A 230,686-nucleotide genomic window follows, 5' to 3' on the forward strand; every position below is an offset into this window, starting at 1 on the left:
TGAGGCCGCTGTGACCGCGGAACACTCTTACCGAGGCTTGTTATTAAATTTCAACGCAGATTGCGAGGGGGAGTTGCGCATTCACGATATGCCGCGCGGATTTTTCTCCCCCTCGGCAGGAAATCAGCTGCCGACGGTCTGTTCGATCACGCCGAAGATCGGATGGCGCTTGTCGTCCTCCGCCCAGATGCGGACGACGTCACCCTGCTTGAGGAACGGCGTGACGGGCTTGCCACCCTGGATGGTTTCGATCGTCCGCACTTCGGCGAGACAGGAATAGCCGACGCCGCCCTCGGCAACCGACTTGCCGGGGCCGCCATCGGCACCGCGGTTCGAGACGGTGCCCGAGCCGATGATCGTCCCCGCGCCAAGCTTCCGCGTCTTGGCGGCGTGGGCGACGAGCGTGCCGAAATCGAACGTCATGTCCTCGCCCGCCTCTGCGCGACCGAGCGGCTGGCCGTTGAGGTCGACCATCAGCTTGCGGTGCAGCTTGCCGTCCTTCCACCAGTCGCCGAGCGAGTCGGGCGTAACGAAGACCGGCGAGAACGCGCTAGCCGGTTTCGACTGGAAGAAGCCGAAGCCCTTGCCGAGTTCGCCGGGGATCAGATTGCGGAGCGAGACGTCGTTGGTCAGCCCGACCAGCAGGATCGCCGCCAGCGCCTCGTCGCGACTCGCGCCGAGCGGGACGTCGCCGGTGACCACGACGACCTCGCCCTCCATGTCGCAACCCCAGGACTCGTCGGCGAGCGGGATCGGATCGCGTGGGCCGAGGAACCCGTCCGAGCCGCCCTGGTACATCAGCGGATCGTGCCAGAAGCTGTCCGGCATATCCGCCGCCCGCGCCTGTCGCACGAGGGCGACGTGGTTCACATATGCCGAGCCATCCGCCCATTGATACGCACGCGGCAAGGGCGACTCGGCGTCATGCTCGTGGAAGCGCCGCATCGGGATCATCTCGTGCTCGAGATCGGTCGCCAGGTTCTTGAGGTCGATTGAAAGCCGGTCCCAGTCGTCGAGCGCGGCCTGCAACGTCGGCGCGATATGGCTCGCATCGGCGTACCAGGCGAGGTCGTTCGAGACGACCACGAGCTTCCCGTCTCGTCCGCGGGTAGCGTCGGGATGCTTCAGGCTGGCCAGTTTCATGGTGCGGATCCTCTATATGTTTGTACGCATCCTACGCCCGTGACGGAGTTCAAGTCGAGCACGCCGCGCCCGACAAACCTGATTTTAGTAAGAGCGGAGCGATTTCCGGCCTGATACAAACAGGCCTGCGTAACGGTTGAGGAAGTCGAGCATGCCCAGATACTTCTTCGACATCGACAACCATAAACACGTCAACGACGACGACGGTACCGATCTGGCCAATGACGAGGAAGCGCGCGTCCAGGCTGTGATCTTCGCGGGCGACTATCTCAGCGACCATCCGGCGATCGCCCGTCACGGCGCGCGCTTCCGTGTTGCGGTCCGTAACGATCGAGGCAGCGTGCTTCTGGCGGTTGCCGTCACGATCGACGAACCAGGCGACAGCTCCCCGCTCTGACCCCAAATCGTCCTATGTCTTGAGCGGATATCGCCGCGCGGGGCCGACTCGACGCACCGCGCGATGGTCTCGCAATACTATAACATGGGTTTTGTCACGCTTCTCAATCCTGGGATAAGGTGCGTTCCCCTGCGACGCGCTATCCCAGAGAGGGTGACAGCGAGAAACGAGTGCTCCTGCCCTGGATGCGGAGAGTGCACGTGGATATGTCCACCGTGACTGAACAGGTTATACGGAAATTCGAGTCGCGAACGACGCTGCGTGCGGACGATCGCGTTCAAATCGCCGCATTGCCGTTCAAGGTTCGGACGCTCGATGCGTCGACGTATATGCTGCGCGAGGGCCAACGCCCGACGCGGTGCGCGTTCATCCTCGATGGCCTTGCCTATCGCCAGAAGCTGACGCCCAATGGCGAGCGCGAGATCGTCTCGATCCTGATGCCCGGCGAGTTCGTCGACCTGCAGAACCTGTTCCTCGATGAATCCGATCACGATATCCAGGCGCTGACCCGGCTGACGCTGGCCGAGGTGCCGATCGTGGCGTTGCGGCAGTTCATCGAGACGTGCCCGGCGGCGGGTCAGGCATTGTGGATCGACGCGCTGGTCGAGGCGTCGATCCACCGCGAGTGGTTGCTCAATGTCGGGCGGCGCAATGCGCGCAGCCGGCTGGCGCATCTGCTGTGCGAGTTCTCCGTACGGTTCAGGACATCGGCGTTGGGAGGCGGGATGGCGTACGAGTTGCCGATGACGCAGGAGCAGCTCGGCGATGCGCTCGGGCTGACCCCGGTGCACGTCAACCGCGTGCTGAAATCGCTCGAATCGGACGGCCTGATCGCGCGCAAGAAACGCCAGGTCAGCGTGACCGACTGGCCTCGCTTGCGCGACGCCGCGGAGTTCAACGAACGCTATCTGCACCTGGGGCAGATCCGGAGCTGACACCGCCACGGTCCCGATCGGCACCACAGGTTGACTTTTCGACGATGACACGCCAGATGGGGCTCATCGAAGCGTAATGCAGCGTGATTGGACCTTTACGGTCTTAGCTCCGCCTCGGTCGTTTCCAACGGGCTTCCCTTTTCACGCGGGGTGTCAAAACACCACCGCCCCTCGCGCGTCCTTGTGTGGATTCGCGAGCCCGGCATCTATTTGAGAGACTATTCATGTCATTTGCAAACCTCGGCCTTGCCGAGCCGCTCGTCCGTGCGCTCGAAGCCAAGGGCTATACCGAGCCGACGCCGATCCAGGCACAGTCGATCCCGATCCTGCTTGAGGGCGGCGATCTGCTCGGCATCGCGCAGACCGGCACCGGCAAGACCGCCGCATTTGTGCTGCCGTCGATCCAGCGCCTGACCGAAAACCAGAAGCGCGTCCTGCCGACGCATTGCCGCATGCTGGTGCTCGCGCCGACGCGCGAACTCGCCAGCCAGATCGCCGACAGTGCGCGCGCTTACGGCCAGTTCAGCAAGATGTCGGTGACGACCGTGTTCGGCGGCACCAGCATCAACAAGAACCGCCAGGACATGAGCCGCGGCGTCGACATCCTCGTCGCCACGCCGGGCCGCCTGATCGATCTGATCGAGCAGGGCTTCGTGAACCTGTCGATGATCGAGATCCTCGTGCTCGACGAAGCCGACCAGATGATGGACCTCGGCTTCATCCATGCGCTGAAGAAGATCGTCCGCATGCTGCCGAAGAAGCGCCAGACGCTGTTCTTCTCGGCGACGATGCCGGTCGCGATCCGCGAGCTGGCGTCGCAGTTCCTGCTCGACCCTAAGACGGTGTCGGTGAAGCCCGCTGCGACGACCGCCGAGCGCGTCGACCAGTATGTCACCTTCTGCAACCAGTCGGAGAAGCAGGCGCTGCTGACGATCACGCTGGCCGATCCGGCGATCGACCGGGCGCTCGTGTTCACGCGCACCAAGCATGGCGCCGACCGCGTCGTGAAGCTGCTCGCGGGCAACGGCATCGCCTCGAACGCGATCCACGGCAACAAGAGCCAGGGCCAGCGCGAGCGGGCACTCGGCGAGTTCAAGCAGGGCAAGGTCAAGGTCCTGATCGCGACCGATATCGCCGCACGCGGCATCGACGTCTCGGGCGTTTCGCACGTCATCAACTTCGAGCTGCCGAACGTCGCTGAGCAGTATGTCCACCGCATCGGCCGTACCGCACGTGCCGGCGCGAGCGGCATCGCCGTCGCGTTCTGCGCGGATGACGAGAAGGCGTACTTGCGCGACATCGAGCGGATCACCCGCCAGAAGGTTCAGGTCCGGTCGCTGCCGGAGGATTTCGTCAACCTGTCGAACCAGATCAAGCAGACGCGCGTGAAGACGATGGGCGCCGATCCCGAGGTTCGGATCGACCGTCCGCGCGATCCGGCACGGCCGCGCGCGACGCATTCGCCTAGGGCGACCGGTACGACTGGTCGCAATTATGCGGGTGCTAGCCGTGGTGGCCAGGGTGGCGGCGGTCAGGGCGGCGGCGGCGGTCGTCCCCAGGGCGGTGGTCGTCCTGGTGGTCAGGGCGGCGGTCGTCCGGCTGGTGGCGGCGGCGGTGGTCGTGGTCCGAGCCGCGGCGCGGGTCCGAGCTCGGCACGCTAAGGAGCATTCGTTCGCCTCGCGGGTTTGCTATACGCTAGCCCGCGAGGAGAATGCTCATGGACGTTTCCACTACACCTGTTGCCGAACGCGTCGCACGCGTGCTGGCCGGACAGCGGATCAGCGCGAATGCCGGCGGCGATGCCGAGTCGGCTTCGCGGCTGATCGACGATGCGTGGGCGGACTATCTGCCCGATGCGCTGGCGGTCCTGAAAACGTTGCGCGAGCCTGACAAGGCGATGGCCGCGGCGGGTGACCCTGCGGTTTGGGAAGCGATGATCCTTGCGGGGATCAAGGGTGCCAAGCCGGTTACGGTAGTCCTCTAAAAGGTTGTTTCCCCGCGAAGGCGGGGACCCAGTCTGGGCACCCGCCTTCGCGGGTGAACAAAATGGGGGCGACGCACCCGGCCCATATACACCACCCCGGCGAAGCCCGGGCCCAGTTGGCAAGGCCGGCGTAACGAAGCGCTTTCATCCGTTACAATCGTCCCCCAACTAGGCCCTGGCCTTCGCCGGGGTGGTGTCTTGGTTAGCTTCGATGGCCTAAATCAGCTGATCGTCGTCAGCCATTCCGCTTCGTCTGCGCGCTCTGTGCGCAGAGCGTTAACAGGCGCGCCCTTGTCCTCGTACCCGACCGCCATGCCGCAGAAGAGCATGCGGTCTTCGGGCAAGTCCAAGAACCGCCCGACCGTTTCCGGATACATCGCCCAGCATTCCTGCGGGCAGGTGGCGAGGCCGGCGTCTACCGCGAGCAGCATCAGATTCTGCAGGTACATGCCGAGGTCCGACCATTGCGGCGGGCCCATGCGGCGGTCCACCGTGCAGAAATAGGCGGCGGGGGCGGCAAAAAACTGGAAGTTTTGGGCGAACCAGTCCCGGCGAGCGGACTTGTCATCGCGGGAGATGCCGAGGTGCGCGTACATCGCCTCGCCGACGGCGTAGCGGCGGTCCCGGTAGGGGGCGGTGAGGTCTTTTGGATAGACGTCGTAGGCTGGGGTTTCGGTTTCGCCGGCGGCTAGCTTGTCCGCCATCGTCGCCTTGAGGCGGGCCATCGAGTCGCCTTGGACGATGGCGATGTGCCAGGGCTGGAGGTTACCGCCGGTTGCGGCTCGGGATGCTTTTATCGCGAGGTCGCGGAGTAGGGTCGGGTCGACGGGGGTGTCGAGGAAGCCTCGGACGGAGCGGCGAGCAGCTATGGCTTCGGTCACGTCCATGGTGTTCTCCTAAACACCCCCCACTCCGTTCGCCCTGAGCGAAGTCGAAGGGCATGAAACTCAGGGTGCTTCGACTTCGCTCAGCACGAACGGATGGGGGAAGGTTTGCCTTCCCCCATTAGTTACAGCACGAACCGGCTCAGGTCGGTGTTGCGGGCGATTTCCTTCAGCTGGCTGTCAACGTACGCGCCGTCGATGACGAGGTTCGAGCCGCCGCGGTCTTCGGCGTTGTAGCTTACTTCCTCGAGCAGCTTTTCCATCACCGTCTGCAAACGCCGGGCGCCGATGTTTTCGATCTCGGAATTCACTTCGGCGGCGATGCGCGCGATCGCGGCGATGCCGTCTTCGGTGAACTCGATGCCGACGCCTTCGGTGGCGATCAGCGCCTTGTATTGCAGCGGCAGCGACGCCTTGGTGTCCGACAGGATCGCAACGAAATCAGCTTCGGTGAGGCCCTTCAACTCGACGCGGATCGGAAGGCGGCCCTGCAATTCGGGGAGCAGGTCGCTCGGCTTGGCGACGTGGAACGCGCCGCTGGCGATGAAGAGGATGTGGTCGGTCTTCATCGGGCCGTATTTCGTGGCGACCGTGGTGCCCTCGATCAACGGCAGCAGGTCGCGCTGAACGCCTTCGCGGCTGATCGAACCGCCGCGGCCGTCGGAGACCGCGATCTTGTCGATCTCATCGAGGAAGACGATGCCATTGGCCTCTGCGTCGGCGAGGGCTGCGCGGCTGACCTCGTCCTGGTCGAGGCGCTTGTCGGCCTCTTCCTCGACGAGCTTGTCCCAGGCCGCGTGGACCGTCAGTTTCCGCCGCTTCAGCTGCTGGCCGCCGCCGAACGACTTCATCATCTCGCCGAGATTGATCATCTGCGGCGCACCGCCGGGGATTTCGAACGGCGTGGTCGGTGCCTGCTCGACCTCGATCTCGACTTCGGCGGAGTTCAGGTGACCGTCTAGGAAGCGCTGCTTGAAGCTTTCGCGCGTCGCGGTGCTCGAATCCTTGCCGACCAGCGCGTCGAGGAGGCGCGACATCGCTGCCTCCTCGGCCTTGTCCTTGACGGCGACGCGACGGCGTTCCTTTTCGAGGCGGATGGCTTCCTCGACGAGATCGCGGGCGATCTGTTCGACGTCGCGGCCGACATAGCCGACCTCGGTGAACTTGGTCGCCTCGACCTTCACGAACGGCGCGTCGGCGAGTTTCGCGAGGCGGCGGCTGATCTCGGTCTTGCCGCAGCCGGTCGGTCCGATCATCAGGATGTTCTTGGGCGTGACCTCGTCGCGGAGGTCTTCGCTGAGCTGCTGGCGGCGCCAGCGGTTGCGCATCGCGACGGCGACTGCGCGCTTGGCGGCGGCCTGGCCGATGATGTGGGCGTCGAGCGCGGCGACGATGGCCTTCGGGGTGAGCTGTTCGTTCATTTTGTTACCTTCTCCCCTCCCGCTCGGGAGGGGTCGGGGGAGGGCGTGGCCGCAGCGGAAGGCGTGGGTGGGGTGTATTTCAGCCCCTCCCCTAACCCCTCCCGCAAGCGGGAGAGGGATTACGTGGTCGAATCCATCGTTTCGACCGTGAGGCGGTCGTTGGTGTAGACGCAGAGCTCGGACGCTATATGCATCGCCTTGCGGCACAACACCTCGGCGTCGGTCTCGTATTCTACCAGCGCTCGGGCGGCGGCGAGCGCGTAGTTGCCGCCGGAGCCGATCGCGGCGACGCCGTTCTCGGGTTCGAGAACGTCGCCGTTGCCGGTGAGGATCAGCGTCACGTCCTTGTCGGCGACGATCATCATCGCTTCCAGGTTGCGGAGGAACTTGTCGGTGCGCCAGTCCTTGGCGAGCTCGACCGCGGCGCGCAGGAGCTGGCCCTGGTGCGCTTCGAGCTTGCGTTCGAGGCGTTCGAACAAGGTGAAGGCGTCGGCTGTAGCGCCGGCGAATCCACCGATTACGCTGCCGTCGCCTAGGCGGCGCACTTTGCGCGCGTTGGGTTTCATGACGGTCTGGCCCATCGAGACCTGGCCGTCGCCGATCACGACGACCTTGCCGCCGCGGCGGACCGAGAGGATCGTGGTGCCGTGCCATGTCGGCATGGCGTGGGGGTCGTTGCTCATGCCAGCGATGTAGGGTGTGGATGACGGGGTGCAACGGTGGGGCCGCAACGGCAGGACCGCTTATCACGCGCCCTCCCCGTCATCCTGACGAAAGTCAGGACCCAGAGCCACGGACGTGTCGGCTGGAACCCTGGGTCCTGACTTTCGTCAGGATGACGGAAGCGGGAGGTCAGCGCCCCTTTCCCCATTCCCGCGCCACCGTGTAGCCGAGATAGCCGGTGCCGAAGAGCGCGTAGAGGGGTTCGGGGATGGCGTTCAGGTACGCCGCCATGCCGGCCGCGATCGCCTGTGCCGTTTGCGGGCGGACCGCGGCGATCAGGCCTGCGGGGATCGCGCCGAGCAGCAATGTGTACATCACGTAGAGGAACGTCGGGCGAGCGCGGGTGATCCAGGGATCTGGTGCGGGATCAAGGGGTTGCGGGGTCATTGGCTGCCTCCGGCAAAAGTGAAGTATAGGAAGTGTAGACGCTGGGAGCGTTTCGTCACGAGCGTCATGTGCGGTTCGCGAGCCAGCCGTAGAGGAAGGCTTCGTTGGCGGGACGGGTCTCGGCGAGCGCGACGTAGCGTTCGCCCTGGAGCGCCTCGATCGCTTTCAGAAGCACGGTTTCGCCGCCGGGTTTGCGGCGGGCGAGGAAGGCTTCGAGCGCGGTCAGGGTCGCGGGGCCGATGCGGCCATCCAGGATCATGTCGGGATAGTCGGTGGCGCCGCGGTTGAGCGCGTTGAGCGCGCGCTGAAGGAAGGTGGCGGCGACCGCGGGGCCCATGTTGACGCCGGTGTCGAAGAGTTCTTCGGCAATTTTGGGGGCTCGCTCGGCGATCTGATCGAAGGCGGGACGGGTCCAGTAGAGGCGGCGGTAGATGGTTTCGGCCTGGTCGCGGGGGAAATTGCGCATGTCTCCGGGGTAGCCGTTGGAGCGGGCTACTTGTTGCGTGATGCCGTATCTGGTGGGGCCGCCTCGGTCTGCGGGGTGGTTGGAGTAGCCGCCTTCGCGGTCGATGACGGCGTCGATTAGGTGGTCGATGGTCATGGCTGGCTCCCGGTTTTGTTGGCGGGAGCGAACCATATTGGTTCGCTGTAGGATAGGGAATTCTTGACGTTCGCCCTCCGCCTTTCTTGCTCCCCTCCCTGGAAGGGAGGGGTTGGGGGTGGGTCGGCCTGCTTGAGTCTGGTGCGTTCGTATGCGGAAGCCGACCCACCCCCTGCCCCTCCCTTCCAGGGAGGGGGCGAGAAGCGCTTTTCATCCTCTGCACCACCCCGGCGGAGGCCGGGGTCCAATTGGGGGACGGTGCTGACTGAGGGCGGCGCTTCGTTAGGTCCGACGTTCCAATTGGGCCCCGGCCTTCGCCGGGGTGGTACCGTATGGTTCAACCGTGTGCGGCCAAACCGACGCTACGTCCGCGCGGGGTTGGCGGATTGGTGCCCCTAAGGCTATGCGCTCCCTTGAACATTCGCCGCGGGCCTTGCCCGCGCCCACCCGGTCGCCGCCGCGGCCGACAGGTTAGGAAGACCATGGAAGACGATTTCCGCAAAGCCGCGCTCGATTATCACCGCTATCCCAAGCCTGGTAAGCTCTCGGTCGAGGCAACCAAGCGGATGGCGACGCAGCGCGATCTGGCGCTCGCCTACTCGCCGGGCGTCGCCGCGGCGTGCGAGGAGATCGCCGCGGATCCGGACAAGGCGCGGGATTATACCGCGCGCGGCAATCTCGTGGCCGTCATTACCAACGGGACCGCGGTGCTCGGGCTCGGCGCGATCGGCGCGCTCGCGTCGAAGCCGGTGATGGAGGGCAAGGCGGTGCTCTTCAAGAAATTCGCGGGGATCGACTGCTTCGACATCGAGATCGACCAGCTCGACCCACAGGCGTTCATCGAAGCGGTCCGCGTGCTCGAGCCGACGTTCGGCGGGATCAATCTCGAGGATATCAAGGCGCCCGAGTGCTTCGAGATCGAGACGAAGCTGCGCGAGGTGATGAACATCCCGGTGTTCCATGACGACCAGCACGGCACCGCGATCGTGTGTGCCGCCGCGGTCCGCAACGTGCTCGAACTGCGCGGCAAGCGGCTCGACCAGATGAAGCTGGTGACGTCGGGCGCAGGTGCGGCGGCGCTGGCGACGGTCGATCTGCTCGTGTCGATGGGGCTCAATCCCGAGAACGTGACGCTGACCGATATCGCGGGCGTGGTGCACAAGGATCGCGGCGACGTGATGCCGCCGAACATGGCGCGGTACGCGCGCACGACCAACGCGCGGACCCTGCCGGACGTGCTGGAGGGGGCGGACATCTTCCTCGGGCTGTCGGCACCGCGCGTGCTGAAGCAGGAATGGCTGCATCTGCTCGCACCCGATCCGCTGATCCTGGCGCTGGCGAACCCGGAGCCGGAGATCCAGCCGGCGCTGGTGCATGCGACCCGGCCCGATGCGATCATCGCCACGGGGCGTTCGGATTTTCCGAACCAGGTCAACAACGTGCTGTGCTTCCCGTTCATCTTCCGCGGCGCGCTCGACGTCGGCGCGACCGAGATCAACGAGGCGATGAAGGTCGCGGCGGTCGACGCGATCGCGGCCCTGGCGCGCGCTACGGCTTCGGACGTGGTCGTGTCGGCCTATGGCGGCGCGACCCCGGTGTTCGGGCCGACCTATATCATCCCCAAGCCGTTCGATCCGCGGCTGATCCTGCACGTCGCGCCGGCGGTGGCGAAGGCGGCGATGGAGTCGGGCGTGGCGACGCGGCCGATCGAGGATTTCGACGCATATCTGCGTGACCTCGAAGTGTTCGTGTATCGTTCGGGCCAGCTGATGCGGCCGATCTTCGCGCGCGCCAAGCAGGCGGGGCGCTCGATCGCGTATGGCGAGGGCGAGGACCCGCGGACGCTGCGCGCGGTGCAGACGGTAATCGACGAGGGTATCGGCCGGCCGGTGCTGATCGGGCGGCGCGAGGTCATCGCCGAGCGGATCGAGGCGAGCGGGCTGCGCATGACGATCGGCACCGATGTCGAGGTGCTCGATCCGGGCACCGACCGCGAGGTATTCGACCCCCTGCTCGCCGGCTACAGCACGCTCGTCGGGCGGCGCGGCACGCCGCCCGACAGCGCCGAGCGTGCGCTGCGGACGCGGCCGAGCGTGGCGGCAGCAATGCTGCTGCGCGAGGGGCGAGTCGATGCGGCGTTGTGCGGGGGCATCGGCGACTGGTGGACGCAGATGACGTACGTCATGCCGCTGCTGCCGCGGAAGCCGGGCGTGTCGCGGCTGTACGCGATGTCGGCAGTGATCCTGCGGACCGGCAGTCTGTTCTTCTGCGATACGCACGTGACGATCGACCCGACCGCCGAGCAGATCGCCGAGATGACGATGCTCGCGGCCGAGGCGGTGCGCGCATTCGCGATCGAGCCGAAGGCGGCGTTGCTGTCGCATTCGAGCTTCGGCGCGTCGCGGTCGCCCTCGGCGCAGAAGATGCGCGCGGGTCACGCGTTGCTGAAGGAAATGGCGCCCGAGTTCGAGTTCGATGGCGAGATGCACGGCGATGCGGCGCTGTCGGAGGCGCTGCGGCGGCGGCTGGTCGACGACAGCCCGCTGACCGGGTCGGCGAACCTGCTGGTGATGCCGAACATCGACGCGGCGAACATCGCGGTGTCGCTGCTGTCGGCGTCGACCGAATCGGCGCCGCTGGGGCCGATGCTGCTGGGGCTGGCGAAGCCGCTGCAGATGATGGTGCCGAGCGTGACCGCACGCGGGATTGTGAACCTGAGCGCGATCGCTGTGGGGCATGCGGCTACGGTGCGCGAGACGGCGTAAACCTTCTCCTTCTGCCCCCCTCCCTGGCAGGGAGGGGTTGGGGGTGGGTCGGCTTCCGCATGTTCGGACCGGTGGGGCTCAAGCCGGCCTACCCACCCCCAGCCCCTCCCTTTCAGGGAAGGGAGCGCGTTGCGGGCGAGGTGAGCGTGGCACGCAAGTGAGCAGCGTCGATGCTGCCTGAGCAACGCCGCGTCTTTTCATCGATGTAAGAAAATGGTCGGAGCGACAGGATTCGAACCTGCGACCCCCACACCCCCAGTGTGGTGCGCTACCAGGCTGCGCTACGCTCCGACCGAACGGGCCGCAAGGCGACCCGAGGGGGGCGCACTACGCGGGGTCTGCGCCCGATGCAAGCCCGAACACCGCAGCGATATCCGCAGCCATCTCGGATGCGCCCGGTCGCATGACGCCCACGTCTCATCCTGTGGCGATCTGTTGCGCGAGGTTCCAAGCGATGATAGCGGGCGGACCAATGCGGGCGCGACGCGCGACGTCCGGCCCGACCCAACCTTGCGCCTTCCACGGCCCAGCCAGATACGGACCTTCATGTTCATCTCACCAGCTTATGCCCAGGCCGCAGACGGCGCCACGACGGCGGGGGGCGGGATCGCCTCGTTCCTGAGCCTCGCGCCGCTCTTCCTCGTGTTCGTCGTGTTCTATTTCCTGATGATCCGCCCGCAGCAAAAGCGCATGAAGGCGCTGCAGGCGTCGGTCGCCGCGGTGAAGAAGAACGACAGCGTCGTGACCTCGGGCGGGATCCTGGGCAAGGTGACCAAGGTCGAGGATAACGTCGTCGAGGTCGAGATCGCGCCGAATGTCCGCGTGCGCGTCGTCAAGGCGACGCTGACCGACATCACCAGCCCGAACACGAAGCCGGCAAACGACTGATGTTGGATTTTCCGCGCTGGAAGATCGGGTCGATCATCGGGCTGCTGGCGGCACTCTGCCTGCTGGCGATCCCGAGCTTCCTCCCCGAGAGCACCACGAGCCAATGGGGGCGGATCCCGCATCCGCACATCAACCTCGGACTCGATCTCGCCGGCGGCAGCTATCTGCTGCTCGAGGCGGATACCGCCGACCTCGCCGCGACGCGGATCGAGGCGATGCGCGACAGCGTCGCGGGGACGATGCGCAACGGGACGCCGCGGATCGAGATCGGCGACATCTCGACGCGAGGCGGGCAGCTGAGCTTCCTGCTGCGTGATCCGAGCCAGGTCGATGCGGCGCGCGAGCGCCTGCTCGCGATCACCGGCGGTGGCGCTGGCATGAGCGGCCAGCGCGAATGGGACATCACCGTCGTCGACACGAGCCGGTTCGTGCTCAAGCCCACCGAAGCCGGCCTGACCCAGGCGGTCGACACGGCGATGAAGGACGCGACCGAAGTCGTCCGCCGCCGCATCGACGAGCTGGGCACCAAGGAGCCGACGATCGTCCGCCAGGGCGCGACCCGGATCGTCGTCCAGGTGCCGGGGCTGAAGAACCCGCAGGCGCTGAAGGACCTGCTCGGCAAGACTGCCAAGCTCGAATTCAAGCTGGTCGACGAGACCGCGAACCCGGCCGATCTGGTCAAGGGTATCGCGCCGATCGGCAGCCAGGTCCTCCCGTATCCGGGCAATCCGCGCGGCGTGCCGTTCATCGCGGTCAAGCGCTCGGTGATCATCTCGGGCGACCAGCTCGCCGATGCGCGCCAGGAGTTCGAACCGCAGACCAACGCGCCGCAGGTGGCGATCACGTTCGACGCGGTCGGCGGCCGTCGCTTCGCCAAGGTCACGACCGAGAACACGGGTAAACCGTTCGCGATCATCCTCGACAATTCGGTGATCTCCGCGCCCAACATCAACGAGCCCATCCTTGGTGGTCGCGCGTCGATCTCGGGCAATTTCACCGTCGAATCGGCAAACTCGCTGGCGATTTCGCTGCGCTCAGGCAAGCTGCCGGTGGCGCTGAAGACGATCGCAGAGAGCACCGTCAGCCCCGACCTCGGCAAGGATTCGATCCGCGCCGGCGTGCTGGCGTCGATCGTCGCCGCGCTGCTCGTGATCGTGTTCATGTTCGTGACCTATGGCCGGTTCGGCCTGTATGCGAACCTCGCGGTGGTCATCAACATCTTGGTCATCGTCGCGGTCATGGCGATGCTGAACGCGACGCTGACGCTGCCCGGTATCGCCGGGTTCGTGTTGACGATCGGTACCGCGGTGGATGCCAACGTGCTGATCAACGAACGTATTCGCGAGGAGCGGCGACGCGGGCGTAGCGTGATCCAGTCGGTCGAGCTCGGCTACAAGGAAGCATCGCGGACGATCTTCGAGGCCAACGTGACGCACGCCATCACCGGCGTGATCATGCTGCTGCTCGGCTCGGGTCCGGTGAAGGGCTTTGCGGTCGTGCTGCTGATCGGGATCTGCACGTCGGTGTTCACCGCCGTCACGTTCACGCGGATGATGGTCGCGCTGTGGCTGCGGAAGAACCGCCCCACCACGATCAATATTTGAGGCGGGAGATAACCATGCGCCTGCTGAAACTCGTTCCCGACAACACGAACCTCAAGTTCGTCAGCCTACGCAAATGGGCGTTCGGGCTGACCCTGATCCTCTCGCTTCTAGCGGTCGGCCTCGTCGCCTTTCGCGGCCTGAACATGGGCGTCGATTTCGTCGGCGGCGTCCTGATCGAACAGAACTTCGCGACGCCGCCGTCGATCGAGGCGGTGCGGACAGAAGTCGACCGCCTCGGTGTCGGCGAAGCCTCGATCCAGTCGTTCAGCGATCCCAAGACGCTGTCGATCCGCTTGCCGTTGCCCGACAGTGGCGACGAAGGTGCGACCAACCGCCTGGTGAAGAAGGTGTCGGATGATATCGGGGCGAAATTCCCGGGATCGACCTTCTCGAAATACGACACCATCTCGGGCAAGGTCTCGGACGAACTGATCACCAAGGGACTGCTCGCGGTCGGCCTGGCGATCCTGGGCATCGCCTTGTTCGCCGTGGTGCGGTTCGAGTGGCAGTTCGGCGTCTCGACCATCGTCGCGATCGTCCACGATCTGTTGATGACGCTCGGCTTCTTCGCGCTGATGCGGAATGATTTCGAGGTCGACCTGAACATCGTCGCGGCGGTGCTGACGATCATCTCCTACTCGATCAACGACAAGATCGTGATCGACGACCGTATCCGCGAGAACATGCGCCGCTATCGCAAGATGGACATGCGCGAGATCATCGACCTGTCCGTGAACGAGACGCTGCCGCGTACCGTGATGACGTCGGTGACGATCCTGCTCGCGCTGGTTGCGATGCTGGTGCTGGGCGGCCACGTGCTGCGCGGGTTCACCGCGGCGATGATCCTGGGTATCGTCGTGGGGACGTATTCGTCGATCTACGTGTCGTCGTCGCTGCTGATCACGCTGGGTCTGCGGGCCGATCCTGCACCGCGCAAGGGTGGCGTGCAGGACGGCGCCGAGCGGGTTGGTCCCAAGGTCGAGCGTTGAGGATGGACCGCGAGAAGACCGATGGGCCGATGATCTCGGCGTTCGGTCGCGGCGGGTTCAAGGTCGACGACGGCTATTACACCGCGCTGGCGATCAGCCCCGAGCGCGCGGATGGCTGGGAGCCGCCGGCGTTCGAGGCGCTGGGCGAGGCCGATGTCGCAGCGTTGCTGGCGCTCGATCCGCCGCCCGAGTTTCTGTTGCTCGGGACCGGCAATGCGCTGCGTCAGCCGCCGCTTGCGTTCAAGCGTGCGGTCGAGGCGCGCGGGTTCGGGATCGAGGCGATGGATAGTCGTGCCGCCGCCCGCGCGTGGGCAGTATTGCGCGGCGAGGGTCGCTGGATCGTCGCGGCGCTCTATCCGCTCGAGGGGTAGGCCGCGACCAACGCCGTCAGGTGCGCGTAGAGCGCGGCGGTGTTTTTTTCCCACGTGAAGCCGGCCGCCATCGCCCGCGTCGCGGCTTGCTCCGGCGGGTCGCGCAACAGCGTGCCGATCGCGGCGGCGAACGCCAGCGGATCGCCGATCGTCACACGGCCCGCGGCGGGCGACGTTACCACTTCGTGCGCGCTCCCGGCGTCGGTGATGACGATCGGCGTGCCGCTAGCGAGCGATTCGATCCACGCGTTGGCGAGCCCCTCCGACATCGAGGCGAGCGCGGTGACGTCGGCGGCGGCGACCAGCGCGGGCAAGTCGGCGTGCGGGATCGCGCCGAGCAGGCGGACCCGGTCGCCGACGCCGAGTCGGGCGATCAGCGATTCGAGCGCGCCGCGATAGGCCCCCTCGCCCGCGATCAACAGCGTCACGCCGGGGAGCGCGGCGATCGCGGCGATCACGACCTGATGGCCCTTGCGCTCGATCAGGCCGCCGATCGCGACGACCAGAGGCCCCGTGATGCCGAGCCGCGCCTTGGCGGCGACCCGGTCGGTCGGTTGGAAGCGAGTCTGGTCGACGCCGGTATGGTGGATGCGGATCCGGTCTTTGGGGAGGCCTAACGCGACCATGTCCGCCTTCATCGCCGCGCCGACCGCGAGCAGCCCTGCCGCCCCCTGCCCCGCATCGCGAACCTGCGCGGCGGTGGCGGGGACCATGCCCCAATGGTGGATGTCGGAGCCGCGTGCCTTGATCGAGACGGGCACGCCGTAGCGTTTGCCGAGTGCGACCGCGGCGGGGCCGTCGGGGAAGAAGAACGACGCGTCGATCACGTCGAACGCGAAGGTGTCGCGGAGGGCGTCGAGCAGCGGTACGAGCGCGCGTTCGAGTGCTGCGGCGTGATGGCGGCCTTGCGTGAAGGGGATCGCGGTGAAGCGGGGGCGGTGGACGGCGACAGCCTTCCAGGTTTCGCGGTGCGGCAGTTTGGCGAGCGGCGCGTAATGGCGGACATTGCGCAGGATGCCGGGCGGAAGACCGATCGGCGCAACCACTGTCAGGTCCACATCGGGATGCGCGGCGAGCCCCAGCGTCTGCCGCTCGACGAAGCCGCCGAAGTTCGGACGGGTCGCGTCGGGAAACAGCGTGGAGAGGGTGAGAACGCGCAGCATTGCGCGGGGGTATAGCGCGGCGGTTAATGGGTGGTGAGTCGTCCCCTTCTACCACCCGGCAAAGGGCGCGGAGTGGAGGCCATGTGCCACAGATGATGAAGGGCTAATTGGCGGCGAACGAGGCGCCGTGCCATCCGCCCTTACCACCCCGGCGGAGGCCGGGGCCCAATTGGTAAGGTGGCAATAACAGTGTGCCACGCTTCATTAGCAACGTTCCCCAATTGGGCCCCGGCCTTCGCCGGGGTGGAGCAAGAAGGTATGAGGTGGTCGCTCGTGGGAATGGCGTTCGGCCTGAACCACGATGTTTCCCCACGAAGGCGGGACCCAGACTGGGCTCCCGCCTTCGCGGGAGAACAAGGAGGGGCGGGAAGCGCTCTCCTTCTCTCCCTCGATCTAGCCCTTGCTCAAATCCGCTTCGCCAAAGGATACGCGAACAGCACATCCGCATCCGCGCTGGTCGAGACCGTCTCGCTACCCGTCATCGTCGCGCATTCGCCGGCCTTGAACGCAACGCCGGCGACATCGCCCGAGCCGGTGATCGGGATGACCCAGCCGGTCGTGCCCTCGGGCAGGTTGACGACATGATCGCCGCCCTTCCAGCGCTCGAGCACGAACTTCGGCCCTTCGACCATGATCGTCCGGCCGGTTTCGACCTCGATCGGCGGCGCGACGGGCACGTACGGGGTCGGATCGGCAACCTCGATGCCGTCCTTCAGGTGGAGTTCGCGGTCGCTGCCGTAATCGTACAGGCGATAGGTCGTCTCGGAATTCTGCTGGACCTCGATCACCGTCAGGCCACCGCCGATCGCGTGGATCGTGTCCGAGGCGCAATACATGAAATCGCCCGGCTTGACCGGCTTCCAGTCGAGCTTGTCCTCGATCGTGCCGTCGATCGCCGACTGGCGCAGCTCGTCCTTCGAGATCGCCTGTTTCGTGCCGACCGCGATCGTCGATGTCGGTTCGGCGGCGAGGACCGTCCAGCACTCGTCCTTGCCGCGCGGCAGGCCGCGGGCGTGCGCCTGCTCGTCGTTCGGATGGACCTGGACCGACAGCTTTTCGCTGGTGAACAGGTACTTGATCAACAGGTCGGGCGTGGTGTTGCCCGGCTCCTGGAACCAGACTTCGCCGATCGGCGGCGTTCCGGGGGCCGCGTCCTCGAAACCGGGCCAGAGCGTGTCGCGACCCCAGGGCTTCTCGACGCGGTGGGTGTGCAACAGGGTGGCGGGCATGGGATCGTCCTCGATTGGAATGGCGTTTCGCCAACGCACGACCTTTGCCGTGCGATCCGCGCCAGCGAAAGCCCCCCTGCCCCATGAAGTCGCCCGCTCGAGAGCCTCCTTGGGTGTTTGGCGAAAGGGATTGTTCGCGAAGCCCCGGTTACGCTAAGGACAACGCCAATGCGTATCCCCCAGTCCTTTCCGAGCATGCCCCGTGCCCTTGTGGTCACGCTCGTCGCCGCGCTTGCGCTCCCCATGGCTGGTTGCGCGGGCGGTCGTGCCGCAAAGGGCGATCTGCCCTATGTCGCGCGCGACGTGGGTACGCTGTACTCGACCGCCAAGCGGCGGCTCGATCAGGCGCGCTACAAGGAGGCTGCACAGCTGTTCGACGAGGTCGAGCGCCAGCATCCCTATTCGATCTGGGCACGCCGTGCCCAGATCATGTCGGCGTTCAGCTATTACCTGGCGCGCGATTACACCGCGTCGATCAGCTCGGCGCAGCGCTTTCTCGCGGTGCATCCTGGCAACCGCGATGCGCCGTACGCCTATTACCTGATCGCGCTCGGCTATTACGAGCAGATCACCGACGTCACGCGCGACCAGAAGATCACGCGGCAGGCGCTCGATTCGCTGGGCGAGCTGATGCGCCGCTATCCGAACACGCGCTATGCGTCGGATGCGCGGCTGAAGATCGATCTGGTCAACGATCATCTCGCGGGCAAGGAAATGGAGATCGGGCGGTTCTACGAGACGCGCGGCCAGTGGCTCGCCGCGAACGGCCGGTTCCGCACCGTGATCGACAAGTTCCAGCAGACCACGCACACGCCCGAGGCGCTGATGCGGCTGACCGAGACGTATCTGGCGCTCGGCGTGCCCGTCGAGGCCGAGAAGGCAGGCGCGGTGCTCGGGCGCAACTATCCCGGCACCGACTGGTATCAGCATGCCTACGACCTGCTGAAGAAGAAGCAGGTGCCGGCCGTGCCGCCGCTGAAGCCCGGCGAACAGGTGGTGCCGGTCGGGACCAAGGGGACGCCGTCGGTGATGGTCGAACTCGACGAGCCGGGCTCGACGCCGACCGGCCCTTCGGTGCGTACGCCCGACAAGCCGCGTTCGGCGGGCCAGCCGTCCAACACCGGCAGCTGACGCGAGTACAGGCCGTTCGGTTGGAACATAGGGGGATCGCATTGCGCGCCCGTTCGTCTATGGCGGACATCCTATGCTGACCGAACTTTCCATTCGCGACGTGGTGCTGATCGAAGCGCTGGATCTGGGATTCGGCGAAGGGCTTGGCGTGCTGACCGGCGAGACCGGGGCGGGCAAGTCGATCCTGCTCGATGCACTTGGCCTTGCGCTCGGCGGGCGTGGCGACAGCGGACTGGTACGGCACGGCGCGACGCAGGCTGTGGTGACCGCGACGTTCGATGCCCCTGCCCCCGAGTCGCCGCTCGCGCTGTTGTTCGACGAGAACGGGCTTGAGATCGAGCGCGGCGAGCCGCTGATCGTGAAGCGGATCGTCAAGGCGGACGGCGGCAGCCGCGGCTTCGTAAACGACCAGCCGGCGTCGGCGGGGCTGCTGCGCGAGATGGCGCCGCATCTGGTCGAAATCCACGGGCAGCATGACGAGCGCGGGTTGCTCAATGCGCGGGGCCACCGGGCGCTGCTCGACATCTTCGGGCGGACCGAGCCGGGCGCGACGGGCAAGGCTTACGCGGCGTTTCGGGCGGCCGAGGCCGAACTGGCGGCGGCGCGCGCGGACATCGAGACGGCTGCGCGGGATCGCGAGTGGCTGGAGCATACGGTCGCCGAACTGACCGCGCTGGCGCCGGTCGCGGGCGAAGAGGAGACGCTGGCGGATACGCGGCGGTCGATGCAGCGCGCGGAGAAGATCGCGGACGACCTGGCGGCGATCGACGATTTCCTCGAGGGCAAGGACGGCGGGATGGCGAAGTTGCGCCAGGCCGCGCGTGTGCTCGAGCGGATCGCGGAGGATCATGTCGCGCTCGGCAATGCGCTGGCGGCGGTCGATCGCGCGGTGATCGAGGCGTCGGTTGCCGAGGAAAGCCTGCGCGATGCGCGGGCCGAGATGGCGTATGATCCGCGCGCGCTGGAGGATGACGAGGCGCGGTTGTTCGAGCTTCGGGCGATGGCACGCAAGCACCGCGTGCAGCCGGATGACCTCGCCGCGCTGGCGGACGAGATGCGCGCACGGCTGGAGCGGCTCGATGCGGGCGAAGGCGGGATCGCGAAGATCGAGGCACGCGTGGCGTCTGCGCGGAAGGCTTTCGATGCGGCGTCGGATGCTTTGACGAAGCGGCGGTTGGCGGCGGCGAAACGCCTCGACGTGGCGGTCGCGGGCGAGCTCGCGCCGTTGAAGCTGGATGCGGCGCGGTTCCAGACGGTGGTGGCGCCGCTTGGTGACGAGGGCTGGTCGGCGGCGGGCAAGGACCGCGTCGAGTTCGAGATCTCGACTAATCCGGGTGCGCCGTTCGCCGCGCTTACCAAGATCGCATCGGGTGGCGAATTGTCGCGCTTCATCCTCGCACTGAAGGTGGCGCTGGCGGAAGAAGGCGGCGCGTCGACGATGGTGTTCGACGAGATCGACCGCGGCGTCGGCGGCGCGGTGGCCAGCGCGATCGGCGAACGACTCGCGCGACTGGCACAGAGCACGCAGTTGCTGGTGGTGACGCACAGCCCGCAGGTCGCGGCGCGTGGGGCGAAACATCTGCTGATCGCGAAAAGCAGCGACGGCACCGTCACGCGGACCGGCGTGCGCGCTTTGTCCGAGGACGAACGCCGCGAGGAGATCGCGAGGATGCTGTCCGGCGCACAGATCACCGACGAAGCCCGCGCGCAGGCGGAGCGGCTGCTCGAGCGGGCCTGAAGTCGGGACGCCTCGCCAACTTCTCCCCCCTCCCTGAAAGGGAGGGGTCGGGGGTGGGTCGGTCTCCGCGCTTTCGGACTGTGGTGGCACAAGCCGACCTACCCACCCCCAGCCCCTCCCTTTCAGGGAGGGGAGCCGACATAGTCTCGGGCGCGGTCATCTGAAGTCGATCCGATCAGGGCATCGCCTGCTGCGGATGGGGGTGGTCGGGAAGAGCGCGAGCGCTAATGCCGGCGACGTTTTCGGCACTCTCACGTCTAACCACCCCGACGGTGGCCGGGCTCAGTTGGGCAATGGCTCTTAGAAGGCCGGGAGCGGTTACGACGACCTTGCCAATTGGGCCCCGGCCTTCGCCGGGGTGGTGGGCTTGGCTGGCGTGTGGCAAAAATTCGGATGTCTTCTCGCGGTCTAGCTCAGTCGCGAAAGCTCGGATCGATCCGGTCGAGTTTCCGGAGCAGCGCCGGCCACGCCAGCCCGTCCGCGAGCATCCGCATGCCGGGGCCGCTCGACTGGCCCTCGACCTTCTCTGCCACGCCCTGATTCGGGGTGTTGAGATTCTCGCGCCCGGCGCTCAGCATCAACACCTGCGCCTCGCACGCGCGTTCGAGGAAATACATGCGGAGGAACGCCTGCGGGATCGATTCGCCGACCGTCAGCGTGCCGTGGTTGCGCAGGATCATGCTGTGCTTCGTGCCGAGATCCGCGACCAGTCGTTCGCGCTCCTCGAGCTCGGTCGCGATGCCCTCGAAGTCGTGATACGCGACGTCGTGCCCGGCGATCATCGCGGTCTGCGTGTGCGGGAGCAGCCCCTCCGCCATCGCCGACACCGCCTGGCCGTGCGGCGTGTGCAGATGCAGCACCGCGACCGCATCCTCGCGCGCGGCGTGTATCGCGGAGTGGATCACGAACCCGGCACGGTTGACCGGCGCGGGCGTGTCCATGACCTTGTTGCCGTCGACGTCGATCTTGACGAGCGACGACGCGGTGATCTCCTCGAACATGTGCGTGTAGGGGTTGATCAGGAAATGATGCTCGGGCCCCGGCACGCGCGCCGACAGATGCGTGAAGATCAGATCGTCCCAGCCGTAATAGGCGATCAGGCGATACGCCGCGGCCAGGTCGACGCGCAGCGCCCATTCCTCGGGCGACACGAGATCGCGTATCGTCGGCTCGGTCCTGAGTGCGGTCGCCATCATCCATCTCCTTTTGTTATGCGCGTGGCATAGCATGGCGCGGATCACGGAAATGTCGTCGGATTGACAATCGCGGTGATTGGCCGACACTTCCGCGATGTCTTCGATCGATCCTGCGCTGCTCGAGGCCGACCAGTGGTTCGGCGCGGTACCGGCCGCGCGACGCGCGCTGCTGTTGCAGGAGGCAAGCGTCCGATCGGTGCCGGCAGGCACGCGGCTCTACGGCGTCGGCGATCCACCCGATGGGCTTTGGGCGGTGCTTGACGGGCAGGTCCGGCTGATCGGCTATCCCGCGATCGGGGCCGAAATGGTGGTGCTGATGATGGGACCGGGGACGTGGTTCGGCGAGCTGTCGACGCTCGATGCGGGGCCGAGGCCGCACGACGCGATCGCGTTCGGCCCGGCGCGCGTGCTGCATATCGGGATCGACACGTTCCGACGGCTGGCCGGCGACACGCCCGAATTATGGTGGGACATTGCGCTGCTGGCGTGCGCGCACCAGCGCGCGTCGCTCGCGTTCATGATGAACACGCTGTCGCAGCCGATCCCGGTGCGGCTCGCGAGGATGCTCGGCGGCATGGTGCGCGCGGCTGGGGGCGACAGCGTCGCACTCCGACAGGAGGATATCGCGGCGATGATCGGGGTGTCTCGGCAGACGCTCAACAAGGCGTTGAAGGCGATGGAGCGCGAAGGCGTGATCGCGCTGGAATATGCGCGGATCAGGGTGTTGGATGCGGAAGGTCTGCGGCGATGGGGTGCCGGGTGAGCCGTCGCACCTCGTAAATACCACCACCCCGGCGGAGGCCGGGGCCCAATTTGGGGACAGAGATAACGATGCGCATCGCTCCGTTACTGCGACCTCGCCAATTGGGCCCCGGCCTTCGCCGGGGTGGAGTCGGTTGGGTGAAGCGGTGGACGCCTCCGTTACAGCACCCCGGTGCCGCCGGTCGCCGCGAACGCGCTGCCGCTAGTGAAGCTCGTCCCCGTCTCCGCGAGCGTGACGTACAGCGACGCGAGTTCGGCCGGCTGACCCGCCCGGCCGAGCGGCGTGTCCTGCCCGAACTCGCCCATCTTGCCCGGCAGCTGCCCGCCCGCGACCTGGAGCGGCGTCCATACCGGCCCCGGTGCGACCGCATTGACGCGAATCCCCTTCTTGCCGAGCTGCTTGGCCAGCCCCTTGGTAAAGATCAGGATCGCGCCCTTGGTGGTGGCGTAATCGAGCAGTTCTTCACCGGGACTGACCGAATTGACCGAGGCGGTGTTGATGATCGACGCGCCCGGCTTCATCAACGGGATTGCCGCCTTGCAGAGGTGGAACATCGCATAGACGTTGGTCTTCATCGTCCGGTCGAACTGCTCGAAGCTGATCTCGGCGATCGACTCCTTAGACTGCTGGTACGCGGCGTTGTTGACGAGGATATCGAGCCCGCCGAGTTCGCGGTTCGCGCGTGCGATCAAGTCGGTGCAGAATTTCGCATCGGTCAGGTCGCCGGGAATCAGCACGACTTTCCGGCCCTCGGCACGGAGCAGCTTCGCCACGTCCTGCGCATCGGGCTCCTCGGTCGGGTAATAGTTGATCGCGACATCGGCGCCTTCGCGCGAGAACGCGATCACCGCCGCCCGGCCGATCCCCGAATCGCCGCCGGTGACCAGCGCTTTGCGCCCCGCGAGCCGCCCGGAGCCGCGGTAACTCGTCTCGCCGCAATCGGGGACGGGGTGCATGTCGCGCTGGAGGGCTGGCCATTTCTGGCGCTGCTCTGGGAACGGCGTCGAGACGAAGCGCGTCTGCGGATCGGCGAGCGGCGCGGCGCCTTGCGCGAAGGCCGGTGCGGCGGCGGCGGCGAGGCCGGTGACGGCGGCGCCCTTGAACAGGTCTCGGCGGTTGGTGTCGGTCATGATGGCGTGTCCTGCGAAAAATTCTCTTGGTATGTCAGCGCGCAAGTCGGGCGAATGTTCACGCCATGTTGATCGAGGTCTTGTCGAAAGACGCCCCCCTCCCCTAACCCGGCGCGATGACCGACCTTCCCGCGACCGAGATCGAAGCCGCCGCCGAACTGGAGACGCTCGCCGCGCAGATCGCGTATCATAACGCACGCTATCATACCGACGACGCGCCCGAGATCAGCGACGCCGACTATGACGCGCTGGTGCGGCGCAATGCGGCACTCGAAGCGGCGTATCCGGCGGCGGTGCGGACCGATTCGCCGAGCCGGACCGTCGGTGCTGCACCCGCGGGGCACCTCGCGAAGGTCGCGCATGCCAAGGCGATGATGAGCCTCGACAACGCGTTTGCGGACGAGGAAGTCGAGGAGTTCGTTGCGCGCGTGCGCCGGTTCCTGAAGCTGGCGGACGACGCGCCGGTGGCGCTGACCGCAGAACCGAAGATCGACGGGCTGTCGTGTTCGCTGCGATACGAGGACGGGCGGCTGGTCCAGGCCCTCACGCGAGGCGACGGGCAGGTCGGCGAGGACGTGACCGCCAATGTCCGCACCATTAGTGATATCCCCCAGACCTTGCAGGGTGAGGCCCCCGCGATCTTCGAGGTTCGCGGCGAGGTCTATATGGCGAAGGACGACTTCGCCGCCTTGAACGCGCGCCTGCTCGCCGAGGCCGAGGAGACCGGCAAGGACGCACGGCAGTTCGCCAACCCGCGCAACGCCGCCGCCGGGTCGCTGCGCCAGAAGGATGCTGCCGTCACCGCGAGCCGCACGCTCCGGTTCCTCGCGCATGGCTGGGGCGAGGCGAGCGTCGTGCCGGGCGAGACGCAGGCCGAAGTCGTCGACACGTTGCGCGGCTGGGGTTTTCCGATCGCCGAAGGGTTCGCGCGGGTCGAAGGAACGGCCGCGGCGCTCGACGTGTACCGTAAGATCGAAGCCGAACGCGCCGACCTGCCGTTCGACATCGACGGCGTGGTCTACAAGGTCGATCGGCTCGACTGGCAGGCCCGACTCGGTCAGGTCGCCAAGGCGCCACGCTGGGCGATCGCGCACAAATTCCCCGCCGAGCGGGCGCAGACTTTGCTCGAAAAGATCGACATCCAGGTCGGACGGACTGGCGCGATGACTCCGGTCGCGCGGTTGTCGCCCGTGACCGTCGGTGGCGTCGTCGTAACCAACGCGACGCTGCACAATGCCGACGAGATCGAGCGGCTCGGCGTGCGCCCCGGCGACCGCGTGCTGGTCCAACGCGCCGGTGACGTGATCCCGCAGATCGTCGAGAACCTCACCCCCGACGCCGAGCGCGAGGCGTATGTCTTCCCGCATGTCTGCCCCGAATGCGGGTCCGCCGCCGAGCGCGAGGAGGGCGAGGTCGTGTATCGCTGCACCGGCGGGCTGATCTGCCCGGCGCAACGCGTCGAGCGGCTGATCCACTTCGCCTCCCGCCACGCGTTCGACATCGGCGGGCTCGGGCAGACGCTGATCGAGGCGTTCTTCCGCGACGGCCTGATCGAATCGCCCGCCGACATCTTCCGCCTGACCGAGGAGCAACTAGCCGCGCGCAAGAAGGACGGGCGCGTCTGGGCGGCCAAGGTCATCGCGGCGATCGAGACCAAGCGGACGATCCCGCTCGACCGGTTCCTGTTCTCGCTCGGCATCCGCCACGTCGGCGAGATTACCGCGCGTGACCTTGCGCGACGCTATGTGTCGGCGAAGGCGCTCGGCGCGGTACTGCGTCACGCAGTCTTCCTGCGCGGCCAGATCGAAGCAGCAATTGGCGAACCCGAGCGGAAATTCGTGCTTCGCCGCGACAAGCTGCTGGTTGGCGCGATCGAGACCGCCGGGATCGGCCCCGAGGTGGCGAGCGCGCTGATCGGGTTCTGCGCCGAACCGCACAACCGCCGAGTCGTGTTCGACCTGCTCCGCGAAGTGAAGCCGGCGGATGTCGTCCACGAAACCCGCGAATCGCCGGTCACCGGTCAGATACTGGTCTTCACCGGCAGCCTCGAAACGCTCAGCCGCGACGAAGCCAAGGCGCAGGCGGAAGCGCTCGGCGCGCGCGTCGCGGCGTCGGTGTCGAGCAAGACCGGGCTCGTGATCGCCGGACCGGGGGCGGGCTCCAAGCTTAAAAAAGCCACCGAACTGGGCATCCGCGTCATCACCGAAGCCGAATGGGCGGAGATCGTCGCCGCGAGCTCCCTCGCACAAGTTAACTTCGGCCCATTACAAGGTTAATGACCCAGAATAACTCGGAAGCCCACAGGGGTTGAATAAGGTTTAGACGGCTAGAAAAGCAGGCCTATGCCTTCGCGCAGCGCGGCCCTAAACATCTCAAGGGTTACGAAGTTTCCCGCAGCGAAGGCCTTCGCCCCACGGGCTGGCACGACTTTGGCCGGCTTGTCCATGGCCGCGATGTACTGCTCGATACGCTGATAGAGCTCGTGCAGCCCATGTATGATGTCCGCGCTGTCTAGTGGGACCACCTCGACATCTGTGAAGCCCACGGAACCGTCGTCGATCGCCGCCGTCCGGAAGAACGCGACTGCGGGAAGTTTCGCATCCTCCACGCCGAGGCGTGCACCGACGATGTGGTTAAATCGGGCAAGTGCTTCATCCGAGGCGGTGTGGACGAAGAAGACGCTGAGGGCGGTGCCGGACAATCTGTCGAGCTTGGCATAGGCGCCCTGATCGGCGAGTACCCGCTTTAGATCGCGGTCCTCAGCATTCCGTAGGATGATCGCGAATGCCCGCGCCCTGCCATCCTTCACGTGCTCGGCGCAAATCTCCTCCACGCGCTGCAGAAATGCTTCGAGCATGAGGCCGATGCCTCTGCCGCCGCCCTGCTCGTAAATCGGTATCATCTTTCGCCACCATTCCCTGATCGGACTAACAGTCCGCATACAGGGGCGGTTTTCGGACGTGTCGCCTCGCTCGGCAACACAGAATTTCGAAGAGCCATACGTCTGTTGAGCGGCGGCTTCATTAATTCGGAACGATGAAGAACCTCGCCGCGCAAAGTGCGGCTCATGGCCGCCACGGCATCTCCAGCCGCAGCCTTCCGACATCGAATTCCAGCATCGACTCCGACGCCAGTTGGTCCGTTCGGGTGATGACGTATCCTCGATCGCGCAGCAGCGGATGGTCGACGACCTCGTCCAGAGAGCGGCCAAGGCATGCGGCGAGTATCGTGTCCGGAAGGCTTTTCAGCTTGAGCCTCGCGCAGCCGTCCCGCGTAGACAACTCGAACCCCGAACTGCGGAAGACGACTTCGAGCGAGCAGCCGACGATCGCGGCTTCGATCCAGTCCTTCAAGCCATCGGCAATCACCGCATCCCCATGACGCGGTGCCGCGTTCGAGAATCCTACCTTCTGATTGGTGCGGATGAACAAGGCGCGCCCTGAAGGCTGCGGCTGAGTACTCTCCGGCCACTTATGGCTCGGCCGGATGCGCTGCAGAGCGGATGGCGCATCGCAGCCGGCGAGTCCAAGAACGTCGGGCACGATCGCTGACATCGTCCGGACCGTCGCACAGAGATACGTGCGGAAGCTGGCCAGGCGCATCTTCGCGACGAGCTGGTCAACCATCATCTTTTCGCTGCGCGCGGTACGGCCGGCTTCCTCGCACCTCCTGAGATCGTCGGCATCTCGACCATCGACCGGGATCGCGGGCACCACCATCGTCATGATGCCAGTCCCCCGGTCTGCACGACGAGCATAAGCAGACGCTGTGTCAGCGCCTCGCCGCCTTGACGATGCGCCAGGTCCCACCAGTCGTCCCACCGGTCGACCCTTTCCGCGATCCATGCAAAGAGGTCGTCGCGATGCTGATCTTCGGCGAACGATTGCGACCAGGCCACTCTCCGCGTCGGCATTCGTGCATCCGTGGCGATGCCGGTCAGCGTGATCAGATGCGATCGACCAACACGCTCACGTGCGAAAACATGCCGACGACTGGTCACGGAACGTTCGAAGACCACGAGAGCGCGTTCGCGCGCGGCATCCGCCTCGCCGCGCTTGGCGGACGCCACCGCGTTGACCACCTCCGCCATCGGCAGATCCTCCCAACCCGGTTCGCGGGTCGCCTGCATCATCAGCATGACTGATTTTCCCTCAGGGCTGAGGGGAGCGCCTAGAGTTTGCGCCCCGTCGGCGGAATCCAGCATTCCAATCGACGCCAGCCAGCACAGATAGAAGCGCCAGAACAGCATATCGCCCTCGAACAGGTCATGCCTGTGCTCCGCGCCTGCAAGCCAGCGGGCGTCGATGGCAGTCAGGACACGGGTCATCAGTTCCTGTTGTTCGCCGGCGAGGTGAATAGCGGGGAAGCCGAGCTCTCCGACCCAGAACGCTTCCCTGACGGTCCGCCAGGTGCGTCCCGAGTCATCCTCGAGACCGCGATCACGCGCCCTCAACCACCAGCCCCAGGGCAGGTCGCCGGCATGGCGATCTCGCCGGTCCATGATCAGCCTCCCCTCTGCGGGTCGAGCCCAATCGGCGGGAGCGGCGGTCCATCACGTTCGGGAACCGGCTCGCGATCGGCGATCGCGCGGAGCTGACGGGCGAGGTTGATGACCTCCCGTACTACGTAGCCGTCGTCCCGATATTCGGCCCCGGTTTCCGCACCGAGGAACCGGAGCCCGTGCCTAGTTTCGCCCGGAATGACGTCATATAGGTGGTTGCAGTCGAAGCCGAACCACCAGACGTGGGCGTCCTCGGGGCGGTGATCGGTCGCATGGGAGATGGGTTCGAACTGGTACGGAACCCGCGGAACGTGGCAGATCCGCCGCGCCTCCACGGCGATGCGACGCGTCGGCTCGGGGCCTTCATCGCAGATCCGCGAATACGTCAGCCCGCCGTGCACCTCGATGCCGAGATCGGTAGGGATTGCTTCGTGGTTCCAGCCCCATAGCGGATGTCCGCGGGGCACGCCTACGAAACCGCTGAGATAGCCATCCCCCGTCTCCCGGAGCATGATGCACTCGAACCCCGTCTCGTCATCAACCCAGCTCAGTTTATCCGCCTCGTCGATCCAAGGCCCGTCACGGTTCGGCTTCGCGCCGTTCACGAAGAAGATCTCGCTAGCCGGGATGACGCGATCATTCGTCGCATAGGGGCGACCCGTAACCAGGGTGACGTCACCATCGCGGACGGCGGCACCATCCTTCCCGGGCATCTTCGTCAGCGCCCGTTCGGAGCCGAACAGTGGGACGAGCGCGGACCCGGTGATGTTCGCCAGCGCGGTGGTGGTCGCCTTGTTGGCGGGGGGCGTCTTCTTACGAGCCATTTTCTCTTCTCCATGTTCCGTTGATGGGCGCGCGGATGCCGCTCAGATGAAGCGGGTGCGAGGGGTGACGCGGATGAGTTCGGCGCAAATCGCCTTCGGATTGGCCTCGACGGCATAGACGTTGGCAGCGAGCCAGAACTGTTCGCCCACGAGGTCCCCGTCTTCGACCTCCTTCGCCCAGACCTTCAGGTCGGCGGACCAGCGATAACCTCGTGCCCGGAGTAGATCCTTAACCTCGAAGGCGGCTCCCCTAGCCCGGACCAGCCATGTCGGTGCGGCGCCACGCTCGATCATCTCGGATAGAGCGGTACGGCCGGCAGCGTCGCGGTGGCGCAGCATCTGGATCAGGGCATCGACATCCGCAGAGGCGCGATGTCCGCAGAAGTAGTAGCCACGCTGAAGCAGTAGATACCCCAGAACCCGACCATCGAAGCCGCGCCTGCGCCAGTCGACTTGTCGCATAGAGCAACACCAGTTCAGACCCCGCGCGTCCGGCAGGCGATCTTCGAGCCAGCGCCGGTCGAAGGAACTGTTGTGCGCCACAACGAAGCTGGCCGACTTCAGCAGCCGCGCCGCAACGTCTTCCTCTATCTCGCGGCCGGAAAGATCGGCATCGGTAAGGCCCGTGAGCTCTACGATCTCCGGAGAAAGCGGTTCGCCCGGATCCTGGCGCCACTCATAGGCCGCGTCGATGTCCGTGATGACCCCGTCGGGATCGTACCGGAAGCGACGGAGGGCGAGTTCTACGATCTTGCCGGTCGAGGAATCGAGGGAAGTCGTTTCGCAGTCCAGCGCTACGCCGACATGCGAGCCGCGGCCCGTGCCTTCGCCGGTCGGACCTTCGGTAAGACGCAAGGGGCGAAGCACGCGTACGTTTCCGGTGCCGGCTGCGTCCTCGCAGCCGGCTTCGGCATGGATGTTCATGTCTATCTCCTCTTGATGCCGGCGCGCGGGGACCGCAGCGGCGCGACGTCGATCGTCAGCGCAGCCCCGACCGTTCCGTCATCGCCGCCCGGTCAGGCTTGAATCACCTGCTGGATGTCGACGGCGAAGGTCTTGGCTGCGGACGAGGCGCAGTCGTTGCCCATCTGGATGATCATCGCAGCCACCGGGGATGGCACGAGGGCGATCACGAGGGGGGCGGTCGAATGAAGGCCGGTACGGATATCGGCAGCTGCGGCCAGATCGGGACCGAAGCGGCCCACGAGACGGGCGCGGACCTCGTCGACATTCCGCGCGACAGACGCGTGGAAGGCCTGGAGCATGCGGTTGTCCCGCGTTTCGGCGATGGTGGCCGTGTACAGGCGGAGACGGGTCTGGCGGCCGGCGCGATCACGATTCGACCGGCGCCCGTTGCTTGGAATGTTGCCGTACAGATACTCATACTCGTGCTCGTCGAGTCCATCATCTTCGGACGCCATCAGCGCATCGATGGCGGCACGTGACACGTCGAGCCCAAGACCGAGCCCATGAGCCAGCACGCCACGCATGCAGGCATCGCGGTCGAGGCAGGCGTCGATAGCCGCCGCGCCATCGAAGAGCCGGCGGGGCGAAAACATCCATGCCATCGGGTCGTGCTCGACCGCCTCGCGCTGAAAACGGGTCGCGGTCTCGGATGCCACGAGCGCGACGCGGCCGATCGCACGGCGGGTGGTGGTGATCGTCTCATCACCGTCGTCATCGTCGTCGAGAGGATCGGGGAACAGCGCGCCGATCCTGAGCTTGCCCTCCATATGATCCAGGACGGGATCGGCCTTCGGGTTGATGCCGGCGGTACGCTCCGCAACAATCGCATTCATAGCTCACTCCATCGTCGCCGATGATGATGATCTGTCGGGGATGGCGACAGCCACCGACGCCCCCAATATGGAACGGCCACGGAATAATACAACGCTTCGCGAATTATTGTAGTGTTACCAAGTCGTTTACGATACTGGAGAACCGCTTTGCAGGTCGGCGGAGCCAGCCTAGAACATGAGGAGTGGAAAAGATGAACGCCCTGCAGGTTATGAGCGCACTTGCGCAGACCAGCCGTTTCGAGGCGTTCCGTGTCCTCGTCGATGCATTGCCCGAAGGCATGGCGTCGAGCGACATCGCTGCCGCCATCGACACGACGCCGAACACCATGAGCGCCCACCTCGCGATCCTCGAGCGCGCCGGGCTCGTGTCGTCCGAGAAGATCGGTCGCAGCGTCATCTACCGGGCGGAGACTAGCACGGCTGAAGGGCTGAGCGAGTTCCTGGCCCACGCATGTCAACGCGGCAGGACGGCACGCAAGCGCCACCCTGCCGCCTAGGCGCGATAGGGGATACGGATGCTCGGCCGTGCCCGGTCATATCGTCCCGGCATATGGGCTCGGCTGTTCCTAGCCGGCGACTGGAAACTCACGCTCGATCCCCGACGAGACACGCGAATGACACTGGATAGTGCCGAGATTCCGTGTCTTGACGTCACCGCTATCGAGACGACCAGCGCCCTGCTTTGGCATGCAGTCGAAATCCGAAGCTCCTCTGGCGTCGAGACGCTGACCGGCCTGACCGGCAATGCTGCTCGACGTCTGCGGGATGACCTTCACACCTTCGTCAACGGCCATCTCGCCAGATTGATCGACCACGACAAGCATCAACTCCGCGAGGTCGACAGGATCGTCGGTGCCATCGTTGATTCCCAGCGGCAGTATCTGGCTCAATCCGACATCGGTCGCGCCATCGCCGCAGTGCCGGGCAACGCTGCGCGAGCCCTTTCGCATCCCCTGTTCGACGCCGCACTAATGCCCGCAACCGTGCGGCGGCACCTGCCGAGCGCTATCGGCCTGCTGACCGACCCAGAAGCCCGCCGGCGCTACAACGAGGCGTTCGTCATCCACGAGCTGGATGCCTTCGCTCCATTCTTCGACAGCCTCGGTGATTTCCCTCTCTCCGGCGAGCAGCGCGAGGCATGCATCAGGCTGGAGGACAGCAATCTCCTCGTCGCATCGGCCGGCTCGGGAAAGTCTGCGACGATGGTGGGCAAGGTCGCCTACGTCCTCGAGAAGCAGTTGCACGATCCAAGCGAGATCCTCGTCATGGCGTTCGGCAAGCCGGCAGCGGAGGAACTGAAGGAGGGGATCGCCCGGCAACTCGGACTGAAGCCAAGCGAGCTGAAGTGCCGGGTGACCACGTTCCACGCGCTGGGGCTCAGCATCATCAAGGAGGTCGAGGGGCGTCCGCCGCAGATGGTGAACTGGGCCGAGAAGCCCGCGGGCGAGGCACGCTTCGTCGATGACATCATCAAGGAGCTCGTCGACACGGACGAGGAGTTCCGCCGGCTCTGGATCGAAATCCTCCTCCTCTTCCCGAAGGCGCACATTCCGCCGGCCGAGCTCAGGACGGCGGAGGAATACCGCAACTACATGGCCGACAACGACGGCAAGCGCCCCGAGGAGATCGCAACCTACCCGGGCATCTACGTCCAGTCGCTGGAGGAGCAGCGCATCGTCAACTGGCTGTGGCTGCAGACGGTGGAGTTCGAGTACGAGCGCCAGACCGAGACGCGCGACGAGGACGGGACGGCCCGCTGGCTGAAGCCCGACTTCTACTATCCAGCATCGAAGACGATCCACGAGCATTTCGCGATCGGTGCGGACGGGACGTCGCCGTTCGAGAACTACGTCGAGCACGCCCGTCTCAAGCGGGCTGCCTACGCGAGACTCGGCGCCGACCTGTTCGAGACGACGTCGGCGGAGGCAAGCGATGGGTCGCTGTTGGACCGCTTACGCGCCGAACTCGAGCATCGGGAGATCGCGCTGGTCGAACGGCCGCACGAGGAGGTGCTGAAGGCGACCAGGCCCGTGGTGCTGGCCCACTACAAGAAGATCATCGGCGTATGCATCAAGCACATACGGGCGAGCGGCCTGTCGCTGGACATGCTCCTGGAGAAGGCGAAGTCGCTGCACGATCCCAACCGGGCCCAGCGCTTCGCCAGGGTCGTGTCGAAGATCAAGGACGTCTACACCCGCAAGCTGGACGCGCAGCGCTGCATCGACTTCGACTCGATGATTGGGGATGCGGTCAAACTGATCGAGACCGGTCGGTATCGCAGCCCGTTCTCGCTAATCCTCGTCGACGAGTTCCAGGACATCTCGGGCCCACGCGCCAAGCTGATCAAGGCGCTGAAGCACCAGAAGCCGTTCACGAAGCTGTTCGCGGTCGGGGACGACTGGCAGTCGATCTACCGCTTCACCGGTTCGGACCTGACCATCTTCACCCAGTTCGAGGAAAACTTCGGGGCATCCTGGCAGGGGCGGCTGGAAAGCACGTACCGCTGCAACCAGACGCTGGCCGACGCGGCCTCGGCGTTCATCCAGAGGAACCCGGCACAGCTGACGAAGACGGTCCGATCCTCCCGTCCGGCGATCCCGCGCTCTATCCGGGCGATCCCGGTCAAGGCGGGCAAGAACAAGTCGAGCTTCGCAGAAGCATGCCATCAGGTGCTCGACCGTCTTGACTCCTTCCTGTCCGGGAACGCCGGGCATTGGCGGCAACGCGACGGGCACAAGCTGAAGGTGCTGGTGCTGTGGCGCTACAACCTGCTCAATCCGTTCCAAAGCGCATCCCCTGAGTTCGCCAACATCGAGGTGACGGGCAAGTCGTTCCACAGTTCGAAGGGCCTGGAGGCGGATTACACAATCCTGCTCCACGTGAGCGAGGGTGACTACGGGGTGCCGAGCCGTATCGAGGACGACGAGCTGCTCAATCTCGTGATTCCGCGCCCCGAGACCTTCGAGTATGCGGAGGAGCGCAGGCTGTTCTACGTCGCGCTGACCCGGGCCAGTCGCGGCACGTTCCTGCTTTATGACCGAGATCAGCCCTCCCGATACATAGCGGAGCTATGCGATCTCGCCGGCGATGACGTACGGTTCGAGAGCATAGACGGCACGAGGCTCTGGCAGTGCCCGGTTTGCATAACCGGCGAACTGACGGACCGCGTCGATGCAGGGGGAGCGACCTTCGTCGGTTGCAGTCGCCACCCCAAGTGTGAACACCGCCGACCACACACCCCGCCACCCACTACGAACTCGGCCGCGTGCGACTAGGAATTTAGCAAAGGGAACGGTAGCGGATCCGGCGCGGAAGGCGTCCGATGTACCGTCCCTCACCGGCCCATCGGCGTACCTCTGGTTGATCAGGCTTCAGGCTTCCTCGCGCGATCGGTCATCCGTTTCGTATAGGCCAATTCCTCGTCCGGGGTCGGGAATGTCAGCCCGTCCAGGCCATCGATAATGGGACGGAGCTGCTCGATCACGCGAAGGTCGTCGAGCATCTGCAACCGGCTGTACTTATCGGGGTCGATGACGGCGCCGTCGTATCGGTGGAGGGTCATCGCAACGCCCTGGAAGTGCTGCTGCGCGAGAACCTGCAGTTTCTCGTGGCAATTCGAGTACCGGTCGAGCGGGCGGTCGAAGTCCTCGCAGCGTGCCGGGAGCGCACGATGCGTGATGCTCGTGCAATTGATCGTCGGGATCAGCCAGCAATAAATTAGGCGCTTGCGGGCCTGCTCAACGTCACCAGATTCGAGTGCCATCAGCACCAGCGACTTGACCTGGGCGACCGGAAAGCCATGCTCGACATCCTTGAGATCGAGCATCTGACCTGCACGTTCCTCGGTGAAGAACTGCGGGCACTTCTTCCTTGTCCACGGAAGTAGATACTGATCGCGCATGAGATCGCCGACTGCCTCGCGCCGGCGCCGCTGGGCAACACGTGCGAAGGTTGGCACCTTCTCAACGAGCAGGTCGAGGAAGCGGATGTCGGCGTCCAGTTTCGCCGGCAGATAGAGGCCGGCCCAGTCAGCGACCTTCACTCCATGCCAACCGCGATCCAGCTGTTCGGACCAGATGGCCCGGGCGTCGACCGGCTTGTTCACTGGTTCAGCCGTTGCTGTAATCCGGTACGTCTTCTTCGTCGAACATAGTTGCACGTCTCCGTTTGCACTTTTGGGAATACTAATCTCGCGGGACTAATGTTTAGTTATCGCGACGATCACATCCACCTCTTCCCGCCTGACCTCATTACCTCCCAAGCGGTGGTGATAAGGGCGACGTCCAAGCCCGTTCTTGTCCATCCGTGCGACAGCAGGATCATCGGCCAGCCGATCGCGACCATGATCATGAGGACACCCACCAGACGAGTACGCGCACTGATGCGGCACTCATGCGGCACTTGGCAACCCGACTTAAAGAAATCTGAGCAGCGCTCAGCCGAGCGCTTGGGTCCAGTCGAAGTCGGCGGCGTGCTAAATTGCCGGTGGCACTGTTGCAGGGGCAGGCTTGGGCTTCCGAAGCCAGCACGGCGCCTTTTCCGTAACCAGTTTCGGGTTAGGGCCACCACTTCGCCAATCCAGGTCCGCGGAGCCGCCGAGGGCGAGCAGCGGCTCGCGGATTGCACCCCGCCCACGCACGAACGCCTTATAGGCGACGCGCCGGTTATCCTCGTCGAACCAGTTCCAGAGCCGGTACCAGAAACCGCCCGCCTCCCACTTCACCTTCTGCCATTCCGCCTTCAGCAGCCACTGCGAGTGCAGCGTTAGCAAGTCGTCGACCGCGGTCAGTGCCCGGTTGCTGCCGTGACGCGCAATCGAAAGACCCCGTACTAGAGCAATGATATTCTTATCGACGGCACCTTCGGGGTTCAGCTGTAACTGGATGTTGGATGCGAGCTGCGTCGCGCGCTCCAACTGCTCGTACAGCTTGGTCTGATCCACAGCCGCGTTGGTCTTGATCACGTCGCTCGTATCGGTCGCGTCGGTCGTCTCAACAACGTCGGGCATGTTGTGCCGAAAGTTGTAGGTCGAGATCGCACCCTGGAACGTCGATATGCTGGTCCGCAGCTTCTCCAGCCACTTGGACCGTTCCGCGGTGATGCTGTTGATGTAGACATTGCGTCCTGCGACCCACCAGGATGCGAGCGCGCCACCGATGACGCCGAATAGCGGCACCATGGCGAGCGCCACCTTCGACGCGAAGTCGTAGCCGCCGAGGGCGTGAGCGAATTCTTGAAACATCGCCCTGCTTAGCAGCCCCGGTCGCGCTAGGAAGCCGCCTTCGACATCCACATCCTAGGTCGACACCATGTCGGAACTAGTTTCCACGCGCCGGAGCTGCGGTTAACTTCAACCTAGGAGGCTCGCATGGGTGGAGGACTATGGCCAGCCATGATCGCAGCGTCGCTGGCATTGCCTGCGGCGAACGCCTTCGCGCAGGTCCCGCCCGCGCCGTCACGCACCGTGAACGACATCCAGCCCTACCGTGTCGCGACCGCCGCCGACATAAGGTCGGAAAAGTCCGCGGCGATTGAGACGATGTCGACCTCGAGTCGGTAATCATTGCACACGGTCAGCACACCTCTTCTTGCCGGTCGCCATCGTTTCACTAGGTTTCATCAATGGACCCGAGGCCGACACCCTTCAATGCGGACGCGCCCCTCGGCGACCGCCGCGCCATCATCCGGCGAAACCCGAGAGATGGTCAGGAGATCGAAATGGTCGAGGCGAACTGGGGCTCCGACTCCCGGTTCGGCGCTGGTGAGTCATATCGTTCCGTTCGGAGGGGCGGACATTCCCAAGCCATCGGTGCCTGATCGCGGCGTCCGAGTTCCATATCACGGCCCGTGCTACGCGCTACCGCGTCACCCTCGACGGGGAAACTTTTTCTACTTGGCTGGCATCTGGGAGCCGGCGATGGCCGACTGACCTCCCAGCTACAGGATCGTGACCGTTCCAGCGAACCGCGAGGTTGCCCACTTTCGCTTGTTGATGCTCACCTCGATGGAGCCGCGAGATTAAAAGTGACCTTCCCCTGGCGAGGCCGAACATTTACCTGTCGCTCGCCTAGGCGCGGCTCAAGGCAGCTGCAGCCCGGTTAAAGACTGGTATTCCATCCCTAGCTCCCGCCTGCCCGCCTCGACTGACGCGAGCGCGTTCCGCAAATCCGTTGAAAGTGCTTCCTTCGCCTCTGTGTCTAGCTCGTGGTTATCGGCACGCTGCAGATCCCTGATCAGGAAGGCGGCCGCCTCATAAACATTGCGCTCCATCAGGACTGAATTCGCGGCCACGTTTCCTGTGAAGACGGGCACGGACGCGGTCGCCGGGGCGGCTTCCCGCAAGTTCCCGTCCAGCCGCAGGACTGGGCTCACGGACCAGCCCGGCTCGCGTGAACTCGAAGCGTGCACGGGGATGTCAAACTCTGCGAAGTCCGCGTCCGGCAAGATGCATTGCGCGAACGTCGACGCTCCACCGAGCAGCTTGAGCCTCGGTTCATCCACTGCATCGGGCACCAGCGAGAAGCCGGTTAGGTCGCCCATGGTAGAGGATTGGAGCACGCGGACATTTCGGATGTGTCTTAAAGCAAGAAAATCCGACGATATGCTGGTCAGCGAGATGTTGTTGACCAATAACCCAATGGCGCTTGGCAGACCAATATAGAACTCGCCGAGTCCTTGTAACGCAAGCCCGCGCATCGGCGGCCCTTCGGGATACCGCTGAATAAGCAGAAGTCGATCCTTGCGCCCGAGCCGACCGTTTATGCGGAACTTGGGCGCGCCTGTCCTGAACTCTTCGCCGACCTGCTCTATGAGCCAGAGCCATAGGCCGATCCGCACCTTGTCGAGCCAGTCGAGCATCGCATAGATGTGCGCGTCGGAAAGATCTTCACCGCCCTTTACCGCAAGATAGGCCTCCTTAGCTCGGGCCTCGAGGTCGCTATCCGCATCGTTGCAGCCCTTGCACACCTTCAGCCCAATGCGGCTCATCGCGACCTTCCGCGAGATCCCGGGCAATTCCACCTGCATGTCTCGACTGCGGAGATCCGCCTCCCTGACCAGCCAGGCCGGGATGATGTGCTCGAAATTGCGCTTCTGGCCGGCGAAGGCGGCGCCGCAGAATATGCAGCTCTTCTTCGTGGACGTCATCACTGTGCCGACTGGATCGGGGGCGGAAGCCGCTGCGTGGGAGGCGTCACTCATGCGTCGGTGCAATCCCTGGCGATGCAGCTCCATCCGGCGAGCCAAGCCTTGCCGACGCAGCTGCCAGTATGTCGTCGTCGAAGCGGTTGCGATGGCGAAGGGCCACCGCCTCGAACGTATGGTCTTCCATGTCGCGCTCCATTAACATGCGGAACCCGTCAGATGGCGTCCCCCGAACGAGGTCTGCCACGGTCTTGGCCTCGCCGTCACGGGCGACCTTCTGTCGCGTCCGGCCGAGCATGGTCGTCTTTCCGCGCTCATCCTTCAGCGCGCCTTCTAGGGCGTAGATGCTGCGCCAAACGTCGTGCTCCAGAGTACCGGGTTCTGCGGATGGCATTACCGAGTACAGCTTCAGCGATGCCGCGCGTTCAATGTCCGTTTCGCCCAGACGACGCGCGTTGGCCGCCATTTTCTTAAGCTTCTCCGGATCTGAGCAGTCCGTGATCAGTGCAAGCGCCCTGCTGATGTCGGTCAGCATGTATCCCCCCCGTGTTCGCCTAGCTATCCGAGGCACGGTTCTGAGCGGCCGCGCCGCGCGGCGCAACGAGCAACCGCTGCCAGTGCTGCTTTAGAGTTCGTTGTTTTATTCAACCGTAATCCGATCGGATGTCTTTAGAAGGTCAGAAGTTCTTTCCGGGGGAGACCGCCACTGCTCGGCAGATCGCGGATCTTGCTGACTCCCCACCGACAGGCGGCCGATGCCCTGCTCGGCGTTGGGCGAAGAGGTGATCCGATAACCCGCGCGCCATACCGGTTCGTAGCTATCCACGCGATCGAGCTTTATCTCGACGCCCTGTTGCTTGCGACTGGCCGCGAGGCTGTGGACCTCCGGCGGATGCACCATGACATTGCATCCCGTACCCAGCTGGCGATCAGCACACGCCTTATCCTGCGGAAGCGCACGATGGCGCATCTGATGGCGCTGTCCGAGCGGCGGGAGTATCTCACCACACGATACGATCCGGTCGCGACCGAAACTACCGAACTGAATAGACTTACTGCGACGCTGGCCGAGGTCGCCGAGAAGGTGACCGCCATCATAGAGGACGCCAAGCCAAGCTCTAGACTAGACCAATGACGGCACACGCGGTCGCCAAGCGAATGTTGACCGGCAACCTGCCGATCCACCCAATCTTCGTCACCGATCGTCAGGGTGACGCAGGATTCGCTGCCGCGATCCTCAACCGTTGCTGAAGCGACGCATAGCCATGCGATCAGGCCCCGCCAGAGCGCGTTCCCGGATGGCGGCTCCCATCATCTCGCTAGGCGATCGCGGACGCTGTCGAAGGACTGCCTCATGGACTTCTAACGGCACGCGCTATCGCGTATCACCGCGTCGCGCGTCGGCCGAAAGCCGAAGCGCGGCGGCGGAAGCCGCGATGATCCTCGACCGGGAGAGAGCCTTGAACCAGCACCAATATTCCCATCTGATTTCGTGCCTTCACGACCAGGACGCGCCCGTTGGGGCCATTGGACGCGGCGCACACCACTCTATTTTCCGTAGCGTTCAGTGGCACACGTTAAGCGGCGAAGAGAGCAAGCGCGGCCGACTGCACGACTTCGCGGTCATATGGGACGAAGACCACGACGAGCGCATCATCGGGGTGATCGAGCGGCTGCACCTCGCGGGCCTGCTGTGGCCAGTGGTCTTCATCGGTGAGCGCAAGGGCAACATGACGGTCCTTCTCGCCCACGGCGCGGGACCGATCGAGCTCGACGAGCCCGGCTATGTCGAGGCGGTTGGTGCCATCGTCCAAGACGTCGATCACGACGTGTGGGATGTACGATTCGGGACGTTCCACCGTGACCCCGCGAACGACGGCCGACTGACCAATGCCGCCGGCATCATCGCGGATGACGAGCCGGTCGTCGTTGCCTACCTGCAGTCTATCGACATCCTCTGGCAGCTGGGCGAACGAGGGCGTACCACCTTCCCAGGGCTTGCGGCGTGACCCCAGCTACGCCCAGCGCGGCGGATGTCGTTAAGAGCACCGACGCTGATCGCGACTTCGTTCTCGATTGGCTGCAGCGCGAACACCAACAGCACGGTTCGGGGTTCTGGAGCAACCGCAACATCATCGCGCGAGCGCACGATGATGGCGAGCTTTGGGTGATCCGTGAGAACGATCAGGCTGTCGCCTTCCAAGTCGGAGATCACGCTGCGGACATCGTATCGGTGCGCCATGATTGCCGCGGCGGCGGTTATGGCACCGCCCTGTTCCAGGCCTCGCTCGAACGTGCAGTGCGCGACGACGTCAACGTCCTCGAGGGTCAGTGCGCACCCGAGACATCGCTTGGTTTCTGGAATCGGATGGGCTTCGAGCAGTATGACAACTGGCGCAGGCCGGACGAGCTGCGAGTCCGACGGGTGCTGCCGAAGGCCTTCCCGCTACCGCCCGACCTGCCGCGAGCGACGGTAACCGTATCATTCCTCCCCGAACGCGCCCTCTACTCGGCGGGAGAGACCGTTACTCCGATAGCGACATATGTGATCGAAGGAGCAGTTCGGCCGGATGGGTCGGTGATGCTATCGCGACGCGCGCTCGGATTGGCGGACGACGAGCCAGACAGTCATGACCTAGCGGTCCGTATCGAGATAGACGGCAACGAGCGGATACTTGCCAAGGGCAAGTATGCCGGTGCTGCGGGGGTGAAGCACGACTGGCGCGGCGACGCGTTCTTCGTTGATATCGTTATGCCGCTGACAAGTGATGAGGCCCAGAGATGATGCCGAATGAAGCCGCAGGCCGGCGTATCCTCGACCTGAAACGCCTCGTGGCAGAACGTTTCACCGCCAACAATTGGTTTGAATTAGGCGCGCTTACCAATGCGTTGGACGCCGTCCGCAACCATGGGCGCCTGCTCCGCGCATTGCAGTGGGGGGACGCAGATTACGAAGGCGCGGTCTTCCAGGTATTGCTGGCTATGGTCGAGCGCGATCCGGGCAACCTGAAACGCATCGCCGACTATGTGGACGGTGGTGTCGATGGCGGTGGCGAGAACGCATCCAGTTCCGCCGGCAGCGGGCGCCGGATCTACATCACGCCGTCGGTATTCGAGGTCCCCGCCGATCAGCCTGACCCCAGCTTGGTAGCGGTGATGATGCCATTCGACGTCCGGTTCGACGCCGTCCATGCAGCGATCCGAAAGGCCGCCGCCCAGGTCGGCCTGACCTGCAAGCGCGCCGACAACATGTGGGAGAACAGTGTCGTCATCCAGGACATTTTTTCCCTGATATACCGCTCGACTATCGTGGTGTGCGACTTCACCGGCAAAAATCCGAACGTGTTCTACGAGGCAGGCATCGCCCACGTGCTTGGCAAGCACGTCGTGCCCATCACCCAGCAGCCGGACGACATTCCCTTCGATCTACGGCATCACCGCTACAGCACCTATCTCGCCAACGGTGAAGGGCTCGAAGTGCTGACCGGCACGCTCGCCGAGAGGTTCGCGACATTGACCGGGCGCCCCCCAGCGCGGCCCTGGAGCGTTTGACGGCGAGGGACCTGCACTAGCTCAAGTGTCCGCAACGATAGTCATAGTCATAGTCATATTCATGGCGGTCGTCGAGTTGGGCGCACTCCATCGTGGGTCTGCCCAATCAGATCAGTTGCCACGGGGGCTTCGGCGCCAACGGCATCAGGCGCATCATGCCGGGCCGCTCCGCGACACCCGATCGATGAAGTCCGCGACCGCCTCGGCGAGATCGGCATCGCGCGCCGCCAGCCGTCCCGCGCCCGCGCTGATCCGATCCGCTAGACCTCGCGCCCTTGCTTCGGCGCTCGCGCGCTCAGCGGGCTGCAGTTTGGAATATTCCAGGACTTTTCGAATGCCGGCGTTGATCCTCTTGAAGGTGCATCCGTTGATCTTCGCCACGTAGCTCTGTGTAAGCCCGGTCGCCGCCGCGATCTGCGTCTGGGTAGGGCGCGGATTCTCGTCCAGCATGGACCTGATCGCCTTCTTCGCTGCCGCCAACTCGCTGCCCGATTCCGCCACCATGGCCCTTCCATTTGGAATATTCCTGTCTTATACTACTGTCATGGTGGCGATCAAACGAAAGCTGCGGGTGGTTGAGCTGTATGCCGGAACCGGCCGCAGCATCGAGCCGTACCGCTCGCGCCCAGAGTTCGAGGTGGCGCTTCTTGCCGACCTGAGCCACAAGGCCCGGGAGACCTACCTCGCCAATCACGAGGGCAGCCCTTACGCGCTGATCGATCTCAAAAACGCGTCTGCCGCCGAAATCGAGCGCAAGGCACAGGGCAAGATCGACATCCTCCTCGGCTGTCCGCCGTGTCAGGGTTTCAGCGAGAGTGGTCGGCGCGAAACCGACGATCCCCGCAATGACCACATCGTGAAGTTCGCGCGGACCATCCGGACGCTTCGCCCGCTCGGCTTCGCAATGGAGAACGTGCCCCTCGCCGCCATCTCGGAGCAGTTCGCGACTTTCCGCCGTATCATCGAGGGCGCGGGATACGAGATGTCAGCGGCCGTCCTTAACGCTGCCGAATATGGCAGCGCACAGGCTCGACAGCGCCTGGTGGTCGTCGGCCGGCGTGGCAGAGGCAGCGGGCTGTCCGTGTCGTTGCCTTCCCCGACCCATGCACCCATCGGGAAGTATTTCGACTATGCGCTCGGAAAGGTGCGTGATGCCGAGGATCGCGACGATGCCCTGCTCGGCACGACAAGCAGTGCCCGGCGGGCGGCCCCGGTCCTCGACACGACCTTCCACCGCGACATCAACATCGTGCTACCAACCCCAAAGCTGTCGGACACGATAGGCGACCTGCCAGCGACCGGCAGCCCGGGTGCGCTCGCGCTCGCCCACGTGCCCTACGCCCATGGGCCAGCGATGCTCGCACAGATGGCCACGGTGCCTGAAGGCGGCCAGCTCGACACGGGCGGACGCTATCATGGCGCAGCCTACGGCCGGCTTCACGGCGACGGCCTGGCCAAGACGCTGACCCGCTACTTCTCGAACGCAGGGAGCGGGCGCTTCTGGCACCCAACCGCCAACAGATCGCTAACAGTTCGCGAAGCTGCCCGACTGCAGGGCTTCGAGGACGATTTCTCGTTCCCCGGTGGCGCCGCCGAGGCGAACACTTGGATGATCGGTAACGCGCTCGACAAGGCTCTCGCGGATACGAGCTTTGACGCGCTGATGAGGTTGCTGTGAGCGAACGTTAACCAAGCCTATTGCGCTTACTAACACTAACGCTTATCTTGTTAGCTCAAGAAGGCGGAGGTTACGCGTGTCCAGTGTCGTCGAGATCGTCCCATCCAACCCGAACGGTGGTGCCGAGCCACAGCCATCGGACCGCTTCTCCCGCGTCGGGATGGTCGTACAGTCCGAAGGCGGGCCGTCGTTCCAGAAGCTCGCGATTCTGCTCGAGCCGGGGCGTGACGTTCGCCCAGGCGAGTTCCTCGCGGTATGGCACGGTCGGCGTGGCAAGGGCGATGTCCTGACGGTAATTCAGGTCGACGACTGCAAGGAGCACAATCCCAACGAGACCCCCGAGCTGGCCCACACCCGGCGCGCTCTCGAACTCGGTCCCGTCGCTTCCAACGAGGAGAGTTCAACCCGCATCTTCCGCGTGGCGACCTGCAAGACGATCGAAGACCTGGACACCTCGCCCGGCGTGCCGGCCGGCGCCGGGGCCAGCGCTCCGGAAATGCTCTGCCGCGCCGGCGACGTTGCGGTGCGGCTGCCCGACGATCTGGTGACAGCCGCCCTGGGCGGGCTCGACCATCCCTCGAAGGGGCTCAACCTCGGCACGCTGCTCGGGACCACATCCCCAATGACGCTCAGCCCCGAGATCCTGCAGCTCCACATCGGCGTCTTCGGCAATCCGGGCAAGGGTAAGAGCTACGCGTCCGGGACCATCATCGAGGAGATGTCCGACTGGGACGTCCCCGGCATCATCCTCGACGTCAACGGCGAGATGGTCGACGCCGTTGAGGCCCTCGGAGGGAAGGTCATATCGCTGCCGGACAAGAACAGCTTCGGGCTCGCCCTCAACCGTATCACCGGCCAGGAACTGGCGTCAATTACGCCGCAGGTCGATCTTGGCCGTCAGTACGCCGAGCTGATCGAAAGCGCCCATGACGCGCTGCGCACGCAACGTATTCAGGAGGAACTGACGACCGGGAAAGCCGATGACATCACCATCGAAGACATCGTCGCCAAGGTAACCCTGTTCGGCCAGAGCTCGCGCAGTACCAAGGCGACGTCCGAGATCGCGATCGCGCGCGTCAAGCGCCTCGGCGAAAGCAGACTGATCGGGCCCAACTTCGCCTTCATCGAACAGCTGAAGAAGCATCGCCTGATCTGCCTGGACTGCCGCCGCCTGCAGCTCAGCGAGACCCGGCTGGTCGCGGCAGCGGCCGCGCGCGAGCTGCAGAACTACGGCCGTACATGCGCGCGTCGAGTCGAGCAGGGCACGCCCGAAGAGGGCGATGCCGAGTGGCTGGCGGTCCTCTTCATCGACGAGGCACACAACGTGGTGCCCGAAGGCCAGACCACGGTCACCTCGAACGTCCTGCGCGAACTCGCCCGGATGGGTCGTCACAGCCGAACCGGCCTGATCCTCGCCAGCCAGTCGCCGGTCGACCTGGACGCCAGCATCCTCAAGCGCATGCAGACCCGGATGATCTTCGCGCTGGAGCGGGACCAGCTCAAGGCGATCGGCGGGGTGCGATCCGATCTCGGCGACGAGCTCGTCGACGCCCTGCCAAAGCTCAGCCGAGGCATCTGCGCAGTCAGCGGCAACGGCGATCAGATCCGGCACGGTTTCATGATGAAGGTGCGGGAACGCCGCACCCCGGTCGGCGGCGGCACCCCGCCGGTCTTCGCAACGCGCGTCAAGCGCGATCGTGGTGTAGGCAAGTGAGTCTCGACGGCCCCGCCAAGCGCCAGCTGTTCATCACCATGGCCTCGCGTCCTGAGGGCGCGACGGCGCAGGACGTGCACGCCGCGGCACAGGCCGAGGGCGGCACCGACACCGTGGAGGCCTTCCACAACCTCGGTCGCCGGCTGGCGCGGAGCGGCCGTCTGGTCGTAGACGAGAGCGGATCCCGCAGACTGTACTTCGCGAAGGAGGACGTCAGCGGCGCCTGGATCGACGAGGAATATCTCCAGTCGATGGTGGATGCCGAGCGGCCGATCGAATCGCTGACCGTATTGCGCGAAGCGTCCCGCCAGCTGCGGACCGTGCCCCCCGAAGCGTGGCGCGCCGCCGCCGCCGTGCTGCAGGGGATCAACGCCCGCGACGCGGCGATCACCGCCATCACCGAATACGCGGACGACCTGGTCGACCACCTAGAGGTGCTTGGCGACATCATCTCGAACAGCGCCGACCACAGCGCTGCGGAGCGCGAACGTGTAAAGCGCCGGTGCGAGGGCTGCATCGAGATGCTGACGGCGATCTGCCGCGACGGCCTCGGCATCAGCCGGGATGCGATACATATTCCAGTGACACCGGACGCCGGGATGGCTCACATCGCGAAGCACGGGCGCTCACTGGTAACAGCCGACCTGCTCGCCGACGAAATCGGACGGCGCGTCGAGGACGCACCAGCCATCATGCTTCTCGACGTGCCGGAAGTGGATGAGCGAATGATCGTCGCGGGCGTTGACGGTTCGACACAGGGTGGCCTGTTGTCGGTCGACGGCACTGCGGGCGATTACGCGTTCGGGGGGCCGCCTCAGATCACGTTGAATACGGCGGCGGCCGTGCTGAACAGGAAGTTGCGCCGATCGGGTCGGGAGACGGATGTATTCCTGCGCCTGCCCAGCGCGCCCGAGGACATCCAGCGGCGTGAGAATGCCTACACCATCATGTCGCCGATGTTCTATCCGGACCTGTCGGAAGCTGAGTACATGCACTCGGCATGGAACGCCATGGACGTGCTCGAGAGCCGCGCGGCACGCAAGGCCATGGACCATTGGCCGATGCCGGGCGGCGAAATCGAGGTGAACCCGGCCGATGTGGTGATCCGCGATGGCACCGTCGTCCCCAACGATCGCGACCCAAGCCACTACGCGCAGCTCGACTCCTACGGACGCATCGTTCGGGAGATGGTGAGCCTATCCTGGGAGATGACGCAGAAGTGCCGCGACGACGCGCACACCGTCGCGGGTGCGGTGAAGGCAAGCCAGTTGAGGGTGGTAGGGCCGATCCTGAACTACGTCATCTCGCAGGCAGCGGGCACGCCCCAGACTACGCTGACCAGCTGGGCGCTCGATGCAATGAACGCGATCCCCGACCAGCAGCTGCTGTCCCGGCTGCTGTCGCACACGCGCCACGAGAAGGGGACGTGGGCACGCAGCGCCATCTTCATGCGCCCGTTCCACGCGACCACGACCGCCTTCTCCCGCTACTACGAGCGGGCTGCCGACCGCGCGCCGGCACGGGAGATCGAGGACCGCATCCGCCGGGCGGCGGGGACGGAGCCGGAACGGCGGACGAGCGATCAGCACGGCTGGGCAGAGGCTCGCATCCCGAACGCATATACCCAGCTGCTGGACAACGCCTGGTTCGCTGGCTTCTACGCGATCACAGTGCAGAAGCTGGATCAGGGAATCGCGCTGCCACGACTTGAACTGCTTGTTCCCGCGGCCACCGGCGAGACCGGCGCGTTCCCCCAAGCCGTGTTCGAGCACCGAGACCGGCTCCTGACGGCGCTAGCCACCACTGGGTACGGGGTGTCGCAGGACCACAACATGTTCGGGGCGGCGGGCCGGATCGATTTCATCCCCGCCATGCTGCAGAAGGCCCACGACGTCGTATTCGGCTTCGCACGCGACATGAAGCTGCGCGCCGGCGAGTATCTCGACCGCCTGCTGGCGAACGAGGTCGGCTCGCGCCGTCGCCAGAATATCCGGGTCAGGCCCTGGAAGCCGGAGGAACTCCAGGCATGGCACGACCGCATTTCGCAAGCGCGCGTCTCGCAAGGAGACCAAGCAAGAATCGTCGGCAAAAACGGGTCGTGATGATAACGGACACTTCGAACAACAGTCTTCCGCCGAACGAGATCGTTGTGACGATAGACGTCCACTCGAAGCCTGTTGCGTCGAGATGCGTCGCAGAAATCAAAGGTGCCGTAGTCACCGCCGATGACGGTCGCGAAATTTCCGGCGACGTAATCGGAGGCTTTGGAGCCGTGGCATCCATCATGGAACGCAAGATGCGCGATGAGTTTCGAGCCTTGGCGAGGCAGGGTTGAACAACACGACGGATGGTGCGAGATTACTGCTATCTGGGACGGCGATCGCCTGATTGACGGCGACGGGGCAGACATTGCCGCAAAGCATCCGGACAATGACTAGCTCGGCGACATCGGGAATGAAGGATCCACGCAGGCCTACAGTGATGGAGAATCCGTGGCCGCTTGAAAGTTATAGCTACAGTTGGGTAGCTTGATCTCCACTTCCGCTTAATGAGCCAATGGCCATCTAAATGTATATGAAGTCGAAAGACGACGGACGGGGGGAATTGAGAATTGGCCATAGCCATCGAGCCACCATCGAGACAGTTGCTGAAGCGGATGGATACGCGCTTCGCGCTCCAGCAGGACGACTGGAACGACTACAGCTTCCGCACCCTCTACCATCTCCACTACAGGCACGGCGACGACCCCACCGACGTGACGTACGTCGGTGGGGTCAAGATCCTGAAGAAGGGGCAGGAAACGGGCGGCGCAGCGCTGATCCAAGATCCGTTCAACAAGCTCTCCGCCGACTGGGTATCTGTTGGCACCAGCCTTGATTACTACCAGCGGCTCAACGAGTTGCCGGTGGCGCGGCGCAAGGCGATCATGGACGCGCTCAACGACGCGGTCGCGCATCCCGAACTCGTCGAGCGCTTCGAAAGCGAGGATGGTTGGGAGACTTCGCTCTTTCGCGACAATCGCGACTGGCGAGTCTTCCTCGACGACGCCCGTGCCCTCTACGAAGGCAACTTCTCCGCGCTTGCGGACATCAGCGAGTTGTTCTCCTACACACCGGCAGGCGCCGACGAGCCAATCGAGTTCGACTTCGGCTCACCCGAGCCGTCGGGCTACTTCGGGCCGTATCGTCGGCTGGGGCCCAGCCGACGCAAGACCCTGCTCCCCGACCGCATCTTCGTGCTGGTGGGCCGTAACGGTTCGGGGAAGAGCACACTGCTCGCACGGTTGGCCCATGTCGCGTTCGCATCGCCGCAGGAACGCGCGACGAAGCAGTTGAAGGCGTTCGGCACGCTCACGCCGGCGTCGATCGGCTTCATGCGCGTCATCACGATTTCCTACAGCGCCTTCGACAGTTTCGTCGTGCCAGGCATCGACTCCAAGGAGCTGTCACAGACGACGCAGGATCTCGCCAGCGGCGAGGGGCGGTTCGTATTCTGCGGACTACGTGACGTGGTCGCCGAGGCGCGTGCCGACGTGCAGCAGGACGAGGCGGCTCAACCCGACGACGGTGACGACGGACCTGTCGAGCGTCGTACCACCACGCGTCTGAAGCCGGTCGAGCAGCTGGCGGACGAGTTCGCCGCACTCGCCTCGCGCATCAAAAAGGAAGAGCGCCTCGCGCTGCTGGAGGCCGCTCTGGAGCCCCTACTTGGCGATCCGTCGTTCGCCGAACTAAAGGATCAAATGGATCGGCTAACCGGATCGACGAGGTCGGCGCGATCGCTATTCCTCAGTTGGAGCACCGGCCACAAGATCGCGCTCCACGTCGTCGCCTCACTCGTTGCCCATGCCAGACCGCGCGCGCTCGTGCTCTTCGACGAACCCGAAGCGCATCTCCATCCGCCGCTTATGGCAGCGCTGATGCACTCGGTGAGGATCGTGCTCACCGAGGTGAACGCACTCTGCGTCGCCGCCACGCACTCGCCCGTGCTCCTGCAAGAAACGCTGTCCCGGCACGTCCGTCGAGTGCGCCGCACCGGGAAAACGCTGGAGGTAAGGCAGCCCGCCCTTGAAACCTTCGGCGAGAACGTCGGCGTCCTCACCTACGATGCGTTCGGACTGACCGCGTCCAGCACCGACTTCCACAAGGTCCTGGACCTGTTGGTCGCCGGATGCGAGACGCCCGAGGAAGTCGACGCCCTATTCGAGCCGGGGCTCAGCGCGCAGGGCCGGGCATACGTCCTCAGCCAGTTCGCCCGCAAGGCGTGAGGAACCTCCCCGAACCTTCCCGGGACAGCGACCGGGCGGATCTCCGCAAAGCGGTGCGCCGCTACAGATATGGCGGCCAGACCCTCGGCCACGACATCACCGACGCGGAGGTTGAAGCCGTCGTCGCGCTTTATGACAGGTACGAGGTCGATCTCGGCGCGGCGTGCGACGAGCTCAAGGGCCCGGCCCTGCCCGCATCCCTCCGCGACACCATCCACGCAGCTTACGAGAAAACGCAGGAGGACCGGGTTCTCTTCTCGGTGCGCGAGCTGCTGTTCAAGGGTGTCGACCTGTGTCCCGTGTGCGGCATCAATCCCGCCACGGAACTTGACCACCACCTTCCCCAATCCGCCTTCAAGCCGCTCGCGATACACACGCGCAACCTCGTGCCTATGTGTCATCCTTGCAACCACGCGAAGCTGGCTGGCTTCGATGTTGACGGCTCGGGGTTCCTGCACCCCTATTACGACTCGTTGCCTGACCTCGACTTCCTTCAGGCGGTCGTCAATCTGACTGAGGGGGCGCTAGTCGTAACCTTCGCGATCGACGTCGCGGCAGCATTGCCGGCGGGGTATGCGGACCGGCTCACCGGGCAGATGGAAGCGCTGGACCTCGACGCGCGCTACCAGCAGGAGGTCAACACCTACATCTCGTCGCACGCCGCCGCGCTGCATCTCGCGCATCGGGCGGAAGGGCAGGCAGGCGTCAAGAAGACGTTGCGGCTTCAGACCCGCTTCGAGACCAAAGCCTTTCACCGGAATCACTGGCGGCCGACACTGTTGCGGGCGCTGCTCGCGCACGACGCGTTCATCGACGGCGGCTTCGCCGAGGTCCTCCCGATACAGGACGACATGCTGGAAGATCTGGAAGGCGAGGCCAACGGCTAGACAGGAAGTTCACCACCGAGGGTTGAACGGTCGCGCTGCACCGTGCTGTTTTGGACGTAACGAAGGGACATGGATGTCGATCGAGCTGCTGACCACCCAAGTGCAAGCCAACGCGGCGTTCCGCCTGTGGGTCGACGCCATGGTGGCTCATTCCACCCTTCGCGACGAGGGCTGGTGGATCGACGGCAGCGGCCTTCTCTTCACGAATTACGGTCATGGTGCGCACGGCGTCGTCGAGAACCAGTTGATGCTCGGCGTCGACGCCCAGACCGGCGATTGCACGGTCAAGATCGTCTGCCCCGATGTATCCCAAGGCGATCGCGGCAAGCTGACCACGGTCGGTCGTGACGACGACGGGCGTCTCGTGCTGCTTCGCGAGGGTTGGCTGAAGCGCAACAACATATCGCCCGCAATTCGCGCGGACTTCGAGGCGCTGAGCGGGCTTGCCCCAGTGCCGGTGCGCGTTGGCGGCATCGTCTCCAAGCGCCGGTGGTACGTCGTTGCGGAGCTGGATGGGGCCACCAAGGACATCGTCCGTCAGACCACTGCGTTCACGCTCGCATGCGTACGTGCACGTTCGGCAGCGGCTGGCCGCGAACCGGCGACGGGCACGGCCGCGCCGGTCGAGCCGAAGCCGTACGGCTTCGGGCTCGACGAGAAGGGGCGGATCGTCATCGTGACGCGACAGGGCGGGACATCCAAGGTTCGCGCGCTCCAGGGCTATGTCTTCGAGGCCCTCCGCAAGCAGCTAGGCGAAGAGCTGACCAAACCCACCGCCAACGGCTACGCGGTGGATGGTATGGTCGCGTCGGTCAATGCGCTCATCGAGATCAAGACCGGCACATTCGCCCACCACTGCTACGAGGCGGTGGGGCAGCTCGCCCTCTACCCGTCGCTCATCGGCCTTGATCGGAACCTCGCCAAGGTGGCGCTCCTGCCCGACACGCCACCGTTGCGCCCCGCGATGGCCGGCGCGCTCAGCGAGGCGGGCGTCGAAGTGTTCACCTATGCCGTGCGCGGCAAGGGCAAGAAGCCGATCATCGAGTTCACGAAAGCATTCCTGTCGCGGTGCGCGAGCACGGTACCACCTGTCGGACTTGGCTGAACGGAAAGCGGCGATCGTCCAGAGCGACAAGCGCGCGGAAACCCTGCAGCCATACTAGATCACGACGTCCTCTACCGAGTTCACCCAGCGCGTACGCCGCGTCGCCCCAATCGATGTCATTGTAGTGCTGCACCTGCGGCGCGGCGTTCGTGTAGTGGAACGTGTCCTCGGATCCCAGCCGCGCCTCGGCGAGAGCGGTGGCCTCATCGTCCGAATCGCTCCAGCAGGGGGCGAGCAGCCGCACCTGGTGGCCGCGGCTGAACTGCACCTGATCGTGCCCCTTCGCCTTCTCGTAGAAGTCGCCGTCAGGTTGATAGCGGGCATCGATGCCGGCATCGCGCCGCCATGTGTCCTTGCGGGCACCCGGATGGACCAGGCGCTTGCCCGAGATGTTCACCGCCGTCAGCAACGGGAAACACCGGTCCGCGCGGATGACGGCGCTGAAGTGGTGATAAGCCAATTCGTGGCCCAAGCCATCTAGCAGCGGCGCGACCAGCCCTGCCGCGAGCGCTGGCGCGTACACCGCCGACAAGTCGATCGGCACGCTCAGGAAGCCCTTGTCGTATCCCTCGACGCCCGCCCTACGCGTGAGCGGCAAGGGGATGCGGTCGGCCTCCAGCATCGCGTTGGTAGGCACGGCGGCGGTGTCCATCGGACTGAGGCCGAGCGAAAGGTCCAACCGATCGAGCGCCGCACCGGCGCCTGGATTGGCGAAGCGGTCGCGCTCGAGCAGCTGGAAGATAGCGCTGATCACGCCGACCGCGGACCAAAAAAGGTTCGATCAGGGCAGCATCTACCCTGGAGACTCGATCCAGGTTTTCCGCGCCCTCACGGCTGCGGTGGAATATGGTCGCGGCGTGGCGCTGGTGCTGGCGCATTGCCTTCCGGTCATGACAACGAACGTGGCCGCCCCCCTTATTGAACTCCAGCATCAGTTCGCACGCCTGCTTGAACTTAACAAAGACCCAGTTGCAGCAGACGCAGGGGATGCATTGTGAGATCGGTTGGTTGCGTGTTCGTCTCATCGACACAGAATAACCGTCACCCACTCTTCAAAGGTTAAATGCGAGTAACCATATCCGGGGCGTGCCAGCATGGGGATGCTGGACATGATGACGGGGGTACGATCCATGGCGAACGCAGTCGAGCCTCGATGGCACGGTGACAACTATCAGTCGCGTTTCTTCTGGATCCATGCAGCGTCGCTTCTGGATGCGGAGCGGCCTGACGTGGTCGAGGTGACGTTCGAGGCAGACGGTCCCAAGGCATTCGACGATGTCGTCATCCGCTACGATCCCGGTCGGCCCAGCGCTTCCGGCCCCGGGCGGGTCACCGTCGATTACCACCAGATAAAATGGCACGCAGATCGCAGCGGCCGCTTCGGCTTCGAGGATCTCACCAAGCCGGAGTTCATCAACGCGGCTTCGGTGTCCATCTTAGAACGGCTCAGAAATGCGAAGGCGGGTGCGCCCGAAGGGGCGGCCTTCACGCTGATCACCACCGACAAGATCAAGGACGACGATCAGCTCGCGAAGCTCCTCTCCCCGAAAGATGGCTCGCTCCGCCTACAGGACTTGATGGTCGGGAAGACCGCCGCGAGTTGGATGGGCAAGGTGCGGAAGTGCTGGCGTGAGCATTTGAAACTCGAGACCGATGAGCAGCTCTTGGAAGTGCTGGCCGGTTTCCACATCAAGGACAATCACCACGACCTCGAGATGCTGCGCGAGCACGTTAGTCTTCGCTTTCGCGTGGTTGGCCTCGTCGGTGCGGAGACGTCCACCACCTTCCTGTACGACGATGCAGCGAAGCAGCTGAAGATCAAGAACCTGAACAGGTTCGATCGGGAAAGTTTCGAGCAGTGGTGCCGGGGGGAGAACTGGTTCCTGCCGACGCGGCCAGCATCCAGGCGGGGCGTGGCGATACGAACGTTCCAGGACGGCGTCACGCCCATCGACATGCTCGAGGCCATGCCGGACTGCACCATGACTCTCACCGATCACTTCGATGGACGCCATCTGCGCGAAGGTCGGACTTGGGGTGAGCTGCAAGTCCCGATCACTGACTTCCTGCGCCGCATGCTCGCGGCACGACCCGACATGCGGCTGTTCCTTGACGCACACGCGTCCGTTGCGTTCCTCGCGGGCGCGACGCTTGGCTTCAAGACAGGCGCGGACGTCGAAGTCGTACAGAAGGGCCAGAACAATCCTGGGCAGGTCTGGAACGCCCATGATGGCGTCGATGGCCCCGACCCGGTCATCGCCACCGAGACCGTAGGTGATGGCAAGGACATAGCATTGGCGATCGGTCTCGCACGGGATCCTCTCGTTCAGGTCCGCGAGTACGCGGCCTCGGCTCTGCCGAACGTCGGTACGATCCTTCACGTGCTACCCGACGGCGGCGACGACCAGAAGGCGGTCCGAGGAGGCGCGCACGCGGCCGCCATCGCGGCCACCGTAGCGCGCGCCGTCGCAAGCATCCGGAAGCCGGGCGGCACGGTCCACGTCTTCGTATCCGGCCCGAACGCCTTCTCGTTCCTACTCGGTCAGCAGGCCGAGTCGATGGGGCGCTGCATTCCCTACGAATTCGACTTCAGCGGCCGCGTCGACGGTAGCTATCGCCCCACCTTCGACATCTGAGGATAGACATGGAACTCCGCCCACAATTCGATGCCTTCCTCCGTGACATCCGCCCGAGCGAGCGGAACAGGGAGGAGTGGAAGCGGGGTTCGAACACCCTGCGGGCCCGGCTGCTGGCCGATCCTGACCTGTCGCCGATCATCACCAACTCGTTCCTGCAGGGCAGCGTGCGTCGATCCACTGCGGTGCGACCGACAGGCGGGAAGCGATCAGACGTCGACGTCGTCATCGTCACGACCATCGATCACAACGTCGAGACGCCGCAGGTTGCCATGAAGCGATTCGAACCATTCCTCGAGCGCCATTACGCCGGCAAATGGGTGCAGCAGGATCGGTCATTCGGCATTGAGATGTCGTATGTCGATCTGGACCTCGTCATCACCGCGCTCCCGGCCGAGCCCGAGGCACGCGCAGCCCTCGCCACCCTCTATCGGAGCCAGGCGGTCACGACCGACGAGTCGATCGAAGAAGCGAGCGACTGGGTGGTCAACAAGAGCTGGGATCCTTCCCGGCACTTCGAAACCGCCACGATGCTCACGGAGGACACCGCCACCGGTTGGCGAGACGACCCCCTCATGCTTCCCGATCGACCGATCCGGGACTGGGGACCGACCCATCCGCTGGCCCAGATCCAATGGGCGGCAGACAAGAACCGGCGTTGCAACGGCGACTTCGTCAACGTCGTCCGCGCCCTGAAATGGTGGCGTCACGAGCACGCCGACGAGCTGCCTAAATATCCGAAGGGGTACCCGCTCGAGCATATGATCGGGCATGTCCTGCCCGACGGCATCACCAGCGTTGCCGAAGGCGTGCTCAAGGCGTTCGAAGGCATCCGCGATACGTTCAGGTTCAACGCGGCCGCGGGTGTGGTGCCGAGGTTGCCGGATCACGGTGTGCCAAGCCATGATGTGCTGAAGCGACTCGACGCGAAGGATTTCGTGGCCTTCTACAACGAAGCCACGAAGGCCGCCGATGTTGCCCGTCGCGCATTCGACGAGCTGGACAAGGATTCGAGCGGCGCACTTTGGCAGGAACTGCTGGGCAAGTGCTTCCCGCTGCCTGGCCCAGGCGGTGGTGATCGCGGGCGGGGCTTCACCACGCCGGCCGCTGCGGCGACTCCGCGCCAATCGGATCGCTTCGCCTAAGGAATGGCGATTCCCCATGATCTGGCGGCGGCCATCGAATCGCTGCCGGAGGATCCCCGTTTCGAAATCCTCGATGGCTGGGTCGACCGCGGTAAAGGCGTCTGGTCGTTCCGCTTCCGTGCGGAACTGTCGGTCACTGCGACCGTGCACATGCCGGAATGGACCGGCTGGCACGTAATCGCGACAGGTGCCGCCTCCGACCGCGAGTTCGACATCTACCCTGACGCCGACGCTGGCATCGTCGCCACGTTCCCGCACCAGAACTTCAATGGCGAGCCGCCGGAAGGCCGGCCATGGCGCACAGGCAAGCCATGCCTGGAGCGCCCCGCCGCGGTTTTCCGGCGCGAGGGATGGGCCGGTGAACCCAACGAAGCGGGGGAGCGGCTAATCTGGCGGATCGGTCGGCTCTTCGCATGGATCGATGCGGCCGCCCAGGACCGGCTGCTGACTGACGGCGACCCGCTCGAGCTTCCCATGTATCCGACGCTCGACACCAGCAGCGTACTCGGCTTCCGCGAGACAGCCGCCGACATCGACTGGTGGGTCACGCCGGACCAGCACTGGGGCTTCGCGACGATCGCTGAAATTCCCGGCGCGCGTGCCACCGCGGTCATCGCCGACTTCATGGACCCCCACCGCCGCAGCATCAGGCGGGTCCCGTGGAGCGGGGCAATACCCTTCGTAGAAAAAGCCGTCGACGCCGTCTGGCTCACTTTGCCCGGTCTCGTCGTCTTCGCGCCATGGCGGACGGCTGCTACCTGGCGTGAGCTCTCCGAGCTCTGCGACGGTGTCTCTATCGACCTGGCATCCATCCTGGCAGACGCAGGTGCGCGGCTGCGCCGGACACAGCGGCGCAAGCATGCCACGCCGGTCCTATTACTGATCGGGTTTCCGCTCGAAGCCGAGATTGGCGGACCAACCGAGCGCTTTCACTGGATCGCCGTCAAAAACCTGAGGCTGTGCACCCGGGACGATGTGCGCATGGGCTTCTCCGGCTCGCCCGAGGCTCGCCGCGCTTGGGATAGGGAACTTGCGACCTCGAACCGCAGACTGGAATGGCAGCGAACCGCGAACTGGGCTCCCGATCAGCTACGTAAGCGGGGCGAAGCGGAAGATGGTGTGCGTGCCAAATCCGTGCTCGTTATAGGCTGCGGGACCCTCGGCGCCGCGGTTGCGGAGAACCTCCTGAGGATGGGCGTCACCCGCATGGGCCTGCTGGATCACGACACCATACATGTCGGCAATCTAAGCCGCCATCTCCTCACGATGAGCGACGCCGGACGCGGTAAGGCCGAACGCATGGCTGTGCGGTTGAACCTGGCTGCTCCGGATGCGAACGTCGTCGCGATGCCCTTCAGCTTCCCACCCGCAAAGGCCGCCGACGCAGACCGGCTGAAAGAGTGGGATGTAATCGTCGACTGCACGGCATCCGATGCCGTGCTCCATGACATGGCGTCCTTTCCCTGGGGTACCGAACGCATCTTCGTCAGCTTGGCGATGACGTGGCAGGCCGAAGGTCTGTTCGCATACACGGCGTCGGAGACCGGGTTCCCGGCGATCGACGCCATGGAGCGATACGCCGCCGTCTCTCCGACTCCCGAGATCGAGCGCGTGGGAGAAATGGAAGGAATCGGATGCTGGCACCCTGTCTTCCCCGCCACCGCCGATGACGTGAGTCTGTGGGGTGCGATCGGCTCGAAATTCGTACGTCGCGCGATCCTCAGTCCTGGAGAGGCCGCGTCGCTCTACAGGCAGATGGATGACGGCAGCGTTGTGCGATCGTATGCCTGAACCGTTGGAGTTCCGAGAAGGCGGACCGGCTGGCGCGTCGATCTGGCTGTCACCAGACTGCATTGCATCCATGATCGAGGCTGCCGCCAATGCAGGGCGCAAGGAAACCGGCGGAATTCTCATCGGGCGCTACGGACCCGATGGCTGGAACGCGGACATCCTCGAGGCGACGCCGAAGCCGAAGGGATCTCGTTCCGGCTGGTTCTGGTTTCAGCGATCGAACAACGGTCTCGCCGAACTGCTGGCGGAACGTTGGCGCGTAGGCCAGCACTATCTCGGGGAATGGCATTTTCATCCCGGCGGCGCGCCCACCCCGAGCGCTCCCGACATTCGAGCGATGCAGAAAGTCGCCAGTGAGGATGCATACCGCTGTCCATCGCCGATCCTCGTCATCATCGGCGGTCGCCCACCGAAGAGCTACGCAATATCAGCGACGCTGTTCCGAGACGGGATGAGCATCGAACTGAAGAACCAGGTAAGACGCTAGGTAGAAATAACTCGGCTTACCGAGAATTCGAGTGTTTTGGCCTCGCATACTCGTCATCGCCTTAACTGATCCGACGGGACATCCGTCCTCATGCGTCACCCGGTCGGCGCACCGTAACGCCCACGCGCGCCGAATTCGCGCCGGTTAGATCAACGCTCCCGATGCGGTATCCTTCCACCAAGCGTGACGGCGCTGACGCAGCGTGACATCGCTCCGTCAACGCGCATCTCGTCGCGAGCGCCGCGCCGTCGTTTGCCAATAGCCCGCACGTCGCGCCTCGCGGCCATCAGCTCGTTGACCAGTCCCTCGCGCGCTTCATCGGCCAAGGCTGGATCGGCACGCCGCCACAGGCTTCCCCACAAAACCGGATAACGCCCGTCGGGCGTCATGATCGGCGAGGTGGCCGCCGTCATGATGGGACGCGGGAAGGCAAGCCCCCGAAAAAGCCAGTGCGGTCGTCTCCATCATCATGACCGGCCACCACAACCGGATGACCACGCTCTGAAAGTTCGCGCACGCGCCAGCGAGCGCGTGAAGCGACCGCGGCACCGTGGCCTGCGCCCGGCATCCGCCCACCGCGCCCAAAATCACCCATCGAAGAGCCCCCCCTTGAAGGAGAAGGCATATGGAAAAGGACATTGATCTGTCCGGAGTCGAGCCCGCACGCTGGCCCGAGATCCGTCGGCGCGTGGCCATCCTCGACGAATTCGTGGCGATCCACCGGGCACCGAAGGCGGTCCGAGCGGCGTTCGCCAGCCGCATGGGCATCTCGGAGTCGCAGTTCATGATGCTGGCTCGGGTGTGGCGGACGAGCCGCCGCGCGGCGGACATCCCCGGTGCGCGATCGCGCAACGCGATCCCGACGGCGCGACGCATCCCCGCCCGCTCGTTCGAGATCATGCGGGAGGCCATCGCCGATCTCGGCGCGATGGCCCGCCGCAAGGTAGTGCTGGCCGAGACCGTGGCGCGATGCCGGAGAGAGCGAGTCGAGCCTCCGTCCAATTCGACGATCGCGAACATGCTGGCGGAGGCCCGCGCTGCGATGGAAGCGGAAACCCCCTTCGCACCGGAGATCCTGATCGACGAATGCATCGTGAAGCTGCCCGTGCTTACGGGCACGTCCGTGACGATGCCGCGTGTGTTGCTCGCGGTGGCGCTACCGCAACGTCGCATCCTTGCGGCGAAGATCAGTTGCGATCCGAACAAGCCTCCGTCCCTTGCCGGGCTGATCGATGCCCTTAAAGAGAACTCCACGCCAGACGGAGCGCCGCTGCAGATGCGAGCGCCGCACCGAAGCGGCGTGGAACGCAGCGCCATCGGTGCGGTCCCGCGCGAAGACGGCCATGGCATGCCGACGCTCGGCCGCGTCCTTGGCCCGCGCATCGGAGACCTTGCCGTGATCTATCAGGTCGGCAAGGCGCGATTGAGCGACACCCTCGTCGCCGCACGCCACGCCACGGCGATTGGCGACGACGACGCGGTACGTGCCATCGAAGATGCCATCGAAGCCCACAACGCTCAGGTGCCTTCGCTCCCCAAATCCGGCTTTTCGATCACTAGACGCGCAGGCCGCACGCGACGCGTGGTGGCTACGCCTACGCCTACGTCCATCGCGGAAGACCAGCCGCCCGGCACCACTATCCGCGGGCGATGAACTCCAGGATCCGCATCGTCACGGGCGCCGGGCGGGCTGCCCCCTCGGCCACACTCTCGGCCAGCACCTCGGCATTGTGACGAGCGACCTCGACCTCGATGGCCGTCGTCGCCTCGGCATCCGAGAACCTGTGACCCGCCTCTGGCAGCGCAGAAGCATCGGTTCGCGCCGGAAAGATCCTCATGCCACCGATGGCGTCGCCAGCAACCATCTTTAGGTAGCGGCCGTACCTCCGCCCCTTCTCGACGAGACCAAAATCCAAGCCGAACGGGTTGGCACCGTATTCGGCACGCGTCGACGCCCAGGCTTCGGGATCTTCGCCCACGATTACGTCGATGCGCGTCGTCGTGTCCGCCCATGGGATCCGCTGCGCGTCCGGTCGCACGATGCGATCCAGCGCATCCTGAGCGGCGCGCGCGTACGCCGACCTGCTCTCGTCCAGCGTCCCTACGCTGAATCCCAAGAGAAGCCGCGACGTTCGATCAACCACGGCGAAAACGACGTGATAGGAGCCGTCGGGCCGCAGAAGCTCGCAGGCCACCGCGTCGAAGCCAGGCCGTCCGCCGGCCTGCTTCTCGCCCTTGAGCCGCCGCTTCTCGCGTTGGACCATCGTGCGTAGCGTGTTGACGTGAGGGAGCGACGCGTCGCGCAGCGCCGGATGCGACTGCAGCCGATGCACGATGGTCGCGATCTTCGCATCCTCGTCCACCTTGACCAGTTCCGGCAGGATCGACTGGATCGTGTTGACGACGTCTCCTGCAAGCCTCGGTCCCGACCGGCCGGGCCGCTTCGCGAACGCACCGAGCGATTGGAGCGTGGGCTCCGCCTTCCATGCCGCGGCGATCTCGTAGAACCGGGAGACCTTGACCTGCGCTTGCCCCGCCGCCTCGGCTGCCGTCATCTCACCGGGCTCGTCGACCCACCGTCGCAGCACGGCGATGCGCAGCATGGCCAACTCTCGCCGGTCGGTCGGCATTCCCGCCCACAAGGTCAACTCGTCCTTATGCGGCGCGCGCCCGAGAGCGCCGCTCAGGCGCGCGTCAGGATCCAGCTTCGCCGCGCCATGCGAGCGCGCGGCTAGAAGCGGCGTGTCCGGAGGAGATGGTCCGTCGGGGCTGTTCATCAGCCCGTCCTATCCGCCTCCGTAATTTTTACAAGGGTGTTCCAGAATCCCGCTTGCCATCCGCTCTCACAATGAATAGATGCGGCGTTCTGGATGATTGCTGTGATTCATCCGGATAAACGTAGGAGAGTGTCTGGATGGATATCGTGAACTTCGGTTCGGACTGCAAGGCAGCCGCCCGGCGCACCGCCACGTGGCGGCGCACACCCGTACGCCCATGGCGCGAGTCGAATCTCAACGCTGCGCGGCCGACGCTGGTCAGCAAGACGGACGCCGAGAGGCGTCGCCGTCTCGCGATCTGCAGGATGATGGACGAGCACGAGATCCCGAACACCGAGAAGGCGCATCGCCGAGCATACGGGATCCTGTGGACGGATCAGGTATGGAAACGTCTTGGCGCGCCGCCGCGTCCCCGCACTCTCGTGGACTGGCGCAACCGCTGCGGGGGCGTCGCCGGCAGCAAAGTGGTAGAGGGGCGCCGTTCGTGAGCGCCGCCGCCAAGCCAGCGCTGGAGCGCGCGATATCCCGGATGAAGCGCAACTATCGGCGTGCCGCCATGCGCCGCCCACTTCCCAACGGCCCTGCCACGCAATTCCATCGCGACCCCGATCGCGAAGACGGGGCACCGATCTGGCCGGCTGACGATTCGATCACCCCGGCCGCGCTCCTGTTCATGAAAGGAGAACCATTCGAAATCGACGGCGACAGCTATCACGTCGAACGCGTAATCGCGTCGAAGCGCGGTCAGCAGGCCGATCTTCTGGTCCTTCGCGGCCGGGAACACATGCGGTGCAAGGAGCGCACCACGCGCAGAGCGATCCAGGTCCGCGATCTCGAAGACCTGATCGACCAGGACCGCGTCGTAGTCATGTTCGGTGTCAGCGCACGGCAGTGGAACCTCGACCGCGGCTGGTGCCGCGGCGGCCGCACCCTCGCGTCGCTCGGCTTCGACCTTCGCAGCATTTCCAAGCCCCGAGCCTGACCATCAGCCCGCTCAGCATCGATGCTCCCTAGAAGGTTTCGCCCATGAAGACGCACCGTAAGTCTCACTCGACCGAGAACCGCAACGCCCGGAAGGCGATCGCCTTCCGGGGCGGCGCCCGCCGCACGGGAGCGACGATCCCGCAGGAGCAGCAGATCGTGAGCGGCCGCCGCCTGCGCCGCGCCGCCCGTTCGGGCAAAGCGCCCATCGACACCTTCATGATCCAGGACGACGGCACCCTCCGCCACCTGCTCGCCGACGTAGATATCGCCCCGCACACGCGCGCCTTCCTCGGTTGGCGCCATGGGACCCCGCCCTTCGCTTCACTCGGCTTCGCCATCGGCGATGACGCGTGAGAATCAAACGTAAGGGCAATTCCCGCCCCGCCGGCAGCCACCAGCTCAAGACGGGGCAGGTCCGCATCCCGCTGCCGCAGCAGGTCCTCGTGAGCCGTGCGCGTACCCAGCATGGCGGCACCGCCGTTCCGCCGGCCGCCCACGGCAATGCGGCGCGCGAGCACGACGATGCTCGGCCGGTCGTGGTTCCCCACTGGCGCGACTGCCAGCCTAGGCGCCCAGCGCGCTGGGTTCGGCATGCACCCCGCCGCGACGCGGGAATGACCATGCGTCCGCGTTCCGTCGACGAGGGATGGCGCGATGGGCGCCTGCGAACCGATCCGCACGGACGACCGATGCGGATCAACATGACCTACACGAACGGCTTCATCACCTCCGCGGACTTCAGCCCCAAGATCGGGCAGGACGTCTTCGGGGAGGGACCGTTCGAGGGCATCTATCGTTCTCGCCTGACCGCGGACTGCGACACCGTCGAGTTCCAGTTCCAGATCGGTGAGATCAGCTGGACGACGAAGGACGGAGGCGAACGCAGCTACACGCCCGATGGCGGTCGCATCACAAGCGATGGCCGCGAGATCTGGTTCGAGATCAAGGCCCATGAGAGCTATTTCCAGCTCCCGGAAACCGCTGACCTGCTCGCGCAGGCTGAACTGGTACTAGCGGAACACGGGATCGAGCTCGAAACGGTCGATGGGTCGAAGCTCCTTGAGGATCCCGAGCGCATGCGCCGCGTCACGGAGGTCCTGCGCTTCCGCAACGTCCCCTATGACGACGCGGACGTCGCCAAGGCACATGCCCTGATCCTTCAGCACGACGGACGTGCACCCCTCGGCAGGATCACATCGATCCTCTCCAACAACCGGCTGCGTGGCGCAGCCATGGCCAACGCAATGCTTCTGCGGCGCGACATCGGCTTTCATCTCGACGCCGCCATCACACCCGACACTACCGTCCACATCCCGCTGCGTCCGACGCGCCGGCTGACCAGGACGGATGGCTAACCATGTCTCTACCCTGCGACCTGGTGGTCGGCGACATCCTCATGTCCGAGAGGCGCAAGATCCGGTTCGAGGCCGACCTCGGAGAAGGCGACCTGCACTTCACGGACGTGCGCACCGGCGCGCGCCTGCGCGTCCCCGATCCCAAGACCGGCGAACTCGTCACGACCACGACGGCCTGGCTGCTGCGCGAAGTGCGCGCAGGCAGAATAAGCAAGCAGCGCCCCCGCCGCCGCAAGAACGAGGATCGTCGGGGCGACATGTCCCATGTCGACGAAGACGCTGCAGACTCCGTCGATCCCCGATATTCCTGGCGCAAGACATGGGTGCGCCAGGCCCGGCAGCTCAGCGTCAAGAGCGAACCGGCCTGCGAGCGCTTCATCAAGTCGCATGGCGAACGCATCTTCGCCGAGTACAGGGATCGCAAGGGCAGGGCCTACAATCTGCCGGGTGCATCCACGCTCCGCCGCTGGATCGCGAACGAAGCGGACGAATTCCAGCCAGCCGCACTTATCTCGCTGGCCGGACGCCCCAAGGGCCAGTCCCCGCTGACCGATCAGGAAGATGACGCCGTAACCGAGGCGGCCATTTATTGCTGGGCTGAACCAGGCGCATCCGTTCGCGATGGACATGTCCGTCTAGAGAACGCCTGGAACAAACTGCCTGCCGATCAGAAGGGCGAGAAGGTCCCAACCTATGAGACCGTCAGGCTTCGTTTTCACAGCCTCGCGACATACGAGACCGTGAAGGCCAAGTTCGGCCAGGACAGAGCGGAGCGCATGTTCGGCGCCGTTGGCGAGTCGTTCGAGATCAACCGTGCGTTCGAGAAGGTGTTCGTCGACGGCTTCGAACTGGAGCAGGTTGCTGTCTTCGGAGAGGACTGGCAGCTGCCGGGCGGAAAACTCCGCGGCGTGCTGTGCACCGATGCCTTCTCCACCTTCGTATTCGATCCGGCCATCTACGCCGGCCCCCATCGCGACGAGATGTCGATGGAGGCGCTGGCGCGCGTCATGACCCCGCCCGACTTCCTCACCGAGGAGGAGTTGGCAGAGGACGAGCATATCGGCTGGGCGTTCGGCATCCCGGAGTCCTGGCTACCGGATAACGAGAAGGTCATCATCAACCGCGCCTACATCCCGGCGCTGACCGATCTGGGTTCGCGCCTCGAGCTTCCCGCGACCTATCACTCGGACGCCAAGGCTTTCGTGGAATGGATGATCGGGCACATAAAGGCGCGCATGCGGGGACTGCCGGGCACGGTGCTGTCGCCTCGGCACAAGAAGGACATCAAGCGCAACCCGGTCAATGAGGCCGAACTCACCATGCACCAGATCCGCACGGTGGTGCGAGGCGTCATCTGGGATCATAACCACACGCCCGTCGAAAGGCTCAACTGGCGATCACCCTATCAGGTTCTCATCGCCAGCATGATGGCCGAAGGAACCGCCTCGCTCGAGGATCCCAATCGAATCCGCTCGATGCTCGGCAAGACCGTTCCCGACGCTGTGATCGTGAATGACGGCATCGAGCATGACGGCGTCCAGTATCGCGGCCCCGAGATCGAAGGCTACCTGAAGCGCAACTATCACACGACCCGCAGGGCCGATCAGCTCGACAACACGGCGAAATGCATCTGCTCGATCCGGACCATCGAGGCGAACCTCGACTACATCTTGCTATGGGATCCGCATCCCGACGAGATGAGGTTCATCGTCCTCTGGTCGACCCAGCCGACCTACACGGCCTATCTCAGCCGCTGGGAACACGACAAGTATCGCGAGATGGCGAAGCAGCGTCGCGAGAAGTTCGACACGCAGGCGCAGCGCGTGAAGTCCCGCATGAAGAGCCTGGAGATCATCGACAAGGAGGCGCCCAAGGCCGCGTTTCGTCGGCGCGCCGTCATGTTCGCGCTCGCGGCCAGCGAGGAGGTGCGCCAGCTGTCCGGCGCCCGCGCCAAGCGCAAGACCCACCTCCGGTTCCCCGAGCACTTCGTCATCGTCAACTCCTCGATCGGCATGCGCGGCGATCCGGGCACTCCGCCGCCCGGAGCCTCGAAAAGACCCCCGACGAACAAAGTCATCGCACCTAGGCGGGACAGGGGGCGGGGCGTCTCGCCCGACCGTGACACGGCGCAGGTTGAGCACGACGTCAATGGCACCGGCATTGCGATGTCACCCGATCAGGGCACCATGCAAACCCATGAAAGCAAGGGAGAGCAGGCTCCGCGGGACTGGGACAGTCTCGGATCGAACGCGCCCGACGACTACGACCCCAACCCCTATTTCGACACGGAGGAATGATCTCGATGGCTAGTGAAAAAGATCCACTCGGCAGGATGCCGCGCCCGCTTACCGGCCGCTTCCAAGCCGACTACGCCGACAAGGCGGTGCAGGACCGGGTAGCGAACGTGACGATCGCCGTCGATGGCATCTGGGTGACGCATCGGCCCCAAGAGGCGATCGTAGGCCGCGTACTTACTTACCGGCTTGGAAATCTCGGTCGCGTTCCGAAGACCATGGACGGCCTGTGCATGGGACAGCAGAGCCAGTCGGCGAAGTCCTCCACCATGGAGAGGGTCAAGCAGACGCTCATGCAGGAAGCCATCGACGCCGGCGAGGAGCCCAACCCGTTCCAGACCATCATCGTCGGCCTTGATCAGAAGACGAGCCTCAAAAGTGTCATGCAGGACGTGCTCATCGAGATGAAGGATCCCGACTGGGATTACGGGACGGAGAAGCAGCTGAAGCAGCGCATCAAGAACTTCGTGCCCCTATTGGGGGTCGAGCTCATCATTATCGACGAATGCCAGCACCTCGGGAAGGGTACGAAGTCAGACGATGACAAGGCGGGCGTCGTCTTCTCCGACGTGACCGACGCGCTCAAGCGTTTGCTCGACCTCAAGATCGCGCCGATCGTCCTCGTCGGCAACGAGGATGCGGCCGTCGTCTTCAAGAGAAACCAGCAGCTGCGCGTGCGGCTGGGACTTCCGCTGGAACTTCCAGCCCTACGGACCGCACTGGACCCCGAGGCCATCCTCCTTCGCGACTTCATCACGGCGTTCGCCACCCAGCTGAAGACGTCTGGCGCCGTAGCGGTCGAGCCGAACTTTACGCATGAGACGATACTCGACGGCATCATCGAGGTGGCCGGTGGATATGTCGGACGCATTGCGCGCTTCCTCAAGAACGCCGCCATCCACGCGTCAGCCCGGGACGCCGTCACAGTGGAACCCTACGACCTGAGCTGCGTCACGCGGGGCTACGCAATAGACTCCAAGTGGATCACCACCGATCCGTTCTCGAAGCCGCACGGCAAACGCTGATGGTCGACTTGGAGCGTTCGCAGCGGGACGACGTGGCCCACCGCTACGCCAACGGCTACCTCGTCTCCCAAAGGGAGCGGAAGGTCGGGCGCGCGCTTCGATTCACCACAGACCCCTTTGACGAGGAGAGCCTGCCTGGCCTTATCGCCCGGGCCACGGCCTTACACGTTCTTCTCTACCTCAACGGCGTGCTCCGCCGGGCCGGCATCAACATGAATGCCGCGGGCCAGTTGGCGCTCCTGCCGATTGAACGGCTGGAATCGCTCACCGGCATCATCGGCTGCACCCTCGACGAAATCGCCGCACGTAGCTTCACGCGCACCCATTCGGAACGCAAGGTCTCGGACGTCACGATCGGGGACGCGACCGTTCGCGTGTTCGACCTCGAGACGACAAGCCGCCGCATCGCTCCCGGAACGCTCCGCACCCATCCCTTCCACCGCATGGCGTGGATGAACCGGCTGCTACCGTATTGCGAGGTCAGCTACGAGTTGCTGCGATCCGACTGCTCGGAATGCGCCAAGCCATTGCGCTGGAAGAACAGCTGCGGGATCGGCGTGTGCGAGAGTTGCGAGTCGGAGGTGTGTCCCTCTGCAGAGCCGCCGCTATCCGCAGGCCACCGCGAGAACTACGCCATGTTCGCCGATCTCCTCTCGGCCAATCCCAAGCGTCACCGCGACGCCCTCCTGCGACTTGGTCCATCGCTTAGGACCCTGGACCACAACACGCTTGTGGAAATGGTCTTGGGCGTCGGGACGCGCATCGTCGCGGCGGAGGTGCCGCGGGAGCAGAAGATCCAAAGGAAGGCGATGCATCGCCTGCCGCCCGAGTATCTGGGCACCGTGATCGCGCGGGGAATCGGTATGTTGCGGAACTGGCCGGACGACCTGCGGACATGGGCTCGGGAGCGGGCCGAGACGCTTCGGGACGACAGGCATGCTTTCCTGGCACACCGCGCAGACTTGCGCCTCCTCGGCGCACGCAGCAGGGTGTCGCCGGCACAGGCCACTGTCATGCGGGAGGCGCTTGGCGACCTGTTCGCCAAGGAGCAACGCAGCTTCGCCGCGCCGCAGACCACGGCCTTGAAGTTCGAGGCCAGTGCGATGCTGGGAACGACCAACGAAACGCTCGCGGAACTCGCCGAGCTCGGCCATCTGTCGGAGGAGTCGGTTCCCGGTCGGACGCGCGACCATGTGCGCTATTCCATGGTAGAACTGGTTGAGATCCGGCGCGCGCTGACAGAATCCAGGACCTGGCCCGAGATCGCGCGGTCCATCGGCATTCCGCTCTACGGCATGGAGCAGCTCTGCTGCATGGAGAAACTGGATTGCGAGATGAACGCCGCGGCGCATTATCTCAGGGGAGCCTGGGGCATAACGACCGCCTCCCGGGATACCCTCTGGGACGATATCAAGCAGAACGCGACACAAGGTGTCCGGCCCCACGGTGCTACGCCGCTCGGGACCGCGGTTCGGCGGATCGGCGGACGATTGAAGCCCTGGGGTGCTATATTCGACGCCCTGTCAGGATCAGCGTTGCAGCCGTCCCCTATGCGGTTCTGGATCTCGGCTGAGAACGCCAGCGCTTGGACGCGGCGCATCCAAGTGATCCCAGACGACATCAAGCACTTCGACGACGTCGCGTTCGATCCGAAAGGCTATGCTCTCCTCCGCTTATCGGAGACGACGAACATCACCGGTGCTCGCGAAATCCTCAACCTCGGCGGTAACCCAAACTGCAACCTGCGAAAGCTGTTCGCCGACGACATCGCATCGCGTCCGCAGTTCGGTCCCGAGAAGGCCATCGGCCTCAGCGCCGTTCTTAAAGAGGCACAACGCTCGATCTCGGTCGCCGAAATCTGCGAGCGCAACCGCTGGAGCCCGCGACGCCTGAAGGGCCAGGTTCTAAAGTTCGCCGATGTGCGGACAGCGACGGGATGGAAAAGGGACGTGATCGAGGGAAGCGGCCTGCTCGTCTCCTGACCCGAGCCAACCAAGACCAACGCCTGCGGCGCGGGATCAGCTGGATCGACTCGACCACAAGTGACTACGTCGGCAAAACCGGAGGGCATGCGTTTCAATGGCGAGCCTCCGATGCCGGTCATGTCCCGAGGGGCTGGGCCGTCATTCCTTGCACGTCCCGCGGAATGGGCCGGGTTAGCTTGTAGGAAATTTGGTTGTAATGCGGCCCTGCCGGGCCGAATCATCTTTGTACGATGGGAGCTGAACTCCGTAACGGCCTGTTGCGAAACGGTTCTAGCGCGACCGAAACGGTTCGACTCCGTGGCTTTTTTGCAACGCGGCATGACCGAGTGCGGATGTGACAATAGACGACTCGCCAATGTCACATATCCGAAATATTCCACGTGCAGGGCCGGATTAACACGACATGAAGTCGCGAAATCCAGAGCCGAAGGCTCAAAAGGGGTATTACTGATGCGGAACAACCTTTTCCTGGGTGTGGCAGCGATTGCGCTGGTCGCACCGATGGCGGCCTCTGCGCAGGAGACGACCTCGTCGATCCGCGGCACCGTGACGTCCGCCGGAACGCCCGTCGTCGGCGCGACCGTCGAGATCACCAACACCCTGGCCGGCAGCCGCGCGACCGCGATCACCGACAACTCGGGCTCGTTCAACGTCAACGGCCTGCGCGCCGGCGGTCCCTACACCGTCGCTGTCAACGCGACCGGCTATTCGGCGACGCAGGTCACCGACATCACCACGACCGTCGCGCAGGCGTTCGACGTGCCGATCGAACTGAATTCGGAAGCCGGTGGCGGCAACGAGATCGTCGTGACCGCGGCGCGCCTGCCCAATGCCCGCTCGATCTCGCAGGGTCCGACGACCGTGCTGAACGCGGTGCAGATCGCCAACATCGCCTCGGTCAACCGCGACATCCGCGACCTCGAACGCCGCGATCCGTTCGCCCGCCTCGACGACAGCCCCTCGGGTGGCCGTTCGGTCTCGTTCGCCGGCCAGAATGCGCGCTACAACCGCTTCACCGTCGACGGTGTGTCGGTCAGCGACAATTTCGGGCTCAACAGTGATGGCCTTCCCAGCCGCCGCTCGCCGATCCCGCTCGATGCGATCGGCCAGTTCCAGGCACAGGTCGCGCCGTACGACGTCCGCCAGGGCAATTTCCAGGGCGGCGCGGTCAACATCGTGCTGAAGTCGGGCACCAACGACTTCCACGGCACCGGCTTCTATTCGCAGTCGCGCGACGAGTTCGTCGGCAAGAAGACCAAGGACCTGACCGTCAGCGTCCCCAACTTCAAGGTCGAGAATTTCGGCGCCGAGCTGTCCGGCCCGATCATCAAGGACAAGGTGTTCTTCATGGTCGCCGGCGAGCGCCTGCGTGGCGGTCGTCCGATCGCGGAAGGTCCGATCGACAACAATGTCGGCAACGGCGTTCCCGGCGTGCTGCAGAACTCGGTCGATCAGATCAGCGCGATCGCCAAGTCGGTCTACAATTACGACACCGGCGGCGTGCTGCGTAACCTCGGCGACAAGGACGACCGCGTCGTCGCCAAGATCGACGCGAACATCACCGACACCCAGCGGCTGTCGCTGACCTACACCTACGCCAACGACGCGATCAACCTGCTCAACAACACGTTCCTGACCGCGCCGACCGGCCTTGGCCTCGCATCGAACGCCTATGTCTCGGGCAACCGCCTGCACACCGGCGTCGCGCAGTTGAACTCGACCTGGAGCGACAGCTTCTCGACCGAAGTCCGCGGCTTCTACAAGAACTACACGCGTATCCAGGAGCCGGTGCTCGGCCGCGGCTTCGCGCAGTTCCGCGTCTGCACCAACCCGACCAACCCGGTCGGCGGTTCGCTGACGGCGTGCGACAACAACGCCGGTGTCGTGTCGTTCGGTCCGGACAGCTCGCGTCAGACCAACGCGCTCAAGACCGAGACTTGGGGTGGCCTGGCGCAGGCACGCCTGACGATGAACGACCACGACGTGCGCGTGTTCACCGAGATTTCGAGCGTCTCGATCTTCAACTCGTTCCTTCAGAACTCGTCGGGCAATTATTACTTCGACTCGATCGCCGACTTCCAGGCGCAGCGCGCGAACTCGCTCGGCTACGGCAACGCGATCCCGTCGCTGGTGCCCGAGGATGCCGCAGCGACCTTCGGCTACCAAAGCTACACGTTCGGCGTGATGGACTCGTGGAAGGTGACGCCGACGCTGAACGTCAGCTACGGCGCGCGCTACGACCTGTATGCGATGGATGACAATCCGACGCTCAACACCGCGTTCGCGTCGCGCTATGCGAACGGCGCGATCGTCAACGGCAAGGTCGTCCAGATCGGCACCAACACCGCCAACATCTCCGGGTTCGGGCTGTTCCAGCCGCGCGCCGGGTTCGACTGGAAGCCTGCCAATCGGGTGAGCATCCGCGGCGGCGGCGGCATCTTCGGCGGCGGCACCCCCGACGTCTATGTGTCGAACAGCTTCTCCAACACCGGCGTGCTGAGCAACTCGATCTCGATCAACCGCTCCGCATCGGGCTTCACCGGCGCGACCACCAACGCGGTGACCGGTGCGGCGGCGCTGAACGGGGTTACGGGGACCAGCATCCCGACCGCGGTCAACACGCTATTGACCAACGCGACGGTCTCCACCGCCTCGACGACCAATGCGCTCGACCCGAACTTCAAGATTCCGTCACAGTGGCGCGCCACGCTGACCGGCGAATACACCGCCAACCTCGGGCCGCTCGGCGACAACTGGGTGTTCGGTGCGGACTTGCTGTATTCGAAGGTTCGCGAGCAGGTGTATTTCACCGACATCCGTTCGGTGCCGATCACCGGTTCGCTGACGCCGGACGGCCGCCAGCGCTACCAGAACCTGATCGACGGTCCGAACAGCACCAACACGAACACCGACATCCTGTTGACCAACACCAACAAGGGCCGCGCCTATATCGCGGTCGCGCGGTTCGACAAGACGTTCGACTTCGGCCTGAACATCAACGGCAGCTTCACCTATCAGGACGTCAAGGACGCGGCACCTGCGACCTCGTCGACTGCCGGCTCGAACTATAGCAACGGTGCGTTCGCCGATCCCAACAACGTTCAGTACGGCATCTCGAACGACCAGGTTAAGTACTTCTTCAAGTACGGCGTGAACTACGATCACGCGTTCTTCGGCGATTACAAGACCACGTTCGGCCTGTTCGGCGAATCGCGGATTGGTCATCCGTTCAGCTACACGTTCCAGGATTTCGGCGCGAACCGGTCGTCGGTCTTCGGTACGACGGGTGTCAGCTCGGGCACCGGTGTCGGCGGCAACCGCTATCTGATGTACGTCCCGACCGTGAACGATGCGCGCGTGTCGTACAGCAGCACTGCGGTCGAGAATGCGGTCAACGCGTTCATCGACTCGTCGGGTCTGGCGAAGTATCGCGGCAAGGTCGCGCCGCGCAACGCCTTCCACTCCAAGTGGTTCACGCGTCTCGACCTTCACCTTGCGCAGGAAATCCCGACTTTCCTGAGCGGGTCGCGCGTGACGCTCTTCGCCGATATCGAGAACTTCACCAACTTCATCAACAAGAACTGGGGCCAGCAGCGCGAATACGCGTTCCCGTACAACACCGCGGTCGTTCGCGTGCAGTGCATCGCGACGCCGACCCCAACCGGTGCGTCGATCGCCGGCGTCGTTGCCAACACCGCGGGTCAGCCGTGCGCGCAGTATCGTTACTCGCCGGTCGGCGGCGGTACGAGCTTTGCCGCCCAGCAGGACCAGATCTACGTGAACCAGTCGCTCTACTCGATCCGTATCGGTGCGCGCTTCACGTTCTGATCTGCGCCTGACGTGATGGAATGACGAGACCGCCGCTTCCCACCGGGAGCGGCGGTCTTTTTATGTCCGCCACCCGACCGCTGACGACAGCCGTCGATCGCAAGTCGACACAGGTTAAGACCGCGCGGAAGATCGGTTGCCGGCCCAAGACTTGGTTTTGCGTGGGCTAGCCTCGGCGTGTAAGAGCCGATGCCATCATGGCTACGCTTCCCGTTCCTGCCCCGCCGACCGCACCCAGCACGCACGGATCGAGCGCGGCCGGATCCGTCCGCGGCACCCGATCACTGCCCTTCACCGCGCGGCCGTTCTTCGAGAATAAAAGCCGCGCGTTCTGGACGTTGCAGGCGGTGGGATGGAGCGGATACCTGTTGCTGCGCGGGGTCGTGTCGATCTCGAACGGCGTGACGCTCGACGTCGTGATCCCGGTGATCGTCGAGGCGATCCTCGGCTATTGCATCACGCTCCTGCTCTCGACCTTCTACGGGATGTACCGCGGGTTGCCGCGACTGGTGGCGATATTCCTGACGATCGCGACGCTCGCTGCCGCGACGTTCCTGTACGCGGTGCTCGACGCGTTCACCTTCTCGTTTATCGCCAGCGCAACGCCAGGCGTGACGCTGGGCCGGCTGCTGGTGTCGATCTACATCACCTTCACCGTGCTGTTCGGCTGGTCGGCGCTGTATTTCGGGATCAACTTCTACCTGATCGTCGAGCAGCAGATCGATCAGATGGAGCATCTCGAGAATCAGGCGTCGTCGGCGCAGCTCGCTATGCTGCGCTATCAGCTCAACCCGCATTTCCTGTTCAACACGCTGAACTCGATCTCGACGCTGGTGCTGCTCAAGCAGACCGAGCGGGCGAATGCGATGCTCAGCCGGCTGTCGTCGTTCCTGCGCTATACGCTGGCGAACGAGCCGACCGCGCACGTAACCGTCGCGCAGGAGGTGGACCAGCTGAAGCTGTATCTCGAGATCGAGAAGATGCGTTTCGAGGATCGGATGCGACCGAAATTCGAGATCGATCCGCGCGCCGAACGCGCCCGCCTGCCCTCGCTGCTGCTGCAACCGCTGGTCGAAAACGCGATCAAATATGCCGTCACCCCGCAGGAGGAAGGCGCCGAAATCTGCGTCGAAGTGCGGCTCGCCGGGGAACGCGTGCAGATCGCCGTATCCGATACCGGTCCGGGCTTGATCGAGGGCCGGATCGGTTCAAGCCATTCGACCGGCGTGGGGCTCGCTAATATTAGAGACAGGTTGGCTCAGGCATATGGGCCCGACCACCGTTTCGAAACCCGCTCCACGCCGGCTGGCGGCTTCTCGGTAGAAATCGAGATACCGTATCAGCTGGAAGACGTGAACAGAGAGGCCTCATGACCATCCGTACCATTCTCGTCGACGACGAGCCGCTGGCGATCCAGGGGCTGGAACTCCGACTCCAGGCCCATGAAGACGTCGAGATCATCGAAAAATGCTCGAACGGCCGCGAGGCGATTCGCGCGATCAAGACGCACAAGCCCGACCTCGTCTTCCTCGATATCCAGATGCCGGGGTTCGACGGGTTCTCCGTCGTGCAGGGCCTGATGGAGGTCGAACCGCCGTTGTTCGTGTTCGTCACCGCCTATTCGGACCATGCCTTGCGTGCGTTCGAGGCGCAGGCGGTCGATTACCTGATGAAACCGGTCGAGGAATCGCGGCTGGCGGATACGATCGAGCGGGTTCGGCAGCGTCTGTCGGAAAAGCGCGGCGTCGAGGAAGTCGATCGGTTGCGCGAAGTGCTCGCCGATGTCGCGCCGGATGCGGCGGCGGACATGCCGGATGGGGATGCGGTGTCGGCGAACCGGTTCGAGAAGCTCATCAACATCAAGGATCGCGGGCAGATCTTCCGCGTCGATGTGGACACGATCGAGCGGATCGATGCGGCTGGCGATTATATGTGCATTTATACCGGCGATAATACGCTGATTTTGCGCGAGACGATGAAGGATCTGGAGAAGCGGCTTGATCCGCGCAGGTTCCAGCGGGTGCATCGGTCGACGATCGTGAATCTGGATCTGGTGAAGCAGGTCAAGCCGCATACGAATGGGGAATGCTTCCTGGTGTTGAATTCCGGGGCAAGCGTGAAGGTTTCGCGGTCGTATCGCGATGTGGTGGCGCGGTTCGTTCACTGATTTTTGATCCTCCCCTGGAAGGGGAGGTGGATGGCGAAGCCAGACGGAGGGGTATCGCCCCCTCGATAGCGTGATCCCCCTCCGTCAGCCCTGCGGGCTGCCACCTCCCCTTGCAGGGGAGGATTGGGGTGCCGCATTAACCAGTCCCTAAACCCCGCGCCCTAGAGCGGGGGGATGAAGACGTCGGGTTACGGCCTTTATCCACATGCGCTGATCAGTCTGCCCGCTTTGGTGATGGCGACGTCGTGCGTGCCGGCGGATCGGCCGGCGGCGATCGCTCGGGTCCAGCCGGAGCGGAACTCGCGAGCCTTGCTGAGCCGGATGGCGTTGCATGTGCCGGACGACATCTCGGCCAAGATCGCGACGGCCGCACCGGATGCGCCGTTTGCGGCTGCGGCGCCGTTCGTTGCTCCGCCGTTTTTGACCTCGAACTCTGTCGATGACGCTAGCCGTGCGGCCGACTGCCTGACCGCCGCCGTGTATTACGAGGCGCGGTCGCAGTCGGAGGATGGGCAGCGGGCGGTGGCGCAGGTGGTGCTGAACCGGGTGCGCGACCGGGCCTTTCCGAACAGCGTTTGCGGGGTCGTGTATCAGGGGTCCGAGCGGCGGACCGGGTGCCAGTTCAGCTTCACGTGCGACGGCTCGATGAACCGTGCGCGGGAGCCGGGGGCTTGGGATCGGGCGCGGGCGGTGGCCAGCGCGGCGCTTGGGGGGAGCGTATATGCGCCGGTCGGGGCGGCGACGTCGTTTCATACGACGAGTATCCTGCCTTGGTGGGCGTCGAGTCTTGCGCGGATCACGACGGTTGGGGCGCATGTGTTTTATCGCTGGCAGGGGGCGTTGGAGCGGGCTCTGACGTTTCGGCAGGCTTATGCTGGGGTCGAGCCTGGGGTTCGGGATGTTGGTTTGGCGAGCGGTGGTGGCGTGGCGGCGGTTGCGACGCAGGTTGCTGGGGTTTCGGTGCATTATGGTAATCGGGACGACGTTGCGGACTTGGGCGCGGAGACGGCCGATGCGCTGCACGGGGTGACGGTGCACCGGGGGGTGTCGCGTTCTGGCTCAACGATGGCGGGTGCGGCGATTGTGCCTATGCGGTTGGTTTCCGGAGTGCGGATTCATGTTGGTGGGCGGGGGTCTGCGATGATCGGCGGGGTTGAGCAGTCGGGCGCGGTAGTTTCGGACGAAACCTAACCACTCCAAGGCCACCACCCCGGCGGAGGCCGGGGCCCAATTGGGAAACGTCGCTAACGGCGGATGGCGCTCCGTTACGACCACCTTTCCAATTGGGCCCCGGCCTTCGCCGGGGTGGTGCTCTAAATTGCCGGCGAGCCCGCGACTGATCCTCCCCCGCAAGGGGGAGGTGGCTGGCGCTTGCCAGACGGGGGGGAGGCGCGCGAAACGTCTGATCCATGTCCTCCCCCTCCGTCGCCTTTGGCGCCATCCCCCCTGGCGGGGGAGGATCGAGAAGCGTCGGTATTGGGGACCGATCCGAAAACAGCGCCCACCCCTCCCCTCGCAAAACCATGCTGCATCTGCTAACGGGACGCGCATGCTGAACCTGAACAATATCACGGTGCGCCTGGGCGGACGCGTTATCCTCGATGGCGCCACCGCTGCGTTGCCGCCGGGCTCGCGCGTCGGGCTGATCGGGCGCAACGGCGCGGGCAAGTCGACGATGGTGCGCGTGATCGCAGGGCAGTTGGAGCCCGACGACGGTTCCGCCGACATGCCGAAGGGCGCGCGGATCGGTTACCTCGCGCAGGAGGCCCCGCACGGTGTGAAGACGCCGTTCGAGACCGTGCTCGAAGCCGATCTGGAGCGCGCCGCGCTGATGATCGAGAGCGAGACGAGCGAGGATCCCGACCGGCTCGGCGACGTGTACGAGCGGCTGATCGCGATCGACGCCTATACCGCGCCCGCCCGCGCCGCGCAGATCCTGCTCGGCCTCGGCTTCGACGAGGACATGCAGGCGCGCACGCTCGACAGCTTCTCGGGTGGCTGGAAGATGCGCGTCGCGCTTGCCGCGCTGCTGTTCTCGCAGCCGGATCTGCTGCTGCTCGACGAGCCTTCGAACCATCTCGATCTCGAAGCGGTGATGTGGCTGGAGGACTTCCTCAAGGGCTACAAGGCGACGATCGTGGTGGTCAGCCACGAGCGCGACTTCCTCAACAACGTGGTCGATCACATCCTGCATCTGCAAGGCGGCAAGATCACGCTGTATCCGGGCGGCTACGACGCGTTCGAACGGCAGCGTGCCGAGCGTCTCGCGCAGATCGAGGCGGCGCGCGCCAACCAGGCGGTGCAGCGCGAGAAGCTGCAGGAATATATCGCGAAGAATTCCGCCCGCGCCTCGACCGCGAAGCAGGCGCAGTCGCGGCAGAAGATGCTGTCGAAGATGCAGCCGATCGCCGAGAGCTACAACGATCCGACGCTGTCGTTCGGCTTTCCCAATCCGACCGAACTGCGGCCGCCTTTGATCACGCTGGATATGGCGACCGTGGGCTATGCCGACGTGCCGATCCTGAAGCGGCTCAACATGCGGCTCGATCCCGACGACCGGGTCGCGCTGCTCGGGCGCAACGGCAACGGCAAGACCACGCTCGCGCGGCTGCTGGCGGCGCAGTTGACGCCGATGGACGGCGAGATGTCGTCCTCAGGCAAGATGAAGGTCGGGTATTTCACGCAGTATCAGGTCGAGGAACTCGATCCGACCGATTCGCCGATCGAGCATATGTCGCACCTGATGAAGGGCGCGACTCCGGCTGCCGTGCGCGCGCAGCTGGGGCGGTTCGGCTTCTCCGGCGACAAGGCGACGACCCGGGTCGGCAAGCTGTCGGGTGGCGAGCGGGCGCGTCTGGCGCTGGCGCTGATCACGCGCGATGCACCGCACCTGCTGATCCTCGATGAGCCTACCAACCATCTGGACGTCGATGCGCGTGAGGCTCTGGTGCAGGCGCTCAACGCCTATACTGGCGCTGTCGTACTGGTCAGCCATGACCGGCACATGCTGGAGCTGACCGCGGATCGGCTGGTGCTGGTCGACGACGGGACGGCGAAGGAATTCGACGGCAGCCTCGACGATTATATCGCGTTCGTCCTGAAGGGCGATGGCGGCAAAGGCGATGCGGCGTCGAAGGCGGACAAGAAGGCCGGCAAGAAGGCTGCGGCCGAGGCGAAGAGCAACGACGCGGCGTTGCGCAAGGCTCTGCGCGAGATCGAGGAGCAGACCGCGAAGTTCACCAAGGAGCGCAATGCTCTGGACCGTGCGATGGTCGATCCGGCTAATGCGGAGCCGCGGTTCTCGCGGATGTCGATGGGGGACCTGAGCAAGCGTCGCGCCGAGGTGCATGCGAAGCTTGAGGCTAGCGAGGCGAAGTGGCTTGAGGCTAGCGAGGCGCTGGAGGGCGTGGAGGCCTAGGCTTCTCCTTACGCCCCTCCCTGGAAGGGAGGGGTTGGGGGTGGGTCGGGTTCCGCGTGTTTAGGCGGTTGTGGCTCACGCTGGCCTACCCACCCCCGGCCCCTCCCTTTCAGGGAGGGGGGAAAATTGGCTTAGCCCTCGTCGGTGTCCGCGTCTGCTGCCGGACGCTCGAACCAGGCCTCGACCGGGCCGACCAGCTTCAGCGTCAGCGCGTTACCGTTGCGGTCGACCTTCTTGCCGAGCGCGACTCGGATCCAGCCTTCCGAGATGCAGTATTCCTCGACGTCGTGGCGTACCTTGTCCTTGAAGCGGATACCGATGCCGCGTTCGAGCAAGTCCTGCTGGAAGAACGGGCTGCGCTGGTTGATCGACAGACGATCGGGGGGCGTGTCGCCGGTTGCGGCCGGGGTGGCGGCGGCTTCGGTCTCGGGGGTGTTGGGCGTATCGGTCATGGTCGCGCGTCTAGCGGCAAGCACCGGGCGCGCGCCACAAAAAAGGCACCTGACGAAAAAGCGGCGCCGGGATTGCTCCCGACGCCGCCTGTCGATCTTGTGGTCGGATCAGTTGCAGACCCGCACCGAAACCCGGTCGCCATAATAGGGGTCGACCCGCCATTCGTTCCAGCACCGCGGCGCATAATAGGTCGCCACCGGTGCCTCGTAATAGACCCGCGGGGGCGGCGGGGGCGCGTCGTAATAGCCGCGGTCGTAATAGCGCGGCCGGTTGCTGCTGGCGATCGCTGCACCGACGCCGAGCCCGAGGATACCGCCCAGCACCGCTGCGCCCGCGACATTGCCGCCGCCACGATGGTGGTAGCCGCCCCAGCCGCCGCCGTAGCCACGGCCATACCCACCCCAGCGCTGCGCATCGGCCGGCGCGGCGGCAGTGAGTGCCGTAGCCGCCAAAGCGACGCCCAAACCTGCCTTCTTGAAAAACCCGTTCATCTTCCGAACTCCGTTACTAGTTACGCCCGGTCCGCCTGGGACAAACGCATAAGTGTCCGACCGTGTTTCAGGATTTAGGCGATTCGGTCTGAACTGGTTCGGAACGGCTTGTTAACCCACGGTATAGCTGGAGCAGTCCCGGGCGGGGACATTGCCACCGCGGCCGGCCGGGCATTGTTCACGAATATCGGATAGGGTGCGGCGATGCGCAGGATGATGACGACGCGAGCGATCGCCTTTGCCGTGCTCGGCGGGAGTGCGGTGCTGATCGGTGGGCTGGCGCTGTCCGGGTCGCCGGTTAAGGTGCGGGCGGTCGAGGCGCCTGCCCGGGTGGCTCAGGTCGCTGTGCCGGTTGCGAAGGCGGCGCCGAAGCCGGTTGCTGTCGCTGCCGAGGAACCGGCCGACGCGTATGTGGTGAAGCGGGTGCTGAACGTGCCCGAGCCTTTGCGGCATGGCGCGTATTACTGGGATACGGAGGGCGTACCCGAAGGGCCGATCGTCATCACCGTCGATCTGGTGGCGCAGACCTTGTCGATCTTTCGCAGCGGGTACGAGATCGGGACGGCGGCCGTTATCTATGGCGCGGACGAGAAGCCGACCCCGCTGGGCGTGTTCAAGATCACGCAGAAGGACGCACATCATGTGTCGAACCTGTACGGGGCGCCGATGCCGTACATGATGCGGCTGACCAATGATGGGGTTTCGATTCATGGCAGCGCGTTGATGGATGGGAAATACGCTACGCATGGGTGCGTTGGGGTGCCGACTGCGTTTGCGAAGTTGATCTTCGAGCAGGTCAAGCTGGGGGATCGGGTGATCGTTACGAGTGGCGAGATACTGGCGCGGGGTGGGCGGATTACTGCCGCTTGAGGGTGGCAAGCGAGCGCCGACTGCCGCGGATCGTCCCCTCCGTCATCCTGACGAAAGTCAGGATCCAGAGTAACGGCTAGCGACCTTCGTGACTCTGGATCCTGACTTTCGTCAGGATGACGGCAGTTCGCATGTCGCTACCGCGTCGACCGCTGCTTCGTGCCACCCTGCCCCAACGTCCGTCATCCCCGCGCAGGCGGGGATCCATATCCTCAGACGTCCGCAAGTTACCCGTTAGGCTAATCAGTATGGGTTCCCGCCTTCGCGGGAATGACGGCGTGTGGCTGGGTGATCGAATCGGGCCAAGCAAACGAAAAGGGCCGGAGGTTTCCCCCCGGCCCTTCTTCAGTTCCGAACCGGCGCGCCGCGGCAAAGCCGCGTCGTCGGACCTCGCTTGAGCGAGGCCGGCCGAGCGCCTGAGGCTCAGCCGGCTTCGCCTTCGCTGGCCTCAGGCGCTCTGCTTAGCCCGGCTAGCGCGCTTGCGCTCGTTGGCATCCAGGAAGCGCTTGCGCAGGCGGATCGACTTTGGCGTGACTTCGACCATCTCGTCATCGTCGATGTACGCGATCGCCTGCTCCAGCGTCGCGCGCTTCGGCGGCGACAGGCGGACCTGATCGTCCTTGCCACCGCTCGCGCGGAAGTTGGTCAGCGCCTTGGTCTTCATCGGGTTGACCTCGAGGTCGTCCGGCTTGGCGTTCTCGCCGACGATCATGCCCTCATAGAGAGCCTCGCCGTGGCCCACGAACAGGATGCCGCGCTCTTCGAGCGGCCCCAGTGCATAGTTGTTCGCCTCGCCCGAACCGTTCGAGATCAGCACGCCGTTCTTGCGGCCCTCGATCGCGCCCTTGTGCGGACCGTACTTCTCGAACAGCCGGTTCATGATCCCCGTGCCGCGCGTGTCGGACAGGAATTCGCCATGATAGCCGATCATCCCGCGCGACGGCGCCGAGAAGGTGATGCGGGTCTTGCCGCCGGTCGACGGACGCATGTCGGTCAGCTCGGCCTTACGCGTGTTCATCTTCTCGACGACGGTACCCGAATGCTCCTCGTCGACGTCGATGATGACGGTCTCGTACGGCTCGGTCTTCTTGCCGTTCTCGTCCTCGCCGAACAGCACGCGCGGACGCGAGATGCCCAGTTCGAAGCCTTCGCGACGCATCGTCTCGATCAGCACGCCCAGCTGAAGCTCGCCGCGGCCGGCGACTTCGAAGCTGTCCTTGTCGGCGGCCTCGGTCACCTTCACGGCGACGTTCGACTCGGCTTCGCGGAACAGGCGCTCGCGGATCATGCGCGACGTCACCTTGCTGCCCTCGCGGCCCGCCATCGGCGAGTCGTTCACGGCAAAACGCATCGACAGCGTGGGGGGATCGATCGGCTGCGCGTGCAGCGGCTCGGTCACCGTGATGTCGGCGATCGTGTCGGCAACCGTGGCGACCGAGAGGCCTGCGAGCGAAATGATGTCGCCAGCCTTGGCTTCGTCGACGGGAACGCGCTCGAGACCACGGAACGACATGATCTTGGACGCACGACCGGTCTCGATGATCTTGCCGTCGTTATCGAGTGCGTGGATCGCCTGGTTGGTCTTCACGGTACCCGAATTGACGCGACCGGTGAGGACGCGGCCGAGGAACGGATCGCGGTCGAGCAGCGTGACGAGGAAGGTGAACGGCACGCCGGCGACTTCCACGGCGGGCGGGGGCACGTGCTTCACGATCGTCTCGAACATCGGGATCAGCGTGCCTTCGCGCGCGTCCATGTCGGTCGAGGCATAGCCGTTGCGACCCGATGCGTAGAGCACGGGGAAGTCGAGCTGGTCGTCATTCGCGTCGAGCGACACGAACAGGTCGAACACTTCGTCGAGCACTTCCTGGATGCGCGCGTCGTTGCGATCGACCTTGTTGACGACGACGATCGGCTTCAGGCCGAGTGCCAGCGCCTTGCCGGTGACGAACTTGGTCTGCGGCATCGCGCCTTCCGACGAATCGACCAGCAGGACGACGCCGTCGACCATCGACAGGATGCGCTCCACTTCGCCGCCGAAATCGGCGTGGCCGGGCGTGTCGACGATGTTGATGCGGATGCTCTCGGACTCGCCGGGAGGGGTCCAGTCGACCGAGGTCGGCTTGGCGAGAATGGTGATGCCACGCTCTTTTTCGAGGTCGTTCGAATCCATTGCGCGCTCTTCGACGCGCTGGTTGTCGCGGAAGGTGCCGGACTGGCGGAAGAGCTGGTCGACCAGCGTCGTCTTGCCGTGATCGACGTGCGCAATGATCGCCACGTTGCGGAGGCTCATGAATGTATTCTCTTGATCGAGGAACGGGGTTGGCGCGCGCCATAGCGTAATTGTTGCGCCGCGGGAAGACGCAGCGGCATTTCGTCGCCTTTAGAGGGAACCTCCGCGGCGCTTGTATGTTCCGGCGGCGAGAATAGCACGGGGATCGCGGACCGCCAGCATTGCCCTCAGCGCGGCGCGTTTGTCGGGCGCGGCGGCATAGTAACGTTGCCAGATCCGCAGCCCCATCCAATAGCCGAGTTCGGGCGGCCAGCCGGCGGGCGGCGTGGAGTAGTTGCCGATCCAGCGGGCGTACGCCTTGGCTTCGGGCGAGCCTTCCTCCGGGTCGTCCTTGTCGGTGAGCTTGCGGGTGAGCGCGATGTCAGCCTGCATCTGGCGCCAGAGTTCCGCCTCGCGAGGGGTGGCCCAGGCGGCGCGGGCGGCGTCTGGCTCCTCGCCGGTGACGAGTTGCGCGATGAAGTCCGCCGCGCCCTCTACGAGGATCGCGGTGAGCAGGGGATCGCGGGCGAGCGTCATGCCGGCGTCCTGCTGGAAGGAATGCACCGTCTCGTGTGCGAAGAAATGGCGGAGCGTCTGGCGGAGCTTCTCGGGCGTCGGCGACATGCGGCACAGAACTTCGAGGCCGAGTACCTGGGCGCGGGGCTTGGCGGTGCCGCCGGAGGTGTTCGCGCCGAAGACTATATAGACCTGCGGGAGCTTCACGTCGGGGAGCGCGCCTTGAAGGCCGAGATAGATCGCGCGGAGATCGGCGGTGGCGGTCTTGGCGGCGGGGAGGCAGGTCTTGATCGCCTGCGCGTAGCGGGTGGGGTTGGCCGCGATGGCGTGCGCGAGATTGTCCGCATCGACGATCCGGCCGGGGGTGAAGACGCCGATCCCGAAACTGCCCTTGTCGAGATAGTCGCGTTTGAGTTGCGCGGTGGTCGGCTTGCCCTTGGTCTTGGCGAAGAGGGTCGCGAAGCGGTCGGCGTCTTCGGTGTGGATAGTTGCGGTGAGCGGATCGGCTGGCGGGGGACGATTCGTGGCCGCCGCGGGGAGGAGGGCGAGCGCGAGGATCAGCGGGCGAAGCATGGTGCAGAGTATCGTGTGTTTGCCAGGGTGCCAGAGCGGATATCGCAATCCTCCCCCGTCAGGGGGAGGTGTCGCCGAAGGGGACGGAGGGGGAGGACACGAATCCGGCGTGGTCGCTTGCCGCTCCTCCGTCAGGCTACGCTGCCACCTCCCCCTCGCGGGGGAGGATCGTGAGGTGGCGGCGACATGCAACGCCCCACCCTCCATTCCACCCCGGCGAAGGCCGGGGCCCAATTGGAAAGGTGGCAATAATGGAGCGCCGCCATCCGTTAGCAACCTCCCCCAATTGGGCCCCGGCCTTCGCCGGGGTGGTGGCCTAAGTTAACGCAACGCTCTGGAAAGTCGGAAGGCTCAGAACCCCGCCAGCACGATCTTCCCCTTGGCCGTATAGCTCTCGATCCGCGCATGCGCCTTCCGCAAATTCGCCGCGTCGATCTTCCCGAAATTCTCCGCGAGCGTCGTCCGGATCGTCCCCGCATCCACCAGCCGCGCGACCTCATCGAGCAACACCCCCTGCTCGCCCATGTCCGCGGTCTGGAACAGCGAGCGCGTGTACATCAGCTCCCAGTGGACCGAGATCGACTTCTGCTTGAGCGGCACGATGTCGAGCGTCTTCGGATCGTCGATCAGCGCCAGCCGGCCCTGCGGCGCCAGCAGCTCGCCGATCTCGGCGATGTGCTCGTCGGTATGCGTCGTCGAGAACACGAACCCCGGTGCGCCGATCCCCAGCGCCTCGACCTGCGCGGCGAGCGGCTTGCGGTGGTCGATCACGTGATGCGCGCCGAGCTCCTCGACCCAGCCGCGCGTCTCGTCGCGCGACGCGGTGGCGATCACGGTCAGGTCGGTGAGCTGCCGCGCGAGCTGGATCGTGATCGAGCCGACCCCGCCTGCCCCGCCGATGATCAGAATCGCGTTCGCCGCACCGGGAACGGGTTTGCGCACGTCGAGCCGGTCGAACAGCGTCTCCCACGCGGTGACCGAGGTCAGCGGCAGCGCCGCGGCCTGTGCCCAGTCGAGCGACGTCGGCTTGTGCCCGACGATGCGCTCGTCGACGAGGTGGTATTCCGAATTGGTACCGGGTCGGTCGATCGCACCTGCGTAGAACACTTCGTCGCCAACCTTGAACCCGGTCACGTCCGCACCGACCGCGACGACGACGCCCGACGCGTCCCAGCCGAGCACCTGTGGCTTGCCGTCGGAATCTTCGCGACGCTGGCGGATCTTGGTGTCGACCGGGTTGACCGAAACCGCCTTCACCTCGACCAGCAGGTCGCGCCCCGCCGCTTCGGGCTTGGGGAGGTCGAGGTCGACGAGCGACTGCGGATCGTCGATCGGAAGCGACTTGGTATAGCCGATGGCGCGCATGCTGGAACTCCTGTGATGTCGCCGACAAGCTGTCCACGCGGCCGCTCGGTTTCAAGGAGAGCAGTTGGCAAGCCTGAGTGTATTATCTATATACGCCAGTTGAACGCGGGGCGGGTTGCAGCCACCATGCCCCACCGAACGGAGACACGAGCATGGCGACGACCCCGAACACGCTGACGGAAGAGCCGGGCCTGGTGCTGACCCCGCCCGATCCGGTGCCCACGGTCGCGGCCGCAAAGGCGTCCGGCCTCGTGCCCGTCGATGCCGGCGTGAAGTCGCAGCTCGAGGAGCGCGTGTCGGGCTTCGTCACCGATCTCGTCGCGCAGGACGTCAACTCGCCCGAATTCGGCAAGCGAGTCGATGCGATCACCGCGATGGGCGCGAAGGAGATCCGCGAGGCCGCCGGCCAGTCGAACCGCTTCCTCGATCGCCCGGTCAAGGCGATGGATCAGGAGACCGGCGTCGGCAAGGACCTCGCCGAACTGCGCCGCGTCGTCGAGGATCTCGATCCCGGCAAGAAGGGCAACCTCACCGCGCCGCAGAAGCTGTTCGGGATCATCCCGTTCGGTGGCAAGATGCGCAATTATTTCGACGGCTATAAGTCCTCGCAGACGCACATCGCACAGATCCTGAAGAGCCTCGGCTCGGGCAAGGACGAGCTGCTGATGGACAATGCCGCGATCGATACCGAGCGCGCGAACCTGTGGGCCGCGATGGGCCGGCTCGAGCAGATGATCCATCTGTCGAAGACCATGGACGCCAAGCTGGAGGACGTCGCCAACGACCTCGACCACACCGATCCCGCCAAGGCGAAGGCGATCCGCGAGACCGCGCTGTTCTACACGCGCCAGCGGACGCAGGACCTGCTGACGCAGATGGCGGTGACCGTGCAGGGCTATCTCGCGCTCGACCTGGTCAAGAAGAACAATGTCGAGCTGGTGAAGGGCGTCGATCGCGCGTCGACCACGACCGTCTCGGCGCTGCGCACCGCGGTGACGGTGGCGCAGGCGCTGACCAACCAGAAGCTGGTGCTGGAGCAGATCACCGCGCTCAACACGACGACCGCGAACATCATCGATTCGACCGGCAAGCTGCTAAAATCGCAGACCGCGCAGATCCATGAACAGGCGGCGTCGGCGACGATCCCGCTGGAGACGCTGCAACGCGCGTTCCAGAATATCTACGACACGATGGACGCGATCGACGTGTTCAAGCTGAAGGCGCTCGATTCGATGAAGGTCACCGTCGGCGCGCTGTCGAACGAGGTCGATAAATCCCGCGGGTATATCGCGCGTGCTGAAGGCGCGACGCAGGGGCAGTTGGGCGGACCTTCCGCCAGCCCGTTCAAGCTGGAGGCGATGTAACCCTCGTGAGCGAAGTCGACGACGCCATCGCCAGCGCCCGTGCCTCCTGGTCGCGCATTTCCGACGACCGGACGGGCACCGTCATCGCGCGTGCGCCGTCACGAGGGCGGGCGAGGCAGACGCAGGCGATCGGCAAGCGACTGACCCGGATCGCGGTCGCCGACGTGTCGATCCTGATCGCGGCGATGGTGATCGGCTGGATCGTACCGCTCGGGATCGGCGGCGCGATGCTGGTGATGGCGCTGCTGGTCGCGGCCACGGTGCTGTTCGCGGTCTGGCCAGCGGAGCGCGCCCCAACGCCCGAACGGCTCGCGGCGGTCGACATCCGTGCCCTCCCCGCGCAGACCGAACGCTGGCTGGAGGCGCAACGCCCCGCCCTCCCCGCACCCGCGATGACGCTGGTCGACCGGATCGGCCTGCGCCTCGAAACGCTGACGCCGCAGTTGGCGACGCTCGACGCGAACACGCAGGAAGCGGTCGACGTGCGGAAACTGATCGGCGAACAGCTCCCCGCCTTCGTCAAGGATTACGAGAAGGTGCCGGCGTCGCTCCGCACGACGCCGCGCAACGGCCGCTCGCCCGACGCCGAGCTGGTCGACGGCCTCAAGCTGATCGAACAGGAGATCGGCGAGATGACCGCCCGCCTTGCGCAGAGCGACCTCGACAATTTGTCGACTCGCGGTCGCTTCCTGGAGATGAAGTACAAGGATTGAGGCGGTGAAGCGCACGCGGCTCAGCGTCTGCCGCAGGAAGGCACGCTTCGTATCCGAAGCCGACGCGCTCGTCGTGGCGCAGACCGGACGCGTACCGCTGAGGGCCTATCGCTGCGATCGGTGCCTCCAGTTCCACCTGACCAGCCGGACGAAGGGCAAGCGCGTGCCTGGGTCGCCGACATGATTTCGATCGAAGAGGAAACCGCGTGGTCGGGGCAGACCGAGCCTGCAGTATGAGGCTGATTCCTGAAGTTCGCGCGCAGGGATGAACGCGCAGCAAGATAATCGCTTCATCGGCGGAGGTTATTTCGGCCCATTCTGTTTTTTCGTCGTTTTCATGCTCCTCGCGATACTCGAAGCCTGCCACAATGCGTCATGATTAGGCGATGTGGTGTATAGACCGCTTAGATAGTCCTGATCGAAACGCGTGATACTCGTCGGCGCGACGGTCGCGTCTGCGAACAGCGACAGGATCGATGTCGTCGGCGCGGGACGTCCGAGCCCCGGTCGGGCGAGCGCCACCATCGCCACATAGTCGGACAGGGCATCCAGCTTGACCGATCCTATCTGCGCAGGATCGACAATCACCAGCATGGACGACACGATACCGCGCGTGATCTCGTTGATCCGTGTCGCGCTGCCTGTAAAACCCGACGAAGCAGCGGATGGCAGTGCCCCATCCTTGAAATATCCATTCAACGCCGACGACGCATTTGTCGCCGCACCCTCGTATGTCGTGCCGATCCACCGGACCGGCTGTTTTGGCTGACGGAAACGGTCGAGACGCGCCGATCCCTCCCTGCGCAAGGTGATCGGATATTTGTCCGCCACCCTTTTGGCGACCGCGTCCGCCTGCGGCGACACCACGATCAGGATCGTCGGCGAGCATCCCGGCTTGCCACTTCGAAGATGGACCGAATTGGCGACCTGCGCGATCCGGTCATTCATCATCTGCGCCTGCGCGGCATCGAGGCCGATGACCCCCGTACAGATCTGCCGATCCCACCGCGGCAACTGGTGAGTCGGCATGGGATCCGCCAGACGCTTGACGAAGTCGCGGATGACCGCCTCATTGCGTCCCTCGACGACGATGTCCGGCTTGACCGGACCCGGTTCGGTCGCAGCTTGAGGCGCTATCGCCTGGAGCAGGATCGCGATCGACACGGACAAGGACATATCTTCTCTCCGGCGCCGCTCCGGTTATCAGAGGACCACAACACAGGATAAGACGGATACATCGACGTGGCGTCAACCGGCGGTCCATTCGCGGTAACGACATTGGCCGATTTTGAACCTTGTCCGTCAGCCAACGCGGGGGGCCAAGCAGTCGCTACTGCAACTGTACGCGAGCGCGATCGGACAGCCGTTCTACGGCCGCGGCGTGGATGCCCGCCACGCTCGTCAATACGCCAAACGCCTGCGGTCTTGGCTTGTTGAATACGAGTGGCGCGCCCAGCGCATCGCTGACCGTCGCACCGGCTTCGCTCGCGACGAGGACCGCGGCGGCGATGTCCCATTCGTTACCCCAGCGGAGCGTGGCGACGAGGTCGGCTTCGTCGGCGGCGACCATCGCTATGCGGAGCGCGATCGAGTTGGGTTTGTGGACCATGACGAGGTCGCGGTCTACTTTAGGGAGCGCGTCGACGGGGGTCCGGCTGCCGACGACCTCGGCACGGGTGCCGGCCTGTAGCGGCACGCCATTGCGGGTGGCGCCCTGCCCTGCCACTGCATGCCACCGTTCGTCGCGCGACGGTGCTTCGAGAATGCCGATCACCGGCTTGCCGCGATCGACCAGCGCGACCGAAACGCACCAGCCGGGCCTTGCGCGGATATAGTCGCGCGTGCCGTCGATCGGGTCTACCACCCAGAGCAGGTCGTGCGCGAGGCGGTCGGCGTTGTCGGCGGTTTCCTCGGAGAGCCAGCCGGCCTCGGGGAGCAACGTCGACAGCCGCGCCTTGAGCATCCGGTCGATCGCGATGTCGAGTTCGCAGACCGGGCTGCCGGGGGTCTTTTCCCAACGCTGGAAGTCGGTGTCGAAGCGGTCGAGCGCCATCGCACCGGCCTCCGCGGCAATACCCGCGACGGCGTCCGCCATCGCGCGAAGCCATGCCGGCGACCGTTCCGGCCCACGCCGCCGGTCAGCCACTCGCCACCGTCATGCCCTCCACGCGCAGCGTCGGCACGTTGACGCCGTAGCGGAATTCGAGGTCGTTGGCGGGGGTCATCGCGAGGAACATGTTCTTGACGTTACCGGCGATCGTGAACTCGGCGACCGGCGTGGCGATCTGGCCGTTCTCGATTCTGAAGCCCGCCGCGCCGCGGCTGTAGTCGCCGGTCACGCCGTTCGCGCCGCCGCCCATCAGTTCGGTGACATAGACGCCCGACGTGATGTCGGCGATCAGCGTTTCGAGCGGCACGTGGCCGGGCTCCATGAACACGTTGCTGGTCGATACGCCGGGTCCGCCGCCGACGCCGCGTGCTGCATGACCGGTGGGCTCGAGGCCGAGCTGGCGTGCCGATGCGGAGTCGAGCAGCCAGCGTTCGAGCATGCCGTCCTCGATGATGTCGCTCGGCGAGACGGGCAGGCCTTCGCCGTCGAACGGGCGCGAGCGCAGGCCGTGAGGGCGGTGCGGATCGTCGCGGATGGTGATGCCGTGCGCGAAGACCTGGCTGCCGAGCGAATCGAGCAGGAAGCTGGTTTTCCGCGTGATCGCCTGCCCCGAGATCGCGCCGAGCATGTGACCGACCAGCGATCCGCCGACGCGACGGTCGTAGACGATCGTCGTGGGGCCGCTGACAAGGCGACCGGGGTTGAGGCGCGCGACGGCCTGCTCGCCGGCGCGGCGGCCGATCGCTTCGGGCGATTCGAGATGTGCGCGGAGGCGGGCGCTGCTGTGTGCATAGTCGCGCTGCATGCCGCCGCCTTCGCCTGCGAGCACGCTGGCCGACACGCCGTAGCCGGTCGCGGCATAGGCGCCCGCGAAACCGTGGCTGGTGGCCAAAGCCCAGACGCTGCGCGAGGCGCTGGCGCCGCCGCCTTCGCTGTTCGAAACGCCGGGGACGGCACGGGCGGCGTCTTCGGCTTCGAGCGCGGCGTCGCGGAGCTGCTCGGGGCTGGCTTCGCCGCCGTCGTCGAGACCCAGCATTGGCGTGATGCCGTGAAGGAGGCGATCGGCGGGAGCCAGACCTGCCCAGGGGTCTTCAGGGGCTTCGCGCGCCATCGCCACCGCGCGTTCGACGAGCGCGTCCATCGCGGCGGTCGACAGGTCGGAGGTGGAGACGCTGGCGGAACGCTGGCCGACGAACACGCGCAGGCCCAAGTCTTCGCTTTCGGAGCGGCCGATATCCTCGAGCTTGCCGAGGCGGATCGACACGTCGAGCGCGGCATCGGCGGCGAAGACCGCGTCGGCGGCGTCGGCGCCCGCCGCCCTCGCGCGCTGGACGATGTCGTGGGCGCGGTCGCGGGCTTGGTCTGGGGTCAGCATATCAGCGACTTAAGGATGCAGGCTCGTGCCGACAACCACGCAGGCGAGGAACATCAGCAGTCCAGCGAAACGGTTCGCGCGGAACCGGGCGAGCGCGGCGGTGCCGGCGCCTTCGTGCGTGTCGGGTTTGAGGGTGGCGACCTGCCAGGCGAGGTGGAGCGCGACGGGGACGAGGGCGGCGATGGCGAGCGGGTCGGGGCGGACTTGCCAGAAGGCTGCGGCCCATAAGGCGACGGCGGCGACGTAGAAGATTCCGACGCCGGCCTTCACATGCGTACCCATGCGGAGCGCGGAGGAGCGGATGCCGATCATCGCATCGTCCTCGCGGTCCTGCAGCGCATAGATCGTGTCGTAGCCGATCACCCACGCGATCGAACCCGCGTAGAGCAGCCACATCGGCGCATCGAGCGCGCCGGCGATGTCGCTCCAGCCGACCAGCAACGCCCAGGAGAAGACGATACCGAGCCACGCCTGCGGCCACCAGGTGATGCGCTTCATGAACGGGTAGGCGGCGACGGGTGCGAGGCTCGCGAGCGCGACGATCGCGGCGAAAAAGGTCAGTTGCAGCAGGACGACGAACCCGATCAGGCAGAGCGCGACGAGCCAGACCCAGGCGAGCGCGATCGAGACGAGCCCGCTCGGTATCGGTCGGGCGCGGGTGCGGGAGACCTGCGCGTCGAGGTCGCGGTCGACGATGTCGTTGAAGACGCACCCCGCGCCGCGCATCGCGATGCTGCCGAGGAGGAGCCAGAGGATCAGGTCCCAGCGCTCGACTGCGCCACCGGCTAGCGCGACTCCCCAGGCGCCGGGCCAGAAGAGCAGCCACCAGCCGATCGGGCGGTCGAAACGGGCGAGCAGCGCAAGGCCGCGGAGGGTTGGCGGGAGGCGACCGACCAAGCCCTTATGCTCGCTGTCGGGAACGATTTCTTCGTGCATCGGCTTGGTCTGCATGCTGGGGGCGTAGGAAGACGGGGTTTGGCGCGCAAGCCTTTGCCGGGTACCGGTGGGGTGTGACGCGTTCGGACCCTCCAGCATGATCGGCCTTTCGGTTGCGGTCGGCCGCTTCGTCGAGGCGTTGTTCTGGGGAATATTCCGGGTCGCCGGGGCAGTTGCGGGTGCCTTGATCCTTGGAGTGGTGGTCCTGGTTGTGGCTTGGGTGATCGCGCGAAAAATGTGGGCGCGGCGGAGACGCTGAACGCCCCTTCTCGAAAAGGCGCGCCCTCAAATCCTCCCCGGCACGGGGAGGGGGACCGTTCGCCTCTGGCGAAGGGTGGAGGGGGATCGCCGCGAACGTAACGCTGGCGTAGGGCGAAGCACGCGCCGCAACCCTTGTGGAAGACGCTGAACGCAAGCGCTTCTCGCGTGGAATCCCCCCTCCACCAGCTTTGCTGGTCCCCCTCCCCGTGCCGGGGAGGATTTGCTAGAGGCGAGTTATGCCTGCAACCCCCGCTTGGCCGCCGCAGTCCACGCCGCGCCTCTTCGTCGATACGCCGCTCGCGCCCGGTCCGCTCCAGGTCGATGGAGCAGCGGCGCATTATCTCGTCGGGGTGATGCGGATGAAGATCGGCGATCCGGTGAAGCTGTTCGACGACCGGACTGGGGAATGGCTCGGGGTGGCGTCGAGCGTCGGCAAGCGCGATCTGGTGCTCGACGTCACCGAATTGCTGCGTCCGCGCGAGGACGTGCCTGACCTATGGCTCTGCGCCGCGCCGCTTAAGAAGGGCCGGGTCGACTGGATGGCGGAAAAGGCTTGTGAACTGGGCGTCGCGCGGCTGGTGCCGGTGGTCACGCGGCGGACGATCGTCGACAAGCCCAATACCGAACGCCTGCGCACGCAGATGATCGAGGCGGCGGAGCAATGTGGGCGCACCGCGCTGCCCGAGGTGGCCGAACCGGTGAAGCTCGCCGCGTTACTGCGCGATTGGCCCGAGGACCGCGCGCTGTTCTTTGCGGATGAGACCGGTGGCGTACCGGCATTGGAAGCGATGCGGACGCGACCAGGACCGGCGGCAATCCTGATCGGGCCCGAGGGTGGCTTCGATGCCGACGAACGCGCGGCGATCCGCGCGCATCCGAATGCGGTCGGGATCGGGCTGGGGCCCCGCATCCTCCGCGCGGAAACCGCGGCAGGCGCTGCCGTCGCCTTGTGGATGGCGGCGGCGGGCGACTGGTAGGCGTCCCGACCGCCACGAAGACATCGGTACCGATTGGTCCGGATACCCTCTAGCACCCTCGTTCATCGACGCGTAAGGCGCGGCGATGACGACGATTCCCGCTCCGAAAAAGACCAGCCCGACGATCGAGTCGCGCGACCAGTTGATCGCCAGCTTCGCGGGCGGCGAAAAGCCGAAGGACGCATGGCGAATCGGCACCGAGCACGAGAAGTTCGTCTACGCGAACGGCGATCACCACGCCCCGTCCTATGACGAGCCAAGCGGCATCCGCGCGCTGCTCGGCGAGCTGGAGCAATATGGCTGGAAGCCGGTCATGGAGGGCGGAAACGCCATCGCCATGTCGGGCCCCGACGGCAGCATCAGCCTGGAGCCTGCAGGCCAGTTCGAGCTGTCGGGCGCGCCGCTCGATTCACTGCACGAGACCTGCGCCGAGACCGGGCGTCACCTCGAGCAGGTGAAGGCGGCGGGCGAAAAACTCGGCATCGGGTTCCTCGGGCTCGGCATGTGGCCGGACAAAACGCGCGCCGAACTGCCTACGATGCCCAAGGGGCGCTATGCGATCATGTTGCGGCACATGCCGCGCGTCGGCAGCATGGGGCTCGACATGATGCTGCGGACCTGCACGATCCAGGTGAATTTGGACTACGCGTCCGAGACAGACATGGTGAAGAAATTCCGCGTCGGTCTCGCGCTCCAGCCGCTCGCGACCGCGCTGTTCGCCAACTCGCCGTTCACGGAAGGGCGGCCGAACGGCATGCTGTCGTATCGCAGTCATATCTGGTCCGACACCGATCCGCACCGCACCGGCATGCTGCCGTTCGTGTTCGAGGATGGCTTCGGCTACGAGCGCTACGCCGAGTACGCGCTCGATGTGCCGATGTACTTCGTCTACCGCGAGGGCAAGTATATCGACGCCGCCGGGCTGTCGTTCCGCGACTTCCTGAAGGGCGAATTGTCGGTGCTGCCGGGCGAGAAGCCGACGCTCGACGACTGGACCGATCATCTGTCGACCGCCTTCCCCGAGGTACGGTTGAAGACCTTCCTCGAAATGCGCGGCGCGGACGGTGGCCCGTGGAACCGGATCTGCGCGCTGCCGGCGCTGTGGGTCGGGCTGCTGTACGATCAGGGTGCGCTCGATGCGGCGTGGGACCTGGTCAAGGACTGGACGATCGACGAGCGTCAGGCTCTGCGTGACGCGGTGCCGAAGCTGGGGCTGAACGCGCCGATCGCCGGTGGCGGAAAGCTGCGCGATATCGCGGGGCAAGTGCTCGACATCGCCGGTGCGGGGTTGTCGGCGCGCGCGCGGTTCAACCGGGCGGGCGATAACGAGACAGGCTTCCTCGATCCGCTGCGCGAGATCGTGCGGAGCGGCAAGGTACCGGCCGAAGTGCTGCTGGAGAAGTATCACGGCGTCTGGGGCGGCGACGTTTCGAAAGTGTACGACGAATCGAGCTTCTAATCGCCCCTTCGCTTGCGGGGGAGACTAGCCCGCACGTCTATCGTCATCCTGACGAAAGTCAGGATCCAGAGCCATTAACGGCTGTCCCTGGTGACCCTGGATCCTGACTTTCGTCAGGATGACGGACGCGAGGTGGCTTATGTCCTCGCCAGATCCGGAAAGTTCTCGGTCCTCAGGCCTTGCCCTTGATCCTCGCGAACAGCCGTGGCACCGAGCCGTTGCGCGTCATCCAGTCGAAATAGGCGCGATAGTCCGGGTCGAGCTTCAAATGCCGCTCCTCGGTCTTCGCCCGCCAGAAATACACCCCGCCGACCGCGGCCAGCAACAGCGTCGCCCTCGCCGCATCGACGATGCTCCCGGTGGTCAGGATCGGGATTGTCGAGATCCACCAGAACAGGTTCTTCGACAGATACGCCGGATGCCGCGAGATCGCGTAGGGCCCGTGCGTCAGGATGCCGCGATTGGTCAGGTTGGAGAAGCGGAAGCCGAACGCCATCGTCGCCCAGGCATATATCGCGGTCAACGCGACCAGCACCGCACCGATCAGTGCGAGCAGCACCGGATGCCCCTGGAACCAGTACGCCCAATCCGACGTGCACGGGTGATAATCGAGCGGACCGCCGTCGTTCATGAGGATGAAGGGCGGATAGCACATCAGCGCCGCCATCCACGCCGCCGCGAACGGGTTGGCGCTGCGGATGTGCGAATCAAGCGGGCGGCACGTCAGGATATAGCCGACCGTCGCGAACGCCACGTCGATCAGGAACATGAAGGTGATCAGCCAGTTCGCCAGCGCGACGGGATCGTGCAGCACCGACTGCAGGTCGCCGCGCACGAACGTGGCGAACCCCGGCGGGACGATCGCCAGCATGAAGGCTAGAAAGAAGGTCTTCACACCCCAGGCACGAAGATGGCCGTAGATCGCTTCGGGCTCGACGCCCGCCTGCCCGGTCATCCAGCCGCCGAGGTGCCAGGCGCCGTCGCGCGGTTCGATCAGATGGCGATCGATCCAGAGCACATAGGGGATCGATGCGACGAACAGGATCGGCGCGGCGTTCGTGAAACACCACATCGCGAACGCGAAATTACCCTGCCAGTATGATCGCACGGTTCCGTAGATGACCGCGATTGCGGCCCATGTCGCCCACAGTCCCGCGAGCTTGGTCAGGCTCGTGTCGAGCGTCGTGCGCAAGGGTTTGGGGGCGGACCAGTCGATCCCCGTGCTCGCGTTGCGATGGACCTTGTCGACCAGCAGCGACCAAGCGACCATCGGCAGCGCGCATGCGACGACGTTGACCAACGCCGAATAGGGGCCGTCCAACCCATACCGACGCGCGATCCCCAACCAAACGAAGATGCCGATCAGGCCGCAGAGGCCGGCGCCGCCGCTGACCGCGGAGCGCGGGCGTGGATCGGGCTGGGGTCGAGCGGAAAGCGCATCATCATGATCCATCGCCATCGTCCGTAGCGCGGAATGGTAAGCAACGCGTGAACCATCTGGCCCTTTGCGAGCGAGGCCTCGCGGCGTAACTGCCAGGAGGCTGCCATGTGGGTGCTTGCGCCGACCGCGCGGCGACGCTAGTTCGGGGCTTCGCTACGGCGTGCCGAGCGGGTGTAGTACAATGGTAGTACAGCAGCCTTCCAAGCTGAATACACGGGTTCGATTCCCGTCATCCGCTCCAGCATTCCCTCATGTCGGCACGCTTATACGTCGACCATGCGCGCAAGCAGGCCCGTCATCCGCCTGCGCCCGAGCGTCGTAAGCTGGACGTGGGAGCGGCGGCCGTCGCGTTCGTCGCGCGTCCGCTCGACGAGTCCCGAATCCTGCAGCATCGTCAGATACCGCAGCGCCGTCGCCGAGGGTGCGCGCGCGCCGATGCACACGGCCGATACGCTGAGCCGAAGGCCGTCGTCGTCGGAGATGAACAGGTCGAGCAGGATATCCCATGCCGGTTCGGAGAACAGGCTGGTGCCGAGCAGGTCGTCGCGGATCTTTCTCATGGCGTAGAGACGCCGCGCGACCTCGACCAGAGCCGGGTCGTGCAGGATAGGCAGTGGGCTGTGTTTCAGCGCGATGCCGGAAACGATTGAGGATGCGTAGGTCATGTGCGCTGTATCCGATTACGCTTCAGCGCATCGTCGGATCCTGGCGGCTCCAATCGAGATCCCAGCCCCTTGCCCGGATTCGTCGCGAGTGCCTGGCTGTCCCGATCACGAGAAGCAGAACGATGGGGTAACTCCAGGCTGCGGAGAGCAGCGCGTAGACGAGCCGGATCACGTCGGGGCTGATCGCCCTGGCCAGATGAGCCCCGGTGCCCAGCGCATGCAGCGCGGTAACCCAGGCCGGCCAGAAACGATCGGCGCTCAGCGTGATCCCGATCATCACCGCAAGCAGCATCAGGTCGACGATCATGACGCCCAGTTCCAGCCCCGAAAACAGCGAAGGAACGTTGCGCTCGACGATACCGGTCGACACTGCCGCAAGCAGCAGTGCCAGACCCGTAAGCCGCTCCGGTGCGCCACCCCGAAGGATCGCGTAGGCCGAAGCCGCCAGTTGTATCGAATAGAAGATCCAGACCCGATCCAACTTTAGCCTCCGAAGCAGGACCGAAATCGGCCAATCAGGCCACCGCTGCCAGACGCAGCGGCGTCTCGGCGCGCAGTGCGCCTTCGTTAGGCGGGCATTGGGCGGTATCGCCGTAACCGTAGAACTGGCCCAGCCCGATATCCGTCCGCACCTGGACGAGCGCCTGATGCGCTTCGACGAACCGCTGGCGGGCGTTGATGATGTCGAGCGACGCCTGCGAGATCATCTGCAGGGCGGCGACGCCCGTGCCGACGGGCAGGTTGGCGGCGACGCGCTGTTGCAACAGCGTTGCGACGCACGACGCGGCGAGCATGGCTGCCTCGTCGACCGCGGCTTCCGCCTTCAGGAATTGCTGTGTGACCGCGTCGGTCGCGGTGCGGCGTTCTTTCAACATCGTTATCTCCCCCGTGGCGCCGCCGTTGACGGGCCATGTATCGGAGCAGCGTGGTCGCGGTTCGCCCGCAACAGGCTGGTCAGCGTCATCGCCATGTTCACGAGCGCCATCGAGGTGATGGCAATCAGGCCCATGAGTCCGATCAGTCTGACGATCCTGTCGCCTCTCGAAACCCGGTTTCGCGCTGCGCCGATCGGCCCGCTCTGCTGGGACAATCCCATAAAGCGGCGAACGAGCCCCCATGGCTCGATCTGGTCGACCTTTGGGGGTGCGGATGGGGGGATGGGAACGTCGATTGGTTCGGATGGGAGCCGTTCGTATGTCAGAATGGGTGTATCGGTCGGGTCTGCCGCATCAGGCGCAGGGCGCTCCTGCGTGACGACATTGCCGTCCGCGCCCTCATGCTCCTGAAGCCGACGCGCCGCCTCGAACCGCGTGCCGACGCCGAGAATCTGGATCGCGCGCTCGATCCGCTTGTCGATCGCCGATGGCGAGACGCCGAAGATCGCCGCGATCTCCTTCGAATTGTGATGCGTCAGCACCAGCCGCAAGCAGGCGCGCTGAGCTTCTGTCAGTTGATCGATGCGTCCCCCGGTCATGCCCGCGTAGTAGCGCTATCGCGCCGCTGTTGCACCTGCCGAGTGTTCGATGCGGAACGATGTTTCGGGAAACTGAATGGTATACGTATTGGCCAAGTTCTGGCCGAAACGGTCCCGTTGCTTGGCACATGCTTGGGTAAGGCGACAAGTTGCTGGGATGACGTACAAAGGGCCGGGGATCGCTCCCCGGCCCTTTGCCTTGGTCGATGTGTTTGGCTTGGAACCGAGCATCGGCGGAGCCGCTGCTGTCGTCGGACGGGATCGGTGGCTTGCGCCGCCGACCCGCCGGCCGTCCTTGGGCAAGATCGTATCCAAAGTGGCTGCGATCTCGCCCTTCGGATCAGAAGTCCATGCCGCCCATGCCGCCCATGCCGCCGCCGCCCATGGGCATGGCGGGCTTGTCTTCGGCCATTTCGCTCACGGCCGCTTCGGTCGTGATCAGGAGGCCTGCGACCGATGCTGCGTTCTGCAGCGCGGTGCGGACGACCTTGGTCGGATCGATCACGCCGGCTTCCACCAGGTTCTCGTACGTGTCGGTCGCGGCGTTGAAGCCGATGTTCGAGTCGTTGCCGTCGAGCAGCTTGCCCGAAACCACCGCACCGTCATGACCGGCGTTCTGCGCGATCTGGCGAACCAGAGCCGTCAGCGACTTGCGGACGATGTCGATACCGCGGGTCTGGTCGTCGTTTGCGCCTTCGAGACCGTCGAGGGCCTTGGTTGCGTACAGCAGAGCCGTACCGCCGCCGGGGACGATGCCTTCTTCGACGGCTGCGCGGGTTGCGTGCAGCGCGTCGTCGACGCGGTCCTTGCGCTCCTTGACTTCAACTTCCGACGAACCACCGACCTTGATCACGGCAACGCCGCCGGCAAGCTTGGCGAGACGCTCCTGGAGCTTCTCCTTGTCGTAGTCGCTGGTCGTGTTCTCGATCTGCTGGCGGATCGCTTCGGTGCGGCCCTTGATCGTGTCGTGATCGCCGGCACCGTCGACGATGACGGTGTTGTCCTTGTCGATCGTGACGCGCTTGGCGGTGCCGAGCATGCCGAGCGTGACGGTCTCGAGCTTGATGCCGAGGTCTTCCGAGATCATCTCGCCCTTGGTCAGGATCGCGATGTCCTCGAGCATCGCCTTGCGACGATCGCCGAAGCCCGGTGCCTTGACCGCTGCGACCTTCAGGCCGCCGCGCAGCTTGTTGACGACGAGCGTGGCCAGAGCCTCACCCTCGATGTCTTCTGCGATGATCAGGAGCGGACGACCCGACTGGACGACGGCTTCCAGGATCGGGAGCATCGCCTGCAGGTTCGAGAGCTTCTTCTCGTGGATCAGGATGTAGGGATCCTGAAGCTCGACGGTCATCTTCTCGGGGTTGGTGATGAAGTACGGCGAAAGGTAGCCGCGGTCGAACTGCATGCCCTCGACAACGTCGAGCTCGAATTCGAGACCCTTCGCTTCCTCGACGGTGATCACGCCTTCCTTGCCGACCTTCTCCATGGCTTCGGCGATCTTCTCGCCGACTTCACGGTCGCCGTTCGCCGAGATGATACCGACCTGCGCCACTTCCTTCGAACCCGAAACCGGCTTCGAGCGCGCCTTGACGTCCTCGACGACCTTGATGACGGCGAGATCGATGCCGCGCTTCAGGTCCATCGGGTTCATGCCCGCTGCGACCGACTTCATGCCCTCGCGAACGATGGCCTGCGCCAGAACCGTCGCGGTGGTCGTGCCGTCACCGGCGATGTCGTTGGTCTTCGAGGCCACTTCGCGCAGCATCTGCGCACCCATGTTCTCGAACTTATCCTTGAGCTCGATCTCCTTGGCGACGGTGACGCCGTCCTTGGTGATGCGCGGTGCGCCGAAGCTCTTGTCGATGACGACGTTGCGGCCCTTGGGGCCCAAGGTCACCTTGACTGCGTCGGCGAGAATGTCGACGCCGCGGAGGATGCGCTCACGCGCGTCACGACCGAATTTTACGTCCTTGGAAGCCATGTCAGCTGCCCTTTCAAAAAAGTGAAGTACAGGAAGTGCAGACGCTGGCGCGGAATTCGCGGCCAGCATTTCTCGGCCCGTTCACGTCAGCATGACGCCGACGATCCCGAGCCCGTCGGGTCAACCGACGATGCCGAGAATGTCCGATTCCTTCATGATCAACAGGTCTTCGCCGTCGACCTTGACCTCGGTGCCCGACCATTTGCCGAACAGGATCTTGTCGCCGGTCTTGACGTCGAGCGGGGTGATCGTGCCGTTCTCGGCGCGGGTCCCGGTGCCGATGGCGACGACTTCGCCTTCCTGCGGCTTTTCCTTGGCGGTGTCGGGGATGATGATGCCGCCAGCCGTCTTCTCTTCGGCTTCGAGGCGCTTCACCAGCACGCGATCATGCAACGGACGAAAGTTCATGGGGTCCATGTCCTTTTGGATTGTGACAGATTTCTGGCACTCGAGGTTATCGAGTGCCAACGGACGGCATATGTGCCTCGGGGTGCGGCATGTCAAAGGTTCCGGGGGTGAAATTTTTTCGGGCGGGCGTGGTATTCGGGCATCGTGGCTGAGGGGGCGTGACGGTACTGCTGAGTACTGCCGTTCTCCTGCGCACGCAGGAGTCCAGGATGACGGAGGGCGGTGCTTGGTATCCTGGGCTCCTGCGTCCGCAGGAGAACTAGGAGAGTTGGGTCGATGCTGCCTTCTGCTCCCCTTCCGCTTGCGGGAGGGGTCGGGGGAGGGGTTTCTTGGGCGAAGCATTCGTAGGACTCCCCTCCCCTAACCCCTCCCGCAGGCGGGAGGGGAACTGTGTGGCGGTTGGGGTAGATGGGCTGGCTTGAACCGCTCCTGTGTTGGACGCGTAATACAGGGCATTTACCTGTGCGCCCCGTTGCTCTAGCTCTCGTGCCATGACCGATACCGCTGCGCCGTCCTACGCCCCCTCCTATGTCGACCCTGCCCGCCCGCCGCGGAAGAAATGGCGGCTCGTGCGCGGCGTGTGGAAGTCCCTCGTGGCGATCAAGGACGCGCTCGTCCTGATCGCGATGTTGCTGTTCTTCGGGGTGATCTTCGCGGCGCTCAACGCACGGCAGAGCACGACGGTGATCAAGGACGGCGCGCTGGTGCTCGACCTCAACGGCTCGATCGTCGAGCAACCCGAGGAGCAGGCCGCGTTCGCGGCACTCTCGGGGCAGAGCCGGACGCGGCAGTTTCGCCTGCGCGACGTGGTGCGCTCGATCGACACCGCGCGGACGGATGCGCGCGTGAAGGTCGTAGTGCTCGATCTCGACAGCTTCGGTGGCGCCTATCCCGCCGCACTCGGCGAGGTCGGCGATGCGCTGGCGCGGGTGCGGGCGAGCGGCAAGCCGGTGCTGGCTTACGCGACCGCGTACACCGATGGCGGCTATCGCCTGGCAGCGAACGCGAGCGAGATCTGGGTCAACCCGCTGGGCGGCACGATCTTCATGGGGCCGGGCGGCAACCAGCTCTATTACAAGGGCCTGATCGACAAACTTGGCGTCAACGCACACGTCTACCGCGTCGGCCGCTACAAGTCGTTCGTCGAGCCCTACACGCGGGCGGACCAGAGCGACGACGCGCGCGCTGCCAGCACCGCGCTGTACGGCACGCTGTTCGCGCAGTGGCGCGAGGCCGTCGCGAAGGCACGACCCAAAGCGCAGATCGCGCAATTCATGAGCGCCCCCGATAAGGTGATCCTCGCGGCGAACGGCAACATCGCCGAAGCGAATTTGCGCGCTGGGATCGTCGACAAGCTCGGTGATCGGACCGCGTTCGGGCGCCGCGTGGCGGAGATTGCGGGCAGCGACGCCAGCAAGCCGGCCGGCAACTACACCGCGATCAAATACGATGCTTGGGTGAAGGCGAACCCCCTCCCCACCGCGGGCGACGCGATCGGCGTGCTGACGATCGCCGGCGACATCGTCGATGGCGAGAGCGGCCCCGGCAAGGCGGCGGGCAAGACGATCGAGAAGGCGGTGCTCGACGGGCTCGCCAAGAAGACGCTGAAGGCGCTGGTGGTGCGCGTCGATTCGCCGGGCGGATCGGTGATGGCATCGGAGCAGATCCGGCTCGCGATCCTCGAAGCCAAGCGCCAGAAGCTGCCCGTGGTCGTGTCGATGGGCGGCATGGCCGCGAGCGGTGGGTATTGGGTGTCGACGCCTGCCGACGTGATCTTTGCCGAGCCCGGCACGATCACCGGCTCGATCGGCATCTTCGGCGTGGTGCCGACGTTCGAGAACACGCTCGCCAAGATCGGGGTGACCAGCGACGGGGTGAAGACCACGCCGCTGTCGGGCCAGCCCGACGTCACCGGCGGAACCACGCCGATGTTCGACGCGATCGCACAGGCCGGCATCGAGAACGGCTATCGCGAGTTCCTCGCGCGCGTCGCCGCGTCGCGCAGGATGACGCCGGCGCGGGTCGACGAGATCGGCCAGGGGCGCGTCTGGGATGGTGGCACTGCGCGCCAGATCGGGCTGGTCGACCGGTTCGGGACGTTGCAGGACGCGATCGACGAGGCGGCCAAGCGCGCCAAGCTCGATCCCGCCAAGGTCCACGCCGAGTATCTGGAGAAGAAGCCGGGCTTCCTTGCGGCCATCGCGCAGGATTTCGGCAATGACGGCGACGACGATGCAGGTGGTGGCGACGCGTTCGCGCATGTCGCGGCGGATCGTCGCCAGATGCTCGCACGGGCGGTCGGCGACATGAAGCGGCTGGCGACGTCGGGCTCGATCCAGGTCCGCTGCCTGGAGTGTGGTGGGATGGGACCGACGACCGCAGACATCGGCGATGCCAAGCTGCTCGACCTGCTGCTGGCACGGATCGGGTTCTGACGGTGGTCCCCGCGTCTCGGGCAGTTGGCAACGGCGGCGGGATCGTCATTCGGGCGGCGGTCCCCGAGGATGCCGCGTCGATCGCGGCGATCTATGCGCCGCACGTGCTGGTCGGGACGGTATCGTTCGAGACCGAGGCCCCGGATGCGGGCGAGATGCGCGCGCGGATGGCGGTGTCGGACGGGCTGTACCCGTGGCTGGTCGCAACGATCAGGGTAGAGGGCGGCACCGAGGGTGACGTGCTGGCGTATGCCTATGCCTCGGCGTTCCACAAGCGCGAGGCGTACCGGTTTGCGTGCGAGACCACGATCTACGTCGCGGACGCGGCGCAGCGCCAGGGTGCGGGGCGGCTATTGTACGAGGCGCTGATCGATACGCTGCGGGCTCAAGGGTTTACGCAGGCGATCGGGGCGATCGCGCTGCCGAACGACGGCTCGATCAAGCTTCATGAGGCGGTCGGGTTTCGACGCGCGGGGGTGTACCGCGAGGTCGGGTACAAGAACGGGCAGTGGATCGATGTCGGGCATTGGCAATGCGCGTTGAACGAGCCTGCGATGCCGCCGGTCGAGCCGAAGCGTTTTGCGGATGTTGGCGTAGTGCGGGGGTAAAGCGACGCTTGTCACCTGGACAAAGCTCGCGCGAACTACCCACCACCCCGGCGAAGGCCGGGGCCCAATTGGCGAGGTTGTAGTAAAGTAGCGCGGTCCGTCGTTAGCAACGTCCCCCAATTGGGCCCCGGCCTTCGCCGGGGTGGTGGCGGTGTTGGGAGGTGCTTTCTCCAATGAGCAGAGATAAGGCCGACGAGTGGTAACTATCGGTTCAAGTCCAACCACCGCCCCTCCCCTCCTTGTTCTCCCGCGAAGGCGGGAGCCCAGACTGTGTCCCCGCCTTCGCGGGGACACAAGGTGATTGCGTGGTAAGCTTCGTGAGTCAGCGGCGTCCACCATACGCAGGCAGCGCTAGGTGGAAGCGGATGGCGGCCGCCCTCAGCGTGAACCCGGCACTCGCCGCGATCACCGCCGCCCACACCAGCGGCACGCCCACCAACACCAGCCCGACATAACTCGCCGCCGCGAGCGCCGCCGCGGTCACGTACAGCTCCGGCCGCATCAGGATCGACGGCTCTCCCGCCAGCACGTCGCGGATGATGCCACCGACGCATGCGGTCATCACGCCCATCAGCGCCGCCGGCACCGGCGGCACGCCGTAACCGAGCGCCTTGGCCGCGCCGTACACCGCATACGCCGCGAGCCCGACCGCGTCGAACCAGCCGAGCGCTTCGCCCTTCCACCACCGCTCGGGCGTCACCCAGATCAGCAGCGCCATGCCGAGGCACACGCTGGCCGCCCGCGCGTCGTGCACCCAGAATACCGGCGCGCCGATCAGCAGGTCGCGCACCGTACCGCCGCCGACGCCGGTGATCAGCCCGAAGAACACCAGCGTCACGAACGTCTGGCCTCGCTTGGCTGCGGCAAGCGCGCCCGACGCGGCGAACACCGCGAGGCCGGCGAGGTCGAACCACGGCGCGGCGACGGGCAGGATCTCGACGGGCAGCGGAACGGGCAGCATCAGGGCGGCGTAATCGCCTGACCCAAGACGGTAAAGCGGAAGTGCGAGCGCCAACGCGATACACCGAACAAACATGAACGCGGTGTTGTTTTCGGTTCATGAAACCGTCGGTATAGTCCCCTCGTTACATCATCAGATCAATCAATACGGGAGTTTATCCATGCGTAAGTTCATCCTCGCACTCGGCCTCGGCGCAATGGTCCTGCCAACCGTCCTGATCCCGGTTTCGGCCGCAGACGCGCGCGATCGTCGCGAATGGCGTGGTCGCGACGGCCGCGTCTACTGCAAGAAGAACAATGGCACGACCGGCACGATCATCGGCGGCGTCGGTGGCGCACTGCTCGGCCGCACGGTCGACACCCGCGGCGACCGCACGGTCGGCACGCTGGGCGGCGCCGTGCTTGGCGGTCTCGCCGGTCGCGCGATCGACAAGGGCACGAGCAACAACGACCGTCGTTGCCGCTGACACTCATCGGCTAAATCAATGTCGCTATTTCGGTAGTTGCGCGTTGTGGAAGGGCGTCGTGGGAAACCGCGACGCCTTTTTTCTTGTCCGGTGAAGGATCAAAACGATGACCACACGCAGCGGTTCGGCGAAGTATGAAGGCCTCGGCAAGGACGGCAAGGGTCATGTCTCGACGCAGTCGGGCGTGCTCTCGAACAACCCCTACGGCTTCAACACGCGGTTCGAGAACGAGCCCGGCACCAACCCCGAGGAGCTGATCGCGGCCGCGCATGCATCGTGCTTCACGATGGCGCTGAGCTTCGCGCTCGCCGGCAAGGGGTATGAGGCCGGCACGCTCGAGACGTCCGCCAAGGTGACGCTCGACAAGGATGGCGACGGGTTCAAGATCACCAAGTCGGCGCTGACGCTGAACGCGAAGGTCGACGGCATCTCGAAGGAAGAGTTCGAGGCGATCGCCGCGGACGCCAAGGCGAACTGCCCCGTATCGAAGGTGCTCAACGCCGAGATCACGCTGGAGCATAACCTCGCCGCATAACGGCGGGTAATTTTCGCAATAAGGAGGGCCCGGTGGAAACGCCGGGTCCTTCTTGCGTCAGATGATCCCGCCGCCGAGGCTGAGGCGGAGCGCGAAGATGATGATCAGCACGATGTTGAGATTGCGACCGCCGCTGCTCGATGACAGCGCGCCGACCGCGGCGCCGACGATCCCGATCGGGATGACGAGCCAGTTCATCCAGCCAAGCAACGGAATGAACGCGACAAGGCCAAGCACCAGGGTGACGAGGCCGATGAGGATCGAGACGATGTTCAGCATGGGGTGAACATGGCGAGTCGCGGGGGTTCGGGCAAGATCGGCGTCACGCGCTCGATTGGGGACATGCGGAAAACGCTTTCTTCACCGTCTTTCGCGCATAGGATGGCGGTGATGAGTTTTCCCTTGCGCCCCGCCCTGATCCTTTTGCCGCTTGCGCTGGCCGCATGTGGAGGGTCGTCGACCGACCAGCAGGATCTCAACAGCCTCGATGCCGAGCTGACCAATGGGACGCGCGATCCAGCGGTGGGCGAGTCGCTTGGCGCACAGATCATGGTCGATCCGCGACTGGCGCAATCGGCGAACACCGGTGGAACGCGCCCGCAGCAGCAGACCGGACCGGGCGCAGTCCCCGCGGACGTGGCGTTGCAGAAGGATCCGGTCGATCCGGCGATGCTGAAGCGCGCACCGGCGGCATCGAACGACTGCCCCGAGTGCAAATCCGCGGATGGCGCACTGACGCTGGGCGCGCTCGCGGAGCGGCAGAAGACGCCCGACGCTGGGGTTTGCGCGAGGAAGATCAGTTATTCGGCGGGATGGGCTAACCGGTTGCCAGCGGCCCTGCCGCTATATCCGGCGGCGCGGCTGACCGAGGCTGCTGGGGCGGATCGCGACGGGTGCCGCTTGCGCCTAGTGAGTTTCGCGAGTGCGGCGCCGATGCAGAAGATGCTCGACTGGTATTTTACGAAGGCTAGCGCGGCTGGATATTCGGCTGGGCATAGCACCGACGGCAAGCAGCATGTGCTGGGCGGGGTTCGGGGGAACGACGCTTATGTGGTGTACGTGACGGCAAGGGCTGGTGGCGGGAGCGATGTGGATCTGGTGTCCAACGCTGGGCGGTGAGGTCTTTCGCCCCTCCTCCATGGCTTTGAAGTGCACCACCCCGGCGAAGGCCGGGGCCCAATTGGGAAACATTGCTGATTGAGCGCCGCTCTTCGTTACTGCGACCTTTCCAATTGGGCCCCGGCCTTCGCCGGGGTGGTGGCGGGTTCGCGCGATGTTACCTCCCCTCTTCTTGTTCTCCCGCGAAGGCGGGAGCCCAGCCTGGGTCCCCGCCTTCGCAGGGAAACATTTTGGGACAGCGCTCGCACAGTGACTCAAAGTGACCCGGATGAAGCGCGCTCCCCACCCCTGCGGCGCACCTTTCCGTTTTGCCCGATTCACGCTAGGGCGCGAGAATGCTTCCCCTTCTCTATGTCATGGTCGGTGGTGCGGTCGGATCCGGCGCGCGCTATCTGACCGGCCGCGCGATGCTGTCGTTGCTCGGCCCTGACTATCCCTTTGGTACGCTTGCCGTGAATGTGATCGGTGGGTTGCTGATGGGGGTGCTGGTTGGCGTACTCGCCCGCAATACCGCGTCCGAAACGTGGCGGCTGTTGCTTGGCCTGGGCGTATTGGGGGGATTCACGACGTTCTCGGCGTTCTCGCTGGACGTCGTCACGATGATCGAGCGAGGCGCGATCGGCGTCGCGCTCGGGTATGTTTTGGTGTCGGTGATCGGTTCGGTCGCCGCGTTGTTCGCGGGTCTCTCCGCAGTAAGGGCCGTCGCATGACTGCGGGCAAAAGCGATAGCGATACGGGTTTCCGCGAGTTCAACGTCGGGTTCGACGATGACGGCATCCGGCTCGACCGGTGGTTCAAGCGGCATCTGCCCGAGACGAGCTTCACGACGGTGGCGATGTGGGCGCGCACCGGGCAACTCCGCGTCGACGGAGCGCGCGCGACTCCGGGCGACCGGATCGCGGCGGGCCAGATGCTGCGCGTGCCGCCGCCCGAGGCCGACAAGGCCGCCGCCGACGTCGACAAGCCCAGGCGCGTCCGCGAACGCGTGATCCTGTCGGACGAGGAGACCGAACTCGCGCAGAGCATGGTCATCCACAAGGATTTCCAGGCGTTCGTGCTGAACAAGCCCCCGGGTCTCGCGACGCAGGGCGGGACCAAGACGACGCAGCATGTCGACGGGCTGCTCGACGGGTTGCAGTACGACAACGAGGGGCGGCCGAAGCTGGTCCACCGGCTCGACAAGGATACGTCCGGCGCTTTGCTGGTGGCGCGGACGTCGCGTGCGGCGGCGTTCTTCGCAAAGGCGTTTTCGGGGCGGACCGCGCGAAAAGTCTATTGGGCGCTGGTGGTCGACGTGCCGTCGATCGAGGACGGCATGATCGAGCTGCCGATCGCGAAGCAGCCGGGCACCGGCGGCGAGAAGATGCACGTCGACGAGGCCGAGGGCGCACCGGCGCGGACGCGGTACCGCGTGATCGAGCGCGCGGGCAACCGCGCGGCGTGGGTCGAGTTGCAGCCGTTTACGGGGCGGACACACCAGTTGCGCGTGCATATGGCGGCGATCGGGCACCCGATTGTCGGCGATGGGAAGTATGGCGGGGCTGCTGCGTTTCTGACCGGCGGGATCTCGCGGAAAATGCATCTGCACGCGCGGCGGATCAAGGTGGATCATCCGGATGGCGGGTCGATCGACGTGACCGCGGAACTGCCGACGCATTTCGCGGAGAGCCTCAAGCAATTGGGCTTCGAGGAGAAGCTGGGCGACGACCTGGTGCTCGATGAGAAGACTGCGCCGACGCGCGAGCAGATGAAGTCGCGGGCCAAGGCGCATGCGAAGTCGGTGCGGAAGGACCGTAAGGGTGAGCGGCGTGGGCGTGGGATTGTCGAGGAGAAGGCGACGGGCAAGCCTGCGCCGAAGACGGGTGGGCCTCGGACCGGGGCTGGCTCGAAGTTCGGGGCGCCGCGGAGCGGGCCTCGGGTTGAAGGGGTCAAGCCGGCTGGGCGCGGGCGTCCGGGTGGAGCTGGGAAGCCTGGGCCTCGGAGTGGGCCTGGGACTCGGTAATTGATGGCTTTCGGCTGACGCGTGCCCTCACCCTTCCCACGGCCAAGCGGCCGCGGGCCCCTTTCCTCTCCCCTGAGGGGAGAGGGTGAGACGTCGGAGACGACCCTTACCTTTCACTCCACCCCGGCGGAGGCCGGGGCCCAATTGGAAAGGTTGAGGTAACGGAGCGATGATTTCCGTTACCGACGTCCCCAATTGGGCCCCGGCCTTCGCCGGGGTGGAGTGATTGGTTAGCGGTAGGCTTCTCCGCACATTCCATTCCCCCGCGAAGGCTGGGGTCCAGGGGCCACGATCGTAACGCTGCTTGATTCCTGGGCCCCCGCCTTCGCGGGGGGAACTAGTCGCGCGCTACTTCAGCCACCCCAGCAGCAACCGCCGCACACCCTCCGTCACCGTCCCGAACACGATGTGCGACGCCGCGCTATACAGATGCGTGGTCGGCGCAGTGTTCCACGGCGCATCGCCAAGCCCCGCCGCCGGCACCGCCGCCTCATCGAGCAGCGCCGTCGTCGCCGCAGCGAACGCGGTGCCGTAGCCCGCGGTTACCGAAGGGCGATATTCCGCCGCCACCGCGTAGGCGATACCCAGCCCTGCCCCGAGTGCATAATGCACGACCTGCCCTGCAAGCGGCTTGCGATCGTCGGGGATGTCGTGGCCAACCACCGCCTGCGACACCTTGTCCGCCGCCTTCTCCGTCGCAGGCTCGGCATCGCTCTCCGCCGAGAACAGCGCGGCGACGCCGGCCTGGAAGCGGTCCATTACGAACGAGGCGGCGAGACCTGCGACCAGGCCCGCTGCGGCGGCGGCCCAGATGTTCGGGGTGTCGGTCTGTGCGTGCGCCATCGTTGTGTCTCCAGAGCTATCCGACACGAACCGTTCGCAGACGCGCGCGTTCCGGTTTGGCGTTCCCTCGCGTGCACGCGTGATCTACGAGGCGGCGATGCGTTGGAAAATCTCATGATCCGTCTTGCCGTGTTCGATTGCGATGGGACGCTCGTCGACAGCCAGGCGAATATCTGTGTCGCCTGCGAGCGTGCGTTCGAGGGTGCCGGACTGGTCCCACCGCCCCGCGCGGCGATACGTCGGATCGTCGGGCTCAGTCTCGTTGAGGCTATGCAGGTGTTGCTGCCGCAGGCGGACGATGCGCAGCACCGGTCGCTCGCGACCGACTACAAGAACGCGTTCCATGCGATGCGGGCGAGCGGCGAGCTTGCCGACGAGCCTTTGTTCGACGGGATCGCCGAGGTGATCGAGACACTTGCGAACGACGGCTGGCTGCTGGGTGTGGCGACGGGCAAATCCGACCGCGGCCTCGCGCATATCCTAGCCACGCACGGGATCACCGAGAGGTTCGTGACGTTGCAGACCGCCGACCGGCATCCGTCGAAGCCCGACCCGGCGATGCTGTTCGCGGCGATCGCCGAGGCAGGCGCTAGCGCGGAGACGACCGCGATGATCGGCGATACGAGCTTCGACATGGCAATGGCCCGAGCGGCACACGTACGCGCGGTCGGGGTCGCATGGGGGTATCACGACGTGCACGAGCTTGCAGACGCGGGCGCGGATGTCGTCGCGACGGCCGTGCCGGATCTGCTGCACATGGTGGCTGCACGATGACCGACGCGGACAAGGTGGCGCAGCGGCGCTGGTTCGTGCTGGTCGTCGTCCGGCTGGCAGGGGTGGCAGGCGCGCTGCTCGGGCTGATCCTGATCGCGCGCGCGCATGATCTCGGGCCGAAGATCCTCGGGACGGCAATCGTGTTGTCGGCGATGGCGATGATCGCGATCGTGCCGCGCAGTCTCGCGCATCGCTGGCGGAGTCCTGACGCGTGAAGCGGTTCTGGAAAGACGTCGCGATCGATGCGGATCGGGTGGTGACGCTCGATGGCAATCCGGTGCGGACGCCCGGGCGACGACCGCTCGCGTTGCCGAGCGATGCGCTGGCCGAGGCGGTCGCGGCGGAATGGCGCGCGGTCGGCGAGACGATCGATCCGCGGACGATGCCGATGACGGGCTTGGCGAACGCGGCGACCGATCCGATCGCGAACGATCCGGCGCAGTTCGCCGCGCGGCTGGCCGCGTATGGCGAGAGCGATCTGCTGTGTTACCGCGCGGAGGGGCCGCGTCTGCTGGTCGAGCGGCAGGCGGCGGCCTGGGATCCGCTGCTGGCGTGGGCGCGGGGGCGATATGACGTGACGTTCGCGGTGACGGCGGGCGTGATGCATGTTGCGCAACCGGACGCGACGGTCGCGCGGCTGCATGAGGCTGTGGCAGCATATGACGATTTTAGGCTGGCGGGCTTGTCGCCGGTGGTGACGTTGACCGGGTCGCTGGTGATCGGGCTGGCACTGATCGAGGGTGAGATCGATGCCGATGCGGCTTGGGCTGCCGCGGGGATCGACGAGGACTGGTCGGTCGAGATGTGGGGCGAGGACTGGCAGGCGACTCAGTTGCGGGAATTGAAGCGCAAGGAGTTCGGGTTGGGCGTAGAGTTTTTGGGGCTGCTCTGACGCATCGTCATCCTGGGCTCGACCCAGGATCCAGAGCCACGGACGCTGGCGCTCTTGGCTCTGGATCCTGACTTTCGTCAGGATGACGGGTGGTCAGCGCGTCAGGCGGCGAATGAAACCGATCAACCCGGTCTGGCGCGAGCGCTTCAGGCGTTCCGCGGCCAGGATCGTCTTCACGCCGCGGATGCAGCTGTCGACGTCGTCGTTGACCAGCACATAGTCATAGCCGTCCCAATGGCTCACCTCGTTCGCCGCGCGCGCCATGCGGGCTTCGATCACCTCCTCGGAATCGGTGCCGCGGCCCGAGAGGCGACGGTGGAGTTCTTCCATCGAGGGCGGGAATATGAACACGCGGACGACGTCGCCGCCGGCGATCTGGACGAGCTGTTGCGCGCCCTGCCAATCGATGTCGAACAGTACGTCCTTGCCGGCCGCGAGCAGTTCCTCGACCTGCGCGCGCGGCGTGCCGTAGCGGTGATTGAAGACGTGCGCCCATTCGAGGAACTCGTCCTTCGCGACCATGACGCGAAAGCCTTCGAGGTCGGTGAAATGGTAATCCTTGCCGTCGACTTCGCCGGGTCGCATCGACCGGGTCGTGACCGAGACCGACATCTCGAGTTCGTGCTCGTCCGCGAGCAATCTGCGCGCGATCGTCGACTTGCCGGCGCCGGACGGCGAGGAGAGGACGAACAGGACTCCGCGACGACGGAAACCATGCGGGTCGGACGGAAGTGTGTGGGGCATGCGCGCCCTTGCCGCGGACCGCACATGGGCGTCAACCCATGCGCGGCCCGCGCGTGGTATTACGAAGGCGGATTAATAGCCGGCCTTGCGGGCCTTGTTGCGGTCGTAGGCCTTCTTGGCCGCGTAGCCGCCGCCGAGGATCATGCCGAGCGGGCCCATGCGGCGCATCAGGCCCATCGCTACGACGCCCTTGACTGCGCCCGAGGCGCCGCCCGAACCGTCGCGACGGCCCATCTCGCGGCCGACCAATGCACTGATAATACGTCCGATCATGCTTCTGACTCCCCGAAAACCTGGTCCTTGAGTTCCGCTGCACCGCGCAGCACGGCCCAGCCGATCGCGTAGGTCACGGCTAACGGCACGACGATCTTGAGTACGTTGGCGGTGATCGCACCGATGATCGCGCCGTCCGCGTTGCCGTCGTCGCCGCTGAGCGAGTCGATGCCTGCGCCGATCAGCGCGCCTATGGTCGTTGCGCCCACGTAATTTCTCCTGTCCGTGTGGCGGGTTAGCGCGCGAGGAGCGTTTGGGTTCCCACGCGCCCGCGTGTTCTCCTGCGCACGCAGGAGTCCAGGGTTGCGGGCGGCGCGCTTGGTACCCTGGGCTCCTGCGTTCGCAGGAGAACATCAGCGGCCCAACATCGATTCGGGTTTGACGACGCGGTCGAAGGTTTCGGCGTCGACCAGGCCCAGCGCGAGTCCGGCTTCCTTCAGCGTCAGGCCTTCGGCGTGCGCGTATTTGGCGATCTTCGCCGCGGCGTCGTAGCCGATCTCGGGGGCCAGCGCGGTGACGAGCATCAGCGAGCGGTCGAGCAGGTCTGCGATGCGGCCGCGATTGGGTTCGATGCCGTCGACGCAGCGTTCCGCGAACCCTTCCATCGCGGTGGCAAGCAGGTCGATCGAGCGGAGGACGTTGGCGCCGATCAGCGGCTTGAACACGTTCAATTCGAGATGGCCCTGCATCCCGCCGACGGTGACCGCGACGTGGTTGCCCATCACCTGGCCTGCGACCATCGTCAGCATCTCGCACTGCGTGGGGTTCACCTTGCCGGGCATGATCGAGCTGCCGGGCTCGTTGGCGGGAAGATCGATCTCGCCGAAGCCGCAGCGGGGGCCCGAGCCCAACAGGCGGATGTCGTTGGCGATCTTGGTCAGCGCGACCGCCAGCGTGTTGAGCGTGCCCGAGAGGTGGACGAGCGGGTCGTTCGACGCGAGCGCCTCGAACTTGTTGCGCGCGCTGACGAACGGCAGGCCGGTGATCTCGGCCAGTTCGTGCGCGATCGCGTCGCCGAAGCCGGCAGGCGCGTTGAGGCCGGTGCCGACCGCGGTGCCGCCCTGCGCGAGGATGACCATGCCGTGGCTGATCGCGGGCTCGATGCGGTGGCGGCAGCGGTAGAGTTGGTTTGCGTAGCCGGAGAATTCCTGGCCGAGCGTCAGCGGCGTGGCGTCCTGGAGGTGGGTGCGGCCGATCTTGACGATGTCGTCCCAGGCGTTGGCTTTGGCGTCGAGCGCGGCGTGGAGCTTGTCGAGCGCGGGGATGAGTCGGTTAGTGGTGGCGATCGCGGCGGCGATGTGGAGCGCGGTCGGGAAGCTGTCGTTGGACGACTGGCTCATGTTGACGTGGTCGTTGGGGTGGACCGGCGACTTGCCGCCGCGGGTGCCGGTGAGGACCTCGTTGGCGCGGCCGGCGATGACCTCGTTCGCGTTCATGTTCGACTGCGTGCCGCTGCCGGTCTGCCAGATGACGAGGGGAAACTGGTCGTCGAGCTTGCCGTCGATGACTTCCTGCGCGGCGGAGTCGATCGCGGCGGCGATTTTTTCGTCAAGGCCGTGGGCGCGGTTTACGCGGGCGGCGGCTTGTTTGACGAGCGCGAGCGCGTGGACGATCTCGATCGGCATGCGTTCGCGCGATGCGAAGGGGAAGTTCTCGATCGAGCGTTCGGTTTGGGCGCCCCAATAGGCGGCGGCGGGGACTTCGATCGGGCCGATCGTGTCGGTTTCTGTGCGGGTGGTCATAAGGAGATAACCTTCCGGGGCTTGCGTGGGTCCCTCGCCCCTTCGGGGAGAGGGAGGGAGGAGCCGCAGACGACGGAAGGGTGAGGGGTTTTGGGAGGAAGCGGCTTTAGCCTCACTCCCCTCTCCCTTCCCACGGCAAGTGCCGCGGGCCCCTTCCCTCTCCCCGTAGGGGCGAGGGAGTTTGGGTTACTTCTTCCGCTTGAAATCCACCGCGACGACGTTCGAGCCGTCTTCGATCGGGACCGCCGTCGGGCCGTCGTTTTCGGCTTCGTCGTGGTCGCCTAGCGCGTCGTCCGCACCCTCCTGCGCCTGGAAGCGGAGTTCGAAGCTTACCGCCGGATCCTGGAATGCGGTGATCGCCGAGTACGGGATTACCAGCTTCGACGGCACCTGATTGAACGAAAGCCCGATCGAGAAGCGCTCGTCGTCGACGATGAGGTCCCAGTAGCGGTTCTGCATGACGATCGTCATCTCGTCCGGGAAGCGCTCGATCAGCCGCTTGGGGATGTCGACGCCGGGGGCCTGCGTCTTGAAGGTGATGTAGAAATGATGCTCGCCGGGAAGCCCGCCGGCCTCCGCGACCGAACCGAGCACGCGGCCGACCACGGCACGCAGGGCTTCTTGTACGATCTCGTCGTACGGAATCAGGCTATCGGGCAGTCCATCGGTCATATCCCTTGGGTAGCGCCATTCGGATGCCGGTCAAGATTGCATGCGTCGTGGCGCACGTTATGGGAGGTGGCATGCGCACCGCCACGATCACCCGCTCCACCGCCGAGACGGCGATCGACGTCACCGTGAACCTCGATGGGACCGGCGTATACGACGTCGAGACCGGGGTCGGTTTCTTCGATCACATGCTCGAACAATTGTCGCGCCACTCGCTGATCGATATCCGCGTGCGGACCAAGGGCGACCTGCACATCGATGAGCATCACACCGTCGAGGATACCGGCATCGCGATCGGGCAGGCGTTCGCGCAGGCGCTCGGCGATAAACGCGGCATCGCGCGGTACGGCGATGCGCTGTCGCCGATGGACGAGACGCTGACGCGGGTGGCGCTGGATATTTCCGGGCGGCCTTGGCTGGTGTGGAAGGACCTGTTCTCGCAGAAGCGGCTTGGCGGCATGGATACGGAAATGTTCGAGCATTTCTTCCACAGTTTCGCGCAGGCGGCCGGCATCACGCTGCACGTCGAGACGCTGTACGGGACCAACAACCACCACATCGCCGAGGCGGCATTCAAGGGCGTCGCGCGAGCGCTGCGCACCGCGATCGAAATCGATCCGCGCAAGGCCGACGCGATCCCGTCGACCAAGGGGATTCTCTGATGCTCCCCTCCCGCCTGCGGGAGGGGTCGGGGGAGGGCCTGGCCCCGATCGTCGGACTCGCGGCTATGTCACTCCCTCCCCTAACCCCTCCCGCAAGCGGGAGGGGGATTTGACGCTTGCCCTGATCGATTACGGCGCTGGCAATCTGCATTCGGTCGAAAACGCTTTGCGAACTGCCGGTTGTGTCGATCTGGTTGTCACTGCCGACGCTGACGTCGTTGCGAAGGCCGAGCGGATCGTGTTGCCGGGCGTGGGCGCGTATGGCGCTTGTGCGGCGGCTTTGCGCGCGGTGCCGGGGATGGTTGAGGCTTTGAACCGGCGGGTTCGCGACGAGGGTACGCCGTTTCTCGGAATCTGCGTCGGCATGCAGTTGATGGCCGATGCGGGGGAAGAGATGGGGACGCATGCCGGGCTCGGCTGGGTTGCAGGGCGCGTTCGGCGGCTGGAGCCGGGGACGATGGAAGCGAAGGTGCCGCATATGGGGTGGAACGACGTCGTTCCCTCCGTCGCGCATCCGCTGATCGAGCCGGGCGAGGCGTATTTCCTGCATAGCTTTGCCTTCGAGGGCGCCGACGTGCTCGCGACCACCGACCATGCCGGTGCGGTCACCGCGGCGATCGGTCGCGACACGATGATCGGCGTGCAGTTTCACCCTGAGAAGAGCCAGCGCTACGGCCTGGCCTTGCTCGAACGTTTCCTGGAGTGGCGGCCGTGAGCCTGATTATCTTTCCTGCGATCGACCTCAAGGCGGGTCAGGTGGTGCGTCTCGCCGAGGGCGATATGGACCGGGCGACCGTGTATGGCGACGATCCCGCGGCGCAGGCGATGCTGTTCGCCGAGGCGGGGGCGGAGCATCTGCACGTGGTCGATCTCGACGGGGCGTTCGCGGGGGCTTCGGTCAACGGCGATGCGGTGCGGTCGATCGTCGCGCGGTTTCCGGGGCATGTGCAGCTTGGCGGCGGGATCCGGACTCGGGCGAGCGTCGAGGGCTGGTTCGATCTGGGCGTGTCTCGCGTCGTCATCGGGACGGCGGCGCTGGAGGATCCCGAGTTCGTGCGCGGCGTCGCGAAGGATTTTCCCGGCGGGATCGTCGTCGCGGTCGATGCGAAGGACGGCATGGTTGCGACCAAGGGCTGGGCGGACGTGTCGACCACGAGCGCGGTCGATCTGGCGCGGCGATTCGAGGATGCGGGAGTGGCGTCGTTGCTGTTTACCGATGTCGGGCGCGACGGGATGCTGAAGGGGTGTAACGTCGACGCGACGGTCGATCTGGCGCGGTCGGTGGACATTCCGGTGATCGCCAGCGGCGGGGTGAAGGGGATTGCCGAGATTCACGTGCTGGCTTTGCATGTTCGGGATGGGGTCGAGGGCGTGATTACGGGGCGGGCTTTGTACGACGGGCGGCTCGATCTTTCGGCCGCGTTGAGTGTGGCGAAGGCAGCAGGATGATTCACGCGGAGACGCGGAGACGCGGAGAGAAGTTGAGCGCCGCAGGCAGAAACTTGTTCGCGCAGAGGCGCAGAGGCGCGGAGAGTAAGAAGGTAGGCCTTGCTCCCTTCCTCTCTCTCAGCGCCTCTGCGCCTCTGCGCGAAATATTCTTCTTAGCGGCTTTGCCGCGTCTCTGCGTCTCCGCGTCTCCGCGTGAACAAAACCTGCGGCACAGCGCATGACGGTCCGCGCGCGCGTCATTCCGTGCCTCGACGTTGCCGATGGGCGCGTGGTGAAGGGCGTGAACTTCGTCGAACTGCGCGATGCGGGCGATCCGGTCGAGCAGGCGCGGGCGTATGACGCCGCCGGGGCGGATGAGCTGTGTTTCCTCGATATCGGCGCGAGCCATGAGGGTCGAGGGACGATCCTCGACGTCGTGAGACGGACAGCGGCGGTCTGCTTCATGCCGTTGACGGTCGGCGGCGGGGTACGGACGGCGGACGATGCGCGCGCACTGTTGCTGGCGGGGGCGGACAAGGTGGCGGTCAATTCCGCGGCGGTGGAGCGGCCGGAACTGGTCGCAGATATCGCCGAGCGGTTCGGCAGCCAGTGCTGCGTCGCCAGCGTCGATGCGCGGCGTTCCGGTGAAGGCTGGGAAGTGTTCACGCATGGTGGCCGCCGCGCGACCGGGATCAATGCGATCGCGCATGCCTTGAAGCTCGCCGAACTGGGGGCGGGCGAATTGCTCGTCACGTCGATGGATCGCGACGGGACACGGAGTGGCTATGATCTCGACCTGATCCGCACGATCTCCGACCGGGTGGGAGTGCCCGTCGTTGCGAGTGGCGGGGTCGGCGGGCTCGACGATCTGGTCGCAGGCATCCGCGACGGGCACGCAAGCGCTGTGCTGGCGGCGTCGATCTTCCATTTCGGGCAGGCGTCGATCGGCGACGCGCATGCCGCGCTGGCGGCAGCGGGGATCCCGGTGCGGACGCCGATTCGCGCGGCGGACTAGATCATGCCGGTGCTCACGATCCTCGCGGTCCAGTCGGGGCATAGCGGCGTGGTCCACCCGCGGACCGGGCCCGAGATGTCGGACATAGCGCTGTTCGGGTTTGCAGCGATCGGGGTCTGGCTCGTGCGCCGGGCGTTGCGGAAGCGGTTCATCAAATCGCGCCGCGGCGATGCGAGGCCGCCCAAGAAGGATTGACCCGCCTGCCCGCCTGCGCCAGCACGCCGCGCATGGACCCCGTATTCGACCGCCTCGAGGTGACCATCCGCGCGCGCCGCGATGCGCCCGCCGATACCTCCTATACCGCGAGCCTGTTCGCCAAGGGTCGCCCGAAGATTGCGCAGAAGCTCGGCGAGGAAGCCGTCGAGACCGTGATCGCGGCGTGCTCGGGCGACGAGGCGAGCATCGTGCCGGAAGCGGCGGACCTCATGTTCCATCTGGCGGTGTTGCTGGCGGATGCAGGGTTGAGTCTCGACGACGTGCGCGCCGAGCTGGAGCGGCGCGAGGGCGTTGGCGGCCTGGTCGAGAAGGCTGGACGGACGGGCTGACCTGCTCCCCTTCCGCTTGCGGGAGGGGTCGGGGGAGGGCATGACGCACATGCTCCGCCGGGATCGGGATGGCCCAGCCCCTCCCCTAACCCCTCCCGCAAGCGGGAGGGGAATATATGCCGATCGACGCCACCCAGCCTTACGACGACCAGAACATCTTCGCGAAGATCCTGCGCGGCGAGATCCCGTCGAAGCGAGTCTATGACGACGCGTTCGCGATCGCGTTCCACGACATCAACCCGCAGGCGCCGACGCATCTGCTCGTGATCCCCAAGGGCGCGTACGTGTCCTGGGATGACTTCTCGGCGCGCGCGTCCGATGCGGAGATCGCCGGCTTCATCCGTGCGGTCGGCGAAGTGGCGCGTGCGGCGGGGCTGGTCGAACCGGGCTATCGCCTGCTCGCGAACATCGGCCAGGACGGACACCAGGAGGTGCCGCATCTGCACGTTCATGTCTTCGGCGGGCGCCCGTTCGGGCCGATGCTGGCGCGATAGGGCAGCTTCACCGCACTAAAGGATTGCACGTAATAAAATTGCCATTAGGCTCGGGTGCTTGAGCAAGGGGGCCTTTTGACCCGGCCCCCGCTATCCCCGGGGGACACCGCGTTGATTTTTGGTCGCGTAAAATCGCTGGACGCCATTCTGGCGACGGCAGAGAAAAAGGGGTTGGCGCGAACGCTCAGCGCGTTTCAGCTGACCCTGCTGGGCGTCGGCGCGGTGATCGGCACGGGTATCTTCGTGCTGACGTCCGAAGCCGCGCAGAAAGCCGGCCCGGGCATGTTGCTGAGCTTCGTCGTCGCTGGCTTCGTCTGTGCGGTGGCGGCGCTGTGCTATTCCGAACTCGCGTCGATGGTGCCGGTGTCGGGCTCCGCCTATACCTATACCTACGCGGTCACGGGTGAGCTGCTCGCCTGGATGGTCGGCTGGGCGCTGATCCTCGAATATGCGGTCGGCGCGAGTGCGGTCGCAGTCGGCTGGTCGAACCATCTGGCGGGGCTGCTCGACGGGATCGGCTTCCACATTCCCAACGGGTTGCGCAACGCCGACGCGCTGATGGCGCACGTCCAGGTCGCGTTCGGCGCGACGCCCAACGTCGATCTGCAGACCGCGATGACGGTCGGCGGCTTCATGAACCTGCCCGCGGTGATCATCATCGGCCTCGTCACGTGGCTGCTGGTGGTCGGCACGACCGAGAGCGCGCGCGTCAACGCGGTGCTGGTGCTGATCAAGATCGCCGCGCTGACCGCGTTCATCGCGCTGACGATTCCCGTGCTCCAGGCGGATAATTTCCATCCGTTCCTGCCCTACGGCGTCGGCAATCCGCTGAGCTCTTCGGGCGTCGGCGTGCTGGGTGCGGCGGCGTCGATCTTCTTCGCATATGTCGGGTTCGATGCGGTCTCGACCGCGGCGGAGGAGACGAAGAACCCGCAACGCAACGTGCCGATCGGGCTGATCGCCAGCCTCGGCATCTGCACATTGTTCTACCTGCTGGTCGCATCGGGCGCGATCGGTGCGATCGGCGCGAACCCGGTGACGACCGCCGATGGCGGCATCCTGGCACCGGGCTCGGCCGAGATGGCCGGGCGCTGCGCGGCGATCGTCGCAGGGGGCGCGATGGAGCCATTGGTCTGCTCGAAGGAAGCGCTCGTCCATGTGCTTCAGGTCATCAACTGGCCGATCATGGGTCGCCTGGTGGGTCTCGCCGCGGTGCTGGCGCTGCCGTCGGTCGTGTTGATGATGATGTTCGGCCAGACCCGCGTGTTCTTCACGATGGCGCGTGACGGGCTGTTGCCGGCGCGGCTCGCGTCGATCCATCCGAAGTTCCGCACGCCGCATGTCGTCACGATCGTGACGGGTATCGCCGCGGCGATCGCGGCGGCGATCTTGCCGGTCGGCAAGCTCGCGGATTATTCCAACGCGGGCACGCTGTTCGCGTTCATGATGGTGGCGATTTCCGTGATGGTGCTGCGCAAGACCGACCCCGGCCGCAAGCGTCCGTTCCGCACACCGGCGGTGTACATCGTCGCGCCGCTCGCGATCATCGGCTGCATCGGGCTGTATCTGTCGCTGCCGCTGACCGCCAAGCTGGTCTTGCCGGGCTGGGGCGCGATCGGGTTGGCGATCTACTTCCTCTACAGCCGCTCGCGCAGCCATGTCGGGCTGGGGATCGATGTCGACGACGTCGATACCGCGGCGCCGGGCAGCCACTGATCGAGCCCAAGAAAAAAGGGCCGCGGGAGGAAACTCCCGCGACCCTTTTTTTATGCCTTCAACCAACTCGTCATCCCCGCGCAGGCGGGGATCCATATCCTCAGCAGTTCGCGACTCTGTCGCGAGGCCAGCCAGTATGGGTTCCCGCCTTCGCGGGAATGACGGCGTGGTTGCCTCAGCCGATATGCTTGGCGGCGAGTGCCTTCATGTCGACCATCGGGCGGGCGCCGACATGGCTGATGATCTCGGCCGCGCAGACCGCACCGAGCTTCAGCGACGCCTGCAGGTCGTAGCCCTGCGCCTGACCGTGGAGGAAGCCCGCCGCGAACAGGTCGCCCGCACCGGTGGTGTCGACGACCTTGGCGATCGGCTCGGCCTTTACTTCGGCGCGGTTGCCGTTCTGAAGCGCGCAGGCGCCGTGCTCGCCGCGGGTGACGACCAGCGTCGGGACCTGTGCCGAGATCTTGGCGACCGCTGCGTCGAAGTCTTCCGTCTCTGCGAGCGCGGCGAGTTCACCCTCGTTCGCGAACAGGATGTCGATCAGGCCGTCAGACAGCAGCTGGCGGAAATCGCCGCCGTGGCGCGAGATGCAGAACACGTCGCTGAGCGTGAACGCGACTTTCCGGCCGGCATCGCGCGCGCAGTCGATCGCGGCGCGCATCGCGGCGCGCGGCTCCTCGGGATCCCAGAGATAGCCTTCGAGATACAGGATCGCGCTGTCGGCGATCATCGCTGTATCGATCGCGGCGGCGGGGAGGAACTGCCCTGCGCCGAGGAAGGTATTCATCGTGCGCTGGCCGTCGGGCGTCACGAAGATCAGGCAGCGCCCGGTGGTCGGGTCGCCGGCGCGGACGGGGGTGGCGAACTCGATGCCGATGCTGCGGACGTCATGCGCGAAGACCTGGCCGAGCTGATCGTCGGCGACCTGGCCGATGAACCCGCATTTGCCGCCGAGCGCAGCGATGCCGGCGACGGTGTTGGCCGCCGAGCCGCCGGAGATTTCCATGCCCGGGCCCATCTTGGCGTAGAGCGCGTCGGCCTCTTCCGACGAGAACATGAGCTGCATCGAGCCCTTGGCGACACCGATTTCCTCGATGAACGCGTCATCGGCGGTGCTGAGGATGTCGACGATGGCATTGCCGATCGCGACGACGTCGTAGGTGGGAGCGTCGGTGGTGGGGGTGGACAAGGGGAAGTCTCCGGGCGGACGGGAAAGCGTTGCCGTAAATCGCGGAAGGGATTGGCGCAACCGGCGCGGCAAGCGGGGCCGCGACCAGAGGTACGCGCCAAGACCTCACGCGAAACCCGGATCCTTGCTGGGGCTAAAGGTCGGGCGGTATCTCGGGAGATCCGAGATACCCGACGCAATCAGCCGTCAAGGATCGCGACGGCGCGGGTCCAGCCCGCCGACGCGGCGCGGATCTTGACCGGAAAGCAGGCGATCGTGAATCCGGTCGCTGGCAATTGCTCAAGATTGTGCAGCTTCTCGATGTGACAATAGCCGATGTCACGCCCGGCCTTGTGACCTTCCCAGATCAGCGTCGCATCGCCGCTCTCGGCATATCGGGCGGCGGTGTGCACGAACGGCGCGTCCCAGCTCCACGCGTCGGTTCCCGTGACGCGAACGCCCCGCTCGGTCAGGTACAGCGTTGCGTCGCGTCCCATGCCGCACCCCGACGCAACATAATCGTCGTGCCCGAACCGCATGCCCGCACGCGTGTTGATGACGACGATCTCCAGCGGCGACAGCGTGTGCCCGATCCTCTGCAGTTCCGCCTCGACGTCGGCAGCGCTGACGACATAGCCATCGGGGAAATGCCGGAAATCTAGCTTCACGCCGGACTGGAAGCAGCAGTCGAGCGGAACCTCGTCGATCGTGATCGCCCGCTTCCCGCCATCCATCGTCGAGGCATAGTGATACGGCGCATCGAGATGCGTGCCGTTATGCGTGATGAGCGTCACGCGCTCGATCGCCCAAGCCTCGCCATCGGGCAGGTCTGTAGCCTGCAACCCGGGGAAAAATCCCAGCAGACCGGGAATGGACGCCTTGTGATCGATATACTCGATATGAGGACCATGACCGGGAGGGTCCGACAGCACGTCGTTCTCCAGGAATACCGACAGATCGATGATCGTACGTGGCATGATGGTCTCCGTTCTATCGCCGTCGTGACGCAGGCTATCCTGCGCGGTGGCAAGATAGGTCCACGCCCAAACTGGTGCCGGATCGGGCCGATATTTGCTAGTCGTCGTGGATCCAGGATCGGTGGCTCGCCGTGTTCGCGGAACTGGTTATCCGTTAGTCGCGGGAGTCGCGCTAGCCAAAGCCGCGTTGACCTTCGCGCGACCGCGCGGCATCCCGAGCCGATGCTCCGTGCCCTCCTGCTTTCGCTTGGCCAGCTTACCGATCCGCCGGTGCTGCGCGTGTTCGTCAAGTCGATGATCGTCACGCTGCTCGTCTTCGCGCTGCTCGGTGTCGGCACGTGGTGGGGCACGCAAGCCGCACTGGCCGCGTGGTTCGACTGGCACGCCGACGGACTCGCGGCGGCGTTCGCGCTGTTCGTCACGATCCTCGCGCTGTGGCTGCTGTTCCGCGCGGTCGCGATCGCGGTCGTCGGGATCTTCGCGGACGAGGTCGTCGAAGCGGTCGAGGCGCGTCATTATCCGGACGCGCTGAAGACCGCCCGCCCCGTCGCGTTCGCGCGCAGCCTCGCAATGGGGCTCCGCTCGGCCGCCCGCGTCGTGCTCGTCAACCTGGTGATGCTGCCGGTCTATATCGCGCTGCTCGTCACCGGGGTCGGCACGGCGGCGGCGTTCTTCGTGGTCAATGGCTGGCTGCTCGGACGCGATCTGGGGGACATGGTCGCGGCGCGGCATATGGATGCGGCGGCGATGCGGGGCTGGCGTGCGACGACCAAGGGGAGCCGGTTCGTGCTGGGGCTTGCGAACACCGGGCTGTTCGTGGTTCCGATCCTCAACATCGCCGCGCCCGTGTTGGGGGCCGCGATGGCAACGCATTATCTCCACAGCCAGTATTCCCGCACCCCGTATTCCCGCACCCCGTATTCCCGCAAAGGCAGATCATGACGCGACTGACGACGATAGCGATCGCCTTGGCGCTCGGCGGCGGGCTGGCAGGTTGCGCCGCCCCGGTCGCGAAACCCGCGGTAGGCCGCCCCGCAATCCCCTATACGAGCGTCGGCCTGGAACGCGTCCTCGGCCAGGATGCCGCCGGCCTGACCAAGTTGTTCGGCCAGCCCGATGCCGACGTCCGCGAAGGCAGCGCGCGAAAACTCCAGTTCCAGAGCGGGATCTGCGTGCTCGACGCGTATCTCTATCCCAAGGGTTCGGACGCCCCCCGCGTCACCTATCTCGACGCGCGCGAACCCGACGGCAGCACGATCGACCGCGCCAGTTGCGTCGCCGCACTGACGCGGCGCGAGGGTGGACGGTAGCGGCGGGTTTTGCCCAATTGCGGACATCCCGGCCCATGATCGACGCTCCTGATTGCGGCCCTTCATTCATGTGCTGGATCGCGTCCGGACCCTGGCACGGTCAGCGTGGGCGGCACCCGTAAGCGCGTTCGTTTGCTTGGTTCGAGTACCGTCCATGGGTTCCACATACTACTAACAACCGACCGCTTAAGCTGCACTTTGGCCGCAATTACGATGCGGGCATCCAGAAATAGCGCTATGTGAATAGGGTGATCGAGACTGTTTGCGATACCAAGCGACAGGCAGCCACATCCCTCGTAGCTTATCCGCACGCTTTGTTATTTTAGCAACGGGTTGATCTGATGGTTTCTCAATCGTCGTTTCCGAAAACGGAGGATGATCTGCGAAAGGCGCTAGATCGCCAAATCTCAAATATGCGTCGATCGATGGCAGCGTACGATGAGGGCGCGATCGAGGAAGCCGAGCGGCTGGCCCAATCATGCTACGTGCTGTTGCAGGATGGAGGAGGTTCGCGATCTCTTTTAGGCCAACTCGGACTGAAACGCGCGCTTACATTTCCCAATTCCGAAATAAAATTGCCCGACCCCCCATCGGGAGGCGAGTTGATGCGTGCACCGCCATTAACTGTTCTTCAGTTAGGCCCTGAGGGCACCCGCATAGCGCCACTCTGCCAGATTGGGATGAACTTGGATGGTCTTCCATGGCTCAAGTTTGGAAAGTGGTGGGAACAAATCATCTATACGACAAGTAAAGGGCTAAAGCTTAAGCGAATGAACCTCGTTTTTTCCATGCGAAACCAAGACGGCGGGGGGCATGTTGATTCAAAGATAGATAATGAGAGCTATCATTGGCTAGGTTTCGACCTCGATCCTCGTATCCGGATAACCACCGAGGGGTCAAACCAACCAGTTACCGGCGCTCACTGGGCAACTATGCGACAAATCGCTTGGGAGGTTGACCAAGCTTTGCTCAGCTTGGCACTGTGATCTTTCGATAATACCTGATGCCGCCCGAAAGCCGCCAGTCCGCTCTCCTTTCCAAGTCGGACGTCGCTTGATCGTCACGTCTACGCGGCGGAGGTCCATTCGGCGATGACGGAGTCGTCGGCTTCTTGGGGTAGACGGCGGGTGCGCTCGGTCTGACAGCGCAGACCGTCGAGCCGGGCCAGCGACCATATCGCCGCGCCTCGGATCGAGGGGGCGGGATCGTCGAGCAGCGCGGCGACCGTGTCGGCCAACGCCGCATCGCCGCTGTTGCCCGCCGAGATCAGGGCGTTGCGGACCATCTTGTCACGACCGATACGCTTGATGGGGGAGCCGGCAAAGACCTGGCGGAAGCTCGCATCGTCGAGTGCGAGGATGTCGGCGAGTTCGGGCGCGACCAGTTCCGCGCGGGGGTGGAAGGCCAGGTTCGCGTTGGCGGCGGCGGCGAACTTGTTCCACGGGCAGACGGCGAGGCAATCGTCGCAGCCATAGATGCGGTTGCCGATCGCCGCGCGGAATTCATGCGGGATCGGGCCGGCATGCTCGATCGTCAGGTAGGAGATGCAGCGGCGGGCATCGAGCTGGTATGGCCGCGGGAACGCCGCGGTCGGGCATGCGGTCTGGCAAGCGTCGCAGCTGCCGCAGGTGTCGACGCCGCCCTTGTCCGGTTCCAGGTCGAGCGTCGTGTAGATCGCGCCGAGGAACAGCCAGCTGCCGTGCTCGCGGCTGACGAGGTTGGTGTGCTTGCCCTGCCAGCCGAGCCCGGCGGCTTCGGCGAGTGGCTTCTCCATCACCGGCGCGGTGTCGACGAACACTTTCAAGTCGAACGGCGGCAAGTCACGGCCAGCTTCAGCGGCAAGCCAACGGCCGAGCGCCTTCAACTGCCGCTTCACGACGTCGTGATAGTCCGGCCCCTGCGCATAGACCGAGATCCGCCCTACCCCGTCCTCATCCGCCAGCCGCAGCGGATCGTCCTTCGGCGCATAGCTCATGCCGAGCGCGATGACGCTGCGCACCTCGGGCCAGAGGCCGGCGGGGCTTTCACGGTGGTGCTTGCGCTCCTCCATCCAGATCATGTCGCCGTGACGCCCGTCCGCCAGCCATTGGTGGAGCCGTTCGCCAGCGCGCGGCGCCGCCCCCGCATGCGCGATCCCGCACGCGACGAAGCCCAGTTCCGCCGCTTTGGCCTTGAGCCTGTGTTCCAGCTTGTCTTGCGCCACGTCCGCCCGCTACCACGACGCCACCCTCGGGAGGAAGATTGCGCGTGAACGAAGAATGGGCGGTCACCGCGAGCGGGATCGTGAAGCGGTTCGGCGATCGGCGCGTGGTCGACGGGGTGGACATCATGGTGCCGCGCGGCTCGGTGTACGGCGTGCTCGGCCCCAACGGTGCGGGCAAGACGACGACACTGCGCATGCTGCTCGGGATCATCGAGCCGGACGAGGGATCGCGAACATTGCTCGGCTGCGACAATCCGCGCGATGCGAGCGACCGGGTCGGCTATCTGCCCGAGGAGCGCGGGCTGTATCCGGCGATGAAGGCGCGCGAGGCGATCGCATTCCTAGGGGCGTTGCGCGGGCTCGACTGGAAGACCGGGCGCGAGCGTGCAGTCGTGCTGATGGAAGCCGCCGGACTCGGCCATGCGGTCGACGAGAAGATCCGGAAACTGTCGAAGGGCATGGCGCAGCTGGTGCAGTTGCTCGGCTCGGTGGTGCATCAGCCCGATTTGCTCGTGCTCGACGAGCCGTTTTCGGGGCTCGATCCGGTCAATCAGGAACGGCTCGAGAAGTTGATCCTCAACGAGCGGGATCGCGGTGCGACAATCCTGTTCTCGACGCATATCATGAGCCATGCCGAGCGGCTGTGCGATCGGCTCGCGATCATCGCCGGCGGCAAGCGGCGGTTCGAGGGCACGGTCGCGGACGCTCGAGGGATATTGCCGCAACGCGTCCACTATACGCCGCACCGCCCCGATCCGGCGATCCGCGGCGTGCTGCCGGCGGACGCGGTAGCGGACGGGGATAGTTGGCGGTTCGAGCTGCCGAACGAGGGGATCGAGAGCTTGCTCGTACGGTTGATCGACGCGGGATACGGGATTTCGGGACTGTCGATCGAACGGCCCGGCTTGCACGAGGCATTCGTCCGGATCGTCGGCCAGCATGCTGACATGCCTGTGGAGGACGCAGCATGACCCGCTTCCGCCGCACCCTCCGCCAGACCTTCACGATCGCGCGGCGCGACTTCATCGCCACGGTGTTCACGCCGATCTTCCTGCTGTTCCTGTTCGCGCCGGCGATAATGGGCGCGTTCAGCGTGATCGGTGGCATGGGCGCGCGAAGCGCCGCCACTGGCGGACAGGACAAGACGCGGATCATCGCGATCGTCCCCGCAGCCGTCACGCGCCCGATCGCCGAGGCAGATACACGGCTGCGCAGCGTCTTCGGCGAAGACGACATGCCCCCCGGTATGACGACCGTTGCGCCGACCAACGATCCGAACGCTCAGGCGCGCGGGGCGTTCGAGACAAAGGACATCGATGCGGAGGCTGTGCTCTACGGCCCGCTCGATGCACCGCAAATTCTGTACGGGCCACGGGGACGTCCTTCGGCGGACTATCTCGGGCTGCTCGCACAGACGACGCTCGCCGCGCAGAAGCTCGGCGGCACGCTGCCCGCGATCGCGGCGACCAAGACGCAGATCACGCGCTCGACCACGTCGGTCGGCGGCCAGCATCAATCGGCGTTCTTCGCGGTGTTCGGGATCTTCTTCCTGACGCTGTTCCTGTCGGGGCAGGTCGTCGGCACGATGGCCGAGGAGCGCAACAACAAGGTGATCGAGGTGCTCGCCGCCGCGGTCCCGCTGGAGTCGGTATTCTTCGGCAAGCTGATCGGGATGTTCGGCGTTGCGGTGCTGTTCGTTGCGTTCTGGGGCACCGTCGTCACGCAAATCACGTCGCTGATGCCGGCGGGTGCGGCGGCAGCGCTCGGCGACCTGACGCCTGCGGTCGGCGCGCCGATGTTCGCACTGCTGTTCGCCGCGTATTTCAGCATGGCGTATCTGCTGTTGGGGTCGGTATTTCTGGGCGTCGGCGCGCAGGCCTCGACAATGCGCGAGATTCAGATGCTGTCGCTGCCGATTACGATCCTGCAAGTCGCGATGTTCGGTCTGTCGTCGGCGGCGGTCTCGCACCCCGGCAGCTGGATCGCCACCGCCGCCGAACTGTTCCCGCTGTCGTCGCCATTCGCAATGGCAGGCCGCGCGGCGAACTCGCCCGAGCTGTGGCCACACGTCGCGGCGCTTGCTTGGCAGGCTTTGTGGGTGACGATCTTTATAACGGTGGGGGCCCGCCTCTTCCGCCGCGGGGTGCTGCAATCGGGGAGTGCTAGGCCGTTCTGGCGACGCAAGGCTAAGGCAGTCGCTTAACCGTTCTCCTGCGAACGCAGGAGCTCAGGATCCCACCGCTCAGCGCTCGTTACCTTGGACTCCTGCGTTCGCAGGAGAACATGCGACTAACTACTAAGCGAGACTATTGACATAGGTGTCAGCAAAGCCTCTCCTGCGGCAAAACACGGGAGAGAGACGATGGCGACTCTGGCAAGAGACGTGGCGCAACACGCGGTCGATCCGCTCGACGTGAGCCGCGCCGAACTCTACCGCGACGACCTCTGGCAGGCGCCGTTCGCCCGGCTCCGTGCCGAGGCCCCCGTCCACTATGTCGAGCATTCCGACTACGGCCCCTATTGGTCGGTCTCCTCCTACAAGGGCATCGTCGAGGTCGAGTCGCTCCCCGATCTCTACTCGTCCGAGGCCGGCGGGATCACGATCGCCGATTTCATTGCCGAGCGCGACGTATCGATGCCGATGTTCATCGCGCGCGATCGCCCCGTGCATACCGGCCAGCGCCGCACCGTCGCGCCGGCCTTCACCCCCAGCGAGATGTCCCGGATGTCGGGCGATATTCGCAGGCGGACCGCCGACATGCTCGACAGCCTGCCGTGGAACACGCCGTTCGACTGGGTCGACACGGTCGCGATCGAACTCACCACGCAGATGCTCGCGATCCTGTTCGACTTCCCCTGGGCGGACCGGCGGAAACTGACGTTGTGGTCGGACTGGGCGGGCGATATCGAGATCGTCAAGAACGAGGAGCTCCGCGGTCAGCGGCTCGCATACATGTTCGAATGCGGATCGTATTTCAAAGGCTTGTGGGACGCGAAGATCGACAAGGCGCCGACGCCCGACCTGATCTCGATGATGATCCATTCGGACGCGATGAGCCATATGGATCACAACGAGTTCATCGGGAACCTCATCCTGCTGATCGTCGGCGGCAACGACACGACGCGCAATTCGATGTCGGCGCTCGCCTACGGCCTCGACCAGTTTCCGGAGTCGCGCACGAAGCTGGAGGCGGACCCGACGCTGATTCCCAACGCGGTGAGCGAGATCCTGCGCTGGCAGACGCCGCTCGCGCACATGCGCCGCACCGCGACCGCTGACGCGGAATTGATGGGGCAGCAGATCAAGGCGGGCGACAAGCTTGCGCTCTGGTACATCTCGGCGAACCGCGACGAGAGCGTGTTCGGCGACGATGCGGACGCGATCGTGGTGGATCGGCCGAACGCACGGCGGCATCTGGCATTCGGGCACGGCATCCACCGCTGCGTCGGCGCGCGGCTGGCGGAGATGCAGATCGCAATTTTGCTGGAGGAGATGGCCGCCCGCCGGATGCGGATCAACGTGCTCGCCGAACCGACGCGGGTCGCTGCGTGCTTCGTCCACGGGTATCGCACGCTGCCGGTTGAGATCAGTAAGTACTGACTCCCAACGCCCGTCATCCTGGGCTCGACCCAGGATCCAGAGCCCCGCACGGCCCGCTTGATACTCCGGATCCTGACTTTCGTCAGGATGACGGGGTGTTTCGGCCGCATCCTGTTCGCCGACGGAATCGTACTTATATCATGACTATGACCCAGCCCCCTTCAGACCGCCGCGCTTTCCTCACGCTTACCGGAGCGGGCGTCGCCGGCTTCGCGCTGTGGGGGTGCTCGTCGCAACCCGCGCAGGCTGCCGAGCGGTTCGAGGTGACGCTGACCGACGCGCAGTGGCGCAAGAAGCTGTCGCCCGACGCCTATGATACGCTGCGCAAGGAGGCCACCGAGCGGCCCTATTCGAGCCCCCTCAACGGCGAGCATCGTGCGGGCATCTTCTCGTGCGGCGGGTGTGCGTTGCCGAACTTCTCGTCGAAGACCAAGTTCGAGAGCGGTACCGGCTGGCCGAGCTTCTGGCAGCCCTTGCCGAATGCAGTGCGGACGCGGGTGGATTCGACGATGGGGATGGGGCGGACCGAGGTGCATTGCCGGCGCTGCGGCGGGCATCTGGGCCACGTGTTTGATGATGGGCCTAAGCCGACGGGGAAGCGGTATTGCATGAATGGCGATGCGCTGACGTTCAAGGCAGCCTGAGGCCGTTCAATTGAACGTGTTCGACGCATCACACTGCTGAGCAAATAGAGTGTTCCCCCGCGAAGGCGGGGGTCCAGACTGGGCTCCCGCCTTCGCGGAAGAACAAGAAGTTTAGTCGAACAGTGATCGCCCTTAGAAGACCCCCCCCGGCGAAGGCCGGGGTCCAGTTGGGGGACGCCGCTAACAAAGGTGGCGGTCTGGCACTTCGACCTTTCCAACTGGGCCCCGGCCTTCGCCGGGGTGGTGTCGTTAGGATAAGGTCGGTGCACTGATCCGTCGAAGTGTGATCGGCAGCGAGACTTCGATTTTAGAGCGTGGGCTGTCGATGGCGTCAGGCGACCATCAAAGAGACAAACCTCAGTTCGCCTCGTTCACCAGCGTGAAGATGCCGCGCGGATCGGTCGGGCCATGCTGGATCGTCGCAAGCTGCGTAGCGTTGGCGCGCTGAGTTGCGGAGACAGTGCGGCTCGCCATCTGGAACGACGGCTGCACCGGCGCATCAAGCGTATCGCCAGCAGGCGCGTGGCCCGAATAGATGAAGCCCTTGGTCGGGTAGGCCGAGGTGCCGAGGTCGCCCTGCGGACCGTACCAGACCTTGACCATGCTCCAGTCACCGGCAGCCGAAACATCGACCGCGCGGACGTTGGTCTCGATCGCGCCGGGGCGGGACCAGTTGGCATGCGTAAGGAGGACTTCGCGGTCGCTGACGACCTTCGAGACCATCGCGACATGGCCGACGCGCATCCGCGAGGTCGGCGAGAAGGCGAGGACCGAGCCGGCCTTCGGGGTGTGTCCACGCTCGTAGCGACCCTCGGCCTGGCTCCACCAGGTGTTGGCGTTGCCGCGGATTTCGATGCCCGACACCGAGCGAGCGAACGTCACGCACTGCCAGAACTGAGCCGCAGCAGGGGTGGCCGTCATCAGGCCGCACGATACCACCAGCGCAAAACGCGCTGCTAACGCCTTGAAATTCATCGAGACCCCCCGGCCAAAACCCGTTTGTCGCATTCTGGCTACGGGAGGTTGGATTTAATTGGAACCCGTGCGGGAACCATATCCGACGAAGCGTGTTACCGCGCCGACCAACGCCCGAAATGGCGTCCAGACAGGCTCAGTTCATGAGTTTCCAACCGGTTATGCGGTCCACCGTGACCTGCGTGACGGCGTGATAGCCCGGCCGCGCCTTGCCGTAGATCTCCATCGCGAGCTTGTGGCCCCAGTCGCCCAAGTCCATCATCTGCTGGAACAACGGCGCGACGAATTTACGCCTGCCCTGCGAGGTCAGGAACTGCTCGGCAGAGGCGTCGGCGGGCGCATAGTGATTGGCAAGCGCGAGTTGCAGCCAGGCGAAGCGGATCTCGGCATTGCCCGTCGTGTTCCAGCCGAACGCGGTATCGAGCGTCTTCAACCGCTCGGCCGGGAGTTTCCGCGGTAACTGCGTGATGAACCGCGTGATCTCCTGCGTGGTCGCTTTGCCCGGAACGCCCGACACTGGCCCGCCTGCCGCATACGCCTTCGCCGCCGCATCGACCGCGGGGAAGGCGGCGGACGTCACGTGCACCGCGTTCGCAGGGATGCCGGGGCTGTAGACCCACGCATCGACGCCGATCGTCTTGGCTTCGGCGGGGGTGAGCAGCTTCGACTTGAGGTCGGCGAGGAAGCCGGCGCTGGTCTGCGGCTGGAAGGCGTGGCGGTCGAAATAGCTGCGCAGATACGCGTCCCACCGGGCGCGTCCGACCTGTTTCTCGATCGTGCGGAGGAAAGCTGCGCCCTTGTCGTAGGCGATCTGCGTCATGCCGTCGTCGGGATCGCGCGCGGCGTCGAGGTCTAGGTGGAGCTGTGTGTCCTTCGCGGCGGGGCCACCGGCGTCCTTCACCGCGGCGAGCATGTCGGTCCAGGCGAGGTCGGCCTCCATGTCGGCGCGGCGCTTGCCGTACAGCGCTTCCATGATCCGGTTCTCGAAATAGCTGGTGAAGCCTTCGTTGAGCCAGAAATCGTCCCATGTCGCGTTGGTCACGAGGTTGCCCGACCAGCTGTGCGCGAGTTCGTGCGCGATCAGCGAGACGAGGCTGCGGTCGCCGGCGATCGCGGTCGGCGTGGCGAAGGTAAGCGTCGGGTTCTCCATGCCGCCGAACGGGAACGACGGCGGCAGGACCAGCACGTCATAGCGACCCCAGCGATACGGGCCGTACAGCCCTTCGGCGGCGGCGACGAATTTTTCGAGCTCGCCGAATTCATACGCGGCCTTGGGCAGGGTCGCAGGTTCGGCCCAGATGCCGGTGCGCGGGCCGGTCGACTTGAACGCGATGTCGCCGACCGCGAGCGCGATCAGATACGGCGCGACGGGCTTGTCCATCTTGTACTGGAACGTGCAGCGATCGGCAGCGCAGGTCGGCTTGCCGGTCGCGAGCCCGCTCATCACCGCGGTGAGTTGCTTGGGAACGGCGATCTTCGCTTCCCAGGTCTGCCGGATGCCGGGGGAGTCCTGCGTCGGGATCCAGCTGCGATTGAGGATCGCCTCGCCCTGGCTGAACAGGAACGGCTGTTTCTTGCCTGCGGTCTGCGCGGGGGTGAGCCATTGCAGCGCCTTCGCGTCGGGCGACGACGCGTAGGCGATGCGGATTGTCTTCGCGCCGTTGAGCGTGACGGTGAGCGGCGCACCGTGAATCTTGTCGACCGCGCCGACCGAGTAGGGGAGAGGCTTGCCGGCGGCGTCGGTGATGTTGACGATCTTCAGCCCGTTGTCGTCGAGCACGACCTGCTTCGCGCCGGGAGCCGCGAGGATGTCGAGCGTGGCGATGCCGCGAATGACGTGGGTGTCGAAGTCGGCGGCGAGATCTAGCGCGACATGCGTGACGCGCGCCTCGGCGGGGCGGGCGTAGCTGTGCGGGTCGTGCGCGTCGGGGGTGGTAAGGACCGGTGCGACCGTCTGCGCGACGGCGGGGGATGCGAGGACGAGACCGAGGGCGGTGGCTAGGGCGGGGATGCGCATGGGAACTCCGATGTCGCCGTTCCAAGGGGAAGGGGAAGGCCAAGCGCCGGTCCTACCGCCTTGCCACTCTCGCTGGAAGAGCGGCGGTCACCGTCCTGCTCCCCTCCCTGGAAGGGAGGGGTTGGGGGGTGGGTCGGTCTGTTGGCTGACGGAGCACTGCCCAAGCGGCCGCCCCACCCCCGGCCCCTCCCTTCCAGGGAGAGAGGAGGTTTACGGTTCGCGCGGGGCTGCATCGACGATGGGCGCGCCTGCCAGTCTCGCCAGCCGCGCTTCATGCTCTACCCGCCCAAACGGAAACCGCGAGAAGAAGAACGCCGAGACGCACGCCAGCACGATATAAAGGCCGGCATAGATCAACGTAAGCCGGTCGATCGTCTCCACCGGCACGGTCCCCGGCATGGCCTTGGCCGGGAACCCCGCCACCGCGAGGATCATGCCGGCGAAGAATATCCCGATCCCGCTCGTGCATTTCTGGACGAAGAACGAGCCCGCGAAGAACACGCCTTCCGACCTCCGCCCCGTCTTTGCCTCCGAATCCTCGACCACGTCCGCCATCATCGACGCGCCGAGGATGAACCCGGTGACGTTCGACGCGGTGCCGAGGATGAAGAACCCGAACAGCATCGGCAGCAGCGAGGGCTCGCCCACCTCCGGAAACACGCCAAGCATCCGCAACCAATAGGGCGACGTGTTGAGCGCCGCGCCGAGCAGCACCGCGCCCATCGCCGCCTTGGGCTTGCTCCCCGTCCTGCCGAGCCGGGGCGCGGCGAGGAACGCGAGGAACACGCCCGAGAACAGCGCGATCGTCAGGTAGACGAACACCGGCCGCTTGAAGCCCCAGACATAGGTGTAGAGGTAGTTCGACATCGCGTAGCTGATGCCCTGGATCGTGTACGCGCAGACCCCCGCCGCCATCAGGATCGCGAACGCGCGGTTCTTCACCGTCTGGCGCAGTTCGGCGAAGGATTCGCGCAAGGTCTGCTTGGCGATCGGCGGGTTCGGCAGATGCCTGATCTCGTGATGCGTGCCGAGCGCGGAGACGAGGATCGCAACGCCGATGAAGACCGCGCCCGCCAACGCGAAGCCGCCGTATCCGGCACGGTTGAGCAGGCCGTTCGGGAACGCCGCGGTCGGCGCGAGGAAATACTGGTACGCCGACAGCAGCATCAGCAGCCCGCCGACCCAGCCGAACAGATAGCGATACGCCATGATCCGGGTGCGCTCGTCATACCCCGACGTCAGCTCGGGCGTCAGCGCGACCGACGGCACCTCGTAGCAACTCACCGCGCTGCGCACGATCACCGCCATGACGAACAGCCAGATCAGCGTCTGCGGCTCGGACATCACCGAAGGCGGGTTCCACAGCAGCAGCCAGCCGACCATGATTGGCAGCGCAGACGCGTACATCCATGGGTGCCGCCTTCCCCACCGCGTCCGCGTGCGATCGGAGAAGAACCCCACCGCGGGATCGACGAACGTATCGATCAGCAGCGCCATCATGATGACGAGGCCAACGGTCGCGGAGGGCAGCCCGACGACCTGGTTGTAGAACAGCAGCAGGAACGTGCCGAACCCGGCGTCCTTTACCCCGTACGCGACCGCGCCGAAGCCGTAGCTTGCCATCGTGCCGTTGGAGAGGCGGCGGGCGGGTGCGCTCATGACGCGGCGGTCATTTCAGCTTGTCGAGCATGGCGAACAGCGAGGGTTGCGCGGGGTCCCAGCTCGGCCGCGTGCCGATCGTCATGCCGCCGTCGACGAGGATGTGCGTGCCGGTGATGAAGCTCGCGTCGTCGCTGGCGAGGAACGCGACCGCGGCGGCGATGTCCTCGCTGGTGCCGGGGCGGCGAATCGGCTGTGCGTCGGCGGCGATATGCGCGATCATCGCGTCGGCCTGCGACGTCTTGGCGGCGTCGAGTTCGAGCGTGCGCGTGAAGATGTTGGTGACGATGAAGCCGGGGACGACGGCGTTCACGCGGATCCTGTGCTGCGCGAGATCGGCGGCGGCCTGCTTGGTCAGGTGGAGGACGCCGGCCTTGGCGGTGGAATAGGCGGTCGGCGCATAGCCGGTGCCGAGCGCGGATACCGACGAGGTGTTGACGATCGCGCCGCCGCCGCGCTTCGCCATGAGGGGTGCGGCGTAGCGGATGCCGAGTGCGACCGAGCGGAGGAGGAGTGCCTGGGTGCGGTCCCAATCCTCGGGGGAAATCTCGCCGATCGGGTCGCGCGAGCCGCCCGCGCCGGCGTTGTTGAACAGGATGTCGAGCCCGCCCGCGTCGTCGGCGGTCTGCATCAACGCCTCGATATCACCGGCCTGGAGCACGTCGGTACGCTGGAAGAGTATCCGCCCGCCGGACGCGTCGGTGATCGCGTGGCCGCCGGCCTCGTCGATGTCGCCGATCAGCACGGTGGCGCCTTCGTCGGCGAGTCGGAGTGCGGTCGCCCGGCCGATGCCGGACGCGCCGCCGGTCACAACGGCACGCTTGCCAGAAAACCTCACACGCTCTCTCCTGCTCTTTTGGCGAGCATAGTACGGGCGCCGCACTCGTCAATGACGGCTGGTTCGAAAAACGGGTTTGCGGCGGACGGCGCTCGGCGATACCAAGCGCGCAAACATTCGGAGGATGCGTGATGGATACGACCAACCTGTTCCGGCTCGACGGCCGCGTCGCGCTGATCACCGGCGGCAGCCGCGGGATCGGCAAGATGATCGCCGCCGGCTTCATCGCGCAGGGGGCCAAGGTGTATATCTCGTCGCGGAAAGCCGATGTTTGCGAGGCGGCGGCGGCGGAACTCGGGCCGAACTGCATAGCGTTGCCGCAGGACGTCTCGACGGTGGCGGGGTGCAAGGCGCTGGCCGAGCAGTTCGCCGAGCATGAGTCGCAGCTCGATATCCTTGTGAACAACGCAGGCGCGGCGTGGGGCGTGCCGTTCGAGGAGTTTTCGGAGGTCGGCTGGGACAAGGTCATGGACCTCAACGTGAAGTCGCCGTTCTTCCTGACGCAGGCTCTGCATGCAGCGTTGAAGGCTTCTGGGTCGCGCGAACGGCCTGCGAAGGTGATCAACATCACCTCGATCGACGGGCAGCGGCTGAACCCGTGGGAGACGTACAGTTATCATGCGTCGAAGTCGGCGCTGATTTACCTGACCAAGCGGATGGCGGCGCGGCTGGTGACGGATTCGATCAACGTGACGTCGATCGCACCGGGCGCGTTTGCGAGCGACATGAACAAGGCGGCGCGGGATCACGGGGATGCGGTGGCGCAGGGGATCCCGGCCAAGCGAGTCGGGGTGGACGAGGATATGGCCGGCGCGGCGATCTATCTTGCCAGCCGCGCGGGGGATTATGTGATCGGCGAGACGATCACGGTGGATGGCGGCCTCGTCCACGCATCGCTGGGAACGTCGATCGACGCCTAGCTTCTAAACCCTCTCCCTTCGGGGAGAGGGAGGGGCCCGCCGCGCAGCGGTGGGAGGGTGAGGGCACGGGCTGTTTTACGCACGTGCCCTCACCCTCGCTTGCTTCGCAAGCTTCCCTCTCCCCCAAGGGGAGAGGGGTTAGAGTTACCGGGCGATACCGCCTGCTGCGAGAACGGCCAGCGTCACCAGTTCGCTCGCGGTCGACGTCATCGGTGCAACCTGCACCGGCTTCTCCATGCCGATCAGCATGGGCCCGATGACCGAGTCCCCACCCAGCTCCCGCAACAACTTCGCCGAGATATGCGCCGACTGAAGCCCCGGCATGATCAGCACGTTCGCCGGCCCAGACAGCCGCGCAAACGGATAGTTCGCCAGCTGCTTCGGGTTCAGCGCGACGTCGGGCGCCATCTCGCCCTCATATTCGAACCCGACCTTGCGCCCGTCGAGCACCGTCACCGCATCACGGATATTGTCGAGCCACTCCCCCTTCGGATTGCCGAAGTTCGAATAGCTGAGGAACGCCACGCGGGGCTCATGCCCCATCCGCCGCGCGACCGCCGCGGTCTGCTCGGCGAAGTCGGCCAGCTGCTCGGCAGTCGGGCGTTCGTTGACCGTCGTATCGGCAATGAACACCGTGTGGCTCTGGCCGACCAGCAGGTGGATGCCGAACGGCGTCTTCCCCGCGGCCGGATCGATCACGCGGTAGATCTGGCGCATCGTCTCGCCATAGGTGCGCGTGATGCCGGTGATCATCGCATCGCCTTCGCCGAGCTGGAGCAGCAGCGCACCGAAGATGTTGCGGTCCTGGTTGACCATCCGCTCGCAATCGCGGCGCAGGTAGCCCCGCCGCTGAAGCCGCGAATACAGGAAGTCGACCATCCGCGGCACGAGCGGCGAGACGCGGCTGTTGTGAAGTTCGAAGCTCTCGGGATCGGTGACGCCGAGCGCGCGCAACCGGTCGGGCACGTCGTCGCGACCGACCAGCACCGGGGTGCCGTAGCCGCCTTCCTTGAACGCGATGGCGGCGCGGAGGACGACTTCCTCCTCGCCTTCCGCGAAGATCACGCGCTTGGGATGCGCGCGGGCGCCCTCGTACGCCATCGACAGGACCGAAGTGGTCGGGTTGAGGCGCGCGCGGAGAGAATGACGATACGCTTCGATATCGAGGATCGGCTTGGTCGCGACGCCCGAAGCCATCGCCGCCTTGGCGACCGCGACAGGGACGACTTCCATGAGGCGCGGATCGAACGGCGCGGGGATGATGTACGCAGGGCCGAAGCTGTGGCTGACGCCGTATGCCGCGGCGACTTCCTCGGGCACGCGTTCGCGGGCCAATTCCGCGATCGCGTTGGCGGCGGCGATCTTCATCGCGTCGTTGATACCGGTTGCGCGGACGTCCAGCGCACCGCGGAAGATGAACGGGAAGCCGAGCACGTTGTTGACCTGGTTTGGATAGTCAGAGCGACCGGTCGCGACGATCGCATCGGGGCGCGCGGCCATCGCCAGTTCGGGGCGAATCTCCGGCTCGGGGTTGGCCATCGCGAAGATGATCGGTGCGGGCGCCATGTCCTTGACCATCTCCGGCGTCAGCGAGCCCGCCGCCGAGAGCCCGAGGAACACGTCGGCGCCGACCAGCGCCTCGGTCAGCGTGCGCGTTTCGGTCACCGCGGCGTGCGCCGACTTCCACTGGTCGACGCCCTCGCGGCCCTGGTAGATCACGCCTTTCCGGTCGCAGAGGATGACGTTGTCGCCGCGCACGCCCATCGCTTTCACGAGTTCGGTGCAGGCGATCGCCGCGGCGCCCGCGCCGTTGACGACGATCTTGACCTCGGACAGTTTCCGCCCGGTCAGCAGACACGCGTTGATCAGGCCGGCGGCGGTGATGATCGCGGTGCCGTGCTGGTCGTCATGGAAGACGGGAATGTTCATCCGCTCGCGCAGGGCCTGCTCGATGATGAAGCATTCGGGCGCCTTGATATCCTCGAGGTTGATCCCGCCGAAGGTCGGCTCCATCAGCTCGACCGCGTCGATGAAGCGGTTCACGTCCTCGGTCTTCAGCTCGATGTCGATCGCGTCGACGTCGGCGAAGCGCTTGAAGAGCACCGCCTTGCCTTCCATCACCGGCTTGCTGGCGAGCGGCCCGAGATTGCCCATGCCGAGGATCGCGGTGCCGTTCGAGATCACCGCGACTAGATTCCCCTTCGCGGTGTAATCGTAGACCGTGGCGGGATCGTCATAGATCGCCTGCACCGGCACCGCGACGCCGGGCGAATAGGCGAGCGCGAGATCGCGCTGCGTCGCCATCGGCTTCGACGCGATGATCTCGATCTTCCCCGGGCGGCCTTCCGAGTGGAAGAGCAAGGCTTCGCGTTCGGAAAATTGCAGCGTTTCGTCGGACATGGGCGGGCCTCGCACGGTCGTTAGGTTTGGAGGACCTTCTAGGCAGGTGGTCGCCGTTCGTCACCCCGGACACTTCGCCCTAGTGGGTGGCCGCCTACCAGCACCACCCCGGCGAAGGCCGGGGCCCAAGTGGAGTAACGACGGACTGCGCTTCGTTATTACCGCCCCCCAATTGGACCCCGGCCTTCGCCGGGGTGGTAATGGTGCGGGAGTGGTAGAAACTCCTTCTCCCCCTCGGGGAGAAGGTGGCGCGCCTGCGCCGGATGAGGGGCGATTGGGTCACGCGCCCGAGCCTCACACCCCCTCACCCTCCCACGCTGCGCGCGGGCCCCTCCCTCTCCCCGAGGGGAGAGGGGTTTTATGATGTCGGCGTTTTCGCTACCCGCGCTTGATGTCGCACCCCGCTCCTACCCCCATGATGACGCAGTATCTCGGCCTGAAGGCGGAGGCGCAGGATTGCCTGTTGTTCTACCGGATGGGCGATTTCTTTGAGCTGTTCATGGACGATGCGCGGATCGCGGCGGGGGTGCTCGACATCGCGCTGACCGCACGCGGCGAGCATGAGGGCAAGCCGATCCCGATGTGCGGCGTGCCGGTGCATGCGGCGACGGTGTACCTACAACGCCTGATCAAGGCCGGTCACCGGGTTGCGATCGCCGAGCAGGTCGAGAGCCCGGCGGAGGCGAAGGCGCGCGGTGGGTCTAAGGCGCTGGTAGCGCGCGCGATCGTCCGTGTGGTGACGGCGGGGACGCTGACCGAAGAGGCATTGCTCGACGCGCGCTCGGACAATTGGTGCGTCGCGATCGGCGAGGCTGGCGGGTCGGTGGCGATCGCCGCCGCGGACGTGTCGACCGGGCGGTTCGAGATCGTCGAGGTTGCGGGCGACGCGGTCGAGGCGGAACTCGCTCGCCTCGGCGCGGCCGAGGTCGTGGCGTCGGAGGCGAGCGTGTTCGAGGAAGCCGCAACGACGCTGCGCCCGAAGACCGACTTCGACAGCGGCGCGGGCGAGGCTCGGCTGAAGCGGCTGTACGGCGTGGCGACGCTCGACGGGTTCGGGCAGTTCGGTCGCGCGGGCCTCGCCGCGGCGGGCGGGCTGGTCGCGTATCTGGAGCATAACGCGAAGGGCACGATGCCCTTCCTCCGCCCCCCGCGGCTCGGGCGGGCGGCGGAGACGATGGCGATCGACGCCGCCACCCGCGAGAGCCTGGAGCTGACCTGCACCACTGGCGGCGTGCGGAAGGGGAGCCTGCTCGACGCGGTCGACCGGACGGTGACGGGGGCCGGCGCGCGGTTGCTCGGCGCGGATCTCGGCGCGCCGTTGATGGACAAGGCGGCGATCGATGCGCGGCTCGATCTGGTGCGGCTGTTCCATGACGACCAGGCGGCGCGGGAGCGGTTGCGCTCGACGTTGCGGGCGCTGCCGGACATCGGGCGGGCCCTCGGAAGGCTGGCAGCCGGGCGCGGCGGCCCGCGCGATCTTGGGCAGTTGCGCGCCGGGCTGGACGGGGCGTGGAGCCTCGGCGAGCGGATGGACGCGATCGTCGATCCGCCGGTGCTGCTCCGGGACCTCGCGCCAAGGTTGCGCGGCCACGGCGCGCTGATCGACCTGCTGAAGCGCGCGCTGGTGCCGTCGCCACCGATCGAGGCCTCGGACGGCGGGTATATCGCGGCAGGCTATGACGCCGCGCTCGACGATCTGCGCGATGCAGGGGCTGGCGGGCGGCGGGCGATCGCCGCGCTGGAGGCGGAGTTTCGCACCGCGACCGGCGTCACCGCGCTGAAGATCCGCCACAACGGCGTGCTCGGCTATCATGTCGAGGTCCCCGCGCGCGCGGCGGATCCTCTGATGAAGCCGGAGAGCGGCTTCACGCATCGCCAGACGCTCGCGGGCGTGGTCCGGTTCAACACCCCTGCCCTGCACGAGGTCGCGGCGAAGGTGTCGCAGGCCGGCGCACACGCACTGGCGGCAGAGGCGGCGCATCTCGAGGAACTCACCGCGCAGGCCTTGGCGGGGCGCGAGGCGATTGCGGCGACGGCAGATGCGTTGGCGCGGTTGGACGTCGCGGCGGGGCTGGCGGAGCGTGCGGCGGAAGGCGCCTGGGCGCGGCCTTCGCTGGTCGATCACGCGTGTTTCGAGATCGAGGGCGGCCGGCATCCGGTGGTCGAGGCGGCGGTGGCGAAGTCGGGCGACCGGTTCGTCGCCAACGACTGCAACCTGTCGGAGAGTTCGCGGCTGTGGCTCGTCACCGGCCCGAACATGGGCGGTAAATCGACCTTCCTCCGCCAGAACGCGCTGATCGCGGTCCTCGCGCAGGCCGGGTCGTACGTGCCCGCGACCAGGGCCACGCTGGGTCTTGTCGACCGCCTGTTCAGCCGCGTCGGTGCCTCCGACAACCTCGCGCGCGGGCGGTCGACGTTCATGGTCGAGATGGTCGAGACCGCGGCGATCCTCGCGCAGGCGACGCCGCGGTCGTTCGTGATCCTCGACGAGGTCGGCCGCGGCACCTCGACCTATGACGGGCTCGCGATCGCCTGGGCGGTGGTCGAGGCGATCCACGAGGACAATCGCTGCCGCTGCTTGTTCGCGACGCATTATCACGAGCTGACTCGGTTAGCGGAGCGGTGCGAGGCACTGTCGCTGCATCATGTCCGCGCGCGCGAGTGGAAGGGCGAGCTGGTGCTGCTCCACGAACTCGCCGACGGGCCGGCAGATCGGAGCTATGGGCTGGCGGTCGCGCGGCTGGCGGGGATGTCGCCGGTCACGGTGGCGCGCGCGAAGGCGGTGCTGGCGAAGCTCGAGGCCGGACGCGCGAAGACGGGAGGGCTCGCAGCGGGGCTGGACGACCTCCCGTTGTTCGCCGCCGCCGCACAGGTCGAGGAAGCGGCGTGCGACGTGCTGCGCGAGGATCTGGCGAAGCTAGACATCGATGCGATGAGCCCGCGGGATGCGCTGGACGCGCTGTACCGATTGAAGGCTTTGGCGAACGAGGGCTAACTCTCCGTCATGCCGGGCTCGTTCCGGCATCCACCGTTCCACACATTCGAGAGAATTGAGTGCGCGGGACGGTGGGCCCCGGCCTCCGCCGGGGTGACGGAGCGGGTTGGTGGCAGGGTAAACTGCTCCCCTCCCTGGAAGGGAGGGGTCGGGGGTGGGTTGGGTTCCGCATGTCCTTGCGGTTGCGACATAAACGGGCCGACCCACCCCCGACCCCTCCCTTCCAGGGAGGGGCAGGGGGGACTGTTGCGCGTTTGGCGACGTGCGAGAATGTCTCTCGCGTCCTAGTATCTCATGATACGGCAATGCTAGGCGACGGCCGGATTTAGCGGAGCGCGGGCTTTGGGCGGACATCATCACGGGCACGACCATTCGCATGGTCACTCGCACAGCCACGGCGGAGGCCACGGCCACTCGCACGGCGGCCACAGCCACGCCCCGGCCTCGTTCGACCGCGCCTTCGCGATCGGCATCGGCCTCAACATCGTGTTCGTCGTCGTCGAAGCGATCGTCGGTCTGCGCATCGACTCGGTCGCGCTGCTCGCCGACGCCGGCCACAATCTGTGCGACGTGCTCGGCCTCGTCGTCGCCTGGGGCGGCACGATGCTCGCGCGCACCGCACCGACCAAGCGCTACACCTACGGGCTGAAAGGCTCGACGATCCTCGCTGCGCTGGCCAACGCGCTGCTGTTGCTGGTCGCACTCGGCGCGATCGTGCTGGAGGCGTCGCAGCGTTTCTCCGACCCCGCCCCCACCGCCGGCCTGACCGTGTCGATGGTCGCGGGCATCGGCATCGCCGTCAACGCGTTCACCGCGTGGATGTTCGCACGCGGTCGCAAGGGCGACGTCAACATCCGCGGCGCGTACCTCCACATGGCCGCCGACGCGCTGGTGTCGGCAGGCGTGGTGATCGCCGGCTTCGTGATCTGGCGCACCGGCCTCACCTGGATCGACCCCGCGGTCAGCATCGTCATCGCGATCCTGATCTTCTGGCAGACCTGGGGCCTGCTCCGCGAGACCGTCGAGATGTCGCTGTCCGCGGTCCCCCGCGGGATCGAATTCGACCATGTCGACGAGGCGTTGTGCAGCCTGCCCGGAGTCACCGAGATCCACGATCTCCACATCTGGCCGATGAGCACCACCGAACCCGTCCTCACCGCGCATCTGGTGATGCCCGCCGGACACCCCGGCGATCGATTCCTGAGTGATGCCAGGACGATGCTCCACGACAAATTCGGGATCGGCCACGCGACGTTGCAGGTCGAGACAGGCAACGGCCACGACTGTTCGATGGCGGACTCGGCGACTGTTTGAATTTGGCCGTTCGAACTTCGGCGTCTGAACTTGGAATTCTAAATCTAGCTGTTTGAACTTTTCCGGTGCCGCACGGGTTACTCTGTCACGCATCAGGAGCAAAGTTCATGAAGAAGCATCTTATCGCAGCGTTGATGTCGGTCGCCGTCGCAGCGCCCGCCATGCTGCCGACCGCCGCGACCGCGCAACGTTACGACGATCGCCGCGACAACAACGATCGTCGCGATCGTGACGATCGCCGTTTCAACAGCGACCGCCGCGGTAACGATCGCAACTGGCGTGGCGACGACCGCAACTGGGATCCGTCGCGCAGCTATCAGGACGGCAAGTACCGCGAGCGCCGCCTCGGCCGCAACGACCGGATCTATCGTGGTCGCGACGGTCGCGCCTATTGCAAGCGCAACGACGGTTCGACCGGGCTGGTGATCGGTGCGCTCGGCGGCGGCGTGCTGGCCAACCTGATCGGTGGCGGCACGCTTGGTACGTTGGCGGGTGCCGGTGGTGGTGCCTTGCTTGGCCGCTCGGTCGACCGCGGCAACGTGAAGTGCCGCTGAGCTTCAGCCGACGCTAGAAACGACGACGGCGGCCGAGCGATCGGCCGCCGTTTTTGTGTCCCGACAACCGCCGTTCGTGCTGAGCGAAGTCGAAGCACCTGCGCTTTGGTCAGACCCTTCGACTTCGCTCAGGGCGAACGGAAGGGTCTAGTACGCGCGTGCGACCGCGAACTCGACCGCCTCGATCATCGCGTCCTTGGCGGCACCGTTCGCAAAGCCACCGATCGAATCGATCGCGCGCTGGCCATAATGTCGTGCCCTTGCGAAGGTATCGTCGATCGCACGGGTCGAGCGGATCAGGCGGATCGCATGCTGGAGATCGGCGTCGCTGTCGCGGCGCCCTTCGACCGCGTCCTTCCAGAACGCGCGATCCTCGGCCGAGCCGCGCGCGTAGGCGAGGATCACCGGAAGCGTCATCTTGCCCTCGCGGAAATCGTCGCCCGCGTCCTTGCCCATCGTATCGGCGTCAGAGACATAGTCGATCGCGTCGTCGACCAGCTGGAAGGCGATGCCGAGGTTGCGGCCGTATGCGTCGAGCGCAGCCTCTTCCGCCTCGGGGCGCTCGGCGACCACAGCCGAAATCCGGCAGGCAGCTGCGAACAGCGCGGCGGTCTTCGCACCGATGATGTCGAGATAGCGCTCCTCGCCAAGATCGACGCGGCGTGCGGCGGTAAGCTGGTTGACCTCGCCCTCGGCGATCACCGCGCTCGTCGACGACAGGATCTTCAGCGCCTTGAGGCTGCCGGCCTCGACCATCAGTTCGAAGCTGCGGCTGAACAGGAAATCGCCGACCAGCACGCTGGCCGGGTTGCCCCAGATGATGTTGGCGGTGCGCTTGCCCCGACGCAGGTCCGAGCCGTCGACGACGTCGTCGTGCAGCAGCGTCGCGGTATGGATGAACTCGACCGCAGCGGCGAGCAGGTGATGCTGCGTGCCCGCATAACCGATCAGTTGGGCACTCGCGAGCGTCAGCATCGGCCGCATCCGCTTGCCGCCGCCGGCGATCAGGTGACCCGCGAGTTCGGGGATCAGCGGGATTTCCGACTGCATCCGGCCGCGGATCACCGCATTGACCTGGTCCATGTCGCCGGTGACGAGTTTGACCATCGGGTCCAGCGACGGCTGGGACTCGGGATTGGGACGTACGGTTTCGAGGCGGTGGACGGTGGCGCTCATCTCCCCGAGCCTCTGCCGCCTATGCCCCTGCAAAGCAACCCTTGCCGACCCTCGGCTCACCCCGGCCCACCCCGCGGACATCTTGCCGATCCGGCCGTATCCTCGCAAAAGGCGCGCCGAACCAACGAAAGGGTGTTTTAGGTGGCTGACGACCTGTTGACCGGATATCGCCAGAGCATCGACAATATCGATGCGGCCCTCATCCACATGCTCGCCGAACGGTTCAAGGTGACGCAGGCGGTGGGCCGGCACAAGGCGACCCACGGCCTGCCCGCCGCCGATCCCGGCCGCGAGGAGCGCCAGATCGCGCGGTTGCGGCATCTCGCGTCGGAGGCGCAACTCGATCCGGAATTCTCGGAAAAGTTTCTGCGTTTCATCATCGACGAGGTCATCCGTCACCACGAGCAGCTTGTGCACGATCCGGCCTGAACCGCGCCCGCTTCGCCGGCCGCTCCACCCGCGGCGGTCGGCAGGCGCGACGTGACGGAATCGTCACGGCTGCTCCATCTCGCGATCATCTCGTTCTCGGTAGGGCGGCGGCGATGACGGGTCTTCGGCGTACTCTGATCGGACTCGTGGTCCTGGCGGTGATCGCGACCGGGTTCATGGGTTGGCTCGGCTATTTCGGCGGCCCGGTGTTCACGGACGTCCCCGCGACCAATGCGTCCCCCACCAGTGCTAAGCGCCCGTTCGCCGCGGTGCTGCTGACCAGCGACGTCGGCTACAGGATCGGCATGGCGCGAGAGATCGCGCAGCGGCTGGCGGCGGACGGCGTGCCGGTTGTCGCGGTCAACACGCTGACGTATCTGCGCAAGACCCGGACGCCTGCCGACATCACGCGGTTGATCGCGGATGCCGAACGCCGCGCGTTGCGGCTGGGCCAGACCGACAAGGTCGTGCTGATCGGCCAGTCGTTCGGCGCAGACATGCTGCACGTCGGGCTGATCGACCTGCCCGCCGACCTGCGCGCGAAGATCGTGCGGGTGGCGCTGATCGTGCCCGAGGACAACGTCCAGTTCCGCGCCTCGCCGAGCGAGATCTTCGATCTCTGGACGCCGACGATCGATGCCCTGCCGACCGCGCGGCGATTGACCTGGGTGCCGCTGCTGTGCGTGCACGGCCAGGAGGAAATAGGCAGCCTGTGCCCCTTGCTGACACAGCCCAATGTGCAAAACGTGGCGTTGCCCGGCGGACATCCGCTTCACCGCGACGCCGATGCGCTCTACGATGTCCTCGCGCGGTTCGTGTTCGCGCGCTGAGGGGTCGTCGATGAGCTTGCCAATGCCGGACACTATCGGGGCCGGGGAACAGACACGTCCGCCCCGTAGCGGGACTCGGGTTCGGAAACACGGTTTGCGCATGTCATGACGACGCGACCCATGCTTATCCGGATCCGCGACTGGATCGCGCATCGCCGCGGCACGCTGATCGCGCTCGCGGTGCTGCTCGTCGCGGTGCTCGGCTTCGCGGCGATTCACAAGCTGACCGCGGAAATCCGCCTGTCCGAGGTGCGTACGGCGTTCGCCGCGCTCGGCTGGCCCGCGCTGTCGGCGTCGATCGGCCTGACCGTCGTCAGCTACATCGCGCTGACCTTCTACGACACGATCGCACTCAGAGTGATCGGTCATCCGCTACCCTGGCGAACCGCCGCCGTCGCGTCGTTCACCAGCTACACGATCAGCCACAATCTCGGGCTCGCGATGCTGACCGGCGGATCGGCGCGCTACCGCGTCTACAGCCGCGCGGGGCTGGACGAGGCGGGGGTCGCGCGCGTCGTCCTGATCGCCGGGGTGACGTTCTGGGCGGGGGTGATCAGCGTCGCCTGCCTGTCGATGGCGATCCATCCGGGCATGCTGCCGATCGTCCACTGGACGCTGCCGCCGCTGCTGGAGCGGGCGATCGGGATCGGCGTCCCGCTGGCGATGCTGGCGATCGTCCTGCGCTATCGCCAGGGCGGTTCGATCGGGCTGCTGGGCTGGCGGCTCCCCCTGCCCGACGCGCGGCAGGCGCTCGCGCTGCTGCTGGTGTCGACGGTCGATCTCGCGGCGGCGAGCGCAGCGCTGTTCGTGCTGCTCCCCAATGCCTCCCCCGACCTCTATCCGGTGCTGTTCCTCGGCTATGCGGTGGCGATCGTCGTCGCGCTGATCAGCCATGTGCCGGGCGGGCTTGGGGTGTTCGAGGCGGTGATCATCGCGACCATGCCGCAGAACAACGCGACCATCCTCGCCGCGCTGCTCGCCTACCGGATCATCTATTACGTCGCGCCGCTGATCCTGGCGGCGGTGCTGCTCGCGTTCCACGAGGGCCGGCAATGGCGCAAGCGGGCGCGCGCGCCGGATCAGGAAGGCCGCGGCACCGATCCGCTGACGATCGCGCTGCCGTTGGCGCCGTTGCTGCTCGGCGTGCTCGTCTTCATGAGCGGCGCGATGCTGCTGGTCTCGGGTGCGCTGCCCGCCGCGCCCGGCCGGATGAACGCGCTGGCGACGATCCTGCCGTTGCCGATCAGCGAGATGGCGCATGTCGCGGCCAGCCTCGTCGGGGTCATGCTGCTGTTCGTGGCGCTCGGGCTGTACCGCCGGCTCGACGGAGCCTTCTGGGCGGCCCGGACGCTGCTCATCGCCGGCGCGCTGCTGTCGATCGCCAAAGGCCTCGATTACGAGGAGGCGACCGTCCTGCTGCTGACCGCCGCCGCGCTGCAATGGACGCGCGGCGCCTTCTACCGGCGGACTCGGCTGACCGCGGAGCCGTTGTCGCCCGAATGGCTGGTAGGGGTCGGCGCGGCGATCGGCCTGTCGGTGCTGATCGGGTTCTTCGCATACCACCGCGTCGGCTATTCGAGCAATCTGTGGTGGGAGTTCGAGACCAACGCCAACGCCTCGCGGTTCCTGCGCACCAGCCTTGCGGTCGGACTGCTGTTGATCGGTGCAGCGATCTGGCGGCTGTTCGCGGCGGCGCCCGTGCCGCTCGTCCACGACGTGCTGCCCGACGACGTGGCGGAGGCCGCGCTCGCGCATGCCGACCGGACCGACGCGATGCTCGCCTTCACCGGCGACAAGCGCTTCCTGGTATCCGACAGCCGCGACGCGTTCCTGATGTACCAGGTCAAGGGCGCGAGCTGGATCGTGATCGGCGATCCCGTCGGCCCGGCCGAGGCGTGGTCCGAGCTGCTCTGGGCGATCCGTGCGCGGGCCGATGCCGCGCAAGGGCGGCTGCTGCTGTACCAGATCGGTCTTCGCATCGTCCCGATCGCGATCGAGATGGGGCTGAAGCTCGTCAAATACGGCGAGGAGGCAACCGTCGAACTCGGCGGCTTCACGCTCGAGACACCCGACATGCGCAGCGTGCGCAAGGCGAGCCGAGTCGCCGAGCGGGCGGGCGCCGAGTTCGCGGTCGTGCGGGCCGCCGGCATGCCCGCGATCCTCCCCGAATTGCAGGTGATCTCGGACTGGTGGCTGGCCGACAAGGATCATGCCGAGAAGAGCTTCAGCGTCGGCCGGTTCGAACCCGGCTATCTGACGACGTTCGATTGCGCGGTGGTGCGGATCGAGGGGCGGATCGTCGCGTTCGCCAATATCTGGGCGACCCCGAACGGCCAGGAATTGTCGGTCGACCTGATGCGCCACGCCGAGGACATGCCGCAGGGGGGCATGGACTTCCTGTTCACCCGGCTGATGCTGTGGGGTCATGAGCACGGCTATCGCAATTTCTCGCTCGGGATGGCGCCGCTGTCGGGGATCGAGGCGCGGCGGCTGTCGCCGACCTGGTCGAAGGTGGCCGCGTTCCTGTTCCGCCACGGCGAGCGATTCTACGGGTTCGCGGGCCTGCGCGCGTACAAGGAGAAGTTCAGGCCGAACTGGACGCCGCGCTACATCGCCTCGCCGGGCGGCACTTCGCTGTTGCGCGGGCTGATCGATTTGCAGGCTTTGGTGAGTCGGTAAGGCTTGCTCGGGCCCCCCGCCTTGCTAGGGCAGACCCCATGAGTTTCCTCCTGGCAATCGAAGGCGCCGACGGCGCGGGCAAGGCCACCGCTTCGGCGCTGGTGGTCGAGCAGTTGCGCGCCACCGGCCGCACCGCCGAGGTCGTGTCGTTCCCCCGTTATACAGAGACGGTCGGCGGCTGGGCGCTCGGCGCGATGCTCGCTGGCACCCTGCCGCGCGGCACCTCGCCCAAGGCAGCGGCGGTGCTCTACGCACTCGACCGGATGGAATCGCGCGATCACCTGCTCGCGACGATGGCGGCGAACGACGTGGTCGTGTTCGATCGCTACATCGCCTCGAACATGGCGTACCAGGCGGCGCAGGTGCCGGCGGACGAGGCCGATGCGATGATGGCGTGGATCGCCGACCTCGAGACAGGGTCGTTCGCGCTGCCGACCCCCGATCTGTCGGTGTATCTCGATACCCCCGCCGCGATCGCCCGCGGGCTGATCCTGAAGAAACGTAAGCGGTCGTACACCGACGACGCGTTCGACGCGTACGAAGCCGATACCGGGCTGCAGGACCGCGTCCGGACCAACTACGCGGCAATGGCGCAGGCTGGGTTTCTCGGTCGCTGGGCGACGGTGTCGACGGTGAAGGACGGCGCGTCGCGACTACCGGCAGAGATCGCCGCGGAAATCGTCGCGCTACTCGACTAATGCCGTCATCCTGACGAAAGTCAGGATCCAGGGTAACGAGCGATATCCTGTGTAACTCTGGATCCTGACTTTCGTCAGGATGACGGAGTTGGTCGTGTAACCACCCGCGCCACCACGTTTTTTCCTTCCTGTCGCTAATTCCGCATTGCAGCATCGGCAAACGTCATTACTTAGCACGCTAATGACTTCCGCCCGCGCCCGTCTCGAAGCCTCCTATGCTCGCACGCTGATGCCGCTCGCGCGTCTCTGGCGGCAGGCGGCGGATCGTGCGCTCAGCGACATGTGCGTGTCGGCATCGACCGGCTGGGCGCTTGTCCAGGTCGGGCGGCTCGGCGACGACGTCCGCCAGACCGATCTCGCGAACGAACTCGACGTGACGCAGGCCTCGCTGGTACGCTCGATCGACCAGATGACCGCCGCCGGACTGGTCGAACGTCACCGCGACCCCGACGACGCACGCGTCAGCCGCATCCGCCTCACCGACCGCGGCCGCACGCTCGTCACCACGATCGAGTCGAAATTCGCGACCTTGCGCCACGCGATGCTCGACGGCGTGTCCGATGACGATCTCGCCACCGCGCTGCGCGTCGCCGAACGGCTCGGTGCGCGCTTCCTGGCGGACCGCGCGCGATGATGCTCTCGCGGTTCGGCAGCACGGAGGCGCTGTTCACGGTCAAATGCTTCGTCGCGGCGATGCTGGCCTATTACATCGCGCTCAGGATCGGTCTGACGCGCCCCTATTGGGCAGTCACGACGTCGTACATCGTCGCGCAGCCGCTGGCGGGTGCGGTGCTGTCGAAGGCGGTGTTCCGCGTTGCCGGAACCGTGCTCGGCGCAGTCGCGGCGGTGGTGCTGGTGCCCAATCTGGTCAACGCGCCCGAACTCCTGTCGCTCGGTCTCGCGCTGTGGCTCGGCCTGTGCCTCTACATCTCGCTGCTCGACCGCACCCCCCGCGCGTACCTGTTCCTGCTGGCGGGCTATACCGCGAGCATCATCGGCTTCCCGTCGGTCGAAGCGCCCGGCGCGGTGTTCACGACGGCTGCGTTGCGCGTCCAGGAGATCACGATCGGGATCCTCTGCGGCAGCCTGATCCACGGCTTCGTCTTTCCACAGACCGTGACCGCGGTACTGCTCGGACGGATCGACGCGATCCTCGGCGATGCCGAGCGCTGGTCGCGCGATTCGCTCGCGGGCGAGTCCGATGCGGCCCTCAGCCGCGACCGCCGCCGGCTCGCGCTCGACATCAACGAGCTGCACCAGCTCTCCATCCATCTGCCGTTCGATACCGCCCGCCTGTTGCCGCGCGTTCGCACGCTCCGCGCGCTCCAGGCCGAGCTGTCGATGCTGCTACCATTGGCGAGCGCGGTCGACGACCGGATCGTCGAGCTGCGACGCGGCGCCGATGCCCCCCGCCCCGAAGCGATCGCGCTGATCGAGGACGTCCGCGAATGGCTCCGCGATCCGCTGCCGCTCGCCGAACGACGCGAGACCGCCGACGCGCTGATTGCCCGTGCCAGGGCGCTCGAGCCGCCGGTCGGCGACACGCTGATCTGGCGCGATGCGTTGCGGCTCAGTCTGCTCGCCCGGCTGGCCGAGTTGATCGACGCGCATCGCAACGCGCGCGATCTGCGCGACCAGATGCGCTCGCCGTCGCGCACGCCCGTCACGCCCGCCGTGACCCGGCTGCTGGCGCGCACGACGAAGCGCCCGCTCCACCGCGACCGCGGCATCGCGCTCCGGGCGGCGCTCGGGACGATCGCCACCATCCTGCTCGGCTGCATCTTCTGGATCGGCACCGGCTGGGCGGATGGCGCGGGCGCGGTGCTGATCGCCGGCGTGTGCTGCGCGCTGTTCGGCAACAGCGACGATCCCGCGCCGTCGATCATGGCGTTCTTCTACGGCACGATCATCGGCCTCGTCATCTCCGCGATCTATGCCTTCGCGATCCTGCCCCGGGTCACCGATTTCGTGACGCTGATGGCGGTGCTCGCGCCCCCGATGCTGATCGGCGGGATGTACCTCGCGCGCCCCGCGACCTTGCTGGTCACGCTCGGCGCGCTGCTCGGCGGGTTGAACACCGTAGGGCTGAACGACCGCTTCGGCAGCGATTTCAGCGCATTCATCAACGGCGGCATCGCGCAGCTGGTCGGCACGTTGTTCGCGGTCGTCACGGTCGGGCTGTTCCAGACGATCGGCGCGGATACCAGCGCGCGGCGGTTGATCCGCGCGGGCTGGCGCGAACTGGCGACGCGGAGCGACTCGCCCGGCCGTCCCGACGCCGCTGGCTGGATCGCGCGGATGCTCGACCGGATCGGGCTGCTGGCACCACGACTCGCAGCGCAGGGCGAGGATCCGGGCAAGCCGCTGCTCGACGCGCTGACCGATCTGCGCGTCGGCGTCGCGGTCGGCGAACTCAAGCAGTTGCGGCTCGATGGCACGCCCGGCGAGGCCGCGGCGATCACCCCGGTGCTGCGCGGAGTCGGCAGGCATTACCGCGCGTTGCGCCCCGACAGGCCGGCCCCGCCCGAGCCCGATCTGCTCGCCGGGATCGACACCGCGATGGCCGGGTTCGCGACCAGCACGCCTGCCGGCATGTCGGACCGCCACCGCACCGGCGTCTTGGCTTTGACCTCGCTCCGGCGCAACCTGTTCCCCCAGGCGCCCGCGTATGGAGCAACCCCATGACCGGCGAAATCTCGATCGGCGGCGTCTTCCTGCCGAGCATCCTGCTGCTCGCGGTCGCCGCCGTCCTGCTCACCGGACTGGCGACGCGGTTGCTCGCCTTCGCCGGATTCTACCGCGTGGTGACCTATCGCCCGCTTGTCGATCTCGCGCTGTTCATCCTCATCCTCGGGTTGCTCGCCCTGCTCACCGGACCTTCCGCATGACCGCTTCCCGTTTCAAATCGCTGCTCGCGCCGCTCGGCCGTTCTGCCGTCACGCTGGTGATCGTCCTGCTGGCGGTGCTCGTCGGGATCTGGCTGTGGAAGCACTACGAGACCGATCCGTGGACGCGCGACGGGAAGATCCGCGCCGACATCGTCCGCGTGACGCCCGACGTCGCGGGTTTGGTCACGCAGGTCGCGGTGCACGACAACCAGGCGGTGAAGCCCGGTGACGTGCTGTTCGTGGTCGATCGCCCCCGCTTCCAGCTGACGCTGGCGCAGTCCGACGCGTCGATCGCGAGCGCGCGTGCGACGTTGTTGCAGGCGAGGCGCGAGGCCCAGCGCGATCTGGCATTGGGCGATCTCGTGGCAAAGGAAACCCACGAGCAGAACGTCGCGCGCGTGGCCACCGCGTCCGCGGCGCTGGCGCAGGCGCAGAGTGCCCGGTCGACTGCGGCGCTCAACCTCGCGCGGACGACGGTGCACGCGACGGTCCACGGGATCGTCACCAACCTCGATCTCCACCCCGGCGACTATATCGCGGCGGGAACGCAGGCGATGGCGCTGGTCGACACCGACTCGCTCCGCGTCGAGGGCTATTTCGAGGAAACCAAGCTCGGCAGCATCCATCTCGGCGACCCGGTGATCGTCCACCTGATGGGCGAACCGCAGGCGCTGCACGGCCGCGTCGACAGCATCGCCGCGGGGATCAACGACAGCGAGCGGACGAACACGACGAACCTGCTGCCGAACGTGAACCCGACGTTCAATTGGGTACGGCTGGCGCAGCGCATCCCGGTGCGGGTGAAGCTGACGCAGGTACCGAAGGGGGTGCAGCTGATCGTCGGCCGCACCGCGACGGTGACGGTCCAGCCGCGCGTCACACCGGGGACGACGGCATGACGCTCCCCACCATCCGCCCCACCCTCTTCCGTCATCCTGACGAAAGTCAGGACCCAGGGTTACAAGCGATGTCCTGCGTGGCTCTGGATCCTGACTTTCATCAGGATGACGGAAGAGGGGGCACTAAGCACGTCAGTCGCGGCGGTCTCGCAACGGTCATCGCCTCACTCGCCCTCGCCGCCTGCACGACCGCCGGCCCGAACTACGCCCTCCCCGAGTCTGCCGTCGTCAACCGCCACTCCGCCCAAGGCAATTTCGACAGCGGCAACGAGAAGGCGTTCGCCGACACCCCGCTCCCCGATCACTGGTGGCAGCTCTACGGCGACGCCCGCCTCGACGGCTTCGTCACCGAAGCGCTCGCCGCCAACACCGATCTCCGCGCCGCCGACGCCAACCTGCGCCGCGCCGATGCGGTCGTCGCCGAAGTCGCCGCTGGCCGAACGCTGTCGACCGTGCTCGGCGGCGGCGCCTCGCTCGACCGCCCCTACACGACCGGCGGCAACCTGCCCGGCACGCTCGACTACAATCTCGGCATCACGCTCGCCTATCCGCTCGACCTTTCGGGCCGGATCCGCCGCGCGATCGAGGCGGCACAAGGCGATGCCGAGGCGGTCGCCTCCGCGCGCGACAACGTCCGCGTGACCGTCGCTGCCGAAACCGCGCGCAGCTATGCCACCGCCTGCACCGCCAACATGGTGCTCGCCGCGAACAACCGTATCCTCGCGCTGCAACGCCAGACGCTCAACGTCACGCAGCGCCTGCAACGCGGCGGTCGCGGCACCGCATTCGACGTGACTCGCGCGCGCACCGCGGTCGACCAGAGCGAGGCGCTGATCCCGTCGCAGGTCGCGACGCGCACCGCCGCGCTGTACCGGCTAGCCACGCTGATGGGCCGCTCGCCCGCCGACTATCCCCAGGACGTCGCGACCTGCGCCGAGCCGCCCGCGCTCACCCGGCCGCTGCCGATCGGCGACGGCAGCGCCTTAATCCTCCGCCGCCCCGATATCCGGCAGGCTGAACGCGCGCTCGCCGCCGCGACCGCGCGAATCGGCGTGGCGACGGCCAACCTCTATCCGCAGGTCAGCCTCGGCGGCTCGGCCGGCTTTACCGGTCCGGTGTCGTCGCTCGGCTCGACCAACGCATTCCATCTCGGGCTGGGACCGCTGATCAGCTGGAGCTTCCCCAACCGCCCGGTCATCCGCGCGCAGATCGCCCAGGCGGGCGCCAGCGCGGATCAGGCGCTCGCGCAGTTCGATTCGACCACACTCGAGGCGCTCCGTCAGACCGAGACCGCACTCTCCGCCTATGCCCGCGAAGGCGACCGCAACGCAGCCCTGCGCCGCGCCCAGTCCAGCGCCGCACGCGCCGCGGACCAAGCCGGGACGCTGTACCGCTTCGGCCGCACCGACTTCCTCTCGCTGCTGACCGCGCAGGCCGCGCTGACTACCGCACAGGCGAACCTCGCGGCATCGGACGCGCTGCTGGTCGATCGCCAGGTCGACGTCTTCAAGGCACTGGGCGGGGGGTGGCAGGCATGAGGCTCCGACGGCGCGGGCTCGCCTCGATCAACAGCGAGATCCGCGACGGCATCATGCCCGCCGCAGACACCATCGCGCGCGTCGCCAAGGACCCCGACGCGTTGCCGCACACGCCGAGCAATTACCGCGTCACCGCCCTGATCATCGCGTGCGCGCTGTTCATGGAGCAGATGGACTCGACCGTGCTCGCGACCGCGCTGCCGACGATGGCGCGTGATTTCGGCGTGCCCGCGACCAGCATGAGTTCGGCGCTGACGTCGTACCTGCTGGCGCTCGCGATCTTCATCCCCGCTAGCGGGCGCCTCGCGGACCGGTTCGGCTCGCGCACGATCTTCCGCGCGGCGATCCTCATCTTCGTCGGCGGATCGATGCTGTGTGGCCAGGCGACCAGCCTGCCGTTCATGATGTTCGCGCGTTTCCTGCAAGGGCTCGGCGGCGCGATGATGATCCCGATCGGCCGCCTCGTCCTGCTGCGCAGCGTCGCCAAGGAGGACATGGTCCAGGCGATGTCGTGGCTGATCATGCCCGCGCTGATCGGTCCGATCCTGGGCCCCCCGGTCGGCGGCGCGATCGTCACCTATCTTGACTGGCGCTGGATCTTCTACCTCAACGTGCCGATCGGCCTGCTCGGTGTGGTCCTTGTCACACGCTTCATCGGCGAGGTCCGCGAGGACAAGCCGGCGCGCTTCGACGTGCCCGGCTTCATCCTGTCAGGGGTTTCGCTCGGCTGCCTGTTGTTCGGGTTCGAGATGACCAGCCGCACCGGCGAATTGTCGCGCGCCGTCGTGCTGATCGCGGTCGGGCTGGTCGCGGGCGTGGCGTATATCCGCCACGCGAAACACCGCAGCGATCCGATCCTCGATCTGTCGCTGATGCGGATCCCGACCTTCCGGCTGTCGGTGATCGGCGGATCGCTGACCCGCATCACGCAGGGCGCGCAGCCGTTCCTGCTGCCGATGATGCTCCAATTGGGCTTCGGGATGACCGCCGCGGCGAGCGGCGCGATCACGATTGCCGGCGCGATCGGTTCGTTGATGATGAAGAGCCTGGCCCCACGCGTGCTCAGACGCTTCGGGTTTCGCAACAGCCTGATCGTCGGCGGACTCTGCGCGAGTTCGGGCTACGCGGTCGCCGGCCTGTTCCGCCCCGACTGGCCGATACCTGTGATATTCGGCGTGCTGATGATCTCGGGCTTCTTCATGTCGTTCCAGTTCTCGGCGTACAACACGATCGCGTATGACGAGATCCCCTCGTCGCGGATGAGCAGCGCGACCAGCTTCTACGCGACGTTCCAGCAACTTATGCTGTCGCTCGGCATCTGCGTCGGCGCAGCGTCGCTGCATGTCGGGATGCTGGGAACGGGCGCGACCCGGCCGGCGCTGACGGACTTCACGCTGGCGTTCCTGGTGGTTACCGCGGTGTCGGCGTCGGCAACAATCTGGAACCGCCGGTTCGCGGTGGATGCGGGGGCGGAGCTGAGCGGGCACAAGGCCCTCCCCGCGTCCTGACGCCTACTTCGTCATCCTGACGAAGTGCGGAGGTTAGCCGCTATGCGCCGGCAGCGAAGGCCGCGACAACACCGAGACATGCTCGCCCGGCTCTACGAACATCCCGTGCGACAGCGCCCACCGCCCCGCCTTCTCGCTCGCCGTCAGCATCGTCAGGAACGGACTGAGCAACAGCCCCAGCGTCACCGGCGCGAGCCACGCCGCAGTGATTGGCGCGAACGGCGTCACTAGCAACAGTGCCACCCCCACCCCGACATGCCAGCGATAGCGCGGCATCACGTCTGCCAGCGACAGTTCGTGCGCATCGCGGTTCTGCGGCGCCCAACCGGACTTCCGCCCCATCAGGATCCCCGCGAGATCCATCGTCTGCGTTAACGCGATCACTGGCGCGGACAGCATCGAGAACGGCACGTCGACCAGCACCGACCGCACGATCCCGCGCCGCCCGCCGAACCCCTCGCGACGCTCCGCATTCGAGATCGCCCAGATCACGCTCAACAGCTTCGGCCCGAACAGCAGCAACAGCGTGACGAACAGCACCTGCAGCGAGGTCTGCGCCTCGACGATGTTGCGCTCGCCGATCAGCGCCTGCACCACGCTCGTCGCGATCATCAGCAGCCATACTGGCGAGGTGATGAACGCCGACGCCCCCATCAGCAATTGCAGCCGGCTGACCCAGTGGAACCCCGACGACGTCAGCAGGCTGAGATGCTGGATATTCCCCTGCGCCCAGCGCCGGTCGCGCACCGCCGCGTCGATCAGCGTCGGCGGATATTCCTCGAACGTCTCCTCGGTCATCAGCATGTGGACGCGCCAGCCGCGCCTGCGGAGCAGCGCCGCCTCGACCATGTCGTGGCTCATAATGACGCCGCCGAACGGCGCGCGCCCTGGCAGGTCGGGTAGTCCGCAACTCGATGCGAACGCCTCGATCCGAATCAGCGCATTATGCCCCCAGAAGGTCGCTTCCGAGCCCGACCACCAGACCAGCCCCGCGGTGGAAATCGGGCCGTACAAACGGCTCGCGAACTGCATCCAGCGCTGGAAGAACGTCACGCCATTGATCACCGCCGGCACGGTCTGGAGCAGCGCCACCGCCGGCCGCCGTTCGAGCACCTGCGCCATGCCGATGATCGTGTTGCCGCCCATCAGGCTGTCCGCGTCGAGCATCAGCATGTAGCGATAGCCGCCGCCGAACCGCCGGATCCACTCCGCGACGTTGCCGGGTTTGCGCCCCACGTTCACGGTCCGGCGCCGGTAATAGAGCGCGCAGTCGAGCGTAGGTGCGAGCCTTTGCCAAGCGGCCACCTCGGCCGCCTCCGCCGCTTCGCCGGAATCGCTCAGGATGAAGATATCGAACCGGTCGGCGACACCGCCGGCGGCGATCGCGCGCGCCATCCAGGCGATCCGCTCGAACACTGCATCGATGTCCTCGTTGTGGACCGGCATCAGAATCGCGGTGCGACCCTCGAGCGGTTCGGACTGGCGCGGCGTCGGAACGAACCCCGGATGCCCGCCGGTCATCAACAGCACGAAGCCGATCGCGGCGTTCATGAATCCGAACGAAATCCACGCGAACAGCGGGAAGAACAGCGCCAGCAGCGCCACATCCCAGAAGCTCAGCCCATCCGCGAGCAGCGATTCCTGCACCGCCGACGACGCCGCGGTCGCCAGCAGGCCGGTCATCAGCACGAGGATGATCCGGCGCGCGAGCATGTCGTCCGACGACACGACCATCCCCGGCCCGGGCTCGGGTGCGGACCAGGGTGGCGGCGGCCCGTCGAAACGCTGCGGGAGCATCTCGATCGGCGTTTCGCCCGGCATCATGGGGGGCATCACGGCGGGAAGCACGGTCATCAGAAGATCGGCGTCAGGACGGTTTCACTGAGCGCACGACCACCCCGCGTAAGGAACAGCCTGACGTCGGCGGGTCCTTGCGCGTCGGGGGCCACGTCGGCAGTGACGCGCCAGCGATTCTTCTGGCCGACCACCGGATAGGCCGCGTTGGCGAGCACCTTCCCACGGACGACATCGATCTTTGCCGTCACGCCGCTCTGCCGATCGAGCCCGGCCAGACCGGTTCCGACGAAATCCACAACCAGTTTGCGCGCGCCCTTCACCGGCTCCGCGCCTGGCCTGCCCGCGACGCCCTGCCAGCAGTCGACGACATGCGCCGCGCTCGCCACCGCGGTCGGATCGGTGGATTTCCAGGACAGCGAGTAATCGAACTGCAACCGCTGCCCCGCTTTCGCAGGCGAGGCGGGGGTCCAGAACGAGACGACGTTATCCACCGTCTCGCTGTTGGTCGGGAACGCATACAGCATCACCGCACCCTTGCCCCAGTCGCCCTGCGGCTGGACCCACAGGTTCGGGCGACGATCGTAGAACGCGCCGTCATCCTGGTAGTGATCGAAGTTCCGGTCGCGCTGGATCAGGCCGAACCCCTTCGGTGCCTGGTCCGCGAAGCTGTCCAGCGTATCGTGCGGCGGGTTGTTGAGCGGCCGCCAAATACGCTCGCCCGCGCCGGTGAGCAGCGCAAGACCGTCCGAATCGTGGATCTCGGGACGCCAGTCGACCGCCGCGGCGCGATTGCCTTCGCCGTACCAGAACATGCTGGTAGCAGGCGCGATGCCGAGCCGTTCGATGTCGCGGCGCACGTTGAGCACGGACGAGACCTGCTGCTCGACGCCCGCACCCGCAACGTGGCGCGACTGGATGCGGTACGCGCCGGTGACGCTCGCGCCGTCCATCAGCGCGTAGATCGTGTATGCGTCCGCGCCGGTCCGCTCGATCCAGAATTCGGTGAAGTCGGGGAATTCCTCGCGACCGGGCAGCCCGGTATTGATCGCTAGCCCGCGCGCGGACAGGCCATATTGGTCCTGCGCGCCGGCGGTGCGGAAATAGGACGCGCCCTGGAACGCCATCCAGTCGCTGGTCCCGCCCGGTGCCATCGCGCGGAACCCGGCGATGCCGAGCGCGGCGGCGTGGCCTTCTTCGGCCTCGAACAACGCGCGCGAGAACTCGATGCGCTGCGCTTGCCCCCCTTCGACCACGTTGATCGCGACCGGCATCGGCGCATAGCGGCCGAGCGGGAACAGGCGGATGCCGCCGGCGAGCGTCTTGTCGGCGCGGAACCGGATACTGCCGACCTTGTCGTAATCGATCGCGGCGGCGGCGGCGACCTTGGCGGGGGCCTGATACGGCTTGGTGGCGAGCGTCGCGGCGCGCGCCTGCAGCGCCTCCCAAGAGAACGGCTCGGTCTTGCCCGTGGCGGTGCGCGCCATCGCGGCGGCCGCCTGCGGGGCGAACCCCAACAGACCCAGCGCGGTCATCACTTCGCGTCGACCGATCATGCCGTGGCTCCCTTGAAAATCATCATGTTGCGACGCGGTAACATATAGCGGGTGCGCGCGCGCGTCGACAGGCCGTGGTTGAGGCGCAGCCTGCCCCGCCCCGGAGTTCCACCGAAGGCCTCAGACGCTCAGAGCCCCTCGCCGCCGACCCATTGCGCGTTCGACAGGCGCCGCGCGAGATCCCAGCTCTGGACGCGGATATCGGGCACCGCGACGACTTCCCACAGCCCGCCACGGGTCATCGGTCCGATGCAGTGGATGCGGTCGTCGGGCGTGCCATCGCGCCGAATCGCGCGCGACTGTGCATCGACGTCGACGCCGAGCCGGAGCGGATCCGGCCTGATCGCACCCGCCGCGAGCAGATGCTTCACGAGCGGTTCCTCCGAGCGCAACAGGTCGCCTTGCGGACCGGTGCAATTGACGATCCGCGCGGCGTGCGTGACGACGGGTTCGGTCGTGCCGCGCGGTCGCCAGGTCAGTTTCGCGCCGGTACCATCGGCGTCGGCGGAGACGATCTTGCCGGCCGCGAATTTCAGTTGCCCACTGGCGACGAGTGCCTCGACGCGCTCGGCGACACGCGGCGCGAGGCGGTGGCGATGGACGTCCCAATAGGGGCGGAGATGACGCAGGAAGCGGCCGCGCACCTCCTGCGATGCGGCGGACCACAGCATCTGTGTCACCGGGCGAAGCTCGTCGACCGCGCAGCGCCAGCCTTCCTCCGCGGCGCGCGCGCGGACGTGACGGACGAGATCGGTGAGCCCGCCCTGCGGCTTGTCGGCGACACCGCGATGCGCGGGCGCGCCGTCGACGTGGCGGCGCGGCGACAGACCGCGACGCGACATGGCGAGGATCTGGCCCGCGAACCCCTGGGCATCGAGCAGCAACGCCGCGTCGATCGCGGTCAGCCCGGTCCCGACCAGCACGACCGTGTCATCCGCGCCCAGTCCTTCCGCGAGATCGGCCGCCCACGGATCGGCGCAATACACGCCTGCGGGCAGTGTGTCGGGCTTCAGACCCGGCGGGGTGTGCGGCGGCAGGTTGCCGAGCGCGAGCACCGCGGTATCGGCGGCGATCGTCCGCCCGTCCGCCATTTTGAGCGTCACGCCGTCTCCTGCGACCGGCTCGATCGCGCAGACCTCGCCTTCGACATGCACCAGCCGGCCGTCCGATTCCGCGATCGCCGCGTCGAGCAGTTCGCGCAGATACGCGCCATAGGTCGTGCGCGGGACGAAGGTCTTGCGGTCGCCCTTGCCATGCGCGTCGAGCCAGCGGACGAAGTGATCGGGATCGTCGGGGAGCGCACTCATGTTGCCCGCGCGGACGTTGAGCAGGTGGTCGGGATGCGCCGCGCTATACGCGACGCCGCGCGCGAGCTGCCGGTCGCGCCGCTCAATGAGCGTGACGCGCGGCCCCGCGTGCCGCATCAGATTGACCGCGAACAACGCGCCCGAAAAGCCGCCGCCGACCACGACGACATGATCCTCGGGCCCCGCGATCCGCGCGATAGTTGCTTTCTCGTCCATCTGTACGCTCACCCACAGTGTCGCGGGAGGCCATGCCCGATCGGAGCCGGCTAGCCCAGCCCCCGGCGATGAGACGGCCACCACCCTGCAAGCCCGTCATCCCGAAACCCCGTCATCCTGACGAGATCCCGTCATCCTGACGAAAGTCAGGATCCAGAGTAATGGTCGGCACGCTTTTGGCTCTGGATCCTGACTTTCGTCAGGATGACGGGGTTAGGGAAAAACTACCCAGTCCCACGTCACCCCGGAACAGGTTCAGGTTGACGGCGGGAGGTGTCTCTCGATCGAGTATGCCCACCCCGGCAAAAGCCGGCGCCCAATCGGCAAGGTCGACATGACGAAGCACAGCCCGCCGTTATCACCGTCCCCCATTGGGCCCCGGCCTTCGCCGGGGTGGGGCCTATCTTTTAGTCGCCCCGTCTTACGGCCGGAACGCCCCGATGCCTGCAATCGCCATCTTCGGCTGCGCGGTCGCCACCGTCGTGAACCCCAGCATCAGGTACCGCGCCTGCCGAGCCTTCGCGAAGGTGATGCGCTGCGTCGCCCGGGCGTAGGCGATGTTGCCGAACTCGCCCTCGTCCGCCGGCGTCCAGGTCCTGCCGTCCTCGCTCGTCTCGACGCTGTAACGCCCCGGCGGTCCTGCGTCGGGCAGCGCCTGCCGCGTCGGCGTCAGGCTGAACCCGGCGACCTGCTCCGCCTTGCCCATGTCGATCATCAGCATCACAATGCTCGTCGGGGTCGGCGCCGGCGTCGTCCAAACGGTGGCCAGATCGTCGTCGAGCACCGCCTCCGCCCCGGACAATCCGGGCTTCACCACACCTGCCAACGATTTCTCGGCCGCGAAATCCGGCTTGCCCGCCTTCATCGCCAGACTGTGCTGGATCGCGCTGACGATCGTCCACCCGGTCTTCGAGATGATCTTGTTGCCGGTCGCCTGCGAGGCCGCGATCGCGACCGGCGGGACGCTCAGGAACAGCGACAGCTCGGTGATCGCGGGGCACGCCGGCGCCTCGACGATCCGCAGCCGCACGCGCCGCGCGGTCACCGGCTCGGGCAGGCGGATGATCCGTTGCGCACCGATGCACTCGTGCACCGCGACCTCGCGCCATGCGCCCTTCGCATCCGCCACATCGATCGCGAACTTCGTCACGCGCACACCGAGGTCGAGCGCCTCGCCGATCCGGATCAGGTCGAACCGGCGCCCCGGCGGCAGGTCGAGCACCAGCGACGGCGTCTTCACCGCATCGGGCGTGCTCCAATAGGTGTCGCGATTGCCGTCGAGCACATTGGCCGGCGCGAACCGGGCTCCGCGCGATGGGCCGCTCGCCACCGCGCCCTTGGCCAGATCGGTCTTGAAGCTCGCGCGCAACGCATCGCCGAACGCTTTCAGCGACGCGAGATCGGGCTCCGCGATCAGCCCACGGCGATCGGGCGGCAGGTTGAGCATCATGTTGGTGCCGCGCCCGACCGACTCGTCGTGGAACTGCATCAGCCGCTGCGGCGACTTTACCTGGAGGTCCTCGTCGGCATGATAGAACCAGCCCGGACGAATCGACGTGTTGGTCTCCGCCGGCCACCAGAGCGGCGCCCCGCGCACGCCCGAATTGCCCTCGGACTGGACATAGGGATGGTTCGGCATCGTCGGCCAGCACGGATCGCCCGCGTGACCATCCTCGTTGCCGACCCAGCGAATATCCGCACCGAGCGGATCGAAGGTGCACGCCATCGGCTGCAATTTATGGACCAGCGCGATGATCGACGGCCAGTTGTAATATTTCGGCGCATCGATCTTCCGCGCCTCGCGCGCGCCGCCATAATAGCCGTCGCCACCGTTCGCGCCGTCGAACCAGACTTCGAAGAGCTCGCCGTAATTGGTGCAGAGATCGGTCAGCTGGGCACGGAAATACTCGACGTACGACGGCTTCCCATAGTCGGCGCGGTTGCGATCCCAAGGCGACAGATACAGTCCGTAAGAGATCCCACCACGCCGGCACGCGTCGCCCATTTCGCGGACGATATCACCCTTGCCGCCCTTGTAGGGACTGTTGCGGATGCAATGCTCGGTGAGCCTGGTCGGCCAGAGGCAGAAGCCGTCATGATGCTTGGCGGTGAGGACGAGCCCGGTCAGGCCCGCGCTTTTCGCCGCCGCGACGATCTGGTCGGGGTCGAACGCGGTCGGGTTGAAGAGCTTGGGATCTTCGTCGCCATAGCCCCATTCCTTGTCGGTCCAGGTGTTCAGCGTGAAGTGGACGAAGCCGTAGCGCTCGCGCTTGTGCCACGCGAGCTGGCGGACGCTCGGCGTCGCGCCCCACGGGGCGGGCGCACCGACCGGGGCCACCGCACTGGCCCGGCCAGCCGCAGCGGTAGCGAGCGTACCGGCGATCAACGCGCGGCGGTTCAGGTCTAACGTCATCGCGAAACTCCGGTGGTTGCTGGCGGCCGATCGGCAGGCGCGCGGCCAAAATTACGGTTGGGCTTGTCGCTCATCTCGAACACGAGCCGCCCGCCGCGGACGATATCGGCATGCGCGATCCAGCTCCTGGTCCACGGCTTGCGGTTCCACGTCACCGACTGGACATAGGGCCGGTCGGGCGCATTGCCGCGCGCCTCGACGACCAGCGTCCTGCCGTTGCCGACGCGCATCTCGGCCCGATCGAACAGCGGCGAGCCAAGCACATAATTCGCGCTCACCGGATCGACCGGGTACAGCCCGAGCGCGCTCAGGACGAACCACGCGCTCATCTGCCCGCAATCGTCGTTGCCGATGATGCCATCGGGCGCGTCCTTGTACATCTCGGTCAGCAGCCGCCGGACCATGGCCTGCGTCTTCCACGCAGCACCGCAATACGCGTACATATACGCGACGTGATGGCTCGGTTCGTTGCCGTGCGCATATTGCCCGACCAGCCCGCTGATGTCGGGCGGCGCATCCTTCGGCAGGACCGACGACGCGGTGAACAGCGCATCGAGCTTGGCCTCGAACTTCGCATCGCCGCCCATCGCCGCGATCAGGCCGTAGACGTCGTGCTGGTTGAGGAACGTCGCCTGCCAGCTATTGCTCTCGGTATAGTCACGCCACGTCGCGGAATGGCCGAGCGCGACGGGATCGTACGGTTCGATCCATGTCCCGTCTTCGCGCTTGGGTCGTGCGAAGTTGATCGTGCTGTCGAACACGTTCCGCCAATTGCCGCTGCGCTTGCGGAGTCGCGCGGCATCGGCGGTCGCTCCCGCCGCGTCGGCCAGGTGCGCCGAGGCGTAATCGTCATACGCATATTCGAGCGTACGCGAGACCCCCTCGAACACCTTGTCGGCGGGAACATAGCCGATCGTATCATAGGGTTCGATCCCGAGGCTGTTGTCGAGATCCGGCATCGTGAAATCGAACGAACGCCGACGCACGTTCGGCCACGCCGCCGCATAATCGGCGCGCACACCCTTCGCGCGGGCCTCGGCCATCACCGACACCGAATGCCAGCCGATCATGCACCCGGTCTCGATCCCCTGGAGCGGCCAGACGGGCGGGCCATAGCGGCTCTGCTGCGTCTGGCGGATCAGGTCGCCGACCAGCTCGGCGGTCCGCTTGGGCTCGATCAACGTCAGCAGCGGATGCAGCGCGCGGTACGTGTCCCACATCGAATAGGTGCTGTACGCGCGATCCTTGCCCGACAGCCTGTGCACCTGTTTGTCGAGGCCGAGATACCGCCCGTCGACATCGGAGAATAAGGTCGGCGCAAGCTGCGCATGGTACAGCGCGCTCGCCATGATCGTGCGCTGCGCCGGCGTCCCGCCCTCGACGGTGACCGCGGCGAGCGCCGGCGCCCAGCGCTTGGCGGCCTGCGCATGGTACCGGTCGAAGTCCCAGTGCCGGGCCTCGGCGGCCAGGTTCGCGCGCGCGCCGGCGACGTCGACCCCGGATATGCCGGTTCGGATCACGATCGGCGCGGCACCGGCGTCGTCATAGTGCAGCACCGCCTTCACGCGCTTGCCCGCGACGCCGCGCGCGCCGTCCGCCTGCGCGACGTCGCCATCGCCGTAGAAGACGATGCAGTCGGGCTTGCGCGACACCTGCATCGCGAAGTGGATGCGGCGCCCCTTGGCCCAGCGGAACACGCGGCGGCTGCCGGTCAGCGTACCGCTGTCGTCGATCGCCAGCGACGCCTCGTCTATCAGCACGCCGCGGTCGGACTCGTCGAGGATCAAATGCGACATATCGATCAGGACATGGCCCGCGCCGCGCGGGAAGACATGACGCTGAATGCCGGTCCGCTCGGTCACGGTGAGCTCCGCGCGGACACCCGTTTCCAGGGCCACACGGTAGTAACCGGGTTCCGCATGCTCATCGGAAAACCGCTGGCGATAGCCCGCACCGGGATCTTCGAGCGTGCCCGGAGTCAATTGCACCGGACCGCGTGTCGGCACCACCAGCACGTCGAGCATGTCGCCGATCCCGGTGCCCGACAGATGCGTGTGGCTGAACCCGATGATCGACGTATCGGTGCGGTGATAGCCCGAGCACGCATCCCAGCGCTCGACGTCGGTATCGGGGCTGAGCTGCACCATCCCGAACGGCAACGTCGCGCCCGGATAGGTGTGGCCGTGGCCGCCGGTCCCGACGAACAGATCGGGCGCGGTGGTCGTGCGGGGCTTGACGGCAAACGTCGTGCGCGCGGTCAGCGCAAGCGCACCGCTACCGGCGAGGAGCATACGGCGGGAGATCATGCGCGGACTCCGAGAAGGGCGGGACGTTTGGCGGCGATGTCGACGACCAGTTCGCCGAACAGCCCGTTGGCCCAGGCGAACCACGACCGCGTGAACTTGGCGCCATCGTCCTGGTTGAAGGATTCGTGCATGAACCCGGTGCCGCCATGCGTCGCCTTCAGCGCGGCGAGCGACCGCGCGACGGTCGCGTCGTCGCCGGTCTCGAGCGCGTTCAGCGCGTGCATCACGATCGACATCGGCCAGATTTCGCGCAGGCCGGTATGCGGACTGCCGATCCCCTCCGCCGCCTTGCCGGTGAAGAAATACGCGTTGTCGTTGCTCCACGCGCGTGCCGCGGTGCGCCGCCAGAGCGGATCGTCGGGCTTCACCGCACCGAGATAGGCAAGCCCCGAGAGGCTCGGCACATTGGCGTCGTCCATGAAGATCGCGTTGCCATAGCCGTCGACCTCATACGCCCAGACCGGCTGGCCGTCCGCACCCTTGGTCATGCCATGCAGCCGCAACGCCGCCTCGACCTCGTCAGCGAGCGAAGTCGCATCCGCCGCCAGCGCCGCATCGGGCCGAGCGCGCGTCGCGAGTTCCGCCAACTGACGCAGCGCACGAACCGCGAAGATGTTCGACGGGATCAGGAACGGGAGCACGCACGCATCGTCCGAAGGCCGGAACCCGCAATGGATCAGCCCGACCGGGCGCGACGGCGGACCATAGCCGTCGAGCGCCATGCTTTCCCCGACGATCGGCGACGAGCGGCGAAAGCGATACGGCCCCGGCCCGTCCTTGCGCTGCTGCTCGCGGAACGTCCGGATCGACGCACGCGCACCGTCCGCCCACAGCGCATCGAACGGCGCGGTATCGCCGGTCCCCTGCCAATACGCGTGCGCGATCCACATCGGGTAGCAGAGCGAATCCACCTCCCATTTCCGCTCGCCGACGCCCGGCTTCATCACCGTGTCGTCGGTCAGCGACCAGCTGAGGTTCGTCTTAGCCGACGGATCGTGCATGAACGCGTTGGCGTACGGATCGATCAGGATGCACCGCGCCTGCCGCGCGATCAGCCCGCGGAACAGCATCCGCAACGCCGGATCGCGCTTCGCCAGCGGCAAATACGGATGGACCTGCGCCGAGCTGTCGCGCAGCCACATGCAGTCGATATCGCCGGTGATGACGAACGCATCGGGCTTGCCGTCGACCGCGCCCATGAACACGGTGGTGTCGAGCGTGTTCGGATAGCAATTGCCGAACATCCAGGCGAGTTCGGGATCGGCGATCTTCGCCGACACGCGCGCGATCTCCGCCTCTACCGCGCGGCTGGTGTAGCGACGATCGCCAAGCTTCGGGCGCTTGCTGACGAACGACGGTGCGGCCGCTCGCAGCGGTCCCGCGAGCCCGAGCGCCGCAGCACCGGCAATCAGCATCCGGCGGTCGATCATTTCGGCAAATCCTGCGTTCCCGTCACGGTGAAGACGGTATCGACACCGGGCCCGTCGCCCGGCTGGCCGCCACCGATATGCAGCCGGTATTCGCCCGGTACGACACGGCGCGTTCCCGCCGCATCGACGCTGCTCATGCCACGAGGATCGATCGTGAATGCCACGCGTGCCGTCTGCCCCGGCTTCACTGTCTGGCGGCTGAACCCGACGAGCTGGCGCTGGAGGACGGGATCGTTGAAGCGCGGCTTCACCGTTGGCTCGGGCGGCACGAGATACGCCTGCACCACCTCGTCGCCCGCAACCTTGCCGGTGTTCTTCACAGGCACCTCGACCGAGACGCTCTCGCCAGCGGCTATCGTGCTGCGCGCGAGTTTGGGCGCGGCATAAGCGAACTGCGTATAGCTCAGCCCATGCCCGAAGCCCCAGAGCGGCGTGCCCGTGAAGTAGCGATACGTCCGCTCACGCATGTTGTAGTCGATGAACGCGGGCAGATCGCGCGTCTTCGCGTAGAACGTCACCGGCAGTCGCCCGCCCGGATTGCTCCTGCCAACCAGCGTATCGGCGATCGCCTGCCCGCCAGCCTGCCCCGGATACCAGCCGACCAGGATCGCGTCGGCATGCGCCTTCGCCCAGGTCATCGCCACCGCGCTCCCGGTCATCAGCACGACCACCAGCGGCTTGCCGGTCGCCTTCGCCGCTTCGAGCAATCGCACCTGCGCCGCGGGAAGCCCGATATCGGTCCGATCGCCGCCCGAGAACCCGGCCACCTCGATCTGCAACGCCTCACCCTCGACCGCAGGCGACAGCCCGACGAACGCGACGATCGCATCGGCATCCTTGGCGGCCGCAACCGCCTCGGCGACCTGCGCATCGGGCGGCGCGGTCCAGGTCAGCCGCAGCCCCTGGTCCTCGCCGCTATGCGCAAGCTCGACGCGGATCGCATGTGGGCCCGACGCCAGCGTCACAGCCGCCTCGACGTTCTTGCCGCTGCCATCGTCATCGGCGACCGGCTTGCCGTCGATCCACAACCGCGACGGATCATGCCCCTTGCAGTCGAAACAGCGCGGCACGTCGAGCCGGAACACGTAGTCACCCGCGGCCGGCGCGGTGATCGTGCCGGTCCAGCGCACCGAGAACGCGGCAGGATCGATCCCCGGCGCAGGCGCAGTGCGATCCCAGTCGAAGTCGATCAGCCGGTCGGTGCGCACCACCGACGTACCAGTGAAATCGCTCCGCCGGAAATACTCGCCGCGCAGCGACAGCGCTGTGTCGGGCACCGGCACAGGCACGCCCTCGGCGATGCTCGATCCTTGCGCATACCGAACGCCCCCGAACGATGTGCGCAGCGCCGCCAGTGGCGTGATCGGCGCCGCGGCGGTACCGTGATAATTCGCCTCCAGTACGTCGACGCTGTCGGCATTCGGCCCGATCACCGCAATCTTCGCCGACGGTTTCAGCGGCAGCACGCCGTTGTTCTGGACCAGCACCATCGCCTTCCGCGCCGCCTCCAGCGCCAGCGCGCGGTGCGCCGGCGTGTCGAACTCGGTCGGCTTGATCCTGTCCCAAGGGCTCGTGGTCCCGAACGCGCCGCCGAGCATCCGCCGCACCGCGAACGTCCGCGTCAGGCTCGCGTCGAGCGTCGCCTCGGGCACCAGCCCCCGCCGCACCGCATCGCCGAGCGCCGCGTAGGTCTTCCCACAGTTGAAATCCATCCCAGCGGCAATCGCCGCCGCCGATCCGCTCGCAGTATCGGGCCGATAATAATGGTAGTTCGAGATATTCCCCACCGCATCGCAGTCGGACACGATCAGCCCCTTGAAGCCCCATTGCTTCCGCACCGTCTCGGTCAGCAACGGCTCCGACGCGCAAACCGGCACGCCGTGGATCGCGTTGTACGCGCACATCGTCGACAGCGCCTTGCCCTCGGTCAGCGCAAGCCGGAACGCAGGCAGGAACGTCGCCTCGCGATCATGCGGCGAGATATCGACATCGAACCCGTCGCGCCCCGCCTCCGGCCCGCTATGCGCGGCAAGATGCTTGGGTGTGGCGATGACCTTCGGGTGCGCGAGGTCCGGCCCCTGCAACCCGCCGATGAACGCGACGCCGAGCCGCCCCGTCAGATACGGGTCCTCGCCATAGGTCTCCTGCCCACGACCCCAGCGCGGATCGCGGAAGATGTTGATGTTGGGCGACCAGATCGTCAGCCCCTGATAGCGTTCGCGGTCCCCAGCCGGCAGCGCGTTGGACTTCGCGCGTGCCTCGGTCGACACGACATCGCCGACGCGCCTGAGCAGCGCCTCGTCCCACGTCGCGGCGAGGCCGATCGCCTGCGGAAACACCGTCGCCACGCCGTTGCGCGCGAGCCCGTGCAGCCCCTCGTTCCAGTAATCATACGCGGGCAGGTTCAGCCGCGGGATCGCCGGCGCGACGCTCTGCAACTGCGCCGCCTTCTCGTCGAGCGTCATGCTCCGCACCGCCGGATCGACCGTCTGCGCAAGCGCCGACGACGCGAGCAACAGGCCGGGCACGAAGGCGAGCCGGGCAAACCTGGTCGAGAGGCGCCCCCTCCCCCCCTCCGTCATCCTGGGCTCGACCCAGGATCCAGAGCCACGGGCGGCGGCGTCCGTAACTCTGGATCCCAGCGTTCGCTGGGATGACGAGGCGGTAGTGGCGTGGTTGCGCATCACGACTTCACCGCCGCGACACCGGCCAGAGTGCGGATCGTCAGTGCACGCCGCAGCGCTGCCGCGGACGCCTTCGAAGCAACAGTCACCGTCACACTCTCCCCCGGCAACAGATCGAACGCATTGTCCGATGGCGTCGCCTCGACCTTCCCAAAATCGAGCCACACTGCGCGCGCCAGTTTGGTGGCGGTCAGTGTCAGGCGATTGGTCTCCCAGGTCGCGGTCAGTCCCGGATCGGGGAGCGTCATCGTCTTGGGCGCGGCCGACACCAGCACGCGCGACGTTACGCGGTCACCCACAAGCAACTCCGCCACCGCGATCGTCCGCGTCGGATCGCCGCCCGCGAACAGCGTCGCATCGGGCAGCGTCGCCACCGCCGTTGCGGACAAGGGCGCCAGCGTCGCAGCCTCCTCGCGCGTCGCGACGACCTTGCCGTCGACGTCGATCGTCCGCACGCGCCACTTCGCCTCGGTCGGCACCGTCGCGTCGGAGATCAAGCTCACCTTGGTCGACCCGTCCTTGCGCTCGGCGGCGATCGCCAGCGGCGCGTAGAAATGCCGCGCGCGGAATTGAAGCGCCTTCCAGCGGCCGTAATAATCGATGCTCGCCCATGACGCGCCCGGCCAGACGTCGTTGATCTGCCAGAACAGCGACCCCATCGTCACCGGCCGGCAGGCGCGGTGGTGCAGCGCGGCGAGTTCGATCCCCTCCGCCTGCATCACCTGGCTCAGATACACGAACTCGGCGAAGTCGCGCGGCTCGCGGTATTTCTCGCGGATGTAGAACAGCAGCCGGTCGTTGCCCTCGCCCTTGAGGAACTTCTGATGCGCCTTCATCACCGGCGAGGTCGGCGAGAAGTCAGCGTCGGTCGCGAACGTCCGGATCGTCTTCATCTCGGGCATTGATTGCAGGCCGTATTCGGACATGAACCGCGGGCAGCTGTCGAGATACGCCTCGACCGGCTTCTTGCCGCCCCAGACGTCCCAGTAATGCCGGTCGCCATCGCCATCGATGTCGGGCTTGTCCTCGTAATTGCTGCTCGGCGAACCCGGCCAATAGACCGCGTCGGGATCGCGGCGTTCGGCGGCGTCGCGCAGCACGCGGTCGAAGATCACCGCCATGCCGACGCCGATCCGCTCCTGCTCGTCCGCACCGACCGCCTTCTTGAAGGCGATCCGGTCGGACCAGTTCGCCCAGCCGCTGAGCACCTCGTTATTGCCCGACCACAGCACGATCGAGGGATGCGCCTGGAGCCGGTCGACCTGTTCCCCCGCCTCGATGCGGACGGTCTCGCGGAAGTCGCGGTCGGGCGGCGTGACGGCGCCGCCGAACATGAAGTCCTGCCACACCATCAAGCCCATCTGGTCGGCAAGGTCGTAGAACGCGTCGTCGAGATAATAGCCACCGCCCCACACGCGGATCATGTTCATGTTGGCATCGCGCGCGCCGGCCATGACGGTGCGGATCTGGCTTTCGGGCACGCGCGCCGGAAACATGTCGAACGGGATCAGGTTCGCGCCCTTGGCGAACACCGGGATGCCGTTGACGACGAACGCGAAGCCCCGCCCCTGCGCGTCCTTGTCGCGACGCAGTTCGACGGTGCGCAGGCCGGTGCGGCGCTGCGCGGTGTCGATCGTCGCGGTTCCGTCGGTCAGCGTCGCCTTCACGGTATAGAGCGGTTGCGCGCCGTAGCCCGCGGGAAACCAGCGTTGCGGGTTGGCGACGCTCACCGGTACCGCGACATGGCTCGCGCCCGCCGCGACGGTGACGGTCCGCGCCGCCTGCGTGACTTGGCCGTCGGGACCGGTGACCGCAACCTGCACAGTGACCGGCCGCTCCCCGCCCGCCACCACGTCGAGTTCGGCCGACAACCGGGCTTCGGACTTGGTCAGCCCTTCCTGCGTCACACGAAACGCCTCGATCCGCGCGTCGTCCCACGCCTCGATCCGCGCCGGACGCCAGATACCCTGCGTGACGATCCGGGGACCCCAGTCCCAGCCGTACTGGTATTTCGGCTTGCGGATATAGGGAGAGGTCTGCTTGCCCATCGGCTCGTCGCCGAACACAGAATCATATTCGCCGGGCAGCGGGTTCTTCGCCTTCAGCACCATCGGCTGCAGCGTCCGGATCGGCGATCGAAACGTGACGAGCAGCTCGTTCGCACCCGGCTTCAGCACCGCCTTGACCGGCACGCGCCAGCGCCGATGCGCATTGTCCGCCGCCAGCAGCTTGGTCCCGTTCAGCCGCACCTCGGCGAAGGTGTCGAGCCCGTCGAACACCAGGTCGATATGATCGCGCGCCAGCAGTTCGGGCGTCGCACGCACGACGGTGTGATATTGCCAGTCGGTCAACCCGACCCACTGGATCTTCGCCTCGTTCAGGCCCTTGTAGGGATCGGGGACGATCTTCGCCGCCATCAGGTCGGTCTGCGCGCTGCCCGGCACGGTCGCGCGAAGCCAGCGTGCCGCCTTCGGATGCGCCTTGACCGCGGCGGTATCGGTCGGATCGATCCGCATCGACCAGCCCTTGTCGAGCACGACGCTCGTGCGTGGTGCCGCCCAGGCGGGCGTCGCGACGATCGCGGCGAGCAGCAGAAGAGCCGTACGCCGCATCACTTCTTCTCCGACAGCTGCATCGATTCGACCGCGTAGAACGGCGACTCCATCGACGCCGTGAACAACAGGCAGATGTCCGCATCGCCCTTGCCCACGGGCAGCGTGCCGCGGAAGGTCATGCGGTTCGGGCTCGTCGCCGGGTTCGGCAGCGGGAAGGTCGCCGCGATCGTGCCGGTGCAGCCGCCGGTGCGCACCACGAGCTCGCCGTACGTCGTCACCGCGTAATGCCGCCGCAATGCCTTCTCGTCATGCGCCAGCCCGTAATGCCGCGGCAACCGCGCGACATCGACGGTAAAGCTGCGCGCGATATCGAGCGGCGCGGCCGGATACATCGTGCACGTGTCGAAGATGTTGACGTTGAATACCGGCGTATTCCCCGTCGCCTCCGACGTCAGCGGCACGCGCAGCCCGATCGCCCCATCGGGGCACGCGACCAGCTCCGAACTCGACCGCCGCAGCAGCGCGACCCGGCTCGTCTCGAACAGCCGCGGTTCCGCGGTCGGGCGGCCGTCGCTGGTGAAGGCCGCCGCGCGGATGGTGACGCCGGGTTTCACCGACAATGGCGTGGCATAGGCCTTCGATCGCGCGGTCGGTTCCTTGCCGTCGAGCGTGTAGCGGATCGTGCCGTAGCCGGTCTGCGTCGCCAGCGTCACCGGCACCTTGCCGCGACGCAACGCATCGCCGCGCGTGCCCTGAATCGCGAAGTCGACCGCGAACGCGCTGTCCGCCGCGGCGATACCGGCGCGGGCATAACGCCCCATTTGCGGTTCGAGCCGCGCCACGAAGTCGTCGAAATTACGCGCGGACTTCGGCGACCAGGTCCGCTCGGCGAGCGCCGACAGCCGCGGGAAGGTCGCGTGCTGAAGCTGCTCGGGCGTCACCAGATATTCGCTGAACGCGTTAATCTGCGCGCCCAGCACATGCTTCGCCTTGTCAGGTGCGAGCCCCGCCGGCTCAGGCTCGTACGCATAAAGCCGGGCGAGCGGCACGATCGCATCGCCGTTCGCGATGCGGCCTGGCGGCTCGTCGCTACGATTGCTCTGCAGGCTGTCGAGATACATTATCGGCGCCGGACTCAGCACGACGTCATGCCCCTGGTTCGCCGCATCGACGGCCCCCTTCTCGCCGCGCCACGACATCACCGAGGCCGATGGCGGCAAGCCACCCTCGAGGATCTCGTCCCAGCCGATCAGGCGGCGGCCGTGCTTGGCGAGATACTCGCCGAGCTGGTCGATCATCCAGCTCTGCATCTGCATCTCGGTCTTCAGCCCGAGCGCCTTCATCTTCGCCTGCACCGCGGGCGAGCGCTCCCACTGGTCCTTGACCGCCTCGTCGCCGCCGAGATGGATGAACTGCGACGGGAACACGTCCATCAGCTCGTCGAGCACGTGCTTGATGAAAGTCATGCTGCGATCCTCCGGGCTGAACAGCCACGGGTTCACGCCCCAGTCGTGACCGACCGCGGGCCGATCGCCGAGCACGCCGACTTCGGCCGGATACGATGCGACCGCCGCCTGCGCATGGCCGGGCAGGTCGATCTCGGGCATGATCGTGATCGCGCGCTCCTGCGCATAGGCGACCAGCGCCTTCAGCTCGGCCTGCGTGTAGAACCCGCCGACCTTCTCGCCCGGCGCACCACCCGCAGACGGCGGCGTCCGCCACGCGCCGATCCGGGTCAGGTCGGGATAGCGCTTGATCTCGACGCGCCAGCCCTGATCATCGGTGAGATGGAGATGCAGCACGTTCATCTTCTGCGCCGCGAGCTGATCGACCATCGCGTACAATGTCGGCATCGGCACGAAATGCCGCGCCGGATCGATCATCAGCCCGCGCCACTTGAAGCGCGGCGCATCGCGGATCGTCATCGCCGCCAGCGTCACGGGCTTGCCGACCGCCGCATCGGGGCTGAGCAACTGCGCCAGCGTCATCGCGCCGTGGACTAGGCCCGCATCGCCGCTCGCCGCGATCGTCACGCCCTTCGCATCGACGGTCAGCGTGTAGGCCTCGTCCCCCGCCACGCTCGCATCGCGCACGAACCGGATCGGGCCAGTGCCGGCATCGCTCGCGAGCGAGAGCCCGCGCACGACCTTGACCTGTTGCGCGAGCAGCTTGGCAGCGGTCTTCGCGCCTGCGTCGCCAGCGACGATCCCGGCCCCTTCGCCGATCGTCAGCGTGCCGGCGTGAGGCTCTATCGACGCCGGCATCGGGATCAGCTTCGGCCCTTCGGCCACCGCCGCGGTCGAGGACATCAGCAGCGCGAGCACCAGAGGGCGGAAACGGATCATTTAGGGTCCTTCGGCAATTGCGCTGGATCGGGTGGATAGACGGCGGAGCCAGCCTTGAACGGTTCGTAGTCGCGGACGACGCCGCCTGCGCGGGCACCCTCCGCGGTGAGGATATCGACGGTCACCGTGACCGGCGTAAGACGACCGGTCCAGGCCGCGGACACCGTCGCGGTGCCGCCCGGCGCGATGACCGGCAGCGCCTGTTCGCCCTCGCCGAGCACGACGCGATCGCCGCCGATCGCGCGCCAGTGCAGCCGCGCGCCAACCAGCGGATAGGAGGGCAATGCAGCCTTCGCAGCGCCCATGACGGTGGCGGTGAAGCCGGTCGGCGTCTCGCCCGCCATCGTCAGATCGACCTTCGCGGAGACGTCGCGGTTGGCGGCTTCCCACGCGAAATAGCTCGGGCGGCGCTGGCGATCGGCATCGACGAGGCCGTGATCGACATAGCCATCGGCCAGCCCGGCGAAGAGGTTCTTGTTCGAGCGGTAGTCCGCATAGCTCCAGAAGATCGCACCGCCGACCCAGGGCCGCGTCGCGAACGCCGCAAGCTGGTCCTTCAGGTTGTCGGTACGCGCGACGTCCGCGCTCGCGGAGTCGTGCGAGAACGGCCCCGGCCAGCCGAATTCGGAGATCACCAGCATCCGGTCGGGATACGCCTTGTCGAACGCGTCGAGCCACGGCCCGACTTTGTCCGCACCGCCGCTCCAGGTCCCGAAATAGGCGTTGGCCATCACGAAGTCCGCCTCGACCAGGGCGGGTACGCGGACTGGACGCTCTGCGATCTGCGAATCCGCAAACGTCACGAACCGGCCCGGATCGATCGCGTTGATATGCGCCTTCATCGCCTTCACGAACGCGAGCCCCTGCGGCGTCGCAGCCTCGCTCTCGTTCATCACGCTCCAGGCGAGCACGCTCGGATGGTTGCCGCTTTCGGCGATCATCTCGGCCATCATCGCCTTGGCACGTACCAGCAGCCGAGGATCGCCCAGCTGCGCCGCGGTCATCTGCCAGATCGGGATTTCGGGAACGAGAAGCATCCCCGCACGGTCGGCCGCATCGAACACGCTCTGCGGCTGCGGATAATGCACCGGCCGTGTCAGCGTGACGTGCAATGCGTTCAGATCGCGCATGTCGTGGAGGATCGTGCCGCGCGTTTCGGCGGCGCCTTCCCACGGCGAATCCTCGTGCCGCGTCACCCCAGTCAGCCGCACCGCGACACCGTTGACGTAGAGTTTCCGGTCACGGAGCGCGAGCGTGCGCAGACCTACCGTGTCCTCACGCCGGTCGAGCACCATGCCCTTCTCGTCGCGGAGTTCGGCGACGATCCGGTACAGCTTCCCTGCACCTATCTGCCACAGTTGCGGCTTGGCGATCGTCAGCGCAGCGTCGGGCGTCGCGGCGGCAGACGCGGCCACCGTCACGCTCTTTTCACCGCGCGCGACCTCGCGGCCGTCGGGATCGATCGCGACGGACGTCAGGGAATAGGTGTGCGGCGTGGCATCGACATTCTCGATCGCGACGGCGCTCGTCACGGTCGCGCTGTCGGCCTTCAGGACCTGGCGGATACGCTGGCGGCGGATCAGCCCGCCCTCGGCGATCCGCAGCGACACGTCGCGCGTGATCCCGCCGCTATGCCACCAGTCGTACCAGACGTTCCCAGAGCCAGCGAGGCGCATCGCATAGCCCGGAATCGTCACGAACCCCGGCCGGTCGTCGGCCGCGACGACGATCCGGTTCGCGCCGGGTTTCAGCACCTTCGAAACGTCGAGATCGAACGCGGTATGCCCGCCCTCGTGGGTGCCGACGAGCGTTCCGTTCACCCAGACGCGCGCCGCGTAGAACACCGCGTCGAAATGCAGTTCGAGATGCTTGCCGACGATCGCCTCGGGCACGACGAGCGTCCGCGCATACCAGCCGACGCCTTCGGAATTGGCACCGCGCGACAGCGGCCAGCTATGCGGGACGCTGACGCTTTCGACCTTCGCGGGATCGGACTTCAGCCACGCCGGATCGGCCGGCGCGTCCTTTGCCAGCCAGAACGTCCACCCCGCATCCAGATCGATCCGCTCGGCCGCGGCCGGCGTTGCCAGACCCATCGGAACGAGAAACGCGGACAGGACACCGAGATGCCCCATCCGCTTGCGCACTGCCTTGATCCATTCCGATGTCATGCGGCGATATCGTGCCCCCTATGGACGGGGGTGGCGCACCGCGAGGGCGCGCCACCCGGTGATGCTACATCCTGAACGAGAGCGATGCCGAGAAGGTACGGCCGTTCTTGTAGAACGCGGTCGGACGATCCGGCGTAGCGTTATACTGGAGATACGTCTCGTCGAGCAGGTTCTGTGCGTTGACCGACAGCGTCACCGCCGGCGTCACGTTGAACCCGGCCGAGAAATCGAGCTGGTTGTACGGCGCTACCATCTCGCGCGAGCCGAGACGACCGATCGTCCGGAAATACGCGGTGCGGTAGTTGTAGCTCAGCCGCGCCTGGAACGGCCCGCTCTCGAAATACGGGATCACGTTGACGGTGTGCTTCGACAGATACGGCAGGTTGAGCGCCGCACCGCTGACGTCGACCGACGAGGTGTTGCTGTCCTGGTATGAATAGTTCGCCTGGAGGCCGAACCCGCCCCAGATCTCGGCCTGGCCCGATACCAGCACGCCGTTGACCTTGGCCTTGGCGCCGTTGATCGGCTGGCTGACGTTGTAGGTCGTGATCCGGTTCTGCAGCGCGTTGAAGTAATCGACGTTCTGACGCGAACTGATGATGTAGTTCTTGATGTCGCGACGGAACAGCTCGACCGCCAGCAGCGTGCCCGAACGCGGATACCATTCCGCGGTCAGCTCGTAGTTGGTCGATTCATACGGCTTCAAATTGGGGTTGCCGCCGCCGCCATCGAGCGTGACGTCGTTGAGCGAGGTCGCCGCCGCCAGATCCTGATAGCGCGGCCGCGAGATCACCTTGGCCACCGCGCCACGCACGATCACCGTCGGCGATACCGAATAGGCGATGTTGAGGCTCGGCAGGAACTTCAGGTAATCGGTCGAGGTCCGCGTCGGCACCGGCTGCGGGTTGACCTGTGCGCTCGGCGTGGTCGCGTAGTTCGAGACGTCGCGGGTATAGACGACGCGACCGCCGATATTGCCGCGGAACCCGCCCTGGTCGAAATTGGCCTGCGCATAGGAGGCGATGACCGTCTCGTGGACCTTGGTCGATGCGCCGATCTTGGTCACCAGCGGCGAGTTGATCGCGCCCGACAGGATATCGATCACCGACTGCTGCGGCAGGTTCAGATACTGCGTCGCGTTGCCGAGCCCGCCGCTGCCGTCGAACGTGCCGTTGGGGGTGACGAGCGCGGTCGCACCGAGCTGAGGGATGGTCTGCGACGACTGGAGGTACGTGTTGATCCCGCGCGCGTCGATCTGGTTGACATGGTCGGTCGCGCGGCTGCCGAGCAGGATTTCCTTGAACGGACCGAACTCGACCGGGATCGTCGCGTCGTAGCCGCCGAAGATGTCGCGGTCGGTGGTGACGCTGAAGTCCTGCCCGCCGATCTGCGCGGCGTTCAGCTGAGTCCCGTTCACGATCACCGGGCGCCCTTCGATCTGCGCCGGGTTGTTGTTCGGGTTGGTAAAATAGTTCGCCGGGTTGGTCGGATCGCCGACGAAGTTCACCGTCGCGGTGTTGTTGGTGAAGGCATAGCTGTACGGCAGCTTGGTCTGCACGTTGAACAGATATTCGGGATCGCGTCCGCCGACCGCCTTGCTCCAGCCACCCGCGAACGAGATCTTGGCCCCGCCGTCGCCTTCATAGTCCGCGAAGAAGTTGAGGTTGTCGGTCTTCAGCTTGGTCTTGCGCACCAGTGTGTCGAGCTGCGAGCCCTGATTGGTCGCCGCGCCGAACGAGGCGGCGTTGACCACGCCGTTGCTGATGTTGGCCGATTGCAGCACGTCACCGGTCCATGCGCCGGGAATCGTGTACATCGACTGGCTGTAGTTGTTGTAGTTGCCGTTGATGTGCAGGCCGTTGAGCGTGAGCGTCAGATCGGAGGTCGGCCGGTACTGGACCGTGCCCGACACGCTCTTGCGCTCGCGGGTCTGCTGAAAATAGGCGTAGTTGATGCCGAACGGCGACGCCGCCTTGTAGAGGTCCGAAATCGTCCCGCCGGTGATCGTCGCGCCGGGGCTCTTGAGGCTCAGCGTGCCATCGGCGGCGCGGTTGACGAACGGGCTGTTGTAGGTGCCGTCGGCATTCGGTGCGACGTTGTCGTAGCCGAAGAATTCGACGCCGGCGCGGGTCAGGCTCTGCTTGTCGTAGGTGGCCGCGACGAGGAAGCCGAACGTCTCGTCCTTGTTCTTCCAGCTGTACAGCCCCGAGCCGCGGACGTTACCCTTGTCCGAGCGGTCATTGTACGAATAGCCGCCCGACGCGAAGATCGCGTTGGCCTTCAGGTCGAGCGGACGCCGCGTGCGGACGATGACCGTACCGCCGAGGCTGCCTTCCTCGATGCGCGGCTCGGGCGACTTGTAGACCTCGAGGCGATCGACCAGCTCGGGCGCGAGCAGCGAATAGTTGAAGGTGCGGCTCGACGGGTCGTTGTCGTTGCCGCCCCAGTCGGCCGACGCGAGCGCGTGGCCGTCGAGCAGCATGCGGTTCAGCGCGGGATCGGTGCCGAGGATCGCGACCTTCTCGCCCTCGCCGAAGCGTCGATCGATGCTGACGCCGGGAATGTGCGACAGCGATTCAGCGACGTTGCGATCGGGGAACTTGCCGATGTCCTCGGCGGAGATCACGTCGACGACCGCGTTGGCGTTGCGCTTGACCGCGATCGCGCTGCGCAGGCTGCCGCGGATGCCGGTGACGACGATATCGTCGCCGGTTGCGGAGGATGGCGCGGATGGGGCCGCGGCTGATGGCGCGGGCGACTGGGTTGCCGACGGGGCGGCATCCTGTGCGACCGGCGTCGCCGACGGCGCGGGATCGGTCTGTGCGAACGCCGCTGGAATGATCGCGACGCATACCGCTGCGCTCGACGCCAACAAAATCTGCTTCCGGAAAATCATTGTCGAAACCCCTTCCTAATCGACGCCGCAGCGCCTTCCCCCGACGCTGTCGGCGTCGCTTCGATCACCTGCCACCTGGTACTGTTTTGGTTACTCTCTGAGTGGGCCGGCAGGCCTAATGTATAACCAATTGATTTTCAGAATCCATCGGAAATTACAGTTTGGTTACCACCCCAGGAGGCCAATCACGCGATCGTATAATATATAGTCGTATCAATAGCCTAGCGGATTCTGCCGTATCGTTTTGACACACGTACGCGGCCGCGGTGCCAAGTTATTGTAATACCACTTCTTACAAGAAACTGTCGGTTCGGGATTGAACCCGGCGATTCGATCGGCCAAACGTAATATAATTACGACGATCGGGAGGGCATCCATGACGCTGGAGATATGCGTCGACGATATCGCGGGATTGGACGCCGCCTTTGCCGGAGGTGCCGATCGGGTCGAACTCTGCGCCGCGCTGGCGCTGGGCGGACTGACGCCGTCACCCTCGCTGATCGCCACGGCGGCAAGCGCGCCAATCCCGGTCCATTTGCTCGCCAGACCGCGCGAAGGGGGATTCCACTATACCGCGCGCGAGCTGGCGATGATCGCGGGCGACATCACCGCGGCGGCCGAAGCCGGTCTTGCCGGCGTCGTGATCGGTGCCACTCACACGGACCACAGGCTCGACACCGAAACGCTGGCATCGCTTGTCGCGCATGCCCGGTCGGCAGGCACAGCGCGGCGCGCGCCACTATCACTGACGCTCCATCGCGCGATCGATCTGTGCGCCGACATGCCCGCCGCGCTCGACGCCGCGATCGCGCTCGGGTTCGACCGCGTGCTGACGTCCGGCGGCGCACCGAAGGCGATCGATGGCCTCGATATGCTCGCCACCTTGCAGCGTCGCGCGGGCGGACGGATCGTCATCCTGGCGGGAAGCGGCATAGACGCGGACAATGTCGCGGCGTTTCTCGATGTCGGGATCGTCGAGATCCACGCCTCGTGCGGTACGATTGCATCCGATCTCGACGAGGTTGCCGACGCACAGACCCTGGCGCGCGAACGCCGTTTCGGCTTCACGACCGCAGGGCAACGCCGCACCGACATCGACCGCGTTCGAGCCCTCAAGGCGGTTCTTACAGACATGTTACATCAAGCCGCTTGAACAATACCAATACATAACGTATCCCAGATCGGTTGCCGGGCTGCATCTATCGGAGGCCCGCTCCGGCATCAGCGAAAGTCGCCTACATGTCCTTTTCCACAAGCATCGGCCGATTCCGGGACGGCAACCCCGCCCCGCTCTACGTCCAGCTCCAGCAGCTGATCCGCGACGCGATCAACCGCAACGTGCTGGCGAAGGACGACGCCATTCCAGCCGAGCGCGATCTCGCGGTGGAATATGACGTGTCGCGCATCACCGTGCGCAAGGCGATCGGCGGGTTGGTCGAGGAAGGTTTGCTGACGCGGCGTCGCGGCGCCGGGACGTTCGTCGCAACACGCGTCGAAAAGAGCTTCTCGAAACTCTCGTCGTTTTCGGAAGACATGATCTCGCGCGGCCGCACGCCGAGCAGCGCCTGGGTCAGCCGGACGATGGGGATGGTCACGCCCGAGGAGTCGCTCTCGCTCGGCCTGTCACCGGGCTCCGCGGTCTATCGCTTCCAGCGTATCCGCTATGCCGACGACGTGCCGATGGCGCTCGAATACACCACCATCGCGGGATACTGCCTGCCATCGATCGATGCGGTGCAGGACTCGCTGTACAAGGCGCTCGAAGTGGCCGGCAATCGCCAGGTGCGCGCGTTGCAGCGCCTGCGCGCGGTCCATTTCAGCGCCGAACACGCCAAGATGCTCGGCGTCGATGCGGGGCATGCGGGTCTGTTCATCGAACGCCGCGGGTTCCTGCGCGACGGTCGGGCGGCCGAATTCACCCAATCCTATTACCGTGGCGACGCGTACGACCTCGTCGCCGAACTCAACGACATCTGACGTCGGCGCGCGCGCGTCGGCCGGGGGGCATCAAGTGAACGAGACTATCCAGGACCGCGCGTCCATTCTGCAAGACGGCACTCTGCAAGACGGCACGCTTCAAAACGAAACGCTGCACGACGAAACCCGGACGCTGATGTTCAGCGAAGCCGCCGAATCCGCCGATGCGGTCGCGCGGCTGTTGTCCGCCAACCGCGATGCGTTCGCCGCGCTCGGCGAACGGCTTCGTGCCGCACCGCCCGCTGTGGTGGTGACCTGCGCGCGCGGCTCGTCGGATCACGCCGCGACCTATGGCAAGTACCTGATCGAGACGCTGCTCGGCGTACCCGTCGCGTCCGCCGCCCCCTCGGTATCGTCGGTCTATGCCGCGCCGATGGCGCCCGGCACCGCGCTCGTCATCGCGGTATCGCAGAGCGGCCGCAGCCCCGATCTGCTGGCCACCGTCACCGCGTATCAGAATGCAGGCGCCTATGTCGTCGCGTTCGTCAACGACGAGACCTCGCCGCTCGCGGAAATGGCCGACACGCTGATCGCGCTGAAGGCTGGGCCGGAGAAGTCGGTCGCGGCGACCAAATCCTACATCTGCGCGCTCGCGGCGTTCGCAGGCCTGACCGCGGCCTGGTCGCAGAACGACGCGCTGGCGAACGCAGTCGACACGCTGCCGGACATGCTGACGCTCGCATTCGGCGCCGACTGGTCGCCGATCGTCGACGCGCTGGCGAACGCCAACAACCTGTTCGTGATCGGCCGCGGTTATGGCTACGGCATCGCCCAGGAAGCCGCGCTGAAGCTGAAGGAAACCTGCGCGCTCCATGCCGAAGCGTTCAGCGCCGCCGAAGTCCGCCACGGCCCGATGGCGATCGTCAATGACGGCTTCCCGGTGATCGCGTTCGCGACCTCCGACACGGCCGGCGACGGCGTCCGCGAGGCGGCGGCAGAATTTCGCGCACGCGGTGCGGTCGTCTGCCTGGCGGATGCGAAGGCGGATGCCGACGGCACCCCCGTTGCGCTGACTGCCCACCCGGCGATCGAGCCGATCCTGATGATCCAGAGCTTCTACCGGATGGCGAATGCGCTGTCGCTTCGCCGCGGGCTGAACCCCGACGCACCGCTTCATCTCAGCAAGGTCACGCGGACGGTATGAGCGGCGAGACTATGAGCAACGACGGTAGGAACGGTCTTCGGATGCACTTCGTCAACGGTACGATCGTCACGCGCGATGCGCTGCTGAACGGCGCGACGATCACCGTGGATGGCGATCGAATCGCCGCGATCGACGCATTCGATGGTACGCCGTCCGATGCGATCGATCGCGTCGTCGATCTGGATGGCGGCTGGCTCGTCCCCGGCTTCGTCGATACGCAGGTCAACGGTGGCGGCGGCGTGCTGCTCAACGACCAGCCGACCGTCGCCGGCATCGCCGCGATCGGTGCCGCGCATCTGCCCTATGGCACGACCGCCTTCATGCCGACGTTGATCAGCGACACGCCCGACGTGATCGCGGCGACGCTCGACGCGATGGACGCCGCGATTCTGGCTGGCGTTCCCGGCGTGGTCGGCGCGCATATCGAAGGGCCGTGGATCAACCCATCGCGGAAAGGCATCCACGATCCCGCCAAGTTCCGTCTGCTCGACGATGCGATGATCGAACTGTTGATCCGTCCGCGCAAGGGTCGCGTGATGGTGACGCTCGCGCCTGAATTGACCGATGCGGCGTCGATCGCGCGGCTGGTCGCCGGTGGCGTGATCGTCAGCGCGGGCCATACCGATGCGGATTACGAGACGATCATCGACGCGGTCGGCGCAGGGCTGACCGGCATCACGCATTTGTTCAACGCGATGTCGCCGCTGCTCCACCGGGCGCCCGGCGTGGTCGGTGCAGCACTCGACGATCGCCACGTCTATTGCGGGCTGATCGCCGACGGCCTGCACGTCCACGACGCCGCGCTCCGCCTCGCGCTCAATGCCCGCCCGAACGACCGGCTGATGCTGGTCAGCGACGCGATGCCGTCGGTCGGCGCGGTCGACAAGGATTTCCACCTTCAGGGGCGGCTGATCCATGTCGAGGACGGCAAGTGCTTCGGCGAGGACGGGACGCTTGCCGGCTCCGATCTTGACATGGCCGGCGCGGTCCGCAACTTCGTCGCTCGCACGCAGGCCGACGTACCTGCCGCGGCGGCGATGGCGGCGACCAACCCCGCCGCCTTCCTCGGTCTGTCGCACGAACGCGGTGCGCTCGCGCCTAGACTGCGCGCCGACTGGGTCGCGCTCACCGCCGATCTGAAGCCCGCGGGCACCTGGATCGGCGGCCAACTCGTCGCGGGCAGGACGTGAACCGATGAAGCCGATCATCCTGACGTCGCCCCTCCAGGGCTGGGCATCGCCTCTCGAGGCGGTCCCCGACCCGGTCTTCGCCGAACGGATGATGGGCGACGGGATCGCCGTCGATCCGACCGGCGACTGCCTGCACGCACCGTGCGACGCCGTCGTGCTCAGCGTCCACGCAAGCGGCCATGCGATCACGCTGCGCACGCCCGAGGGTGCCGAGATCCTGATGCACATCGGGCTCGACACGGTCGCGCTCGGCGGGCGCGGGTTCAGCCCTTGCGTGACCGAGGGTGCGAGCGTCCAGCGGCTCGATCCGCTGATCCGCTTCGACCTCGACCTGCTGGTCTGCGAGGCGCGCGCGGTCATCACGCCGGTGATCGTCACCAACCCCGAGCGCTTCACGATCGTTCGCCGAGAAACCGGCAAGCTGGTCGGCGTCGGCGAGGCGATCATGACGCTCGAACCGCGCGATGCCGCCGACGTGGCGGTGGTCGAGGGCGACACGGTCCGCCGCACGATCGTCGTGCCGCTGGTCCACGGCATCCACGCGCGGCCCGCGGCCCGGATCGGCGAGATCGCACGGAAATTCGTGTCCGACGTGAAGATCACGAAGGACGAGCGCGACGGTAACGTCCGCAGCCCAGTCTCGCTGATGGCACTCGGCGTAAAGCTCGGCGACGAGATCACGCTCGCCGCCACCGGCCCCGACGCTGCCAACGCGCTCGCCGCAATCGGCGACCTGATCCTCGGCGGCATGGGTGAGAAGGCGGGGGCGGGCGGAACCGCATCGGCCGCATCCGCCCCCACGTCCGTTTTCCCCCGAGAAGGCGGTGGCCCAGTAGCCACGAACGATAACGCCTCTGGGCCCCGCACACCCGCCTCCGCGCGAGAACAGAAGGGCGCGGCGTCTAAAGTCGTCACCCTCCCCGCCGACGGTCGCCTGCCCGGCGTGACCGCCTCCCCCGGCATCGCGATCGGCCAGGCCGGGCTCTTCCGCCTCGCCGAGATCGCGGTGACGCGCGAGGGTGCCGGCGCAACCGCCGAACGCGCCGCACTCGACGCCGCGCTCGCCTTGGTCGCGGACCGTCTCGCGAGCAAGTCGGCCACTGCGACCGGCGCCGAGCGCGCGATCCTGTCCGCGCATACCGCCCTGCTCGACGACCCGACGCTGACCGACGCCGCGCACGCCGCGATCGCGCAAGGCGACAGCGCCGCCTACGCCTGGCGCACCGCGATCCGCGCACAGGCCGACGCGCTCAAAGCGACCGGCGACGCCCGCCTCGCCGAACGCGCGGACGACATGCTCGATCTCGAACGCCAGGTGCTGCGCGCGCTCGCCGGCGAAGACCTCGACGAACGCCTGAGCTTCCCGCCCGGCACGATCCTGCTCGCCGACGACCTGCTCCCGTCACACCTGCTCGGCCTCGACACTGCCTCGATCGTCGGCTTTTGCGTCGAGCGCGGCGGTCCGACCTCGCACGTCGCGATCCTCGCCGCGACGATGGGCCTGCCTGCCCTGGTCGCAGTCGGCCCCGCCCTCGCCGAGATCGCCGCGGGCACGCCCCTGATCCTCGACGCCGGCGCAGGCCTGCTTCACGTCGCACCGGACGCCGAAACGCAGGCGACCGCGCAAACCGCGTTCGACGCGCAGACCGAACGCCGCCGCGCCGCGCTCGCCAACGCCGCGCAGGAATGCCGCACGCAGGACGGCGTCCGGATCGAAGCCTTCGCCAATCTCGGCTCGGCCGACGACGCCGAGGCCGCGGTCCGCAACGGCGCCGAAGGCTGCGGCCTGCTCCGCACCGAATTCCTGTTCCTCGAACGCGACAGCGCACCGAGCGTCGCGGAACAGACCGCCGACTACCAGCGCATCGCGGACACCCTCGACGGTCGACCGCTGATCGTCCGCCTGCTCGACATCGGCGGCGACAAGCCCGCGCCCTACCTCCCAATCGCCGCGGAGGAGAACCCGGCGCTCGGCTTGCGCGGCATCCGCGTCGGCCTCGCGCATCCCGAGATGCTCGACGCCCAGCTGCGCGCAATCCTCGCGGTGCGCCCCGCCGGCCAGTGCCGCATCATGGTCCCGATGATCGCGAGCTTGGCCGAGCTCCGCGCGGTCCGCGCCGCCCTCGACACCGCAGCCGCCGCGACCGGCCACACCGAGCATGTCGCGCTCGGCATCATGATCGAGACACCCGCCGCCGCGGTCACCGCCGACCTGCTGGCCAGCGAAGCCGATTTCCTGTCGATCGGCACCAACGACCTGACGCAATATGCGCTCGCGATGGACCGCGGCAATCCAGCGGTCGCCAGCGACCTCGACGGGCTCCACCCCGCCGTGCTGCGCCTGATCGCGCGGACCTGCGAAGGCGGTGCGGTCCACGGCAAATGGACCGGCGTGTGCGGGGGCCTCGCCTCCGATCCGCTCGCGGTACCGATCCTGATCGGGCTTGGCGTTACCGAACTCTCGTCCGCGCCGGCACTCGTGCCTGAGATCAAGGCGCTGGTCGCGACGCTCACGATCGACGCCTGCCGCGCCCATGCCGCAGCCGCCATGAACTGCATCTCAGCCGCGGACGTGCGAACGCTCGCCCGGGAGTTCCGCCCATGAAGTCCGTGCTCGAAGCCCTCCAGCCGCTCGGCCGCGCGCTCATGCTGCCGATCGCGGTGCTCCCCGTCGCCGGCCTATTGCTGCGCCTCGGCCAACCCGACCTGCTCGACATCGCCGTGCTAAGCGCTGCCGGCGACGCGATCTTCTCGCACCTCGGCCTGTTGTTCGCGATCGGCGTCGCCACCGGGTTCGCGCGCGACGGCAACGGCGCCGCGTGTCTCGCGGGCGTCGTCTGCTACCTCGTCACCACACAGGGCGCACAAGCGCTGATGATCGTCCCCGCCGACGCGCTCAAAGGCCTGACCGGCGACACGATCGCGCTCGCCACCGCCGCCTGGAAAGCCAAGGCGATCGCCCGGCTCGACGTCCCGATCGGCATCCTCTCCGGCCTGATCGGCGGCAGTTTCTACAACCGCTTCTCCGCCATCGCGCTCCCCGAATATCTCGCCTTCTTCGGTGGCCGCCGGTTCGTGCCGATCGTCAGCGGCGTCGCGGGCCTCGTACTCGGCATCGTCGTCGGCCTCGGCTTCGGCGCGCTCAGTACCGGGATCGACGGCCTGAGCTACGGGATCAGTGGCGCCGGCGGGTTCGGCCTGTTCGCGTTCGGGCTGCTCAACCGCCTGCTGCTCGTCACCGGGCTGCATCACCTGCTCAACAACATCGTCTGGTTCGTCGCCGGTGACTATCACGGCACGACGGGCGATCTGCGGCGCTTCTTCGCAGGCGATCCCAGCGCCGGTGCCTTCATGGCCGGGTTCTTCCCCGTCATGATGTTCGGCCTGCCCGCCGCCTGTCTCGCGATGTACCATTCGGCATTGCCCGAACGCCGCAAAGCGGTCGGCGGCATGCTGCTCAGCCTTGCGCTCACCTCGGCGCTGACCGGCGTGACCGAGCCGATCGAGTTCAGCTTCATGTTCTTGGCACCGGTGCTCTACGCGATCCACGCGGTGCTGACCGGCCTATCGATGGCGCTGATGAACGCGCTCGGCGTGAAATTGGGCTTCGGCTTCTCCGCCGGGCTGTTCGACTACGTGCTGAACTACGGCAAGGCGACCAAGCCGCTGCTGCTGATCCCCGTCGGCCTAGCCTATGCCGCGATCTACTACGTCCTGTTCCGCACCGTCATCAAGCGCCTCGACCTGCCGACGCCGGGTCGCGAGCGCGATGCGCCGGTAGCCGCCGCGGCGGTCGCCAAGAGCGAGCGTGGAGCAGCGTTTGCCGAAGCCCTCGGTGGAGCCGCCAACCTGACCAGCGTCGGCGCGTGCACGACCCGCCTGCGCCTGATCGTCGTCGACCAGGGCGCGGTGGATGAGGCACGGCTCAAGGCGCTCGGCGCGCGCGGCCTGATCCGTCCGTCCGACAAGGCGCTCCAGATCGTGCTCGGCCCGATCGCCGACTCGGTCGCGGTCGAGATCCGCGACGCGATCGCCGCCGGTGGCCCAGCTCCGGTCGTCGCCGAACCGGCAACCGAAGTCCCGGCGGACATCCGCCTGACAGCCGCGACGATCGCAGCACTTGGCGGCACCGACAATATCGAGGCCGCCACCCGCCACGGCGCGCGACTGCGTATCCGCCTGCACGACGCCGACCGCACCTCGCTATCGTCGCTCGAAGCGCTCGGCGTCCACGCCGTCGCCCGTCCCGCCCCCGGCCTCGTCCACCTGCTGTTCGACGCCAATCGCGCCGCGTCGATCATCGTCGCCTGAGCGATGCCACGGCACGGTGGAAGGTTGCCCGACGACTTTCCGGCACTCTCGTGAAATACTAGGATCGACAGATGATGCGACACTCGGCCCTGCTCCCCGTCTCGATCATCGCCACGGCGATGGCTGGTTGCTCACCGCCCTCGCAGCCCACCGCGCCGGAAACGCGCAACGCGGCCGCGCCAACGGAGACACGCGAGACACCGGCCACGCCCAAGACCGTCACCGATACCCACTTGAAGCCGACGCCGGGCGGGCTGAAGACCTTCGGCGACTGGGCGGTCGGCTGCGACAACGGCTTGCGATGCACACTCGCCGCACTGCTGCCCGAAGCCGGCATTGCAACGGGTAAGGGATCACCGATCACGCTGAACATCACGCGCGAACCCGGCCCCGCCGGCGCAGTCTCGGTCAAGATCGCAACGGACAACGCCCACGCGGCGCAACCCGCCGGCTTTGCGGTCGACGGCAAACCCACCGCGGTACGCGACGCTGCTGGCCTCGCCGCGGCGATGGCGAACGGCACGACGTTGACCGTACGCGGAGCGGATAATCGCACACTAGCCACGCTGTCGCTGAAGGGTGCCGCCGCCGCGCTCCGCTACATCGACGCGCAGCAAGGCCGCGTCGGCAGCACCGCCGCGATCGTCGCCAAGGGCCCCGCCCCGTCGCGCGCGCCCACGCCGCCTCTCCCGGCCATCGCCACGATCGCGCCCTCGGGCACTGCCGCTAAGCTTACCGCCGCCCAGATCGCAACGCTGCGCAAACGCGCTACCTGCAGCGCCGAGGGCTTCACCCCCGAAACGCACGCGCTCGGCGGCGGCAAGTCGCTGGTGATCTTCCCCTGCTCGACCGGCGCCTACAACCTGATCAGCGCGCTCTTCATCGTCGACGGCGCCGTGATCACCCCAGCCCAGTTCGACGCCCCCGCAGGCTTCGAGGCGACCGGCGCCGACTCGGGCACTCCCGTCAAAAGCGTCATAAACGGCGCGTTCGAAAACGGCGTCCTGACCAGCGACGCCAAGGGCCGCGGCCTGGGCGACTGCGGCGTCCACCAGCGCTTCGTCTGGGACGGCAAGCGATTCCGCCTCTCCGAACAGTCGGCAATGCGCGAATGCCGCGGCAATGCCGATTTCATCACGACCTGGCGCGCCCGCGTGATCCGGCCCTGACCCGCCCCCTCCCCTTCGGGGGAGGGCACGAGCAGGGCGCGGATGACGGGTCGAGAATTCCGCTCGCGGCTATTCCTGGATCAGCTTGCGTCTTCGCCTTTCAGGAGAACGCGCGTCGCGGTCTCGACATCGTCTTTTCGCATGAGGCTCTCGCCGACCAGGAACGAGGTGATGCCGGCAGCCTGGAGCCGCTGACAATCGGCATGCGTGAAAATGCCGCTTTCGCCGATGATCAGGCGATCGCCGGGCACCATCGGCGCCAGCTTTTCGCTGTTCGTCAGGCTGACTTCGAAGGTCCGCAGATCTCGATTGTTGATACCGATCAGCGGCGAGGACAGTTTCAGCGCTCTCTCCATCTCCGGTTCGTCATGGACCTCGACCAGAACGTCCATGCCCAGCGCGAACGCGCTGTCCTGGAGGCGAACCGCGTCGTCATCGGACAGCGATGCCATGATCAGCAGGATGCAGTCCGCACCCCAGGCGCGGGCTTCGTCCACCTGATAGGTTTCGAACATGAAGTCCTTGCGCAGCGCCGGCAGGCTGCAGGCCGCACGAGCGGCGGTGAGGAACGCAGGCGCACCTTGGAAGCTCGGCGCATCCGTCAGCACCGAAAGACATGCCGCGCCGCCTGCTTCATACGCGCGTGCGAGGGCGGGCGGATCGAAATCCGAACGGATCAGGCCCTTGGACGGGCTGGCCTTCTTGATTTCCGCGATGAGCCCGAACAGGCCGGCGCTTTGCTGGGCGACCAGGGCCTTGTGAAAGCCGCGTGGAGCCTCTTGATCGGCTTGCATCGCCCGGAGGTCGGCAAGCGATACCGTGGCTTTCGCGGCCTCTATTTCCTGGCGCTTATAGGCTTCGATTTTCTTGAGGATGCTGGTCATGTCAGATGCAATTCCTTTGGTCGCTGCTGCCAGAGACGGTGTCGGCCGTCCGGAGGCGTGCAGGTGGACGGCTTCTACAGGGCAACGACCGGGAGCGCATCCGGCCGAACCGGCCATTAATCGCAGCGTTCGATCATCTCGGCGATTGGCTCGGGGCCGAGATTACCGCCCGGCGCACTTGGTCGCGTACTGGCGCGCGGTTCGGCGAGGGCATATCCGCCAAATCACGGCTAGGGAGCCCATGTCTGCGACTAGGCATAAGCGGAATGACCGGAATGGGAGGAAAGCGAACCGGCTGCTTTCGGGAGGGCGGGTGGCGATAGCCGACGTTGGGCAGTTGCCGCCTTTCCCGAAAAGGATGGGTAAACGAGAACGCCTTTGAGCCTCACATCCTCTAAAGCAGGGATCCGGAACCCTCGGGATAGCTGGAGCTAAAGGACGTATATGCTCAACATAGATGGCGGACGGATAAACGACCCCATAGCGATCGATCCGGGGGAACTCGCGGAGGCCTGCGCGAAGAGGGGACAGTTGGTCGTCCAATTCGGCAGGCCCGATGCCTACACCCCAGCCAAGCTGAGCCTTCTGAACGAAGCGTGCCGGCTTGCGCCGGATAGTCTTCAAGTTCGTTTTTACGGGCATTATCAAGGGGCGTTCGACGCCACGATGCTACGTCATCTACCTGAAGTGCGCGACCTAGGAGTCGACTGCCTTACTAAGATCCTCCAAGAGGAGGAAGTGGGTAAGCTCCCGCATCTAAAAAGACTAATATTTGGCGTGTTTGAATTCGATCAGCCCGACTTTTTGCAAACAATTGAGCTCCATAAATTAGAGCGGCTGGTTTTAATAGAAAACCGTAAGCGGAATATCGACCTACATCCCTTATCGAAATGTGAATCGCTCAGGGATTTGTTCATCAACGGTCACTCGAAAGGCATACATGCAATTGCTGGCTTACCGCGTTTGCGGAAGTTGAGTTTGGGCGCCTATGCGAAAACGCATCCCTTAGACTTCGTAGGCGCAATTCCAAGCCTCAAAGAGTTAACGCTCGTTCTCGGTGGGCGGTTACATATTGATGATATGTCCAGCACCACCCTTGAGATGCTGCAAATTCTTCGCGTGAGAGGTTTGAGCACGCTGGGCGATCTATCACGCTTCAGCTTGCTGTCAGCCCTACGCGTGGAGGATCAGCTGCAACTTGTCGAGGTAGATTTGAATGGAGCGAATCTAGAGCGGCTATGGCTTGCTAATTGCAAAATGTTAGTCGAGTTACCGGGATTGGAAAGACAGCACAGGCTTAAAGAGTTTCGTGCATCTGTCGTTGCGCTTGACATGAATTTACTACGCGATCGCGATTGGCCTCAGACCGCACGTTCTATCAACCTTTTTTCCGGCAGTCAGAAGTGGAATGACGACGCGATCGCTCGATTAAAAGATCGAGGATTAGGCGAAAAGGGTGCCATTTGGCCGTAATTTTATTTCGCGGCGAGTGAGGCAAACGAGTGATTAGCTTTCTCGAAAAGGAACGTCTGGCGGGAGTCTCGCGCCTCGATCGCGTTGACGGAAGCCTGCGGGTTTCGCTTTCTCAAAATCTGTTCCCAATTGCTCTTTCCCGAAATGGCCAATCGTAGACGGAGAAACGGGAACGACCGCGCTTAACGAACGGCCGTTATTGGGAGCCCGGATCGCCAGCCTGAACGTCCGGGTGTGGGCGATACTAACATCGCCCCGATCGGCAACGCTGGGCAGCCGCCCCTCAGGGCGCCGGCCGCTCCACCTGCGCCTCGGCCAGATACACGCCGAACAGACCTTCGGGATCGGTCCACGCCGCCACCGGCGTCCATCCGCCCGACCGCAGCAAGATCCGAGCATCGCGCGCGCCGTATTTGTGCGAGTTCTCCGTGTGGATCGTCTCGCCGGCAATCATTTCGAACGATCGCCCATCGACGGTAAACGCGACATCGCGCACCGCCTCCAGATGCATCTCGATCCGCGCGCGATCGTCGTTCCACACCGCCTTGTGGCGGAACGCGTCGACCGGGATATCGCCGTCCAGTTCGCGGTTGATACGCTCGAGGAGGTTCAGGTTGAACGCTGCGGTCACGCCCTGCGCATCGTCATACGCGGGCACGAGCACGTCCTCGCCCTTGATCCGGTCCATCCCGATCAGCAGCATTGCCCCCACGCCGAGCGACGATCGCATCGCGCGCAGCAGGTCGACCGCCATCAGCGGGATCATGTTGCCGATCGTCGATCCCGGAAAGAAGCCGAGCTTGGGCGTATCAGCGATCGTCTTCGGCAGGCTCAACGGCCGCATGAAGTCCGCCTCGAACGGTAGTACCAGCAGATCAGGAAACTGCTCGCCCAGCACCTTCGACGACTCCCGCAGGAAATCCCCCGAGATATCGATCGGCACATAAACCGACGGCGCCACGGCATCGAGGAGGATCGGCGTCTTGGTCGACGACCCCGACCCGAACTCGACGACCGCACGACCTTCGCCCGCAAGTGTCGCCACTTCGGGGCACGCCGTTTCCAAGATCGAACGCTCAGTCCGCGTCGGATAATATTCGGGCAGGTCGGTGATCTTCTCGAACAGCTCCGAGCCGCGCCGGTCGTAGAACCACCGTGCCGGGATCGCCCGCGGGCGCCGCGCAAGGCCGTCCAGCACGTCCGCACGGAATTGCGGGTCGGCGAGCGTCTGCTGGCCGTCCTCGATCTCAGGCTTCAACATCAGATATCTTTCGCAAGACGCACGCCGGTGAACTGCCACCGTTGGTGCGGATAGAAGAAATTGCGGTAGCTCGGCCGGGCATGGCCACGCGGCGTGGCACAACTGCCACCGCGCAGGATGAACTGCGAACTCATGAACTTGCCGTTGTATTCGCCGACGGCGCCGGCCGCGGTCACGAAACCGGGATACGGGCGGTACGCGCTGCCGGTCCACTCCCAGACATCGCCGAAGAACGCCGGACCATTCGCCGCCGGCCGAGGCTCGACCGGCCCCGCCACATCCATCTGGTTGCCGCCGTTCGCGTCGTGCGAGGCCGCCGCCGCCTCCCATTCGAACTCGGTCGGTAGTCGTGCACCGGCCCAGCTCGCATACGCATCCGCCTCGAAGAAGCTCACATGCGTCACCGGCGCCGCCGGATCGATCGCGCGCCGCCCGTCGAGCCCGAACCGTGTCCAGCCCGCCTCGCCCTGCTCCCAATACAGCGGCGCGACGATACCCTCGGCGTTTACCCACGCCCAGCCATCCGCCAGCCAATGCCGCGCTTCGGTGTAGCCGCCATCGGCAATGAACGCCGCCCATTCGCCGTTCGTCACGGTCCGGTCGGCGATCGCATGCGGCACCAGCAAGGCGGCGTGCCGCGGTCCCTCGCAATCGAACGCGAACTCGTCACCGTCATGCCCGACCTCGACGATCCCGCTCTCGCGCGCGATCCAGCCGATCGGCCCCGGCATCTCGACCGGTACTTTCCGCGGCGCCGGCCACATCGCGGGCTCCAACGGGTTTTCGGAAAACATATGAAGGATGTCGGTCACCAGCAGCTCTTGGTGCTGCTCCTCGTGATGACACCCAAGCGCCACCAGCGCCTGCGCATCCTCCGACAAGCCGGGCAGCGCATCGAGCAGCGCCGCATCGACATGCGCGCGGTACGCCCGCACCTCGTCGAGCGACGGCCGCGTCACCATCCCGCGCCGGTCGCGCGCATGGCGCCGCCCCTCGGCCTCGTAATAGCTGTTGAACAGGAATGGGAACCGCTCGTCATGCAGCGCATAACCGGCGACGTGATCGCGCAATACGAAGGTTTCGAAGAACCACGTCGTATGCGCCAGATGCCACTTGGTCGGCGACGCATCGTCCATCGACTGCACCGTCGCATCGGCATCCGACAGCGGCGCGGCGAGCGCCAGTGTCAACGCGCGTACGGCGGAAAAACGCTCACTCAAATCCGACGATGGAGCGGCGTTTGGATCAGGACGAACAGGCTGCGGCATCGATTATCCTTCAATGCGTCGCCCCGTACCGCAACGCTCGAACGCCGATCACGCCTGCGCGCGCGTAGCCCCCGGTCGCCATAGAACGTCGCCGGCCCCGTTTTGGTTCACCGCCCGCGACGCCACGAACAGGAAATCCGATAGCCGGTTAACATACGCTAATGCCGCCGGATTCAGCGGCATATCGTGCGTCGCCGCGACCGCGGATCGCTCCGCGCGTCGCGAAATCGCCCGCGCCACATGCAGTGCGGCGGCCTGCGGCGACCCGCCCGGCAGGATGAAGCTCCGCAACGGCGCAAGGTGCACGTTCATCGCATCGATCTCGCGCTCCAGTCGCTCGACCTGCGCCGGCACGATCCGCAACACCATCTCGGATGGTGCGAATCCGTCGTCGGTTGCAGGCGTCGCGAGGTCGGCACCAAGATCGAACAGATCGTTCTGGATCCGCTCCAGCGCAGCGGCGAGCGGATCGCCGCCAAGCGCCACCACCGCCACACCAATGGCGGAGTTCGCCTCGTCGACATCGCCGATCGCCTGCATCAGCGCGCTGGCCTTCGACACGCGCGACCCGTCGACCAGCCCGGTCGTACCGTCGTCACCGGTTCGCGTGTAGATCTTGTTGAGCTTGACCATTTCTATCCACCAACACCGAGACCCGTCTTGCTGACGAAAGTCAGGAACCAAAGCCCAGAGCGCATCGCCAATTACTCTGAATCCTGACGTTCGTCAGGATGACGGACGCTTACCAACGCCAGCAGCGACCGAACCGCGTAAGTGGGCGCAGCTTCTATCCTTAGTTCCGCCCCGCCGCGAACAGGATCACGACCACGATCAGGATCGCCAGCGCTTGAAAGAAGATCCGCTGCTGCATCATCCGATTCGATTTGAGCGACGCCGCGCTCGGGCCGTTGCCGTCGCGAACCTGCGCCGTCCCCTCCTGCAGGAACGACACGACGCCCCGCACCAGGGCCACGACGGTCGCGATCATCGCCGCGATCAGGAGGATGACGAGGAATGTGTTCATGAAAGGAATGTAAGCGCACCGGATGCTGCTAGCAATGGCCGTAGCAGTGTTGCGGAACCCTTCGTGATGCGTGCAAATGCTGCATGTTATACTTGACGCTGAAAGCCCTGATTTCCGGCATTCTTATCGCCGCCGCGTCGGAGATCGCCAAGCGCTATCCCGGCTTCGGCGCGCTCGTGGCGTCGCTGCCGCTGGTGTCGGTGCTCGGCATGATCTGGCTCTGGCACGACAAGCCCGACCCGCGGACGATGGCCGCGCACGCCGGGGCGACGTTCTGGTATGTGCTGCCGTCGCTGCCGATGTTCCTGCTGATCCCGGCGCTGCTCCGCCACGGCGCGCCGTTCTGGGTGTCGCTGGTGGCAGGGTGCGTGCTGACGGTCGCGCTGTATGCTGCGATGACCTGGACGGCCCCGAGGCTGGGGATCGAGCTTTAGCGCACCCACTCCAAGCAAGAGCACCACCCCGGCGCAGGCCGGGGCCCAATTGGGAAAGCCAAGGTAACGAAGCGATAAACGTCATCATCACCGTCCCCCAATTGGGCCCCGGCCTCCGCCGGGGTGGTGCGAGATTACGGGCGTTACTCCCTCCACCTTGTTTCCCCGCGAAGGCGGGGACCCAGACTGGGTCCCCGCCTTCGCGGGAGAACAAGGAGGCATAGGCTGCCATCCGTTTCTCAGCACACCTTGCGGCTGACTCGGACGTTGACGATCAGCAGCGCGAGACAGCCGCGATCACCCCACTTCGTACCCGAGCCGCCAGTGCCAGCCCATCCTCCCCCGCCGCCCGCATCTCCGCCAGCGAGCGCGCCCCATCCCGCTTCGCCAACCGCCGCCCCGCCGCATCCACCACCAGCGGATGATGATGATATTCCGGCACCGGCAACCCGAGCAGCGCCTGCAACACCCGGTGCACGTCGGTCGCCGCGAACAGGTCCACCCCGCGCACCACGTCCGTCACCCCCTGCGCCGCATCGTCCAAGGTCACCGCCAGATGATAGCTCGCCGGCGCATCCTTCCGCGCCAGCACGACATCCCCCTGCGACAGCGGATCCGCCACGACGGTCCCGGCAATCGCATCATGCCACGCGAGCACGCCGGTAATCGCCACGGCCTTCACCATGTCGAGCCGCCAGCAATGCGCCACACCCCCCCGCGCAGCGACCTCCTCCGCGCTCAAACGGCGACACGTGCCCGGATAGACCGGTCCGACGTCCCCCTGCGGCGCCGACGCGCTCGCCGCGATCTCCGCCCGCGTACAGAAACAGGGGTAAACCAGCCCGCGCGCCTTCAAAGCCTCCAGCGCAACATCATACGTAGCCAACCGCTCCGACTGGAACACCAAAGAGTCCCACCGCAACCCAAGCCACCCCAGGTCCTCCAAGATCCCCGCGACGAACTCCGGCCGACTCCGCGTCCCGTCGATATCCTCGATCCGCAGCAGGAACCGCCCGCCCCGCTCCCGCGCATAGTCGTGCGCCCTGATCGCCGACACCGCGTGGCCCAGGTGCAACCGCCCCGTCGGGCTCGGCGCGAACCGCGTTACGACCGGTCCGTCGCTCAGCACGCTTGACCGACCGCCACGCGGCGTGCTGTCATGGCGGTGTCATCGCTGTCGTCCATAGGGCGCTCTGCGAAGCCTGAGTGGGAGGAGCCGTGTTTCACCCCGATCTGATGCGTCATCCGGATGGTTGTCCGGCGCTTGTGCTCAATGCCGATTACACGCCGCTTTCCTACTATCCGCTCAGCGTCTGGCCGTGGCAAACCGCGGTCAAGGCTGTCTTCCTCGACCGTGTCGACATCGTCGCCACCTATGAACGCGAAGTCCGCAGCGCCAATTTCGCGCTGAAGCTGCCCTCGGTGATCGCGCTCAAGCAGTTCGTCCGACCGTCGCAATTTCCCGCCTTTACCCGCTTCAACCTGTTCCTGCGCGACAAGTTCACCTGCCAATATTGCGGCAAGCTGCGCGATCTCACCTTCGACCATGTCGTCCCCCGCGCGCAAGGTGGGCGTACCACATGGGAGAACGTCGTCACCGCCTGCTCGCCCTGCAACCTCAAAAAGGGCGGGCGCACGCCCAAACAGGCGGCGATGCCGCTGCACATCGAGGCGATCCGCCCGACCAACTGGCACCTTCAGGAACACGGCCGCAGCTTCCCGCCCAACTACCTGCACGACACGTGGCACGACTGGCTGTACTGGGACATCGAACTCGAGGCCTGACGGCATCGATACGACGGGAGATTCTATGCAGGTGAAACTGGTAGCGGCGCTCGCCGCGACGGGAATTCTGGTGTCCGCGTGCGGCGACAAGGACGCGCAGCGCGCGCAGGCCGACGCCAACGCGGTCGGCTTCGTGCCGCCCTCGGTAACCTCGCGGCTCGATTTCGGCGCCAGCATGGAACGCCGCTTCCGCACGCTCGACCGCAACGGCGACGATCGCGTCACCAAGGACGAGCTCCCCTCGCCCAACGCGCGCATCAAGGCGTTCGACCGCAACAAGGACGGCGTCATCACCGCGATCGAGTGGAGCGAAGGCACGCTCGCCTGGTTCGACAGGATGGACCTGAACCACGACGGCACGGTGACGTCGGAAGAGCGCGCGGAGTCGCGTAAGCGCTGATCTGTGCAATAATCTGTCGCCTAAAGCACTAAACAAGCGACTATTTAAGCGTGTCGCGCGGTGTTCTTGGTTGACCTGATCCCTGCCGCAGCGCAGCAGGGAATCATGGCAAGCCTCCCCGCAATCGCGAACAATTCCGACATCCGCTTCCTCGGCAAACTGCTCGGCGACGTCATCCGCGCCTATGGCGGCGAGCGTCTGTTCGAAGCCACCGAGACGATCCGCAAAGCCTCGGTCGAGCGCCACCGCGACGCCTCCGAAGGCAAGCCCGGCGACGATCGCGCCGTCGATCTCAGCCTCGAAAAACTCAGCCTCGACGAGACGCTCGATTTCGTCCGCGGCTTCATGCTGTTCTCGATGCTCGCCAACCTCGCCGAGGACCGCCAGGGCATCGCCGCGGAAGACGGCGCCGACCTCGCCTCCGCGATCGCCCAACTCGAATCCGAAGGCATCGACCGCGCCCAGATCCGCACGTTGCTCGACCACGCGCTGATCGCCCCCGTCCTCACTGCGCACCCGACCGAAGTGCGGCGGAAAAGCATGATCGACCACCGCAACCGCATCGCCGAGCTGATGGGCCTGCGCGATCTCGGCCGCGACACCACGCCGGATGGCGACAGCGTCGACGACGCGATCCTCCGCCAGATCGCTTTGCTCTGGCAAACCCGCGTCCTGCGCCGCGACCGCCTCTACGTCACCGACGAGGTCGACACCGCGCTCAGCTACCTCCGCGACGTGTTCCTCCCCGCGCTCCCCGCGCTCTACCAGCGCTGGGACCGCGCACTCGGCGAACGCACGCCCAGCTTCCTGCGCCCCGGCAGCTGGATCGGCGGCGACCGCGACGGCAACCCGTACGTCACCGCCGACTCGCTCAAGACCGCGCTGTCGAAGGCGAGCGAAGCCGTGCTCGGCTATTACTGCGACGCAGTGCACGCACTCGGCGCCGAGCTCTCGATCTCGACCGAGCACGCCCCCGCCGATGCCGCGGTCCAGGCGCTCGCCGACGCCAGCGGCGACGATGCCGCCAGCCGTAGCGACGAGCCCTATCGCCGCGCGCTCTCCGGCATCTACGCCCGCCTGTCCGCGACGCACGACGCGCTTACCGGCAAGCACGCCCCCCGCCCCGGCCGCCTCGTCGGCGAGCCCTATGCGAACCCCGCCGACTTCCGCGCCGACCTCGTCACGCTCGCGCACGGCCTGGGCATCGCGCTGAAGACCGGCGGCGCGCTCGGCCGGCTGATCCGCGCGGTCGAGACGTTCGGCTTCCACCTCGCCACCTTGGATCTCCGCCAGAACAGCGCCGTCCACGAACGCGTCGTCGCCGAACTGCTCAAGGTCGCAGGGGTCGAGGGCGATTACCTCGCGCTAGACGAGGATGCGCGCGTCGCGCTGCTACGCCGCGAACTGGCCAACGCCCGCCCGCTCACCTCGCGCTTCGCCGAATATTCCGAAGAAACCGCCGGCGAACTCGCGATCGTCCAGGCCGCCGCCGACGCGCACGCCGCGTACGGCCCGGCGTGCATCACCAACTACATCGTCTCGATGGCGCAGTCGGTCAGCGACCTGCTCGAAGTTAATTTGCTCCTGAAGGAAGTCGGCCTCTACCGCCCCGGTGAAAGCCCGACCGCGGCGATCATGGCCGTGCCCTTGTTCGAGACGATCGGCGATCTCGAAGCCGCCCCCGCCGTCATGACCGCCTGGTTCGCGCTCCCCGAGATCGCGACGATCTCCAAGGCACGTGGCCATCAGGAAGTGATGATCGGCTATTCGGACAGCAACAAGGACGGGGGATATCTCACCTCCACCTGGCGGCTTTCGAAAGCATCGACCGCACTCAAACCCGTCTTCGCCGCAGCCGGCGTCGGCATGCAGCTGTTCCACGGCCGCGGCGGCGCGGTCGGGCGCGGCGGCGGCTCGGCGTTCCGTGCGATCCGCGCGCAACCCTCGGGCACCGTCCAGGGCCGCATTCGCATCACCGAGCAAGGCGAGGTCATCGCCGCGAAATACGGCACGCGCGACGCCGCGATGACCAACCTCGAAGCGATCGCCTCGGCCACGCTGCTCGCCAGCCTCGAGCCAGAACGCCTGTCGAACGCCGACAACGCAAGCTTCTCTGCGGCAATGGACACGCTCAGCGACACCGCGTTCCACAGCTACCGCGACCTCGTCTATGGTACCGAAGGCTTCCGCACCTTCTTCCGCCAGATGACCCCGATCGCCGAGATCGCCGGCCTCAAGATCGGCAGCCGCCCCGCCAGCCGCACCAAGTCCGACCGCATCGAAGACCTCCGCGCCATCCCCTGGGTCTTCAGCTGGGCGCAGGCGCGCGTCATGCTCCCCGGCTGGTACGGGGTCGGCCGCGCGATCGCCGATTTCGAGGACAAGGCGCTGCTGAAGGACATGGCGCAAGGCTGGCCCCTCTTCGCCTCCGCGCTGGCGAACCTCGAGATGGTGCTGGCCAAGTCCGACATCGGCATCGCCGAACGCTATGCCGGGCTAGTCGAGGACGACAAACTCCGCGAGATCTTCACCACGATCCGCGACGGCTGGCACCAGACCCACGACGGCCTTCTGCAAGTCACCGGCCAGTCGCGCCTGCTCGAAAAGCACCCCGCCCTAGACGCCTCGATCCGCCTCCGCCTCCCCTATATCGAGCCGCTCAACCTTCTCCAGATCGAACTGATCAAACGCCGCCGCGCCGGCGAGGACGACCCGCGGATAGGCGAAGGCATCCTCCTATCCATCAACGCCATCGCCACCGCCCTAAGAAACAGCGGCTAATCCTCCCCGGCACGGGGAGGGGGACCAGCGAAGCTGGTGGAGGGGGCGTGCGACAAAAGTACCAGCCGTGAGACTCGCCTTACCCGATCGCAGCGCCCAGTACCGCTCCGACACAGCCGTAACGCTTGCGGCACTCCCCCTCCACCACGCCGCTACGCGTCGCGGTCCCCCTCCCCGTGCCGGGGAGGATAAAACGGCGCTGCCACATCCTCGCGCACCCGCATCAACCGCCCGGTCGCACGATCCAGCAAAGCCCAGGTCGTCACCGCCTCAAGCTTCACCTTCCCATCATCCCCCAAAAACCGCACATGCCGATCGAACCGAGCCCCCTTCGGCGCCCCCTCGACCCACGTCTCACCAACGACCGTCTCCCCCGAAACGACACTCCCGCGGTAATCGATCTCATGCCGCGTCACGACCCACACATACGCCAGCTTGTGCTCAGGTGGCGCCACCGCCTCCCAATGCGCAGTCGCGATCGCCTGGATCCACTGCACCCAGACCGCATTGTTCACATGCCCAAGCTCATCGATATCCGCGTCCTGCGCCGTGATCGAGAGCGTGAACCGGCTCACCCCGCGACGCCCAGCTGCCACAGCACGAACGCGTGTTCCTCCGCGCCCTCACGCAGCGATTCGAACCGCCCCGACTTGCCGCCATGCCCCGCGCCCATGTTGGTCTTGAGCAGCAGCACATTGTCGTCGGTCTTCATGCGCCGCAGCTTCGCCGCCCACTTCGCCGGCTCCCAGTACGTGACGCGCGGATCGTTCAGCCCGCCGCTGATGAACATCGGCGGATAAGCCTGCGCCTTCACGTTGTCGTACGGCGAATACGACCGGATCAGCTTGAACGCAGCCTCGTCTTCGATCGGATTGCCCCATTCGGGCCACTCGCCCGGCGTCAGCGGCAGGCTCTCGTCCAGCATCGTGTTCAGCACGTCGACGAACGGCACATCCGCGATCACCGCACCCCACAGTTCGGGATCGGAATTGACCACCGCCCCCATCAGCTCGCCGCCCGCGGACCGCCCGGCGATCGCGATCTTCCCCGCCGACGTCCACTGCGCATCGACCAGCGCCTTCGCCACATCGACGAAATCATTGAACGTGTTCGCGCGCTTCTCGAGCTTGCCATCCAGATACCATTGCTGGCCCAGATCATCGCCGCCGCGGATATGCGCGATCGCATAGGCAAACCCGCGATCGAGCAAGCTCATCCGCCCGGTCGAGAAGCCCGGCGGGATCGCATAGCCGTACGCGCCATAGGCATAGAGGAACAAAGGCGCCGACCCATCGCGCACGAACCCCGCCGGATACACGATCGACACCGGGATCTCGGTCCCGTCCCGCGCAACGATCTTGAGCCGCTCGGTCGCATATTTCGCCGCGTCATACCCGCTCGGGATCTCCTGCACCTTGAGCATCGTCCGCTCGCCGGTATCGACGTCATAGTCGTACACCGTCCCCGGCGTGACCATCGACTCATACCCAAGCCGCAACACCGTCATGTCGTACTCGGGATTGTCCCCCAGCCCGGCGACATAGCTCGCCTCGGGGAAGTCGATCCGCTTGCCCTCGGTCGGCGTCTCGTATCGGTGGATCGCGATCTGATCGAGGCCATCCTCGCGCCCGTCGACGACGAAGAAGTCCTGATAGCACTCCACCCCGGTCATATAGAAATGCGGCGAGGCCGGAATCAGCTCGCTCCACGCATCCGGCTCCTCGACCAGCGCGGTACAAAGCCGGAAATTCGGATCGACGTCGTTGGTGTGGATGAACAGCGTCCCGTCATGCTCGTCCACATCATATTCGCGGCCCACCTTCCGCGCCGAAACGAGGATCGGCACCGCCAGAGGCTCATGCGCGGGCAGCAGGTACAGCTCGCTCGTCACATGATCGCTGGTCGCAATCACGATCCACTTGCGCGAACTCGTCTCGCCGACGCCGACGCGAAAGCCCTCGTCTTCCTCGTGGAACAGCACGACGTCCTCGGAGATCGGCGTCCCCAACCGGTGGAACCGCGCATTGTCGGTCCGCCACTGCTCGTTCGCCAGCCCGTACAGGAAGCCCGCATCGTCCGCAGTCCAGACGATCTCGCTGAGCATCCCCGGGATCACGTCGGGCAGATGCTCGCCGGTATCCAGGTCCTTGACCCGAACCTCGAACCGCTCGCTCCCATTGTCGTCGATCGCATAGGCAAGATAGCGCCCGTCATTGCTGATCGAGAACGCCCCGAGCCGGAAATACTCGTGCCCCTCCGCCAGCGACGGCTCGTCGAGCAACAGCTCGTCGTCGCCACCCACGACCGGCTTGCGCCACCATTTCTTATACTGCCCGCCGGTCTCGTACGCGGTCCAGTAGAGCCAATCGCCATCCTTCTGCGGCACCGAGGATTCGTCCTCCTTGATGCGCGCCTTCATCTCTTCGTAGATCGTGTCGGTGAGCGCTTCGTGCGGCGCCATCTGCTCTTCGAAATACACGTTCTCGGCGGCGAGATACGCCAGCACGTCGGCGTCATCGACCTCCGGATAGTTCGGATCCTTCAGCCACGCATAGGGATCCTCGATCGTCACGCCATGCGTGGTGAATCTGTGCGGGCGCTGTTCGGCGATGGGGGGCGTGGTCATGCCGGTGTGTTAGCCGTGCAGCCGACGGAAGCCAACGCCCGTCCCCGTGCGGGATACGGACCCGTCCGGCACCAAAACCCCCTAACAGAGCGTTAAGCAGAGTATGAAGAATTTATTGCCGTTGTGGACCTAAACACGCCGCAGGTTCGCCTAGAATGTGTGTTGTTTACAAAGCGGAGAAAATAGATTGCTGTGGTTTCAGGAGGTTGCGCCGATCCGTCAGAAGATGATGATCGCGTTCACCGGTATGACCCTCTTGGTCGCGCTTGGCGTGATGACGACCTTCGTAGCGTCGGTCGCGGGCTACCCGATCGTCGGCCTGGCCCTGGGAGCCGCGATCACGATCGCTGCCGGTTGCGCCGGTGCCCGGATCCGAACGGCCGTGTGCGATCCGTACGTCTCCACCGTGGTGCGCATGGAAGCGCTCGCCAAGGGCGACCTTGACGCGCCGATCGCCCACACCGCGTATCGGGATTGCGTCGGCCGGATGACCAAGGCGATGTTCTCGTTTCGAGAGACGGCGGCGGCAAGGCTCAAGCAATCCGCCGCGCAGGACGAGATGATCGCGGTCTTCCGCGACCACCTCGAAAAATTCGGCCGGGGCGATCTGACGGCCAGCATCACTGCCGACCTGATGCCGGAGTATCTGCCGTTGAAGACCGACTTCAACGCTGCGATCGACTCGATGCGCAACCTGATCGGCTCGGTATCGGACAGCGCGGCGAGCATCCAGACCGGCTCGGGCGAGATCGCCCAGGCGTCGGAAGATCTTGCCCGGCGGACCGAGAGCAATGCGGCGTCGCTGGAAGAAACCACCGCCTCGGTGACGCAGATGGATGCGCGGCTCCGCGCGTCGGCGGCAGCAGCGACCCGCACCGTCCAGCGCGCGAATCAGACCATCGCGACGGTCGGCAGCGGGCGAACGGTGGCGGAAGAGGCCGTGCAGGCGATGGGGCGTGTTTCGGAGAGCGCCAAGGGCATCGACAGCGTGATCGAAGGGCTCGACAAGATCGCGTTCCAGACGCGCGTGCTGGCAATGAATGCCGCAGTCGAAGCGGGCCGTGCGGGTGACGCCGGCCGCGGTTTCGCCGTGGTCGCCGACCTCGTCTCGGCGCTGGCGATGCGCGCCGAGGAAGAGGCAAAGCGGGCGCGCGATCAGCTGACGGTCACGCAGACCGAGGTCGTGACCGCGGTCGAGGCGGTGACCCGCGTCGATGGCGCGCTGAGCACCATCGTCGACGACGTCGCCGAGGTACACGAACTGCTCGCGACGATGGCCGCGGACAACCAAGCGCAGTCGGCGGCGATCACCGAAATCTCCACGGCGATCGGGACGATGGACCAATCGACGCAGCAGAACGCGGCGATGGTCGAGGAAACCTCCGCCGCCGCCCGCAATCTCGCGAACGAAGTGCGATCGCTGTCCACCCAGGCCGCGAGCTTCAAGATATCCCGGGGTGATGGTCCACGGTCGACCGCACGCAAACCGGACTATGCGCCGCAAGCCGCCTATGCCTGACGGGTCGACCGTTCGCAGGGAGATCCCCGATCAACGGCTCATGAACGACAGATTCGCATCGCCACCGCGTCCAGCTCGCGATCGTAGCTGGCGCGCTCGGCCGCGCTGAGGAAGCCCTGTTTCTTCACGAAACGGTCGGTCGCATGGCGCACCGCCTCGACCCGCTTGAACAGCGTGTCGGTCTGTCGCTGCGTCAGCCGGCGTGCCTTGCGGGCAGTGCCGAGGTCGGCTTCGAGGATGTTCGCGCGCATCGATATGTGCGCCTGTCGAGCATCCTTGATGCTGCCGCCGGTCTCGGCCTTCAGCGCGTGTTGAGCGCGAATATCGCAACTCGGACAGGTCTGCTTCAACGACTGCGCGTCGGCACCGCCAGTAGCGAAAACGGGGGCGGCGACGGCGAGGGCTACGGCAAACACGGCTTTCATCGGACACTCCTTGCGGCATCGCGGATCGATGCGGCACGCCGTGTACGCCCGGCAACCTGAACGGCTTCCGTGCGGCGGGCATCGTGATCAAGGGGTACGATACCCGACCACGCTCGATAGTCCGGATCGACCTCTCGTTTCCCGAAACGGTCGCCCGGAACCGACCGAGCTGCTATCGCGCTGCTTTGCCGCCCACGCGCCATTTCCAGACCAGAGAGTCCGCCCCATGCCGACCCCGACCGACCGCCTCGCCGCCCTGCGCGTACAGCTCGCGACCGACCGCCTCGACGGCTTCGTGATCCCGCTGACCGACGAGCATATGAGCGAATATGTCGGCGGCTACGCGCAGCGGCTCGGCTGGCTAACCGGCTTCGGCGGGTCGGCCGGTACCGCCGTGGTCCTCGCCGACCGCGCCGCGATCTTTACCGATGGCCGCTACACGATCCAGGTCCGCGAGCAGGTCGACGGCGCGCTGTGGGCGTATGCCGACGTGCCGCAGACCAGCCCCGCCGCGTGGCTCGGCCAGCATGCGCCCGAGGGCGGTCGGATCGGCTACGACCCGTGGCTGCACACCGGCGGCTGGGTCGCCGTCGCGACCGCCGCGCTCGCCGATGGCGGCGCGACGCTGGTCGCGGTCGACGCCAACCCGGTCGACGCAATCTGGACCGACCGCCCCCTGCCCTCGCCCGCCAAGCTCACCGTCCAGCCCGACCAGTTCACCGGTGCCTCCTCCGCCGAGAAACGCGCGGCGATCGCCGACTGGCTGGCCGAGCACAAGGCCGACGCGGTCGTCCTCACCGCACTCGATTCGATCGCCTGGGCGCTCAACGTCCGCGGCGGCGACGTCGACCACACGCCCGTTGCGCTGTCCTACGCGATCGTCGGCGCGGACGGCACCACCGACCTGTTCGTCGCGCCCGACAAGCTCGACGACGCGGTCCGCCAGCATCTCGGCAACGCGGTCCGCCTCCATGATCGCAGCGCGTTCTCAGCGGCCCTCGCGACCTATACCGGCAAGCGCGTCGCCGCCGATCCCGAACGCGCAGTCGCCGCGATCACGCAGGCCCTCCAGTCCGGCGGCGCCAAGATCCTGCCCCTCCGCGACCCCGTCGTCCTCGCCAAGGCGATCAAGAACCCGGTCGAGATCGCCGGCCACTGCGCTGCCTCCGCCCGCGATGGCGCCGCGCTCGCGCGCTTCCTCCGCTGGGTCGAAATCGAGTGCGTGAAGGGGGGCCAGACCGAACTCAGCGCCGCCGCCAAGCTGCTCGCCTTCCGCGAACAGACCGGCGTCCTCAAGGACACCTCGTTCGACACGATCTCCGCCACCGGCCCGCACGGTGCGATCCCGCACTACCACGTCACCGAGGCATCGAGCGCGCCGATCGAACCCGGCCAGCTCTATTTGATCGACTCCGGCGGCCAATATGCGGACGGCACCACCGACGTGACGCGCGTGATGCCGATCGGCGAACCGACCGCGGAAATGCGCGACCGCTTCACCCGCGTCCTCAAGGGCCATATCGGCATCGCCACCGCGGTCTTCCCCGACGGCACGATGGGCGGCCAGATCGACGCGTTTGCCCGCCGCCCGCTCTGGGAAGCCGGGCTCGATTTCGGCCACGGCACCGGCCACGGCGTCGGTTCGTATCTCGCGGTCCACGAAGGCCCGCAGCGGATCGCCGCGCCCAACTACCCCGGCGGCGCGGCGATGGAGCCCCTGCGTGCAGGCATGATGCTGTCGAACGAGCCCGGCTATTACAAGGCCGGCGAATACGGCATCCGCATCGAGAACCTGATCCTGATCGAACCCCGCACGATCCCCGGCGCCGACCGGGAGATGCTAGGCTTCGAGACGCTCACCTTCTGCCCGATCGAGCGAACGCTAATCGAGCCGACGCTGCTGACCCCGCAGGAGCGCGCCTGGGTCGACGACTATCACGCGAAGGTGCTGGCGGTCCTGACGCCGGAAATGACGGATGCGGAGGATCGCGCCTGGCTCACCGCCAAGTGCGCACCCCTCAGCTAGACGGCTCGTCCTTGATCGCAGGCGCTGCCCCGACGGCACGCGCCTGCGCCTTCCGCCGCCGCAGATTCTCGCGCAACGCAGCCGCCATGCGCTCGGCCTTCTCCGCCGCCTTTCGATCCCGATCGTCCATAAATACGCCCTATATCGGGTCGCGATGCCTTGACAATCGCGCCGCCCTCGTCTCTTAGCCCCACTCCGCCGGCAGCGATGTCAGCGAGTGCTGCCGTAGCTCAGTGGTAGAGCGCATCCTTGGTAAGGCTGAGGTCGTGAGTTCAATCCTCACCGGCAGCACCAGTATTTCCCGGCTGGTCGACGATCCGAAGCGACGTCGACCAGCGCGGACCACCCAGACAGCGCCGCTTACGGCTTCCTGAACTTGTAGACGAACTGGTCGGTCTTGCCGCGGATCTCCGGGTCGAACACCGCCTTGCTGTGATCGTCCGCCGGATTGCGCAACACCGGCGACTGGCCCACGAACCTGAATCCTGCCGCCTCGACCTGCGTCTTAACCGCCGCCGGATCGATCCGGTGCCGTGTGCTGGTGCCGGTCATGCCGGTGCCCGGCGCGTCGGCATGGTCGATCACCACATAGGTGCCCCCGCGCTTCAGCATGCGGAACACCGCGGTATCGAACGCGCGCAACGCCGCCTCGCCCGCGCCGTCGTTCGGAATGTCGTGGTAATTCTGCACCGTCCAGAACAGGTCGACGGGCTGGGGCGAGGTCGGCAGGTTGGTCGCCTGGACCTCGGCGGTCACGTTACCGAGCGCGCGTGCCTGCAACGCTGGCAGCGACTTCTCGGCGTATTTGGCCCCTGCCGCCGGCCAGACTGCGTAGACATGCCCCTTGGGCCCGATGACGCCGGTGAAGATCCGCGTCCAATAGCCGGCGCCCGGCAGGTAATCGACCACCACGTCGCCCGGCTTCACACCCGAGAACGCCAGCACTTCGGCGGCTTTGCGGCGCGCGTCGTCGCCCTGCTGGTCGGCGCGTGCAGGGTCCGCCAGCGCCTTGGTTATGACCGCGTTCGCCTTTTGCGCCGCCACCGGTACGGCAGCGGCGGCGATCGCCACGACCGCGCCCATCAACATGACCTTCATTGTCCGTCTCCCAGCGGCCGGCGCCATCGCCAAGCCTGCGCGCACGATCGTACCGTCGCCGCCGCTAGTCCAGATGGTTCTCGCCGATCAGCACGATTGCCCGGTCATCGCTCGCCGAACAGTTCGCGCTGCGCCTTTTCCAGTTCCTCGGCATAGCGTCGGCGGACGAACGATTCGGACAACAGGCCGAGCACGCGGCGATCGTCGTCGAGCACCGCCAGTTCGTCCGCGCCCGACGCGTCGAACCGCGCCATGACTTCGGTGATGTCCATCGCTGGCGCGAGCGCGGCCTCCTTGTTGATCGCCAGCGCGCCGACCGGTGCCTGTGGATCATGGCCCTCGGCGTAGGCGGTGGGGGTCTGGACGATCCCGGCATAGCGCGCGGCATCGTCGACCAGCACCGCGCGGCTGGTCGCGCCAAGCGGAACCTGGCGGCGGAACTCCGCCATCGTCAGGTCGGCGCGCATCACCTTGGTCTCGCGGCGCATCATCCGCCCCGCGGTCAGCGTCTTGACCCAGCCGACGTCGCGCGCGCTCTTGATCGTCTCGCCGCGCAGATGAAGCCGCCATGTCGAGAAGCTGTAGCCGAACGCCTCGCGCACGATCGTCGACGAGACCAGCACCGCCGCCAGCACCGCGCCGGTCACCGCGAAGTCATGCGTCGCCTCCAGCACGAGCATCACCATCGTCATCGGCCCGCCGACCACCGCGACCGCGAGTGCCGCCATCCCGACGAGCGCTGCGTTGCGGGGATCGATCACGTCATGCCCCATGACCGCGGCCATGCTGCCGGCGAAGAGGTGCCCGACCAGCGTGCCGAGAAACAACGACGCGAAGAACAGCCCGCCGCGAAAGCCGAAGCCGAGCGAGACGATCGATGCCGCGCATTTGGCAAGGAAGATCGTCAGGATGAACAGCAACGGCGCGCCGACCGCGAGATCGGCGTGGAGCGCACCGTGCCCGGCCGACAACACCTGCGGCGACATCAGCGCGATCGGGATCAGCAGCATCCCGCCGATCGCGAGTCTCGCCCAGTCGGGCAGGCGCAGCCGCCGCGTTCCCGCCTCGACGAACCCGACCGCACGCATCAGCGCGATACCGATCACCGCACAGATCGCGCCGAGCGCCGCATAGATCAGATAGTGATGCGATTCGGTCGCCATCGTCGACGCCGCATCGATCACATAGGGATGGATACCGAGCTGCTGCGCGACCAGCGTGCCCGCCAGCGCCGCCGCAACGACCGGTGCCAGCGCGGTCGGCGTATACGCGCCGATGACGATCTCGAACGCGTAGAACGCGCCGGCGAGCGGTGCACCGAACGCCGCCGCGATCGCCGCGCCGGTGCCCGCCCCGACCAGATTGCGCAGATCGGCGCGCCGCAGCGTGAAGGCGTTGCCAACCACCGACGCCACCGCGCCGCCAAGCTGCGCATACGCGGCCTCGAGACCGACCGAGGCGCCGAAGCCGTTCGACAGGATCGTCTGTCCGGAGATGATCAGGCTGTCGCGCACCGACATGCGGCCGCCGTGGAGCGCGTTCGCCTCGACCGCGTCGACCATCCGCCGCGTTCGCGCGCGCGTCGCCCAGGAGAATACGGCGAGGATCGCGCCGCCGATCGGCAGCACGAGGAGCGCGGTCAGGGGCAATGCCGGTGCTGCGCTGAGACGTGCGCCGATCGGCAGGTCGAACAGGACGCGCTGCATCGTCCGCGCGATCGCCCCTTGGAGGACGCTGAACAGCCCGGCCCCGGCGCCGACCACGGTTGCGAGCACGATGAACGCGACTTCGCTCGCACGGACACGCCGACGGACCCATTTCAGAAGGACGGTAGCGTGCAGGGTCGATCCTCGAACAGCGGTACCGTGAGGGCCTTAATCGGTTGCGGCGCAGGCGAATACCGGATTCCTGCTACCGGGCCTTTCCCGCTTCGGGCCGCCGCCCCGCTCGCTGCGATCCTGTCCCATGCGTGCCGATCACGAACGCCCGATGCGGGGCTTACGCCGCCCCACCCACCGTCATTCCCGCGCAGGCGGGAACCCATAAAGGCTAACTTCGCGATACGATCGCAAGGCTAGCAACTATGGATCCCCGCCTGCGCGGGGATGACGATCGAGCGTGGGTGGAGCTCAAGTCATCAAAGGCAACCCGAAGACCGCCCGGTACTTACCCCAACGCGTTCACCAGCTCCTGCGCCGCCGCAGCAGACGACGCCGGGTTCTGCCCGGTGATCAGCAAGCCGTCGCGCAGGACGTGGACGCCCCAGTCGCCGGTCTTCGAATAGATGCCGCCCTGCTCCTTGAGCATATCCTCGACCAGGAACGGAACGACGTCGGTCAGTCCGACCGCGGCCTCTTCGGTGTTGGTGAACCCGGTGACCTTCTTACCCGCCACGAGCGGGCTGCCGTCCGCGTTCTTGACGTGACGGAAGACACCCGGCGCATGGCAGACCGCAGCGACCGGCTTGTTGGCCGCGATCGCGCCTTCGATCAGCGCACGCGACGTCGCGTCCTCCGCCAGATCCCACAACGGGCCGTGGCCTCCGGGATAGAAGACCGCATCGAAATCGGCGATCGACACCGTGTCGAGGCGGTGAGTCGCCGCGAGCAGCGCCTTGGCTTCGTCGTCCGCTTCGAACCGGCGCGTCTCGGCGGTCTTCGCGCTCTCGTCGTTGCTCTTGGGATCGAGCGGCGGCTGGCCGCCCTTCGGCGACGCCAGCGTGATCGCCGCGCCCGCTTCCTTCAGCACGTAATAGGGCGCTGCGAACTCCTCGAGCCAGAAGCCGGTCTTCTCGCCGGTATCGCCGAGGCGATCATGCGAGGTCAGCACCATCAGGATGTTCATGTCGTTCTCCATCGCTCACTCTGTCGAGTGCGCCAGATGGGGGCGACGGCGCGGATTACCACGCGCAGTGTGCGGCACCCGGCAGCGCGCGCCCTGCTTCGTGTCCCGAAGACGACGGGCCGAACGGTATAGGGCGAGCGTGGATCGCTCCACACCCGCCCCCTTGCCCGCGTCGCTGCCGGACCTGGTCAGAGCCCCCAGGACAGTCGGACATAGCCGAACTGCCCCGGCACGTCGTAGGTGGTCGGATCGTAGTTCGGCCCGGTGCAGCTGAAGCATGCGGGGGGATCCTGGTTGAAGACGTTGTTCACGCCGATCGTCAGCCCCAGCCGGCGTTCGAGCCAGTCGGGCGTCAGCGTCAGCTGGACGTCGCCATAGAAGGTGTTGTCGAGCGTCTTGCCGTCGGCTTCCTTCACGCTCTTGATGTAGCGGCCGGTGAACGAGGCGCGCGCCAGGCCGATGTCCCAGTCGACGACCGCATTGCCCTTGAACTTCGGATAGGATTGTTCGGGCGAGCCGCGCGTCGTACCCTGGTAGTTGGTGGTGGTGAAGCCGACCGTCGCCGGGAAGCTCTCGGCGTATTTCAGCAGGATATTGCCGTTGAGCGAAAGCCCGAACGTCCCGGCCGAGGTCTGCGGCGAGCGATAGACCGCGGTCACGTCGACGCCGCGGGTGCGGATGCCGCCAATGTTCTGCAACTGCGCGTTGATCCGCGAGATCAGGCCGTTCGGCGTCCGTGAGATCGCCGCGCAGCTGAGTGCGTCCGCGGCCTGCGCGCAACGGCTGAGCGTCAGCGTCGCATCGGTGGCGGCGATCGCGTCGTCGACCTTGATGTCGTAGTAATTGCCCTCGATGCTCAGCTGGCTGGCGATCCCGCTGGTCCGTGCCCAGCTCGGCGCATAGACCGCGCCGAACAGCCAGGTCCGCGAGGTCTCGGGCCTCAATGCCTTGTTGCCGCCGGTCAGCACGCTGAGCTGACCGCCATTGGGCTCCTGATAGCTGCCACTCGCAGGGACGCCGTTGGCGATGCAGTTGGTGCGAACGGTCGCCGACGACTGATAGGGCGATCCGGCGACGTTGGTGCAGGGATCGTCGATCGACGCGTCCGACCGCGATTCCGCGCCGAACAATTCGCCGATGCTCGGCGCGCGGAAGCCTTGCGCATAGGACGCGCGCAACAGCAGGTCGCTGAACGGTTTCCACAGGCCGCTGCCGGTATAGGTCGTGTTGCTGCCGCTGATCGAATAGTTCGAATGCCGCACCGCGCCGCCCACTTCGAGCGACTGGATGAGCGGCGTGTTGTGGATCAAGGGCACGCGCAACTCGGCATAGACCTCGTCCGAATCGAAATGCCCGCGCGCCGGTTGCGCGGGGATGTCGGCGCCAAGCCCGGCGGTAATCAGGGGATCGGGCGTGAAGCTGCCATACTGAACGCGGTGCTCATAGCCTGCGGCGAGGCCGACGGCGCCGGCGGGCAGGTTGAACAGTTCGCCCGAGATGTTGGCGGTATAGTCCTCGAGGCTTTGGGCGCTGCGCGCACGCTCGTCGAACGCGATATAGCCGAGCATGGCCGGCGTGACCGAGCCTGCGCCCCCAAAGATGTTGAACGGTACGCACGCCCCGGTGCAGTTCGCGACCGGACCGAGCGCCTGGGCGAGATTGGCGGCGTTGATGTTGCCGGTGAACAGCTGCTTGGCGTCGTTGAAGCCGAAGACCGCGTTGACGTCCCAATAGAATTTGCGCTCGCCGAGATGGAAAGAGCCATCCAAGGTGGCGGTCGCCGACATCGTATCGACGGTCTGCGAATAGGTGCGCTGGCCGGCTTCCACCAGACGACGACGGACCGTCGAATAGTTTGCCGGACCGTTGCCGGCACCCCCCGCCGACAGCGTGTGGCCGAACGGGTTGTACGGATTGGTGGCGTCCACCGAGATCGTATCGAGCAGATTGCCGTTGCCCGCATCTGGCCCGATCACCAGCGGCAGGAACGCCGCCTGGTTCTGCGAATTGCGGCGCGTGTAGTTCATCTTCACGCGCAGGTTCACGGTATCGGTGAGCTCCTGCTTGGCGCTGACGAAGAAGCCGTAGCGCTCGGACGGGGTCAGGAAATAGTTGTAGGGCGAGAAGTTGAAGCGGTCGGCGGCGGTGAACTCCTTGAAATCGCTGTTCGGGCCGGTCGGGTTGGCGGCGTCGTAGCGTGGCCGTCCGAGGATAGGGGCGGACTTCAGCGTCAGGTTCCGGCCGCCGACCTGGAAGAATCCGTTGGGGGTCGCGCCCGAACAGCCGCCGATCGGCTCCTCGCAGGCGCGCTGGCCGGGATTGGGGAACTGCGAGATCCTGCGATCGCGCGTGCTGACCGCTTCCTGCTTCACGTAACTGCCGCCAAATACCACGCTCGTGCGCGGTGCCTGGATGCCGTAGCTGACGTTATAGTCCTGCGTATGGCCATCGCCCTGGCGGAACGTGCCGAACTGCGCGGACGCCTTCAGCCCCTTTTGCTGCGACTTGGTGATGATGTTGACGACGCCCGCGAGCGCGTCCGAGCCGTACAGCGGCGACTGGCCAGATTGCAGCACTTCGATGCGCTCGATCGACCCGACCTGGATCGTGTTGAGATCGACGGTCGAGGGGATGCCGCTCGCCGATGCGCCGTTGACGAACCGCAGCCCGTCGACCAGCACCAGCGTCCGCTTGGCGGTCAGATAGCGCAGGTCGATCTCGGCCGAGCCTGCACCGACGCCGCCGCCGTCAGGCGGATTGCCGATGTTACCCGAATTGTTGACCTTCGAATTGAGACCGCCGGCCGCGCTCGGCAGTCGCTGGAGCACGTCGGCGACCGACGACAGCCCGGTCCGCTGGATCGATTCCGCATCCACGGTCACGACCGGTGAAGGCTGATCGAGCGGGCTGCGCCGGATACGCGATCCGGTGACGACGATGTCCTCGCCGGGAGCCTCGGCGGTTCCTGTTGCCGCCTGATCGGCTGGAACCGACGTCACGGCCTGCGCATGAGCCGAGGCTCCGACCAGCATCGCCGCCAGCGCAAATCCGCCGGTGCCGAGACGCAAAAAGCTTTTCGATGTCCGCATAAATCCCCCCGTATGAAACCTAACGCCACCTCCCCAGGTGTATCATTATGACCCAAGAATGCCGCATCCGCGTAATCAAGCAAGACAATATTACAATTCCAAGCATGTTTGCTGCGAATAACCTCGATTACGTTGCACATGGGCAACGCGGTCCAGACCCTGTTTCCGTGCTGCGGCGGAGGCGCGGAACAGGTCCGGCGTGCGGGTACCGCATCGCGTTCGCGCCGCTTTGCCGCTACCACGCGACCATGCCGCGCAATCGCTATTACCAGGGCCCGCCGAGCGACCATTTCGATGGCGTGCGGTTCTTCAATCCCGGGCAATCGCCGACCGATCGCGGTCTCGGCGACGTCCTCCGGTGGAAGCTGGCGCGAGGTGCGGCGCGGTGGCCGCGCTCGGTACCCGTCACCCCGGCCAAGCCATCGCCGCGGGTCGATGGCCTGCGGATCACGATGGTCGGGCACGCCTCGCTGCTGGTGCAGGTTGCCGGCCGCAACATCCTGATCGATCCGGTCTGGTCGGAGCGGGTCAGCCCGGTCTCGTTCGCGGGACCCAAGCGCGTCGCCGCGCCGGGGATCGCGTTCGACGACCTGCCGCCGATCGACATCGTGCTGCTCAGCCACTGCCATTACGACCATCTCGATGTGGCGACGCTGCGGCGTATCCAGGCAATCCATGCGCCGCTGATGGCGACGCCGCTCGGCAACGACACGATCGTCCGCGCCGCGGTTCCCGACGCCCGATGCATCGTCGGCGACTGGTGGGACCGGCTGTCGCTCGGCAGCGACATCGCGACGACGCTGACGCCCGCAAGCCATTGGGCGAACCGCTGGCCGAACGACGTGCGGATGGCGCTATGGGCGGGTCATCACCTCGCCACCCCCGCCGGCACGATCTGGTTCGTCGGCGATACGGGCTACGGCGATGGCGCGATCTTCCGCGAGGTGCGCGCGCGGCTCGGATCGCCCGATGTCGCGCTGATCCCGATCGGCGCGTACGAGCCGCGCTGGTTCATGGCGGCGCAGCATGTCGATCCGGCCGAAGCAGTCGACATCTTCCGCGACGTCGACGCACGTCGGGCGCTCGGCATCCACTGGGGCACGTTCCAGCTCACCGACGAGGCGCGCGATGCGCCGCCGCGTGCGCTCGCGGCGGCGCTGGCAGCCTCCGATATTCCTCCGGACCGGTTCGTCGCCGCGGTGCCTGGGGGCGTGTACGACTTCTAGCGGACCGCAGCCAGGCGCGCCGACAACACCCGCTCGAACACTGCGACCGGGCAAAGCTCGCCGCCGCATCCGGGGACCCGCAACGGGGCGACGGTCATCGCCCGTCCACCCGACCTGAGCGCCTCGGGCGACTGCGTGCGATAGGACACGCGGACGAACGCGCGCCCGCTCCGCGTCTCGCGAACGCGCTCGAACAGCAGCGCACCACCCGGCGGTACGTCGTTGGTTGCATAGCCCGACGTGACGAGATCGACGTCGAGCGCCGCCGCCAGCGCGGTGACGTTGGTGTCATGCCCCATCAAGACATCGAGCTTCGGCCCAGTCTCGAGCGACTGCAACACGCGGCGGCCGAGCAGCGCCGCCTGATGCGCCGCCATGTACGGCGGCCGCGTGAACACCGCGAACAACGCGGCGTGCAGCGCGCCCAGCCGCTTCAGCCCGGCGGCATCGACCCGCCCCCAGCCGACATCGCGCGCGGGCAAACCCTCGACATATTGCAGCAGCAGGACCTGCGCGACGCCGGACGTGCCACGGATCGGCCCCTCCAGCGTGATGCCGTGTCCGTCGTCCTCGGCCGACACGCGCGGCGCCCCGCCCGGTACGCAGCCGCTGCCGCAGCCGAGCACGCGGTCGAGCTCGGCGATGGCCTGTCGGTGCCGCTCCACCAACGCGGTCATGCCGCCGGTGGAGCGGTCGATATCGGCGATCGCCACCTTCGCATCGAACGCGGTCGCGTGCGCACGCAGAGGCTCGAACATCGGATCGACCGTCCCGACCGGGCGATGCTCGACCGCGATCGCGCAACCTGGCGCAAAGCCGTTCGCGTAATCTTCGCCGCTGTCGATCGTCCGCTCCGAACTGTTGCTCGCGATCCGCACCGCACCCGCCTTCGGGCAGCCCTGCGGATCGAGCAGGCCCTTCGCGGCCAGCCATTTCCGGTCTTCGCCCGCGACGATCTCGAGCGCGCGCGCGCCGTGGGGCGTGACCCGGCTTTCGGCGACGCTCCATTGCGGCCAAGGCGTCGCGGTGCGCGTCCCGTCCGGCACTTCACCCGACAGCGGCGCGCGGATGCCGTGCCGCATGAACAGCACCGCGCGCTCGGTGACGAAGGCCGGGCGCGCCAGCGATTGCGCGGTGCTGCCCGTGAGCGCGAAGCCGGTGCCGAGCACCACGGCGAAGAGGGCCGAAAGCTTCATGTCAGGGCGCAACCTTGCAAGGCGTCGTGACCAGCACCGGATTGCACCGCGCCATCGCGCCGCCGGGCAACGTCACCGCGAACTTCAGCCCCGCCGGATCGGGCGCACCCGGATAATAATCGGTGCTGACCGCCTGCGCGCCGCTGTCCGCCGCCGCCTTTGCCTTGGCCAGGTCGTGCGCCCGCGCCTCGACGGTGTTGGCGTCGGTCCGCGTCCGCACGATCACGCCCGCCTTGACCAGATCGCGGATCCGCGCGCCGTCGACCAGCGGGTCCTGGACGATCTGGATCGCGCTCTCGGGCTCGCCGTCGGGATACCAGCCGAACATCGCCCGTCCGCGCAGCGAAGGATGGCCCACCCGGTACGCATTCGACACCGCAGGCCGCACGTCGAACAGGATGTAGATTCGCCCCCGCGCAGCCTCCAGCGTCGGCCAGCCCTTGTCGTGCACCGCGCCCGCCAGCGTCGCCGCGTCGCCCCGAACCTCATCGGGCACGATCAGCCGTCGTCCCGGTATCGCCTGGCGGATTTCGCGATCGAGTGAGTCGAGCAGTGTTGCGTCGTCGAGCGGCAACGGCGCTGCCACCAACGGCGACTGCGGCGTATCGGCGGCGTTGATCGTGATCATGATCGGCAGGTGCCGCGGATGCGCGCGGGACCACGCGGTCACCTCGCCGAGGCAGCGCTGCAACGTCACGCAGGTCGAGATATAGTCGATGTCGGGAACGTGGAACGACTTGTAGCCCGGCCGCAGCATCGCCGCGCGGTCGAACGCGGTCTTCTCGCCCGCCGCTTTGGCGATCTGCTCGCCCTTGGGGTTCGCATAGCGTCCACCCTTGGGGTCGGCGAAGATGTCGATCTCGATCTGCCGCAGGCCATGATCGAGCTGCGCGGACAGCGGCAGGTGATAGTAATCGAGCGCCGCCGCGGTCTTCGGATCGCGCTGGCGCAGCGCGGCCATCACCGCCGCCGGGATCTGCGCCTTGAAGCTGTTGTGCGACCCGACGACCTGGATGTCGTTCATCCGCAGCGGTTTAGCGGTCTGCGCACCGACGCCGCTGGCGAGGACGAGCGCGGCGAGCATGGCATGACGGGCGCGCATCAGAACTGCGCCCGCACGCCGAACAGGATCGTCCGGCCCCAATAGTTGATCTCGCCGAAGCGGTTCTCGTCGTCGTTATACGTGTAGAGATGCGCGCCCGACAGGTTGATCCCCTCCAGGCTGAACGTCACCGAGTCGCTCGCCTTGACCGAGATGTTGCCGTCGAGCGACCCGAACGGCGCGGTATAGACCGGCGCCTGCGTCGTGCTGCCGGTTCCCGACAGATAGCGGTCGCGCCAGACATAGGACAGCCGCGTCGACAACGGACCCTTGTCGTAGAAGCCGACGATGTTGAAGCTGTTCTTCGACAACCCGATCAGCTCGTCGCGGATCGGCCGCGCGCCCGCGGTGTAGCTCGCCTTGACCGAGGTGTGCGTATACGAGGTTTGCACGCCGAACCCGTCGAACGGCGCGGGCAGGAACGTAAAGACCTGATTGTACGCCGCCTCGACGCCGTACACCTTCGCATCGCCGCCATTGACCTGCGTCGACAGCAGCACCGTGCCGCGCCCGGGAATGTCGATGTTGACGTTCTGCTGCGTGATGTAGTCGTCCATCGCCTTGTAGAACACCGCGCCGGTCAGCGAACCCGCACGGTTGAAATACCATTCGAGCGAGCCGTCGAACTGCGTCGCGAGGAACGGCACCAGCTGGGGATTGCCGCCGCTCGCGGTCGGCGCGTCGGTCGAGACAGTGATCCGCGGCGCGCTGTCGGTGACGTTGGGCCGCGTCAGCACGCGGCTGGCGGCGAGACGGCCGACCAGGTCATGCGTCAGTTCGGCGCGCAGGTTGAAGCTCGGCAGCCAGTTGTTGAACGTCTTGGGGAAGCTTGCCGGCGTCGCGACGTTACCCGTCGTCAACGTGCCGCTCGCCACCTGATCGGTATGGACATAGCGGATGCCGATATTGCCGGTGACCGGCACGCTTCCGGCATCGAATCCGTAATCGGCGCGCGCATAGGCGCCCAGCACCTTCTCGGTGACGACGAACGACGAGCGCAGATCCGCGGGGGTCAACGCCGACGCCTGCACCGCGGGGGTGAAGAATTTGTCGAGATAGGCCTGCGTCACCGGCACCAGGAAATTGCGCAGCGTGTTGCCGGGAACACCTTTCAGGAAATCGTCGTACGGCAATTGCTCGTACGCGCCGGTGCCGAGGCTCGACAGCGGGGTGTTGGGCGCCGGATTGACGATGAAGTCGCGCCGCGCATAGTCGCGCTTGCGCCAGTGATACTCGCCGCCCGCCGCCAGCTTGGTGATGAAACCGTCGAAATCATGCGCGAGATCGGCGCGCGTGAAGAAATCCCAATCCTTGCTGTTCTTCGGCGCGATGTTGAACTGGTACAGCTGGTAGTTCGCCGGGTTGGTCGGATCGACCGGCGTGGTGAAGGTCGGGATCGCCTTGTAGCCGGCCGACGCATCATAGGTCAGCGGTGCGAAGAACATCGCCCGGCTGCGCACCGTGCCTTCGTCATAGTTCGGGTGATAGCTGTGCGCGCTCGACCAGTTGACCGCGCCCGAGGCGTGCCAGGCATCGGAGTCCCAGGTCTGGCGCAGACCGATGTTGAGCAGGTCGTGCCGGTTGAGACTGTATTCGCGCGACGCCATGAACCGCACGTCGTTGATCGTCGCGGCGATCACCGTGTCGCCGTCGAGCTTCACGCTGGACGGCACGATGACGGGTCGGTGCCCCGACACGCTGGAATCGTCGGGATAGACGTCGAGACCGAATTCGTCATAGGCGACGTCGAGCCGGGTCGCGAGGACGTCGAACGTGGTCTCGAATTCCGCATTCGGCTTCCACTGCGCGGACAGCATGCCCGAGATCCGCTTGCGATCCTCGGTCTCGATCGTCGGCCGGGTCCGCGTCGGCGTGTACAGCCCGGCGGGCAGCCCGCCCGAGGCGGCCGACGTGAACTTGTCCAGGTTCCAGCCGAAGTTGATGAAGCGATCGTTGCGGACCGACTTCGCCCAATATTGCGCGCCCGCCAGGATACCGAACGTACCAGCGGCATTCGCGAAGCTGGTGATCAGCGTCGCGTTCGGCTTCACCTTGTCGGTCTGGCTCGTATAGGTGCCGCGCAGATTGACCGTCGTCTTGGTGCCGACGTCGAGCGGGTGGAACGTCTTCACGTCGATGTTGCCGCCCAGCGCACCCTCGGTCATGTTCGCGGTCGGCGTCTTGACGACATCGATGCTCGACGTGAATTCGGCGGGCAGCATCTCGAAGCGGAACTGGCGGCCGTTCGCGCCGCCGTTCTCGATCAGGTCGTTCAGCGCGACGGTGCTGCCGTTGAGCAACGTGCTCTGGAACTGCGGCCCCAGGCCACGGACGCTGACATACAGCCCCTCGCCGCGCGGCCGCGTGATCGTCACGCCCGGCACCAGCTGCAACGCCTCGGCGACGTTCTGCGTCGGGAACTTGCCGATGTCGGTCGAGCTGATCGAATCCACGCCGTAATCGGCGCGGCGCTTGGTCTCGGTCGCCGCCTTCAGGCTGCGCGCATAGGTGCCCGTGACTACGATCTCGCCAGCGTCGTCGCTGCCCGCGGTCGTGCCCGTCTGCGGATCGACCGCTGCCTGATCCTGCGCCGTTGCGGGTGTTTGCGCCTGTGCCGTAGCGGCACCCGCGACCAGGATGAGCGAAACCGATGCCCGAAGCAGGCCTTTGAAACTGCGCATTGAAAGACGTCCCCTGCGGCCATTGTGCCACCACCGGCGCCACTAGGTCCGTTCCGGGTCAGTTTCGCGAAGGCTTTGCTACAGTCTCGTTACGCACGGCAATGTTTCGCCCGATCGTACATTTTATCCGGTCGAACCGCCGCGCCGGTTTCGCGATGCTGGACAAAGCTATGCATTGTCGTCGTCCCGCCGCTCGGTCATGCTGCCGCCAAAGGGGACGATCACATGGTCACGGTACGCATCGCAGTCTTGTTGCTGGCTGTCTCGACGTCGGCGTCCGCGATCGCGCAATCCGATCCACCGGTGCCGGCCAGCGGGTCGGCGCAGGGAGATGTATCCGCGACGATCTACACGAACGATATCGCGCTCATCCAGGATATCCGCCGCCTCGATCTCCCGGCCGGTCGCACGCGTCAGTCCTTCCCCGACGTCAGCGCGACGATCCGCCCCGAAACCGTATCGCTGAGCGCGCCCGACACGACCGTCGTCGAACAGAATTTCGATTACGACCTGCTGACCCCGTCGAGCCTGATGGAAAAAGCGGTCGGCGAGACGATCACGCTCGTCCGGACCAATCCCGCGACCGGTGCCGAAACGCGCGAGCGGGCGAAGGTGCTGGCGGTCAACGGCGGCGTGGTGCTGCAGATCGCCGACCATATCGAAGTGCTGCGCGACGACGGCCTGCCGGTCCGCGCGATCTTCGACAAGATCCCGACGAATCTGCGCGCCCGGCCGACGCTGTCGGTGACGCTGGCGAGCACCCGCGCCGGGTCGCGGCTGGCGACACTCTCGTACCTGACGCGTGGGCTCGGCTGGCAGGCGGATTATGTGACGCTGTTCGACGACAAGACCGGGACGATCGACGTGCAGGGATGGATCACGCTGCGCAACGCGACCGGCACCAGCTTCGACAGCGCGAAGACACTGCTCGTCGCGGGCGAGGTCGCCTCGGACGACGACAACCAGACCTTCCGCCCCAACCGCCGCCCTGCACCGATGCGGCGCGCCGGCACCGAAAGCGCGAACCGCGAACAGCTCGGCGATTTCTACCTCTATCCGCTCAAGGAGCGCACCACGATCGCCGACAAGCAGACCAAGCAGGTCAGCTTTCTCGACGTCAAGGGCGCGAAGGCCAGCGCGGGCTACGAATATCGCAACGCCTGGCTCGGCACGCAGACCGAACCGCAAAGCGCGGGCAGCATGCTGCGGTTCGCCAATTCGGCGGCCGGCGGCCTCGGCGACGCGCTGCCCGCGGGGACGGTCCGCGTCTATGTCCGCGATCAGCGCGGCCAGCCCCAGTTCACCGGCGAGAACCGCATCGAGCATACCCCGCAAGGCTCGGATATCAGCCTGCGCACCGGCGACGCGTTCGACGTGAAGGTGCTGCCGGTGGTGGAAGCGCATACCAGGTTGTCCGAAGATCACTGGCGCACGACGATGCGCTACACGCTCAGCAACGCGCGCGCGAAGCCGGTCGTGGTCGATCTGATCCAGGCGGGGCTCGACTGGTCGTGGACCGATACGCGCGTGCAGGCCGAGAGCCAGAAGAGCGAGCGCCAGAATGCGGACAGCGCCCTCTGGCATGTGACGGTGCCCGCCAACGGAACGTCGGTCGTCACGGCCAGCTTCGACACCCGCAACTGATGCGCGGTGTCGTCGCCCTGCTGGCGATGCTGGTCGGCGTTCCGGTCATGCCCGCCACGGCGCAAGCGGATAGACCAACCTCGAAGACCGTCGCCGCGTCGCCCCCGCGGCACGTCTCCGTCACGGTCTATCGCAACCCGCATCGCGAGCGCGGGCAGGCACCCGATCTGCGGTATCTCGGCGGTTTCGCGGTGGTGACCGAGACCCGGACGATACGACTGCCGGCGGGCGAAGCGGTCGTGACGTTCGCAGGGGTCGCGGGCGGAATCGTTCCTGCCAGCGCGATCATAACCGGACTGCCCGGCGGCACGGTCGAGAAGAACCGCGACGCGCGGCTGTTGTCGCCGGCCGCGCTGATCGACGGATCGCTCGGCCGTCACGTCACGCTGACCCGCACCTCGCGCGCGACCGGCGCGGTGCGTAGCGAGGATGCGGTGATCGTCGCCGGGCCGGCGGGCGGCGTCGTCGTGCGGACCGCGCAGGGCGTCGAAGCTCTTGGCTGTTCGGGCCTTCCCGAGAGACCGTTATACGCGAAGATTCCAGCGGGTCTGTCGGCGCAACCCGTGCTCAGCGTGACGACCCGCAGTCCGCGCGCGACGACCGCGACGATCACTGTCTCGTATCTCGCGTCCGAGTTCGACTGGGCGGCGAGCTATGTCGCGACGATCGCCGCCGATGACCGCACGCTCGATCTGTTCGCGTGGATGACGCTCGCCAACGGCAATGCGGAGAGCTTCGCGAACGCCGATGTCCAGGTCGTCGCGGGTCGGCTCGAACGCCGCGAGATTCGCACGTACCGCGACGCGGTCGCCGGTCTGCGCCTGGAATGCTATCCCCTCGGAACGACGACGTCGGATCTCGAGACCGTAGACGCGCCCAAGCGCGACGAGATCGTCGTGACCGGGTCGCTGATGGGAGCGCCGGTGGTGATGATGGCCCCGCCAGCACCTCCGCCGCCGCCGCCGCCACCCCCGCCGGAAGACCTTGGCGATCTGAAACTCTACCGCGTGCCGGAGCCCGTCACGGTCGCCGCGAACCAGATGAAACAGGTCGCCTTGCTGAGCAGAACCCACGTCCCGTTCGAGCGGCGCTATCGCAGCCAGGTGCAGCCAGGCCAGACGATCGCGGAGACGCCGGTCCGGATCGAACTGCGCATGCACAACGAAACGCGCGCCGGGCTCGGCCTGCCCCTCCCCGCCGGCTCGACCGCGTTGTACGTCGAGCGTGACGGCGCGCGCAGGCTGATCGGCCTCGGTCGCGCTGCCGATACTCCGACCGGCCAGCGGTTCACGCTAGCGGCAGGCACGAGCCCGGGGGTCCTCGTGCGCCAGGTCGGTGACCGCACGGGCCACGCCGTCGTCACGCTGAGTAACGCCAACCCGTTCCCTGTCGCGGTGGAGATCGGGATCGGCGGTGCCGGGCAGAAGGCGTTCGAAGCGCCGACCGCCGCGCTCCGTCGCGTCGACGGCGTTCAGACCTGGAAAGCGACGGTGCCGGCGAACGGAACCGCGACCTTAGGCTATGGCTATTGAGGCGTCCTTACGGCCCGCCGCGCGCCAACGCCGATAGCCGACCACCGCCAGCACGATCATCGCCGCGTACAGCCCCGCCGTCGGCAGCAATCCCTTGAACACGAACATCCCGACATAGAGGCTGTCGACCGCGATCCACAGCAGCCAGCTGGCGGCGTGGCGGCGTGCGGTCCAATATTGCGCGACCAGACTGAAGCTGGTCAGACCCGAATCCATCCACGGCAGCGCCGCATCGGTATAGCGGCTCGTGAACCAGCCGATCGCGATCGCACCGACCGCGCCAGCCGCCAGCCCCGCCGCCAATCGCCTTGGACGTAGCGGCGCGACGACGACTTCGCCCGCATCGTCCTGACCCTTCGTCCAGGCGATCCAGCCATAGACGATGGCCAGGCCGAACAGTGCCTGGAGCACCATGTCGGCATACAGCCGGACGTCGAGGAACAGTTTGAAATACAGCGCGCAGGCAACCAGGCTGACCGGCCAGCACAGCATCCGCCGCGTCGCGGTCAGCCAGATGCCCGCGAAGCTGACGACGACCGCGACGATCTCGAGCGCGGTCATCGGTCGTTCGCCGCGACGTCGATGGCCCGCAGGAAGTCCTGCCCCGCGGCCGAGCGAAACCAGTCGGCATGGCCGATCAGATACCCGTCCCACGCCAGCGCGGCGGAGGCAGGATCGGCGACGACGCTCGTGAAATAATCGATCTCCGACAACGCGAACTCGACATGGACCAGCGGCACCAGACGGACGATCGTGGTCAGGTCGGCACGGCTCAGCGGCGCGATCGTCGCATAGCCTGCCAGCAGCGCGCGCGCCGCTGCGGGATCGCCAATCGCGTCGTCCGCCCCTTGCCCCAGGTCGAGCCAGCGGATCGCGGTCCGTTCGATCGCGGTCGCGATATCGTGGACCGCACAGGTGCGGTCGGCGAGCCCGAAATCGAAGATCGTCGCCACGCTGTCGTCTTCCGCCCAGAGCAGATTCGACGGATGCCAGTCGTTGTGCGTCCACAACGGCGCCTGCTCGGCCAACAGGGGCGACAGCCCCTCACCCAAGGTCGCGAACAGCGGTGCGAGTTGCCGCCGCCAATCCCGATCCGCCAGAAACGCCGCCATCGCAGGACGCGCCGCGACATAGTCTTCGGTCGCCGCCATCGGATCGCTTGCCGGGATGATCGTGAAGCTGGCGACGAGCGGTTGCCGACGACGCGCCGGCGCATCGAAGCCGCGTGCGGCCCGGTGCAATGTCGCGAGCGCGACGCCGGCGGCATGCGCATGGTCGAGCGACAGGAACGGCGTCCACGACATCCGGTCGCGGTACAGATCCGCCCCCGGCGCGGTGCGATGCAGTTCGTACCGCCAATCGCCGACCGCGACCGCACTCGATCCGTCGACGGCGCGCACGAGTTCCGGCACCGATACACCGCTGGCCGCCAGATGCGCGATGAACGCATGCTCTTCGGCCAGCCCGTCGAGCGAGCGCAGACGATGGTCGTGCCGTTTCAGGAAAAATACACCGCACGTCGTCTGCACCAGCGCGGCGGCGGAAAACGGTCGTGGGGAGTGCCAGCGCAAGTCCGTCAGCGCGCCCACGCTCGGGAACAGCGCAAGCGCCTTTGCCGCATCGTCAGCGGTGATCGCGGGCCAGGTCGGCGCTTCCCATTCGGTGCCCATCCCGTGGACGAGGTGGCCTGCGGGCGAAGCCGGCGCCGTCATCTCAGAACGCACGCGACACCGTCGCCATCACCGCCCTGCCGCTGCCGATATAATAGGCCGGCGCGGTGCCCGCGATCACCGTGCCGTTGCGGCCGATCGAGTCCTGCGCGTTGGTGGTGACCGCCTGCACGCCGGCCAGGACGTGCGGATCGGTGACGTTGATCGCGTTGACGCGCAGATCGGTACGCTTGCCGTCGAGCCACTCGGCCAGATGCACACCGACCGACAGGTCGAGCGTCGCATAGCCCTTGATGCGCTCGTCGTTGACGAACGTCGCATATTGCCGGCCGAGATATTTCGACGCGACGCTGCCGAAGAACCGGCCGTCGTCATAGGTGCCGCCCGCGCCGAACTGGACGGTCGGGCTCGACACCGCATGCTTGCCGCGCGTCGCGAGAAAGTCCCCGCCGACCGGCAGATCGTCGTCGATCCGCGCGTGCAGATACTCCCCCGAGAGATACAGGCTGACGCCCGCGACCGGCCGGTAATCGACCTCGGCATCGACCCCGTACGAGGTCTGCCCGCCGGCGTTGAGCGTCCCGCTGATCAGCGCACCGCCCTGGTTGATGACGGTCGCCAACTGCCGGTTGCGGAACTTGTAGTGGAAACCCGTCACCGACGCCGAGAGCTGTGCGCCGATGAAGCGATAGCCGAGCTCCTGCGACACCGAATATTCGTTCTTCAGCGCGGTCGTGCCCTGCGTCGCAACGACCCCGCCCGCATAGCTGTTGTAGAGCGTGAACTCGTTGGGCGTGCGAAAATTGGTGGTGATGTTGGCGAACACCTGCTGGCGATCGTCGAGCCGGTAATGGACCGCGGCGCGCGGCAGCGCCGCGAAGCTATCGAGCCTTACCGTGTCCTGCGGCCCCGGCAGGTAATTGCGGCCGTTGCGCAGCACATCGACGCCCTTGAACCCCGCGTCGATCGTCAGCCGCGGCGTCAGCGCGATGCTGTCGGCGACGAAGACCCCCTTCGTAACGGAGACGGTCCGCTGGTTCTCATAGGCGAGCAGGCGGCCATCGGCGGTGCGGATCGCCTTCGCGCGATACCCCCAGCGATCGGTCGGCTGCCCGTCCGCATCGATCGACGTGTACGACTGCGTGACGCGGTCGGTGCCGTAGTCGAACCACAGCCCGGCGGTGAGCGTGTGCGCGCCGGTCTTCAGGGTCAGCTTGCTGACGTTGCCGGTCCGCATCTGGTCGCCGGTATAATTGCCGAGCACGGTCGCCCCGCCGTCGACCACGCCGTCGACCGCGCCGGGCAGCGCGATCGGCTGCGCCAGCTCTTCGGTCCCGAGGAAATTGCCGGTGGTGGTGAGCTGCGTACCGTAGGGCGAGTTGCCATAGCCGAACTGGAGATAGCTCGTGGTGTCCAGCGCGAGCCGGTCGGTCAGCACCAGATGCACCGGCGCGGACGCATAGAGGTTGCGGAACGGCGCGCGGTACAGCCGCCAATAGTTGGTGTTCCCCGCCGTGTAGCGCCGATCGTAGTTGAAGCCGCGACCCTGCGCGTTCCACTCCGCCAGCGTCGGGCTCGGATAGCTCGACGAGTTCGCGTCGTTGTACGACAGCGCGAGGCTGGCACGGTTGCCGGCGCCCCATTCCTCGAGAAGCTTCGCGTCGATATGCTGGCGCGTGTCGTAGCCCGCGCCGCGCCAATTGTCCGCGCGGGTGTTCGAGTAGGACAGGAACGCCTTCAGTCCGGTGTTGCCGATCGTGCCGGTGTCGACGCGGACGAACGCCCGCCGCGCCGCGTAGCTGCCGAGCGACAGATCGACCAGCCCACCGGGACGCGCCTTGGGATCGTCGAGCGCCAGCGACAACAGCCCGCCAGCACCGCCCAGCGTCGGCGAATCGATATCCACCGCGCCTTGCGCCAGCGTGATCCGCCGCAGATTCTCGGGGTCGGCGAACTGCGAGGGATAGGCATAATAATAGCCGATGTCGTTCTGCGGCGCGCCTTCCATCAGCACGCCGATCTCGTCCTGCCCGAGCCCGCGGACGGTGAGGCTCGAACTGGTCGAGAGGCCGTACGGATCGCTCGACGCGACGTTCGCGCCGGGCAGCAGCGTCACCAGCTGGAACGCGTTCAGCGTCGGTGCCTGCTTGACGATGAAGTCCGCGGAGATCGCGCTCTGCGCCTTCGGCGTACGCTGGTCGGGCAAGAGGCCCGCCGGATCGGGCGTGCCGACGACGCGGATCTCCGCGGGTTCGCCCGGATCGGGGGCGACTTGCGCGAACGCCGACGCCGAGACCATCGTCACCGACAGGGTCAACGCCACCCGGCCCAGGCGGACGCGCGATCGCCAGGATGGCGAGGCGGACTTCAAAAACGGAAAACCAGTACCGAAAACGCTCACGTCCACTCCAATCGGAGGGACGACGGGCCAGCCGCGGACCCTCCCTACGCCGGTATAAGCCGGATCAGGTTCAGCGGGTCATGGGCTGCTGCCCACCTCTCAGCCGCGCGTCAGCGGCCCCCCGGGGATGCCGTCGCTTAAGCGGTCGGTGCGCCTGTGGAAAGCGCTATCGGCTTAAAGTGGCGAAGCTTTCCCCGCATCGCTCTTGCGCCGCCCATAGGCCGCGTACCGTGCGAGCCCGATGCCGTTCCAGATCACGAACCGGACGAGCGTCGAGGTCGGCAAGCTCGCGAGCAGATACAGGCAGCCGAGCACCGTCACGGTGCCGACGACATAGGCGGCCGGGCAGCGGAACAGCCGAGGCAATTGGGGGGCGGTGCGGCGCAGCACCATCAGGCACACGCCAACCGAGATAAACGCGATCAACGTACCCGCATTGGCGAGTTCGGCGATCTCGTCGAGCCGGAAAAACCCTGCAACCGCCGCGATCGACAGGCCGGTCAGCAACGTGATCAACGTCGGCGACCCGGTCCGCTTGCTGACCTTGGCGAGTCCGCGCGGCAGCAGGCCGTCGCGCGCCATCACGAAGAATATCCGGCTCTGCCCGTACATCATCACCAGGATCACCGACGGCAGCGCGATCACCGCGGCCAGCGCGATCAGCTGCGCGGCGAACGGCTGGCTCAACTGCCGCAGCACCAGCGCGAGCGGTTCGGGCGAATTGGCGAGTTGCGTGAACGGCAGCGCGCCGATCGCGCTGATCGCCACCGCCATGTAGATCACCGTGCAGACCAGCATCGAGCCGACGATGCCGATCGTCAGGTCGCGCTTGGGGTTCTTGGTTTCCTCCGCCGAGGTCGCGACCGCATCGAAGCCGTAGAACGCGAAGAACACGATCGCCGCCGCCGCCATCACGCCCCGCTTGTGCCCGCCGATCTCGGTCGAGCCGAAGCCGTACGGCATGAACGGGTGGAGGTTGTCGGCCTTGAACGCCGGCGCCGCGTAGACCACGAAGATCGTCAGCGCGACCAGCTTGATCAGCACCAGGACGATGTTCAGCGTCGCGCTCTGCCGCGTGCCGAGGATCAGCATCCCCATCACTGCGAGCGACACCAGCACCGCGGGCATGTTGACGATCCCGCCGCCATGCGGCCCGACCAGCAAAGCGTGCGGCAAGTGAATCCCCGCCGCCTCGATCCAGCCGACCAGATAGCCCGACCAGCCGACCGCGACGGTCGAACATGCGAGCGAATATTCGAGGATCAGGCTCCAGCCGACCACCCAGGCGATACCCTCGCCCAGTGCCGTATAGCTGAACGTATAGGCGCTCCCCGCGGCGGGAATCAGCGTCGCGAGTTCGGTGTAGGCGAGTGCCGCACACGCGCAGATCACGCCGCAGATCACGAAGGCGAGGATCACGCCCGGCCCCGCGCGTTCCGCCCCGACGCCGACCAAGGTGTAGATTCCTGTGCCGACGATCGCCCCCACCCCGAGCGCGATCAGATGCGGCCAGCTCAGCGTCTTGGCGAGGCTGTGTTCGCGGTTATGAGCAGACGATTCGAACGATTTACGTGGTCCAAACATGCCCATCCCCGGTTGGTCTCTAGTCTCGCGCTGTGTCGAACTGCGCGCGCAGATCGGTCAGCGTCGATTGAATATGGCTCGTCAGCAGCACCAGCATGCGATCGTCGTCGCGGGCGAGCCACGCGTCGAGCATCTGGCGATGCTCCAGATGCGCCCGATCCTCGCGTCCCGCCGGGCGCAGATGCGCGACGACATAGCGTTCCGCCAGGATCGCCAGCCGCTCGACCATCTGCGTGGTCAGCAGGCGACGGCCGGGACGGACCAGCGCGGTGTGGAACACGCGGTTGCGGATCGCGACCTCGGCCAGCCGCTCGCTCGCGGCGCTGTCGAGCTCCTCGAACGCCAGGATCGCCGCGACACGATCGTCGTCGTTGGCGACCGTCGCGGCATAGGCCGCAGCCTGCGGTTCGATCGCCAGCCGCAACGCGAAGATATCGTTCGCCTCGTCCGCCGACATCGGCTGGACCGAATAGCCGCGGTTCGCGTGGCTGGTCAGCAGCCCTTCCTGCTCGAGCCGCGCCAGCGCCTCGCGGAGCGGGATCTTGCTGACGCCGAGTTCAGTCGCCAGCGCATCCTGGCGGATCGCAGTATGGCCGGCGAGCTTGCCGGTGACGATCTGCTCGCGGACGATCTCGAACACCTGCTCGGACAGGGTGCGGACGACGATACTCATAGACGGAAGGCTCCGGGGACGGGATTGCGCCCCCTGCATAGCCCACACTTCATGAAATATAGCTCACGAAACTTGAAACCCGTTCCAAAAACGATCGTCGCGATCGATCCAGATCGTGTTGAACCCGGTCGCGATCGCCGATCCTTCGATCGACGGGATGATCGCGGGCGTATCGCCCAGCATGGTCTCGGCTTCGACGCGCCCGATGAAGCGGCTGCCGATATAGCTCTCGTGCACGAACCGGTCGCCGACCGACAATCGTGCCGTGTCAGCGAGATGCGCCAGGCGGGCGGAGGTGCCGGTGCCGCACGGACTGCGGTCGATCGCCTTGTCGCCGTAGAATACCGCGTTGCGCCCGTCCGCCCCATCTGTGCGCGGCACGTCGGCCCACAGCACGTGGCTGACGCCGCGGATCGTCGGGTCGAGCGGATGAACCGGCTCGAACTGTGCCCGCACGGCCTCGCGAACGCGACCGCTGAGCGCGATGATCTCCGCCGCGCCGAGGTCGTCGAGCCCGGTATAGCGTCCCTGCGGCTCGACGATCGCATAGTAATTGCCGCCATAGGCGACATCGATGCTGAGCGGGCCGATGCCCTCGATATCCACCGCGATCCCGCGTGCCGCGACATACGCAGGCACGTTGGTGATCCGCACCGAGGTCACCTTTGCGCCATCAGTCTCGTACGCCACGTCGATAACGCCAGCAGGCACCTCGATCCGCAACCGGCCCGGTACGGCCGGCTGGATCAGCCCATGTTCGAGCCCGAACGTCACCATCCCGATCGTGCCATGTCCGCACATCGGTAGGCACCCGCTCGTCTCGATGAACAGGATGCCGATATCGGTATCGTCGCGCGTCGGCGGGTAGAGGAACCCGCCCGACATCATGTCGTGCCCGCGCGGCTCGAAGCAGAGCCCGGTGCGGATCCAGTCGAACCGGTTGATGAAATCCTGCCGCCGCTCCGACATCGACGCGCCCTTGAGCAGCGGCGCCCCGCCCGCGACGAGGCGGACCGGATTGCCGGCGGTGTGGCCGTCGATGCAGAAGAAAGTGTGGCGCATCAGCCGGATGCTAGCGCCGGCTCGGCGGCGGTCAATGTCGGGCGGGTCGCTGCGGCCTTCTCGACCATCGCGATCACCTCGGCACGGCGTTCGCCGATCAGCGGATAGCGTGGTGGCAGGACGCGCTCGGAGCCACGCCCCATGACCTGCTCGGCGAGCTTGATCGACTGGACCAGGTCATGCTCGGCATCGAGATGAAGCAGCGGCATGAACCAGCGATAGATTTCCATCGCCTTGGCATGATCGCCGCGCGCGAACGCGTTGACCAGCTCGACCGATTCCCGCGGGAACGCGTTGGTGAGTCCGGAGACCCAGCCCTGCGCGCCCAGATACAGCCCCTCGAGCGCGACGTCGTCGAGCCCGGCGAACAGCACGTAGCGGTCGCCGAACGCGGTCTTCACGTCGGTGAAACGCCGCGTGTCGGGCGCCGATTCCTTGACCGCGACGATGTTGGCGACATCGACCAGCGCGGCGAGCACATCGTTGTCGATCAGCGTGCGATACGCGGGCGGATTGTTATACAGCATGATCGGCAGACCGACCTGATCGGCCACGCCCTTGAAATGCGCCACCAATTCATGCGGCTTCGGCACATAGACCATCGGCGGCAACAGCATCAGGCCGTCCGCGCCGGCCTTCTCTGCGGCTTGCGCATACCGGACGGCACGACGCGTGTCGTATTCCGAGACGCCGGTGATGACCGGCACGCGGCCATCGACCGCCTCGACGATCGCGGTCAGCACTTCGACCTTTTCATCATAGTCGAACGAGTTATTCTCGCCGACCGTGCCGAGTGCGATCACCCCGGTCACACCGTCGCGGATCAGGTCGTCGACGACGCGCTGGGTGTCGGCGAGATC

Annotated in this window: 197 protein-coding genes, 3 tRNA genes, 1 pseudogene and 1 riboswitch (1 of these 202 running past the window's edge); of the genes and pseudogenes, 108 read left to right on the forward strand and 93 right to left on the reverse strand. The window is 66.0% G+C overall.

All coding sequences use genetic code 11. The features are described from left to right. Window positions 1-123: 123 nt before the first annotated feature. A complete protein-coding gene (locus ASG20_RS10720) occupies window positions 124-1,143 on the reverse strand; it encodes a fumarylacetoacetate hydrolase family protein (RefSeq protein ID WP_056051804.1) in 1,020 nt (339 codons plus the stop codon). Window positions 1,144-1,294: 151 nt separating this feature from the next. Here ASG20_RS10720 and ASG20_RS10725 point away from each other — a divergent pair, with 151 nt between their 5' ends. From ASG20_RS10725 to ASG20_RS10740, 4 genes are all read left to right on the forward strand, one after another. Next, window positions 1,295-1,540, forward strand: a complete 246-nt coding sequence (locus ASG20_RS10725; protein WP_056051807.1) for a DUF6894 family protein — start codon at window positions 1,295-1,297, stop codon at window positions 1,538-1,540. A gap of 206 nt (window positions 1,541-1,746) precedes the next feature. Continuing rightward, the gene (locus tag ASG20_RS10730) at window positions 1,747-2,475 is read left to right on the forward strand and encodes a Crp/Fnr family transcriptional regulator (RefSeq protein ID WP_056051809.1); all 729 of its coding nucleotides are present in this window, start codon (window positions 1,747-1,749) and stop codon (window positions 2,473-2,475) included. Between the two features lie 224 nt (window positions 2,476-2,699). Continuing rightward, window positions 2,700-4,136: a DEAD/DEAH box helicase gene (locus ASG20_RS10735; protein ID WP_056051813.1), complete on the forward strand. Its 1,437-nt coding sequence runs from the start codon at window positions 2,700-2,702 to the stop codon at window positions 4,134-4,136. 56 nt (window positions 4,137-4,192) lie between these two features. Beyond that, window positions 4,193-4,459: a hypothetical protein gene (locus ASG20_RS10740; protein ID WP_056051816.1), complete on the forward strand. Its 267-nt coding sequence runs from the start codon at window positions 4,193-4,195 to the stop codon at window positions 4,457-4,459. A 221-nt stretch (window positions 4,460-4,680) separates the two neighbouring features. Here the strand turns inward: ASG20_RS10740 and ASG20_RS10745 are convergent, their stop codons facing one another. The 5 genes and pseudogenes from ASG20_RS10745 to ASG20_RS10765 form a co-directional block, all read right to left on the reverse strand. Further along, window positions 4,681-5,346: a nitroreductase gene (locus ASG20_RS10745; protein ID WP_056051820.1), complete on the reverse strand. Its 666-nt coding sequence runs from the start codon at window positions 5,344-5,346 to the stop codon at window positions 4,681-4,683. A 122-nt stretch (window positions 5,347-5,468) separates the two neighbouring features. Beyond that, a complete protein-coding gene (hslU, locus tag ASG20_RS10750; protein WP_056051823.1) occupies window positions 5,469-6,764 on the reverse strand; it encodes an ATP-dependent protease ATPase subunit HslU in 1,296 nt (431 codons plus the stop codon). A gap of 119 nt (window positions 6,765-6,883) precedes the next feature. Beyond that, on the reverse strand, window positions 6,884-7,426 hold the full coding sequence (gene hslV, locus ASG20_RS10755) for an ATP-dependent protease subunit HslV (RefSeq protein ID WP_056053053.1): 543 nt from the start codon (window positions 7,424-7,426) through the stop codon (window positions 6,884-6,886). A 190-nt stretch (window positions 7,427-7,616) separates the two neighbouring features. After that, a pseudogene (locus tag ASG20_RS10760) lies at window positions 7,617-7,850 on the reverse strand (3TM-type holin); the annotation flags it as partial. 88 nt (window positions 7,851-7,938) lie between these two features. Further along, window positions 7,939-8,475: a glycoside hydrolase family 108 protein gene (locus ASG20_RS10765; protein WP_056051829.1), complete on the reverse strand. Its 537-nt coding sequence runs from the start codon at window positions 8,473-8,475 to the stop codon at window positions 7,939-7,941. 482 nt (window positions 8,476-8,957) lie between these two features. Between ASG20_RS10765 and ASG20_RS10770 the strand changes: the two genes are divergently transcribed. Continuing rightward, window positions 8,958-11,240: an NADP-dependent malic enzyme gene (locus ASG20_RS10770; RefSeq protein ID WP_056051832.1), complete on the forward strand. Its 2,283-nt coding sequence runs from the start codon at window positions 8,958-8,960 to the stop codon at window positions 11,238-11,240. Window positions 11,241-11,454: 214 nt separating this feature from the next. Here the strand turns inward: ASG20_RS10770 and ASG20_RS10775 are convergent. Continuing rightward, window positions 11,455-11,531: transfer RNA gene (locus tag ASG20_RS10775), tRNA-Pro, on the reverse strand. A 255-nt stretch (window positions 11,532-11,786) separates the two neighbouring features. On the opposite strand from ASG20_RS10775, the gene yajC reads away from it, so the two are divergent. The 4 genes from yajC to ASG20_RS10795 are packed head-to-tail and all read left to right on the forward strand — an operon-like array spanning window position 11,787 to window position 15,092. Beyond that, window positions 11,787-12,128 carry a preprotein translocase subunit YajC gene (gene yajC / locus ASG20_RS10780; RefSeq protein WP_055875282.1) on the forward strand — a complete coding sequence of 114 codons (342 nt, stop codon included), beginning with the start codon at window positions 11,787-11,789 and terminating at the stop codon, window positions 12,126-12,128. Further along, window positions 12,128-13,732, forward strand: coding sequence for a protein translocase subunit SecD (gene secD, locus ASG20_RS10785; RefSeq protein ID WP_056051835.1), 1,605 nt, complete (start codon window positions 12,128-12,130; stop codon window positions 13,730-13,732). Before yajC ends, secD begins: the two co-directional genes overlap by 1 nt. Before the next feature lie 14 nt (window positions 13,733-13,746). Beyond that, window positions 13,747-14,721: a protein translocase subunit SecF gene (secF, locus tag ASG20_RS10790; RefSeq protein ID WP_056051840.1), complete on the forward strand. Its 975-nt coding sequence runs from the start codon at window positions 13,747-13,749 to the stop codon at window positions 14,719-14,721. Window positions 14,722-14,723: 2 nt separating this feature from the next. Beyond that, complete coding sequence (locus ASG20_RS10795) at window positions 14,724-15,092, forward strand: Mth938-like domain-containing protein (protein WP_156364222.1); 369 nt, start codon at window positions 14,724-14,726, stop codon at window positions 15,090-15,092. On the opposite strand, the gene ASG20_RS10800 is transcribed toward ASG20_RS10795, so the two are convergent. Together ASG20_RS10800 and ASG20_RS10805 are read right to left on the reverse strand one after the other, a co-directional pair. After that, entirely contained in the window at window positions 15,074-16,255 is a 1,182-nt protein-coding gene (locus ASG20_RS10800; RefSeq protein ID WP_056051846.1) for a glycosyltransferase, read from the reverse strand. The two genes, ASG20_RS10795 and ASG20_RS10800, sit on opposite strands and share 19 nt — an antisense overlap. A gap of 404 nt (window positions 16,256-16,659) precedes the next feature. Then, a complete protein-coding gene (locus ASG20_RS10805) occupies window positions 16,660-17,484 on the reverse strand; it encodes a class I mannose-6-phosphate isomerase (RefSeq protein WP_056051849.1) in 825 nt (274 codons plus the stop codon). A 168-nt stretch (window positions 17,485-17,652) separates the two neighbouring features. Between ASG20_RS10805 and ASG20_RS10810 the strand changes: the two genes are divergently transcribed. Both ASG20_RS10810 and recN read left to right on the forward strand, forming a co-directional pair. After that, the gene (locus ASG20_RS10810; protein WP_056051853.1) at window positions 17,653-18,615 is read left to right on the forward strand and encodes an outer membrane protein assembly factor BamD; all 963 of its coding nucleotides are present in this window, start codon (window positions 17,653-17,655) and stop codon (window positions 18,613-18,615) included. 73 nt (window positions 18,616-18,688) lie between these two features. Then, window positions 18,689-20,353, forward strand: a complete 1,665-nt coding sequence (gene recN / locus ASG20_RS10815; protein ID WP_056051856.1) for a DNA repair protein RecN — start codon at window positions 18,689-18,691, stop codon at window positions 20,351-20,353. A 413-nt stretch (window positions 20,354-20,766) separates the two neighbouring features. On the opposite strand, the gene ASG20_RS10820 is transcribed toward recN, so the two are convergent. After that, window positions 20,767-21,546, reverse strand: coding sequence for a class II aldolase/adducin family protein (locus ASG20_RS10820; RefSeq protein WP_056051858.1), 780 nt, complete (start codon window positions 21,544-21,546; stop codon window positions 20,767-20,769). 97 nt (window positions 21,547-21,643) lie between these two features. On the opposite strand from ASG20_RS10820, the gene ASG20_RS10825 reads away from it, so the two are divergent. After that, window positions 21,644-22,312, forward strand: coding sequence for a Crp/Fnr family transcriptional regulator (locus tag ASG20_RS10825; protein WP_156364224.1), 669 nt, complete (start codon window positions 21,644-21,646; stop codon window positions 22,310-22,312). A 158-nt stretch (window positions 22,313-22,470) separates the two neighbouring features. On the opposite strand, the gene ASG20_RS10830 is transcribed toward ASG20_RS10825, so the two are convergent. Further along, window positions 22,471-23,442, reverse strand: coding sequence for an SDR family oxidoreductase (locus ASG20_RS10830; protein WP_056051866.1), 972 nt, complete (start codon window positions 23,440-23,442; stop codon window positions 22,471-22,473). A gap of 116 nt (window positions 23,443-23,558) precedes the next feature. Between ASG20_RS10830 and ligA the strand changes: the two genes are divergently transcribed. After that, a complete protein-coding gene (gene ligA, locus ASG20_RS10835; protein WP_056051869.1) occupies window positions 23,559-25,718 on the forward strand; it encodes an NAD-dependent DNA ligase LigA in 2,160 nt (719 codons plus the stop codon). A 50-nt stretch (window positions 25,719-25,768) separates the two neighbouring features. Here ligA and ASG20_RS10840 read toward each other — a convergent pair whose 3' ends face one another. The 6 genes from ASG20_RS10840 to ASG20_RS10865 form a co-directional block, all read right to left on the reverse strand. After that, entirely contained in the window at window positions 25,769-26,344 is a 576-nt protein-coding gene (locus tag ASG20_RS10840) for a hypothetical protein (RefSeq protein ID WP_056051872.1), read from the reverse strand. Between the two features lie 163 nt (window positions 26,345-26,507). Beyond that, complete coding sequence (locus tag ASG20_RS10845) at window positions 26,508-27,167, reverse strand: hypothetical protein (protein ID WP_156364226.1); 660 nt, start codon at window positions 27,165-27,167, stop codon at window positions 26,508-26,510. Then, a complete protein-coding gene (locus tag ASG20_RS10850) occupies window positions 27,164-27,943 on the reverse strand; it encodes a hypothetical protein (protein WP_056051878.1) in 780 nt (259 codons plus the stop codon). Before ASG20_RS10850 ends, ASG20_RS10845 begins: the two co-directional genes overlap by 4 nt. A gap of 2 nt (window positions 27,944-27,945) precedes the next feature. Beyond that, complete coding sequence (locus ASG20_RS10855; protein WP_056051882.1) at window positions 27,946-28,767, reverse strand: hypothetical protein; 822 nt, start codon at window positions 28,765-28,767, stop codon at window positions 27,946-27,948. Between the two features lie 42 nt (window positions 28,768-28,809). After that, entirely contained in the window at window positions 28,810-29,691 is an 882-nt protein-coding gene (locus tag ASG20_RS10860; protein WP_056051885.1) for a 3'-5' exonuclease, read from the reverse strand. Window positions 29,692-29,783: 92 nt separating this feature from the next. Further along, window positions 29,784-30,566 (reverse strand): hypothetical protein, encoded by a 783-nt coding sequence (locus ASG20_RS10865; RefSeq protein WP_056051888.1) that lies wholly within the window; start codon window positions 30,564-30,566, stop codon window positions 29,784-29,786. Window positions 30,567-30,757: 191 nt separating this feature from the next. Here ASG20_RS10865 and ASG20_RS10870 point away from each other — a divergent pair, with 191 nt between their 5' ends. Together ASG20_RS10870 and ASG20_RS10875 are read left to right on the forward strand one after the other, a co-directional pair. Further along, entirely contained in the window at window positions 30,758-31,063 is a 306-nt protein-coding gene (locus ASG20_RS10870) for an ArsR/SmtB family transcription factor (RefSeq protein ID WP_056051891.1), read from the forward strand. Window positions 31,064-31,081: 18 nt separating this feature from the next. Then, window positions 31,082-33,841: a UvrD-helicase domain-containing protein gene (locus ASG20_RS10875; protein ID WP_056051894.1), complete on the forward strand. Its 2,760-nt coding sequence runs from the start codon at window positions 31,082-31,084 to the stop codon at window positions 33,839-33,841. A gap of 89 nt (window positions 33,842-33,930) precedes the next feature. Here the strand turns inward: ASG20_RS10875 and ASG20_RS10880 are convergent, their stop codons facing one another. Together ASG20_RS10880 and ASG20_RS10885 are read right to left on the reverse strand one after the other, a co-directional pair. Beyond that, window positions 33,931-34,671 (reverse strand): hypothetical protein, encoded by a 741-nt coding sequence (locus tag ASG20_RS10880; RefSeq protein ID WP_056051897.1) that lies wholly within the window; start codon window positions 34,669-34,671, stop codon window positions 33,931-33,933. A gap of 369 nt (window positions 34,672-35,040) precedes the next feature. Beyond that, on the reverse strand, window positions 35,041-35,808 hold the full coding sequence (locus ASG20_RS10885; protein ID WP_156364228.1) for a hypothetical protein: 768 nt from the start codon (window positions 35,806-35,808) through the stop codon (window positions 35,041-35,043). 150 nt (window positions 35,809-35,958) lie between these two features. Between ASG20_RS10885 and ASG20_RS19385 the strand changes: the two genes are divergently transcribed. Beyond that, window positions 35,959-36,126 (forward strand): hypothetical protein, encoded by a 168-nt coding sequence (locus ASG20_RS19385; RefSeq protein ID WP_156364230.1) that lies wholly within the window; start codon window positions 35,959-35,961, stop codon window positions 36,124-36,126. Window positions 36,127-36,644: 518 nt separating this feature from the next. Here ASG20_RS19385 and ASG20_RS10890 read toward each other — a convergent pair. Together ASG20_RS10890 and ASG20_RS10895 are read right to left on the reverse strand one after the other, a co-directional pair. After that, window positions 36,645-37,766 (reverse strand): hypothetical protein, encoded by a 1,122-nt coding sequence (locus tag ASG20_RS10890; RefSeq protein ID WP_156364232.1) that lies wholly within the window; start codon window positions 37,764-37,766, stop codon window positions 36,645-36,647. Continuing rightward, entirely contained in the window at window positions 37,759-38,244 is a 486-nt protein-coding gene (locus ASG20_RS10895; protein ID WP_056051906.1) for a hypothetical protein, read from the reverse strand. Before ASG20_RS10895 ends, ASG20_RS10890 begins: the two co-directional genes overlap by 8 nt. A 192-nt stretch (window positions 38,245-38,436) precedes the next feature. Here ASG20_RS10895 and ASG20_RS10900 point away from each other — a divergent pair, with 192 nt between their 5' ends. The 4 genes from ASG20_RS10900 (at window position 38,437) to ASG20_RS10915 (ending at window position 41,261) form a co-directional block, all read left to right on the forward strand. Continuing rightward, window positions 38,437-38,844, forward strand: coding sequence for a hypothetical protein (locus ASG20_RS10900; RefSeq protein ID WP_201780719.1), 408 nt, complete (start codon window positions 38,437-38,439; stop codon window positions 38,842-38,844). A 301-nt stretch (window positions 38,845-39,145) separates the two neighbouring features. Beyond that, window positions 39,146-39,718 (forward strand): hypothetical protein, encoded by a 573-nt coding sequence (locus ASG20_RS10905; RefSeq protein WP_082470891.1) that lies wholly within the window; start codon window positions 39,146-39,148, stop codon window positions 39,716-39,718. Next, window positions 39,715-40,494 (forward strand): GNAT family N-acetyltransferase, encoded by a 780-nt coding sequence (locus ASG20_RS10910; RefSeq protein ID WP_056051909.1) that lies wholly within the window; start codon window positions 39,715-39,717, stop codon window positions 40,492-40,494. The genes ASG20_RS10905 and ASG20_RS10910 overlap by 4 nt, the downstream gene beginning before the upstream one ends. Continuing rightward, complete coding sequence (locus ASG20_RS10915) at window positions 40,491-41,261, forward strand: hypothetical protein (protein ID WP_201780720.1); 771 nt, start codon at window positions 40,491-40,493, stop codon at window positions 41,259-41,261. The genes ASG20_RS10910 and ASG20_RS10915 overlap by 4 nt, the downstream gene beginning before the upstream one ends. Before the next feature lie 153 nt (window positions 41,262-41,414). Here ASG20_RS10915 and ASG20_RS10920 read toward each other — a convergent pair whose 3' ends face one another. Beyond that, the gene (locus ASG20_RS10920; protein WP_082470892.1) at window positions 41,415-41,711 is read right to left on the reverse strand and encodes a hypothetical protein; all 297 of its coding nucleotides are present in this window, start codon (window positions 41,709-41,711) and stop codon (window positions 41,415-41,417) included. On the opposite strand from ASG20_RS10920, the gene ASG20_RS10925 reads away from it, so the two are divergent. The 6 genes from ASG20_RS10925 (at window position 41,710) to ASG20_RS10955 (ending at window position 50,912) form a co-directional block, all read left to right on the forward strand. Next, window positions 41,710-42,939: a DNA cytosine methyltransferase gene (locus ASG20_RS10925; RefSeq protein WP_082470893.1), complete on the forward strand. Its 1,230-nt coding sequence runs from the start codon at window positions 41,710-41,712 to the stop codon at window positions 42,937-42,939. The two genes, ASG20_RS10920 and ASG20_RS10925, sit on opposite strands and share 2 nt — an antisense overlap. 76 nt (window positions 42,940-43,015) lie before the next feature. Beyond that, entirely contained in the window at window positions 43,016-44,653 is a 1,638-nt protein-coding gene (locus tag ASG20_RS10930) for an ATP-binding protein (protein ID WP_156364236.1), read from the forward strand. Continuing rightward, window positions 44,650-46,755, forward strand: coding sequence for a hypothetical protein (locus tag ASG20_RS10935; protein WP_056051921.1), 2,106 nt, complete (start codon window positions 44,650-44,652; stop codon window positions 46,753-46,755). The genes ASG20_RS10930 and ASG20_RS10935 overlap by 4 nt, the downstream gene beginning before the upstream one ends. Window positions 46,756-47,264: 509 nt before the next feature. Continuing rightward, window positions 47,265-48,920 (forward strand): AAA family ATPase, encoded by a 1,656-nt coding sequence (locus ASG20_RS10945; RefSeq protein WP_156364238.1) that lies wholly within the window; start codon window positions 47,265-47,267, stop codon window positions 48,918-48,920. A gap of 53 nt (window positions 48,921-48,973) precedes the next feature. Beyond that, window positions 48,974-49,807 (forward strand): HNH endonuclease, encoded by an 834-nt coding sequence (locus tag ASG20_RS10950; protein ID WP_056051929.1) that lies wholly within the window; start codon window positions 48,974-48,976, stop codon window positions 49,805-49,807. 73 nt (window positions 49,808-49,880) lie between these two features. After that, window positions 49,881-50,912, forward strand: a complete 1,032-nt coding sequence (locus ASG20_RS10955; RefSeq protein WP_056051932.1) for a hypothetical protein — start codon at window positions 49,881-49,883, stop codon at window positions 50,910-50,912. Here the strand turns inward: ASG20_RS10955 and ASG20_RS10960 are convergent. After that, the gene (locus tag ASG20_RS10960; protein ID WP_056051935.1) at window positions 50,854-51,666 is read right to left on the reverse strand and encodes a DNA/RNA non-specific endonuclease; all 813 of its coding nucleotides are present in this window, start codon (window positions 51,664-51,666) and stop codon (window positions 50,854-50,856) included. The two genes, ASG20_RS10955 and ASG20_RS10960, sit on opposite strands and share 59 nt — an antisense overlap. Before the next feature lie 340 nt (window positions 51,667-52,006). Here ASG20_RS10960 and ASG20_RS10965 point away from each other — a divergent pair, with 340 nt between their 5' ends. From ASG20_RS10965 to ASG20_RS10980, 4 genes are read left to right on the forward strand one after another with little or no spacing between them, the layout of a single operon-like run. Then, complete coding sequence (locus tag ASG20_RS10965) at window positions 52,007-53,548, forward strand: SAVED domain-containing protein (protein ID WP_236698763.1); 1,542 nt, start codon at window positions 52,007-52,009, stop codon at window positions 53,546-53,548. Window positions 53,549-53,556: 8 nt separating this feature from the next. Then, a complete protein-coding gene (locus ASG20_RS10970) occupies window positions 53,557-54,693 on the forward strand; it encodes an SMODS domain-containing nucleotidyltransferase (RefSeq protein WP_056051941.1) in 1,137 nt (378 codons plus the stop codon). A 3-nt stretch (window positions 54,694-54,696) separates the two neighbouring features. Then, entirely contained in the window at window positions 54,697-56,484 is a 1,788-nt protein-coding gene (locus ASG20_RS10975) for a ThiF family adenylyltransferase (protein ID WP_056051946.1), read from the forward strand. Further along, complete coding sequence (locus tag ASG20_RS10980) at window positions 56,453-56,971, forward strand: Mov34/MPN/PAD-1 family protein (RefSeq protein ID WP_082470894.1); 519 nt, start codon at window positions 56,453-56,455, stop codon at window positions 56,969-56,971. The genes ASG20_RS10975 and ASG20_RS10980 overlap by 32 nt, the downstream gene beginning before the upstream one ends. Window positions 56,972-57,120: 149 nt before the next feature. On the opposite strand, the gene ASG20_RS19390 is transcribed toward ASG20_RS10980, so the two are convergent. Then, window positions 57,121-57,384, reverse strand: coding sequence for a hypothetical protein (locus ASG20_RS19390; RefSeq protein ID WP_156364240.1), 264 nt, complete (start codon window positions 57,382-57,384; stop codon window positions 57,121-57,123). Between the two features lie 212 nt (window positions 57,385-57,596). Between ASG20_RS19390 and ASG20_RS10985 the strand changes: the two genes are divergently transcribed. Continuing rightward, a complete protein-coding gene (locus ASG20_RS10985) occupies window positions 57,597-58,625 on the forward strand; it encodes a hypothetical protein (RefSeq protein WP_056051951.1) in 1,029 nt (342 codons plus the stop codon). Here ASG20_RS10985 and ASG20_RS10990 read toward each other — a convergent pair. Continuing rightward, window positions 58,609-59,748, reverse strand: a complete 1,140-nt coding sequence (locus ASG20_RS10990; protein ID WP_056051954.1) for a hypothetical protein — start codon at window positions 59,746-59,748, stop codon at window positions 58,609-58,611. The two genes, ASG20_RS10985 and ASG20_RS10990, sit on opposite strands and share 17 nt — an antisense overlap. A 137-nt stretch (window positions 59,749-59,885) precedes the next feature. Between ASG20_RS10990 and ASG20_RS10995 the strand changes: the two genes are divergently transcribed. The 12 genes from ASG20_RS10995 to ASG20_RS11050 all read left to right on the forward strand — a co-directional run bounded on the left by ASG20_RS10995 (window position 59,886) and on the right by ASG20_RS11050 (window position 76,804). Next, the gene (locus ASG20_RS10995) at window positions 59,886-60,236 is read left to right on the forward strand and encodes a hypothetical protein (protein WP_056051956.1); all 351 of its coding nucleotides are present in this window, start codon (window positions 59,886-59,888) and stop codon (window positions 60,234-60,236) included. Next, window positions 60,233-60,730 carry a hypothetical protein gene (locus ASG20_RS11000; RefSeq protein WP_156364242.1) on the forward strand — a complete coding sequence of 166 codons (498 nt, stop codon included), beginning with the start codon at window positions 60,233-60,235 and terminating at the stop codon, window positions 60,728-60,730. The genes ASG20_RS10995 and ASG20_RS11000 overlap by 4 nt, the downstream gene beginning before the upstream one ends. Window positions 60,731-60,774: 44 nt before the next feature. Next, the gene (locus tag ASG20_RS11005; RefSeq protein ID WP_056051961.1) at window positions 60,775-61,086 is read left to right on the forward strand and encodes a hypothetical protein; all 312 of its coding nucleotides are present in this window, start codon (window positions 60,775-60,777) and stop codon (window positions 61,084-61,086) included. Then, entirely contained in the window at window positions 61,083-62,087 is a 1,005-nt protein-coding gene (locus ASG20_RS11010; RefSeq protein WP_156364244.1) for a hypothetical protein, read from the forward strand. Before ASG20_RS11005 ends, ASG20_RS11010 begins: the two co-directional genes overlap by 4 nt. 2 nt (window positions 62,088-62,089) lie before the next feature. Next, a complete protein-coding gene (locus ASG20_RS11015) occupies window positions 62,090-64,384 on the forward strand; it encodes a hypothetical protein (protein ID WP_056051967.1) in 2,295 nt (764 codons plus the stop codon). A 5-nt stretch (window positions 64,385-64,389) separates the two neighbouring features. After that, window positions 64,390-65,406, forward strand: a complete 1,017-nt coding sequence (locus ASG20_RS11020) for an ATP-binding protein (RefSeq protein ID WP_168371624.1) — start codon at window positions 64,390-64,392, stop codon at window positions 65,404-65,406. Then, entirely contained in the window at window positions 65,406-67,388 is a 1,983-nt protein-coding gene (locus tag ASG20_RS11025; protein ID WP_056051971.1) for a hypothetical protein, read from the forward strand. The genes ASG20_RS11020 and ASG20_RS11025 overlap by 1 nt, the downstream gene beginning before the upstream one ends. 453 nt (window positions 67,389-67,841) lie before the next feature. Continuing rightward, entirely contained in the window at window positions 67,842-71,219 is a 3,378-nt protein-coding gene (locus ASG20_RS11030) for a TonB-dependent receptor (protein WP_056051976.1), read from the forward strand. Window positions 71,220-71,416: 197 nt separating this feature from the next. After that, window positions 71,417-72,592: a sensor histidine kinase gene (locus tag ASG20_RS11035; protein ID WP_082470895.1), complete on the forward strand. Its 1,176-nt coding sequence runs from the start codon at window positions 71,417-71,419 to the stop codon at window positions 72,590-72,592. Next, complete coding sequence (locus tag ASG20_RS11040) at window positions 72,589-73,386, forward strand: LytR/AlgR family response regulator transcription factor (protein WP_031393111.1); 798 nt, start codon at window positions 72,589-72,591, stop codon at window positions 73,384-73,386. The genes ASG20_RS11035 and ASG20_RS11040 overlap by 4 nt, the downstream gene beginning before the upstream one ends. 174 nt (window positions 73,387-73,560) lie before the next feature. After that, window positions 73,561-74,577 carry a cell wall hydrolase gene (locus tag ASG20_RS11045; RefSeq protein ID WP_056051979.1) on the forward strand — a complete coding sequence of 339 codons (1,017 nt, stop codon included), beginning with the start codon at window positions 73,561-73,563 and terminating at the stop codon, window positions 74,575-74,577. A gap of 358 nt (window positions 74,578-74,935) precedes the next feature. Then, window positions 74,936-76,804, forward strand: coding sequence for an ABC-F family ATP-binding cassette domain-containing protein (locus ASG20_RS11050; protein WP_056051982.1), 1,869 nt, complete (start codon window positions 74,936-74,938; stop codon window positions 76,802-76,804). 131 nt (window positions 76,805-76,935) lie between these two features. Here the strand turns inward: ASG20_RS11050 and ASG20_RS11055 are convergent, their stop codons facing one another. Together ASG20_RS11055 and ASG20_RS11060 are read right to left on the reverse strand one after the other, a co-directional pair. Further along, window positions 76,936-77,256, reverse strand: a complete 321-nt coding sequence (locus ASG20_RS11055) for a DUF3297 family protein (protein ID WP_056051985.1) — start codon at window positions 77,254-77,256, stop codon at window positions 76,936-76,938. Window positions 77,257-77,364: 108 nt separating this feature from the next. Further along, window positions 77,365-77,748, reverse strand: a complete 384-nt coding sequence (locus ASG20_RS11060) for a hypothetical protein (protein ID WP_056051987.1) — start codon at window positions 77,746-77,748, stop codon at window positions 77,365-77,367. 204 nt (window positions 77,749-77,952) lie between these two features. On the opposite strand from ASG20_RS11060, the gene ASG20_RS11065 reads away from it, so the two are divergent. After that, complete coding sequence (locus ASG20_RS11065) at window positions 77,953-78,618, forward strand: L,D-transpeptidase family protein (RefSeq protein ID WP_082470896.1); 666 nt, start codon at window positions 77,953-77,955, stop codon at window positions 78,616-78,618. Window positions 78,619-79,066: 448 nt separating this feature from the next. On the opposite strand, the gene typA is transcribed toward ASG20_RS11065, so the two are convergent. The 3 genes from typA to ASG20_RS11080 all read right to left on the reverse strand — a co-directional run bounded on the left by typA (window position 79,067) and on the right by ASG20_RS11080 (window position 83,344). Then, window positions 79,067-80,911 carry a translational GTPase TypA gene (typA, locus tag ASG20_RS11070; RefSeq protein ID WP_056051990.1) on the reverse strand — a complete coding sequence of 615 codons (1,845 nt, stop codon included), beginning with the start codon at window positions 80,909-80,911 and terminating at the stop codon, window positions 79,067-79,069. A gap of 90 nt (window positions 80,912-81,001) precedes the next feature. Next, window positions 81,002-81,979, reverse strand: a complete 978-nt coding sequence (locus ASG20_RS11075; RefSeq protein WP_056051993.1) for a hypothetical protein — start codon at window positions 81,977-81,979, stop codon at window positions 81,002-81,004. A gap of 351 nt (window positions 81,980-82,330) precedes the next feature. After that, entirely contained in the window at window positions 82,331-83,344 is a 1,014-nt protein-coding gene (locus tag ASG20_RS11080; protein WP_056051995.1) for a zinc-binding alcohol dehydrogenase family protein, read from the reverse strand. A 152-nt stretch (window positions 83,345-83,496) separates the two neighbouring features. Between ASG20_RS11080 and ASG20_RS11085 the strand changes: the two genes are divergently transcribed. Genes ASG20_RS11085 through ASG20_RS11095 form a run of 3 tightly spaced genes read left to right on the forward strand, consistent with a single transcriptional unit; the run spans window position 83,497 to window position 85,605 of the window. Continuing rightward, window positions 83,497-84,708 (forward strand): toxic anion resistance protein, encoded by a 1,212-nt coding sequence (locus ASG20_RS11085; protein ID WP_056051998.1) that lies wholly within the window; start codon window positions 83,497-83,499, stop codon window positions 84,706-84,708. A 5-nt stretch (window positions 84,709-84,713) separates the two neighbouring features. Then, entirely contained in the window at window positions 84,714-85,421 is a 708-nt protein-coding gene (locus ASG20_RS11090) for a hypothetical protein (protein WP_231420230.1), read from the forward strand. A gap of 4 nt (window positions 85,422-85,425) precedes the next feature. Beyond that, window positions 85,426-85,605, forward strand: coding sequence for a hypothetical protein (locus tag ASG20_RS11095; protein ID WP_056052001.1), 180 nt, complete (start codon window positions 85,426-85,428; stop codon window positions 85,603-85,605). Between the two features lie 119 nt (window positions 85,606-85,724). On the opposite strand, the gene ASG20_RS11100 is transcribed toward ASG20_RS11095, so the two are convergent. The 4 genes from ASG20_RS11100 to ubiA form a co-directional block, all read right to left on the reverse strand. Then, window positions 85,725-86,597 carry a hypothetical protein gene (locus ASG20_RS11100; RefSeq protein WP_056052004.1) on the reverse strand — a complete coding sequence of 291 codons (873 nt, stop codon included), beginning with the start codon at window positions 86,595-86,597 and terminating at the stop codon, window positions 85,725-85,727. A 154-nt stretch (window positions 86,598-86,751) separates the two neighbouring features. Next, window positions 86,752-87,516, reverse strand: coding sequence for a 3'(2'),5'-bisphosphate nucleotidase CysQ (locus tag ASG20_RS11105; protein ID WP_056052006.1), 765 nt, complete (start codon window positions 87,514-87,516; stop codon window positions 86,752-86,754). Between the two features lie 43 nt (window positions 87,517-87,559). Then, a complete protein-coding gene (locus ASG20_RS11110) occupies window positions 87,560-88,906 on the reverse strand; it encodes a TldD/PmbA family protein (protein WP_056052009.1) in 1,347 nt (448 codons plus the stop codon). A gap of 9 nt (window positions 88,907-88,915) precedes the next feature. After that, window positions 88,916-89,842, reverse strand: a complete 927-nt coding sequence (ubiA, locus tag ASG20_RS11115) for a 4-hydroxybenzoate octaprenyltransferase (RefSeq protein WP_056053074.1) — start codon at window positions 89,840-89,842, stop codon at window positions 88,916-88,918. 97 nt (window positions 89,843-89,939) lie between these two features. Here ubiA and ASG20_RS19675 point away from each other — a divergent pair, with 97 nt between their 5' ends. From ASG20_RS19675 to ASG20_RS11130, 3 genes are all read left to right on the forward strand, one after another. Then, the gene (locus tag ASG20_RS19675) at window positions 89,940-90,101 is read left to right on the forward strand and encodes a hypothetical protein (RefSeq protein ID WP_168371625.1); all 162 of its coding nucleotides are present in this window, start codon (window positions 89,940-89,942) and stop codon (window positions 90,099-90,101) included. A gap of 238 nt (window positions 90,102-90,339) precedes the next feature. Then, the gene (locus ASG20_RS11125; RefSeq protein WP_056052015.1) at window positions 90,340-91,080 is read left to right on the forward strand and encodes a 16S rRNA (uracil(1498)-N(3))-methyltransferase; all 741 of its coding nucleotides are present in this window, start codon (window positions 90,340-90,342) and stop codon (window positions 91,078-91,080) included. An 85-nt stretch (window positions 91,081-91,165) separates the two neighbouring features. Next, complete coding sequence (locus tag ASG20_RS11130; RefSeq protein WP_056052019.1) at window positions 91,166-92,539, forward strand: glutamate--cysteine ligase; 1,374 nt, start codon at window positions 91,166-91,168, stop codon at window positions 92,537-92,539. Between the two features lie 172 nt (window positions 92,540-92,711). Here ASG20_RS11130 and ASG20_RS11135 read toward each other — a convergent pair whose 3' ends face one another. Then, window positions 92,712-93,992, reverse strand: coding sequence for a methyltransferase family protein (locus tag ASG20_RS11135; protein WP_056053077.1), 1,281 nt, complete (start codon window positions 93,990-93,992; stop codon window positions 92,712-92,714). Between the two features lie 155 nt (window positions 93,993-94,147). On the opposite strand from ASG20_RS11135, the gene ASG20_RS11140 reads away from it, so the two are divergent. Continuing rightward, window positions 94,148-94,221 (forward strand) — tRNA-Gly (locus ASG20_RS11140). Between the two features lie 22 nt (window positions 94,222-94,243). Here the strand turns inward: ASG20_RS11140 and ASG20_RS11145 are convergent. From ASG20_RS11145 to groES, 6 genes are all read right to left on the reverse strand, one after another. Beyond that, window positions 94,244-94,645 carry a winged helix DNA-binding protein gene (locus ASG20_RS11145; RefSeq protein WP_056052022.1) on the reverse strand — a complete coding sequence of 134 codons (402 nt, stop codon included), beginning with the start codon at window positions 94,643-94,645 and terminating at the stop codon, window positions 94,244-94,246. A gap of 22 nt (window positions 94,646-94,667) precedes the next feature. After that, window positions 94,668-95,126: a hypothetical protein gene (locus ASG20_RS11150; protein WP_056052025.1), complete on the reverse strand. Its 459-nt coding sequence runs from the start codon at window positions 95,124-95,126 to the stop codon at window positions 94,668-94,670. A gap of 34 nt (window positions 95,127-95,160) precedes the next feature. After that, window positions 95,161-95,520 (reverse strand): hypothetical protein, encoded by a 360-nt coding sequence (locus tag ASG20_RS11155; protein ID WP_056052029.1) that lies wholly within the window; start codon window positions 95,518-95,520, stop codon window positions 95,161-95,163. Window positions 95,521-95,522: 2 nt separating this feature from the next. Then, entirely contained in the window at window positions 95,523-96,119 is a 597-nt protein-coding gene (locus ASG20_RS11160) for a sigma factor-like helix-turn-helix DNA-binding protein (RefSeq protein ID WP_056052032.1), read from the reverse strand. A 340-nt stretch (window positions 96,120-96,459) separates the two neighbouring features. Continuing rightward, a complete protein-coding gene (groL, locus tag ASG20_RS11165) occupies window positions 96,460-98,103 on the reverse strand; it encodes a chaperonin GroEL (RefSeq protein WP_056052034.1) in 1,644 nt (547 codons plus the stop codon). A gap of 120 nt (window positions 98,104-98,223) precedes the next feature. Next, window positions 98,224-98,511 carry a co-chaperone GroES gene (groES, locus tag ASG20_RS11170; protein ID WP_056052039.1) on the reverse strand — a complete coding sequence of 96 codons (288 nt, stop codon included), beginning with the start codon at window positions 98,509-98,511 and terminating at the stop codon, window positions 98,224-98,226. 491 nt (window positions 98,512-99,002) lie between these two features. On the opposite strand from groES, the gene sppA reads away from it, so the two are divergent. Beyond that, entirely contained in the window at window positions 99,003-100,946 is a 1,944-nt protein-coding gene (gene sppA / locus ASG20_RS11175) for a signal peptide peptidase SppA (RefSeq protein ID WP_082470897.1), read from the forward strand. Further along, window positions 100,943-101,554 carry a GNAT family N-acetyltransferase gene (locus ASG20_RS11180; protein WP_082470950.1) on the forward strand — a complete coding sequence of 204 codons (612 nt, stop codon included), beginning with the start codon at window positions 100,943-100,945 and terminating at the stop codon, window positions 101,552-101,554. The genes sppA and ASG20_RS11180 overlap by 4 nt, the downstream gene beginning before the upstream one ends. A gap of 322 nt (window positions 101,555-101,876) precedes the next feature. Here ASG20_RS11180 and ASG20_RS11185 read toward each other — a convergent pair whose 3' ends face one another. Further along, window positions 101,877-102,515: a trimeric intracellular cation channel family protein gene (locus ASG20_RS11185; RefSeq protein WP_056053081.1), complete on the reverse strand. Its 639-nt coding sequence runs from the start codon at window positions 102,513-102,515 to the stop codon at window positions 101,877-101,879. Window positions 102,516-102,675: 160 nt separating this feature from the next. Here ASG20_RS11185 and ASG20_RS11190 point away from each other — a divergent pair, with 160 nt between their 5' ends. Continuing rightward, window positions 102,676-102,981 (forward strand): glycine zipper 2TM domain-containing protein, encoded by a 306-nt coding sequence (locus tag ASG20_RS11190; protein WP_056052047.1) that lies wholly within the window; start codon window positions 102,676-102,678, stop codon window positions 102,979-102,981. A gap of 106 nt (window positions 102,982-103,087) precedes the next feature. Beyond that, window positions 103,088-103,516, forward strand: a complete 429-nt coding sequence (locus ASG20_RS11195) for an OsmC family protein (RefSeq protein WP_056052049.1) — start codon at window positions 103,088-103,090, stop codon at window positions 103,514-103,516. 57 nt (window positions 103,517-103,573) lie between these two features. Here the strand turns inward: ASG20_RS11195 and ASG20_RS11200 are convergent, their stop codons facing one another. After that, complete coding sequence (locus ASG20_RS11200; RefSeq protein ID WP_056052052.1) at window positions 103,574-103,795, reverse strand: hypothetical protein; 222 nt, start codon at window positions 103,793-103,795, stop codon at window positions 103,574-103,576. A 111-nt stretch (window positions 103,796-103,906) separates the two neighbouring features. Here ASG20_RS11200 and ASG20_RS11205 point away from each other — a divergent pair, with 111 nt between their 5' ends. From ASG20_RS11205 to ASG20_RS11215, 3 genes are all read left to right on the forward strand, one after another. Further along, window positions 103,907-104,635, forward strand: coding sequence for a hypothetical protein (locus ASG20_RS11205; protein WP_156364246.1), 729 nt, complete (start codon window positions 103,907-103,909; stop codon window positions 104,633-104,635). 335 nt (window positions 104,636-104,970) lie between these two features. After that, complete coding sequence (gene crcB, locus ASG20_RS11210) at window positions 104,971-105,345, forward strand: fluoride efflux transporter CrcB (RefSeq protein WP_056052059.1); 375 nt, start codon at window positions 104,971-104,973, stop codon at window positions 105,343-105,345. Beyond that, entirely contained in the window at window positions 105,342-106,637 is a 1,296-nt protein-coding gene (locus ASG20_RS11215; protein WP_082470899.1) for an RluA family pseudouridine synthase, read from the forward strand. Before crcB ends, ASG20_RS11215 begins: the two co-directional genes overlap by 4 nt. 348 nt (window positions 106,638-106,985) lie before the next feature. Here the strand turns inward: ASG20_RS11215 and ASG20_RS11220 are convergent, their stop codons facing one another. Next, window positions 106,986-107,480, reverse strand: a complete 495-nt coding sequence (locus ASG20_RS11220) for a DUF1440 domain-containing protein (protein ID WP_056052062.1) — start codon at window positions 107,478-107,480, stop codon at window positions 106,986-106,988. 114 nt (window positions 107,481-107,594) lie between these two features. Between ASG20_RS11220 and ASG20_RS11225 the strand changes: the two genes are divergently transcribed. From ASG20_RS11225 to ASG20_RS11235, 3 genes are read left to right on the forward strand one after another with little or no spacing between them, the layout of a single operon-like run. After that, the gene (locus ASG20_RS11225) at window positions 107,595-108,254 is read left to right on the forward strand and encodes an HAD-IA family hydrolase (protein ID WP_056052065.1); all 660 of its coding nucleotides are present in this window, start codon (window positions 107,595-107,597) and stop codon (window positions 108,252-108,254) included. After that, window positions 108,251-108,469, forward strand: coding sequence for a hypothetical protein (locus tag ASG20_RS11230; RefSeq protein WP_056052068.1), 219 nt, complete (start codon window positions 108,251-108,253; stop codon window positions 108,467-108,469). Before ASG20_RS11225 ends, ASG20_RS11230 begins: the two co-directional genes overlap by 4 nt. Continuing rightward, the gene (locus ASG20_RS11235) at window positions 108,466-109,146 is read left to right on the forward strand and encodes an ATP12 family chaperone protein (protein WP_056052071.1); all 681 of its coding nucleotides are present in this window, start codon (window positions 108,466-108,468) and stop codon (window positions 109,144-109,146) included. The genes ASG20_RS11230 and ASG20_RS11235 overlap by 4 nt, the downstream gene beginning before the upstream one ends. A 93-nt stretch (window positions 109,147-109,239) precedes the next feature. Here the strand turns inward: ASG20_RS11235 and gmk are convergent, their stop codons facing one another. The 5 genes from gmk to ASG20_RS11260 form a co-directional block, all read right to left on the reverse strand. Beyond that, window positions 109,240-109,890: a guanylate kinase gene (gene gmk / locus ASG20_RS11240; RefSeq protein WP_056052074.1), complete on the reverse strand. Its 651-nt coding sequence runs from the start codon at window positions 109,888-109,890 to the stop codon at window positions 109,240-109,242. A 72-nt stretch (window positions 109,891-109,962) separates the two neighbouring features. Then, entirely contained in the window at window positions 109,963-110,163 is a 201-nt protein-coding gene (locus ASG20_RS11245) for a hypothetical protein (RefSeq protein WP_056052077.1), read from the reverse strand. Further along, window positions 110,160-110,372, reverse strand: coding sequence for a hypothetical protein (locus tag ASG20_RS11250; RefSeq protein ID WP_056052081.1), 213 nt, complete (start codon window positions 110,370-110,372; stop codon window positions 110,160-110,162). The genes ASG20_RS11245 and ASG20_RS11250 overlap by 4 nt, the downstream gene beginning before the upstream one ends. Before the next feature lie 144 nt (window positions 110,373-110,516). Next, a complete protein-coding gene (gene fumC / locus ASG20_RS11255) occupies window positions 110,517-111,905 on the reverse strand; it encodes a class II fumarate hydratase (protein ID WP_056052085.1) in 1,389 nt (462 codons plus the stop codon). A 186-nt stretch (window positions 111,906-112,091) separates the two neighbouring features. Beyond that, window positions 112,092-112,577, reverse strand: coding sequence for an SspB family protein (locus tag ASG20_RS11260; protein WP_056052087.1), 486 nt, complete (start codon window positions 112,575-112,577; stop codon window positions 112,092-112,094). 71 nt (window positions 112,578-112,648) lie between these two features. Here ASG20_RS11260 and hisB point away from each other — a divergent pair, with 71 nt between their 5' ends. From hisB to ASG20_RS11300, 8 genes are all read left to right on the forward strand, one after another. Beyond that, window positions 112,649-113,236, forward strand: coding sequence for an imidazoleglycerol-phosphate dehydratase HisB (gene hisB / locus ASG20_RS11265; RefSeq protein ID WP_056052090.1), 588 nt, complete (start codon window positions 112,649-112,651; stop codon window positions 113,234-113,236). A 109-nt stretch (window positions 113,237-113,345) separates the two neighbouring features. Next, window positions 113,346-113,951 carry an imidazole glycerol phosphate synthase subunit HisH gene (gene hisH, locus ASG20_RS11270; protein ID WP_056052093.1) on the forward strand — a complete coding sequence of 202 codons (606 nt, stop codon included), beginning with the start codon at window positions 113,346-113,348 and terminating at the stop codon, window positions 113,949-113,951. After that, window positions 113,948-114,685 (forward strand): 1-(5-phosphoribosyl)-5-[(5-phosphoribosylamino)methylideneamino]imidazole-4-carboxamide isomerase, encoded by a 738-nt coding sequence (gene hisA, locus ASG20_RS11275; RefSeq protein WP_056053084.1) that lies wholly within the window; start codon window positions 113,948-113,950, stop codon window positions 114,683-114,685. The genes hisH and hisA overlap by 4 nt, the downstream gene beginning before the upstream one ends. Window positions 114,686-114,902: 217 nt before the next feature. Continuing rightward, a complete protein-coding gene (gene hisF, locus ASG20_RS11280; RefSeq protein ID WP_056052097.1) occupies window positions 114,903-115,679 on the forward strand; it encodes an imidazole glycerol phosphate synthase subunit HisF in 777 nt (258 codons plus the stop codon). A gap of 3 nt (window positions 115,680-115,682) precedes the next feature. Further along, entirely contained in the window at window positions 115,683-115,874 is a 192-nt protein-coding gene (locus ASG20_RS11285) for a hypothetical protein (RefSeq protein ID WP_056052100.1), read from the forward strand. Window positions 115,875-115,906: 32 nt separating this feature from the next. Continuing rightward, a complete protein-coding gene (locus tag ASG20_RS11290) occupies window positions 115,907-116,224 on the forward strand; it encodes a phosphoribosyl-ATP diphosphatase (RefSeq protein WP_056052102.1) in 318 nt (105 codons plus the stop codon). Window positions 116,225-116,340: 116 nt separating this feature from the next. Next, window positions 116,341-116,718: a histidine triad nucleotide-binding protein gene (locus tag ASG20_RS11295; protein WP_056052105.1), complete on the forward strand. Its 378-nt coding sequence runs from the start codon at window positions 116,341-116,343 to the stop codon at window positions 116,716-116,718. Window positions 116,719-116,829: 111 nt separating this feature from the next. Continuing rightward, on the forward strand, window positions 116,830-118,434 hold the full coding sequence (locus ASG20_RS11300) for an amino acid permease (RefSeq protein ID WP_056052108.1): 1,605 nt from the start codon (window positions 116,830-116,832) through the stop codon (window positions 118,432-118,434). 175 nt (window positions 118,435-118,609) lie between these two features. Here the strand turns inward: ASG20_RS11300 and ASG20_RS11305 are convergent, their stop codons facing one another. Next, on the reverse strand, window positions 118,610-119,623 hold the full coding sequence (locus ASG20_RS11305) for an adenosine kinase (protein ID WP_056052111.1): 1,014 nt from the start codon (window positions 119,621-119,623) through the stop codon (window positions 118,610-118,612). 179 nt (window positions 119,624-119,802) lie between these two features. After that, window positions 119,803-120,579 carry a cyclase family protein gene (locus ASG20_RS11310; RefSeq protein WP_056052114.1) on the reverse strand — a complete coding sequence of 259 codons (777 nt, stop codon included), beginning with the start codon at window positions 120,577-120,579 and terminating at the stop codon, window positions 119,803-119,805. 222 nt (window positions 120,580-120,801) lie between these two features. Between ASG20_RS11310 and ASG20_RS11315 the strand changes: the two genes are divergently transcribed. From ASG20_RS11315 to ASG20_RS19395, 3 genes are all read left to right on the forward strand, one after another. Next, window positions 120,802-121,521, forward strand: coding sequence for an EI24 domain-containing protein (locus ASG20_RS11315; RefSeq protein ID WP_056052117.1), 720 nt, complete (start codon window positions 120,802-120,804; stop codon window positions 121,519-121,521). Further along, the gene (locus ASG20_RS11320; RefSeq protein ID WP_056052121.1) at window positions 121,518-121,889 is read left to right on the forward strand and encodes a hypothetical protein; all 372 of its coding nucleotides are present in this window, start codon (window positions 121,518-121,520) and stop codon (window positions 121,887-121,889) included. The genes ASG20_RS11315 and ASG20_RS11320 overlap by 4 nt, the downstream gene beginning before the upstream one ends. A 341-nt stretch (window positions 121,890-122,230) precedes the next feature. Then, window positions 122,231-122,875, forward strand: coding sequence for a hypothetical protein (locus tag ASG20_RS19395; protein WP_156364248.1), 645 nt, complete (start codon window positions 122,231-122,233; stop codon window positions 122,873-122,875). 80 nt (window positions 122,876-122,955) lie between these two features. Here the strand turns inward: ASG20_RS19395 and queG are convergent, their stop codons facing one another. Next, window positions 122,956-124,092 carry a tRNA epoxyqueuosine(34) reductase QueG gene (gene queG, locus ASG20_RS11325; protein ID WP_056052124.1) on the reverse strand — a complete coding sequence of 379 codons (1,137 nt, stop codon included), beginning with the start codon at window positions 124,090-124,092 and terminating at the stop codon, window positions 122,956-122,958. A gap of 44 nt (window positions 124,093-124,136) precedes the next feature. Here queG and ASG20_RS11330 point away from each other — a divergent pair, with 44 nt between their 5' ends. The 4 genes from ASG20_RS11330 (at window position 124,137) to msrB (ending at window position 128,337) form a co-directional block, all read left to right on the forward strand. Continuing rightward, entirely contained in the window at window positions 124,137-125,063 is a 927-nt protein-coding gene (locus ASG20_RS11330; protein WP_443025924.1) for an ABC transporter ATP-binding protein, read from the forward strand. Continuing rightward, window positions 125,060-126,295 (forward strand): ABC transporter permease, encoded by a 1,236-nt coding sequence (locus ASG20_RS11335; protein WP_056052130.1) that lies wholly within the window; start codon window positions 125,060-125,062, stop codon window positions 126,293-126,295. The genes ASG20_RS11330 and ASG20_RS11335 overlap by 4 nt, the downstream gene beginning before the upstream one ends. A gap of 159 nt (window positions 126,296-126,454) precedes the next feature. Beyond that, on the forward strand, window positions 126,455-127,693 hold the full coding sequence (locus ASG20_RS11340) for a cytochrome P450 (RefSeq protein ID WP_056052133.1): 1,239 nt from the start codon (window positions 126,455-126,457) through the stop codon (window positions 127,691-127,693). Window positions 127,694-127,839: 146 nt separating this feature from the next. Then, window positions 127,840-128,337 (forward strand): peptide-methionine (R)-S-oxide reductase MsrB, encoded by a 498-nt coding sequence (gene msrB, locus ASG20_RS11345; RefSeq protein WP_056052136.1) that lies wholly within the window; start codon window positions 127,840-127,842, stop codon window positions 128,335-128,337. A gap of 357 nt (window positions 128,338-128,694) precedes the next feature. Here the strand turns inward: msrB and ASG20_RS11350 are convergent, their stop codons facing one another. From ASG20_RS11350 to ASG20_RS11365, 4 genes are all read right to left on the reverse strand, one after another. Further along, entirely contained in the window at window positions 128,695-129,312 is a 618-nt protein-coding gene (locus tag ASG20_RS11350) for a CHAP domain-containing protein (RefSeq protein ID WP_082470900.1), read from the reverse strand. A 136-nt stretch (window positions 129,313-129,448) separates the two neighbouring features. Then, entirely contained in the window at window positions 129,449-131,329 is a 1,881-nt protein-coding gene (locus ASG20_RS11355) for a M1 family metallopeptidase (protein WP_056052139.1), read from the reverse strand. Between the two features lie 210 nt (window positions 131,330-131,539). Continuing rightward, complete coding sequence (locus ASG20_RS11360) at window positions 131,540-132,988, reverse strand: MFS transporter (RefSeq protein ID WP_236698764.1); 1,449 nt, start codon at window positions 132,986-132,988, stop codon at window positions 131,540-131,542. 10 nt (window positions 132,989-132,998) lie between these two features. After that, window positions 132,999-133,826, reverse strand: a complete 828-nt coding sequence (locus ASG20_RS11365; RefSeq protein WP_056052143.1) for an SDR family NAD(P)-dependent oxidoreductase — start codon at window positions 133,824-133,826, stop codon at window positions 132,999-133,001. Window positions 133,827-133,957: 131 nt separating this feature from the next. Here ASG20_RS11365 and ASG20_RS11370 point away from each other — a divergent pair, with 131 nt between their 5' ends. Further along, on the forward strand, window positions 133,958-134,746 hold the full coding sequence (locus tag ASG20_RS11370; protein ID WP_056052146.1) for an SDR family oxidoreductase: 789 nt from the start codon (window positions 133,958-133,960) through the stop codon (window positions 134,744-134,746). A 144-nt stretch (window positions 134,747-134,890) separates the two neighbouring features. On the opposite strand, the gene ASG20_RS11375 is transcribed toward ASG20_RS11370, so the two are convergent. Beyond that, on the reverse strand, window positions 134,891-137,146 hold the full coding sequence (locus ASG20_RS11375) for an NADP-dependent malic enzyme (RefSeq protein ID WP_056052149.1): 2,256 nt from the start codon (window positions 137,144-137,146) through the stop codon (window positions 134,891-134,893). Window positions 137,147-137,561: 415 nt separating this feature from the next. Between ASG20_RS11375 and mutS the strand changes: the two genes are divergently transcribed. From mutS to ASG20_RS11390, 3 genes are all read left to right on the forward strand, one after another. Then, window positions 137,562-140,141, forward strand: a complete 2,580-nt coding sequence (mutS, locus tag ASG20_RS11380) for a DNA mismatch repair protein MutS (protein ID WP_056052152.1) — start codon at window positions 137,562-137,564, stop codon at window positions 140,139-140,141. 342 nt (window positions 140,142-140,483) lie between these two features. After that, window positions 140,484-141,455 carry a cation diffusion facilitator family transporter gene (locus ASG20_RS11385; RefSeq protein WP_056052156.1) on the forward strand — a complete coding sequence of 324 codons (972 nt, stop codon included), beginning with the start codon at window positions 140,484-140,486 and terminating at the stop codon, window positions 141,453-141,455. A 107-nt stretch (window positions 141,456-141,562) separates the two neighbouring features. Then, the gene (locus ASG20_RS11390) at window positions 141,563-142,009 is read left to right on the forward strand and encodes a glycine zipper 2TM domain-containing protein (protein WP_056052159.1); all 447 of its coding nucleotides are present in this window, start codon (window positions 141,563-141,565) and stop codon (window positions 142,007-142,009) included. Window positions 142,010-142,156: 147 nt separating this feature from the next. Here ASG20_RS11390 and ASG20_RS11395 read toward each other — a convergent pair whose 3' ends face one another. Further along, window positions 142,157-143,185, reverse strand: a complete 1,029-nt coding sequence (locus tag ASG20_RS11395) for a polyprenyl synthetase family protein (protein WP_056052161.1) — start codon at window positions 143,183-143,185, stop codon at window positions 142,157-142,159. A gap of 141 nt (window positions 143,186-143,326) precedes the next feature. Here ASG20_RS11395 and ASG20_RS11400 point away from each other — a divergent pair, with 141 nt between their 5' ends. The 10 genes from ASG20_RS11400 to ASG20_RS11445 all read left to right on the forward strand — a co-directional run bounded on the left by ASG20_RS11400 (window position 143,327) and on the right by ASG20_RS11445 (window position 154,654). Further along, window positions 143,327-143,614 (forward strand): chorismate mutase, encoded by a 288-nt coding sequence (locus tag ASG20_RS11400; protein WP_056052164.1) that lies wholly within the window; start codon window positions 143,327-143,329, stop codon window positions 143,612-143,614. Window positions 143,615-143,727: 113 nt separating this feature from the next. Next, entirely contained in the window at window positions 143,728-144,444 is a 717-nt protein-coding gene (locus ASG20_RS11405; protein WP_056052165.1) for an AcvB/VirJ family lysyl-phosphatidylglycerol hydrolase, read from the forward strand. A gap of 120 nt (window positions 144,445-144,564) precedes the next feature. Next, window positions 144,565-147,123 (forward strand): bifunctional lysylphosphatidylglycerol flippase/synthetase MprF, encoded by a 2,559-nt coding sequence (gene mprF / locus ASG20_RS11410; RefSeq protein WP_056052168.1) that lies wholly within the window; start codon window positions 144,565-144,567, stop codon window positions 147,121-147,123. Between the two features lie 38 nt (window positions 147,124-147,161). Further along, complete coding sequence (locus ASG20_RS11415) at window positions 147,162-147,821, forward strand: dTMP kinase (protein ID WP_056052170.1); 660 nt, start codon at window positions 147,162-147,164, stop codon at window positions 147,819-147,821. Between the two features lie 181 nt (window positions 147,822-148,002). Beyond that, window positions 148,003-148,455, forward strand: coding sequence for a MarR family winged helix-turn-helix transcriptional regulator (locus ASG20_RS11420; protein WP_082470901.1), 453 nt, complete (start codon window positions 148,003-148,005; stop codon window positions 148,453-148,455). Beyond that, the gene (locus ASG20_RS11425) at window positions 148,452-150,506 is read left to right on the forward strand and encodes an FUSC family protein (protein WP_082470902.1); all 2,055 of its coding nucleotides are present in this window, start codon (window positions 148,452-148,454) and stop codon (window positions 150,504-150,506) included. Before ASG20_RS11420 ends, ASG20_RS11425 begins: the two co-directional genes overlap by 4 nt. After that, window positions 150,503-150,709: a DUF1656 domain-containing protein gene (locus ASG20_RS11430; protein ID WP_056052175.1), complete on the forward strand. Its 207-nt coding sequence runs from the start codon at window positions 150,503-150,505 to the stop codon at window positions 150,707-150,709. The genes ASG20_RS11425 and ASG20_RS11430 overlap by 4 nt, the downstream gene beginning before the upstream one ends. Beyond that, the gene (locus ASG20_RS11435) at window positions 150,706-151,608 is read left to right on the forward strand and encodes an efflux RND transporter periplasmic adaptor subunit (RefSeq protein WP_056052179.1); all 903 of its coding nucleotides are present in this window, start codon (window positions 150,706-150,708) and stop codon (window positions 151,606-151,608) included. Before ASG20_RS11430 ends, ASG20_RS11435 begins: the two co-directional genes overlap by 4 nt. Window positions 151,609-151,766: 158 nt before the next feature. After that, complete coding sequence (locus ASG20_RS11440; protein WP_056053092.1) at window positions 151,767-153,146, forward strand: efflux transporter outer membrane subunit; 1,380 nt, start codon at window positions 151,767-151,769, stop codon at window positions 153,144-153,146. Beyond that, on the forward strand, window positions 153,143-154,654 hold the full coding sequence (locus ASG20_RS11445) for a DHA2 family efflux MFS transporter permease subunit (protein ID WP_156364250.1): 1,512 nt from the start codon (window positions 153,143-153,145) through the stop codon (window positions 154,652-154,654). The genes ASG20_RS11440 and ASG20_RS11445 overlap by 4 nt, the downstream gene beginning before the upstream one ends. Window positions 154,655-154,687: 33 nt before the next feature. Here the strand turns inward: ASG20_RS11445 and mdoH are convergent, their stop codons facing one another. The 11 genes from mdoH to ASG20_RS11500 form a co-directional block, all read right to left on the reverse strand. Further along, on the reverse strand, window positions 154,688-156,508 hold the full coding sequence (mdoH, locus tag ASG20_RS11450) for a glucans biosynthesis glucosyltransferase MdoH (protein WP_231420223.1): 1,821 nt from the start codon (window positions 156,506-156,508) through the stop codon (window positions 154,688-154,690). Next, complete coding sequence (locus tag ASG20_RS11455; RefSeq protein ID WP_056052181.1) at window positions 156,508-158,004, reverse strand: glucan biosynthesis protein; 1,497 nt, start codon at window positions 158,002-158,004, stop codon at window positions 156,508-156,510. Before ASG20_RS11455 ends, mdoH begins: the two co-directional genes overlap by 1 nt. Window positions 158,005-158,132: 128 nt before the next feature. Further along, window positions 158,133-159,527 (reverse strand): FAD/NAD(P)-binding protein, encoded by a 1,395-nt coding sequence (locus ASG20_RS11460; protein WP_056052184.1) that lies wholly within the window; start codon window positions 159,525-159,527, stop codon window positions 158,133-158,135. Between the two features lie 421 nt (window positions 159,528-159,948). After that, window positions 159,949-161,940, reverse strand: a complete 1,992-nt coding sequence (locus ASG20_RS11465; protein WP_056052187.1) for an alpha-L-fucosidase — start codon at window positions 161,938-161,940, stop codon at window positions 159,949-159,951. Further along, window positions 161,937-164,246 carry a GH92 family glycosyl hydrolase gene (locus ASG20_RS11470; RefSeq protein WP_056052190.1) on the reverse strand — a complete coding sequence of 770 codons (2,310 nt, stop codon included), beginning with the start codon at window positions 164,244-164,246 and terminating at the stop codon, window positions 161,937-161,939. The genes ASG20_RS11465 and ASG20_RS11470 overlap by 4 nt, the downstream gene beginning before the upstream one ends. Then, the gene (locus ASG20_RS11475; RefSeq protein WP_056052192.1) at window positions 164,243-165,676 is read right to left on the reverse strand and encodes a glycoside hydrolase family 125 protein; all 1,434 of its coding nucleotides are present in this window, start codon (window positions 165,674-165,676) and stop codon (window positions 164,243-164,245) included. Before ASG20_RS11475 ends, ASG20_RS11470 begins: the two co-directional genes overlap by 4 nt. Continuing rightward, the gene (locus tag ASG20_RS11480) at window positions 165,673-168,204 is read right to left on the reverse strand and encodes a glycoside hydrolase family 3 C-terminal domain-containing protein (RefSeq protein WP_330218671.1); all 2,532 of its coding nucleotides are present in this window, start codon (window positions 168,202-168,204) and stop codon (window positions 165,673-165,675) included. The genes ASG20_RS11475 and ASG20_RS11480 overlap by 4 nt, the downstream gene beginning before the upstream one ends. Window positions 168,205-168,359: 155 nt before the next feature. Then, a complete protein-coding gene (locus tag ASG20_RS11485) occupies window positions 168,360-170,972 on the reverse strand; it encodes a beta-mannosidase (protein ID WP_056052197.1) in 2,613 nt (870 codons plus the stop codon). After that, on the reverse strand, window positions 170,972-173,260 hold the full coding sequence (locus tag ASG20_RS11490) for a beta-N-acetylhexosaminidase (RefSeq protein WP_056052200.1): 2,289 nt from the start codon (window positions 173,258-173,260) through the stop codon (window positions 170,972-170,974). Before ASG20_RS11490 ends, ASG20_RS11485 begins: the two co-directional genes overlap by 1 nt. Beyond that, window positions 173,257-175,431 carry a glycoside hydrolase family 2 protein gene (locus ASG20_RS11495; protein ID WP_056052203.1) on the reverse strand — a complete coding sequence of 725 codons (2,175 nt, stop codon included), beginning with the start codon at window positions 175,429-175,431 and terminating at the stop codon, window positions 173,257-173,259. The genes ASG20_RS11490 and ASG20_RS11495 overlap by 4 nt, the downstream gene beginning before the upstream one ends. A 64-nt stretch (window positions 175,432-175,495) precedes the next feature. Then, on the reverse strand, window positions 175,496-178,327 hold the full coding sequence (locus ASG20_RS11500) for a TonB-dependent receptor (RefSeq protein WP_056052205.1): 2,832 nt from the start codon (window positions 178,325-178,327) through the stop codon (window positions 175,496-175,498). Between the two features lie 376 nt (window positions 178,328-178,703). Between ASG20_RS11500 and ASG20_RS11505 the strand changes: the two genes are divergently transcribed. The 7 genes from ASG20_RS11505 to ASG20_RS11535 all read left to right on the forward strand — a co-directional run bounded on the left by ASG20_RS11505 (window position 178,704) and on the right by ASG20_RS11535 (window position 188,118). Next, window positions 178,704-179,480, forward strand: a complete 777-nt coding sequence (locus ASG20_RS11505; protein WP_056052207.1) for a copper homeostasis protein CutC — start codon at window positions 178,704-178,706, stop codon at window positions 179,478-179,480. Window positions 179,481-179,566: 86 nt separating this feature from the next. Next, window positions 179,567-180,304, forward strand: a complete 738-nt coding sequence (locus ASG20_RS11510; RefSeq protein WP_056052211.1) for a GntR family transcriptional regulator — start codon at window positions 179,567-179,569, stop codon at window positions 180,302-180,304. A 136-nt stretch (window positions 180,305-180,440) separates the two neighbouring features. Further along, a complete protein-coding gene (locus tag ASG20_RS11515) occupies window positions 180,441-181,448 on the forward strand; it encodes an SIS domain-containing protein (protein ID WP_056053102.1) in 1,008 nt (335 codons plus the stop codon). Then, window positions 181,445-182,638: an N-acetylglucosamine-6-phosphate deacetylase gene (gene nagA / locus ASG20_RS11520; RefSeq protein WP_236698765.1), complete on the forward strand. Its 1,194-nt coding sequence runs from the start codon at window positions 181,445-181,447 to the stop codon at window positions 182,636-182,638. The genes ASG20_RS11515 and nagA overlap by 4 nt, the downstream gene beginning before the upstream one ends. Before the next feature lie 4 nt (window positions 182,639-182,642). Then, window positions 182,643-185,243 (forward strand): phosphoenolpyruvate--protein phosphotransferase, encoded by a 2,601-nt coding sequence (gene ptsP, locus ASG20_RS11525; protein ID WP_056052217.1) that lies wholly within the window; start codon window positions 182,643-182,645, stop codon window positions 185,241-185,243. Continuing rightward, complete coding sequence (nagE, locus tag ASG20_RS11530) at window positions 185,240-186,949, forward strand: N-acetylglucosamine-specific PTS transporter subunit IIBC (protein WP_056052221.1); 1,710 nt, start codon at window positions 185,240-185,242, stop codon at window positions 186,947-186,949. The genes ptsP and nagE overlap by 4 nt, the downstream gene beginning before the upstream one ends. A 71-nt stretch (window positions 186,950-187,020) precedes the next feature. Then, a complete protein-coding gene (locus ASG20_RS11535; RefSeq protein WP_056052223.1) occupies window positions 187,021-188,118 on the forward strand; it encodes a DUF1176 domain-containing protein in 1,098 nt (365 codons plus the stop codon). An 80-nt stretch (window positions 188,119-188,198) separates the two neighbouring features. Here the strand turns inward: ASG20_RS11535 and trpC are convergent, their stop codons facing one another. Next, window positions 188,199-189,002, reverse strand: a complete 804-nt coding sequence (gene trpC / locus ASG20_RS11540) for an indole-3-glycerol phosphate synthase TrpC (protein WP_056052226.1) — start codon at window positions 189,000-189,002, stop codon at window positions 188,199-188,201. A 444-nt stretch (window positions 189,003-189,446) separates the two neighbouring features. On the opposite strand from trpC, the gene ASG20_RS11545 reads away from it, so the two are divergent. Next, the gene (locus ASG20_RS11545; RefSeq protein ID WP_056052229.1) at window positions 189,447-190,475 is read left to right on the forward strand and encodes a hypothetical protein; all 1,029 of its coding nucleotides are present in this window, start codon (window positions 189,447-189,449) and stop codon (window positions 190,473-190,475) included. 283 nt (window positions 190,476-190,758) lie between these two features. Here ASG20_RS11545 and egtD read toward each other — a convergent pair whose 3' ends face one another. From egtD to ASG20_RS11565, 4 genes are all read right to left on the reverse strand, one after another. Then, complete coding sequence (egtD, locus tag ASG20_RS11550; protein ID WP_056052232.1) at window positions 190,759-191,736, reverse strand: L-histidine N(alpha)-methyltransferase; 978 nt, start codon at window positions 191,734-191,736, stop codon at window positions 190,759-190,761. After that, window positions 191,736-193,004, reverse strand: a complete 1,269-nt coding sequence (egtB, locus tag ASG20_RS11555) for an ergothioneine biosynthesis protein EgtB (RefSeq protein ID WP_082470904.1) — start codon at window positions 193,002-193,004, stop codon at window positions 191,736-191,738. Before egtB ends, egtD begins: the two co-directional genes overlap by 1 nt. A gap of 48 nt (window positions 193,005-193,052) precedes the next feature. Further along, window positions 193,053-193,637: a cob(I)yrinic acid a,c-diamide adenosyltransferase gene (locus ASG20_RS11560; protein ID WP_056052238.1), complete on the reverse strand. Its 585-nt coding sequence runs from the start codon at window positions 193,635-193,637 to the stop codon at window positions 193,053-193,055. A 160-nt stretch (window positions 193,638-193,797) separates the two neighbouring features. Beyond that, a complete protein-coding gene (locus ASG20_RS11565) occupies window positions 193,798-194,028 on the reverse strand; it encodes a twin transmembrane helix small protein (protein ID WP_056052241.1) in 231 nt (76 codons plus the stop codon). Between the two features lie 83 nt (window positions 194,029-194,111). Here ASG20_RS11565 and ASG20_RS11570 point away from each other — a divergent pair, with 83 nt between their 5' ends. Next, on the forward strand, window positions 194,112-194,462 hold the full coding sequence (locus ASG20_RS11570) for a DUF3147 family protein (RefSeq protein WP_056052244.1): 351 nt from the start codon (window positions 194,112-194,114) through the stop codon (window positions 194,460-194,462). Between the two features lie 274 nt (window positions 194,463-194,736). Here the strand turns inward: ASG20_RS11570 and gluQRS are convergent, their stop codons facing one another. Beyond that, window positions 194,737-195,591, reverse strand: a complete 855-nt coding sequence (gluQRS, locus tag ASG20_RS11575; RefSeq protein WP_201780721.1) for a tRNA glutamyl-Q(34) synthetase GluQRS — start codon at window positions 195,589-195,591, stop codon at window positions 194,737-194,739. A gap of 89 nt (window positions 195,592-195,680) precedes the next feature. Here gluQRS and ASG20_RS11580 point away from each other — a divergent pair, with 89 nt between their 5' ends. The 3 genes from ASG20_RS11580 (at window position 195,681) to ppc (ending at window position 199,428) form a co-directional block, all read left to right on the forward strand. Continuing rightward, complete coding sequence (locus ASG20_RS11580) at window positions 195,681-196,247, forward strand: HNH endonuclease (RefSeq protein ID WP_056052248.1); 567 nt, start codon at window positions 195,681-195,683, stop codon at window positions 196,245-196,247. Window positions 196,248-196,272: 25 nt separating this feature from the next. Then, the gene (locus tag ASG20_RS11585) at window positions 196,273-196,647 is read left to right on the forward strand and encodes an EF-hand domain-containing protein (RefSeq protein ID WP_056052252.1); all 375 of its coding nucleotides are present in this window, start codon (window positions 196,273-196,275) and stop codon (window positions 196,645-196,647) included. Window positions 196,648-196,752: 105 nt separating this feature from the next. Beyond that, window positions 196,753-199,428, forward strand: a complete 2,676-nt coding sequence (gene ppc / locus ASG20_RS11590) for a phosphoenolpyruvate carboxylase (protein ID WP_056052255.1) — start codon at window positions 196,753-196,755, stop codon at window positions 199,426-199,428. A 152-nt stretch (window positions 199,429-199,580) separates the two neighbouring features. Here ppc and ASG20_RS11595 read toward each other — a convergent pair whose 3' ends face one another. Both ASG20_RS11595 and ASG20_RS11600 read right to left on the reverse strand, forming a co-directional pair. Then, window positions 199,581-200,003: an acyl-CoA thioesterase gene (locus ASG20_RS11595; protein ID WP_156364252.1), complete on the reverse strand. Its 423-nt coding sequence runs from the start codon at window positions 200,001-200,003 to the stop codon at window positions 199,581-199,583. Further along, window positions 200,000-202,054: a S9 family peptidase gene (locus ASG20_RS11600; protein WP_056052261.1), complete on the reverse strand. Its 2,055-nt coding sequence runs from the start codon at window positions 202,052-202,054 to the stop codon at window positions 200,000-200,002. Before ASG20_RS11600 ends, ASG20_RS11595 begins: the two co-directional genes overlap by 4 nt. Before the next feature lie 187 nt (window positions 202,055-202,241). On the opposite strand from ASG20_RS11600, the gene ASG20_RS11605 reads away from it, so the two are divergent. Then, a complete protein-coding gene (locus ASG20_RS11605; protein ID WP_056052264.1) occupies window positions 202,242-203,573 on the forward strand; it encodes a methyl-accepting chemotaxis protein in 1,332 nt (443 codons plus the stop codon). A gap of 38 nt (window positions 203,574-203,611) precedes the next feature. On the opposite strand, the gene ASG20_RS11610 is transcribed toward ASG20_RS11605, so the two are convergent. Beyond that, window positions 203,612-203,998, reverse strand: a complete 387-nt coding sequence (locus tag ASG20_RS11610; protein WP_056052268.1) for a hypothetical protein — start codon at window positions 203,996-203,998, stop codon at window positions 203,612-203,614. A 226-nt stretch (window positions 203,999-204,224) separates the two neighbouring features. Between ASG20_RS11610 and ASG20_RS11615 the strand changes: the two genes are divergently transcribed. After that, window positions 204,225-206,024 (forward strand): aminopeptidase P family protein, encoded by a 1,800-nt coding sequence (locus tag ASG20_RS11615; protein WP_056052271.1) that lies wholly within the window; start codon window positions 204,225-204,227, stop codon window positions 206,022-206,024. Here ASG20_RS11615 and ASG20_RS19680 read toward each other — a convergent pair. Further along, window positions 206,017-206,154 carry a hypothetical protein gene (locus ASG20_RS19680; protein WP_168371626.1) on the reverse strand — a complete coding sequence of 46 codons (138 nt, stop codon included), beginning with the start codon at window positions 206,152-206,154 and terminating at the stop codon, window positions 206,017-206,019. The genes ASG20_RS11615 and ASG20_RS19680 overlap by 8 nt on opposite strands. An 89-nt stretch (window positions 206,155-206,243) precedes the next feature. On the opposite strand from ASG20_RS19680, the gene ASG20_RS11620 reads away from it, so the two are divergent. Beyond that, a tRNA-Thr gene (locus tag ASG20_RS11620) sits at window positions 206,244-206,318 on the forward strand. A gap of 66 nt (window positions 206,319-206,384) precedes the next feature. Here the strand turns inward: ASG20_RS11620 and ASG20_RS11625 are convergent. From ASG20_RS11625 to ASG20_RS11640, 4 genes are all read right to left on the reverse strand, one after another. Continuing rightward, window positions 206,385-207,122 (reverse strand): class I SAM-dependent methyltransferase, encoded by a 738-nt coding sequence (locus ASG20_RS11625; protein ID WP_082470905.1) that lies wholly within the window; start codon window positions 207,120-207,122, stop codon window positions 206,385-206,387. Between the two features lie 104 nt (window positions 207,123-207,226). After that, window positions 207,227-208,897, reverse strand: a complete 1,671-nt coding sequence (locus ASG20_RS11630) for a chloride channel protein (RefSeq protein WP_443025926.1) — start codon at window positions 208,895-208,897, stop codon at window positions 207,227-207,229. Between the two features lie 391 nt (window positions 208,898-209,288). Then, the gene (locus ASG20_RS11635) at window positions 209,289-209,966 is read right to left on the reverse strand and encodes a type 1 glutamine amidotransferase domain-containing protein (protein ID WP_056053107.1); all 678 of its coding nucleotides are present in this window, start codon (window positions 209,964-209,966) and stop codon (window positions 209,289-209,291) included. 188 nt (window positions 209,967-210,154) lie between these two features. Beyond that, window positions 210,155-213,055, reverse strand: a complete 2,901-nt coding sequence (locus ASG20_RS11640; protein WP_056052282.1) for a TonB-dependent receptor domain-containing protein — start codon at window positions 213,053-213,055, stop codon at window positions 210,155-210,157. A 248-nt stretch (window positions 213,056-213,303) separates the two neighbouring features. Here ASG20_RS11640 and ASG20_RS11645 point away from each other — a divergent pair, with 248 nt between their 5' ends. Then, window positions 213,304-214,281: an MBL fold metallo-hydrolase gene (locus ASG20_RS11645; RefSeq protein ID WP_056052285.1), complete on the forward strand. Its 978-nt coding sequence runs from the start codon at window positions 213,304-213,306 to the stop codon at window positions 214,279-214,281. Here the strand turns inward: ASG20_RS11645 and ASG20_RS11650 are convergent. The 3 genes from ASG20_RS11650 to ASG20_RS11660 are packed head-to-tail and all read right to left on the reverse strand — an operon-like array spanning window position 214,278 to window position 219,260. Then, a complete protein-coding gene (locus ASG20_RS11650; protein WP_231420726.1) occupies window positions 214,278-215,477 on the reverse strand; it encodes a histidine-type phosphatase in 1,200 nt (399 codons plus the stop codon). The genes ASG20_RS11645 and ASG20_RS11650 overlap by 4 nt on opposite strands. A gap of 1 nt (window position 215,478) precedes the next feature. Continuing rightward, complete coding sequence (locus ASG20_RS11655) at window positions 215,479-216,579, reverse strand: Ca2+-dependent phosphoinositide-specific phospholipase C (protein WP_056052288.1); 1,101 nt, start codon at window positions 216,577-216,579, stop codon at window positions 215,479-215,481. Further along, on the reverse strand, window positions 216,579-219,260 hold the full coding sequence (locus ASG20_RS11660) for a TonB-dependent receptor (RefSeq protein WP_056052292.1): 2,682 nt from the start codon (window positions 219,258-219,260) through the stop codon (window positions 216,579-216,581). Before ASG20_RS11660 ends, ASG20_RS11655 begins: the two co-directional genes overlap by 1 nt. Before the next feature lie 225 nt (window positions 219,261-219,485). Here ASG20_RS11660 and ASG20_RS11665 point away from each other — a divergent pair, with 225 nt between their 5' ends. Together ASG20_RS11665 and ASG20_RS11670 are read left to right on the forward strand one after the other, a co-directional pair. Continuing rightward, the gene (locus ASG20_RS11665) at window positions 219,486-220,904 is read left to right on the forward strand and encodes a DUF4139 domain-containing protein (RefSeq protein WP_056052295.1); all 1,419 of its coding nucleotides are present in this window, start codon (window positions 219,486-219,488) and stop codon (window positions 220,902-220,904) included. Beyond that, complete coding sequence (locus tag ASG20_RS11670; RefSeq protein WP_156364254.1) at window positions 220,904-222,436, forward strand: DUF4139 domain-containing protein; 1,533 nt, start codon at window positions 220,904-220,906, stop codon at window positions 222,434-222,436. The genes ASG20_RS11665 and ASG20_RS11670 overlap by 1 nt, the downstream gene beginning before the upstream one ends. Here ASG20_RS11670 and pnuC read toward each other — a convergent pair. From pnuC to ASG20_RS11705, 7 genes are all read right to left on the reverse strand, one after another. After that, window positions 222,419-222,997, reverse strand: a complete 579-nt coding sequence (gene pnuC / locus ASG20_RS11675; protein ID WP_056052298.1) for a nicotinamide riboside transporter PnuC — start codon at window positions 222,995-222,997, stop codon at window positions 222,419-222,421. The genes ASG20_RS11670 and pnuC overlap by 18 nt on opposite strands. Continuing rightward, window positions 222,994-224,148 carry a phosphotransferase enzyme family protein gene (locus tag ASG20_RS11680; RefSeq protein WP_056052301.1) on the reverse strand — a complete coding sequence of 385 codons (1,155 nt, stop codon included), beginning with the start codon at window positions 224,146-224,148 and terminating at the stop codon, window positions 222,994-222,996. Before ASG20_RS11680 ends, pnuC begins: the two co-directional genes overlap by 4 nt. Before the next feature lies 1 nt (window position 224,149). Further along, window positions 224,150-226,405, reverse strand: coding sequence for a TonB-dependent receptor (locus ASG20_RS11685; protein ID WP_056053114.1), 2,256 nt, complete (start codon window positions 226,403-226,405; stop codon window positions 224,150-224,152). Between the two features lie 126 nt (window positions 226,406-226,531). Further along, window positions 226,532-226,641: riboswitch (TPP riboswitch) on the reverse strand. A gap of 40 nt (window positions 226,642-226,681) precedes the next feature. Further along, window positions 226,682-228,097: an amino acid permease gene (locus tag ASG20_RS11690; protein ID WP_056052306.1), complete on the reverse strand. Its 1,416-nt coding sequence runs from the start codon at window positions 228,095-228,097 to the stop codon at window positions 226,682-226,684. 13 nt (window positions 228,098-228,110) lie between these two features. Beyond that, complete coding sequence (locus tag ASG20_RS11695; protein ID WP_056052308.1) at window positions 228,111-228,764, reverse strand: GntR family transcriptional regulator; 654 nt, start codon at window positions 228,762-228,764, stop codon at window positions 228,111-228,113. Window positions 228,765-228,827: 63 nt separating this feature from the next. Continuing rightward, window positions 228,828-229,826 (reverse strand): 4-hydroxyproline epimerase, encoded by a 999-nt coding sequence (locus ASG20_RS11700; RefSeq protein WP_056052311.1) that lies wholly within the window; start codon window positions 229,824-229,826, stop codon window positions 228,828-228,830. Then, window positions 229,826-230,686, reverse strand: the 3' portion of a protein-coding gene (locus ASG20_RS11705) for a dihydrodipicolinate synthase family protein (RefSeq protein WP_056052314.1). 66 nt of this gene lie beyond the right edge of the window; only the last 861 of its 927 coding nucleotides appear in the window; its start codon lies off the right edge, out of view; the stop codon is at window positions 229,826-229,828. The genes ASG20_RS11700 and ASG20_RS11705 overlap by 1 nt, the downstream gene beginning before the upstream one ends.

This window comes from Sphingomonas sp. Leaf198 (genome assembly GCF_001424005.1).
Classification (GTDB): domain Bacteria; phylum Pseudomonadota; class Alphaproteobacteria; order Sphingomonadales; family Sphingomonadaceae; genus Sphingomonas.

What these genes read in the sequence shown, in the direction of transcription:
- ASG20_RS11100 (WP_056052004.1), bottom strand. Translation starts at nt 86,597, where the DNA reads ATGTCCTTGTCCGTGTCGATCGCGATCCTGCTCCAGGCGATAGCGCCT.
- ASG20_RS11315 (WP_056052117.1), top strand. Translation starts at nt 120,802, where the DNA reads ATGCTCCGTGCCCTCCTGCTTTCGCTTGGCCAGCTTACCGATCCGCCG.
- ASG20_RS10925 (WP_082470893.1), top strand. Translation starts at nt 41,710, where the DNA reads ATGGACCTGATCGCCTTCTTCGCTGCCGCCAACTCGCTGCCCGATTCC.
- ASG20_RS10980 (WP_082470894.1), top strand. Translation starts at nt 56,453, where the DNA reads ATGACGGCAGCGTTGTGCGATCGTATGCCTGAACCGTTGGAGTTCCGA.
- ASG20_RS11585 (WP_056052252.1), top strand. Translation starts at nt 196,273, where the DNA reads ATGCAGGTGAAACTGGTAGCGGCGCTCGCCGCGACGGGAATTCTGGTG.
- ASG20_RS10895 (WP_056051906.1), bottom strand. Translation starts at nt 38,244, where the DNA reads ATGCTGACCGACATCAGCAGGGCGCTTGCACTGATCACGGACTGCTCA.
- ASG20_RS11655 (WP_056052288.1), bottom strand. Translation starts at nt 216,579, where the DNA reads ATGCGCGCCCGTCATGCCATGCTCGCCGCGCTCGTCCTCGCCAGCGGC.
- ASG20_RS11055 (WP_056051985.1), bottom strand. Translation starts at nt 77,256, where the DNA reads ATGACCGATACGCCCAACACCCCCGAGACCGAAGCCGCCGCCACCCCG.
- ASG20_RS11105 (WP_056052006.1), bottom strand. Translation starts at nt 87,516, where the DNA reads ATGGCGGACGCCGTCGCGGGTATTGCCGCGGAGGCCGGTGCGATGGCG.
- ASG20_RS10730 (WP_056051809.1), top strand. Translation starts at nt 1,747, where the DNA reads ATGTCCACCGTGACTGAACAGGTTATACGGAAATTCGAGTCGCGAACG.
- ASG20_RS10875 (WP_056051894.1), top strand. Translation starts at nt 31,082, where the DNA reads ATGCTCGGCCGTGCCCGGTCATATCGTCCCGGCATATGGGCTCGGCTG.
- trpC (WP_056052226.1), bottom strand. Translation starts at nt 189,002, where the DNA reads ATGACCAGCATCCTCAAGAAAATCGAAGCCTATAAGCGCCAGGAAATA.
- ASG20_RS10865 (WP_056051888.1), bottom strand. Translation starts at nt 30,566, where the DNA reads ATGAATGCGATTGTTGCGGAGCGTACCGCCGGCATCAACCCGAAGGCC.
- ASG20_RS11625 (WP_082470905.1), bottom strand. Translation starts at nt 207,122, where the DNA reads ATGAAGGTCATGTTGATGGGCGCGGTCGTGGCGATCGCCGCCGCTGCC.
- ASG20_RS11515 (WP_056053102.1), top strand. Translation starts at nt 180,441, where the DNA reads ATGTTCAGCGAAGCCGCCGAATCCGCCGATGCGGTCGCGCGGCTGTTG.
- ASG20_RS19390 (WP_156364240.1), bottom strand. Translation starts at nt 57,384, where the DNA reads ATGACGGCGGCCACCTCGCCGATCATGACGCCCGACGGGCGTTATCCG.
- ASG20_RS11640 (WP_056052282.1), bottom strand. Translation starts at nt 213,055, where the DNA reads ATGCGGACATCGAAAAGCTTTTTGCGTCTCGGCACCGGCGGATTTGCG.
- ASG20_RS11195 (WP_056052049.1), top strand. Translation starts at nt 103,088, where the DNA reads ATGACCACACGCAGCGGTTCGGCGAAGTATGAAGGCCTCGGCAAGGAC.
- yajC (WP_055875282.1), top strand. Translation starts at nt 11,787, where the DNA reads ATGTTCATCTCACCAGCTTATGCCCAGGCCGCAGACGGCGCCACGACG.
- ASG20_RS11665 (WP_056052295.1), top strand. Translation starts at nt 219,486, where the DNA reads ATGGTCACGGTACGCATCGCAGTCTTGTTGCTGGCTGTCTCGACGTCG.
- ASG20_RS10820 (WP_056051858.1), bottom strand. Translation starts at nt 21,546, where the DNA reads ATGGCGACCGCACTCAGGACCGAGCCGACGATACGCGATCTCGTGTCG.
- ASG20_RS11690 (WP_056052306.1), bottom strand. Translation starts at nt 228,097, where the DNA reads ATGGGCATGTTTGGACCACGTAAATCGTTCGAATCGTCTGCTCATAAC.
- ASG20_RS10805 (WP_056051849.1), bottom strand. Translation starts at nt 17,484, where the DNA reads ATGCCCGCCACCCTGTTGCACACCCACCGCGTCGAGAAGCCCTGGGGT.
- ASG20_RS11295 (WP_056052105.1), top strand. Translation starts at nt 116,341, where the DNA reads ATGCCGATCGACGCCACCCAGCCTTACGACGACCAGAACATCTTCGCG.
- ASG20_RS11635 (WP_056053107.1), bottom strand. Translation starts at nt 209,966, where the DNA reads ATGAACATCCTGATGGTGCTGACCTCGCATGATCGCCTCGGCGATACC.
- ASG20_RS11405 (WP_056052165.1), top strand. Translation starts at nt 143,728, where the DNA reads ATGACGGGTCTTCGGCGTACTCTGATCGGACTCGTGGTCCTGGCGGTG.
- ASG20_RS11065 (WP_082470896.1), top strand. Translation starts at nt 77,953, where the DNA reads ATGCGCAGGATGATGACGACGCGAGCGATCGCCTTTGCCGTGCTCGGC.
- ASG20_RS11190 (WP_056052047.1), top strand. Translation starts at nt 102,676, where the DNA reads ATGCGTAAGTTCATCCTCGCACTCGGCCTCGGCGCAATGGTCCTGCCA.
- ASG20_RS11700 (WP_056052311.1), bottom strand. Translation starts at nt 229,826, where the DNA reads ATGCGCCACACTTTCTTCTGCATCGACGGCCACACCGCCGGCAATCCG.
- ASG20_RS11185 (WP_056053081.1), bottom strand. Translation starts at nt 102,515, where the DNA reads ATGCTGCCCGTTCCGCTGCCCGTCGAGATCCTGCCCGTCGCCGCGCCG.
- ASG20_RS11680 (WP_056052301.1), bottom strand. Translation starts at nt 224,148, where the DNA reads ATGACGGCGCCGGCTTCGCCCGCAGGCCACCTCGTCCACGGGATGGGC.
- pnuC (WP_056052298.1), bottom strand. Translation starts at nt 222,997, where the DNA reads ATGACCGCGCTCGAGATCGTCGCGGTCGTCGTCAGCTTCGCGGGCATC.
- ASG20_RS11695 (WP_056052308.1), bottom strand. Translation starts at nt 228,764, where the DNA reads ATGAGTATCGTCGTCCGCACCCTGTCCGAGCAGGTGTTCGAGATCGTC.
- ASG20_RS10955 (WP_056051932.1), top strand. Translation starts at nt 49,881, where the DNA reads ATGTCGATCGAGCTGCTGACCACCCAAGTGCAAGCCAACGCGGCGTTC.
- ASG20_RS11430 (WP_056052175.1), top strand. Translation starts at nt 150,503, where the DNA reads ATGACCGGCGAAATCTCGATCGGCGGCGTCTTCCTGCCGAGCATCCTG.
- ASG20_RS11030 (WP_056051976.1), top strand. Translation starts at nt 67,842, where the DNA reads ATGCGGAACAACCTTTTCCTGGGTGTGGCAGCGATTGCGCTGGTCGCA.
- ASG20_RS11660 (WP_056052292.1), bottom strand. Translation starts at nt 219,260, where the DNA reads ATGCGCAGTTTCAAAGGCCTGCTTCGGGCATCGGTTTCGCTCATCCTG.
- recN (WP_056051856.1), top strand. Translation starts at nt 18,689, where the DNA reads ATGCTGACCGAACTTTCCATTCGCGACGTGGTGCTGATCGAAGCGCTG.
- hisB (WP_056052090.1), top strand. Translation starts at nt 112,649, where the DNA reads ATGCGCACCGCCACGATCACCCGCTCCACCGCCGAGACGGCGATCGAC.
- hslV (WP_056053053.1), bottom strand. Translation starts at nt 7,426, where the DNA reads ATGCCGACATGGCACGGCACCACGATCCTCTCGGTCCGCCGCGGCGGC.
- groES (WP_056052039.1), bottom strand. Translation starts at nt 98,511, where the DNA reads ATGAACTTTCGTCCGTTGCATGATCGCGTGCTGGTGAAGCGCCTCGAA.
- ASG20_RS11020 (WP_168371624.1), top strand. Translation starts at nt 64,390, where the DNA reads ATGGCTAGTGAAAAAGATCCACTCGGCAGGATGCCGCGCCCGCTTACC.
- ASG20_RS11215 (WP_082470899.1), top strand. Translation starts at nt 105,342, where the DNA reads ATGACTGCGGGCAAAAGCGATAGCGATACGGGTTTCCGCGAGTTCAAC.
- ASG20_RS11130 (WP_056052019.1), top strand. Translation starts at nt 91,166, where the DNA reads ATGACGACGATTCCCGCTCCGAAAAAGACCAGCCCGACGATCGAGTCG.
- ASG20_RS11560 (WP_056052238.1), bottom strand. Translation starts at nt 193,637, where the DNA reads ATGGTCAAGCTCAACAAGATCTACACGCGAACCGGTGACGACGGTACG.
- ASG20_RS10860 (WP_056051885.1), bottom strand. Translation starts at nt 29,691, where the DNA reads ATGAACATCCATGCCGAAGCCGGCTGCGAGGACGCAGCCGGCACCGGA.
- egtB (WP_082470904.1), bottom strand. Translation starts at nt 193,004, where the DNA reads ATGCCGCAGCCTGTTCGTCCTGATCCAAACGCCGCTCCATCGTCGGAT.
- ASG20_RS11075 (WP_056051993.1), bottom strand. Translation starts at nt 81,979, where the DNA reads ATGCTTCGCCCGCTGATCCTCGCGCTCGCCCTCCTCCCCGCGGCGGCC.
- ASG20_RS11375 (WP_056052149.1), bottom strand. Translation starts at nt 137,146, where the DNA reads ATGTCCGACGAAACGCTGCAATTTTCCGAACGCGAAGCCTTGCTCTTC.
- ASG20_RS10870 (WP_056051891.1), top strand. Translation starts at nt 30,758, where the DNA reads ATGAACGCCCTGCAGGTTATGAGCGCACTTGCGCAGACCAGCCGTTTC.
- ASG20_RS11420 (WP_082470901.1), top strand. Translation starts at nt 148,003, where the DNA reads ATGACTTCCGCCCGCGCCCGTCTCGAAGCCTCCTATGCTCGCACGCTG.
- ptsP (WP_056052217.1), top strand. Translation starts at nt 182,643, where the DNA reads ATGAAGCCGATCATCCTGACGTCGCCCCTCCAGGGCTGGGCATCGCCT.
- ubiA (WP_056053074.1), bottom strand. Translation starts at nt 89,842, where the DNA reads ATGCACGAAGAAATCGTTCCCGACAGCGAGCATAAGGGCTTGGTCGGT.
- ASG20_RS11455 (WP_056052181.1), bottom strand. Translation starts at nt 158,004, where the DNA reads ATGATCGGTCGACGCGAAGTGATGACCGCGCTGGGTCTGTTGGGGTTC.
- ASG20_RS11685 (WP_056053114.1), bottom strand. Translation starts at nt 226,405, where the DNA reads ATGGTCTCGGCGTCGGCGTTCGCGCAAGTCGCCCCCGATCCGGGCGAA.
- ASG20_RS11615 (WP_056052271.1), top strand. Translation starts at nt 204,225, where the DNA reads ATGCCGACCCCGACCGACCGCCTCGCCGCCCTGCGCGTACAGCTCGCG.
- ASG20_RS10885 (WP_156364228.1), bottom strand. Translation starts at nt 35,808, where the DNA reads ATGTTTCAAGAATTCGCTCACGCCCTCGGCGGCTACGACTTCGCGTCG.
- ASG20_RS11035 (WP_082470895.1), top strand. Translation starts at nt 71,417, where the DNA reads ATGGCTACGCTTCCCGTTCCTGCCCCGCCGACCGCACCCAGCACGCAC.
- ASG20_RS11355 (WP_056052139.1), bottom strand. Translation starts at nt 131,329, where the DNA reads ATGCGCATCCCCGCCCTAGCCACCGCCCTCGGTCTCGTCCTCGCATCC.
- ASG20_RS11290 (WP_056052102.1), top strand. Translation starts at nt 115,907, where the DNA reads ATGGACCCCGTATTCGACCGCCTCGAGGTGACCATCCGCGCGCGCCGC.
- ASG20_RS10745 (WP_056051820.1), bottom strand. Translation starts at nt 5,346, where the DNA reads ATGGACGTGACCGAAGCCATAGCTGCTCGCCGCTCCGTCCGAGGCTTC.
- ASG20_RS10735 (WP_056051813.1), top strand. Translation starts at nt 2,700, where the DNA reads ATGTCATTTGCAAACCTCGGCCTTGCCGAGCCGCTCGTCCGTGCGCTC.
- ASG20_RS10840 (WP_056051872.1), bottom strand. Translation starts at nt 26,344, where the DNA reads ATGATACCGATTTACGAGCAGGGCGGCGGCAGAGGCATCGGCCTCATG.
- ASG20_RS11600 (WP_056052261.1), bottom strand. Translation starts at nt 202,054, where the DNA reads ATGACCACGCCCCCCATCGCCGAACAGCGCCCGCACAGATTCACCACG.
- ASG20_RS10740 (WP_056051816.1), top strand. Translation starts at nt 4,193, where the DNA reads ATGGACGTTTCCACTACACCTGTTGCCGAACGCGTCGCACGCGTGCTG.
- ASG20_RS11565 (WP_056052241.1), bottom strand. Translation starts at nt 194,028, where the DNA reads ATGAACACATTCCTCGTCATCCTCCTGATCGCGGCGATGATCGCGACC.
- fumC (WP_056052085.1), bottom strand. Translation starts at nt 111,905, where the DNA reads ATGACCACCCGCACAGAAACCGACACGATCGGCCCGATCGAAGTCCCC.
- ASG20_RS10720 (WP_056051804.1), bottom strand. Translation starts at nt 1,143, where the DNA reads ATGAAACTGGCCAGCCTGAAGCATCCCGACGCTACCCGCGGACGAGAC.
- ASG20_RS11340 (WP_056052133.1), top strand. Translation starts at nt 126,455, where the DNA reads ATGGCGACTCTGGCAAGAGACGTGGCGCAACACGCGGTCGATCCGCTC.
- ASG20_RS10855 (WP_056051882.1), bottom strand. Translation starts at nt 28,767, where the DNA reads ATGGCTCGTAAGAAGACGCCCCCCGCCAACAAGGCGACCACCACCGCG.
- ASG20_RS11335 (WP_056052130.1), top strand. Translation starts at nt 125,060, where the DNA reads ATGACCCGCTTCCGCCGCACCCTCCGCCAGACCTTCACGATCGCGCGG.
- secD (WP_056051835.1), top strand. Translation starts at nt 12,128, where the DNA reads ATGTTGGATTTTCCGCGCTGGAAGATCGGGTCGATCATCGGGCTGCTG.
- ASG20_RS11045 (WP_056051979.1), top strand. Translation starts at nt 73,561, where the DNA reads ATGAAGACGTCGGGTTACGGCCTTTATCCACATGCGCTGATCAGTCTG.
- ASG20_RS11670 (WP_156364254.1), top strand. Translation starts at nt 220,904, where the DNA reads ATGCGCGGTGTCGTCGCCCTGCTGGCGATGCTGGTCGGCGTTCCGGTC.
- ASG20_RS10800 (WP_056051846.1), bottom strand. Translation starts at nt 16,255, where the DNA reads ATGCTGCGCGTTCTCACCCTCTCCACGCTGTTTCCCGACGCGACCCGT.
- ASG20_RS11545 (WP_056052229.1), top strand. Translation starts at nt 189,447, where the DNA reads ATGCTCAACATAGATGGCGGACGGATAAACGACCCCATAGCGATCGAT.
- ASG20_RS11310 (WP_056052114.1), bottom strand. Translation starts at nt 120,579, where the DNA reads ATGCCACGTACGATCATCGATCTGTCGGTATTCCTGGAGAACGACGTG.
- ASG20_RS11415 (WP_056052170.1), top strand. Translation starts at nt 147,162, where the DNA reads ATGAGTTTCCTCCTGGCAATCGAAGGCGCCGACGGCGCGGGCAAGGCC.
- ASG20_RS10990 (WP_056051954.1), bottom strand. Translation starts at nt 59,748, where the DNA reads ATGAACAGCCCCGACGGACCATCTCCTCCGGACACGCCGCTTCTAGCC.
- ASG20_RS11145 (WP_056052022.1), bottom strand. Translation starts at nt 94,645, where the DNA reads ATGACCTACGCATCCTCAATCGTTTCCGGCATCGCGCTGAAACACAGC.
- ASG20_RS11510 (WP_056052211.1), top strand. Translation starts at nt 179,567, where the DNA reads ATGTCCTTTTCCACAAGCATCGGCCGATTCCGGGACGGCAACCCCGCC.
- gmk (WP_056052074.1), bottom strand. Translation starts at nt 109,890, where the DNA reads ATGCCCCACACACTTCCGTCCGACCCGCATGGTTTCCGTCGTCGCGGA.
- ASG20_RS10905 (WP_082470891.1), top strand. Translation starts at nt 39,146, where the DNA reads ATGATCCTCGACCGGGAGAGAGCCTTGAACCAGCACCAATATTCCCAT.
- ASG20_RS11135 (WP_056053077.1), bottom strand. Translation starts at nt 93,992, where the DNA reads ATGGATCATGATGATGCGCTTTCCGCTCGACCCCAGCCCGATCCACGC.
- ASG20_RS10985 (WP_056051951.1), top strand. Translation starts at nt 57,597, where the DNA reads ATGGAAAAGGACATTGATCTGTCCGGAGTCGAGCCCGCACGCTGGCCC.
- ASG20_RS11485 (WP_056052197.1), bottom strand. Translation starts at nt 170,972, where the DNA reads ATGCGGCGTACGGCTCTTCTGCTGCTCGCCGCGATCGTCGCGACGCCC.
- ASG20_RS10725 (WP_056051807.1), top strand. Translation starts at nt 1,295, where the DNA reads ATGCCCAGATACTTCTTCGACATCGACAACCATAAACACGTCAACGAC.
- ASG20_RS10915 (WP_201780720.1), top strand. Translation starts at nt 40,491, where the DNA reads ATGATGCCGAATGAAGCCGCAGGCCGGCGTATCCTCGACCTGAAACGC.
- ASG20_RS19675 (WP_168371625.1), top strand. Translation starts at nt 89,940, where the DNA reads ATGATCGGCCTTTCGGTTGCGGTCGGCCGCTTCGTCGAGGCGTTGTTC.
- ASG20_RS11155 (WP_056052029.1), bottom strand. Translation starts at nt 95,520, where the DNA reads ATGTTGAAAGAACGCCGCACCGCGACCGACGCGGTCACACAGCAATTC.
- ASG20_RS11040 (WP_031393111.1), top strand. Translation starts at nt 72,589, where the DNA reads ATGACCATCCGTACCATTCTCGTCGACGACGAGCCGCTGGCGATCCAG.
- ASG20_RS11160 (WP_056052032.1), bottom strand. Translation starts at nt 96,119, where the DNA reads ATGACCGGGGGACGCATCGATCAACTGACAGAAGCTCAGCGCGCCTGC.
- ASG20_RS11225 (WP_056052065.1), top strand. Translation starts at nt 107,595, where the DNA reads ATGATCCGTCTTGCCGTGTTCGATTGCGATGGGACGCTCGTCGACAGC.
- sppA (WP_082470897.1), top strand. Translation starts at nt 99,003, where the DNA reads ATGACCGATACCGCTGCGCCGTCCTACGCCCCCTCCTATGTCGACCCT.
- ASG20_RS10975 (WP_056051946.1), top strand. Translation starts at nt 54,697, where the DNA reads ATGGCGATTCCCCATGATCTGGCGGCGGCCATCGAATCGCTGCCGGAG.
- ASG20_RS11080 (WP_056051995.1), bottom strand. Translation starts at nt 83,344, where the DNA reads ATGCGCGCCATCGGCTATACCAAGTCGCTTCCGATCGACGATCCGCAG.
- ASG20_RS11370 (WP_056052146.1), top strand. Translation starts at nt 133,958, where the DNA reads ATGGATACGACCAACCTGTTCCGGCTCGACGGCCGCGTCGCGCTGATC.
- ASG20_RS11535 (WP_056052223.1), top strand. Translation starts at nt 187,021, where the DNA reads ATGATGCGACACTCGGCCCTGCTCCCCGTCTCGATCATCGCCACGGCG.
- ASG20_RS11025 (WP_056051971.1), top strand. Translation starts at nt 65,406, where the DNA reads ATGGTCGACTTGGAGCGTTCGCAGCGGGACGACGTGGCCCACCGCTAC.
- ASG20_RS11460 (WP_056052184.1), bottom strand. Translation starts at nt 159,527, where the DNA reads ATGGACGAGAAAGCAACTATCGCGCGGATCGCGGGGCCCGAGGATCAT.
- ASG20_RS11200 (WP_056052052.1), bottom strand. Translation starts at nt 103,795, where the DNA reads ATGCTGAACATCGTCTCGATCCTCATCGGCCTCGTCACCCTGGTGCTT.
- ASG20_RS11475 (WP_056052192.1), bottom strand. Translation starts at nt 165,676, where the DNA reads ATGATCGACCGCCGGATGCTGATTGCCGGTGCTGCGGCGCTCGGGCTC.
- ASG20_RS11220 (WP_056052062.1), bottom strand. Translation starts at nt 107,480, where the DNA reads ATGGCGCACGCACAGACCGACACCCCGAACATCTGGGCCGCCGCCGCA.
- mutS (WP_056052152.1), top strand. Translation starts at nt 137,562, where the DNA reads ATGATGACGCAGTATCTCGGCCTGAAGGCGGAGGCGCAGGATTGCCTG.
- ASG20_RS11435 (WP_056052179.1), top strand. Translation starts at nt 150,706, where the DNA reads ATGACCGCTTCCCGTTTCAAATCGCTGCTCGCGCCGCTCGGCCGTTCT.
- ASG20_RS11490 (WP_056052200.1), bottom strand. Translation starts at nt 173,260, where the DNA reads ATGATCCGTTTCCGCCCTCTGGTGCTCGCGCTGCTGATGTCCTCGACC.
- ASG20_RS11495 (WP_056052203.1), bottom strand. Translation starts at nt 175,431, where the DNA reads ATGACATCGGAATGGATCAAGGCAGTGCGCAAGCGGATGGGGCATCTC.
- ASG20_RS11445 (WP_156364250.1), top strand. Translation starts at nt 153,143, where the DNA reads ATGAGGCTCCGACGGCGCGGGCTCGCCTCGATCAACAGCGAGATCCGC.
- crcB (WP_056052059.1), top strand. Translation starts at nt 104,971, where the DNA reads ATGCTTCCCCTTCTCTATGTCATGGTCGGTGGTGCGGTCGGATCCGGC.
- hisF (WP_056052097.1), top strand. Translation starts at nt 114,903, where the DNA reads ATGACGGTCCGCGCGCGCGTCATTCCGTGCCTCGACGTTGCCGATGGG.
- ASG20_RS10795 (WP_156364222.1), top strand. Translation starts at nt 14,724, where the DNA reads ATGGACCGCGAGAAGACCGATGGGCCGATGATCTCGGCGTTCGGTCGC.
- ASG20_RS11350 (WP_082470900.1), bottom strand. Translation starts at nt 129,312, where the DNA reads ATGAATTTCAAGGCGTTAGCAGCGCGTTTTGCGCTGGTGGTATCGTGC.
- ASG20_RS11320 (WP_056052121.1), top strand. Translation starts at nt 121,518, where the DNA reads ATGACGCGACTGACGACGATAGCGATCGCCTTGGCGCTCGGCGGCGGG.
- ASG20_RS10770 (WP_056051832.1), top strand. Translation starts at nt 8,958, where the DNA reads ATGGAAGACGATTTCCGCAAAGCCGCGCTCGATTATCACCGCTATCCC.
- ASG20_RS11085 (WP_056051998.1), top strand. Translation starts at nt 83,497, where the DNA reads ATGGCGACGACCCCGAACACGCTGACGGAAGAGCCGGGCCTGGTGCTG.
- ASG20_RS11360 (WP_236698764.1), bottom strand. Translation starts at nt 132,988, where the DNA reads ATGAGCGCACCCGCCCGCCGCCTCTCCAACGGCACGATGGCAAGCTAC.
- ASG20_RS11050 (WP_056051982.1), top strand. Translation starts at nt 74,936, where the DNA reads ATGCTGAACCTGAACAATATCACGGTGCGCCTGGGCGGACGCGTTATC.
- ASG20_RS11610 (WP_056052268.1), bottom strand. Translation starts at nt 203,998, where the DNA reads ATGAAAGCCGTGTTTGCCGTAGCCCTCGCCGTCGCCGCCCCCGTTTTC.
- egtD (WP_056052232.1), bottom strand. Translation starts at nt 191,736, where the DNA reads ATGTTGAAGCCTGAGATCGAGGACGGCCAGCAGACGCTCGCCGACCCG.
- ASG20_RS11015 (WP_056051967.1), top strand. Translation starts at nt 62,090, where the DNA reads ATGTCTCTACCCTGCGACCTGGTGGTCGGCGACATCCTCATGTCCGAG.
- ASG20_RS11500 (WP_056052205.1), bottom strand. Translation starts at nt 178,327, where the DNA reads ATGATTTTCCGGAAGCAGATTTTGTTGGCGTCGAGCGCAGCGGTATGC.
- ASG20_RS11260 (WP_056052087.1), bottom strand. Translation starts at nt 112,577, where the DNA reads ATGACCGATGGACTGCCCGATAGCCTGATTCCGTACGACGAGATCGTA.
- hslU (WP_056051823.1), bottom strand. Translation starts at nt 6,764, where the DNA reads ATGAACGAACAGCTCACCCCGAAGGCCATCGTCGCCGCGCTCGACGCC.
- groL (WP_056052034.1), bottom strand. Translation starts at nt 98,103, where the DNA reads ATGGCTTCCAAGGACGTAAAATTCGGTCGTGACGCGCGTGAGCGCATC.
- msrB (WP_056052136.1), top strand. Translation starts at nt 127,840, where the DNA reads ATGACCCAGCCCCCTTCAGACCGCCGCGCTTTCCTCACGCTTACCGGA.
- secF (WP_056051840.1), top strand. Translation starts at nt 13,747, where the DNA reads ATGCGCCTGCTGAAACTCGTTCCCGACAACACGAACCTCAAGTTCGTC.
- ASG20_RS11205 (WP_156364246.1), top strand. Translation starts at nt 103,907, where the DNA reads ATGAGTTTTCCCTTGCGCCCCGCCCTGATCCTTTTGCCGCTTGCGCTG.
- ASG20_RS11245 (WP_056052077.1), bottom strand. Translation starts at nt 110,163, where the DNA reads ATGATCGGACGTATTATCAGTGCATTGGTCGGCCGCGAGATGGGCCGT.
- mprF (WP_056052168.1), top strand. Translation starts at nt 144,565, where the DNA reads ATGCTTATCCGGATCCGCGACTGGATCGCGCATCGCCGCGGCACGCTG.
- ASG20_RS11465 (WP_056052187.1), bottom strand. Translation starts at nt 161,940, where the DNA reads ATGACGTTAGACCTGAACCGCCGCGCGTTGATCGCCGGTACGCTCGCT.
- ASG20_RS11650 (WP_231420726.1), bottom strand. Translation starts at nt 215,477, where the DNA reads ATGAAGCTTTCGGCCCTCTTCGCCGTGGTGCTCGGCACCGGCTTCGCG.
- ASG20_RS10825 (WP_156364224.1), top strand. Translation starts at nt 21,644, where the DNA reads ATGTCTTCGATCGATCCTGCGCTGCTCGAGGCCGACCAGTGGTTCGGC.
- ASG20_RS11125 (WP_056052015.1), top strand. Translation starts at nt 90,340, where the DNA reads ATGCCTGCAACCCCCGCTTGGCCGCCGCAGTCCACGCCGCGCCTCTTC.
- ASG20_RS19680 (WP_168371626.1), bottom strand. Translation starts at nt 206,154, where the DNA reads ATGGACGATCGGGATCGAAAGGCGGCGGAGAAGGCCGAGCGCATGGCG.
- ASG20_RS10830 (WP_056051866.1), bottom strand. Translation starts at nt 23,442, where the DNA reads ATGACCGACACCAACCGCCGAGACCTGTTCAAGGGCGCCGCCGTCACC.
- ASG20_RS10995 (WP_056051956.1), top strand. Translation starts at nt 59,886, where the DNA reads ATGGATATCGTGAACTTCGGTTCGGACTGCAAGGCAGCCGCCCGGCGC.
- ppc (WP_056052255.1), top strand. Translation starts at nt 196,753, where the DNA reads ATGGCAAGCCTCCCCGCAATCGCGAACAATTCCGACATCCGCTTCCTC.
- ASG20_RS11645 (WP_056052285.1), top strand. Translation starts at nt 213,304, where the DNA reads ATGCCGCGCAATCGCTATTACCAGGGCCCGCCGAGCGACCATTTCGAT.
- ASG20_RS11425 (WP_082470902.1), top strand. Translation starts at nt 148,452, where the DNA reads ATGATGCTCTCGCGGTTCGGCAGCACGGAGGCGCTGTTCACGGTCAAA.
- ASG20_RS11395 (WP_056052161.1), bottom strand. Translation starts at nt 143,185, where the DNA reads ATGAGCGCCACCGTCCACCGCCTCGAAACCGTACGTCCCAATCCCGAG.
- ASG20_RS10845 (WP_156364226.1), bottom strand. Translation starts at nt 27,167, where the DNA reads ATGACGATGGTGGTGCCCGCGATCCCGGTCGATGGTCGAGATGCCGAC.
- ASG20_RS10810 (WP_056051853.1), top strand. Translation starts at nt 17,653, where the DNA reads ATGCGTATCCCCCAGTCCTTTCCGAGCATGCCCCGTGCCCTTGTGGTC.
- ASG20_RS11570 (WP_056052244.1), top strand. Translation starts at nt 194,112, where the DNA reads ATGTTATACTTGACGCTGAAAGCCCTGATTTCCGGCATTCTTATCGCC.
- ASG20_RS10850 (WP_056051878.1), bottom strand. Translation starts at nt 27,943, where the DNA reads ATGGACCGGCGAGATCGCCATGCCGGCGACCTGCCCTGGGGCTGGTGG.
- nagE (WP_056052221.1), top strand. Translation starts at nt 185,240, where the DNA reads ATGAAGTCCGTGCTCGAAGCCCTCCAGCCGCTCGGCCGCGCGCTCATG.
- ASG20_RS11230 (WP_056052068.1), top strand. Translation starts at nt 108,251, where the DNA reads ATGACCGACGCGGACAAGGTGGCGCAGCGGCGCTGGTTCGTGCTGGTC.
- ASG20_RS10920 (WP_082470892.1), bottom strand. Translation starts at nt 41,711, where the DNA reads ATGCTGGACGAGAATCCGCGCCCTACCCAGACGCAGATCGCGGCGGCG.
- ASG20_RS11390 (WP_056052159.1), top strand. Translation starts at nt 141,563, where the DNA reads ATGAAGAAGCATCTTATCGCAGCGTTGATGTCGGTCGCCGTCGCAGCG.
- ASG20_RS10970 (WP_056051941.1), top strand. Translation starts at nt 53,557, where the DNA reads ATGGAACTCCGCCCACAATTCGATGCCTTCCTCCGTGACATCCGCCCG.
- ASG20_RS10765 (WP_056051829.1), bottom strand. Translation starts at nt 8,475, where the DNA reads ATGACCATCGACCACCTAATCGACGCCGTCATCGACCGCGAAGGCGGC.
- ASG20_RS11285 (WP_056052100.1), top strand. Translation starts at nt 115,683, where the DNA reads ATGCCGGTGCTCACGATCCTCGCGGTCCAGTCGGGGCATAGCGGCGTG.
- mdoH (WP_231420223.1), bottom strand. Translation starts at nt 156,508, where the DNA reads ATGACCGTGCTTCCCGCCGTGATGCCCCCCATGATGCCGGGCGAAACG.
- ASG20_RS11470 (WP_056052190.1), bottom strand. Translation starts at nt 164,246, where the DNA reads ATGATCTCCCGCCGTATGCTCCTCGCCGGTAGCGGTGCGCTTGCGCTG.
- ASG20_RS11060 (WP_056051987.1), bottom strand. Translation starts at nt 77,748, where the DNA reads ATGAACGGGTTTTTCAAGAAGGCAGGTTTGGGCGTCGCTTTGGCGGCT.
- nagA (WP_236698765.1), top strand. Translation starts at nt 181,445, where the DNA reads ATGAGCGGCGAGACTATGAGCAACGACGGTAGGAACGGTCTTCGGATG.
- ligA (WP_056051869.1), top strand. Translation starts at nt 23,559, where the DNA reads ATGACCGACCTTCCCGCGACCGAGATCGAAGCCGCCGCCGAACTGGAG.
- typA (WP_056051990.1), bottom strand. Translation starts at nt 80,911, where the DNA reads ATGAGCCTCCGCAACGTGGCGATCATTGCGCACGTCGATCACGGCAAG.
- ASG20_RS19385 (WP_156364230.1), top strand. Translation starts at nt 35,959, where the DNA reads ATGATCGCAGCGTCGCTGGCATTGCCTGCGGCGAACGCCTTCGCGCAG.
- ASG20_RS11110 (WP_056052009.1), bottom strand. Translation starts at nt 88,906, where the DNA reads ATGCTGACCCCAGACCAAGCCCGCGACCGCGCCCACGACATCGTCCAG.
- ASG20_RS11505 (WP_056052207.1), top strand. Translation starts at nt 178,704, where the DNA reads ATGACGCTGGAGATATGCGTCGACGATATCGCGGGATTGGACGCCGCC.
- ASG20_RS10965 (WP_236698763.1), top strand. Translation starts at nt 52,007, where the DNA reads ATGGGGATGCTGGACATGATGACGGGGGTACGATCCATGGCGAACGCA.
- ASG20_RS10890 (WP_156364232.1), bottom strand. Translation starts at nt 37,766, where the DNA reads ATGAGTGACGCCTCCCACGCAGCGGCTTCCGCCCCCGATCCAGTCGGC.
- ASG20_RS19395 (WP_156364248.1), top strand. Translation starts at nt 122,231, where the DNA reads ATGGTTTCTCAATCGTCGTTTCCGAAAACGGAGGATGATCTGCGAAAG.
- ASG20_RS11005 (WP_056051961.1), top strand. Translation starts at nt 60,775, where the DNA reads ATGAAGACGCACCGTAAGTCTCACTCGACCGAGAACCGCAACGCCCGG.